Consider the following 224839-nt stretch of genomic DNA (forward strand, 5'->3'; position numbering starts at 1 on the left):
GTCGAAGTCGAAACAGCGAAAAGCTCTTTGGACTTAGACAGCGATTACTTAAATTAGAAATTATTTGCTATGTTATCTGCTCGAGAACCAACACTTGAATGTACAAGCATTGGAGCACTAAAGGCTACCAATCCACTGATATGGGAAGTTGACCGAGAAGCGCTTATTGCTGACCAAAAAAGTGCCGTCATGCAAGAACATAAACAAAATGAATTTAAAACTAAACGTTTAAATATTTTCTAACAACAAATGCAGGGCATACGATTGAGCCAATTGAAAATGTGAAAGCATGCTATACGCCCTCGTCGGAATTTAAATTGGGAAGGAAGTCAATGTATTTTGGGGCTAGATTTATTAGTAGGAGACGATAATTCAGCTATTAATATGGTGTTTAATTATTGCGCCAAGTTGTTATGCAGAAGCGGTTATTTTTCGATAACTCGATGATGATACACGAATGGGGAGCGGTGCAGATGAAACAAACGGATAATTTATAATTTGTAGAAAAAGTATCCTTGTATAATAAAAAAACATATTTATACTCGTTGATTAATGCTTTTGCTATATGTAACGATTATTATGAAGTTGCTCAACCTGAATATGAAGAAGAATTGATTTTCGAAATTTAAGCATATAAATTAAGCAGACGGGGAATAAATAAAATAGGAAATTTCTTTGGCTACTTAGATGCTTAGTGTATAAATTTATCTTAACCTTTCATAACATTCATAAAATAAGTTAAATAAAAATTCACAAATAAGAACATATGTATTACAATATGTATAGATAGGAGGAGATATTTATGGCGAGAGTCAAAGATGTAGCGAGATACTTTATCGACTTAAGTGTTGAAAGTACTCCTTATGCTATTACTCCTTTGAAGTTACAAAAGTTGCTTTATTATGCTCAAGGATTTCATTTAATAAATACAGGTGAACGACTTTTTAGAGCGGAATTAGAAGCTTGGGCTCATGGACCTGTTGTTCGAGAAATCTATTTTGAGTATAAAGAATTTGGTTATCATACGATAACTTCTAAACCATTTATTAATAAAGATTTGTTTTTAGAAACCCCTTTATTGACAGATGGAGAAATGGCTACAATTGAAGAGGTGTGGGAACATTTCGGAGATTTGGATGGGAAAACTCTTGAGGAATTAACACATCAAGAAGACCCATGGTTAAATACTGAGATAAATGATGAAATTGAAATCAAGTTGATTCGAGAGTATTTTAAAGAACAGTATCAAGAAAATCAATATCAGCATTAAATAAAGGAGGCAAATTATTGCCTCTTTTATTTGCTTAAATTTAAATTCCAAATTTTCCACATAAAGGAGAACTATAGTGATTGAAGATGAAAGATATAAACAAACTCGCAACGCTTATTGGAAACATAAAATAATTCAAAAGTTTATACAAAACAATATTTTAATAACATTTACAGTGGTTATCTTAGCTGTGTTATGGATTTATAAAATTGTGCCTAATCTTAATTGCGACTTATCATTGTTTGCGAATTTTTTTGGAATTCATCATTTAAACGATGATTTAATAATTAAAACAATTACCTACCTAACTGGCTCTTTTACAATATTAATTTCACTTCTTTCTGCTATATATGTTTTTACATACCGAGAGCAAAAAACTATATCTCCTTCAGGTTCAACGGACATATATAAAAACACTCTTGTGGCGAGAGTAATATCATTAATTATTTTAAATTTAACTTTTACTTGGCTAATAACCAATGAGTACAACAAGTTGTTAAGTGCACCAAAGTATTTTGTTTCTTTGCGAGTTTCAGAGCAATTAATATTAAAGTTATTAATAATAGGTGTGTCCATAATAGTATTAATATGGCAAATTTTAATATTGGTAAAACACTTATTCCGTACCATGCAAGTAGATAAAATGTTATCTGATTCAGTAGAACAGACTTTTGAAATTTTAAAATCAATATATTATTTTTATAGAACAGATAAGTATGCAGATTTGTTAGATGACAATTATAAAAAATTTCATTTTAGTTTGGAAAGCGTATTTCAAAATTTGAAATTTGCTGCAGACCACAACATGAATAAAGAATTTGAAGAAAATATTGAAGAGTTTAAAAATATATTTGATTTTTTAAATAGCCAAGTCTCTAGGGAAAAAGAAGCAATTCATGTGTCAACATATTTACTAAATCATGATGAAGTGAAATTTTCTCAAGCGTACCAATCAGCGATAAGAAGTAATTTGTCGTTGATAGCAAACTTACTCAAAAATCAGCACTACAACAAAGCCAAAACTTTAGTTTCGCTTTATACTAAATTGTACAATGAAAACGATGTTGAATTGGTAAAAATATACCAAAAGAGTTTGGTGGAACTTTTAGATGTAATTGATGTTAATGATGAACGACAAATATCTATATATGTTGAATGTTTGAAAGCTTTACCTGAAAACAAAACACATGTAGCATTTAACTTTTTACTTATGAAATTGGTCAACAAAAACCAATTGAAAAATCTTACGAATGTTGTTTATATTTTTAAAAACAATATTCAAAATGAAAAACTATATAGAATATCCATCGTAATAATAATAATTCAAAATTTACTAAAAAGTATTGAGATTTCAAATCCAGCCATTACAGGCTTTCTTGTGAAATTTTTATTTACAAATTTTACAGGGAAGGAAGTAAGCAGGGGATTGAGAAGTTTGAAAAGAAATCCGAAATCATTTACGAGCGTCTTGGAAGACAAGGAAGTAATTGAAGGAATTTACGAAAACGAAGCATATGCGATAGTGTCAAACGGAGAAACCTTTACCTATTGCTATCAAAAAGCATTGATTCTGCTTTATGCTCAACGCTTATTCACTATACAAAATAAATTATGGTATGTGGATGGAAAAGAAACAGGAACTGAAATTAATTTGAGAAAAGAATTTGATGACTGCAAATATTCAGAATACATCTTATCGAAAGTTAAAGTTGACTCTAACAAATATGGCTTGCTTTTCTTTGAAGATGAAACAGTCATGAGAAGTGTCTATAAGGAACTAGGTCTTAAATATCCTGAACCGAAAAAACCTGAAAATAATATATCAGATACTGCTCAGTTATTAGTAAGGAAGTTATTTAAGTTGGACGCAAACTCTACAGAAGTAAAATGACGATTTTACTAAATAACATTTAAGAATCCTCACTTTAAATAGTGGGGATTTTTTATTGGGAAAATAAACTTTGTAAAGTTCCTTACAAGTGTAAGGAAATCAATATAATACTAATACAACAAAAACGGAGGAACTATAATGACAGAAATACATTTTCAAGACTTAAAATCCGAGGGCATTTTATCAGCGCATATTTCAGGCATTCAGCATTCCATTAATAAAGTTGAAAGTGCTTTGAATTTGAAAAGCCGCTGAAGTGACTGGTCACAAGCTAGTTCCGGTGGCAGACCAAGAAGACCCAACATTGCATCATAATATTTACGAAGGAACTTCACGTAACTGGCTTATAAATCCAGCTCCTGTGATTAAGTGTAATGGTTCAGTAGTTCCAGCTGAAGGATATGACATTCAACCAGCTTATGGAGTTGTCATATTCAAAGGACAGCAAGGTGCAGGATACATAATCATAGCAGATTTCACGCACGTTATTGGTGAATCACAGACAATTGACGAGCTAAGCAATCGTTTTAATAAATTCACTACGTTTGCTACATTTCAAGCGCCCGGCACATATGCTACAAACAGTCCGATGGGGGATCCTCAATTGTTAATGAAATCTGTAAATGCTGGAGTTAAGAATATGGATTTATTCCCCTTTATTGTCACACAGACAACAAATTATGACCGAATTGGAATTCCATACGCCAGTACCGGTGGAGGAAATAATACTCGAATGGGATTTTATAACTCAAATGTTAACGATTTTCTATATCAACTTTTAGCAGAAGCACAACCTGTAGCAAATCCATCTACTGAGCCTGTAGCTGGTCAATTTACATTCATTTCAGTAGCAATTCCTGAAATTACATTACAACCTGGCGTATGTTGATTGGTTCGGTATGCAGATGCAACTATCAATTATTATGGCATTGATGTTTTACAAGCGTATGGACTTGGAAACGCTTTTGGAGATTTTTCTAACGCTTCTCAATTTGGTGGAGCACGGGCATATGGATTTTATGGTTATCGAGTAACGGCAACTTACACAGACGGCTTACCAACTTTGGCGCCAGTCTTGGGTCTTGGGGAACACTGCAGACAATTTGAGATACTTTAAACGTAACGGAATTGCTAATCCTTGGATTAGACGAAAAGCATAAGTAAAACGCTCGTATCAAAATGTGAGAGTCTTTTTTTATAGCAAATTTTATTTTTTGTTTTTTCCGAAAGCTATTGAGCTGTTCTATTATCTTCGGTAATGTTCTGGTAAAATATAAACAAAAAATAAATCAACAATAATTATGGTGGGAGGATTATGATGAACAGATATTATACTGATGAGGACAAAGGAATAACAGCCAAAAGAGGAAATGGAAGAAGCATGCCGCCTGCTTATATTTTTGTAGAGCATGAAGACGGTTCAATTCATCTTCAAGATGGTCACACATTATTAATGACTAAAGAAGACATGCTTGATATAGTTTATGGAATGATGAAATTTATCGAAAATGATATCACTGACAGCGAAATAAAAAAACATAACAGTGAAACATTGGACGAAGAAATGCTCAGGGCGTATGGACCCGATTGGAAAGAGGAACAGCCAAAATCAGCAAAATCAGCTGAACCACAACTAATGAAAAAGAGTGAAGGATGGGTTTACTTCTTAAAAGCCGATAACGGTTTAACTAAAATCGGTAGAACTAAAGATTTGAAAAAGCGTATGTACCATTTCACCGTTAAATTGCCATATGAGCTAGAATTAATTCATGCTATTAAATCGAATTATACTGTTGAATTGGAAGAACAACTGCATGGAAAATATAATCATTTAAGAGTTCGCGGCGAATGGTTTAATTTGAACGATGAAATTATTGAAGAAATTTGTATTGGATACTAGTGGCTCGCAGAAATGCGGGCGTTTTTATTTTTCTTCTATATAAACATTGAATATTAATAATCAAAAAATAATTTTTTTAAATGCCTTACAAATTTTTTGACGTCAATATAATGTCTGTAAATGGAGAAACAGGAGTTGCATTGACAATGAAAAAGGCGACAAAAGTCATTGAAGTCAACAAGCCTTCAATAGACGCATTGGAACGTTATAAAGAAGTTTTAATCAAAGCGGCTCAAAAATGAGTCGTTTTTTTATTTGGCATAAGTGGTCGTCCCTAGTTTCGCACCTAACATGTCGGATCCGCCGTACTGTCCGCCTTCGACGAAACAGGTCAAAGCAAAACAGCCGCCCGGCCGCAGGGCATCCGAAACGACGCGGATATAGTCGTGTCTGCGGTGCGGGGCGATATGGTGGAAACAACCGGAATCATAAACAAAATCATAGGCGCCCTGTTCGAACGGCAATTCAAAAAGGTTTCCTTGGCGGAACGAAATGTCGAGTTGCCGCTCCCGTGCACGTTCATTGGCCCAGTCGACCGAAGTCTGTGCAAGATCGATTGCGTCGACCTGACTACCGTGTTCCGCGAGATACAAGGCATTTCGTCCGGGACCGCTTCCCAGTTCGAGCACCCGGTTCACCGGAATCTCAAGTTGTTCGACGTAGCGGACCAGATTCTCGTCCGGTTTGTCGACGAAAAAGGGGATCCGTTTCGTCCGGTCGGCATAAAAGCCTTCCCAAAAGGCGGTCGGTTCCCGGAGTAAAGCGTCAAGCATCTGCAAAAGATCGTCGTGTGTCCGAATCGTTTCGTTCATCATCAGTCCTCATTTCTTCCCGGCAGGTTTCGCAGGCGGACCGCCGTCGTTAGTGTTTCTTTCAAGTGTTCCGCCCGTTTTTCAGTAAAGGTCGTCCAAAACGTCTCACCGATGGTTGCCAGTTCGTCCGGCGAATAGACACCGGGTTCAAAGCATCCCCAACAACCGTCCGTCGTCAGTTGATCCCAAAAGACATAATCGGCGACCGGATAATGGGACAGCGGAACGTCCCCGCCCATCGGTTGCAGGTCAACGAGATCCGGACAAAGCCACATCCCGGTTGCGACGGACAACAGACCGCCGTGCCGTTCGTTTAATCCCGCAAGTCCCGCCGCGTCCAACGCTTCCTCAAATGCCCGGTAGCGGTGCGTCGTGATGACGACGAGCTCCGGTGCAGATTGACGATGATTTCTTCGAGCATCATCGATAGCACCGTCGGGCTAACGGTGACGGTCCCGATTTGATTGGCATGTTCTTCGGAGGTGTTAAACGGAAGCGTCGGTAAGACATAGGCGTTTAACCGTTCACCGAAAACAGCGGCCTGGCGCTCGGCAATCAATGTATCAAGATGCATCGGCAAATACGGTCCGAACTGCTCGGTCGCTCCGACCGAGAGAATCGCGGTGACAGTCTGACTGTCCTTAATAACCTTCGTACTGTTTTTATAACTGAGCATCAATTCATTTCCCTTCATTCAAATACTTGGCGCAACTCGATTTGTCCTTCACCGTGACCTTGCGGATCCGGCATACGTCTTGCCCAGGCCACTGCTTCGTCTTTTGACGCCACCTCAATCAAAATGAATCCTGCCAAATGGTCCATTGGCGGCTCAAACGGTCCGGATGTGACGTCCGGCTCCTCGTCGGGGCGGCGAAACGAAAACCGGAGGGCTTCCCGTGTCGGATGAAGTCCTTTCGCCATGACCCGGACACCGGCTTCGACTAGGTCACGGTTAAAGGCGGCCATCGCTTCCTGGAGTGATGGATCCGGAAAAAGGCCGGCTTCTGAACGGTCTGATGCTTTAACGAGCAATAGGAATAACATGGATCGACCTCCTTGCAAAATGTGAACGGTGGGGATGAAAAACTTCTATTGTATTTATTTCGACCAATCGGTTACACCTCCTGCATTTTAACTAAAAAATGGATGTTAAAATTCTTTTGGTGGAAGAAGAAAGGAAAAAAGTTGCCGCGTCAGATTCCTTCGATTAGCATAAAGTCAGAAGACTGAAAATCAGGTCTCACCAGGAAAGGAGCAGGGAAATGGTCTATTGTATCGGTATGTTTGTGCTCGGTGTCGTTGCTCTGACGGCGCGGGGACTATATTTTGACATCTTCCGCTTAACGGAGTGGGGGAATGTCTTCGTTTTTCTCCCGGCAGCGCTGTTGCTTTTTTGGGTGGAACGGTGGCAACAAAAACAAGATGCGGCATTCAACGGAAGCGGAACCGGTTACACGTCGCGTCTCAGTGACCGTCAATCTACAGGCATCAAACAGCTTTACCGAGCGGAGACGATCATCGGTTCCTACCGCCGGACGTTTAAGCAGGCCTGGCACCGCTGGTTCGTCGCTTTTCCGAAAGTGGAAAATTTTTTTCTGAATATCGATTTTGATTTTTCGCAGCGCGAACTCCGGTTCGAGGAAAAAGCGGGTAAACGGTGGTGGAGCAATCAGACCGAATGGACGATCGAAGAAGGCGGCGAAACCGTCGGGGACATCCAAACCGAAAATACGATTCGGCATGCCGTCGAATTTTCCGAAGTATTACGGATGACGTACCGAGATGAGACGTATCACATCCGGTCACCTAGGTTATCCCGACGAATTGAAGTGAGACGCGACAAGACAACGATTGCGACAAGTCACCGAAAACGGCACCTGCTGACGTTTGATGTCCCCGATCTTGAGACACGGTCGGTCCTGCTCGCTGGCATGATTTTGTTTCGACTCCATTTTCGCGAGTGAAGCCGGATAATTTTACATGGCTTGGTACAGACAGGGAAATCAGCTATCCTAGACAGGTAAGCAAAATTAAAAGCAGAAAGCAGGCGATTTTTGATGAGCAATCCACTGAGCCAACTCGCATGGACCTTTGTCTCTGAGTGTGACATCCCACATGACGTGCAAGGATTATTGATTCAAGGCGAAGAAGCGTTATCCGCCTATAAGACGATCCGGGACGTAGCGATTTTTACGACACACCGGTTGATCATTCGGGACGCGCAAGGATTGACGGGGAAAAAGGTCGAAGTTTATTCGATTCCTTACAAATCAATCAATATGTATTCGACGGAAAACGCCGGCGGGATGTTTGACATCAACTCGGAAGTCCAACTGTTCACGCGGTCCGGAACGATCAAAATCAATCTCAACAAAAAGGTCGATGTCCGTAAAATTGACTTGCTGATTGCGAACGCGATTCTTTAAAAAGGGGAGACTGGACGATGAAACGAGGAATTCAAAAAACGGCGGTGCTGGTTGTCTTGACGTTACTTGCAAGCCTCTGCCGAGCGAAACGAGTCCGTTAATTTTATTTCAATTCCCGTAATCTGTGTATAAAATAATTTCATACAGGCACGGGCGATTGTAGTCCTTCCAAACCGTCAGCTGTCATAACAGGTAAAAAAAGAAAAATGTTCAAAAAAAACGGATCCTTCAAGGACCCGTTCCGCAACTGACGCTATACTGTTGTGCTGTTTTTTTGCTGTAACAGATCGTCGGGGTCATGCCGGTTTCACTGTCATAGTCGTACCACACGACATCATACATCCGGCCGTATTCCGGATCGAGCATTCGTTTATCGAGGATGGCGCTGTAACTTTGGTACGGATGACCCTGTTCATACAGATAATGCCGGATCGCACCGCTCTCGGTCTCATTCGAAAATACGACCGGAGACAGCAGGGGTAAGACGATTAACAAGGTGAGTACGGATCCACCAATCCACAGCCCGATTTTTTGCCAACGCTTCATTTGAAAATCACTCCATTTAAGTTAAAATATTGAAGTTATATGTAAAACAACGACCGACAGTCACTGGATTGTCGGTCGTTTTGGTTTACCCTGTCTTTCGCATCGACTCAAACAAACGTCCCTTGTAGACGTCCGCGATCGTGTTCAGGAAGGATTCGGAAAAACGTTTCGGGAAGTATGGTTTCGCATAAAAATACTGATAGGCCCGTTTTAAGTCATCCCACTGCGTACACGGATCCGTCTGCCGGAACCGTGCGACATCAATGATTCGCGTGCCGGTCGGCGTCAACAAGATGTTTCGTAAGTGAATGTCGGATGGGTTCAAGCCGACCGAGCGGGCTTCTGCTAAAGCCTGATCGACGGTTTGGATGACATCGTCCGTAATGAGCGTGCCGCTGATCAAACATTCGAACAACGTCTGTCCTTCGATGTATTCGATGACGAGGTAGTCTGGACCATATTCATACTGTTTGGCGTACGTCGCAAACGAATCCAATTGATCGTAAATCGATCCTTCGATTGCTGCAAGATGTCGGTGCGACGGGAAAAACTTTTTAATGACCCGGTCGGTTCCGGTGACTCGAAACACAAAAGCACTACGACCTGTCCCGATCCATTCCAGTTGGTCCGGATAGGACGTCACCGTAAATCCCTCCGGCGTCTCGGCCAGATGGATGGCAAAAGCCAGTTCGGAGTCTGTCTTCACACATGCCACTTCCTTTCTCTTCTTTTATATTATACGACGTTTAAGCGGGGATGGTTTCATAAAACGACTCCTGTGTGAAAGTTTTGAACATTTTGTGATATGCTGAAAACGTACAGCCAATACTTAGCTCAAGGGGGCATTTTAATGACTACTTTACAACAATGGCGTGACCATTTTGAGGCGCTTCGGGCATACGACGAAGCCGTCGCGTTACTTTACTGGGACATGCGGACATACATGCCGGAACAATCGGCCGACAACCGTTCGAAATCGATCGGATTCCTGTCGACGGAAAGTTTCCGCCGCCGGACGGGGACAGCGTATCAGACGTTGCTCGAAGCGATGGGCCAAGAGACGTTGACAGGCGTTGAAGCGGTCTCATACGCGAAAGCGAAACAAGCATACGACCGCGACTCGAAGATTCCGGAAGCGGAATACCAGACGTTCATCACCTTGATTTCAGAAGCGGAAAGTGTTTGGGAAAAGGCGAAGGATGCGGATGATTGGGACTTGTTTGCACCATACTTGGAAAAAATCGTCGCGATGGAACGGAAGTTCGTTGAGTACTGGGGGTATGACAACCATCCGTACGATGCGTTACTCCATGATTACGAGCCGGGCATGACGGTCGCGGAACTTGATCCGTTGTTTGCGGAACTCCGTCAAGCGATCATCACATTGTTAAAACAGCTCGACGGAAAAACATTCCCGACACTCGACTGGTCAGCCGACCGCGAAACACAGATTCGATTGAATCACGAATGGTTACAGGACATCGGTTATGACTTTACGGCCGGGCGACTCGATGAGACCGTTCATCCGTTCCAGACGACGATCAACCGGAAAGATGCCCGTGTCACGACGAAGTACGATGAAAATGATTACCGCAATTCCGTTTTCGGAACGATGCATGAAGCCGGACACGCGACGTATGAGCAAGGCATCGCTCCGGAGCTCGATACGCTCGGACTCGGTGAAGGAGCTTCGATGGGCATTCATGAATCGCAATCGTTGTTCTTTGAGAACTTCATCGGCCGCAACCAAGGCTTCCTGTCGGCCCGCTATGCCGGTCTACAACGAGCGATTCCTTCTTTGACGGATGTTCCGTTTGAGACGTTTTATGCTGCTGTCAACGAAGTCAAACCGTCGCTGATCCGGATCGAAGCGGACGAATTGACGTATGCACTGCATATCATCATCCGTTACGAGCTCGAAAAACGCCTGATTACGGGCGAACTCGAAGTCAAAGACTTGCCTGCGGAATGGAACCGTCTTTATAAGGAATACCTCGGAGTCGATGTTCCGACGAACGCAAAAGGTGTCCTGCAGGATGTCCACTGGTCCGGCGGATCGTTCGGTTATTTCCCAAGTTATGCGCTCGGACTCGTCTACAGTGCTCAGCTGAACGAAGCGTTGCGCCGTGACGTCGCGCATGTTGATCAACTGATTGCCGACGGGACACTGGCACCAATCAAAGAATGGCTGAACGTCAACATCCATCAGCACGGAAAAGCGAAGACACCGGCGGAATTGATTCAAGCGGCGACCGGACAATCGATTTCCGTCCAACCGTTAATCGATTACCTGACTGCGAAATATACACGGGTCGTCGAAGCATTATGATGAAGTGGTTCGCCCATCGCGGAGCGAGTGATCGGTTTCCGGAAAATACGCTCGAAGCGATTGAAGCGGCGATCCCGTATGTCGACGGCATTGAATTCGATGTTCATTTTTCGCGCGACGGTGTCGGGGTCATCATTCATGACGAGACGGTAAACCGGACGACGGACGGAACGGGACGGGTCGTCGATTTGACACTCGCTGAACTGAAGCGTCTGAATGCCGGAGCGCGGTTCAAAGGGAACGGCGGACCGATGCAAACGACGATTCCGACGCTAGACGAAGTCCTCGAATTACTTGCGCCGACCGATCTTTTACTCAATATCGAGCTGAAGACGGATACGATCCGGTATCCCGGCATCGAAGCGTACACGCTTGAACGGTGCCGGGCACACGGCATTGCCGGTGAACGACTGATTCTCAGCTCGTTTAATCACTATTCGGTCGCGACGGTCCGGGAACTTGATCCGTCGATCGAAACCGCGATTCTCTATCCGTATCCGTTGTATCATCCGGAGCAGCAAGCCATCCTGCTCGGAGCCAAGGCGATCCATCCGGATTACCGCCGGGTGACAAGGGAAGATGTCGTCCTTGCTCATCAGGCCGGGATCGAGGTCCGGGTCTATACGCCGAAAACGGCTGCGGATGTCAGACGGATGATCGAGCTCGGAATCGACGCCGTCATCGTCAACGATCCACAAGCATTTCAGAAAAGTCTATCCATCCCATAAGGAGGTAGCGTCATGCGGAAGGAGCATCTGTTCATCATTTTAGCGTCATTGGTCGCACTCGTCATCGGTCTGCAGATTGGTTTTGCCAGTCTGCCGGAACCAAAACCGAAACAGGTCGAGGAATCAGTGACACGACCGGATGATTTTCAGGCAGGACTCCGCAACGCAAAAACCGAATTAAAGATGGTACAACGGTTTGCCCGTACCAGCACGCTCGAGCACAATCGTTCGAACCAGACCTGGATTTATTCCAGTCCGACACCGACACGTATTGCCGTCGATTGGTATTACGTCGCAAGTTATCCCGAAAAAAATGTTCAGATGACCCGAAATGACGTGTCCCGGATTTTAACGTATGACCGGTATCTCGTCGTCATCCGCCCGATTTATGGTGTGATCGAAGACAGTGAACTGGAACAATTTGCACTTCGCTTTTCGAGCTATTTCATGACGGTGCAACAACAAAAGGAGGAAAACGATGTCAGGTAAAATCATTCTGTTGATTGGTGGATCGGGCAGCGGGAAATCTTCCTTGATCAAACGATTACGCCAGGAATATGAACGGGTCCGCTTTATTCCGTCCGTTACGACACGACCGAAACGTCCGACGGAACACGACGGGGAAAGTTATCATTTCGTTGACGTCAAAACGTTCCAACAACTGATTCAGGAGAACGGATTCATTGAATATGCCCATGTCCACCGGGCCTGGTACGGGACACCGCGCCAGGCGTATGAAGAAATTCTTGCGACCGATGGAATTGTCATCAAAGATATTGATCCGAAAGGGGCGGCAGCGTTTAAAACGTTGTTTGCCGATCACGTCATCACGATTTTCGTATCCGTTCCGCCGGATTTGATGAAGGAACGGTTGCTGATGCGGGGCGATACGCCGGAGTTCGAGGCACGGCTCGTCGACTATGCCGATGCCTGGAAAGAGCGCGATCATTACGATTATATGGTTGAAAACATCGACTTTGAACAAGCCTATGCGGATCTGTTGAGCATCATTTCCGCCTATATTCCCGGACAACCATCCGAATCGTAACAGCAGGGATTGTTCCCTGCTGTTTTTAGTATCGTAAAGGAGAGGAGGGACGTGGATGGATGTCTGGTTACAGCTCTTGCAAGCGGAACCGGAGCTCCGGCCCTTGACCGACTGGAGCCGTCTTGCGACACGCTATACCGATTCACCGAAATACACGGCGTGTGACGAAAGCGGATTATCAATCATTCATACCGCTCCGCTGGGGTTATTTGCGCGGAAAAAGCGGGAGTTTGAGCTCTTGCGACAACTGTATCAAGACGGACTGCCGGTCCCGGAACCGCTCAATTTGAACCGGATTCCGCCAGCAGACGTCTGTTACAGCCGTTATCGTTTCCTGACCGGTTCGACGATTCGAAACCGTTTACCGCTCGGTCGAGACATCGAGTACAGACTCGGTCGGGAGACGGGACGGGTGTTAAACCGGATTCATCGTTATGAAGTGCCGCCGAGAACAACGTGGGCGCACCGGTGTCGCGTAAAACACAACCGGTACGTCGCACTGTACCAACAGGAAGCGATACCGTTGGCCGGCGATCAGGCCATCTTGTCCTTTATCGAACGAAACATCGGATGGATCGCGGACCGGCCGAACCGTTGGCAACACGATGATATTCATCTCGCCAATCTGATTACGGACGGGGAGCACCTCATCGGAATGATTGATTTTTCAAATCATGATATCGGTGATCCGTGGCATGATTTCGTCAAAATGGGATTGTTTCAGGTTGAAGAGAGCATTCCGTTTGCCGTCGGTCAAGTCGACGGCTATTTTGAAGGAGATGTCCCGGAGCAGTTTTGGGACGTGTACAGCGTCTATCTGGCGATGAGCTGTTTTTCTTCGATCGTCTGGACGAACCGTCATGCACCGGAAGAAGCCGACCAAATGCGGTGTCGGCTGGAACGCGTGATATCCGCCCATCAACGATTTGAGCGTGCAGTACCGGATTGGTATGAAACGTTCGACCGTTCTTGAGCGTCGGGATCGACCTTTAGTAGCCGTACCACATCAAAAGCCGTGTCCCTGACCGAACAAATCGGCTAAGGACACGGCTTTTTTGGTTCATTCACCATTCCACGTCTCATCGACGCGGGACGCATAAAAACGCAGGGCGTTGGCATAAGCGCGGATTTCAGGATTCTCCGTCGTCTCGACAAGCGTGTTGACCAATCGTTCCAACGCTTCGGATGACCGGTCGAGATTATGTAACGTCAATGCTAAAAAAGTCTGTAAGGCAGCGTGTTGCGGAAAGCGGGCGAGTCCCTCCGATAGAGTTTGATACGCATCCTCGTATCGCCCGAGGGCACGGTACGTACTGCCGAGCCCGACATAGGCTTCCTGCAAGTCGGGAGCGGTCAGACCGCGTGCGATAGCGGTAACGTAATAAGGGACAGCAGCAGCTTCTTCCCCCAGGTTGTCGTGACACCATGCCATCTGGTAATGAATCAACGGATCGTCCGTTGCCTGCTGCAGATAAGAAGCGACCAAGGCCTTCGCCGCATGATACTGTTTCGCTTGACGGAGACGCGAGACGGCAGCAAGGTCGAAATTCACCTCAGGAGATACTTTGTCTGATAGATGATAGACGAAGGTCAGGGGATGAAGCGACTGTTCATCCGGTAAGATGCTATAGCGAAACTGCAGACCGAGCCGAGAGGCGACAGCCAGGGCCGGTTCGTTATCCGGATTGATTGAAGCTTCAATCTGTTGAAAATCAAGTCTCTTGAAGGCAAGCACCAGCACAGCAGGAAGTGCTTCCGCGGCATAGCCCCGTCGTAAAAACAGCGGATTGATCTGGCAATGGATGTGTGCCGTCCGGACGTCCGGGCGATGAAGGGCTGAGACTATAATCGTTCCGAGCAGTGTTTCGTCGTCTGAACGAAACAACTCAAATCTATATTCGTCTTGCCTGGATGGATTAACGGCGCCTTGAATCCGTAACCGCGTGGTCTCAAGCGTCATGGAAGCTGTCATCTGAAATCACTCCTCGCATTTGGAATCGATACAAAAACCCTTCAACCAATTGGGCTGAAGGGAACGAGATTAATTTTGTTGTTCGAGTTTCGTCAAGAGTGTCCGGAACGTATCCAGTTCGGCATCCGAAAAGTCAGCGAAGACGTCAGACAGGTATTCCATCTTCATCGCTTCGAGCTTCCCGTATAATTCGATGCCTTCTTCCGTTGCCCGGAGTTCAACGACACGACGATCGAGTTCGCTCCGCTCGCGTGAAATCAAGCCTTTTTTCGTCAACTCATCGGCCAGTGCCGTAATCATACTCGCTGAAAACTGAAATTCGTTGGATAAAGCCGATGCGATTTGAGGACTGCTTGTGCAAAGCGACTTCAGGATAAAGAATTCGTTTCGTGTCAAGTAAGTCGTGAACATACTCCGCACATCTTTTTTGATAGCGCGGTAGTTCATGCGTAAGCCTTTTTCTGTATCGACGATCAACTGATCGCGATTTGCTACTTCTAATGTAGTTGCCATAGTTTCACTCTTTCCATACCGTAGTTTCTTCTTCCGAGATTTAGTATAGTGAAAAATTTTAGTTTAATCAATATTTTTCTCTTGAATCATCTGTTTACTTAACGGTTGGACTTGTTTGATGATGTCTTCGACGTTCCGGAGTTCCGGATAGAACCGGCGGAAGAAGTAGTCGATCCGGTGCGGATCATTCCCGGCAATCGTCACGGCCATACAGATGTAGGCGATCCCGATTCCTTGGCGTGGCAGGAACGGGTTTGGCATGACTTGTGCACACTTCAGGGCGAGCGGACTATGGATGGCGACGGCTTCAATCAATTCTCCATAATTCCGGATATCCACGTAATGGAACATCCGGATCAGTTCATTGATCAATTGCTGATCGGAATCGAGCATCATCTGGGACGTGACAAGTTGTTTGTCGAGATCGTTGATGACGGCAGAGTGATCAATGAAATAGTTTAAGTTGTCCGATGTAATCCGAACTTTATGAGGATCCGATAAAATTTGTTGGACCGTCTCGTCTTCGAATTGTTTCAGTTGTTTTTTGATGTTCACGAATTCCTGATCGGCGATTTCGAGCAGTCCGGCGACGCGGCTGAAACTGCGGCGGACTTCCGCCGGCACGCTGTTTGGATTTTTATACCCTAAATCGTGTTCGATTTCGGCCCAGGCATGTTGTAGGATCGAACGAATCTGGATTTCCGCGGTATGGTCCTTGAATCGGCCGTATTCGCTGAGGGCGAGCCGCTGTTCATTCAACGCGGCAACGAAGTGGACCGACAGATAGCCGAACTCGGTCGTATCGAGTAACGTCGATTTATCGACGGATTGATCCCGATCGATTGAAAATTCATTTTCGATGATCCGGGCAGCTTCCCGGACATCATCGTGAAAATAGGTCACAATCCGGATTCCGGTTAAATCGTGGACATCCCGGAGCGATTGGTATTTGTTCGGTTGGCGTAATACTTTTTGGTACAGGCTGTCTGACTCTTTCGTCCGGGCGACAATCGAATGGTATTTGATGCCGGCTGCATCGAGCAATTCCGATAATAAGACTTTTAATTTATCGGCAAAGGCATCATAGTCTTCCTTATCATTGACATATTCGAGCATCATCGTGTTTAAGTCCTGCGATTGCACGGAATTCACCTTCCTCATCAATTCTTCTTGCTTTATTGTAGCATTCGTTTTCGACGGACGCACGGCAGGACCCTGTTTCAAGGAGCCCGCTTCGTGGGAAAGAAAGAGTAGAACATCTGGGAGGGGTGCTAGAATGGAAATTTTGGACGCGCGCGCGTTGCCGGCTGATCATTCTGATATCTTACATGTCACACCATCATCGGTTTATTTCAGACGCCGACTCAACAGCAGTCAATTTCATATCAGCCGGTTTGATTTAGAGGATCAAGAACAGATTGACCTGACGCCCGACGTGTTGCAAGACCACGGACCGACACGCCCATTCGTCAAGAAGGGAAAAGTCTATTGTCTGAACGAACAGGACCGGGAAGACGGCGGAGAGACACAGCTCCTTTCCATCGATCTGCATTCAGGAAAACGCGAGCAGCTTGCCACGTGGCGTCTTGGCGGTGATCTGACACTCTACTGGGTGTTGAATGAACGGTATATGGTGTTGTTGCATGTCGACAAAGCGACGACAGCCTTTTTATATGATGTCGAGACGAGCCGCGAGCATCCGATCAAAGATGAACGGTTGTACGGCATCACGGAAAACTACCGCGAACTGTACTTTTTCCTCGTCACGTTAGCCGACGTCGATTATATCGTCTGCAATGCAAGACTCGATGAATTTTCCTTTTACGATGCCCTGGAAAGTGGCGTCATCTCACCCGAAGATCCGATTGATCATTCGGAAAGTCTGTTGATTGCCCCGCTGTCGACGATTGTTGAAGAAATAGAACAAGGCGTAGAACATTTGTCGTTTCGGACCTTGTTGCGGTTGGACGGAGAAGGGGATACCGTTCAATATCTAGGGGAGCAGGACGGACACCTCGTCTTTAGTGCCTATACGGAACGTTTAAACGAAGAAGTCTTTTATGAAATCAAAGACCAGTCGGCCGTCACGGAACGGGAACGGATCCGGTGGAGTGACTTTGAACCGCTGGATTTCACGTATGACGATGTCGAATCAACGATTTTCATCGTCAATGACCGGTCCGATCACCATCATGAAGTGATGAATCTGCGGACGGGTGCCCGTTACCTGGACCGAGATCCGTTTGAACGGGTGTTACGTGACCGGTTTTACCTGCACGAATCGATCGGTACGGACGCGGAGCCGATGGTGACGGTATACGACGGTGAACAGGCGGTCCGTCACCGGTTCGAGGATGCCTATTATATGATTGTATCCGGGGAATTGGTCATCCTGTCCGTCAAGCAATTAAACTGATGGACAGGACCGAACAAAACGTCGAATCACACTGTGAAGAAGGCAGTGTGATTTTTAAACTGACGAACTATTTATTTCATATACCATAATTATTATTTTAAAAAATTCAAGCAAAAGGAGAAAGTATACGTTCCACCTAAAAAAAAACAACAAAAAACTCCTCCTGATTAGCAAAATACGCCAAGGAAGAGGAGGAGTGGTATGCTTATTCTGAGTCAGTCGTCCGTGTGAAGATGTCGACTTGGATGTTGCCAGCTGTTGCGCGTGAGTAAGGGCAAACGCTGTGTGCCAGTTTACCAAGCTCAGCAGCTTGTTCTTCTGAAACGCCACGGACAAGAACGTCCAGTTCAACTGAAAGTGTAAATCCGTCTGTTGCTTCGTTCAACGTGACGTGTGCGGTTACTTCACTGCCGTCATGTTTGATGCCTTGTTTACGAGCGACAAGATTTAAAGCGGAATCAAAACAAGCAGAGTATCCGGCAGCAAATAATTGTTCCGGGTTTGTCGCTTGTTTCTTTGATCCTGGTACAGGCATGGCAAGAGCGACGTCTAAAATACCGTCTTCCGATACGACGCGGCCGTCACGGCCTCCGACAGCTGTGGCAGATGATGTGAACATTGGTTTCATAATGATAACTTCCTTTCGGGTTGGCTGATTAATTTAAGTAGCTTACAATTAAATTGTATACAATCTATAAAAGAACGCAACTATTTTGCTTAAAGGAGGATATATATGTCGAATCCCTTATTGCTTGAAGAACAACTCTGTTTTCCGTTTTATGCGATTTCCCGTGAAATCACCAAACGGTATCGTCCGTTGCTGGAGCCGCTCGGATTAACCTATCCGCAATATCTCGTCATGCTCGTCTTGTGGGAGCAGGATCAACAATCGTTAAAAGCGGTCGGGGAACGGTTGCATCTCGACTCAGGTACTTTAACGCCCTTGTTAAAAAAACTAGAAGCTTCCGGTTTAGTGGAACGCGTCAAAAATCCGACGGACGAACGACATATCCAAATCACGTTGACGGCAGACGGTCAGGCCCTTCGAAATGAGGCGGAACAAATTCCGATGGCCTTAAAAGACTTACTCGGTGTGTCGGAAGAAGATCTGGAACTGGTTAAACAGACATTAAATCGACTGACCATAAAAATGAACGGGACTGATTGACAGTCCCGTTCATTTTGAATGGTTATTTGCGGCGGAATCCTTCTTCTTCAAGATAGTTCGCTGCTTCTTTATACGAATTGAACGCACCGTCAAGTAAGTCGCCGGCGTAAACCAACCACGTATCGAGGTCTTCGTTTAACAATGTCAATTCGAATTGGTTGTCGTTGATCCACGTTTCTTCCAACGTTTCCACGGTCTCGACCGTCTCAAGTGCTTTGATCGCATCTTGTAACAAGAGGATTAAAGCGGGCTCAGAGAATTCACGGATGTTGACGAAACCTTTCCGGTCCGTTTCATATCCTGGTAATCCTACAGCGTAGACAAAACCGTTGCCGTTCGGGTGAAGATGATAGACGACGATTTTTTTCTCGAACTGACTTTCCGGGAAATGAAAATTGACACGGTTAAGCGAGACTTCTTTCCGGACAAGTTGTGGGAAAGTCTCGATGATGTTTAATTTTTCTTCAAATGTTAGCATGGTTCCTCCTTGAAATACATTTCTACTCTCTTATATATGCGATGATTCGCAGTGAAATGTCAACGTCTGTTTCTGACAGTGAAACTTCAGCAAGTCTCTTCCCGTATGGAAAAAGGAAAGGCAGGGGATTGGATGCAATCAAATCAACCGACCGAGGACTGGCAACACTTGCCACGTGCCTCGATAACCGCCGAACGTCAATACGTCGGCATTAAGTATACCATTTATCTGTTGCTCATCGGAACGGCAACCGTGATTCAGATCAAGTGGCTGGATTTATCTCCCTGGTGGATGTGGATTCTGGCCGGTTTGTGGACAGGATTCTTTTTGCTTCAGTTCGTGTACGTCCCGAAGATTAGACAACGGTATTTTAAATACCGGGTCGATGATGAATTTTTAGTCGTCGAATTCGGAATCTTTATCTTACGACATGTTGTGACACCACTGGTCAAAGTACAGATCATCGATACGTCGTCCGGTCCGTTGCTCCGCCGCTTGAACTTGATGAACATGAACGTCCATACAGCATCCGGTCAAATTGAATTGCCCGGACTGGAGGTCACACAAGCAGGAATCTTAAGACAACGGATTGAACGATTCGCGAAACTTGAGGAACAGGAGGAGGAGTCGTTATGACACGACGGGTTCATCCTTTGTTCATCTTAATGACGACGCTGACACAGCTTCGGTCACTCGTCATCCCGATTGCCGTCATTTTGTTTAATGATTTGAAAAATGACGGATTTGGAATGTATACGATGATTGGTGTCGTGGTCATCAGTTTCCTCTTACTCGTGTTCGGCATCATTTCTTGGTACTTTTATACGTTTACGATTGATGAACAGTCGATTCGGGTCAACAAAGGAATCTTTCGAAAAAGTGAACGGACGACGCAACGCCAACGAATTGAGTCGATCGGTATCAATCAAAACCTGCTGGAACGGATTCTTGGTTTAGCGACACTGACCGTTGAGACTTCATCAGACAGTGGCAAACCGGAAGTCGAATTAAAAGGGGTCCGGCTCGAGTTTGCCAAGCAATTGAAGTCGACGATTGCAACAGAGATGCCAAAACCAGTCGAAAACGCGGAGTCGGCTGCCACCTATACCGTCGGCTTGATGGATTTAGTCAAGGCAGGCGCGTTATCAGGCAGACTGGGTCTTGCGCTTGTTGGGTTTGGAGCCGTCTATCAGTTTGCCAACCGGTTCATTGAAAAATACATCAGCCGGGCGTTTGATGAGCTGTTGCATTTATCGCTCATATTGTTACTGATCCTCGGCGGGATTCTATTGCTTTTGATTTATCTTGGATCAATTTTAGTATTCGTCCTTCGCTACGGTTCTTTTCGGGCAACGCTTGAAAAACAGCGGATGACCATCGGGTACGGTCTCCTGAACCGGACAGAAATTGTGTTTCACCAAGACAAGGTACAAGCACTCGTCATCGAAGAAAGCTGGATCAAACGGCGTTTGAAACGGGCCCATCTCTCCTTACACATCATCTCGGCAAGTGGCGAAGAAGAGAAGCTGTTGTTACACCCCTTCATCCGCACCAGTGAGATTGATGCTTTTTTAGTGGAGTTTTTACCGCGTTTTCAATTACAACATCCAACCAATCGGGCCGTTGATCGGGGATTTTTTTACGTCGTCCGTTGGCCGCTGCTCGGTTACAGCCTGGGATTAGTCCTGCTGAACGGAGCGATGCTGTATGGATTACCGGAACCTTTCCGTTACTTCGGTTTACCGTTCATCCTGCTGTTACCGGTCTACTACGCCATCGCCCGGTCCGGCTATCAAAATACCCGCTATGGACATCACGACGATTTGTTTGTCTTACGAAAAGAGCTCGTCAACCGGGAAACGATTTATGCACCCCGTCTGAAGATTGAAGCCTTTTCCAGCCAAGTGTCCCGTTTTCTCGAGCACAAGGATATTTTGAAGTTTCAGCTCACATTACGCGGTTCCAGCGTGTTTCATGCCGGTTACTTTACACAGGCGGAATTTGAAGATGTTTTAGAATGGTATCAACAGACTTTTCTCAAAGCTCAGACTCCACCGGCAGGGACACCGTTGTCCGGCGACGAATAGATTCTTGTAGAAACAGACGAAAAAAAAGGAGGGGACAATGATGCGCAGATGGATAGTTGTTCTCTTGCTAATCGTGCTGGGTATTGGAAGTCTGATCGGATATGACGGATACCGAATGCAACAAACGTTAATCGGACAGTCCGACCGCTCTCGCCTCCTGCCTGCTGAAAAGACAAATAACGAAACAGCGGATCAGGAGTGGGTAAAACGACAGGACATGGAACAACTACAATTGGCGACAACCGGTGAAGCACGGATCGGCCGGTATCTCCCGGCTACATCTCCTTCCGACAAGACGGTTTTGTTTCTTGCGGATGATGTTCGTTTTGGTTCGTCACAGACGGAGCCACTAATCCGCTTTTACCATGAACAGCTGGGTTACAACGTGTTTGTCCCGGACCGGCGTGGTCAAGGAGCGAGCAAAGGAACATTGAATTATGGCTGGCTTGATCGGTTGGATGTGATTGATTGGACCAATCAATTGATTGAGGAGACCGGAACCCGGCACGTCGTGTATCACGGAGTAGGGATCGGAGGAGCGACGGCACTTCTCGCAGCAGGAGAGCCGACCGTTCCGAAACAAGTGAAGGTTGTCATTGCCGAAGGCGCCTATGCCCGCCTTGATGATTGGTTCCAATCACTTGCGAAAGCTAATCTGACGTATCCGGCCGGACCGTCACTTGCTGTCGCGAGTAGCTTCAATAAAGTCGAACAAGACTTCTTTTATGGAGATGTCTCCGTCACGCGGCAGACCAGCCGGATCATGGTACCGACGTTATTGATCCAGGGAACGGAGGACAAGGTCGTTCCACCCCGGATGGTATACGAACTGTATCAGGCGAAACCCGGCATCAAACAATTGTATCCGGTGCGCGGAGCCGGTCATGAGACTACCTATTCCAAAAATCCCGAGAATTACGAAAAGCGTCTTCGTTTATTCGTTCAACCCTTTGTCACGACACCTTAACCTGTGGTGGAAAGAGAAGGGCTGACGGGTGTTCAGAAAGACAGATTGAAAGGGGGACCAATAAAAATGACGGAGTTAGTTTGGGTAGGCAATGAAACACCGTTCGTCGATGTCATCTCCATTGAAGCCGTCGGACCAATCACGGTCGGACGGTTCGGGGGATGCAGCCGTTCCGGACAGACCAAAAATGAAGACGGGTGTGTTGTTTGGATCGGGGAAGACTGGGAATGGACGATGCTGCTCGATGCGCATGATACTGCAGAGAGTGCCATCTTACTAACGCAGTACTTTACGTCACACCGTTTGGAGATCGAACGGATCCTGAACGAACCCGTGGAAACGATGTTTTCGGTATTGGAACGGTATGTCGTTTCTCTGTTGGAACATGAAGCGTTTCGGACCGCCTGTCAATCGGTTCAAGGCGAGACCGCCTGCCTGTTTCTTGTCCGCAAGGGGAAATATGTCTGGTGGTTATCGGTCGGCGATGTTCTCGCCTATCTGTTCCATCCCGATTTAAGTAAACATCTGCAATACAAATTGAACGAGCGGCAGTTTTTTGAATGGATCGGTCGGGTCAATACGTTTGATTTACCGGTTCCGTGTTACAGCCGGGGAATTCGTGAGTTGCGACAGGGCGTCAATCATCTGTTGTTGACGACGGACGGATTAATCGAATGTCCGGGAGCGCCGTTCCGAGACGGAAAACAGCTGGAGAGGATACTTACGACGTCGACTGCCGGTGTCAAGACGTTATTGACGACGATCAAACAGCTTGGTGTAAGGGACAGCACAACCATCTTAGCCTGGGCAGTTGAGATTGAAGAAAACGTAACGATGCCCGGTAATGCAAAATAAAAGCATGACCCGTCTTTTCCATCTGGAAGGGAAATGGGTCATGCTTTTATTCGGTCGTTGCCGGTTCAGCATCCGTCTGATTCGTTTGTAAGGGAATCGGCTCATGCGCGGTTTCTTCTTCTGTGTGAGTCAACGGCAAGGCAATCCCGACACTTGTCAATAAAGCGATCAGGGTGGCATTCGTTAAGGTTTGGTACATCTTTTATCTCTCCTTTCTTAAATACGAATAACCTTTTTAACTATTCTGAATATTTATTCGCGATTCGTCAAGTAATCGCCATCTTCCTAGTATTCTTTTTTCCCGTTGAACCGGTATACTTAAACATGAAAAAGGGGGATCTCGCTTGAAACTTACTAAAGCCAACACACGTATTTTAGAGTCATTATTACCACGTTTGAACCTGAACGTCGAAGAACCGGAGCGGACGGATATCGAACGCCGTCTCCAAGCGGACCTTTATGAAGCCCAACGTTTACAAAAACCGTTTGAAACGGTCCATGGTCAATCACCGGAAGAACGGTTGAATCAAATGATTGCCGAAATTCCGGAATTGCGACGGGTCGAGACCCAAAAGCGTTGGACGCGGAATTACATTTCGACGATTTTGATGTTTATCTTCATCGAAGGCATCGATGGTATTTTCCAGTTCGCCCTCGCGGATTACATTTTATTTTCCATCATCGCCTTATTTTTGATTGATGCGATGTCGATTCTGATCACTTCCCCGAAAATCCGTGACGTCAAAAAGCGGATCTGGGTTCAATTTTTAGTCAGTTTCATCTTATTCGCCACATACAAAGCGGTCCTGATTCAATTCGTGCCGAATCCGGTCGTCCTGATGCAAGTCAGCGGTACCCCGGCGTATCTGATCGGAATTGGCGGATTAGTCGGATTGTATCTCTATTGGTCAAAAAATCCGCTTCGTAAACGCGCATAACGCAAGAGGAGGGAAAAAGATGGAGTTCACGCACTGGAAAAGACGTTTGCAAGATCATCTGGAACGGATGGGATTTGATTTACGCATTGAACGACTTGCCATGCAAGATATCCTGAAACTTGAAGCAACCCATGGCGCTTTCTTATTTTTCCCGATTACGATCAATTTATATGAACGGATGGGATGGCAGATGGTGGCGATTGAGTCCCACCATCCGGACAGTGTCGACGATTTGTTTGCCGAAGCCCAGGTCCAGTCCTTATTTCAAATGACGATGATGACCTTTGAAGAGGAAGAACGGGAATTCATTTTAGGCTTTTACAGCAATACCGGCCGCTACCTGACAGATACACTCTCATTGACCGGACAACTGGTCCGCATCATCGAAGAAGAATGGAATGCGGGCGAACCGCTCCGGATTGCGACGTTCGAATCGTTCCCCGGTTTGTTCGTCGCTCCGTCCTTTGCGCATCAGACGTATGCCTTCGCTGCCGTCGAAGACGATTGGCAGGTCTTCGTCGGACGGACAGGTCGTCCGGCAAGTGATTACCGTTTGGACGGAACGGTTCTCGCGCCGCATCGTGTTCCGGAAGGCGAGCTGTTCACCCGGATTCCACTGACCGTCCCGCTCCATCAGTTTGAGGACGTTCGAAAGCAATTGCAGTCGGAGCAGCAGGAAGTTCAAACATTCCTCACGCAAGCAATGGCGACCATCCAAGCCTACGATCCGTCGTTCGGTTTCGCTTGGCGGGGGACAGTGACGTTTTTCCATGGCATTCCCGTCAATCCGTTTGCCCAGCGGCTTTGGCTTGACGACGGACAAAAACGTTTCCGCATCATGCAGCAAGGATCACGGCGGATTTTAGCGATTGGTGACACAGCACCGGAAGCGATTGAACGACTCGATCAAGCTGTCGGAGCGGGCGAACCGGACGGAACACCCGTCAGTGCCGTCGGTCAGTTGCTGTTAGGGATTTGGAAACAATTTGAGTCCGATGAGACGACCTATCTGACGGAGGTGACCTGTGAGGGCATTTCAAGACAACAGGTCGAGAACCGGATCCGCAACGCCTTGGCACGACAGGAAGCGATTGAATGGATCGTCCAGGCGCAAAACAGTAATGACAGTTGCCGGTTCGCCGGGCTGACCATTACGTTCCCGCATCGTCCACCGGGTGTTGTTCAGATTAAACGGGCAGATGATGTGACCGGAAGCGGCTGATAGTTTGAAAAGAACAGACCAAAAAAAGCGGACGCCCTCAGGTGTCCGCTTTTTTGGTCTTAAATTCCGAGTGACGCAATCAACTTCCGGATGCGTTCCTCCGATTGTTTCGGTGTCAGGATCAACAATTGATCGCCTCCGATTAACCGGGTTTGTCCACGTGGTGTGATGATGGCATCGTGCCGGATGACAGCGACGACCAGCAAATCCTGAGGCATCTCAATCTCCTGCAATGTTTTCCCGTCAATCCGGCAAAAGGACGGGACACTGACTTCGACGATTTCGGCATTCGGATTGGCGACTGTCATGAATTGAATCAACGGTTCGATGTCGATTGCCGGTTTCGCATCGAGCTTCATCAGTTTAACGACCCAGGGCAAGGCTGTTCCTTGCAGGAGAGCCGACGTCATGACAGCAAAAAAAACGATATTGAACAGCGGGTACGCGTCCGGTAAACCACTCGATAACGGATAGGTCGCGAGAATAATCGGGACGGCGCCACGTAATCCTGCCGCTGTGATGACACTCTGTTCGCGGAAATTGTACCGAAAAGGCAACAAGGATAAATAAACGGCGAGCGGACGGGCGACGAGAATCAAGGTCAGGACGATGACGCCCGACATGAACAATGTCTGCGGATCAAGCAATTGCTTCGGGAACACGAGCAGCCCGAGCATAATGAACATGCCGACTTCTGCCAGGTGGGAGAGACTGCCGCTGAACCGAACGAGGATATCACGATAAATCAAATCATGATTACTAAGCCAAATCCCGGTGACGTACACGGCTAAGAAGCCGCTCGCATGGAGGCTCGTCGCGACACCGTAGGAAAGAAGCGCTCCGCTGATCAGAAGCGTCGGGTACAAGGCCGACGACTGCAACTGGATCCGGTTCATCAAGGAGGTCAACAGCCAGCCGACGAACAGACCGATCAACAGACCGATCCCCATCTCGTAAAACAACAGCAGGATACCCTGTACGAGAGAGAAGGATTCCGGATTCAATGCGAATCCGGTAAACAGGATCGTCAAGAAGACGGCCATCGGATCATTCGTTCCCGACTCCGCTTCCAGCGTATGTTTGACTTTTTGATCAATCGGGCGACCGTTCAGCAATGAAAAGACCGCGGCGGCATCGGTCGAACCAATCAGAGCTCCGATCAGCAACGCCATCGGCCAACTGAAATCCAGCAGGTAATGCGCCACGCCTGCAATCAGTCCGGTCGTGACCAGTACACCGACGGTTGCAAGTGATAACGCTGCCGGAAGAACCGTTTTAAAATGACGCCACTTCGTATTCAAGCCGCCGTCAAATAAGATGATGACGAGTGCAATCGTACCGAACAGACGGGCCTGCTCGAAGTCGGCAAAATCAATTAATCCAGAGACATCCGTTCCGGCGAGGATGCCGACGAACACAAATAAAATCAGGGTCGGAACGTTCAGACGGACAGAAAATTTCGTCGTGACGATAGCGAGCAACAAAAGAATGCCGGCAAGCAACAGGACGGTCCCTTCATTCATAGGCGATCCCTTCTTTCGGTGAAAGACGTCTTTTTTTTAAGTATACGTCATCCCCGACGGTGGCTTCAGAAAATAGTTTGGCGGAAGATGTGTATAAATCCGTAAAAAAAGGAAAACACGTATCATAACGGATCGTTGATTAACGAAAGAGGAGGCATCTTATATGAACATCTGTGTAGTCACAGGAGCAAACTCCGGTATGGGAATGGTAACGATTCAAGAATTGCTCGAACGCGGAGACCGTGTCATCGCGACCGTCCGCTCGCAAAAGAAAGCAACATTGCTGATTCAACTTTTACGGGAACATGCAGTGTCGGATACGAATCTGGAAGTCGAGATCGTGCAACTGGATCAACTTGATTCCGTCCGGCGTTTTGCGGATGTATTATTCGACCGGATTGGCCGGATTGATCGTTTGATTTTGAATGCCGGCATCATGGTCCCGCCGTACCACGTGACGAAGGATGGATTTGAATCCCAGTTCCAGGTCAACTACCTCAGCCACTTTTATCTGATTGAACGGCTGTTGCCGTTGATTGAGCAGGGACACGATCCCCGCGTCATTTCGATTTCTTCCTTAGCGGGAGAAGGCGGGATGATCCGGACCGATATCGAGCTTGAAGCGATCGCACACGTCAAAAAAGAACAGTATAATCCGATGAAGTCTTACCGGGAATCAAAGCTGTTACAAATGGTCCACATGCGGGAGTTGGCGGAAGAATACGGTACGCGGGCTACGTTCGTCAGTGTCCACCCGGGTATCGTCAACACGGACTTGTTCTACCGGGGAAAATACGGAAAAGTGCTGAAGACCGTTCTGAAGCCGATTGCCCAAGTCGGCTATTGGACAGGGAAACTGTATACCCCGGAATATGGAGCAAAAACCGCCCTGTACCTGGCGACAACGGATGATGTACTCGACAATGGCGGCTATTATGCGGACTCCGCCCCGCGTCTCAGTAATCCGGTCGTGGAAGATGAGGCGTACCGTAAACAAGCCCGTGCCCTGTCGAAACGTTGGGTCGGACTCGTCTAAATGGTTTTAAAAAAGGTCTACCGACTCGTGGGAAGTCGGTAGACCTGTATTGTGCAGACTGGGGGTCTGATCACCCCCTGACTATACAGTATTGGAATATAGAATTTTAAAATATGAAAAAAATTACAAATTCATGCGTTTTCGTGATTTTTACAGGTCTTTGCGCAAAACGGTTTTCTTCTGGTCTCACTTTCGTTAGGATGAAAGTAAATTTTTAATAACAGGAGGAACACGATGATACGATCAGCTACTGAAAGTGATGTCGACCGGATTGCGACCTTGTTGCGCGAAAAAGCCGAATTATTTAAGAACCGGGGAAGCCGCCAATGGTCCGCTTACCTTGAAACGGATATAGAGACCCTCGTGATGCGCGATCTGGCCGCCGGAAGACTGTTTGTGTATGAACAAGGACCGGAAGTATTCGGTTCGATTGCTTTATTGCCGTCGCTCGAGTGGGATCAGACGTTATGGTCCGACAATGAAGGTCTTTACATTCACCGGATCGTCGTCAGTGAAACCGCAAAAGGCCAAGGAATCGGGACCCGTTTACTGCATCACGTCATTGCCGTCGCGCAAGCGGAACAAGAAACGTTACGGCTTGATTGTTTGGCATCCAATGACTTTTTAAACGGTTACTATGCGTCGTTTGGTTTTGTATCCAAGGGTGTTCGTGACGGTTTTTCGACATATGAGTACGCTGGGCTGCCGGTTCCAAAATAAAGCGGCATTTAGATAAGACAAGTGATTCATGCTTTGGTATGGTTAGAGAAAGAATTATTCGAGGAGTGATCGGATGCGACTTCAGATTGGTTTTATCGGCTTTGGAAAAAGTACAACCCGGTATCATCTGCCCTACGTCATGATTGAGGACCAGTTTGATATCACCTGGATTTACAATCGGAAATCAAAACCGGAATTAGAGGCGACCTACGAGTCGCAACTGCCGCATGTCCGGTTCACGACGGATCTCGATGCGATGTTAAAGGATTCGGAGCTTCAGGTCGTCGTCATCAATACCCCGCCGGCGACGCATTTTGCCTATGCCCTGCAAGCGTTACAACACGGAAAACATGTGCTGGTCGAAAAACCGTTCACGGTGACGGAGCAAGAGACACGTCGACTGTTCGAAGAAGCGCACCGGCAAGGCGTCAAGTTACTGGCTTATCAAAACCGGCGTTTCGACAGTGATTTTCAAGTCATCGAGCAAGTCATCCGTTCAGGCAAGCTCGGACGTCTCGTCGAAGTCGTCTCGCACTTCGATCTCTACCGACCAGATGCTGCCCCGGCGATTCCGCGTCCGGAAAATGGTGCCTTATATGGTCTCGGCGTGCATACGATTGATCAAATCGTGGCTTTATTCGGAAAACCGGAGCGGGTCGGATATGATATCCGGACGGTTCGTTTAGCCGGCAATCCGGATGATACGTTTGCCCTTGATTTTTATTATCCGGATTTAAAAGTCAGCGTCCGGACCAGTCATATCGCGTTGGCGGGTGCCCCGCGCTGGATGCTTCACGGGACGAATGGTACGTTCATAAAACAGCATATCGACCGGCAGGAGCTGGATCTCAAAGCCAACTACTTCCCGGGTGAGGAAGGATTCGGTGAAGACTCCGAAGATGATTTCGGTCGTTTGCTGTACCATGACGACCATGGTCATCTGCAGGATGTCCGGATTCCGAGCCCGGTCGGAGATTATGGCAAGTTGTATCGTGCCTTTTATGAAAGTATCGTCCACGGTACACCGTTACCGGTCTCGGAAGAAGACACAAAACTGGTCGCTCATCTGATGGAACAAGGTTTCTCGAAACCGTCGCCCTTCATTTTAGACCTTCAAAACTGAATTTCTTTAGATATCAATATAATTACATCTCAGCCATCTGCCTATGCAGAGCTGAGATTTTTTGTTATAAAGGAAAAGATATCACAATTTTTCAGAATTTTCTTATGAGATATTGATTAAAATTTCAAGAAGATGGGAAAAATTGTGTATACTACACACATAAGGGGGTTTATCATGAAAAAAATCATTACGTCCATTATTCTGGCAGGTGTTTTGTTCGGTGTGTTCAGTCCATCGCTCATTGCAGAAGCCGCCACGAAGTTGACGGTCACGACAGATGTGTTACGTGTTCGTGAAAAACCGTCGACAACGAGCAAGATCTTGGGGAACATCACCAAAGGAGCCGTCTATACTTCAAACGGGACGTCCGGCAGTTGGTATAAAATCACGTACAAATCAAAACCGGGCTACATACACAAAGATTATGTCCGTACGTCCACGACATCCAAGTATACGTCGACCGGTGCGCGTTATACGACGGTCGGTACGTTGAATGTCAGAACCGCTCCGAGTACGACGGCAAAAACCGTCACGCAATTGAATAAAGGGGTAAAGGTGGCGTCTTACGGGACGTCCGGCAGCTGGACACGTATTTTATACAATGGCAGCTACCGTTATGTCTCGACGCAGTATTTGACGAAAACGGCACCAAGCAGTTCTTCGAAACAATTAAACGTCCCGTATTACAATCAATACACGCTCGGCTATCCGTCAGGCTGTGAGTTCGTTTCCTTGAAAATGGCACTTGAATACAAGAAACAGGCTGTTTCGGCATCTTCTTTGTATAACCAAATGCCGAAAAGCATGGCCAACGCCACTTATAAAAACGGCAAGTATTACTGGGCAGATCCTGAAAAAATGTTTACCGGTAACCCGGCAGGAACGCTCGATTACTATAAAAACTGGGGAATTTATCCGAAAGGCATCCTGCCGCTCGCGAAGAAATACCGGAGTGGTGCCATTGATATCTCTAAACAAGGGGTCAGCAAAATCGAAAGCGAAATCCGTAGCGGCAACCCGGTCATCGTCTGGGCAACCGTCGATTTCAAAAATCCGTACGGCTACTTCTCATGGATCAAGCCGGATGGCAAAACGTTTACCGGTTACCGCAACTACCACGTCATGCTCGTGACAGGGGTCTCAAGCAGTGCGTTTACTGTATCCGATCCATACCGTGGAAAATATACGGTCAGCCGTTCACAATTTACTTCTGTTTACAATACGACAGGACAGTACGCCTTATCTGTCCGTTAATCCATTGACCGGTGAAGCTTTCCGCTTCATCGGTTTTTTTAATTCGACCGACCAGCTGGAATAAGGGTACGGATTTTAAAGAATAGGGAATTGGATAAAACATCGTGTAAAATAATGACAACCTCTAGTGATTCAGCTAGAAAGGAGTGGTCGGAAAATGGATGAAAAACGTCTGGAACAGCTGGAACAGGAAATTGTGCGGTTGAAAGCACGCGTCGATCAGTTGGAACGACAGCCGGTGAAAGAACCACAAATGGAACCGGCATCTTCCGTGACAAGGCCTGCCGTCCGTCCGGCGTTCGTCAAGAAGACCCGGACACCGATTGTTAAAAAAGCCCGGACGCGGGATGAATGGGAAAACGTCCTGGCGACAGTCTGGTTACCGCGAATCGGAGCGGTTTTTGCAGCAATCGGAGCGATTTTTCTATTCTCCTACGCGTCCTTGGCCGGATTAATCAGTCCTGCGGTCCGGATCGGAAGTGGAGTCGTCATCGGCTTACTTGTCATGGGACTGGGGGAGTTGCAGTATGAAAAAAAACGACGGGATCTCGGAGTCGGACTGGTCGCGACCGGGACAATTGTTTCCTTGGCCGCTCTATTTGCCGGTATGGCCTTATATCAATTTTATCCGCCATTGCTCGCCTTTTTCCTGGAAATCGTCGTGCTCGCCATTGCGTATGGATTAATGTTGTGGATGCGCTCGACAGCGTTACTGGTGTTAGTCTCCATCACCGGCTTTTTATTGCCGTTTCTCCAGTTAACGGATGAACCGAACATCTTCTTATTTTTACTGTACGAAGTCTTTTTATTCACGGCATTGTTGTTTGCCGTTCTTCGTCTGAAGGCGGTCAAAGCCTATCCGGTCACTGCCGCCGTCTTTTTCCTGGCGCTTGTCTTTGGCAGTCTGACCGTCAATTTTGAGACACGTCCCTTGATTGATGAAATCACTTTACTCGGGTCATCCTTCATCGCCTATCTTGGTCTCGCGTACGTCGGGACGAAACTTCCGATTCCCTACAATTATCCGAGCTGGATTGCGGGCGGGTTCGTCCTGCTCAGCCTGTCCGTAGTCGATTGGCCGTTTGCTTACGGACTGGCAATCCTGTTTGCGTTAATCGCTTACGCCGTCGCCAATCAAACGAAGGACGCGTGGCAAAATGGCGTAGGACATGTCGGCATCCTGTTTGCGATTTCGCAGGTACCGGTCGATCCGCTGAGTTTCGGCGATCAATTCTGTTCGATTCTTTATGCGCTCTTCATTGCCGGACTGTGGTTTATCAAGCGGCAGCAAGTCCCGCACCAACGCTTTTTCGGAATTCTCGTGTATGTGATGTTCGTCCTGTATACGATCGGAACGTATGAGACATATCGATTCAACAATCAGTCATATGCCGTCGCGGTGTTTGGTCTGACGCTCGCGACGACAGCCTTCATCATCTTGCTTGTCCGGACCCACGGGGAAGTGATGTGGAAAAAGTATTGGCAAATCGTACTGTTTTTTGCAGCGGCCGGTGTATTCGTGACCTATACGCTGATTGTGATGGAACTGCCGTTTTACGCGACGCTTGATCAAACCGACCGCAGTACGACGTTGTCTGTCGCCTACATCCTGTTATCGTTTGTCCTTGTAGCGATTGGCCGCATCCGCGCAGCGGCAGCCTGGCGCCTGTCGGGTCTGCTGTTGCTGTCGGTCAGTGCCGTTAAATTGTTGCTGTTTGACTTGTCGTTCTTGTCTTTGATTCAAAAAGCATTTGTGTTCATCGGCTTCGGAATCGTCGCCTTTGTCATTTCGCGGACGTATTTCAAAAAACGTGAGTCTTGAGTCATCTGGAATCCTCTGCCTGCGGGCCTTGTCTGCAGGGGAGGATTTTTTTATTGAAATATATTGATAACGATTATCATTGTCGATTATACTGGTTGATGAACTTACTTAATCATCAGGGGGAACCATCCATGCGACATACAAAAACACTTACAATCACTCTCTTATCCATGACGGCTTTACTGGCAGCATGCAATGAACAACCAGCGACGACGAAACCGTCGGCAATCAAGCCGGATCAATTCGAGCAAGTCGTTGCCGATTACCGGACGTATGCGATTGCGGAACTGGAACAATTCACGAAACAGACGGAAGCCTTCACGACAGCGGTCAAAGAAGGAGACTTGGAACAGGCGAAGGCACTTTACGCACCAACACGGATGCATTATGAGCGGGCGGAACCGATCGCGGAAGTATTCGGAGATCTCGATCCGAAAATCGATGCCCGTGAAGGAGACGTCAAAGCGTCGGAATGGGGCGGTTACCACCGGATCGAGCAGGGTCTGTTTGAAAAAGGAACCACAAAAGGATATGAGGACTATGCCGACCAATTGATGAAAGATGTTCATCTGCTCCGGGCGAAAGTCGAGACGGTCGACGTGACTCCGGAACTGCTCGTTACCGGTGCGACCGACTTATTGAACGAAGTCTCGACGTCGAAAGTCACCGGGGAAGAAGACCGGTATTCGCATACCGATTTGTATGACTTCGCAGCGAACGTTCAAGGTGCTGAAAAAATTTATCAGCTGTTGAACCCGGCACTCCAAAAACAAGATGCTGCCCTGTCGAAAGAGATTGCAGCCCGTTTTGCTGATGTCAACGGGTTATTGGAAGCGAAAAAGAAAAAAGACGGATACGTGCTGTATACCGAGTTGTCCAAGGCGGACGTCAAACAATTGAGTCAAGCCATCAACGAGCTGGCGGAACCGCTCTCGAAGATGGGGATTGTACTGGAGGGCTGATTGATGACACGAACTACTTTAGAAGCGGGGGTCACCCGGCGTGACGTCCTGAAAGTCGCCGGACTGACCGGTCTTGGAGCCGCTCTTTACGCGAGCGGACTCGAACGTTTTTTACCCCGAGCCTTGACGGCGCAGGCGACGGATCAAGTCCCGTTTTACGGCAAGTATCAAGCGGGTATCCTGACACCTCCTCAAAATCATGTCCAAGTGGTCGCTTTTGATGTTCAGACGACCCGACGCGATGAATTGATTGATCTGTTAAAACGTTGGACGCGTGCGTGTGCCCGGCTGTCAGCCGGATTACCGCTCGGTGACGCGGACAGTGCCTATGTCCCGCCGGAAGATACGGGAGAGGCGGAAGGACTGTCGGCAAGCCACCTGACGTTTACATTCGGTTGCGGTCACAGTTTATTTACGGATGACCGGTTCGGAATTGGTCATAAACGTCCTGATTTGCTCCGGGAGTTGCCGGTCTTTGATCTCGATCAACTGGACCCGGAATGGGCAGGAGGAGATCTCGTCGTCCAGATTTGTGCCGATGATCAACAGGTCGTGTTTCATGCGTTACGGAACTTGACACGGATTGGTCGCGGCATCGTCAAGATTCGCTGGACGCAAGCCGGTTTTCAACGATCAAAGGTGGCGGATGCGGCAGGTGGGACACCCCGGAATCTGTTCGGATTCAAGGACGGGACCGGGAATCCGGATGTGTCACAGCCTTCTGTGCAAAATAAACATCTCTTTTACCAGTGGCAGGACGGATCACCCTGGTTGACGAACGGCAGCTTCCTTGTCGTCCGCCGAATCCAGATGCACCTCGAGGTATGGGACCGGACAATCCTGAAAGAGCAGGAGCGGACTTTCGGCCGCGAGCGCGCGTCCGGAGCCCCGCTTGGATCGAAAGAGGAATTTGCTGCGGTGACGCCAAGCAAACGGACGGCGCGCGGTGAAGCACAGCTTCCAAGTGACTCACACACAGCGGTCGCCCACGGATCAGGAAAAGAACAACTGTTACGTCGCTCCTATTCCTATCAGGCCGGTATTAACGAAACGACCGGTGCGCTCGATGCCGGCTTACTGTTTTTATCGTATCAACGTTCACCGGAACAGTTCATCACCATTCAGCGACGGTTAGCAGCGTCCGACCGTTTAAATGAATACATTACCCATCGTGGCAGTGCCGTTTTCGCCTGTTTCGGCGGAATTCAAAAAGGAGGCTACATCGGTGATGCGCTTTTTGCTTAACTTATTTTTGACGGGACTTCTCTGCACGACGATCGGGATGCCGATTGCTCATGCCGATTCGAAAACAGATGCCTTGTATGTTTCAATCGGTCAAGCTCTGTCGGCAGTCAACGACCAAAACCGGAGTACCCTTCGGATGACCCTTGCCGAGTTGCAGAAACAGGTGGAGAAATTACCGGTTTCGGCTGAGCAGAAGGTGATTCAGCAACGATTGACGGAAGTCCAGAAACAAACCTCTTTGTCTGCCGTCAGACAACAGTTGACGGAGTTGTCGACGGCTGTCCGGGCGCTGGAAGAAACTAAACAGCCAACGGACGATCCGGCCGCTAAAAAACGGTTGAAGGAATTGTTCGCCTTAACGAAGCAACTGAGAACGGCATCCGACATGTCCGAGCGTAAGCAGTTGCAGTCCGAATTGCTGACAGCTTGGACGGACCGTGAAACTGTCGTCCGGGAGACGAGTATCGGACACTATGGCCAGGTCGAGATGGGACTGTCCGCAATCCGGATTGCTTTGGCCCGCGAAACATTTGATTCGTCGGAGCTGAATCAGGCACTCGATCAATTTGATGGAAGTATCCGCTCCTTCCTGAAAGGCGAAACCGTCCAGGCAGTAAAACAGACAGGGCTCGCCGAGTTGACGGCATTACTTAAACAGGCGGATCAGCAACTCGGAGATCAGGACGTACCGGCAGCGGAGAAAACACTGACGACCTTTATCGAACGTTGGCCGAGCGGGGAAGGGGAAGTCCGGACCCGTAGCAGTTCTCTGTATACGACGATTGAATCGGATGTGCCCGTCCTGTTATCGCGGTTAGATCAGACGACGGTGGCTTCCACCCGATCCGATTTAGCGCCAATCATCACATCACTTGAAGTGTTAGCGCAGAAAACGACCTATTCCTTCGTGGATGCGATGCTCGTCATGTTGCGGGAAGGTCTGGAAGCCTTGCTGATCATCAGCGCCCTTGTCGCCTTTACCCGAAAAGCTAAGGTGACGGGAGAACGAATGATTTGGAGTGGGGCGTTATTTGGATTACTCGCGAGCGGAGCACTGGCACTGATCATCCAACAGTTCTTTTCAACGGCACTTGCCGCTGTCGGACGGGAACAGATTGAAGGATGGACCGGACTGGCCGCAGTGTTGATGATGCTTCTCGTCGGTTCGTGGTTACATTCGAAAACGGCGATCGCTTCACGTCAAACCGAACTGGCAATGAATCTAGCGGGACGGTCCTTGTTTGCCGTCAGTTTTTTGACGATTTTCCGGGAAGGGGCCGAGACCCTGCTGTTTTATATCGGGATGGCACCCGCGATGACATCGACCGCTTTAGCCGGAGGGATTGTTTTAGCAATTGCGCTGATCGGGATTCTTTCGCTTGCTGTCATTTATTTGGGGGTTCGCCTGCCAATTAATCGGCTCTTTTTAGTAGCAACCGGTTTGATTTATCTTATGGCTTTTAAAATTTTGGGCGCCAGCCTGCATGCGTTGCAAATTACGGGCATCTTGCCGATCCATGTCATGTCATATATGCCCTCGTTACCTTGGATGGGAATCTATCCGACGTATGAGACGATTGTCCCGCAAGCCGGATTATGTCTTCTCATCGGTTTTTTGATATATAGGAGACGTCAATCTCCCGCGGTACTCCGGAAAGCCGTCTAAACCGTTTTTCAGTTTCATGTTTTATTCATTATGTTTCGGGAATAACTTTATATCGGGAGTAGATAATTGGCTCGCACGAAGGAGAGGAAACAAGATGATTGAAACAAGAATCGTACGGAACATGACGGCCGTCGACGCAGAAGTGACGAGCTTGAAGTCAAGCGGCTATTCGAATAAACAAATTTACATCTTTGCGAAGGATGAAGAATTGGCAGAACGGATTGCCAATGACACTCAGACGTTGGCATATCGGGTAACAAAAAAATCATTTTTTGAGACATTGATGTCAACAGTACGCAGTAACCGAAAAGACCGCATTGCCCAATTGTCGGAACTCGGTATGACAAAGGATGTAGCAGAAGATTTGGAAGAGGAAGTCCGCCATGGTCGGATTGTCATCGTCGGTTCAAAATCCGACTTACTGAATCCGGCATTCGCCGCTTCTTATGTCGAAGACGAGACGAAAGAATACGGAGCAGGTGTTCCGAAACTCGAAGAGGAAGAAACAACGACGACCTTACCAGCCGACCAAAACGTTAAGTTGGATAAAAAATGAGGAACGTCAACTAAACAGGAACTGACAGCATCGTCAGTTTCTTAGACGAACAAGGGTGACGGATTCGAATCCGTCACCCTTGTTCGTCTATAGTAGCAATTCACGTATATCCATTACCTCATTGTACGGGATATGACGTCGTAAACCGGTTGATGTCTTGATTTCAATGATTCCGCGAGCATGAAAAAGAGCGGTAACCGTTCCAGTCAATGTGTTTTCCGTCCCGCGCTCGAGATAACGGACCGTCACCGTTCGACCGCTTCGGATGGTATCTTCTAAAACTTGTGGGAAAACAGTCTTTGTTTGCGTCGTCAGTCGGGCGGGATGCGCTTTGTACAAGTGTTCCAATTGCAGGATATGATTCCGTGTCGTGCGTTGTCGCCACTTCCGCTCCGTTCGTTTCTTGGACTGTAACACGTCGTTCCACCTCCGATTGAATCGTTTAGATGTAGACAAGACACTGCATCAGAATATTCCCCATTTATTTGGGAGATAAACCCGCTTCAGGAAGACGAAGACACTAGGCACTGGATAAGAAACAGAGGATGGTTTTGAATGTCCGATTTGCGGAAAAAGACTAGAAGTATGCCAGGAACAGAGGAGGAACTGTCTGATGGAACGAAGTACGTTAATTGCCCTTGAAAAACACTTATATGCCATTCAGCTTGAACTGGACGGCCTTGCCCGTCTAATCACCAAACAGTTGATGCAACTCAGTCAAGTCGCCGCTTCGGTCGAACACTTTCGACGGATGAGTTTTGATTTATACCAAAAACGGGAGACGCTCGATCGTATCCCACCCCAGGTTTTATATGAAACAGCTTTGGACTATGAAGATTTTCTCGATGAAGAGTTTGATGACATTCCGCCGTCCTGGGCGTTACGTCAGGATGAAGCGAAAGCACTCGATCAGTTATGGTGGTTTGAGTTTTTCAGGATTCAGGCCGATGTGGAGGATTGGTTGAGTCTCTACCTGATTCGGCGCATTCGGGAAGACATCCGTTACGTGCCGCCTGTCATCGAAAAAAACGCGTATGCGTTATCCGATGATGCCCGGCAAGTCTTTTGGCGTTTATTGCAACGTTCCGTTGCCAAACCTTCCTCGAAAATCAAGGCCAACCAACTGTCTTGCCGGATGGGCATATCGGAGATTGCCCGCTATGCACGCTTTAACCTGGAGCGGACACGCTTAGCGATTGAGGAACTGACGGCACGTGGAATCATTTCCATTGAGGAAGAAAACGAAAAGCTGAACCTTCGTGTTCGCTTACAAGTGATTTAAGGAAATGAAACGTTCAATCATTCGTTCGTCATGACGCGCGGATGGTCCGATCCAAATCAAGTGACCGGGACTTGCCGACTCGATGAACTGGGCATGTGCAATGGCGCGCCCGGCATAGCTGGCATGTTCGAATGGTACGGCCCGGTCCGCTTTGGAGTGAATGATCAATACCGGACAGCGAATCGCCTGCAAGAGCGATCGGTCGATTTGTTGCGTCAAATCAAATAAGACACCCCGGCCCGGTCCGTTCTGCAGTCCGACCTGGTACAACAATTGTTGATCGACACCATTCAATTGACCGCGAATCTCGTCACGTTGTAACAGACTGGTCATTTCGACCATCCGTACAGACGCTTCTTGGGGGAACTTGATTAACTTATCTTTGACGTAATGCCACAGTACCCATTGCAGGAGTTGCAACGGACGTTGAAGGAGCGGTTGAACTAGCCATGCCTGATAAGGAAGCGAGATTTCGTGTGTCATCGCACAGGCAAGGACGAGTGAACAGACCGCCGGATTGTTGCTCGCTAACGCAATAGCTGTCGGTCCGCCGGCGGAAATCCCGTATACGGTATAGTGTTCGATGTGACGTGAAGCCAGCCACCTTTTATAAAAAGCAGCCAGCTCAACTGGCGTTGATGCGACATGGAGCGGTGTTTTTCCATATCCCGGACGCGACGGGACAATGACACGATAACCGGCTTCAATCAGTCGTTCTACATGATAGACTTCCCGGTAATCGGATTGTGTACCATGAATCAGTAAAATGACGGGACCCGTTCCGCTGTCACGGTAATCGAATCGGTAATCCTCCCAATCGGCAATGTGTTGCATCCAAATTCTCCTATCTCTTAAATATTTCCATATTATTGTTAATCTTCATACCTATTTAAGGTATAATGCAAGTATAATCAAACATCTTAGGGATAGGAAATGAGGATGCCCCGTGCCAAATGAAAAATTATCCAATCGGGATCGATTGTTAGCAGTCCGTGAAATTTTTGAACAGTATTCCGATGAAGAAGAAACGTTGACATTAGAAGAACTAAGTACAAAACTGTCCAAACGAGGATTGATTGAAAAACTGTCCCGGAAATCATTAAAAGAAGACATCACGGCTCTTGAGAAATCGGGTTTTGACATCCATGCGGAAGTAACCAAAAATGGTCTCGCGATTCCGTATCATCTGGTCAGCCGTCCGTTCGAATACCACCATTTGCGTTTGCTCGTTGATGCGATTGCCAGTGCGAAGTTCATTTCCGAAAGCGAAACGGAGATTCTGGTCCGCAATATTCATACCTTGACGAGTAAACGTCTCGCTAAAACGTTGACACCGGTCATACATACCGTCAAGAAACCGAAAGGCGTCATCCCATTTTCAATCGATACCATCCAAAAGGCGATCATTGATCAGGATATCATCAGTTTCCAATATCAAGGAAAGTTCAATGAACGAACACGAAAGTTCGAGTTGCGGCGGGACGGTGATTATTACCTTGTTGCCCCGGCTCATTTGATTGTGGATAATGGCAACTACTATTTGATCGGCCGTGATGAACGCGTCGAAGAGATTCGGACGTACCGGGTGGATCGAATCGTCAATTGCAGTGTCTTCGAACCGGCACAGACACCGGTCGTGGTCGAATCCACTTATTTGAGCAGTATGTTCAATATGTACGGTGGGGAACAGGAACAGTTGACATTAAAGTTTCATGAGAGCGTCATGCCGACTGTCGTTGATCGGTTCGGGACGGACATTCGTTGCCGTCGCTTAGATGGAGACTGGTTCGAAGTCAAAGTCGGTGCCTTGTTCTCTCAAGGGTTCATGATGTGGCTGATTCAGTTCGCCGAACAAGCAGAAATTCTTGAACCGGCTTTTTGTCGGGAAGCCTTTAAAAACAAAGTTTTGGAGCTTGCCAAAGTCTATCAAACAGGGATTACTGCCAGTCAACCGATAAATGAAAGTGTCTAAAGCGATGGAACAAAATCTTTTGCCTAATGGGGCAGAAGATCTTTTTTTGTCGTTTTTTGTCGTATATTCATATTTGAATATTTTTAAGCGTTTTTTCCGATTACCATTAAGGATATCTTATTTTTGTTACAGGAGGGGCATCATGCAACATATGGAAAAACCACGGATGGGAAGTGTTATTGCGGGAGTGTCATACCTCTTTTTCATCTGCCTGTCTTACACGTCTTGGTATTTATTATCAATTTTTGCATTCAATCTCCTTTTCAGTACGGAGCTTCTGATGTCCATGGATCTTGTGGTCTTCGGCTTTAGTCCTTTATTCGCATTAGGCATCACGATGTTTTCGCTGAAAGTGCTGAAACGGCATGCTCAGCCGAAATTCACACCTTACATATTAGTCATCTATAGTATCTCGACCAGTGTCTTGATCTATTATTCCGTCATCTACTCGATGTTACCGCGGATCTGATGATGCTTGCATGGTCTCGCCTTTTGGAATATGCTACGTGTAGAGTATCAGCATGTCTTGGAGGAGGGGATACGATGAATACACAGTATATCCTGGACTGGATGCCACTCGTGCTTCCGGTTGCTGCCATCGTCTTTATTGTCATCATCGCGCGTAAAGCGTCTAAAATTGATTCTAAATAACCAAAAGAAGGTGTTCCGGTATCGGAGCACCTTCTTTTGATTTAGCGTTCGATTTGTTCCCGGACATACTTTCGAAACAGTTGGAGATCGTACGCTGGTTCACTGCGGCTGAATTCAATCCCGTCGAGAAGCCGTGCGTGGGCTACGGCTTCCGGAAACTCGATCCGCGTTAACCATTCGACGGTCGTTTCCTCGTGACGCCGCGGAAAAGCCTGTTCGAGTTGCGAGGCGATTTTTAGTAGCGGGTGCTGGCTGTGCTTTTTGATAGGAGCCGGTTGCTTCGCCACTGTCGTCCGAACGACTGGTTCGGCTTCCGCTGATACGACCTGTCGTTTTCGAATCAAGTAGAAAGTGAGACCGACTACAAGAATCGCCAGGATAATCCCTGCCATGTTCAAATAAAACAGCGTATCGGAACTCATGCTGGCCGCCTTTAGACTTTCTTGCGGAGCAATATTCGCTAAGCCGGTCGTATTTGAACGCGTCTTTTGATCAATCTGTTCCGCAAGTGGCAACGTCCAGGTAAAGAGAGAGCCGAACGCTTCCAGTGCCGGACGGGTCAGGTTCGCGACAGAACCAAACAGTGCTTCTTTCAGCAGCCGAATCAAGATGACGAGAACGAGGCTGACCCCGAGAAACAAGGAGATACCCGCGATGATCCGACGCCATTCGACGAGATGCTGTCTTAAGAATGGGATCCCCCATAACAGACCGAGCAAAAGATAGGCACCGAGCGGCGGTGAAAGTCCAGGGAACAACAGACATAGTCCGGTCAGTCCCGTCGCGCTGATGGCGAACTTGTACGGCTGATCGACAGTCTCGAGCCATGTACCGAGGGCGATGACGAGTAACAGTAAAATGCTGATCAGCGGAGAGACGGACAGAAACGAGATCGCTGCTGCAAGTTGTAATCCGATCCGGACGGTACGTGCCGGGATGACTGCGAGCAACGGAAAAATCAGAATGACAAGCGGTGCGTGCAACAGACTGATGACGAGAATCCACCAGAGAATCATGCGCTCACCCCCTTATGGCGGTGTCCAAGATGAATTTCCGCGGTCGTCGAGGGGACGGTCCGTTGAAGACGTTTTGTGAAATAACGGCGTTCGAGCGGCAGATCGTATTCGGAAATCCGGGCAAGGCATTCCATCGTCCGCAGAAATTGTTCCTTCCCTTTTCCTGAGGGCACGTGATACCACTGACCCTCCCGGTTGACCATTGAAATCCATAAACTGTACGATGCTCCTTGTTTTTCAAGTTCCCGGATAATCGTCGCAGCACGCGAGAGTAATTTTTCAAAATCACCGCGTAAAGCTAAACCGTCCGCGGACAGACCGTCAATGATGACCGCATAATCATGATTGCGCATCCGGTCATATTGATAGGAAAACAGTTCTCCTGTTTTCGCATAAGCCGACCAATAGATCGTCTTCGCATCGCCTGCGTAAGGGACGACCGAATGAAAGCTCGAGCGGTCCGTGAACGGGCTCGACCGGTCAATCGTCTCGCCCGGAATCTGGCGCTCATTCCATTCGACCGATGCCGGCGCAAAATCAGGGAAGACATGACCGAGTTGCTGGATCGGTAACGTCAAATACAACGTCATCAGATGAAATGGATCGGAAATCATGATATCAAACGACTGGATGCGAATCGTTCCCCGTTTGGCTGCCGTGACGTCGATTTGAAACGGTACGTCGGCCTGACGCGGTACATAGACATGTTGCCGCCAAAACTGACTGCTGGCGTCTTCAATCCGGACTTGTTCCCCGAGAAGACCGGAGACTGTCACCTTTCCAAGGGAAAACCGTGTCGGATTATGAATTTCAAACGGGATGACAAGCCGATCGTCCCGGAAAGCCCGGACCGTTTCGACGAGCCGGACGCTCAGACGTTCTCCAAGGTACTCGAGATACTTCGGTAAGAGATAACCATATAACGTGTAGGCGACGAGCAGTGTCGCAAGCAGGATCGAGCCGTACAGAGTACAGATGCCGGCTGCGACGGCAATCCAAAATAAAATCATCGGATGAAAGGACTTCGGTGTAATCAATTGCATGTTACACCTCGGTCGGAACAGTCAACGACTCCAAAATCTGTTGGACCAAGCGACCGTTCGTCATCTTCAATGTCGCCTCGAGTGTCAGGACAAGCCGGTGGGCAAGCAGCGGATTGGCCAGTTGCTTAATGTCTTCCGGAGTAACATACGTCCGGTCATGCATCCAGGCCCGTGCTCGTGCGGCTTGCAGGAGCGCCAGGGTAGCTCGGGGACTTGGACCGATTTCGACGTCCCGATGCGCCCGTAAGGCATCACAGACGTCGAGCAGGTAGTCTTCGACGGCGTTTTCGATTGTGACGGCTTGTACTTCCTGTTTCCAGGTATTCAGTTGCTCGAGTGGCAGCTGGAACGTACTCGGTTGTAAGTGAGCCCCTTGCAACAACGCTTTTTCGACCCGTCGATCGAGCGGTGCAAACGACAGTTTAAACAAAAAGCGGTCGAGTTGTGCGTGGGGAAGGGGGAACGTCCCTTGACCGTCAAAAGGATTTTGAGTCGCGATGACTAAAAAATGTTGCGGTAACGTATAAGAGGTATCTCCGATCGTGACCTGTGCTTCACCCATCGCTTCGAGTAAGGCGGACTGTGTCCGCGGCGTCGTCCGGTTAATTTCATCGACAAGGACGATGTTGGCGAACAGCGGACCAAACCGTTGTTCGAATGACCCGGTCAACGGATTAAACAATTCCATTCCGAGCAGATCGGTCGGTAACGTATCCGCGGTACATTGGATACGGGAAAATTTGGCATCGAGTGTGTTGGCCAGTGATTTGGCGAGTGTCGTTTTTCCGGTACCCGGCCGGTCTTCGAGTAGCACATGACCTTCCGACAACAGACCGATCAGCAGATGATCTATGACATGTTCTTGTCCGAGGACCGCTTGCTTTAAGTTCGTTCGTAATTGTTGGAACATGGATAAATCCCCCTTTTTGTTTCGTATTCTTAAAGTTTACGAAAATTCAGATAAAACCGCCAGTGATTTAAGTGTGTTTCTCAGATTTACTGGTTTTACTAGAAGAGAAACAAAAAAAACCTTGACCGGTTCAGGGTCAAGGAACAGTGTTTAGTCTTCAAACAGTTCATCCATTAAGTCATCGATTTGCCGGCGGCGGTTCTGCGTTTCGTCCCGGAGAATCCGGATTGAACGACCGCGCCATTCGAGCCAATCTCCGATGGTTGCGGCATGGGGCAGGCGCAAACGGGGGACTTGAATCGTTTCACGGTTCTCTGTCTCACAAATCGCCTGATCTCCGTCAAATTCGGTAACGGTCATCTTCATCGTGCATCCTCTCCTTTACTCGGGACGTAAGTCGGTCCGGCTTTTGACTTGAATCGTTTGGCCGTTTGACATGTACTGAATGGTGCCCATCCGGTCTGTCCGGTCGACCGTGATGCTTTCCGCTGCCAGAGCGTTCATGACGGTCGGACGCGGATGACCGTAAGCATTGCCTTTACCGGCTGAAATCAACGCACGTGACGGGTGGACCGCTTGTAAAAACGGGATTGAGGAGGACGTATCGGCGCCATGATGACCGATTTTTAACACATCAGCCCTTAAATCCATTCCGGATTCGAGCAAATCCTGTTCCGTCCGAATCGGAGCGTCTCCCATGAAGAGAAAGCTATTGTCCTGATGAATCAGCTGGACGACCGCGCTCCAACTGTTTAAATCACTTGTCCCGTCACGGAGCGGGGCGAGTAACTTTAAACGAACCGCCTCAATCGGAATCACAACCCCGGACTTAGCCGTTTTAATGGTCACGCCTTGTTTTTTTACTGAGAGTAGAAAATCACGGTAGGTTTCTGTCGTGTGATTGACACGTGGGGCATAGACTTGATCAACAGGCAGAGCATCAAGAATCGTATCCAGTCCGCCGATATGATCTGCGTCCGGATGCGTCGCGATGACTGCCGTCAAGCGGGTGATACCAAGCGTTTTGAGATAGCGGACGATATCGTCCCCTTTACCGTTGTTCCCACCGTCAATCAGAACCGTATCGTTTTTCGTCTGAATCAATGTGCTGTCGCCTTGACCGACGTCAAAGCCATAGACATTGATGACCGAAGCCGTATCCGGACGGTCGCCCGGTAGCGGTTCGTCGTCGCGTGTCATGTAAAAGACGACGATCAGACACAGGGCAAGCAACGCAACGGAACCCCATTTCATGTTTACTCCTCCCGTCTCTCAAACAGATACAACATGCCGTTGCGTGGATGACCGAAGCGGGGACCGATGTATCCCCGCTTTTTTAATGCAGACCGCATCAAAATCATCATCCCGCCGTGTCCGACGAGCAAAACACGTTCGTGTTCCTTTTGTTCAAACGTCAATTGGTTTAATAGGATCGTAATCCGCTCGTTGGCATCCTTGATCTCTGCTTGAATTCGTTTACTGAATGGAGCGACAAGTCGTCCGATCAACGCCCAGGCGAGGAACGGAAGACGAATCCGCGAGCGGATGGTCGGGAACGGCACTTCACGTAATAAATCCGTCACGATGATGTCCTTTCCATAAACGCTTTCCGCTGTTTGGACGGCCCGTGGCATACTGCTCGCGTAACAGATCGTCCAGTCGATGTTGCCGAGTTCAACCGGTTGGACATCGATCGTCGAGACGTCATAACGCTCAATCCAGGCTTCGATATCGGCTGCGCTGATCCAGCCTTTGGTCGGGTAACCTTCCGTTACCCGGTGGTGTCTGACTAATCCAATCTGTTTCATGATTTTACGACGGTCGCTTGCGTCAAGAAACCGTCCACCTCTCTTTCTATCTCTCAATCTATCGTCTTGCTGTCGTTACAGGGCAAGGCGAATCGCCATCCCGCACAGCAAAGCACCGAGAATGCTCAGTAAACTGCCGATGATATAATATTCCGCAAAGCGGCGGTCGTCAAACTGTTTAAAGCGGGCTAATGCCTTCAAGGCAATGATGAATCCGATGGCGCCTGTTGCATTGACTGCCACCAGACAGACGATGATGGCCCGTTCGACGAGCCCGATATAACGGCCTACACCGTTGATTTCCGTCGTATAACTGCGGGCAGAATCTTCGACTTCATGCGTGACGGACCGCTTCAGACCGTCCAGTTGTTCTTTTCGTGTGACCTTCCGCTCAAAATGCGATTCAATCAAGCGGGGTGCGAAGGGGGCAAGCAACGGGGCAATCCCGCGTCCGATCAATTCTGTCGCAATCAAACCCCAGACGCTGACCCATAGGATTTGCTCCGGTAACGTAAACGATACCGGCCAAGCGACAGGGGTGAAAAAGAAGACAATCCCCGTCAGAATGGCGATATGGAGCAGCTGGTCGATCCAAAAGGCAAGGGCCGGGGGCAACAGTCGTTTTAAGGGCGAACCGTCCAGCAAGGCATGTGTGACGATGATTCCGCCACCGATCATCCAGGCCGTCGGACCAGTCACGTCATCCATCTGGTAAAAGAGTCCGAGGACGGCGGCTGTGCCGATGCTATGTATAGCGAGATGTTCGAGTAATACCCGCAACTTGCGTTGTTTCGACTTCGCCATCCGTTGACTCTGGAACGGGAAGTCTGCCAGCAGGTGGATGAGGAGCAGGCTTAACAACAAAGTCATCCGATCGCCTCCCAGACTTGCAACTGTTTTAAGGCATCAATCAAGGCCTGTTCCAGGCGTTTACGTTGTTTACGTTGGGAGCGGGCAACGAGTTTCGAGACATTCATCCGGGCATCTTTTTCTTGAAAGCCCATCTTCAAGCCGATTTCTTCATAAGTAGCATCCGGATGCTGATCCATCAGCCGGTGCAATTCGATTTGCCGGTCCGTTTTACCGAAATAAGCAGGGTACAGCATCTCGATATAACCGTTCAGCAGGGCGGTCGGCAAATAGGGTGGTCCTGAAAAAGCAATCTGATTTGCGGTCTGTTTTGCAGCTTCCTGGGCTTCGAAAGCGAAAATAACGGCACTCCCGTTCGCTTCATCAGCATTAGCCGTCGATAACGTCTCATATTGACCGAATCCGATCCCGATATAGCCGTTTAGAGGTTGATTCAACAGCATCAATATGAGCGGATAACTAACGGCATATTCGTTGAATACACCAAGCAGACTGTCACCGGACTTGATTTGAAACGGTACGAGTGCTTCGGGAAAGGCATCGTTCAGCTGATCAGCCAATCGATGTAAATCGGTTAACAATTGTTCTTTACTGGAATAAGCACGGGAATTTCGAATATCAAATGAAACTGCGACAGCTTGCATACAAATCCTCCTTGTTACCGAATATACGGTTACTTATCTATTGTTACCGGTTAAAGGGTAACAATAGACGTGTTACTGTATTTAGAGTAACAGGGAAGCGTAAAAAAACAAAGACAGTTGCGTTCTTTTTTTCTTAAGTTAACATAACATATATTATCAATAGTTAACAAATAACGTCTCATAATTAAGGTAAACTCAACATAGTGAGACAAAACAAAAAAACACGGGATTAACCGTGTTTTCGACAATCGTAATGATGTGTCCGTTCCAAGCGGCTCATCAAACGATCCAGGAAAATATGATGCCGGCGTTCGAGTTGCGTGATTCGTTCAAGCGGTAACCAAGCGAAATGGAAAAAATCACCGCAATCTTGACCGTCACCAGCGACACAATGCGTCCATCTGTTTTCCTGACATTCGATATGAGCATGATAGAAATACGTGTAATGCACCCGCATTCGTTCCGGATAACGCATTTCTTCTTCACCTACGTACTGGACGGTCGCGAGCGATAAACCGCTTTCCTCGAGCGTTTCCCGAACCGCGGCTTCTTTGGCGATTTCAGCATCTTCGATTGTGCCGGCAGGAATTTGCCAATCACTGTCTGGAGCGGATTGCGGATGAAAAACAAGTAGTTCCCATCCCTCTGGTTGCTCCCGTGTGATATAGATTGCTACTTTTTCGCGTCTTCTGAATTTCATCGTCATCACCTCTCCAGTTGGCAGATGGCACAAAAGCAGCCGAGGAACATGTCCGTAGCTGCTTGATGAAACGAATCCTATAAGCTAAAGCTCCGAACTGCCCGCTCCACATACTTCGTGGTAATCTTGCCTGACCATTTTCTTTTATTGTAGCGGTTATTGCCGGTCGTTTCAATTTGTAAACGGGTGATTTGCCGATAATTCGAAGAAAAGTCTGAAAAAGCGGGAAAAACAGACGTCAGAAAGCTAGAAACGAACGGGAAAGAGCGACTTTACGCCGTATTTCATAAAAAAAGACACCCCTCTGCAAAACTGAGGGGCATCTGACCATCAAACGGTATACCAATCGAGAAGCGGACCAAATTTTTCTTCGTCATAGGCAAACGAACCGTTCGATAACCGGTCGAGGAAGGACAACGATTGGACTTGAATCGTCTTTTCCTGCTCTTTTCCGATCAAAATCAGTTCTTTTGTTTGGGTAACGTCAATTAATGCTGCGACCTGATGCGGTTTTGATTTTAAGTCGCGTAACAGCTGCGTGCCGCGTAAGGCACGGTTCGAGACTTGGAACTGGTCAGCAAGGCGCATTTTCTTCAGTGCGCCCCGCTGCGTCAAGAGGACGATATTCGGTGCTTGTTTAAAGCCGATCGCACCGGCAACGACATCCTGATCACGCAGGTTGATCGCTTTCACACCCGCTGCCCGGACACCCACGACCGGCACGTCGTCTTCCGTGAACCAGAGACCAAATCCGTGCTGGGTCGTTAAGAACAATTGCTCTTGTCCGGTAGAAACCTTGGCATACAAGACTTCGTCATCAGCCCGTAAACGGACACCTTGAAGTGGTTTTGACTTCCGCTGGGCATTGTAGTCGCTCAATTTCGAACGTTTGACCATCCCTTGGCGGGTCACGAACAGACAGTGCGATGTCTCGTCAAACGTGCGGACGAGATCAACCGATAAAATCCGGTCGCCGGAATCAAGCGGCACGAGATTGGCGACGTGTTGTCCCCCGTCCTTCCATTTCGTATCGGGTAACTGATGGACCGGGATCAAAAGATAGTTCCCCTGGACGGTCCAAACGATTAAGTGATCCGTCGTCATCGCCTGTCCTTGATACAACAGACGATCCTGTTCCTTCATCTCCGGCAAATCATTGGTCGCTCCGAAAGAACGCATCGAAGACCGCTTGATATAGCCGTTTTTCGAGACGAAGACCATCGTTTCTTCGACGGCAATCATGACTTCTGTCTTCAGTTTCAACTCTTCGACTTCCGCTTCGACCGTCGAACGCCGGTTATCAGCAACCTGCTCTTTTAAGATTGTTAATTCTTTGATGATCAATCGGTTCCGGGTTTTTTCGTCGTTGAGAATCTTCTCGAGACGGGTGATTTCTTTTTCGAGTTTCGCCGCTTCGTCCTGCAATTCGACGATATCGGTATTCGTTAACCGATACAATTGAAGCATGACGACCGCTTCCGCTTGGCGGTCCGTGAAACTGAACCGTTCAATCAGCTTGTCTTTCGCTTCCGATTTGTTGGAGGCAGACCGAATCAACGCGAGTGTTTCATCGAGGACCGAAATCGCCGTCATCAAGGCCGAAACGACCTCTTGGCGGCGTTTTGCCTGCTCGAGATCAAACGAAGTCCGGCGGATGACGACATCCTTGACGTGGCTGAGATAGGCGTCAAGTAACGCGAGAACGCCCATCTGACGCGGTGTCCGCTCGTGGATTGCGACCATGTTGTAGTTATAAGCGACTTGCAGATCAGTCTGCTTCAGGTAGAAGTGAAGCACCCCTTCTGCATCCGCTTCTTTTTTCAGCTCAATGACGACACGAAGACCATCACGGTCCGTCTCGTCGCGGACTTCCGCGACCCCTTCGACTTTGCGGTCCAGGCGGAGTTCTTCCATCCGTTTGACGAGGTTCGCTTTATTGACTTCATACGGGAGTTCCGTAATCAGGATTTGTTGGCGTCCGCCGCGTAACGTTTCGATCGTTGCCCGCGAGCGGATGATGACTTTCCCGCGACCGGTTTCGAACGCTTTTTTGATCCCGTCGAGCCCTTGGACGACTCCGCCGGTCGGGAAATCAGGACCTTGCATATGCGTCAGTAAATCATCGACGGTATGCACCGTTCCCGAGATTCGGCCAATTGCCGCGTCCAACACTTCACCGGCATGGTGCGGCGGGATTTCCGTCGCATAACCGGCCGAAATCCCGGTCGAACCGTTCATCAGAAGGTTCGGTAAGAGGGACGGCAATACAAGCGGTTCCTCTGTCGTATCATCAAAGTTCAGCGTGTAATCCACAGTCTGTTTATTGATGCCGTCGAGGATCAAGCTCGAGACTTTCGATAAACGAGCTTCCGTATAACGCATCGCTGCCGCACTGTCGCCGTCGATCGAGCCGTTGTTTCCCTGCATGTCGACTAACGGATACCGGAGTTTCCACTCCTGACTCAGACGGACCATCGCTTCATACACCGATGAATCGCCGTGCGGGTGGTAGTTACCGATGACGACGCCGACCGTTTTCGCGGATTTCCGGTAGGCGCGGTCAAACAAGTTGCCTTCCGTATGCATCGCGTACAAGATACGGCGTTGAACCGGTTTCAACCCGTCCCGGGCGTCCGGTAAGGCCCGGTCCTGGATGATGTATTTCGAATAACGACCGAACCGGTCCCCGACGACTTGCTCGAGGGACAGGTTGAGGATGTTTTGCAGGTTAGACATATCAGTTCACACTCTCTTTCGTCACATGTTCATTTTCAATGATCGAGAGGTCTTCCGTCAGCCCAAACGCTACATTGTCTTCAATCCAGCTTCGGCGGTGTCCGACGTTATCGCCCATCAGCACGGAAACCCGTTTTTCAGCGACAGCGGCATCATCGATCGTGACACGAATCAACGTCCGTGTATCGGGATCCATCGTCGTTTCCCAAAGTTGTGGGGCATTCATCTCACCCAGTCCTTTGTACCGTTGGATCATATACCCTTTGCCGAACTTTTTCGTTGTTTTAGCAAGGGTTTCTTCGTCCCAGACGTACTCGAACTTCTCGGATTTGCCCTTCCCTTTGGAGACGCGGTAGAGCGGTGGCAAGGCGACGAAGACTTTCCCGGCATCAATCAACGGACGCATGTAGCGGAAGAAGAACGTCAATAATAAGACTTGGATATGCGCCCCGTCGGTATCGGCATCTGTCATGATGATGACTTTGTCGAAGTTACAGTCGGACAGGTCAAAGTCTGCTCCGACGCCGCTGCCGATCGCGTGGATGATCATATTGATTTCTTCGTTTTTCATGATATCGGCAAGTTTGGCTTTTTCCGTGTTCAGGACTTTCCCGCGTAACGGTAAAATCGCCTGGAACGTCCGGTTACGGCCTTGTTTCGCTGAACCGCCGGCGGAATCTCCCTCGACGAGGAACAATTCGTTTTTCTCGGCGTTTTTCGACGCAGCCGGTGTCAGTTTCCCGTTCAGGATGCTCGAACGTTTCTTTTTCTTCCCGTTCCGGGCTTCTTCGCGGGCTTTACGAGCCGCTTCCCGGGCCTGAGCGGCGCGGATCGCTTTTTTGATCAGGAGTGTCGCCGTTTGTGGATTTTCCTCGAGATACGTCGACAAGCGGCGTGTAATAACGGCGTCACAGCTCGTCCGGGCTTCCGGAGAACCAAGTTTTGATTTCGTTTGTCCTTCGAATTGCAGAAATTCTTCTGGAATCCGGATCGACACGATCATCGTCAATCCCTCGCGGATATCGTTGCCGTCGAGGTTTTTATCTTTTTCCTTAAGCAGCGTGTTTTTGCGGGCATACTCATTCATCACCCGTGTCATCGCCGTTTTGGCACCGACTTCATGTGTTCCGCCGTCGCGTGTCCGGACGTTGTTGACGAACGACAGGACGTTTTCCGAATAGGCATCCGTGAACTGGAACGCGATATCGACTTCAATCTCATTTTCCGTTCCTTCAAAGGCGACTGTCGGATGTAACGTATCTTTGTCGTCATTTAAATAGCCGACGAATTCGCTGACTCCGTCTTCGTATTGGAACGTGTCCGCTTTGTCCGACCGTTCGTCGGTCAGTGTGATTTTCAGACCTTTCAGCAGGAAGGCCGATTCACGCAGACGTTCCGCCAACGTATCGTAATTGTATGTCAACGTGCTGAAGATTTTTCCGTCCGGTTTGAAATAGACGCTTGTTCCTTTTTGACGGGTCGTTCCCGTTTCAAGCAAGGTCGTTTTCGGAATTCCCCCGTCTTCGAACGTTTGCTCAAACTGTTTCCCATCGCGGTAAATCGTGACTTTTAACTGCGTCGACAGAGCGTTGACAACAGATGCCCCGACACCGTGCAGTCCGCCTGATGTTTTATAACCGCCTTGACCAAATTTACCGCCGGCATGAAGCACCGTGAAGATGACTTCTGCAGTCGGTTTTCCGGAAGCGTGCATCCCGGTCGGCATACCACGTCCATGGTCGCGGACGGTAATTGCATTATCTTTATGGATGATGACATCAATCTGTTCCCCGAATCCGGCCAGTGCCTCATCAATCGCATTATCAACGATCTCATACACCAAATGGTGGAGTCCGCGATGATCGGTCGAGCCGATATACATACCCGGGCGCTTCCGGACTGCTTCGAGTCCTTCAAGCACCTGTATGGCATCATCATTATAATTGTTTAAATCTGTCGCCATGTTTTTCACCTCAAATAGAAAAACGTCGAATATTCCAAACGTTCGTTCGTTTTTCTAGTAGTCTGTATCTAATTGTAGGCATCTTCTTGCTATCTGACAAGGATAATCTAGAAAACAAGAAAAAAAGACACCTACTGTCAAGGAGTAGATGTCTTGCCGGATCACGATCACAAGTACTGGTGTTCAATTTTAATACAACGGTTTTCGATGTACGGAATACCGGCACCGAGTGCCAAACTTTCCGCTTCGACACTCGATAACCCGAGCTGATTCCAAATCATGCCGACGTCACCGTGTGCTACAGCATCTTTTGCTGTGTCCGCCAAAAATTCCGAACGACGGAAAACATCGACGATATCGATGTGTCCCGGGATACTGGCGACACTCGGATATACTTTCTGCCCGTTCCATTCATTTAAGGTCGGGTTGACCGGAATGACTTCGTAACCATGTTGGACCAGGTAATCGGCAATCCAGTTCGCAGTTTTCCCTGAATCACTTGATACACCGACGACCGCAATACGTTTTGCGTCTTTTAATAACTTACGAGCTTGTTGATCTGAAATCATGTTATGTCCCCCTCGTGTTAAATACAAGATAGTCTTAGACTATATACCCCATTCGATTTGGATTAAGCCTCGAAACGGGCACATTCACAATGTCCGAAACCAGGAATTGACCAAAACGTCCTGTACGAAATCGAGACAACCAACTCCCTGTCGGAAGGAAGTTCACTGCAACTGAGAGCGAATTTGGAACTTTCGATTTGTTCCTGGAATTAGGTTGACATAATAGTGTTATTGTATTTTAGATGTTGAAAGGGGATGTTTTCTCGTTTGCATCGAGTTGAATGATTACCCGTCCCGATGATTTTCGTTGCAACTGAGAGCTCCCTGTCTGACAATTTAACGTTGCGTGAAATAACTATTTCACGCAAACTAGTGTACCGTCTACCAACGTTTGGTATAGTAGTAACAGAGAGGGGATAGAATGATGAGTTTGTTTAAAAACCTAGGAAAAACCGTAAAAACGATACCCCTTCCCGCCCATACGATTGATCTTCCGGGATATGTCCGGATGCCGGATTTCATCCGGTCCTATATCGACCATTTGGCGTCGAAAAATTTCTCGAAGGCGACGATGCGGCGGTATGTCTACGATTTTGATTCATTTTTCCAGTTCGTTGCGGAAGCGTCGGGAGAAGCGATTCAGGCGCGGGATATCACGCAGGAAGCGTTTCTTGAAATTGACGGGTCCGGGATTGCCGCTTATGCGGAATACTTAGCTTTAACGAAGCAAAATGCCCCAAGTGTCATCAACCGGAAACTGTCAGCACTTCAATCCCTGTTCCGGCATTTGATCGATATCGGTGTTTTGTCTGACAATCCTGTCGCAAAAATCAATCGTCCGAAACAGGCGAAGCGGGATCCGGTTTACTTAACGAAACGCGAATGGGACGAACTGATGCAGCTGTTGCCATCAAACGTCGAGATGAATGCCCGGGAAGCTGCGCATTATGAGCGGGATCGTGTTCGGGACGTCACCTTGTTCCAGTTGCTCGGGTACAGCGGGATGCGGCTCAGTGAAATGACACAATTGACGTGGAGTGCCGTCGATTTCCACGAAGGGACGATTCGGGTCATTGGGAAAGGTAACAAGGAACGGGTCATTCCGCTCGCGAAACCGGTCCGGGTCGCCTTACGGAAATACGCCGCGCATTACAGTCTGACGATGCGAGGAGCAGAACCGATTTTTCAGAAACAAGGCAAAGCGCTCAGTCCCCGGGCGGTCCAACATATCTTAAAGCGCCACGTCGACCGTCTGCGTCCTGTTTTGCCGTTTTTGGAGCGGAAACAGATCACGCCGCATAAATTACGGCATACATTCGCGACGCGCCTGGCGACCGGCGGGGTCGATGTCTTGACGATTCAACAGTTGCTCGGACACGAGTCGGTTGCGACGACGCAGGTTTATGCTCATATCGGTGATCAAGAGAAAAAACGGGCAATTGAATTATTTGATAGTGAACGATAATTGTATTATGTCACCTACATCCTAAGGGAAGGAGCAACGGGATGAATTATGGACTAAGTGAACGAAAAATTAAACAAATGTCGGATACCTATGCTTTCCGTCGCGGCAAACGCTATGTCGCCGCTAAAAAAGTCACGCTGCGAAACTACCAATCCGGCGACTTGCTCGTCGAAGCCGCTGTTCAAGGCGAAGACCTGTTCACCGTCACCGTCCGTGTCAAGGAACACGGCGTGGATGCCGGCTGCAACTGTCCGTCACTTGCGATGGATCAATCATTTTGCGGACATATCGTCGCCGTATTGCTAGCGATGCATCATGTGCAAGTCTACGGCACACCTGCCGGAAACCGTCCGCTGATCCGTCCGTTTGCGACGACGCGTCAGACCGAAGATGCCGCGGTGACGGCTTATTTGCAAACATTAAGTAAAACGGAACGGGCAAAAATCCGGTTTGATGTCAGCGGTTCGGCGATTGTGATGGAAAGTATCACGGCGCAACAACGTTTTATCATCAGTCCGATGTATTTTGACCGACTTTTGCAAAGGCGTGAGCACCTACGGAATCTTGCCGATGTCTGGCTCAGTCCCCCGCTCAAACAACGGCTCGTCAGCGGTCCGCCGACGGTCGAGCTGGCGCTGGACCGGGAAGCTGGTGGACTTGAACTGCTCGTGACGTTTAGCTATCAGGGGGTTCGGATCAATCCATTGCAAGAAACAGATTGGCTCGGACGCGATGTATCGCTCGAAGGAGCCGTCCTCCGCTACGTGACGGAGAGTGGGTTTTTGGAGCGGAACGGTCGCTATCGGTTAGAGGGAGAGGCGGCGGAATATCAATTTCTGAAAGGTTTGCTCGATCCCCGCGTCGTTTACGGTGAACTCGTCGTCCAAGTGACGGAGAGTATCCGGCAATCCTTACCGAACGGACCGTTCCATCCGCGAATCGATGTCGACACGACGGACCGCCTGGATTGGTTAACCTTCCGCTTTTCCATGGACGGGATTCCGGAAATGGAACTGAAACGGGTCCTGGAGTCACTCGTCACCCGGAAAACGTATCACCGCTTAAAGAGTGGTCAGTTCGTTTCCTTTGAAACACGGGCCTTTCAGCAATTGCAACGACTGTTCCGGCAACTCGAAGCCGCGGAACAGGATCAACTCGACGCGGTGCTCCGGATGCCGGCTCTGCCGAACCTCAAACATCTTGTCGGTGCCTCCTTCTTGCATGTCCATAAACAATTAACGGAACGGTGGCTCGAGCTGAAAAATGGAACAGGTGTCTACCTGAACTTCCCGGAAGTACTCGACCGCCACTTGTATCCGTATCAGCGGGCAGGCATCCAGTTCATGGCGAATCTTGCCGGACATGACGGGCACGGCATTTTGGCGGATGAGATGGGACTCGGGAAGACGATCCAGGCGATTGGTTATCTCGAGACGCTTCCTTCGGGTCGGATCTTGATCGTCGCCCCGGCTTCCCTGCTCCATAACTGGCAAGCGGAATTGACGCGATTTGCCCCGACGAGAACGGTCCATCTGTTGACCGGAGCGCGGAAGCACCGGCTAAACCAAATCGAGACAGTACCAGCGGACGGGATTTTTCTGATTTCCTACCCGTCGTTACGGGCCGACATGGAGGCACACCAGACCGTCGAATACGACGTCGTCATTTTCGATGAGGCACAACACCTGAAGAATCCAGCGTCACAAACCGCTGTCCGCTTGCGCCGTCTTCGGGCGAAACGTCGGTTTGCCTTGACCGGAACGCCGCTTGAAAACCGGACCGATGATCTCTGGTCGATTTTCCGGGTCATCTTCCCCTCCTTGCTGCCGGACTTACAGACGTTTCAAACGTGGTCGCATGACGAGATCAAACGATTCATCCGACCGTTTCTGATGCGCCGGACCAAAGGCGAGGTGTTGCAGGATTTACCGAAGAAGCGGATTGTTCACCATTATACAGACCTTGGTCCGACACAGAAAAAGCTTTATGCGTCCTACTTATCTAAACTGCAACTGGAAACGTTGCGTCATTTGGATGAAACGAAACGCGAGGACCGGATCAAGTTGCTCGCCGGTTTGACCCGCTTACGGCAGATTTGCTGTGATCCGGCGTTGTTTGTCGAAGATTATACAGGCGAATCTACAAAACTCGAACGTCTGCTGGCGTTAATCGAGGAAAAATTAGCTGCCGGACACCGGATCCTGATTTTTTCCCAGTATACGAAGATGCTGGCCCGGATTCGGGAACGACTGGCAGCACGACAACGTGCCCACTTTCTACTGACCGGTGAGACACCGATCGAAGATCGGGTCGCACTGTGTGACCGGTTTAATGCCGGTGAAGTCGATCTCTTCCTGATTTCCTTGAAGGCCGGCGGGACCGGTCTGAATCTGGCGACGGCAGATACCGTCATTTTATACGACAGCTGGTGGAATCCGGCCGTCGAGCAACAAGCGGCTGACAGGGCTCATCGATTGGGACAGCAGTCGCCGGTCGAAGTGATCAAGCTGTTGATGACCGGGACGATCGAGGAAAAGATGGCGGAATTACAAGATCGAAAAGCAATGATGATTGATGACGTCTTATCGGACCGCCAACTAGATATAGTGACAATTCAGGAACTCGTTCATTTGTTGGAAGCAAAGGAAGAGAATTGGTAGTTCTTGATTTACTGCTTGGTTATTTTGCTGGAAGTATCACCAACGTGACACTTTGAAAAATATATCAGCCTTACAGATTAGCACAAGTCAAATCCGGAATCATTAGACCCCACAATGCCCAGCACATCTGTGGAATGCGACTTTTTTATTCGTCTATCTGTTTGATGCCGAAGTGATTCTGATCGTCTTTCGAACGTGCGGCACACTTCTAATGGTAAATCTCATTAAAAAAAATAAAAACAATAGTCCATCATGGATGATATGGAGGAATAAAAATGAAAATTGAATGGTACACAATAGCTTCTATCCTATTCCTATTGGCTTTCATGTTGTATACAATTTATCGCTATTTTGTAAGTAGAGATATCTATAATGAACAACGTATTGGCTATCGGAAAATTTATTATGTGTATATGCTGACTGTCGGTTCACTTTTTTGGGGATTCAAAGTGTTTCCAGCCGAAGACTTAGCAACTCTAGGTGCATTTTTAGTCGGAGTCATCGTCATGGACTTATTCATCTTTCAAACCCCGGACATCACAAAATTCATGGCGAATGAGTTTAAACATGATGGTGGTCTCGTCAATCAATTGAGAGAAACTGAAGATTCAAGTATCCGTATGAGTCAACAATTGCAGTTTGTAAACAGCTATATGCCAAAGCGTAAACAGGACTTGGTATTCGGAGAGAATTTTGACCTTAGTGAAGAAAAATTTCTTTTCAGTACTCAAAGCATTGTTAAACAATATGGAGATACATTCGGTCTTAATGTTATTCAATTTTCGTTAAGGAGAAGTTCAGAAGACGAATTAGAGCCTCAACAAGAGCCTCAGCAAGAACTTCAACAAGAGCCTCAGCAAGAACTTCAACAAGAGCCTCAGCAAGAACTTCAACAAGAGCCTCAACAAGAGCCCCAACCCATTCAAGAGCTAAATGAAGAGATTCTAAAAGACATCGTTGATTACCTTTACAAGGCGTTCGATCTGAACAGTAACATTTTAGGTATGAAAAAGAAGACCTTGGTAAAAAAACTAAAAGATCAAGAAAGTGTGGAATTTTTTAAGAAAAAGCAAGGAGCTGTCATATTCCCATATCGTGGAGAATATACAGATGTCGCCTATTACGTCTACCCTAAGATAGAGGATGATTCTGAAAAAAGAGTAAATGCTACAGGATACGATGCACTTTTGTTAATTAACATGCTTCATGCTTTTGATTTGTACGTTAAGAGCAAAGAGAAAGAGTGGGAGTCGTTTGCTGAGAATGAGCAGGAAGTGGAATAGAATTTCTGATTAAATTCTTCATTAAAAGACATAAAATAGACAAGCAACGGGAATTGATTAGTAATTCGGCCGTATGTTAAGCTAAGTTAAAGAAAAGGAGGTGTGGCATATGGCTAAGGCTCAAGGTACTATCATCATTACTGAAGCAGATGGCTCTCGTGTAGTTGTAGAAGCACGAAGTGGAAAAGTAGTAGGAAAGGTTGTTGGACATAAAATGCTCAAAAGCCGAAATATTCGAGACCGGGAAACCAAAGTAGATATGACCCGCTCCATCAACCGGATGAAAGATGACAATAGACAAGCAGTGTACAATTCAATCAGCAGATAAGCATTACAATCTTCGAAATAAAGTATGTGTTTCTTTTCGTCGAAGACCTGACGCCGGTGGGTATCAGGTCTTTTTGAGTTCATTCATATCTTCAAATTATGTTCATCGTCCCCATCTTCATATGACTATATTTTCAGAACATGGAAAATCCTTTACGATTAAACTTTTCATAGCAATCGTAGTGGACGCGGAAGCAATTTGTAAAATGAATCACCTCACTTTCACTGAGGTGATTCAGCAACATCGACCGTGTAGAAGCTGTCGTCGCGTTGATCGCTTTCATGGTTAAAATAAGTATTTGATGTGTAAGTAAAATAGTCTCATTATGATGGAAATTGTTAAAAATATCCTTTTTTACTTGAAGAAATAAAAGTCAGTTAGATGTCATCTTATTAGCGTATTTAACAGAAATTCGTTTACTCAACGTCCGACGGGAATAGCTAAATAGTAGAAAATTCATGCAACTGATGATATTTTTAAGGATATGATAACAAATTGAACATGTTTATATCAGTGGGACTACACGGGAAGCCAAATTGCATATCCAGTTTGAATTCATGCCATTACACCAACCCTGGAATTGATACGTAGTTCGTACTGAAGCTGATGTCTTACAATCACTCCGTTCCAGTGAAGTCTCACCTATATGAAAGTGAATATCTCGTTCTGAATCACTGGCTTCAAATCTACACGATGCGGCAAATCGAGGGTCTTACTCTTATTATTGCCCGGCAAAATCAACGAATCACTAAAAAATGAAGGACCTTCAATCCGTTGTCCCTCAACGGGTTGGAAGGTCTTTCGACAATTAAATGTATCGAAAAAGGTTTTAACTTTTAAAAATCGGGGGTATATCTATATTAGCGCCGTACAACACGGTCGCTTTTCAATTATTGTTTCTCAATATCAGCGTAATGACCTGGGAGAGAAATGCTACTTACTCACTTCGTTTTTCATTTCTGAATGAAATCCAGTTGAACTAGCATTTAGCGCATGAATTTCTGTTGGAACTTATTGTTCCACTCCTACATTCATTACCTTTTGAGGGCTATACCAAATTCAAGGGGGAAATGAACATGTCAGTAACATTAAAAGTAGAAGAACGCGAAGTACGCCCACGCTCACTTAGAAAGCAATTACGTCATGAAGGAAAAGCTCTTGGTGTCGTGTATGGCTACAAAGTGGAAAGCACACCGATTTCATTCGATGAAAAAGAATTGGTCAAGGTTGTCCGTGATCATGGCGAAAACGTCTTGGTTGCTCTTCAAATCGGCGGTAAAAAGGTCAACACGTTGATCAACAAGCTTGATATGGATATCTTTACACCAACGATTAAACACGTTGAATTCATCGCTGTTAAAATGGATGAAGAAACAGAAGTCGAAACGGATATCGTCCTCGTCGGCGAAGCAGCCGGTGCGAAACTTGGCGGATTCCTTTCACAAACACTCTTTAAAGTAACAGTTGCCGCAACACCAGATAAATTACCGGAACGGATCGAAGTTGATGTAACGGATCTTGCAATCGGAGATTCAATTACAGTAGCTGATCTTCCGGAAGAAAAAGATTTCCGTGTCGTCACAGAAGGTGACATCCAAGTTGCAGCAGTCGTTGAATCGACACTTGAAGCTGAACTTGAAGAAATCGAAGAAGCAGAAGCTGAGGCACAAGCAGCTGATGCGGATACAGCGACAGACGATTCAGAACAAACTTCTGAAGAGCAAGCTGAAGAAAACAAAGAAGATAAAGAGTAATCTTTTCTCCCCTCCCCTCGTGGGAGGTTTTTTTATGCATATTGACAAGTCACGGCGACAGCCGTACAGTGAAGAAGGTACACATCATTGACACATCCACTAGGGGAGCCAGTTGGCTGAGACGATTCACTTCGGACCCTTTGAACCTGATCTAGTTCATACTAGCGTAGGAAAGTGGAGCGGAATCCTCGTGCTCTTTTTCTGCATCTTGCAGGTTACACGACCGCTCTCTTTTCATAGAGGGCGGTCTTTTTTGTGGTTTCTTTGTGGATGTGCATTTAAAGGAGTAGTGATTATGAACAGTTGGAAAATGAAAGAAATCATCGTCATGATGATGCTCGCCGTCGCGTGTGGTGTCCTCTACTTAGGGTGGTCGACGTTATGGTTACCGATCTCGGCCATCTTCGGACCGGTCGGATCAAACTGGATGTTCGGCATCTGGGTCATTGCCAGTCCCCTAGTCGCCTACATCATTCAAAAACCAGGCGCGGCATTGATTGCAGAAGTCGTCGCTGCTGCCGTCGAATTGTTTACAGGGAGTCACTTCGGCTTATCGGCACTGTTGATTGGATTTGCACAGGGAATCGGGGCCGAGATTGCCTTTGCCGTGTTCGGATACCGGACGTTTAATACGTTCACCTTGATGTTGTCCGGTGTCTTTGCCGCCGTCGGAAGTATGGTCTACAGCCTCATCGTAAATGGATTTGCCTATTATACGACGACGACACTGCTGTTGACGTTTTCTCTGCAACTCATCAGCGGAGCATTGCTCGGCGGATTGCTCGCAAAAATAATCGTCGACGCGCTCGTTAAAACCGGGACACTGAACGGTTATGCGGTCGGACGGCAACGAAAGCAGCGTGCCGCATGATGCAGTGCGAGCACCTGTCCGTCCGTTATCCGGATCAGGATTCCGCGGTCTTACACGACTTGTCGATCACGATCCAAAAAGGAGAAACGACCTTGCTCGTCGGTCCGAGCGGCAGCGGCAAGACGACCTTTTTACACGTTCTTGCCGGTCTGTTGCCGGACACGATTGAAGCAGATGTCACCGGTCACTGGTTGACCGAGGGAACGGTCGGGATTTTGTTCCAACAACCGGACGATCAGTTTTGTATGCAGACGGTCGGCGCGGAAATCGCCTTTAGTCTCGAGAATCGGCAGATTGCCCGCAGTGAGATGGAGGAACGCATCCAGTTGCTGTTGGCGCGGGTCGGACTTGATCTTGCCTTGACGACACCGATTGCCGAACTGTCCGGCGGGATGAAACAACGGCTTGCTCTAGCCTGTGTGTTGGCACTTGAACCAGACATCCTGTTACTCGACGAACCGACGGCACAACTCGACCTGAGTGGTCAACGGACGATGATGCATCTGATTGAAGAATTGCATCACGATCCCGACTTGACGCTCGTTCTGATCGAACATCAGCTCGATCAGTGCGTGACGTTTGCCGACCGGGTAATCGTCTTTGAAGGTGGTCGCTTATTGCTTGATGGCACACCGTATGACGTGTTTCATCAACAGCGGGATGTGATGACGGCGCTTGGAATTGCGATGCCGCTCCTCTACCCCTACGGACTTGAGACTTTACCGGAGCTGTCCGGACAAGCCTGTCATCTGAAGAAACGCCCGGTTGAACGTCGAGCGGTTGGAACGGAGCGGACATTTGAGCTGACGCGGGTCCGTGTCAAACGGGGGGAACGGACGATTCTTAACGATTTTTCATGGACGACCTTTTCCGGTCAATGGATCATGCTCGTCGGACGCAACGGGGCTGGAAAAAGCACGGTCCTTGAGACACTGGCAAAATTACTTCCATCTAAAGGCGATATCCGCTTGTTTGACACCCCGCTTCGGAAATGGTCGGACCGGACGTATTACCAACAAGTCGGCTTTGTTTTTCAGCAACCGGACTTCCAGTTTCTTAAACAGACAGTCGCCGACGAACTTGCCATCAGCTGTGCTACCTTTGATCCGGAACGGGTCCAGACGGCTTTGCGTCACTATCGACTGACCGATGTCGCGGATCAGTCTCCCCTCGCGCTCAGTCTCGGACAAAAAAGACGGTTGAGTGTCGCGACGATGTTACTGGAACGAAAAGCTGTCCTATTGCTCGACGAACCGACCTTTGGACAAGACGCTGAGACGACGGCACACATCATCGACGTGCTGCATCAAGCCCGGGAGGCAGGAACGACCGTGATCATGGTGACGCACGACATGGAGCTGGTCCACCGTTACGCCGACCGTGTTGTCGTCATCGGCGAGGCGTGTGTCCAGTTTGACGGGACGCCGCTGGAGCTGTTTCAGGAAGAAGCACTTTTGGAACAAAACCAACTGTTCCGTCCGGTATCGTTTCTGTATCAACAACTCGAGGAGGTGAAACACCGTGCAGGAAAACGACACACTGCTCGCGCGTATTAATCCGGCGGTCAAGCTCGGAACGCTTCTCTATGTGATGATGTTGCTGATTACGACGTCGAGTCTGCACGTGACGCTTGCCTTATCAGTACTTGCTGCCGTAGGGGTCTGCAGTTCCGGTTGGCGTTTGCCGGTGCTCCTTCTGCGTTTGGTTCCCTATGGTCTCTTGTTTTTATTGACGTTTTGGATGATGGCGGCGTTTGGCAAAGGCAGCACCGAACTTTGGACGTTCGGCTGGTTTCGGATTACGGAAGAAAGTCTTGATCATGCCTGGTTGATTGCGACCCGGATGCTCGCTTTTGTCTTCCTGAGCTTAACGTTCGTCGCGACGACGGACGCGACACGGTTCGTCATGAGTCTGATTCATCAATGTCATCTGCCGGTTCGCCTGGCCTACGGTTTTTTAGCCGGTCTTCGCTTTATTCCGATCTTTCGGCAAGCGATCCGGACCATTCGTCAAGCCCGGCGTGTCCGCCAGCAACGGTCGATTTGGCCCTGGCAAACGTTTTTTGACATCAGTCTGCCGCTCTTTACGACGAGCATCATCCGGTCGGAACAGATTGCGATTGCGATGGAAGCCCGTCAATTTCGGATCGACCGGACCTATTATGTCGAACCGGTCGTGACGCGATGGGATATTGTCTTTCTGTTGCTGACTACCACACTCGCGACGTCACTTCGTTTGTTCATCTGAAGGTAAACGATTACAGCACCCCCTATAAGGGAATAAACGTTTCAGATGCAGCGAATTTTAAAAAAGTGGGTGAACGTCGTGAAGCGAATTGTCTTAGTCGGCGCAGGACATGCGCATTTAGAATGTATCAAACAGGGGATTCATCCGGATGTTGACTGGATGGTCATCAGTCCATCCCGTTATCAGTATTATTCCGGGATGTTTTCCGGACTGGCGGACGGGACCTATAGACTCGACGAGACACGGATCGATGTCAAAGCGTTATGTGAACGGCATGGTAAGGGGTGGGTGGAGGGCCGGGTCAGTCGAATTGACGCGACAACTAAGCAAATCATCTGTCAGTCCGGGCAGGTCGTACCGTATGATATCGTGTCATTTAATATCGGTTCGAACGATTGGGAAGCAAGCACGCCAATCCGCGTCACGATCAAACCGAACTATCGGGTGGAAGACGCGTTCCGGACATTCCGAAATGCCGTCTCCCCTGTCATCATCGGCAGTGGTGCGGCAGCCGTCGAGATGGCGGCGTCATTTCAATCAAACGGTACCCCGGTCACATTGGTTCATGAAGAACCGTTGCTCAGCGGTCATCCGGCTGGCCCGGAACTGGCCGCGCGACTCGATCGGTTGGGCGTCAACCGAATCGTGGACCGGTTCGAAAAGCTGGACGGTAAAACGGCGCGCTTGCGGTCCGGGCGTTCGCTCGAGACGGATGCTGTTCTGTTTTTAGGAGGCGCAACGGCGCATGAGTTGTTTCAGGTATCCGGTCTGTATTGTGATGACCGCGGTTTTTTACTGGTGCACGAGACGTTGCAATCACTTGAAGATCCGTCCATTTTTGCCGTCGGCGACTGTTCGACACTGCTTGCCTATCCGGAAACGCCAAAAAACGGTGTGACGGCGGTGCGCCAGGCGCCGCTGTTGGTTCAGAATTTGATCCGGTTCGTGAACGAAGAACCGTTACGGACATTTCGACCGCAACGGTATTATTTGACGCTTCTTGCGCTTGGTCATCACCAAGCTACCTTGCTGTACGGACGATTTTACCAAACGAACCGGCTCAGTTGGTATTTTAAGCAATGGATTGACCGGCGGTTTGTGAAGAAATATATGGTCTGAATCAACAGGCAGAAAGATGAATCGTTCATCTGTTCTGCCTGTTTTCGTTGAGCGAGTATATTTTTTAAAAAAAGGAAGATGACCTTGTGAATATGGTAATATAATGGATAATTCATTAGAGGAGGAATCATCATCAAAAATAGATTACGGATTCTCGCTCTCCTTTCGAGCATTGTGTTAACCGGTTGCGGACAAGAACGCTTGCTGAATCTTCAGCCTGTCCCTTCCTACTGGTCCGCGCATTCTTTTGCTTCCAACGAATACTCGGATCAGGAAGTCCCCGTTCAACAAAAGAATCAATTCTTGCAGACCTGTCTGCAGAAAAAAACGGTGTCCCTTCCAAAATCGTACCGGACGCTGCAGTCATTCGGGATATTTTTCACGTTAAATGATCTGGAAATAGCGCCGTTTCCGACCGAAATCGTGTATTTGGCACAAGGCGATCAGATGTACCTAGCATGCCGCTCGCCGAAGACACAGGAGTTGCGTGTCCATCCGGTGAAAGCATCGGAGCATCCATGGGTTCGTTTGACGGAGAATCCCGATCAAATCGCGCTTCAAGCACCCGTTTCCGTCCCGCTGACAGAAGAACAACAGGACCAGCATGTCTCCGTCAATCAGGCAATGAGCGCTGACAATGAATTTGCTAAGGATCTGAAGCCATTCCATATGTTTCAACTGCCGATGGCGGGACAACTGTTGTTCGTCATGACAGAGTCCGGTCAAGAGCACATCATTCGAAACATTCCGCTGTCGTCCCTTCACCAGCAGGGCGAGTTTTATCTCGTGAGCCGCCGTCAGATTGACGGATCGACGTCCCGCTCCTTAACCTTTTCGCGTGATGGTTGGGACATGGCGGATCGACAAATCATGACAGCCGACAAATTCACCCGGATTAAAACGAAGCAGCATTCTTTACCGAAAACGTTACCGGTCAATCAAACCGTACCCTTCGTAACCCTTCAAGGCATAAAAAAAGAACGGGTAGCAGAAGAGAAGATACTGTCCATTCGTTATCAGCCGGTTTACCGTCCAGTGAAGGAATATCAAATCGAAGATGAACCGACGCGCGGAGTGACTGCTTACTTCCATCCCACAATGAGAGCGTTTGAAAAAGCGAAATTAAGTGAGATGGTCATCCTGCCGAATAAGCTGTCCCGGGCGATTACCGAAGAGTTAAAGGCTGTGACGTTGGAAGAACCACAAGGAACGCGTAGCCCTTTTTCGTATATGACGTTGCTTGAATACGGTAACACCCAAACGTTTAACGTGTATCTGAAAAAACGTGCCAACAAAACTGATCTTTACTTGCAAGATCAACGAACAAAAAAAAGCGCCAGATTGTCAGGTGAGTTGGCACGGCAAGTCAGTGAAAAATTAGCCGAACCTTAATCCGAAATGATCCAGGTATTATCCCTTTCGAAATCTGATAGTTGTATTTAAAAGGGTGTACACCCCAAAAAAGAGATCAAGGGGACAGATTCCAAATCTGTCCCCTTGATCTTCATAAAAACGGACTTTTGGTGTCCGCCTCTTGTGTGTCCAATAATCAGACCGTTTGACCTGATTTTAAATAAGAGACCAGTGTTTCCGTAAACTTCTCACGTTCGTCGAGGAACATCCCGTGTCCACTCTCTTCAAAAACTTCGAGACGTGAACCGCTGATGTTTTCATGCATGACTTCAGCAAACTCGAACGGACAGACTTGATCTTTTTTACCGTGCATGATGAGTGTATCGACCGAAATCTTCGGCAGACCGTCCCGTAAGTCTTCGTCCCGTAAGGCAATCGCCGACTGGATCGTACCGTGGGATGAAGCATCGACACTCAAATTATGGAACCATTGCTGGAGCGGTTCCGGATGCTCTTTCGCAAAAAAGATTTCCCCGAATCCTTTTAACATCGATGGACGGTCCTGTTTCGTGTCCTCAATCAAGGCATCGACTTCCTCTTTCTTCATGCCGTACGGATAACCGTCGCGTTGCGTGAAGACCGGTGCAGCCGCCCCTGCTAGGATCAGTTTTGAGACGTTTGACTCTCCGTGGTTCAAGAGGTATTTTAAAGCGATTCCGCCGCCCATCGAGAAACCGAGCAACGTGACGTTCGTTAATTTCAATTGCTGAATTACTTCGTTGATATCCGACGCCATCGTCGTATAGTCATATCCGGTCGCCGGCGCATCCGATTTACCGTAGCCGCGGTAATCGACGCCGATATAACGGTAGCCTTCTTCGAGCAGACGGTTTTTCTGATATTCGAACATGTTATTGTTTGCCGGCCATCCGTGGAGCATGACGACCGGTTGTCCTGAACCGATATCTTCCACATAAATCTTCGTTCCGTCAACTGCCTGAATAAATGTACCCATCTGTAAAAACCCCCGTTATTTTAATTGATGTAACTTCCGTGCACAATTAGAAGATACCCGGTTATAACAGGAAACTAACATCTTAACTTTAAACTGTTTTCGCAAAGTCTGTCGTTTTTGAAAGGTTTATTGATTTATTTTTAAAATAACACATAATGGAAATAGGTATTATTCAACTAACAGGGCGGGATTGATGAATGGAAATATGCGGAAAAGGCGGTAGGTTCTATGGAGATAAAAACTAAACGATGTACTGTACGTCGGTTTGAAAAAGAAAATCTTGATGATTTTATGCAATATAGAAATGATGAAAACTGGATGCAGTTTCAAGGATTCAAAGGATTGACCAAGCAAATGTATGCTAAAGAATTACTTAGCGAACCCTCTCTTTTAAAAGGTGTACAACTTGCTATAATCAACAATACAACTAATCGATTGATTGGTGATATTTATTTAAAAAGGGATCATTGCACTTTTTGGGTGGGATACACTATAAGTCCTTTTCACGCTAAGCAAGGCTATGCATATGAAGTACTTGCCGCAATTGTAGCCTGGGTCAAGCAAAAAGGTTGTGTCAGAATAAATGCGAGTGTGTCACCTGAAAATCTTCCTTCAATCAACTTACTTAAAAAGCTTAAATTTACTTTTCTATCTTCAGATGAAGGAGAACATATATATATATTGGATTTACAAAAGATGTGAACTAATTCTCAATAATCAATTCGCGTGAAAAACGATAAAAATATATATGCCGATTCTTTTAGCGATTTCAGACAATGTATAACCTCCCACCATCATCTCCATACACTTTGCCCATGTATCAGGACATCCGGACCCTGAAAATGGCATGTTGGTCATATCGTTAAAGGTTTTATTGCAACCCTTACAGAGATAGCGTTGACGCTTTTTATATTTCCCGTTTCTTTTGATTGCTGTGCTGCCGCAGTGGACGCAAGTCATCACGCCGTCAACACCTCACTAGATTATACCAACTCTCTATTTTCAGATTTGAATTTTATTGGAAGTAAAAGGGTGTCCCCATGGTAAAATATTGTTAAAAGAAGGAAGGAGCGATTACTATTAAAAAATCTGTACTCGCAATCAGTTTTGCCAGCAGCCTGTTCCTGACGGGATGCGGGACAGAATCCTTATTACAGTTAGAACGCAATCCGAATTACTGGGAAGCTGTAAACTTTTCGGATGAATTATTTGAACCAGTACCAAAACAACAGTCAGCCTACCTCTTAAAAACATGCGAAAACACAAAAAAGACGGCTCCCCTGCCGAAGCGATACCGAACGCTTGGTGAATATGGACTTTACTTTAACTTACAACAAATCGGCACCTATACCCCACCGATTGAATTGCAATACATCGCAACAGGAGATACGTACTACTTAACGTGTCGTTCACCGAAAACGAATCGGCTGACGGCGCACCTGATTCAATTAAAAAAGCATCCTTGGCTGAAACCAACTTCAGGTCAAGAACGTACACCGATCACAGAACCGGCTTTAACCGTCCGTACATATAACAAGGCAGCAAAACGGAAGGAAGAGGTTCTAGGTGTATCAAAGAACGTGCAGCGTCTGTCAATCGAGTTTCCGGTGACCGGGCAGATCGTGTTCTTGGAACAAGAAGAAGACGGACAACAGAAACCCCTTTTTGGATTACCGGCATCGTTTTCCTATCCGGAAATTGAACTGTCATTTGAAAAGACGACGGATGGGCTGCCGTCTATGACCTATGCACTTGTAATCAAGTCAGACCAGTACTTTAATCAAGAAGACATCGTAAACAGAATGGGCAAACAATCCATTGAGTTGACCTATCACCCGCTTCCTGACGCCTTACCGGTGAACAAGACGATTCCGTACGTGACCTTCCAATCAAAAGACACGGAAAAGCCGCTGAATAAGACGATTTCTCTGCGTTATGAGACAACAGTAAAAGATATTCGTGTCCGCGGCTTTAACGGGATTGGAAATGATAACAAGGAAATCCATGGATTTCTGCATCCGAACGACGCTGCACTAAAAGACGGAAACTTCCGGCAATTATCGCTGTTACCGGACAAGCTTGCCAAGCAGGTTTCGAACGATTTAAAGGAAGTAACGCTTGAAAAAAACCAAGGGAAACAGGCGGGTATCCGGTATATGACGTTGATTCAAAACGGGAAAAGCCAATCGTTTGAACTGTACGTAAAAGCACGCGCCAACAAGACCGATATCTATGTCAAAGATACGAAAACGAAAAAAACAGCGAAACTGTCCGGTGAAGTCGCAGCCGACCTCCTGACAGAAGTGGAGGAATAACCATGCGTCAACTGATTCCAGTAGTGCTTGGAGCCGTCCTGTTGAGCGGATGCAGTCCGGAGGCAAAACCGATCGAATACACCTACTTACCGGAAGTGTATGATACGTTGAACCTGACTGACTTCAAGAAAGATGATCCGAAGCTTGGTGTTCTCATTAAACAGGTGTGCGCGACGAAACCGGTTGCCGCACCGAAAGAGTATGCAATCGGCAAACAGTATTTCGTTAATCTCGTCAGTCAGTTTCCGGAATCGATGGGCGAGCAGGCCGTCTATCTGAAAACCAAACAGGGTGGTTTTTTGTATTGCCATGATTATGTGTCAAAACCAGGTTATCACAAATTGACACGAAAACAGGACCGTTTTTCATCCAAACACCTGGTCACTCCTAAAAATCAGGTGGAGTTTCAGAAGTTATCTTCCAACTTCGAAGAAAGTGTCCGTCTCTCCGGCAGATCCTTGATGAAATCCGCGCGACAGCTTACGGTCCCGACAACCGGCTATCTCGTCGTCCGGGCAACAAATGAACAAACGAAGCAGACGGTCGTCACGAACATCATGGAACTGACACCGTTTGTCGGACCCGTCCCGCTTGTCCTCGAATCAAATATTCAGATTCAAGAACCGTATGAGGTCCAGCTGAACCTGATGGGACAAATCCGTTATCGCGCGTCGATCCATTCGTCGAAAGAGCGAAGTACGATCCAGTTCAAGCAGGCACCGCATACAGACGGCACTTACGGTACGGTCACGGTCAAAGAAAAAACCGGAAAGACGACCCGCTACAAGCTGACCGTCAAGCACGAACAACAACTTCCGCCTAATCTTGACGTGCCGCCGGACGAACTGTACGACGCGGACTATTCTTTACCGCGTTTCGCCCTGTTCCATGACCGGCCGCTCGGAAAGTTGAAATTTGTGAAGGGCGATTTAGACATGGCGGAGCCGCTCTCACCCGAAGCCTACATCGAGACGTCACTCGAAGAATCAAAACGGTTGGTCCGATTGATTGAGGACAGTGAAGAGGCAGAGCCAAAAGGACGATTGGCCGAGCGGCAGTACTTGACGTTGATGAAGGACGAAAAAGCACAACAGTTCAAGATTTATCTCGACCGGCGGATCAAAAAAACCGATGTCTATCTCGAAGATGTCCACCGGAAGATCAGTTTTAAGTTGCCTGCAGAAGGGCGCGATTTGCTGCTTGATACCTATCAGGTCAAATGATTTAACTAAATCAGATGTTCGACGAGGAAAATGACCGCACAAAACAAGATAAAGGCGATTCCTTCCTGCAACCACTCTCCGCGCGTCAGCCGCTCCCGTAAAAAGGACGCGCAGGCAATCAGCAGGGCAAAAAAGTACAGGTAGACAAAACCGCCGGACAGGAAAAAACCGATGATGAACATCATGCCGAACAAAACTGTCAAACCGGAAACGATGCCTTTACGTGTCGCCATCTTCCGTCACCTCTCGAGGTTCAATTTTAATTCTTTTACCCGCTTTCCGAATCATCCATTCCAGACAAAAACCGTCTCTTCCCCATTCATGGGAAAAGACGGTTTTGCTTAAGCGTGGGTATGATCGGCGACGACGGCATATTCCGTGACAGCGTTTGACAGGACAAGCGGTTTGACTTCCGATGTTCCTTCATCCCGTTTCTTATGGACACCTTTATAGGCCTGGCTCGCCTGCCAGGCATGGAAATGCTCCTGTTTGTCCCACGTCGTCATGATCGTGACGACATCATGCTCATCCTGACTGAGATCCACTAAGACCTGCATCCGGACAAATCCTTCCATCTGCTCAATTCCTTTTGTCGTCTGAAAACGTGCCGCGACTTGATCGGCTTTCCCGTTTTGTACACGCAGTTGATTCATGACAATCCACATACTATGTCCCCCTCTGTCTTAACTATCCCTAGTATACCGAACGCAAGACGGCTCTTCCCAGTCCGGAGACTTCAGTCAAGCGTATTCGACAATCGGCGCAACTGTTCGTTGCCCTGTGCATCGACAGCATGAATATCAAAAAAGAGCGACCGGGGAAAGGCTTCCGGCAAGGCTTGAATCGTATGGAAACTGTCCTTTTTCCGGACATCCAGCGTCCGTTTGATGTCTTTCAGCGGTACGTTCCGTTCCTGTTTCCCGTCGTAAGTCGCTTTATACGGATCAAATGTCAACCGGTTCAGGTTTTGGGAACGGTTTTCTCCGTAAACGGCCAAATAACGTTTTTGCTCGACTTCCAGTAACCGTCCTTCAAACCAGTCGTTTGGTTGCGGCGCTTGGCGGATCAGGCGGACGATCCGATAGGTCGAGTCCGTTTGTTGCAACACGAGTAACAGATGCGCTTTTTCCGTTTTGACGAATGCAATCGTATGGCTGTCACCGAGCGGTTCGATCCAGTACACCTGTTTGGTCGAGAACGGAACCTTCGCCGGATACTGATTCATGACATCGATCAGCGTTTGAGGCGTCACGCCATAAGCAGCAATCTGTGCCGTTTGTTTCAGTGAGGAGAGCAATCCGCCAGCGAGACAAATCATAGCCAAGAACAACCAAATCCGTTTCTTCATGCCGAACCTGAAGACGTAATAAAGTGTTTGACGAGTGTGTAGTGCGAGAATCCGGGTGGATAGTCCGCGATCACGCCGACTGTCTCATATCCGTATTTTTGATAGAAGTCATACGCCTGAAAAGAAAACGTCGTCACAAGAACGCGGTTAACCCCGGATTGACGCGCTAACGTTTCGATTCGGTGTAACAGTTGACTGCCGAGACCTTGCGCACGTAAGCTGTCCGGTAGATAAAGAAATTCAATCTCAAGCCAACCCCAATAGATTTCCCCATAGATTCCTCCGACAATCTGTTCTTCCTCGAATACCATCACATGGACGGGATATACCGCAGCATGGCGTTTTTTGGCATGGTGCGGGGATTGTTCATTATTATACATCCGAATTTTTTCTTGCAGAAACGTTTTGTAGGGAGCGGATTCTTCCGTCCCTTCCCGAATAGTTAGCATCCGCCTCTCCCCTTTTCTCACTTTCCGATTGAAAAACCGTCAAAATAACGACCGCCATGCGAATCGAGCCACTGTTCCACCAAATCGATGACAGCCTGTTTTTGATCGGATCGGAAATACAGATTAAAAGCGTCCGCCAATCGTTTGGCCTCGACCGGATCGACGATTGCCAGACTGCGGATCAGCCATTTCCCTTGTCCCGTCCAGTGACCCGAAGCCCGCAACCGGAAGTCCGTCGCTTGTTCGAGCAACCGGGTAGCGATTCCGAGCCCGTCCGTCCGGTCGCTCACGCCGATGAAATCATCGAGCAGATCGGTCAGAAAGTACCGGGTCCGGTTCATTTCAGTAAGCGAAAGAACCGGTGGACCGGTGAGCAACTCTGATTCCGCCTGCTCTTTCAAAGGTTTGAGCAGGTCATGATCGCGCAGGACGAGTCCCTCTGCGACCATCCGTTGCATCGACGGACGTCCCCGTTCCCGGTCCTGCCGGAAAAACGTCCGGATGGTCGTACTCGAATGGATGAATGCTTCGACCGGATAATCATCAAAGGTAAACGATTCCCGGTATGAAGCCTTGATGGATTCCCGAAATAGAATTAGATCAAGATCCGATGTCGCGGTCGCCTGCCCCCGGACGAAGCTTCCGGCAAGTAACGCAGCGTCACAATCCGGATAGTGGCTCTCGACGATCAAACGGGCAGTCCGCTTGGCACACGACAATGGATCATTCATGTGACTGGTTCTGTAACATCGTATTGTCGGAAGCAAAAACAGCCAGTTCATCGCCCGGTACAGCGACAATCGACACAAGACCTTTATCCGGTAACGCCATATCGATGGCCCATGATTCGTAATACGTATCCGATCCGTTGATCACAAGCGTTTTTCCCGAACTGAAGGTAATGAACAGATGCGGAGCAGCTTTTCCGATGCGGACGGCAATGATTCGTTCTGTATGTAACGTCACAATCAAGTGAAGCATCTCTTCTTTCGGCATATGGCGGACGACCCAGTCCTTCGATGATTCGACATCCCCGTAATACAACCGGTCCGTCTCGATCCGGATCGAGATATCGGGAATCGTGGCATCGTAGAGATTGATCAGTTCGATGCTGATGAAGCCTGTCAGGTGAATCGTCGAGATTTGAGTACCAGTCAAATAAGTAGAAACGAGTTTACGGGCAATTTGATGATCTTCTTTATTCATAATTCCACCTCTTCACAAAATAGTTGACGGTGATGTCAATCGTGTTGTCCTTTTTCTTTCCTATAAATTTACCACATATTAGCAGAGGACGGGAGAGCGAACAAAAAAACAGATGACCGTCCGGTGAACGTCATCTGTCTTACAAGGTCAATTCGCTTTTTTCAGGATGTTCAGCAACCACTTCTGCAAGTCTTTTCCGCCTTCATAAAACGAACAGTCGCGGAGTTCGATTGTGTGTCCGCCCGCTTGGATCAATTCGTTGAATGTGTTTCCGAGGTCACGGTTTTCCCACTGTCGTTCATCGTTCAAATACTTGAAACCGAAGTTGCATTCGACGTTAAAGATAATATGGAACGGTTCCTTAAACGATTGGACGGCGCGGATCATCTCGAGGAGAATCATCCGTTTCGGCGTTGATTTTTTAAACGTATCGATGACGGTCGTCCGGCGCCCGTGAAATTCGACGACACGGACGGCACGTCCTTCATCGGCTTTGAAATCATAACTCGTCCGGATGGAGACGATGATTTCGCGTTGATCAGTTTGTTGCATATTCTACCACTGCCTTTCTCTCGCTTGAGTATACCATCACCCGCGGCTTGTCTTGAAGGGTTATTTTACAATCCGTCCCGAGAACGATTGAATCCTCCCATTATTTGTCTTATAATGAAAAATATGCTGAAAGGAGCTTGGTTGTGAACCCGTTATTTTCCATTATCTTAACTGTTTGCTTACTTTTCACAGGGTGTTACTGTACGCTCGACGAGCAGACGGACGGCCCCCACTTCAAGTCTCGTGCGCGGACGATTTCGAAGTATCACACGTTTGATATCGAATTTTCGAAAGGACTGCGTCCGGATCAAGTCTCGGACCGTACGGTTACGATCACGGACTCGACCGGTGAACGGATGCAGACGGAGCTTGAAGTCATTGACGGCAAAGAACTCCGGATCAAGCCGCCCCGCTCGGGTTATCAAAAAGGACGCCGTTATATCATACATATCCGGGATTCGATTGATGCACGAAAACAAGTTAAAAGTAATACGATAAAAGAACGGACCTTCACTGTTGATCGTTAAACAGGAAGATCCGTTTTTTTGTCCGGACGTTCAAATGTCAGGTTCATCCGGCGCTCCGCCAGATGAAGTGACAGCGATCGTGTCAAACCGAAACCGATGAACGCGAGCCAGACCCCGTGATTGCCGATCCAGTAAATCGACAGCAGTAACAGTCCGAACACGAGAAAAGCCTGGATCATCGAGTTCCGGACCGGTTTTGCCCGGGCCAGTCCCGAAAAGACACCTTCGTACAGCATCGCAAATCCGCCGGTCAACGGAAAGACGAGGATCCACCCGTAATACAGGGCAGAGACGTCGAGCAGGAGCGGATCGGTTGAAAACAGTTGCAGGAAGGCATCCTGGAAAACAGCTAACAGTCCGATGATCAATACGATGGAAGCAATCCCGAATTGCCGTGTCAACGAAAGACTTTTCCGGTAACCGGCTTCATCGCTCCGCCCCCGCGCCCGTCCGACGAGAATCGTCGAAGCACTGCCGAGTCCTCCGAACCAGTAGGCAATCACATACTGGATCTGCAACAAGATGGCATTGGCTGCCAGAACATCCGGTCCGAATTGTGCACCTGTCCGGGTAAACCAGCCGGTCACGAGCAACAGAAAAATGGTCCGGACGAATAAATCGGCATTGACGGTAAAAAACTGCCGATACGCCTGGACACGGAATAAGAGATCGCGATAGGCCGGTTTCCAGGCGAGCTGCCGGACCATGATCAGGAATCCGAAAGCGACGATACTGATTTCAGCGACGAGCGTTGCAATTGCGACACCGGCTACACCGTATCCAAGGCCGAGGACAAAGACGACATCGAGGACGATATTGATGAGGTTGCTGAATATTTGAATCAATAGAGCACGTTTCACTTGTCCCTGCCCGATCAGCCAGCCGAGAACCGCGTATCCGACCAGGACGAACGGTGCCCCGTAAATCCGGTAATCGATGTATGTCGTGACATCCGGCAACAAAGTTTCAGGTGCTGCCAGTAAGTAAAGCCCCCCCGCCGTCAACGGAACACGTAAAAGAATCAGAACGAGTCCGATCATGAAGCCGAGTAAGACAGGACGGTATAAAGCAAAGTGCAACGCCGTTTCATCATGATGGACGCTGGCTTGGGCGCTGAAACCAGTCGTACTGACTTTTAAAAATCCGAACAGCCAGTAAATCGTGTTAAAGAAAACAGCGCCAATCGCAATCGCACCGATGGCGACCGCATCCCCGGTTTGTCCGATCGTAATCGTATCGGTGACGCCAAGCAGCGGCGTCAAAATACTCGACAGGATCAGCGGATAAGCAAGCAGGCCGTACTGACGTGCCGCAACAGTCGTCGGGACTGACATGACCAGCCCTCCTTTTTTGAGTAGCCAGGCTACTGTCGATTTCATGAAACATCTGCTTATTATAATGTATTTTGGACTGTTTGACGTAAAAAGACCTTCTTCCGGATGACTCTTGTCAGAATCACACGAAAGAAGGTGGGAATGAGTAATTAAAAAAATATAGGCTTCATAACACCTGCACAAATTCTTTTGCCTGTTGCTCCAATTGCTTGGCAGAATCCGCCAAGAGATCAAATTCGCGGACCGTCTGTTCGAGCTGTCCGCTGCTCGTTTTAACTTTTAACGAGATGTGTTCGATACTCGTTGAGACTTCCTCAATCCGTTTAACGATTCCTTCGATATTATCTTTGATTTCACCGATCGATTGGGAGACTTTATTGGAAAGATTGCGGACTTCGGTCGCAACGACGTTAAAACCGCGTCCGTGTTCTCCGGCACGTGCTGCTTCGATGGCTGCATTGAGTGCCAACAGATTCGTCTGGGCGGCGATGTCACGGATCGTCTTGACGATATCCGTGATTGAATCGGTCTGCGCCTGGAGTTGGACGAGATTCGCAAGGTTTGTTGTCGATTCCGCTTCGATTTGTTGAACGGTCGCGAGCACGTTCAGTCCGTCTTGTCGTCCACTTTCTGATTTCACGGTTAAAAAGGCCGATGTCGCATTCAGTTCTTCGGCCATCCGCAAGACGTCCTGTTGGCGGACCGTGATGTCGGTCGCGATTTTCGAGACACCGACGACACGGCGGCCATCTTCCGAGAAAATCGGCATATACGTCGCTTCGAGCCATTTTTGCTGTCCATCCGCCGCCCGCCGTTCGATTTTGTCCTGATAGGTGATGCCTTGCATCAACTTTCGCCAAAACAGTTCATAAGCCGGACTGTCCGCGTACCCCGAAAAACAAAGATCCCGATGATACTTCCCGATCAGCTCGTCGACCTCATACCCCATCGTCCGGGCAAACAACTCATTGACGTAAGCCACTTTGCGTCGGTCATCAAATCGGATAATCGCCAGGTTCTGTTCAATTGCCCGTATAACCTGGGTATCCGTCACACGTGTCGTCTGTTCCTGCATCAATCGATCCACTCCTCTCTCAATCTCCACTCGATGATCATTAAAATGGTTATCTTGTATTATTATCCCTTATATCGACTAATCCCTTCCAAACTGGTCTTTCATTCAGTAAATAATTCATGCGTATGTATTCATTCAGCTAAAAAGAGGCTCCCTGAAGGAAGGGAACCTCAGAAAATATCTTTAATAAGCACTCCATCCGCCATCCGCTACGACGATCGCTCCGTTGACGAAGCTGCTGTCTTCCGATACGAGGAACAGGGCCAGCTTGGCAATTTCTTCTGGTTGGGCGGTTCGCGGATTTAGTCCCATCCCGAGCATCGTCCGTCCCATTCCGAACTCGTTGATGTTCGTCATCGACTGACCGATGTTCGTCTCGACTGCGCCGGGGGCAATCCCGTTGCATCGGACCCCCTCCTTGGCATACAGATACGCTGTATTTTTCGTCAATCCGACGACCGCGTGTTTTGAAGCCGTGTAAGCGGCTCCGGACCGGGCACCGTTCAATCCGCCAATCGAGATGTTATTAAGGATGACGCCGTGCCCTTGCTGTTGAAAAATCGGGACAGTCAACCGCATCAATCGCATGACGGCTGTCGTGTTAATAGAGAAAACGCGTTCCCAGCGTTCATCCGAGATATCCGCGACACCTTCCATCCCGTCCATGATGCCGGCATTATGGACAAGGACATCCAGCTTACCGTACGTCGTGATGGTTTGATCAATCAATTGCTGAACGGCTTTTTCCTCTGCCACATTCGTTTCCACTGCTAGTGCTGTTCCTCCGTTTTCGGTGATTGTCTGCACGACTTGTCTCGCCGCGTCGCCGTGAATATCCGAAACGACGACATGTCCCCCTTCTGCCGCAAACAACTCGGCCATCGCTTTCCCCATGCCGGAGGCGGCTCCCGTGACGATGATGACTTTTTCCGATAAGCGCATAATTCCTCATCCTTTCCGATTGGATTTAGCCTTTCCTTGTTCTTTTTCCTTTTTTTTGTTCGGACAGTCGCTTGGCTTGATGGTAATTCGGTTCCCGTTTTTTTGAAAAACATAAAAAAACGGGAACCCCCTGATGAGAGTTCCCGGACGCTTCGATTATTTTAATTCGCGGCTTGTTTTTTCTTCCGCCTGTTCGTTTTTGCTTTTCGCATCGAACTCGGCGCGTGTCATGACGTCTTCAACATGCATGTTGACTTCGACGACTTCAAGTCCGGTCATATCTCCGATTGCTTTTTTGATTTTGGCGACCGTTTCCTGGAAGATGGACGGGATATTTTTGCCGTATTCGACGATGACACGGAGATCAAGCGCCACTTGGCGTTCACCGACTTCTGCGCCGACACCTTTTGTGATGTCTTCCGTGCTGCGGAGACGATCCGTCAAACCGCTCATGAATCCACCACTCATCGATAAGATGCCTTGGACTTCGTTTGAAGCAATCCCGGCGATTTTTTTGATGACCTGATCTTCGAATGTTAATTTATTCGAGCGTACCTCTTCGGTTTGTCCAGTTGTGTTTAATGATTCGTTTGCCATTTGAAATCTCTCCTTTTAAATGTAGTATGAAATGAATTATATATGAATCAATCCCGGTTAAAGAACTGAATCCATCCTTCAATATCAAGTGCTCCGTCCCGCCACTTCCCAATCAGAAAGCCGATCGCGGTAAAGACGAGCAACAGCATCGTGGGTCCGAAACCGATTGTCAGGAACAGAACCGCGATCACGAGTCCAACGAGACCGCCGACTAACCGGAACCGGTACGGATACAATTGTTCTTTCGTACTCATGTTCAATTCCTCCCTTTAGACGACACGTTCCGACGTTTTGGTTTTTGTATCACTGATTTTGACTTTTGTACTGGTCACCGGCAACTCAAGCAAGGATTCGACGGCGTGTTTCGCACGCTCTTGAATATCTTTACCGATTGTCGGTAGCCCATCTTGACCAAAGACCGAGCAGTCAACGGTTAAGGCGACGGTCTCTTTTTTCGAATGGATGTCCGCATGAACGCTTGGCGTCCGGACTCCATTGATACCACGAATCGACTCAAGCGCCGTCCGTTCGATGGTTTCTTTCGAAATCGTGATGTTACCGTCTCCTGTCCGGATCAATAACCGTTGACCTTTCGAGCGGCTGAGTAATCCGGTGAATAAGAGAATAACGAATACGAAAGCTAAAAACCCACCAATTGAGAGAACCGTGTAGCTGTACCATTGTTGATCCTGCCATTGTTCAAGTAACGGGCTGAGTCGTGGAACATCGTAGACGCCGAGAACCAGTAAGCCGACGCTCACTAACCCGAGCAGACCGATGAGAACGAGTAAGAAACGATTAAACCCATTCATCTTCATCTCTCCTTTAGATAACATTGTAAGATTCTTTCACATAAGACTTTCGCTATCTGAAATATTATGTGTATGGTGTGTTTATTCCCGTTCACTAGACCTTAAAACATTTAAAGGCACTTTTAATTAAAGTTCCATTATTCTGATTATTCAAAGATGGATTTACTGAAAACCAGTGTTTTACTTACTATATTTCATAAAAAAAGTCCCTTTCGTCGAAAAATCAAGGAAGGAACTTTCGTATTCTATGAAAAAACAGGATTTACCATATGGTTCTTGCATTGTCAATATCATTTTACCCGGATGGAAAATGCGACGTTTCCGTCCCCTTGCTTCCACCACGCATAAACATGATAGATATAAAGCCCTTTCTTGTTTGGTGCGGTTAACTGTTCGTTCTTCAGTTGAATCGTTTTTTTCGTGTCACCCTTCTGCCATTGTTCGGCCTTGATTCGCGTTGGGGCAGAACCATTAGTAAATGCAACATCAATCTTCTCACTAGGTTTGACGACGGTTGGTGTTTGTTCCGCTGTCATGTCGAGTGGTGTCGTATCACTAAGGTCAATACACTTGCTGTTCAACAAGCTATTCCAGCAGGACGAACCGCTTGTCACGTCAATCTCCCTCCCATTGACGGAAACGTCCGGTTCCGGAGGACTTCCGCGAAACGGTTCGAAATATAAAGTCAATCCGACTACTACTATTAGTAGAACAAGCCAAAATCGTTTTTTCATGATTTGTTTCCTTTCTTCCTTCGAACTGCCGGTCCGAGGTTTGCTGATGTTTAAAAAAGGTTAATACTTCTAAGTTGAGTTAAAAAATATGTAGGAGGTTTTTTGAATGATCGAAAATAAAGTCGTCATCATTACAGGAGCATCAAGTGGCATCGGGGAAGCCACGGCTAAGTTACTGGCAAAACAAGGTGCGCAATTGGTACTCGCAGCACGCCGGGAAGATCGTCTGAAATCTTTGCAAAAAGAAATCGAAGACCTCGGCGGCAAAGCCGTCTATCAAGTAACGGACGTTACGGACGCGTCGCAAGTCGATGCGCTCGCGAAACTCGCGCAAGACACGTTTGGTTCGGTCGATGTCCTCGTCAATAACGCCGGTTTGATGCCGTTGTCAAAACTGAACAAAAATAAACAGGATGAATGGAACACGATGGTCGACGTCAACATCAAAGGCGTTCTCTATGGCATCGGTGCCGTTCTGCCGTATATGCGCGAGCAGAAACGTGGACACATCATCAACATCTCGTCTGTCGCAGGACATGACGTCATGCCATCAAGTGCCGTCTATAGCGGGACGAAGTTTGCCGTCCGTGCGATTACGGAAGGCTTACGTAAAGAAGAATCGGTTGAGAATAACATCCGGGCGACAATCATTTCACCGGGAGCGGTCGATACCGAATTGAAAGATCACATCACGGACGAAGAAATTAAACAAGGCATCGGTAACTTAAAAGCGATGGACGCTGACGCGATTGCCCGCGCCATTGCCTACGCCGTTAATGAACCGGATGATGTGGCAGTTAACGAAATCCTGATTCGCCCAACTGCACAACAATAAGTCAAAACGAACACCGCCTGATTCAGACGGTGTTTTTTTTATGGAGTAATCGTTCCGCAATCAGCTGATAGGACCGGAGCCGTTTGTCCTGATTAAATGCGTTGTTGATCAACAGGAACTGATCAGTCTGATACCGGTCGGACAAGTCCTGCAGTTCTTTAGCGACGGTCTCAGGTGTTCCGACGATCGACCGCCGGCGGTCGTTTTGAATACGCCGTTGCTGTTCTTCGTTCCACTGTTTCGTTTCAGTCGTCGCAAACGACGGCACGATCGAATGGCCAAGCCGGATTCCTTGAATCCAGGCGTCCTGCGTTCGTGCCAATGCTTCCGCTTCTTCCATCGTTTCGGCACAGATGACGAAAACACAGACGATGACGTTCGGTGTCCGTCCGTCGACCGGAACGAATGCGTCCCGGTACGTCCGTAACGTTTCTTCCCACTTATCGGGATTAATGAAGTGACCAAACACAAGTCCGTGTCCGCGTTCAGCGGCCAGTGAGGCACTGCGCGGTGACAGACCGAGCACGGATAACGGCAACCGTTCCTCGACACGCGGCGTCGTCTTGACGATCCGGTACGGATGGCGCGACGACAACCGGTCGGTCAAAAAGCCGTCGACTTCATCGAGCAGGCGCGGAAATTCAGCGGCGGCATTCTCGGAACCGTCCGTCAAGGCGCGCCGTGTCCGTTCGCTGCCACCCGGTGAATTGCCGATTCCGAGTTCAATCCGGTTCGGATAAAACGCAGCCAGTGTCGAAAACGTCTCGGCGATTTTGAGCGGATGGTACTGAGGCAATAACACGCCGCCGGACCCGAGTTTGATCCGGGAAGTCACATCCCCCATCCGGGCGATGAATAATTCCGGTGCGGCACTGAGCAGTCCGTTCGTATTGTGATGTTCAGCAAACCAATAGCGTTCGTACCCGAGGCGTTCTGCCTCGAGGACCAGCCGTTTCGTCGCTTCCATCGTTTGTTCGATTGTATCCCCCTCGTGAAGCGGGACTTGATCCAAGATGCCTAAGCGCATGACCTCGCCTCCTCTACACATTCAGTGTACGCGGTCGATGCGGTGAATTCAAAAAGAAGGTGTCAGGCGCGGACGAGCCGGCGGTCTTCGATGATCAGTCCGTCGCGCATCTCGATTTTCCGGTTGGCGCGCTCAGCGAGGGCCGGATCATGGGTGACGAACAGCACACCGCACCCTTTCTCTTCATTCAGACTGCGCAACAGGTTAAAGATGATTTCCCCCGTTTCCGTATCCAAATTACCGGTCGGTTCATCTGCGAGTAACCACTTCGGTTCATGGACGAGGGCCCGGGCGACGGCGACCCGTTGCTGTTGACCACCGGACAGTTGTGACGGCAGCGAGCCGGCTTTATCGGCGAGTCCGACCTTTTCAAGCAATGACAAGGCCCGTTCTTTTTTATCGTACGTCACTTTTCGCCCGAATAACGGCGCCATGACGTTTTCGAGCGCCGTCAGCGTCGGAATCAAGTGGAACTGTTGAAAAATGAAGCCGACGTTCTCAAAGCGGAAATCGGACAGTTCTTTGCTCTTGAGCTGATGAATTGCTTGATCCCCGTATGACAAGGTACCGCTTGTCGGACGGTCGAGTGTCCCGATTAAGCTCAGTAACGTTGATTTTCCTGACCCGGATGGTCCGATAATCGAGATGAAATCACCTGCATCGAGCGTGAGCTTGATATCCGATAACGCATGGGTCTCGATCCCGTCACCGGTAAAGGATTTTCCGATTTGTTGACAGATGAATGTGTCTTGCATGTTTTCCCTCCTCAAGTAAGCAGCTGTCTACCTGTTTCTCCATTTTATTGGAAATTCCTGCAAAAAAAGACCTTCTTTTTCAGAAGGTCTGCTTAGGATGACATCGAAGGCCGGTTGGACGACATCTTTTTTTGATACATCCATTCATACGGCACGATATAAAACAGGCAGGCAAGCGTCGCAAATCGGACGATACCACTTAAATTTTGGCGTGACTCGACGAAGGTCTCCTGACCAAAATAATCATAAAAACCGATGAATAACAGGATCGCAAAAACTCCGGCTGTCAGATAAATCAGCAAACGTAACGACAACGGATGTCGCCTTGTGATGAAGAGCATTGGCAGACCAATCGCAAACGTAAACAACGTCGTCGCAAAGGTACCAAACTGGTATAAAAACTCATTTTCGACATTTGTTAAGAAGGCATACGCAGTGAACAATAAAAAGGATCCAATCGCACTGACGGCTGAATAACTGACCAGACGCATGATGACATTTCTCCTTTCAAAAGTGAAGGCGTTTTCAAAAAAAGACAGACGACCATCATCTTGCCGTCGCAAGACGATGGATGACATCAGATAAGGTCTCGGCTTCCAGTTCTGCCTCGAGTGCCCGTTGTGCACGCACAAAGGTCTCGTCGAGCGTCGATTGGATATTCCGACCGACCGGGCAAGCCGGGTTAGGTTGTTCATGCATCGAAAATAACGTCTCTTTTGGTTCGACGGCACGGTAAATCATCAATAACGTAATGCCAGCCGGATCTTTCGTCAACGTTGCCCCCGTTTTCCCGGCGACGGTTTGCAACAGCCCGGCTTGTCGTAACAATCCGGTCAAACGGCGAATGACGACCGGATTCGTATTGACGCTCCCAGCGATGTATTCGGAAGACAAGGCTTGATCCGGGTGAGAGGCGATCAACGCCAATATATGAACAGATACTGCTAAACGACTATTAATCATTTGTTTCACCACCAGTGCTTTCAGTTTAATAAGGTCGACGTTTAATGTCAATTGGCTTGACAATCGTAATTTCTGTAACTAAAATAATTACATGAAAGAGATACATACTATCCAAGGAGGCGTTTTTGATGAAGATTGCGATTATTGGAGCCAGTGGAAAAGCTGGTCGCGTTATTTTAGAGGAACTTGCACAGCGGGGGCATGCCTTAACGGCCATCGTCCGTGACGCAACCCGCACGACACATGATACCGTACTCGAAAAGAATGCATTTGAACTGACGACGGAAGAATTGACGGATTTTGATGTCGTCATCAATGCGTTTGGAGCAGCACCGGGAAACGAACATCAGCATGTCGATTTAGGTCGGCATTTGATTGATCAATTACGCGGTACTCCGACCCGTCTGATCATCGTCGGTGGTGCTGGAAGTCTGTATGTCGACCAAGAACAGACACTTCAGCTTGCGGATACACCTGACTTCCCGGAGGCTTACCTACCGACGGCAAATAATCAGGCGAAAAATTTAGCGGATTTGCAACAGACAGTCGATTTACACTGGACATTCATCAGTCCCGCTGCCTTCTTTGATCCGGAAGGACCACGGACCGGAACATATCAATTGGCGAAAGATGTCTTGACGGTGAACGCCGCGGGTGAGAGCTACGTCAGTTATGCCGATTATGCGATTGCGTTAGCGGATGAAGTGGAGCATCATCGCCATGATCAAGAGCGGATTTCCGTTGTATCGGTTTAATCTATTGGTAACGTTCTCGTCTGACGGGAACGTTTTTTTAATTTTAATGAAAATCCCTAAAAGAAAAAAGGATTCTTAAAGTTCGTTTCTCTGTCGTTTTTTGAACATTCCCCCTTCCTTTCTTCCTAGCTGTTTTTCCCTTATACTAGGAAGTGACAGATAAACATCGGTTGGATGACCTTGAATACGAGTTGCTCCTAGAACATATCCACGTATTCTTTTCATCGCAACAGGCAGTATGATTCGAGCGAGGAGAACACTATGATTATTGGCTATATGCGACCATTTTTTGAAGATCCCACGTGTGAGAAGCAAGTCAAGGTACTTGAGACATATGAAACCGATGAAGTAAGAACAGAAGAACACAGTTCCTCGAAACGCCGGTACGTGCTTGATCAACTGTTAGAAGATATAAGACCGGGCGACATCATTCTCGTCTCTCATTTGTATGTGTTGGCGGATTCAACGCGTCATTTGATCGACGTGTTAAATAGCCTGGATACAAAGCAGGCCTATCTATTATCCATCCGGGAAAACATCGATACTCGGCAGGCGCTCGACCAGTCATTCCGCGAAATCGTCCAGCACCTCGTCGCCCTGCAAAGCGACGTCGTCAGCATGGCGACCCGTGAAGGCTTGTCAAAAGCAAAAGAACTCGGGAAGCAGACAGGACGTCCGCGGAAGCCGGATGAGAACGTAAAACGTGCCATCGATATGTATCAAAGTAAACAATACAGTCTGGCCGACATCCGTGAACAAACCGGAATCAGCAAAAGCACACTCTACCGGTACTTGGAGCATTGAAGACAAACGATCCTTCGCACACAGTCAGTTGTGAACGGGATCGTTTTTCTAATAGAGAGGAGACTATACGATGATGCATGACTTTAATATGTTACAGGACAGCTTATACAAGCGGTTTGAAGCACACATGGAGCGTCACCCTACCGTCGATTGGAGTGAGGTGCAGTCCAAGTTATCGTCAGAAATGCTGCAAACGCTCGAATGGATGGAGCAGACGGGTGGAGAACCGGACCTCGTATCGATGCCGGACGGTCGTCTGCTTGTGATCGATTGTTCCCCGGAGAGTCCGGTCGGACGTCGCAGTTTGTGTTATGACGATGTGGCACTCGAAAAACGGAAGAAAAACAAACCAGCCGGCAGTGCCGTTGCGGCAGCAACGGCACATGGTGTTTCGTTATTGACAGAGGACGATTATCGTCATCTGCAAACGTTAGGTGAATTTGATTTGAAGACATCCAGCTGGATTGAGACCCCGGAGTCGATTCGGACGCAAGGTGGTGCCCTCTATTGCGACCGGCGCTATCAGCACGTTTTCGTCTATCACAATGGAGCGGATTCCTATTATGCGAATCGTGGGTTTCGAACGTATTTGGCACTTTAAGGATTAAGAAATAGTTTAGAGCAGTCTGATTCTAATAGTTAGGATACACAAATCCGGAGACCAATCCATCAGAAGGCGAAAGGAGCATTGTTCATTTGCACCCTTCCTATCAAAAATTACTTCCCTACGTAAGTGATATCAAGTATCTAAATCATAGCAGTACCGCAGCGATACTTGTCATACAGAATGATCAAATCATTTTAGAACACTACGAAGGATTTCATTCCAATGAAGATTCGAATCCGATCGGTAGACATTCCATGTTCAATATTGCTTCCGCTCGTAAAAGTTATTTAGCGTTAGCAATTGGTTATGCGTTGTATGAAAAAAAGATTCACAGTCTTGATGATTGTGTCTCGAAATACTTGAGGAACTATAATCAACAGATTTTTCAAGGAATGACCATTCGGCATCTGGTCACCCACTCACATGGTTTAGATGAACGAGATGACGAATCGATTTACAGGGAGTTCGCTGCAGGTGAAAGTTGGGCCTACCGTGGAATCAATATCCGGATTATCACGGAACTGTTTAAGTATCTGTATGGCTATGATTTCACTCAGTTATTGAAGGAACGCGTCTTCATGCCGTTAGGATTTACGTCTACCGAGTGGTCAACGGAGGAGTCGGAAGCTTTGGTCAAAGTCATCGATGACCCTGAGCAGAAGGCAACGTTCCAGCTGTACCCGTATGATGACGGAATGGGTTCAAACCTGCACACGACTGCAAAAGAATTTGCGTTATGGGGAAATCTTCATTTAAATATGGGACGTCATGACGGAATTCAAGTTGTTCCGGAGGAAGTCATTCGAATCTGTACATCCATTCAAAGTCTTCAGTACGATGATGGGCGACTTCCAGCCAATGGATTGTTTTGGTACGTGCAAGACGAAACAAAGGAAAGAAGTGAGATCGGAGAACGTGTTCCAAAGGGTTCTTATCAAATTCTTGGAAACACTGGTCCACTCTTACTCGTAGTACCCGAAAGTCAGCTTGTTGTCGTGAGGATGTATAATAAACGGTATAACTATGGCGGTAAGAACTATCTCCACTACCTTCGTGAGTTTAGTAACAGAGCCTCGGACGCGTTTGCGATTCCGACATGTTCAAAAATGCATCGACTGTGAACACAAAAAGGTCAGCAAAACACGAACTGTTTTGCTGACCTTTTTGCCGTGGAATGAGAAAATCTTTTAACTTTCCAGAAAGCGTCACCTTGCTGATCAATATACTTCTATCGCTCAGTATAATATCAAGAAAGTAAATGTGTGAATTGTCATTTTTTGTATGTATTATCTGAAGCATTTGCTATAATTTAGTGTGTCCTATTAGCATCTCATGTACATTATCACGCATACATACGTTTCGATACGAGCTGAAGCATTAAAAATAAGGCAGGTGAAGCTTTTGTTGTGGTTTGGAATGACAATTGGGATTGGGTTGACCCTCCTATGTTGTTGGATATTCAAAAAGATGCGTCCACTGTCTCAAGCTTCGACGATTGCCGCATTCGGGAACCATTCCAAAGATATCATGTATATCTTTGAAGTCAGACCGGTCTATCGCTTTCGTTATATCAGTCCTTCTCTCGATGAACATATCGGTGTTGGAACGGTTGAAGCGAGTTATGCTGATCCGTCCGATTGTTTCGACCGGATTCATCCGGATGATCTCGAGATTTTAATGTCGAAAATCTCGGGTAACTGCAACTACGATGAACCGTTCCTGCAACGCTGGCGGACGAATGACGGTACATATATTTGGTTTGAAGAATATACGACTCCGATTTATGAGAACGGCGAAATCGTTGCCGTTCAAGGTGTGATCCGGAACATGAATGCAGCGAAGGCCAAACAGCAGGAACTCGAGCAACTGTGTCAACGCGATACGTTGACCGGTCTCTACAATCGCCATGCATTCGACTGCTTGATCGAAGAGATGATATCCTCTGAAGCCATTCCGCTGGGTGTCCTCACGCTGGATCTGAATGATTTAAAACGGGTCAATGACCGGTTTGGTCATATCGCAGGTGATGCGTTGCTCCAACAGACGGCCCTTTGCTTAAGCCGTTTCAGCCAAGAGGCGTTCCGTCTCGGGGGAGATGAATTCGTCATCGTCTGCCAGAGGTACACGGAACAGCAGTGTCTCCATTTGCTGGAACAATTACGGAGCGAGTTCCTCAAACATGACCTGTCGATTGCCGTTGGGTTTGCGTATGATGAAGCAACAACCGATGTAGTGACCGTGTTTCAAAAAGCGGATCAAGCGATGTACAGCGAGAAGCAGCGGACTAAATCACTGGTTGGACTGAACTAAGATGCTCCGCTTCATTGCGACACGTCCTTTACTGGAGTTTGGTCGAGCTGTCGGATGGCCGCGATGACAAGTTCCGGCCGGTCGAGGTGAACGGCATGACCTGCTCCTTCAGCAAATCGAATCGTTGCCGTTTTTGTCAGGTTCGCCTGTCGTAATATGAGTTGATGCCATCTCTCTTCTAGCTGACGCACTTCCGTTTCCGGTAATCCGTCCTGCAGTCCTTCGGCAATGGCTTGCCTTTGATCCCGTCCGATGATAATCAGCGGCACGTCGGGAAACGTGTTTCGTTTTATCCGTCGTGCATCCATTTTCCAGTGTGTGACTTCGGTCGCCATCATCGCATACAGTGCCGGTTCGGTCTGGAAGTCAAGCAGTGCCGACTGAATCGTTTGTGGTAATTGCTGTTGCGCAGGCGTCAGTACCGGTTGAACCAAATGACGTAATTGATCCTTCCTTTGTGTTGCGTAATGCCGGCATTGTTCAATCCAGGTGGCATCAGATGACAGGGTATCAAGCACCGGTGTATCAAGAGTATCCAGTTCGTGTAAGTCAACCGACGTCGAATCGACCAAAAGCAATCCTTTTAACTGATCGGGATGACGAATCGCAAACTCTTGCGCAATCAGTCCCCCGTAGGAATGGCCGACCAGGAGAATCGGTTCGTCTACGTTGCAATGGGTCAATAGTGTCTTTAGTTGTTGAACAGCGTGACTGGTCCGGTGAACCCCGTCCCCTTCCCTCCATGAATGCCGGTGGAAGCTGAGCACTCGGTTGGTTGTTTGAAGTGTTTGGACAATCTCATACCACTCATGATAGGAACAGCCCATTCCGGTCAAAATCACGATGGGTGTTCCGGCTGTTTGTGTATCCAGATACTGTACTGGGTTAAATGAAGATGTTTTTGTTTGCATGTGATTCTCCTTGTGCAATCAGTTTAACGAAATAGACGAATATAGATATAGTGATGTTCTGTACAGATGTAAGATATCCTGTTTAAGTGTTTCAATTATTTTTATGTTAATATTACGGTAATTGAAATATATATAATGAATAGGAGTTGCTATTTCATGACCCTCTCCGCTGTTTTATTTGATCTCGACGGGACGTTACTTGATCGTACGACTTCTTTGCAGCTCTTTTTGAAATCTCAACATGCTCGTCTGATTGCGCCCGTTTCAACTTGTCCACTTGCCGCTTATCAAACCCTCTTTCTGACCTTTGATCAAAACGGTCTCGTTTGGAAGGATGTCGTCTATCAAAAACTAATCACCCACTTTCAGCTTGAAGGTGTCACTGCTACTGAGTTGTTACAAGATTATCTCTCGTCGTTTGCCTCAAGCAGTGTCTTGTTTCCTCAAACGCTCGAACTTTTGCAACGTTTATCACACAAGTATCGTCTTGGGCTCATAACGAACGGTCGGAGTGACTTGCAACGATCGGTCATCGCCCACCATCAGTTGGAGACATTTTTTGATCCGATCCTGATTTCGGAAGAAGTTGGTCTTGCGAAACCCGATCCGGCTTTGTTCCTCCGTCCCGTAAAAGACTGGGGACTCACACCGGAACAGGTCCTGTTTATCGGGGATCATCCACTGCACGATATCAAAGGAGCAGAAGCGGTTGGCATGACAGCGGTATTAAAAAGTAATCGACCGGTCGTCAATAGTCCGTCCTCCTACACTGTGAACGATTGGTCGGAACTCGAACCCTTGCTCATCCAACTTAACTTAGAAAGAAGGTCACGCTTATGACAACTGCCTATCAGATCCGCCCGTACCAAGATCAGGACTTCCCCGCCATTCAGCGCTTAAATGCTGCGGAAGGCTGGAACCAACTCGTCCGTCTCCATGAACGGACCCAACTCGCTTGGCAACACTCAAACGCTGCGCTTGTCGTCGAACATGCGGGGGAGGTCATCGGTTATGTCCGCGGAATGACAGACACTCAGGTCACGTTGTACATCTGTGAATTACTGATTGAGGCCGATTTCCGTGGCCAAGGTCTTGCTCAACAGCTGTTCGCCCGTCTTCATGACTGGTATCCGACGACCCGGATTGAGGTCCTGGCGTCAAGCAGCTCGGAAAGTTTTTACCGCGGTCAGGCGTTCCGCCCGTTTTACGGCTTTCGGAAGTCCTTTGAGTAATTGGTGTTACTGGTTCAACTGCTCCCAGACATCATCAAATACTGGCCCGTTGACGGCAAAGTAACGGTCGAGCGGTTCATAATAAACATAGCCTTCACGAATCAACCGGAATTGGTTCGTCACCCCGTCTGCCATCGTCACGTTCAGAATCCGTAGATCGGTGTCATTTTGATACTCGACGACATCCGCCGCAAGATCCGACTCGCGTAACGGAACCGCCTTGCTCAATTCAGCAAATAATTGACGCAGCCGGGATTCTGCAGAAATCGGTTCCGAGTTGGTCGATTCCCATGTCGAGAACGTTTGATAATTAGCACGAAGAATTGTCTGTTGCAGGTGAAGCTGTTGGAAATAATCCGGACGGAATGTCGACCGGTCCAGCACGCGGACGATTTCAGCCCCGTCCTCCTGTCCGACCGCGAGCAGTCGGATCGCGGGATCATATCCTTTTACGACGTAAATCGTATAATTCTCTAGATTCGATCCAAGTGATTGCTTGACGTTAACGGCTTCCGCGCCTTCGGTCCAGGTATTTTTGGAGACACCTAACTTTTGTCCACGCAACTGAAACTCCGTTTCTTCGGCGATTGTCGTATCACTTTGCAGGTATATCGCTTTCTGGTAGACAAGTCCTGGAGTCATCGAGGCGGTCGATTGGTCGATCGGCGGCTGGATCCAGGATTCAATCCGATCATATGGCAACAGACCAATCAGCAGACTAGCTGCTAAAATCAGTTGCGGTAAACGATGTTTCCGTTTTTTCCGGCGGAGTCCCTGCTCCATCCGGGCGTGAACGGTATCCGGTACGGGAATGCCTTTTAATGCTGTCTCAAGTTGCTGTTTCATCCGGACTCTCTTCCTTTCGCTTGATGGCGTTGTAGTTTTTGAATCGCCCAGTATAACGTACTTTTCACCGTACTGATCGGAATGTCGAGTAAATCAGCAATTTCCTGAAAGGAATAATCGGCTTGATACCGTAACGTGACTAACGACCGTTCCTTGACATCGAGTCGTTCAAGTAAATCAGTCAGGTACAGTTGATCAATGACCACATGTTCAAACGACGGGATTTGCGGCTCACCCCTATCCTGTGCCGTATCGTTTGTCCAGACCAGCACTTGGTATTTCTTAAGATGATCGAGTGCTGCATTGATCGTGATCCGGGTCAGCCAAGTCTTAAAATAGGTGACATCCTGCAGTGACTTTCGGTACTTCCAGGCGCGAAAAGCGACTTCCTGCACGTTTTCGAGCGCTTCCTGCTCGTGTTTTAAATACAGATACGACATCCGGTAAATATAGCGTTCTTCGGCATATAACGCTGCGAGAAACACATCATCCGTCCAACTCCCGGCGATTTTTTTACGAAACACAGCACTCCCCCCTTTCTTCTCTATTCATTAGACTGATTAAAAGCCGATTTAGTTTCAAAAATCTGTAAAAAATTATACGACAGGAGATCGTTAGATGAACTTTTATACTGCTAGCAGCTTCCGCAACATCGAAGACGTCCGTTTCATAAACGACCAACTGATTAAGCAAGGTCATCACCTGACGTACGACTGGACGCAATCGGAACGGGTCGATACACCGTCTGCCCTGCAACGGATTGGACAGCTGGAACTCGATGCCGTCCGGGCGAGCGATTGCATGATTTTAGTCCTCCCTGCCGGAAAAGGCAGTCACGTCGAGCTTGGGATTGCTCTTGCCTCTCAAATTCCGATTTTTCTTTGCATGACGGACGAAACTTGTTGGACCGGTCCGGAAGCGAGCACGTTTTATCATATTGATGGCATTATGAAGTGTATCGGCCCTCCCCAAGACTGGGTCCAGACTATTCTAGACGCAATGAACGAGCAGACTGTCCGGTGAGATTGTGCTGAAAGAACGAATCTGCCAAAGTGTTAATATGCCTCAGCTAAACACAACGTTTAGCTGATTTTTTTATTCTCATTCGACCGGAAACTTCTGTTTCAATTTTCTATTCTCTATGTAATCATCTTTTATAAATAGACAAAATTTTCAAATAATATTACACTTATTTTACCTTAATTTGTAAAAGGAGTGGTTTGATGGATATCTTAGTCAAAGACGTCTCGCACACATTCAACCAGGTGGGACTACAGAGTGAAGTCTTAAAAGCGTTGACCTGTCAGTTTTCCGCGAGTGACATCACCGCCCTTGTCGGTCCGTCCGGATCAGGGAAATCGACGTTTTTAAGTCTGATCGGCTCGCTCGACCGGCCGACATCGGGGCAAATCGACTATGACGGACAAGACATCACGAAGTGGAAGAACCGGCAATTGTCAAAGTTCCGGGCGCAGGAAATCGGTTTTGTCTTCCAACAGTTTCACCTGTTGCCCGCGTTGACGGTCAAAGAAAATCTGCTCGTTCCCTTACTGAAACAAAAAACCGACTTCAACAAAGAAGACCGGATTGCGGAAATCTTGGAAAAAGTCGGACTGACAGCGAAACAGGATGCCTTGCCGGCGCAATTGTCCGGCGGGCAACAGCAACGGGTCGCGATTGCCCGAGCCCTGATCAATCGGCCGCGCTGGATTCTCGCCGACGAACCAACCGGTAATCTCGACTCGGTCAACGGGGAGATGATCTTTCAACTGTTGCTCGATCTCCATCAAGAAGAACAATGCGGCATCTTGTTCGTCACGCACGATTTGGCCCTGGCCGAACGGGCGGACCGGATTCTATTCATGCAGGATGGACAGATTGTTGAAGACCGGCGGAAACAGACCGTTCGGAGTGTGTAAAAACGATTCATGGAGGCGAGGTGGGATTCATCAAAACGTTCCGGTCCAAACTCATTGTATGCATGATTGGTTCATCCGCCGTCTTTTTTCTGCTGTTGTTTACGACACAATCGGTCTATCAATCCTTTCGGCAAGCAGACTTTTCTGAACAGGAAACGACGGTAAAACGGGGATGTGGAAAGGATTCGTTGTCAAATCGGATTTTTTCAAAATATAACTGTTCCGAAGGGATCATCCGAGAAGATTCCGAGGGTGAAATTCTTGGGGGTGCGACTGGGAAAACGGAAAAGATCGAAGGTGCTTCACGCGGAAAAGTAAAAACGGCTGAATCGGCCTCTTTCTTCGAAACAACCAAGGAAGCCGCCCGTTCCAAGTCGTCCTATTGGTTATGGGCAGGTCTGTTGCTTGCCGGGTTCTTCATGTTCTTCATCTCTCATCATTTCAATCAGCGACGGCTCCGGAATCGCCCAATCAGCGAAACTTCCGTAATCCATAACCGGACCGCCTTACCACGACCATTCTCGATTCATCCGACGAGCACACCCAAGATGCCCGTTCCACCGCAGGAATCTGTCCGGCTGCTCTTATTCGACTTCAATCAGCAATTATCAAAACCATTGCAACGCCGACGGCACGAGTCGCTGACAGAGTGGACGCAGCGAATTGAGTTGTCGACGTCACTTGCGCCCTACCTGATTACCCGCTATGCAACAGAGACAGATGTTGATCCAAACGAACTCCGTCACTTCAAACAGGATTTAACAACGTATTTACGCCATCAGTCTTCCCATCACTGAATAAAGGAGAATCCCTATGCTACGTTTCGTTTTGAATCACTGGCGCCGGCAACGGTTTAAATTCATCCTGACGCTTGTCGGCGCGCTCATCATCAGTGCCGGTCTCAGTCTGATGTTCAACCTGACCGACTCCAGCCAAGGCACGGTCGAACAGACGTTACAGAAAAAATGGTCGTCCGCCTACGATATCGTCGTTCGGCCAAAAGGTAGTCAAATGTCTACTGAATCAAGTGACCTGCTCGAACCCAACTATTTAAACGGTATCAACGGCGGGATTTCTTTTAAACAATATGAAACAATCAAACAGATGAAAGCGATTGATATTGCGGCACCGGTAGCCGTGATGGGCTACGTCAATACGACGGTCAATTTCAAAAAGAAATTGAAGTTCCCAAGAACACCAGGTTTGTACCGCATCACGACAACCAACTATATCCAAAACGGTTTTAATAAAGAACGTCAATCGCAAGTCATTCTACATGTGGCACAAGGCAGTAAAATCTCCATTCCAAGCAATGTTTCGTTTTTGACGGAACCGATTGATGTCTTTGAAGATGCAGTCGCAAGTAATTCAGTTCTTGTCGTTGCGATTGATCCGAAGGAAGAAGCACGACTTGTCGGTTTAGATAAAAGTGTCAATTCAAAAAATAAATCGCGTTATTTTTCGTCCCTTGACCGGTACGAGTACGATAAAAGTACGAGTAAACATACGATTCCTGTTTTAGTAAATCCCAACTCTTACAATCAGGGAAACTATACCTATAAAACCGAAAAACTAAATGCGCCCTTCAAAACAGAACAAGATCAACAAAAACTGGTCGATGAATTGATTAAAAAACAACCAAAACGATCGCTTGACCAATCGGTTTTAAATACATACCCTGCTAAGATCATCGAACGAGTCAATATTCCGACGTCTAAAGTGGAAGAAACGTATTTACAAACGTTGATTAATAATACAAACGTGACGTATTCCGACCCGGCAGAAGAAGACGGCGGAATGCTCCTTTACAACACGGGTCCTCTTCAATTCAAGTCGGAATCCAGTCCTTATCCGAGTCGTTGGAATACGGCTTACGAAGTCTCGTCTTCACCGCTTGAAATCAAAGATTGGCAATACGGCAAAAGTATCTTCCCTGCTAAAGGATACCGCGCCATAAAATCTGTCGGTAAAAAAGTAAAGAAACCAAAGCCGGACGAAGTGGACGTCCTCTTTCCTTATCTCGCTTTTAAGGTCGTTGGTCTGTATGATCCGAACAAAATCAAAGTTTCCAAAGATCCGCTTAATGAACTGCCGATGGAAACGTATCGTCCGTCCTCTGCCGATCTCGTCCTCGATGCGAAAGGTGAGCCGGTTAATCCGGCGAAATCAATCGATACGTCCGGCAATCCCGTTGGTTTGCTGACGAGTTCACCAAACATCCTGACGACACTCGAAAGTGCACGAGGTGTCAGCGGTGAACAAGCAATTTCCTCGATTCGCCTCAAAGTCAAAGGCGCAACAACCGTCAGTGAAGAGTCGGAACAATTGCTGCAAGACGTCAAGACACAAATCGAACAGGAAACCGGTCTGCTGGCAACGATCACCAAAGGCTCATCGCCGCAACCAGTCGTGACAAAAGTCGTCGATAACGGCAAAACACTCGGTTGGATTGAACAGCCGTGGATTCATATCGGCGCCGCGATGACAATCTTCCGCGAGACGAGTGTCGGCTTCTCCGGCGTCATCTTCGCCATGCTTGCTGTTGCCATCGTCTACGTCCTTGTGACAAGTTATGTCTCGATGCTCGCCCGGCGGAAAGAATTTGCCGTCTTGCTGGCGCTCGGCTGGCGGACAAAAGACTTGTACCGGATTGTCTTGATTGAAGCCGCGATTCTCGCCGGTTTTGTCTCTATCGTCGCGTTGATTGTCGAAAGCATTTTCTCGTATGTCCGAAGTGAGACGATGAACGGTTGGAGTTTGCTCTGGATCACACTGTTCAGTTTGGTGATTTACTTTGCCGGTGCGGCCTGGTCGTCGTTTACGATCCGGAAGATTTCACCGTACGAAGCGATCAAGACGGGTGAATATGCGTCCTCGTCGCACGTCAAACTCGGTCTCCGGTCGACCTGGACACTGGCACTTAAAGAAATCTTCGGCAAATGGAAACGTAATGCGCTGTCGATTCTCTCGATTGCTTTACCAACAGCCTTGCTGACATTCTTCTTGTTCGTCACATTCCACCTGCAAGGTGTCCTGTATACATCATGGCTCGGCCAGTTCGTTGCCTTGCAGGTCGGTCCGATGCATTACGTGACGATGGGGGTTGCGATTACGATTGCGATCTTAACAACTGGAGAAATCATGTGGCAGAACGTCACCGATCGGCGGGCGTCGCTCGCAATCCTCAAAGCCGTCGGTTGGACGAACGGTTCTGTCCGTCAGTTGATTGTCTTGGAAGGGATGCTAATCGGATTTGTCGCCGGAATCGTCGGCCTGAGCATCTCCTATCTCACGATTTATGTCTTGTATGATCTCGTCCCGTGGGATGAGCCGCTCTTGATTGCTGTCTCCCTGTTTCTGCCGGTGTTGTTCGGAACGATCGCTTCCCTGTTGCCGGCGCAAATTGCGGCACGCGTCAATCCGTACCAGGAGCTGAAGGACGCCGGGTGACTTTAAAGCGAATCCGCCTGAGGATGGACTCGCTGTACGGAAACTCGTGCTACACTGGTTTCACATCAATTCCGTACAGAGAGGATGTTCGATATGGGATATTGGCAATCGTGGCTTGAACTGTACAGTTACTGGGGTGTCGTACTCGCTTTACTCGCGCATTTTATTCCGACTGAACTGGTTATGGGCTATGCCGGTTATTTGGTGGCCTCCAATCAGATGTCGTTTCTCCTGATGTTTGCAGCCGGTTTAGTCGGATTTTATGTCTCCCAATCCATTCTGTACGGTCTCGCTTATTACGGCGGTGAACGGGTCCTGTCTCTCTTAACACGCCTGCTCCATGTCAATCCGGTCCGGATGCAGCTGGTCGAAGCGAACCTCCGGACGTACGGCGGATGGTATCTGTTGCTTTCGCCGATTTGGAAAACGCTGTTCGGTCTGCTGGCCGGGACGTTACGGATTCGTTTTTCAACGTTCACCCTCTCGACATTACTTTCCTTCACTGTCTGGTCGTTGTTTTTCATGACGAGCGGTTATCTGTTACAGGAGCGATGGACGCTTGTCGCGACATTTGCAACACGCCACCTCAGCTGGATCATCATCGGCAGTATCGCCCTCTTTTTACTCGTGCGAACGATCATCAAAAGACGAAAGCTGAAAAAAGATCGAGCGGAAGATTGACTTGATTCACAAATTCCCGAAAATAATTTTAAAAAAATATTGATACACTTAGCTAAATTCGATTGTCAGAGGAGGACGTTTTGATGTTAGGTGGAATTCCGCTTCACCCGTTACTTGTGCATATGCCGATTGGTCTCTTGTTATTCGCCACCCTGCTGCTTCTTGGAAGTCTGAAGTGGACGCAACTGAAACTTTTTTCGCTGATCACCTTATGTGTTGGACTACTGTCCGGTATTGCCGCTTACTTAACGGGAGACGGCGCAGAGGAATTTGCGGAAAGTCAGTTGAACGTGGCACGTGATGCCATTCATACTCATGAAGACTTCGCCTTGTACAGTCTGTTGACGTTTGGTTTATCGCTCGTCCTGTTACTCCTTCACTACCGCTCGAAGAACAAGCCGTTGCTGATCGCGAGTCTCGTCGTCGCGATCATCGGCAGTGGTCTTCTCGCCTATGCCGGACATCTCGGCGGACAGATGGTATATGTGAAATAAAAAAAGCCAAGCTGATTCTGTTCTCGTTTTGAGAACGCAATCAACTTGGCTTTTTGAATACCCAATAATTTTGTCCGATGAAATTCAGAGCGGTATACAGCACCATTCCGACAAGAATCGCTCCCGTCCCACCAAATGACGGAAGGAAAAGATCGATTACATATAAACTGAGACGATAGGCAATCAAGTAGCTCAGGAGTACGACCAGCAAAAAACGCAGCCAGTCGGTTTTTAAGCTGCTCGTCGCAGAAAACGTAAATCGGCGGTTCAGCAGATAACTGACTACGATTCCGCATCCGTTTCCGAGTGCCGTCGCGACCCAGTATCCTGTTCGAAATCCGTGGTACAGCAAAAGCGTCACACCGAGCCCGATTAGCGTGTTGACGAGACCGACCAATAAGAAACGCAGGATTTTGCCGATCATTTTAACGTCTCCTCGACCGTGTAAGAGGGGCGCCGTTTCACTTCACTAAAAATTTTGCCGACATATTCGCCGATCAATCCGATTCCGAACAGCTGTATGCCGCCGATGAACCAGATCGACAGCATCAAGGACGCCCAGCCGCTCATCGTCTCCCCTTCCGCAAACCGGTACAGCGTATATCCGACAAAACCGACGGACACGAGGACCATGAACAAAGACAGGAAAAACAGCAGTTTGATTGGTCGGACGCTGAAGGAAGTCACTCCGTCCCAGGCGAGCGCCAACATTTTCTGAAGCGGATATTTCGACTCTCCGGCCAGACGTTCCGTCCGGGCATACGGCACTTCCTCCGTCCGAAAACCAAGTGTCGGGACAAGTCCGCGCAGATACAGATTCCGTTCCGGATAATTGGCCAACGCGGCTACCGCCCGTCGACTCATCAACCGGTAGTCGGCATGGTTATATACCGTTTCGACTCCGAGCATTTTTTCAAGGCGGTAAAACCACTGGGCGGACGTCCGTTTAAACCAACTGTCACTTGTCCGGTCCGTTCGCACACCATAGACAATGTCCGCCCCGTCCTGAAATCGTTTTAAGAAGGTTTCGATGATGCCGAGATCATCCTGCAAATCGGCATCGACCGATACGAGACAGTCGGCCGTTTCATATGCTTCCATCAATCCGGCGTGAAGGGCATGCTGATGCCCGACATTATGCGCCAGTTTGATTCCCTGAAACCGCTGATCCAACTGATGAATCCGTTCGATTTGCCGCCACGTATCATCCTGGCTGCCGTCATCGATGAAGAAGACAAAGGATCGTCCCGACAGTTGACCGTTCGAAATCCATTCCGACAATCGTTTCTGCAGTGCTTCAATCGTCAGGGGTAGCACTTCCGACTCGTTGTAACAGGGAATCACGATACCGAGAACCGGTGCTTCAGACATGGAATAACCTCCTTAAGGTGCGACACGATAGAGATAGATGATCCAGGCGGATTGGTCATCCCTGAACGATTTCATCAGTTGCAGCCCGATTGATGAGGCATTTTGAACCGGAACGGCTGACAGAAGATATGAGCCGCCCATCTTTTTCAACTGACGGACATTGATATCCAAGTGATGGACCGGCTGTTGATTCGTCTTCGTATAGTCATAGTTTTTACCCAGTTCAGCCGAATAAATATAGACACGATTCCCCCAGTCGTCAAAATAGTGCTTCAGCTCTGAACTTTTATTCAGTTCACCTTCAATGATGGTCCGAAACTGTTGTTTATAGGTCAGCGGATAAAAGTTGACGTATCCGTCCAGTGTCCGAAAACCGTTATACTGAGCGATTGCCGGGTGTAAGCCTAACGACACGACCTGATAGGTATCGATCGGCTTTCCGATGTATGACTGAATCCGTGAAAACTGTTGGACCGCGTAAAATTCGCTGAAACTCGGTTGCTTCTGGTAAATGACTTCCGGATTCCAAATCAACAAGACGACTGTCTGCAGCAGGATCATAATGGTGACAAGCCGCTGACGGGCACGCCGCCATAACCAATCCAGTGCCAGAGCAAAGAGAATGTACCACAGCATCGGTTCTATAAAATGAAAGCGGGCAAAATTAAAGGTCTGCATTACGTGAATCCGCTCTTTCAATGGTTGCCATCCCGTATAAAACCAACAGGCATACCACAACGATAATCCGGCAAGTAACGTCAGACCTTGTTTCAGCCAACGGGCGGTTGGGTCTTTCAGATAAATCGCGATGATCAACACTCCGAGGATTAACGACAGCAGGACCGGCGTCTGGGCCGCCTCGGCATGCGTATGACCCAACACAAATTGTTTGAAAAACAAGCGGATCGTCCGCCAGAATCCATTATGACCGATATCAAACTGGTCACGGCTCGTCACTTCACTTTCCCACAACATCGAGTAGACCAACCGGTATTCAATCAAAAGATAAAGCAGGACCTGTGCTCCGAAGGCGGTCCAAAATAAAGCGTGGAACGATTTTTGACGCCATTCCTTGTACAAACCGAACAGGACTAATAAAGCCAAGAAAAATACGATCCCGAGAACGAAGCTCGAGTAAAACGGAACAAGTGCGAGTGTAAGCAGACTCAATCCAATCCGTTGTTTCTGCCACAGGTTCAGATAAGCCCATAACAGGAGCGGCATCCCGAGTGTACTGAGCATCCCGGACGGCCAAACCGGCGTCCAAGCAAACAACACCGCAACGAACATGATGACGGCTCGCGGCAACTGAAGCTTCAAATGATCGCGTAACAGCAAATACAAGCCGATAAAAGCAAAGATCCGCGTCAATGTCTGACTGACGACATACGCCGTGAACGGTGAAAACCATTGATAGAGCCAGATGATGCCCGTCCATTCACTGACAAAGGCATTTCTAGAGACGACACCCCCCACAAGATTCGGTACCGTATCCTGTAATCCGGCATAGACACTGTCCGAGTCGACCAGGTTTTTATACCAGACGACGTTCGAATCGAGGTTATCGTGAATCCGGACGTGTGCCTGTTCTCCTAACCAAAAGAGCGGCAAGAGATAACAGAGCGTCAGCAACACGCCAAGACCAATCCAAATCGGCTCTTTTGTTTTCATGTCACGCTCTCCCCCCGAGACGAACAGACAGTTGTTTGATCAACACAGCAACAGACAAAATGAACGGGAAAAATTGTAACGGAAACAAAAACAACAGCAAGGTTGCGGTGACGAACGGTTGTTTGAGGATGACCGTACAACTGGCAGCGACGCTGACCGCAACCAGCAGGCCCGGTGTATACGGGAAAACGGACGCTAAGGCAAATGCCATCGCTGTACTGGAAAAGACTGCCGGAAAGATTTTTCCGCCCCGCCACCCGAACGAAAAACAGACATGGGTCAAAAGCGCTTTCCCGACGGCGATGCTGATTAAGAATAAGACCGATTGATCGAAGGCAATCCGCGAGAACTCAAGAATTTTTTGTTCGCCGGAAAATAAGAAATAAGACGACAGGCTACCGAACAGACCTAAGATTGCACCGGCTGTCAGGGCCAGTCCCAGTGGATGCGGATACTTCCGTGCCACCGCATCCGTCCAGCGGCCAAACATTACAAATAGATACCCGAATCCGGTCCCGATCATGACTGCCGGAAGCAGGAAGTACATCACCTCCGTCGTCCAGTTGACTTTTGGTGTACTGATTGAAAACAAAACTTCATGCGGGAACAGTCGATTCAGTGTCGTAAAGGCGAAAATCCCGCAGGCTGTCGTCAGTGCATACAACAAGACTTTGATGGACTTCCGCTTGAAGTTGGACCGGTTCACCCCGTCTTCGAGAGCTTCACTGACGCCGATCAACGGCGCATAAAAAATCGTTGATAACATCGCTCCGATCCCAAGATCAAGCAACTCTTTTTTCTTCTGCAGGGTCCAGGTCATCCGGTCACCGGCCCACGTCATCCATCCGCCGAGGATGCTGATCAATGCCGCTTCCGGACCGAGACTTGCTCCAAACGTCAGGACGAGTAAGGCAGCCACGATATTTTTAACAACCGTCCCTTCATATGCGACCCGACCCGTTGTCTTGAATTCCTCAAGCGTCTGATGCATCGTCCGGGGATAGTCGCCGATATACGTTTGAAACAGTCCGATCAGCAGTCCGCCAAACAGACAAATCCAAAACGGATAAAACGTGGTGTCCAGCTGGCCGGGAATCGTCGTCCAGACAAGATGAATCAGCAGATTCGACAATGCCAGAAACAATGATGCGAGTGCACCAACGAGAAAACCAAGCAAACAACTGTACAGGACGAATACCAGATTAAAGTTCATCCGCATCACTCCTCAGCCCAAGAAAAAAAGCCTGTCACTTCCGGTTTGATTTGTTTTTATTTAAATGAAACTCTTTTAACGCCCGGTTGAAGTTGACGATCAGGGCACTGATGACACCAATCCCAAGCAAGACATACCCCATCGTAAAAATCTTGCCGATCGGCGTGACCGGATGAATATCACCATATCCGACCGTTGTCAGCGTCATGACGGAAAAATAGAGGGCATCCAGATAACTCAGTTGTTCGACGCTGTGATAAAAAAACATCCCGACCGCAAGGAGAAAAGCGACGGAGAACATGACGGCTTTTTGTTCGTCCTGCCGAAATAGGATTTTCAGGACGTAATACATATTGCGTAATAGAATGAAAAAGGCAATCATCGCATCCATCCTCTCCTCACAAGCAGTCTTGACACGTAACGACTATCGTTCCCTTACCTTATCTATTGAATTACCCGAAAAAAGGAAGAACGATTCTTAAATCGTCTCCCTTCCCAAGTGCTCTTGTTTACTTTTACTCGCCTGTATAACGATTGACTGTAATCGAATAATGAAATATTTCGATGTCAGGATGAATGAACCCACGTTTTTGCGCACCTTTTAATGTCTCATACATATTGGCGCGCCCGACGCCGTTATCCGTGTGAATGTATATTTTCTTCGCCCTCAACCCATTTTCACAAAAGTATTTAACAAAATCGTAACCGTCGGGTAACAAATTCCCTTCGTTATCTTCTCCTAAATCATGATCAAGTGATAATATATCCACTTCATGTTGTTCAAACAGGGCAATCGCTTCATCCATCGTTCGAGCAATTGTAAAACCTTCCGGACAATCACGCAAATCATCCAAATAGATATTCATGTCAACACATCCGTTTCTAATTATTTATTCGGCTATCCATTTCAGAGAATGATAATATGAATGTTAAAAGAATCGCTCTCATAGCGCGTTAAGGAGGTCAGAAACATGCGGATTCAAATCATCGGCGGTTCCGGCACCGGGAAAAGCACGCTCGGCAAGTGGATCGGGCAACAGGAAGGTATCCCATGGATCGACACGGATCATTATCTGTGGAAAGACCACATCTTCACCGAAAAGCGCTCGATTGTCGAACGTTATGCGTTATTTACTCCGGATATCGAGCGCCATCACCATTATGTCGTCTCCGGTTCCATCTTTTCCTGGAACGAAATCGGGTTTCATAATCGGGAATTGCTGGTCTTTTTAACGTTGGACGAAAACACGCGGATGGAACGCTTAATCAAACGGGAACAAGAACGGTATCCTGATTTCACGGGATCGAATGTATTTCTCGACTGGTGCAGCACGTACCTGACGGCGACCGATCCGGCGATGATCGGGACGCTAGCCGAGCACCGTCTTCAAATGATTCGTTCTGCTTCTCCCGTCATTCAAATCGATGCCGCGTTGCCGACGGATGTAATGTACAAACAAATCAAATCAGCCTATCAGAAACTATCAATCTGAGCTTACCGGACGGCATCGTAAATCTTCAGTCCTATCCAGATGCTCAGTGTACACCACAGCAAGAGGATCAATGCGCCGACAAACCAATTTTTCGGTTTATCCGCCCCCATCCATTGTTCTGCCTTGACGGTTGAGTCGTCGATGACTTCCTGCGGTAACATCCTTAGCGCAAGCAGGATGCCTAAAGGGACAAGAATGATATCGTCCAGGTATCCTAACACCGGGATGAAATCCGGAATCAAGTCAATCGGACTGAACGCATAAGCGACGATACAGGCCGTAAATAATTTGGTATACCAGGCGACCCGGTCGTCCTGATAGGCAAAATATAAAATAAAAATCTGTTTTTTTATTTTTTTCGCGGTATCCTTCAATTTTTCCAACATGATGATTCTCCATTCTTCGTCCGTTTAAACCGGCGGCGACCCGTTCAACATTTCCGGTTCACCGGAACCAGTATGCTCCCTCGCGTTCGAGAAAATCGAGTTCTTGTTCGTAATGCGTGACGTGCCCCTCTTCGATCATCCGTTGAAATGCGTAGTCACCTTCCGCCGCTTTCCGGTGAATCGTTTTGATCAGGGCTTCAACGCGAAATAACACGGTCCCGTACAGATCACCTTGTAGTTCCGGTTCCCCGTACGCCGATAAAAATAATTTAACCCGTCGCCGGATTTGCTCCTGGTCTTCGACAGCATCATAAAACCTTGTTTCTCCTTCTGCCGTCATCTGATGCCGACTTAACGGAACAAAAGTGTACATCGTATAAGCGATATCCCAAATCCGCGGTCCTGGGGCAGCAACGTCGAAATCGATGATGCCGACCGGACGCTCATTTTGAAAGATGACGTTATAGACGGCAAAGTCATTATGACAGATGAGTTCGAGCGGTTCCGGTGTTCCGTCGAGCGGCTGCCACTCATTTGGTATCGGGAAATCTGCGGCTGCCTCGTGATAAGCACGTAATAGGCGTGCCGTTTCTTCCAAAACGATATCCGAGCGCATGTATGGTTGAAGCGGATAATTCCCGGCTTCGCCTTCGATGAACGACAGAATTTCGCGCCCCTGTGGATCCATTCCTAAGTAGCGCGGGCTTCCTTCAAATCCTTTTTGCTCAAGATGTTGCAGTACCCGGTGGACTCGAAGACTCTCCGGTTTTTGTTCCCGTCTGACCGTATCCCCGATCCGTGAGACGTCGGAGACATTCCCGCCCGTCAATGGTTCTTCCTGTTCCGATTGTTTCATATTTTATCTTCCCCTTTTGACTGATTGAATACCGGAACAAGAATCGCCGCTCCGGCTAAACTGATGATGAGATCGCGCCATGAGACTAACCCGATATCAAAATGAAGGATCGTTGCTATTCCGTTCGTGACAATCAGTAAGAGGACGTACAATGTCAGACTGAGCGGCACCATCCGTTTAACGAACCGCGGCACACGTAACCACAGCCGTAACAATCGTTCTCCGGTCTTGTTCATCTCATTCACCCCAAACTCCAGTTTTTCCCTGTTCCTGTTTAGCTTATCATGTCCGAATGAATCACTCAAAGTGTTCTCCCGCTGGATCAACTGGTAGACTAAAAGCAGAAGAACCAGGAAATGGAGAGGATTTTCATGAAAGCGATGACGATTTCAAAATACGGCCAGGTACCGCTCGAACAAACCGAACAGCCCCGCCCGGACGTCCGGCCGCATGACGTTCTTGTGGAAATTCACGCAGCGAGCATCAATCCGGTTGATTTTAAGATTCGGGACGGTGACGTCAAGCTGTTGATTCCATATCAGTTCCCGCTGATTCTCGGCAATGACTTCGCCGGAGTCATTGTTGAGGTCGGTCATGCCGTAAAACAGTTTCAAGTCGGGGATGCCGTCTACGGCCGGGCCGAGAAAAACCGGATCGGGACCTTTGCCGAATACATCACAATCGATGAACAGATGGTTGCCTTAAAACCGGCTGCGCTCTCGTTCGAGGAAGCCGCGTCGATCCCGCTCGTCGGCTTGACTTCCTATCAAGCATTACACGATGTCTTGCAGGCGACACCGGGACAAAAGATTCTGATCCAGGCAGGTGCCGGTGGCGTCGGAACCTTTGCGATCCAGCTGGCGAAAGCGATGGGCTTGTACGTCGCAACGACGGCGAGCCCCGCCGGACACGACCTCGTGGCGTCACTCGGGGCTGATGAAATCATCGATTACCGGACCGAAGCATTTGACGAAGTCCTCCATGATTATGACGGGGTCTACGATACGATCGGCGGTGAGACACTCCGGCGCTCGTTTAAAATCGTCCGGCCGGGTGGACAAATCGTCTCGATTTCCGGTTTGCCGAACGGACGGTTCGGTAAGTCCTACCGGTCCGGTTTCCTGAAGACAAATCTGTTCCGTCTGCTCACCCTTCGCGAGACATTGCTCGAACGAAAACATCGTGTTAGATACACATTTTTGTTCATGCGACCGAGCGGCCGGCAACTGGAACACATCACGGAATGGATCGAGACCGGACAAATCAAACCGGTCATCGACCGCATTTATCCGTTTGAAGAGGCACAGGCTGCGCTCGAGTATTCCGAATCTGGTCGTGCCAAAGGTAAGGTTATCTTAAAAATCAAGTAAGAGACTAAAAACGGTCCAGCAATCACCCGACGATGGGGTGTTTGCTGGACCGCTTTTTATTGATGGCTTATTTTAAATTTATTCATCAACTTAAACAATAAATGATATAATATGTTAAAAATAGGATAATCGATTCTGGAGATGGGAAGGGAGAAATCAATGGACATACGTACCGGCACTCCGTACAAGTATTATTTTTGGAAACGGTTTTTCCTGCTGTTCATTCCGCTGTTTTTGATCGGGATTCTACCTGAGCCGTTCATTACAGCAAATCCATTCAACAGTCTTGAAGATTATGGCGAATTCGCCTTCGTCTTTTTGTTGTATTTGATTGTGATGTCCGGAATTTCCGCTTTTTTGGTCTCGATGCGTTGGAGAAGAAAACAAAACCGTAGATGATGACCAATTCGTCTAAAAGGAGACACAGATCATGCACTGGAAAACAGCTCTTACGGCAGCTTTAATGGTGTCGCTTGTCGTCACCGCAGGATGCACCGATTCTGATTCAGCCAAGCAACCGTCGAAAATCAAGGCAGACCCGCAGGTGGCTGAGCCGACGCCAAATCTTGAACCGGTCAGTGCCCCTTTGTCCGACTATGGAAAATACGTGCCGCTGAAGAAAAAGACGGACCAGATTTCGCTCGGAACACATCAGACATACAATCTGTCGTCGTTTTTTACCGGTCAAAACGTCCTGATCGCTCCGGACTATCTGTATGAGCAATCGATCTACTATACGCACATCAAACAAACGAGTGACACCACCAGTAAAAGCTACATTTACCGGTACAGCCAAGGGTCGAACGATAATCAAGTATTGCATACGGTCAACCGGACCATCGGTATGATGACCGGAGTGTCGCATTACCTGTTTTGGGTCGAATCCAATCCGACCAAGTCCGGACAAAAATGGGCGATTCGCTTGCTGGACTTGAAGACGGAAAAAATCAATACGCTTGATCAAGGGATCAGCCGTTATGACACGGCGATTCCTTATCTGGATACGTCGTCCAAACGGGTATCCTGGATGACGCATGAAGCGACACCAACCCGAACGAAAACAATCCTCAAGTCGTTTGATGTCGCGGAAGACGCCATCATCATCCATCAGCAGTATATTTTAAAAGAAGGCGCAAAACGGAATGGACAGTATCCATTTGACTTCCGCCGGAGCGATGCCGGGCTGATTTTGCATACAAGTACTTTCAAAAACGGTCATCAAACGCCGGCACTCGAGACGTTTGACGGCACGTTCAAACGACGGATGAACGGGCTGATTGATTTTGAGCACAACAAAAAGTATGTTTCGATCGGCGAAGAAGGCTCCGCCCTCTTCATGCCTAAGAAAGGACGACAACCGGGGTACCAGTTCAAACCGTCGGACAATCGCTTGACGGTTGATGCATTCCGCTTTTTATCTGCTGACCGGGTGATTTTCCGGGAGAGTATGACACGACTCTGGTACGCCGATCTTGCGCGCGGCACCGTTGCTCCCTTGACGGAAATGGCCGATACAACGTCCAAACCGATTTATGCCAACGGGAAGCTCGCATATGGGGTATCGGACGATGAACAGATTGAATTCCATGTCATCGATTTAAAAAAATGATTGGCAAAGACCGTTCCTTTCGTGCGAAAAGGACGATCTTTGTTTTATCTGGAGGGGCCCATTTCCAACGTTCGATATGCTACACTTTTCGTAATAATTAGGTTCAAGGAGGGAGTACGATGACGAAACACCGGTTGTACACGACAGCGTTTTCGAGTGTTTATCCGCTTTACGTGACAAAAGCTGAACGCAAGGGTCGGACGAAACAGGAAGTCGATACGATCATCTGCTGGCTGACCGGCTACTCGGAACAACAACTCGCCGCATTAGCGATGGATCAGACGACGTTCGAACGTTTTTTTGCCAATGCACCTAAGATGCAGGAACGACGTTTTTTGATTAAAGGTGTCGTCTGCGGCGTCCGGGTCGAAGACGTCGAGGAGCCGTTGATGCGGGAAATCCGCTATCTCGACAAGTTGATTGATGAACTGGCAAAAGGAAAAGCGTTCGAGAAAATCTTACGGTAAGAATCTAAGGAGGAAAATCGTATGCTGACTACCATCGCGTCACTCTTCGCTCTCGTCACGATGTTAATGAGCGGTTTTTACCTCGTTGATCATCATCTTCGGTACGGCGTCCCATCTAATCACTAAATACTAAAAAACCGGGCACCTCAAGCAGGTGTCCGGTTCTTCTGTCTATTCTCGTTAAAAACGATCATTCAAACAAATGAAGATGTCCGCTATCATCTGATCCGACACGGTTTGGTTGATCGACGGATGTTTCAGAAACGTTAAATCGAGATGGATTTCGCCCACTTGTCGTACATAATGCTCCTGCGTTTCAATCGGAATGACCGCATCGCGTTGTCCATGTACGAATAACGTTGGTGTAGACTGTTCTTGCAGGACAGGATCATACGCCCGCAAGTGTCGTTCTTCTTCCGCCGTTAAATCGTCTCTTTTGTCACGTCTTCGGAAAAGCTGTTCCGAAAAGAGGAAGGAGCCGGACCCGTTGATGTTAATCACCCCTGCGCTACCGTCATGTTTAGCAGCAGCACCGCTGGCGATGAATCCTCCCATCGAGACACCAAGCCAAATGATGTCCTCTCTTGGAACGTTCAGCTGCTTAACGAGCGCATTCGATTCTTCGATGCTTTGAAACACGACTTCCCAAAAGTGACGTTCGACGACGCCCGTGTTAAAGTACGTTGCTAACGCATCACGGTTGTCATGCAGGTGGAGTTCCGGCACAATGACCGTAAACCCTTGCTTTGAGAGCATCTCGGCGAAATCCTCGTATTTGCTAACACTGGATCCCCACCCGTGGTACAGACAGATGGTTTTGCGGGAAATCGGCTGTTGCGCCGGAAAGGTCCGGATCGACAGTACAATATCATTTAAGGTATTCATTCGGATGTCCCCTTTTCGATTCAGAGGACTGTCGATTACAACTATGTAATTTGTCATCATTACCCATTTTTGTTATGTTTATGAATGAGAGGAGGAAGATAATGCATTTTCTTTTATTTAATTTAATTATGCTTGCCTTTTACTTTCCGAGCTTGATTCTGCACGAGTATGGGCATGCGCTCGCCGCCCGCTTGGTCGGTCGACGCTTAAAGTCCATCTCAATTGGAAAAGGTGAGCCTTTCCTGCGAATCGGTCATTTTTCCATCGCCCGAAAGCAATTTTGGGAAGGACTGCATCAATCTCACCCGTCAGAGATTTCGCTCAGCCGCGGACAACGAGCCGCTATATTACTCGGCGGAGTTGGTGCCAACTTGATCGGTGGTGTATTCGTTTTAATCTTGAGTCTGCTGTTTCCGAATCCGGTCATGCAATTTTTAGCTCAGCCCTTCATTCAAGTTTCGTTGATTTTTATCCTGTTTAATCTTCTTCCGATTCGCTTATCCAGTGGTATTGCTAGCGATGGCTTGCAATTGAAACAGCTGTTTTTTAACAAAAATCAACATACGTCCTGACAGGAGTCGAGTTCATGTTAAAACTATTACTGTTGGCAAGTAGTCTACTGCTCGTTGGATGCGCTTCCGCGCAACCGAAAACCGTTCCATGGGGTGAAAATACACCCGCGAACGGCTAAAAGCCAATGACATTGAGTTTAAAGTTGAGGGCGACCAATTACTGATTCCGCAAGATCAGGTCGATCAAGCGACAAGGTGTTGTACTTAATAGAAAAAATAATCAAGATGGCTATTTCCTCTTAATATTCAGGAGATAGCCGTTTTTGCTTTCCAAATTGTTCAGTAAAATTCGTATAATCCGTCATCAAAATAGTGGAATGTTTCTTCTGAAATTGGTGAATATCCATATCCGGAGTAGAAGGAATCGAGCATCTTGTCATCATACCGAAAAGACCGTGTCGCCAAAGCTTCATCGTAGCGGGGATCGCCGACCGTCATTCCGGCTACATCAATAAACGCAACGATTGCGTTATCTCGGACCAATAGATTGTCCGTCGTACAATCTCCGTGTATCCGCGTCGCCGAAACAGGTTCCGGCTGCTTGGTGGATAATGCGTTAAGCAACTCGTGTGAACCACTTGTCCATCCCTGTTTAATGTAGTGATCGGCTTGAAGCAGCTGTTTGTCCAGCCAGTCTTGTGAAGAATGGGTAGAGATATTCTCGCTCATATGAAACTGTCTGAGGAACCGTCCGAATGAACGGATCAATGCCAATCGTTGCAACTCGGAAGCATCCGCCAGTACCGTTGTCAACGTCTCACCTGCTATGTAGGACATCAGTAAATAATCCTGTTGCTCGTCTTCAATATAATCAATATAAGTCGGGATAGTGATATGTTGTTGTGACTTGAACGTCTGCATCACTGTCGCTTCCTGCGCCAACCACTCGCGGTATCGGGGTAAGCTTGCCTGTTTGAGGATAAAGGTGCCGTCTAACGTTTTCATGTGGTAGACGATGGCTGTTCCCCCCTGCTCGGCAACGGGATGAATAGAATGGATCAAACCGACTTTTTGTTCGATTCGTTGTTTGATAGAAACGTTCATATTAAAATCCCATCTCCGACCATAAACGACTTAAACGCGACGGGTGACGACAACCGAATCCAGGTCGACGGTTTACCATACTTCATCGAGACATCGATAAACGTTTCTAATGTCTCTACGGATGGTGTATACAGTTTGACCATGAAGTTAAACGTTCCGGCGAGCCGGTGGCACTCGACGACATCCGGATGACTCTTGCAAAATGCGATAAACGCGTCGCATCTTGTGTCTTCGAACATCAAAATCGCCATGATTGTTTTTTCAAGCGCAACGGGATTGATGACGGCGCGGTACCCTTCGATGACACCGCGGTCCTCCAGTTTCTTTACCCGCTCGTTGACGGCAGGCGTCGAAAGACCCACCGTTTTACCGAGTTCCGTCCAGGACATCCGCCCGTCTGCCTGCAATGCCTGGATAATTGCGTAATCAATTTCGTCCATTTTTCAACCCTCCTAATATTATGAAGACATATCTTAAAATTACCATTCATTTTCAGTTGAAGCTACTGAAAAACAAGGAAAATTATCTGTCTGGTCACGTTCTTCTTTCGTACAATAAAGACAGATCAAAAATAAGTGAGGTGAAAGACATGCAGGCAACAAATTGCACCCGCTGTGCGGAGACATTTGAAGACGGTCAGGAAACGTATCACTGTTCGCACAACTGTACATTCTGCAAAGAGTGTACCGAGACGATGAATTCGATTTGTCAAAATTGCGGAGAAACATTAGTCCGGGTAGAACAGTAATACATACAGCAAGGGAGCGGATCATTTGAATCCGCTCCCTACTTTCGTTATTCACGTGTCGACACCGGTTTCCGTTCGGCCAGCCGGTCCTTCGCCTGTTCCTGATGTTTCTGAATCGTACTTTCTCCGACCGCTTTTGCCAGTCCCCGTGTCGGCAGATTAACATACATCGTCTCGTAGTTGCTGATTTCAAACGTCTCATGGAAAATCCCGACGGCGTTACTTGCCCGTGACAACTGATTAAATTTTTTCCAGGCGGTCAGATGGCGGTTACCGTGCGAGTAGGCAATCAAGGCGTCCGAAGATCGCCAATATTGAATCAACGTGACCGACCGCCATCCGACGAGCATCTCATGCGACAACAAACCAACCTGCTGCTCATAACATTCCTTGATCATCGGTGTCATCACCTGAACGGTCGGCCACCATTTCCGGACCGATCGCAGACGGTTGATCCGTAAGCCGATGATGAATACTACGACGTCTTCATTTGGTGTTGCGATCACGCGTTTCATGATGATTTTCCTCCTTCGAGTGTCTGAACGGACGCTTCACACCATTCCAGCAGTGCCTGTGTCTTGCGTTTTCCGTAATCAAGCGTCAGCAGCCAATACATGGCATCATCCGCTTCTTTATAGGTCAGAATCGATTGTTCAATCATCTGGTATGTGTCCAATCGTTCCCGGAGCAGAGCGGCATGCTGATGAATCTTCTTAATCGTCGTTTCTTTTGACTCATGCCGGGCAAAATAGAGTTTCAGCAACAATTCGTTCCGCTGCACCGGCAGTTCAATCGTCGGCTCCTGGACCCAGCGTCCGAGTTCCACCTCGCCGTCCGGTGTCAGAACAAACGTCTTCCGGTCATCCCCTTCTCCGGTCTCTTCGACGATCAACCCTTCCTGCGCCAACGTTTTCAGCATCGGATAGACCTGACCGAAGCTGATCTTCCAAAAGTGATTGAGACTCGTATCAATCGTATGCTTCATTTCGTAGCCGGACGTACAGCCGCTTGCCAGCAATCCTAAAATTGCATATCGTGTCATGTTTTCTTTTGGCATCGGATTCTCCTATATCTTTTAGATAGTATCTTTTAGATATATATTCCCGGTCATTCAGTTACTAAACGAATATTCAGAATATTTACGAAAGAAACATCCTCTTACATTCCTGTAAGCTTGCTTTCTTTTTTAGGGCAATGAACGTTTTTCCCTCTACACTAATAGAGTTTCATTTTCTTAAACCAGAATGGGAGTTTTGCATGTATGTCTACTTTCATGAAATTAGGCTTATTCAGCCTTATCTTACTTATTTCCGGATGCAGTCAGCCGAAGACGGAATCAATTCAGCCGGTACCGGCACCAACAGAATTAATCCGCAGTGAGGGCTTTTCGACACTTGGACCAAGTACGAATTACGACTTAACAGATGTCTATCAACGTTACCCTTACCTGTCCGGTCCAAGCTATATCGATGAAGCGGCCGTGTACTTTTATGCCTCAAGCGAAAAAGACAGTTCGATTTTCCGTTACTCGCTGACGGATCGGCACCTGGAGAAACTATATTCGACGAGCCAAACCATCTATAAGCTGGTTGGTGTCGGACGACAACTGTTCTGGATCCGTTATCAGGACAACGGGAAGGACAGCAACTGGACACTCGAAGTGATGGACTTAGCAACCGGATCGCTTCAACAACTTGACCATGGAAGAGAATCGTCTAGTTTTTATCCGGATCTCCAAGCCACGACGGCACATGTCTCTTGGATCAAACATATCAGTCAGAAAGATCAGACCCAGTCACTCGTGCAAAAATATGATGCGGCGACCGGGTATGTCACGACACAAAAAACGCTGACAGTGAAGGAATCAGAAACCCGAAGCGGCGACTATGCCCAGTACATACGGGACGGTGATGCGGGAATTCTTCTTGATCAAACAACATACAAAGCAGATGAAAAAACGACCGCCTATACGACGCTTTCCGGAAAAGCAATCAAAAAGACGACGATGCCGTTTGATTTCGCCTATGGACAGCATTATCTGGCTACGGGAGCGGAAGGGTCTGCGGGATTTCAAGCTCATGTGTCGAACCACACGTCCTACCACTATAAGACTCCGGAACCGTATTACCTGATTGACGGTTTTTGTTTCCTGTCAGCAGATCATGTCGTCTTCCGGGAAGAACAGCATCAACTCCTTTATGCGGACCTGATAAACGGGACGGTTGTCCCACTGACGGATAAGGAAGGCGAGTATTCGAAACCGGTTTTCACAAATGGTCGGCTTGGTTACAGCGTCCTCCAAGATGATGGAACCGTGTCTTTCCGCATCATTCAAGTCAACAACTGAACATGAGAAAAGCCCGTTCCAGATTGGACGGGCTTATTGGTGTCTGTTCGTATTCAGTGTTGTTCCGCGTATGCCTTGAAGCGGTCAAGGATGGCCTGCCACCCAGCCTGTTGCATTTCCGGAGGGTTCATCGACTCCGCTTCAAACGTTTCAACAACTTCCGTTTCATCACCATTCGCCGTAAACAGAATCGTCACGTGGCGTCCGTCGTCAATCGTATACGCTAACTTTTCATAGAGAATGACCTCTAGATAGACGCCGGAAAAATCAAAGCCGACACTTCCATCCTTTGCCGCCATGTGACTGGAAAAACGACCGCCTGCTTGAACATCATTCGTCGCTTCCGTCGTATGCCAATCATCAGATGCCGCATTCCATGCTTTGATGTGTTCCGGTTCCGTCCAATACGTCCAGACTTCGGCGACCGGACGTTGGATTACGGTCTGGATCTGAATTTCTTGAGCTTGGTTCATATGAATCACTCCTCTGTAAGTTCAGAATCTGTTCTTTGTTTAACGTTCTGCTTTAACTGAACAAATCCTTCTTTTTGAAAAATGGTTTATTTTGTCAATCATTCAGGTATACTAGCTTTACAGTTAATAAAAGTTAACCGGTTAATAAAAAGGAGTGTTAATAATGGAACAGCAGGCGATTTTGATTCTCGAACAGTATGAACAACTCAAAGTCATCAGTGATCCGATGCGGACAAAAATGCTGATGCATCTGATTGAACAGCCACATACCGGTCAGCAATTGGCACAAAAGCTTGATGTCTCCCGGGCAAAGATTTTGTATCATCTGCGGGAACTCGAAAAGTATCAGTTGATTCAACTCATCGAGGAAGAAATCCGAGGCGGAAATGTATTGAAGTTTTATCAAGCCGTCGCCCGTGGATTCATTCCGGCTGATCATCTCCTGAATCTTGTCGAGACGAAACAAGCGACACGCCAGTCTTATGTCGAGGTCCTCGACCGGGCGAAAACACGTGTCTTGACGGCGCCTGACCGTTCGTTTGCCCCGCGCTCCTCTGACGTAGAGGACTGGGAAAGCCTGTCGTTCCAACAAGAACTCCGACTTTCACCTGAGCAATTCTTGACGTTTACGAAACGGTACCGGGAATTGTTGCAGGAAGTCGAACACGATGCATCAACGGATGAGACAGATAAAAAATTATATTACGTCCTGGCGACAGCCTTTGAAATCGAGGCCGCCTTATTTGAGGAGGGACGAGATGCAGGCGACTGAATCGGGACTCCATCAACCGCTGTTAAAGAACCGTTCGTTTCGAGCACTTTGGCTCGCCAGTACCTGTTCCTTTCTCGCCCTATCCACTTACCTGTTTGCCGAGCAGTGGTATATCCTCCGCGTCTTGAAACTCGATGCGTATTTAGGTCTCGTCTTGATGCTGACGTTGTTGCCGCGGATTTTTTTGATGGTAATGGGAGGCGTGATTGCCGATCGGTTCAAGAAATCGATTATTTTACGATATTCCAGTCTGCTACGGCTCACTTTTGTGTTGTTATTGCTGTCCGTCTATCACTTCGAGCTGTTGACGATCGTCCCACTCGCTGTATTTGCTTTTACATTCGGTTGCATCGATGCGTTTTTCTCCCCTGCCAGTGCGTCCCTGTTGCCCCTTCTCGTTTCGAAAGAAGATCTGACGCGGGCCAACTCAATTCTTCAAACCTCCAATCAGATGGCATTGTTCTCCGGCCCGTTGCTCGGAGGCGTACTGCTTACCTTCTCTTCGTTTCACTTCATATTTTTGACGATTGCACTGTTTCTTTTGCTCGCATCGCTCGGTACCTTTTTCATTCGCGAACATCCAGTAGACAATCCGACTCGGACCTCCGCTTGGCTTGAGCTTGTGCAAGGATTTCATTATGTATTTGCCGACCCATACTTGAAACGGATTCTTTTCCTGCTGATTATCATCAACTTCTTCTTTTTTGGTCCTTTGCTGATGGGGATTCCCCTGTTGGTCGACCGGGTTTTATTGGGTCAAGCTCTTGATCTCAGTTATCTCCAAGGTGCGTATCAGCTCGGCATGCTGCTCGGGGCGGCCTGGATCGGCTTCAAAAACTTGATCAACCAGTCGTTTCGCCTGTTGCTGTCGTTGATTGGTTTGCTTGGAGCGGGTCTTGGGTTACTTGGACAAATCGGACACGTCTGGCAAGGCGTTCTGCTATTACTGATAATGGGAGGAATCTCCTCCATCATCAATGTCTTGATTTTGACGACGATTCAAACGACGACACGACCACAGATGATGGGACGGGTCATGAGCCTTGTCAATGCCTCGTCAAACGGTTTGGTTCCATTGTCTTATGCAGCCTTGTCTCTTTCGCTGTCATTTGATGTCCGTCTCGAACAGATTCTCTTGTTATGCGGCTGCGGTATCGTTTTTGTGGTGTGTTTTGCCTTCAATCGGATTCGGTGAACGCATCAAAAAAAGCCATGTCCCAAAGGCATGACTCTTCCGTTTAAATGACTGTCGTAAATTTCTTTGCCGTTTCATTTAGTTCATGCGCCGACTCGCTGACGGTCTCGAACCGTTGTAACGTCTCTTCCATAACGGAGACACTAGACGAGGCATCGGCGTTTGCCCGCGAGATCCCCTGTTGAATCCGTTCCAGTTCCTTGTTCATCTGTTCCGTTGTGTTGCGGACATTGACGACAGCGAGTTCAACGAGTTTCGAGAGATTGCGGACTTCCGTCGCGACGACGTTAAAGCCGCTTCCGTGCTCACCGGCGCGTGCTGCTTCAATCGAGGCATTCAGCGACAGTAAGTTCGTCTGCGCCGCAATCTCTTTGATTGTTCCGGTGATTTTTGTAATCTCGGAAGACTGTTCCTGCAGATTCGCTAGTGTCCGTAAATTTTCTTTGGCGTCGTCCGCCATCTTCTCGATCGTTTGTTTCAGTTGACGGCTCTCCTGTTTGCCTTGCGTTGATCGGTCATCAAGATTAGTTGCGATGCCGGCAAAGGACGTCGCATATTCTTGGATTGTTTCTTGCCGGTCCGTTATATCAGAAGCGATTTTGACGACGCCGATGACTTGGTTTGCTTCGTAAATCGGCATATAAGTTGCTTCAAGCCATATCGAGTCGCCGCGGGCATCAATCCGTTCGATTTTATCAGCCGAGCTGAAACCGGCCAGTAGTTTGTTCCATAATTTTTGATAGGCTTCGCTATTCGCAAATTCCGTCGTACAGAATAAATGGTGGTGCATGCCAATCATTTCGTCACGTTTGTATTTCATCGTCTTTGCGAACAAATTGTTGACGTCAACGACCCGGCGTTGCGTATCAAAACGGATCATTGCGACATTGTCGGTCAGGGCTTCCAAAATATCAGGAGAAGCGAGGGTCGTGTTTGTTAGTTGGGGTGTCGTCATGTGGTTAATCTCCTTCAGGTCATCATTTCAAGTTTCATCCATTTAGTTTCGAAACTATTTAAAAAAAAAACAATTTTATCTGCCATTTATCATAACAAGTCCTATTTCCGCTTTACATCAATCTGCTCATTTCGAGAAAAACATTGACCCCTTTCTCAAAAGAGGTCTTTTTTGGGATTATTTTTTCATGCTTTACAACTTATTTCCAATCATGTATCATTTATATCGGGAGGCGATATATTGAGGAACGATACATCAGTTTTGACCGAGAGTACATATTATGTTTTGCTTTCGTTGACGACACCAAAACACGGGTACGCGATGATGCAGCAAATTGAACAATTAACGGACGGTCGTGTCCGGATGGGACCAGGCACGATGTATGGGGTCTTAAAGAATCTACTTGAAAAAGGCTGGATTGAAATTGTCGAAGAAGCTGGTCGCCAGAAAATTTATGGTTTGACAACAAATGGCTATGAAGTATGTTTTGCAGAACGAGCCCGTCTATTGCAAGTAATACAGCATGCTGATGACTTACTTAAAGGAGCAACTGATGAAAAAATTCAAAATTTACCTAAATGATGAAATAGAAGAACGCTGGGTCAATGAGATGAGTCGTCAAGGCTGGCAACTGACGAAGTTTTCCCCGTTCGTCTACACGTTTGAACGGGAGGATACGGTCTATACGTACCGGAATGAAATGATTACTCAACGGCCAAACCGTTCTGAGTACTTCGCTTTTTTAGAAGAAACAGGTGTCGAAATCGTTCATGCCAATCCTTTTTGGGCATACTACCGGAAAGCTGGTACCGAAGAATCCTTTGAATTGTTTACGGATACAGTCTCGACACGAACTTACTTACAAAAAAAACTTCAAACGTATTGGATCACCCTACTGTTTTTACTGATCTCGATGCTGTCCTTGTTTTTAATCCCAAATATCGGACAAGAGATGACACATCCTGTGACTGCTTCGGTGATGATCGGATTTGCCGTCCTTGAAGTTCTGTTGATTGTAGCGATTTTCTCGATCATCTACCGGACTAAAAAGCATCTACGGTCGCTCTAACACCAAAAAAACCTCTTCGATTTTATTGTAAATCGAAGAGGTTTTGCTTATTTCAAGGCATAACCTTGCTCGTTCAATAATCGTTCCCATTCGCTTAAGTACATGTAATCTTGTGCGCCGAGCGGATTGTCGAGCTTCGTGATGAACTCGAGACTGTTGCCGTCCGGATCATTAAAATGAATCTTCGCATGGGCATGCTGGGCAATCGGCATAACGAAAGGTTCCGTTCCTTCAAAACCAAACGCTTTACGCGGCGTATAACCACGCTCCGTCAGCCAATGGACCGACTCACGCAAGCCGTCGAGCGAGACGTGAAAGGCGATATGACGGATCGACGGATGATACGGCAGTTCGACTTGATCCGTCTGCCAAAGACCAAGCCAGCTTTGCTCTTCAACAATCCAAAGAAAGGCGATTTTTTCATCCACGATGTGATCAAGCTTCAATCCGAGTCCCGTATAAAACGCGATGGACCGCTGTAAGTCGCGGACGGGCAGATGTGCTTCATATAGGCCAAGAATCATCGCCGTTCACGTGCCTTGACGTGTCCGTTCAACGCCTCGATATAGCGGCTTGCCGAACGGGCGACGGCTGCGTCCGCATCCGTAACGACGATTTTATGGAACGCGTCGTAAATTTGATTAAAGCGGACGTCTTTTAGGGCAGACGCCATTTCAGCGACGGTCGCCGCAGGTAACGGAATCAAGTTCGGATAACTGTACATGAAGCTGACCCACGCCCGGTCGGCGACGACACGAATGATGTCTCCGGTCAGTAAAATCCCACGCCCTTCGTCCCCTGCCGTCCATTCGAGCACGGTCGCTCCGTCAAAATGCCCGCCGATTCGGTGTAACACTACATCGTCAGCTAATTCCAAACGGTCACCGGACCAGAAGACAATCCGCTCACTCGGCCGGGTCACCCATTGCTTATCTGCTTCATGAATGTACAACGGAATTTCAAACGTTTCCGCCCATTCGACCTGAGTCGCATAATAGTGCGGATGCGACAACGCCATCGCGTCGAGCTGACCCACTTCCTCGATGACCGCCTGATCGAGATAAGTGATGCAGTCCCACAGAATCCGCTTTGTTCCCGCGACGAGATAAGCTGTCTGCCCGATCCCGAACCTCGGTGTCGTGACGAGACTTTGAAGTCCCGCTTGTTCTTCTGTCACCGTCGTCTGATACGTCCCGGACGAAATCATGTCCGGAAGTGTCGTCCACGATTGACCGTTTGGATTCACATACTGCCGTTCATCCGTGCAAATCGGACAGATGTCGCCCTGTGTTGCGTTCTCATCCATCTGGACCCCGCACGTCGTACAAATTAAGTAAGTCATGTCTATTCCCCCTGCTGTTTAAGATCTTCTGACGCGTACCCAGATGATGTTGATCAGGGCAAAAATCAGAGCCCCGACTACGAATCCGATTAAGACACTGACGTCAAAGGTCCCTTTCGCTTCGTAAACAATCAGTAAGCCGACGATTGCGCCGATCAAAATGCCTAACACACGAAGTACAATCTTTCCGTTTGTCATCGTCATAACCTCCTTTTGTTCATTTGTTTTACAACGTTCTTGGTGCATCCGCCATCGCGTTAGCGAGAATCATGTAAATGATTAAATTAATCGGAAGCGGAATGACAATGAAAATCAGCCGGACGGCCAATGACGAAATACCGAAGTGTTCCGCGAGTCCGCCGCATACCCCCTGGATCGAGCGGTCTGTTGCTGATCTGCGTAGTGATTGTGCCAATCGTCTCCCCTTCTTTCTTTGATTCCATGTTGGGTGATTCATCCATATGTTACAATAATTAGTATAACGTAACGGGGTTCAATTTTGCAGGGGACAACCCCTTTGATTCGGAATCTGACAGAAAGGACGTGTAAGACGTTGGATATTTTTTATATGATTCAGGAACGGGCGTTACCGTTCTCAATTTTGGCTTTACTGATGATGGCGAGTGCCGTCGTCGTGTATGTCGTCTGGAAAAGACAGGTCAGCTTGCCGTTGCCGTTGCGTATTTTTACGACTGTCGTCTGCCTGATCTGCATCGTCGGTTCGGCCGGATTGATGCTTTTCACACTGTTCGTCGGCTACAATGCCTGAAAGATGCAAGTACGTTAAACAAACAGACGTCACTTTCCCTCGTGAGGAGAATGACGTCTGTTTTTCATTCATCGTATGACTGCCCGCTCAAAAGCAGACTCAGTGCGGTATTCTCGATCCTGCCAAATCCAACGCTTCGCTGTTCCTTTCGCCAAGCGATAGGTGTTCTGTTCAAACTGATTACCGGAGCTTGTGTTGAAAAAGTGGGCGACAAACAGATTATCCGGACCCGTTGTAAACGTATTATGGTCGATCCGGTTATCGCGGACATCGTGCTGGACCAGCAGCTGTCCCCCTTCGAGCCCTTTCGTATCATTGGCGGTGACTTGATTCCCTGTAATCCGGATCTGTTTCGTTCCACCGCGCTTCTTGTCGTAGCCGCCGATCGAAATGCCGGTAAACCGGTTTTGTTGGACGAGATTGCCGCGGACCGTGACGTTTTCCGCATACTTCCCCGCATGTTCACTCGTCACTTCGATGCCGATATCATTCCGCTCGACGGTATTGTTTTCGATTGTCAGCTGCTTTCCACCGTCGACATAAATACCGGCTGCATTGTACTCTTTGCCGTAGACCGGATTGCCGTAACTTGAACTGTCGGAGACGTGATTGCCGGCAATCGTCCCGTTCCGCGCATAATCCTCGGCCGGATTCGTTGCGACGCCTTCATATCCGATCAAGTCGATCCCGATGTTATCGTTCCGTCGTACAGTGTTGTCCGTGACGGAGAAACCGTTGATATTGCCGTTCAGAACCAAAGCTTCACTGGCCCCGAGCCGGTTGTCTTCGACCCGGTTGCCCCGGACGGTGATCTGCTTCAAGCGACCAGTGCCGTAAATTGCAATCCCGTGGGCATTGCCGTCTTTGGCATTCGTCTTGATCCGACGGACCTGATTGTCGATCAATTGAATGTTCCGTCCGGTTCCGGTAACAAAAATCCCGATTGGTGTTTCGTTGGTTCGTGTCGTCTCGATGTCGGCGACTACCAGTCCCTGAATCGTCACGTACTGTCGATTTTCGATCCGGATGAGCGCCGTGTCCCCGTCTTTTTGCTTCAGCGTTTTACCACTTAACACCACTTTCTCCTGTTGATAATTCCTGAAGACGACCGGTGCCTGTTTCGTCCCGCTGTAACGGACAGTCAATGCTTCCGTGTACGTTCCTTTGCGTAGGTATATCGTCGTTCCGGCTTTCGCAAGCTGACTGGCTCGTTTCAGCGTTTTCAGCGGTTGTTTGATTGAACCGACATTTGTATCCTTGCCGGTCGGAGCGACATACAGAACTTTTTTGGCAGCTGTCGACTCCGCCGGTTCTTGATTCCAAGTCGCCGAACAGCCAAACAGTCCGAGCGACAATAAGAGAATAAAACGTTTTTTCATATAAATCCGTCCTTCCTGTGACACCTAATCAGATTGTAAATATCATCCATTCCCCTTACACTGAATATACTTACAGATGAAGGACGTGACGTGGATGTTGAAATCAATACTTGTCTGTTCACTATCGGCACTTTTACTTGCCGGTTGCAGTACTGAAGAAGCCGTGCCGAAAAAAGTCGTCAAACCAATGGAGCTGCCATTAGAATTCAAACTCGATACTTCTAAAAATCCATCAGATCCGGACAAAACTGAAGCTGTTTATACTATGACCGGGAAAATCGACAACCCCCTTTACCTGACCGGAATTGAGTATTTTGCATCCGGCGAACAAAAAATCTGGTTTACAGAGACCATCAAACCTAGTCAATATGACGGGGAAAAACTGAAACTCGGGCAAGAGTTCAATACGACAAAAGGCTATCGTTCATACATGTATGACTTAGATGGTCTCATGCAAGAAAAATCAGAGGAATCTGATACTTTAAAGAGATTCATGATGAATGGCGTCGAGTTTCGTGACAAGTCATTTCGACCATCTGAATATGAACTGTTGATGTTTGAGAAATCGACTGTTCAAACATCCATGAGCGGTAAATCCATGGATACCATCCATTCCCCTGAAGGCATTAAACTCAAAAAAGGCGAGCGCGCTTTTACGATTTCGTTATCGACAACTCCGGTCGGCGGATCGAGTGACGATACATTATAAAAACAGACCTGTCTCTTCATAAAAAGAGGCAGGTCTGTTTCGTTCAGTGCCGCTGATGCGGCAAGGGAATCGTTAACGGTTTGAATTCCGGTCCGAGCAGTATTTTCATCAAAAAGATCAGCTGTCCGGTGTGATAGGCATAATGCGCGAGCTGCCGTTCAATCGCGTCGACGACGAGATGCGGTTCACCGCGGATCAAAACGGTCCGTTCCAGATCGTCCGGTGTCAAGGAAGCAAGCGTTGATTCGACGAGTTGCCAGCCGTCGTTCCACAGTGTCAGCAAGGTCTCTTTATCATGCCCCTGGTCGACAAACTCGGCGTCCCGGTTACGATCCGGCTTTTCCCCGTCTGTCGTCAAAAAGTCGGTCCAGCGTGATGCCATATTGTTCGTCATATGCTGGATCAACAGTGCCACGCTGTTCGTATCCGGTGCCAGTATCTGATGAAACTGTTCCTCGTTCAGCCAACCGAGTGCCTGCTCCGCCGGTTCGCGGACGGCCCGGAACCGTGCTTGAATTGCCGTCAAATACACCTCTTCAAAAGTCATTTCATTCCCTCCCTTTGCTGTTAATCCACCACAAAGTCCACGCCATTTGCTCCTTCGACCGGTATCGTCCGTAACGTTTTTAAGTTGTCATCCGTGACGATCAATCGGCCTTTTCCGGAAAATGACGTTTTACTTTCCGTAAAATATGACGTCTTCTTATACGGATTCCGGTACAGGTAACGGTAATAGTTACCCTCCTGCCAAAAACCAGGTCGGACCGATTCAACCCGGAACGCTTGTCCGAACGTCCACTTAACGAGCCGTTGATCCGTATCGTTTTCACCGGTGCCGATGATTTGATAACCGGTCTGTTTGTTAATCATCCGCATCGGTTCCGTCGTCCAGTAGTTGACATCATCCAATACTGAAAATAACTTTTGCTGCATCGTTCCGTCCGTCTTCAGCTGGATCATCACGCCGTCGGTCGTTGCAAAATACGCGGTGTCTTTCGCGCCGTATAACGCCGTATAGGCATACGGTTCGTCCGCTTTTCGAATGACGCGTGATTTTCCGGTCTTCTGGTCGAGCAGAACCATACCGGCCGCCCCTTCTTTATCATCCTCGGTACCGTTGTTGGCATAAGCAATCGTCTGATTCAGTTCAAGAATTGGTGAATCAAAGACCGGCATCAGCCGGTCTTCAATCGGATACCGTTTGTCTGTCCGGACGTTGATCAACTGAATTTTTTCCTTTGGCTTCGAGGCATTCGATTCCAGCCAAACATCTTTCCCGTAATGGGCAACGGATGTGATCGCTGTATTCGGCACCTCATGTTTTGTAAACTCGCCACGTTTTAAATCATACGTAAAAAAGTGATCGGCTTCGATGCCATCAGGGTGATGCGCATATATGTGGCGCGGGTCGGTTCCTTTTTGTGACAGCCTCATCCAATAGAAATCCGGGTCAGCAATTGCTTCTGCCTTCAGCTCTTTACCCGTTTTTGATAGTGTCGTCATCAATCCCGGTTCTTGCGGATCATCCTGTGTTTCTTTATAACGGTTAATATCGCTTCCATACAGCAGGATGACCTGACCATCTTTTGGTGTAAACGTCATCGTCGTGAGATCCTTCGAAATGACCGGGTAGGAAACGGCTTTTGGTTCCTCCGGACGCAATCCGAGATATACAGCACCTGCACTGACCAAAACGGTCAGGCCCGCCGTTCCGTACAGCATTCGTTTTTTCCATGATTGAAGCATGTTTATCCACTCATTTCGTTTGTCATTTTCACCTTCCATTGTACCGCTTTTTTTGTAAAAAAATTCTTTAAAAACGGATTTTCATTACCAATTGACCTGTTGTCCCATAAAAAAAAGACACTGTCGGATGGACAGTGCCTTCGTTTCATTTCAGTTATCTGGCTGTGACACCACCGTCCACCGGAAGGCCGATTCCGGAGATATGGCTCGCTTCATCTGTCGCAAGGAAGAGGACGGCGTGCGCGACTTCTTCGGCCTGACCGACATGACCAAGCGGAATTACCTGTTCAAAATAGTCTTTATATGCTGTCATCGACGGGGCACTCATCTTCGTCTCGATGTACCCCGGATAGACGGCATTGACCCGAATGTTGTACTTGCCGTAATCGACAGCCGCCGCCCGCGTCACCGCATCGATCGTGCCTTTAGACGCCGTATACCCGCCGGCTCCCGCCATTCCACTGATTGCAGAAATCGAGGCAATGTTGACGATTGAACCCCCTGTCTCCTGCATCAACCGAATCGCTTGTTGCATCCCGAGCAGGACACTGTTGACGTTGATGTTGAAAATCCGGGACCAGTCGGTTTCATCCTGCTCTAAAAACGGGGTACTGAGTGCAATGCCTGCATTGTTGACCAACACATCCAGTCGATTAAACTCCCGCTCAATCATGTCGATGACGTCTTGCCAACTTTCACGGGAAGAGACGTCGTGGTGTAAGGCATATGCTTGACCCCCTTCAAGCAAGATCTGTTTGACGACAGCACGGACGGCCTCCTCATTGATGTCGGTCGCGACGACGACGGCACCTTCACGCGCCGCCATTAATGCGGTTGCTTCACCCATGCCACTCCCAGCACCGGTAATTAACATGATTTTTTCTGCTAATCGATTCATCTTCATTCACTCCATTTCTGAATTACTGCTGCATTGCTAAAAAATCGGGACTAGTCGGATTGCCGATATAATGTCCACCTTCAATCTGAAGGGTTTGTCCGGTCATGAATTTTGATTCGTCCGACGCGAGATAAACGACGGCATGTCCGATGTCATCGGCTTCGCCGTGATACGGAAGTGCATTATATTTTTCGAAGGTCGCAAGCAGACTTGGACTCATGTTGGCTTTGGCCGCCGGTGTCAAAATCAAACCGGGGGCAATCGCATTACAGCGGATTAAATCCTTCCCGTACTGTGTCGCGATATACTTCGTCAACTGGACGACGGCAGCTTTTGACGTCCCATAGGCAGAACGGATGCTGTCACCCGCAAAAGCCGACATCGAAGCTGTATTGATGATTGATCCGCCACCTGCTTCCTTTATATGTGGAATAGCATATCTTGCACCAAGCAAAACACTTTTGACATTGACGTTCATTAATCGGTCCCATTCCGCCAAGTCCATTGCGACGACATCCAAGTCTTTCTGAAGATTCGTCAGACCGACATTATTGAACAAAACGTTAATTTTCCCAAACGACTCGACGGTAAAATCGACAGCATGCTGGATCGATTCAGCTTCAGACGCGTCCAAGAAGACGGCAGAAGCTTGTCGCCCTTGTTTCCGTAACTTAGCCGCTACTTCTTCCGCTCCATCGACGTTATAATCTGCTACGACGACGGCTGCTCCTGCTTCGGCGAGCAAAGTCGCAGCCGATAAGCCAATCCCTGACGCACCACCCGTCACCAACGCCACTTTCCCCGCTACTCGACTCATCGTTTCACTCCGTTCTCTCGTTTCGCCCGAATGTGGGTCAAGAGTTTTTCATTGATTGCTAAGTATTGACGAATCTCTTCTTCATCTAACACGTCATACAGTTCGAGGTACTGTTGTTTTCCAATTGCCTGGGCTTCACGTAAGACTTGCTCTCCTTGCTCCGTGATTTGGAGCAAAACTTGCCGGCGGTCCTGTTCGTTATATACCCGCTCGACCAGTTCGAGTTGAATCAGTTTTTTGGCGATGTTCGTCATCGCGCCTCCTGTAAAACCAAGTGTTTCTGCCAACTTCATCTGATTTTGAGGACCTTTCCGTTTCAGCTCACCTAATGTCAGAATCGGCGATATCCCGACATTGTATGGAAAACGGGCATTCCAATCGATGATTGCTTCATTTGTCACTGCTTCGACAGTGTGGATCATCTTAAAAAGCTGATCTTGTTCCATTGGTTCGACATCCTTTCTTGATCGTTTATCTTATAAGCATCTTTATCGCATTGAATAATTTAACACTAAACTATTTAACTGTAAACATTTTTCGCGGATTCATTTTATGCAGCGATATTTATTCTACCCCTTAACTTTTTTTACTACGTTTGCTATAACATATTCAAAATCTAGCCGATAACGTAGATAAGCAACACGTAAACTATCATCAGGAGGCTTATATGGACAAGACACGGACTCATTCCATCAGAACACGTCTACTTCTCATCATCAGCTTGATCCTCATTATTTTCTTTGTTTTCAGCAGTCTTTCCCTTTATCTCACGACTAAACAAACCGCTCTGTCGACGCTCAAAAAAACAGCGGAACAGGATGCCTTACGAATCGCTAGAAACGTCGATTCCGAAGCCTATCAGAAATTTTTAACGAATCCAACCAATGATGCAACGTACGAACAATTACGCGAATCACTGAATCAACTACGACAGCAGAACGGGCTTCTTTACGCCTATACGGCTACTGTCGACCAAAACCAAGTGAAGCTGTTGATTGACGGACTGCCGGTCGCTGACGCCGCTAAGATCAATGATCCGGCAACGGGTGCCGTCGCGTCCGACATGAAAGAAGTCTTACAAGGTAAAACGCACACGACGGACGTCATCGATGATCCGAAGTACGGTCAATACATCAGTGTTTACGTCCCGTTAAAAAGTACGACGGGTGAAACCATCGGCATATTAGGTGTCGACATCGCGGCAAAAGACGTCGAGACGTTGACGACGACGCTGTTAAAACAGACGTTGCCGCTGTTTCTCGGTTTACTCGTCGTGCTGTTGCTGTTGACGCTCGGGTCACTGTATTACATACTCGGTCGAAAATTGAAACCGCTCGAAACACTTCAATCCGTCGCGCAGATGATTGCCGACGGAAAACTTTCGCAAGCCGATCAGACGATGCAACAACTGAAGATTCCGGCAAAAGATGAAATCTACACGCTCGCCCGCTCGATTCAACAGATGAACGAAACACTCCGCCTGATGATCGTCGACATCAAACGGACAACTGCTCTCGTCACGGACACAAGTCAGGCGATTGATGCCGGGACAACGGAAGTCCTCGACGGTTCAACGCAGATTGCCGAGACGATGTCGGAAATCGCGACCGGTACGGAAAGTCAAACGCACACGACACTCGCTTTGACCGATGAGATGACCGGCTTCTCTTCGCTCGTTCAAAAGACGACCGACGACAGTCAGCACATCGAACAGACGGTCGAGACGATGCGGCTTGCGACCCGCGACGGACAAACGCAGATGAAGCAGTCCGTTTCCCGTATGAATACGATTCATATGCACGTCGTCGAAGCAACGGAGCAGGTCCGTCAACTGAAACAACAGTCCACTGACATTCAAGCGCTTGTGACAATCATCCGCGATATCGCGGCGCAGACGAACTTACTGGCCCTCAATGCCGCCATCGAAGCGGCGCGTGCCGGCGAACAAGGCAAAGGATTTGCCGTCGTCGCAACCGAAGTGAAAAAGTTATCCACACATGTCGCGAGCAGCGTCGATCAGATTGCCGCAATCGTCCAGAATATCACCGGGAATTCGACGCAAATGGAAGTCCGGTTCGCTGAGACGTTACAGGAGACGGTCTCCGGTCAACAGGAGATTCAAGCGACGGAGGGCTCGTTCACCCAAATCGCGGAACAGGTCGGGACAGTCGCGTCGTCCGCTGCCGGGATGCGGCAACAAATGCTTGACGTCGCTCGAACGGAAGCCCGGATTCGCAATGCCCTGACGGAAATTGCCGCCGTCGCCGAAGAACATACGGCGGGCAACGAAGAAGTTGCGGCGGCGTCCGAGCAGATGATTGCGACGATCACCGGACTGCATGTCCTAGTCGAGACATTAAACGAAACATCTTCTTATTTAACAGATCAGACAGAGAAATTCGATCTGACGTAATCAACAAGCGTCCGTCTCCCATGAAGGAAACGGACGCTTGTTTATGATAAAATTTGGTTTGATATTGCTAGCGGCTACATAAGATCCGCTCCACCTGAAAGGATGATTGACCATGAAGCAAATCCATCACCTCTGTATTCAAACGACCGACTACACCGCGTCGAAAACATTTTATGAACAACTGGGATTCGAACTGGTCCAGGAATCCCCTGATTTCCACACCCGTGCTTTTAACAGTTGGCTGAAGCTCGGTGACTTCTACATCGAACTTCAGACGAACAAAGTTGACGAGACATTGACGCCCTATACGAAACATACGGCCGGTCCCGTTCATTTCGCTTTGTACGTCGACAATCTGCAGGCAGAAGTCGCCCGGCTCGAACAACTCGGCATGCCGTTTTTGCCGAAACACGGCGGCAACATCTACTTCGTCGTCGACGGTCACCTCAGTAAGTTAAAAGCACCGGAAGGAACGATCATCGAGTTGCGGGATACGTGGACGATTAACGGCTGAGGCATTTTCCGTGTTACTGACGATTAATCGATTCATTTAATTTGGTACGATATCGATCATTCCAGGAAGGTTCGCCCTTGATGAGATCGTCACAGAACGCGGCGACATCCGGTCCCGTGATGTCTATGACGGTTTTCCCTTCTGCTGCCCCCATCTCAAACAAATCGAGTAATCCCTCAAAGATTCGACGGGTCGACGGCCAATCGACCGGTCCTCCGGCGATTGCCAGATATTTTTGAATCGCACGATAGGCATGGAAATAGTCAGCAGGTAAACGTTTCGCGCGACGCTCGATTTCTCGGTAGTGCCGTTTATCCTCTAAGTTACCCATGATTTTTTCAACGATACTCATACTGGTTCTCCTTTCGGTTGACTCATTTTCAGCTCTGTCAGCTTGCTTGAAACGAAGCGCCAACGCTCCCAGAACGAAGCCAGCCGCGCTTGACCGGCAGCATTCAAAGTATAAAACTTCCGTGGCGGTCCTTGTGTCGATGGTTTTCTGACCGTATCGACAAGTTGATTTTTTTCAAGCCGCATCGTGATCGTGTAGACCGTCCCTTCCACGACATCCGTAAAGCCCAATTCACGTAACTGCCTAGTGATTTCATATCCGTACGTCTCTTCCCGGCTGATGATTTCGAGCACACATCCTTCGAGCACGCCTTTCAACATTTCTGTGATGTCTTCCACGGCATTCCCTCCACTTCAGTACTCTGTATTACTATCTACAAGTATATAGTAATACTTACTAGTGAGTATGTCAAACTTCTATTCCGAAGAAAAACACATATTCAAGTAAGAGATTGGGAAATTAATTCCCGCCCCTACTTCAATATGTGTTCTTAATTCATACCGCTGATTACTGATCAACTCGATTAAAGCGTTTGGATTTTGCGAATACCAATGTCAGGATAAAGGAAACGATGACTGACAGTAACACTGCAATTAAAAAGTCGATGATACTACCGGATTTCATCGTGACGAAGCCTGTGATTCCGGCAGGACCGGGCGCGACATTCAAGATTTTTGTAAATGCCGCGTAGGCTCCACCTACCGCTGACCCTAACATCGCCGCATAAAATGGATACTTCAAACGAAGATTGACACCAAACATAGCGGGCTCCGTAATCCCGAGCAGCGCGGATAATCCGGATGAAACACCGATACTTTTTAATTTCGAATCGCGTGTCGTGAGCATCGCAGCAAATGTTGCGCCGCCTTGCGCCACGTTATTACAGGCGACCAGCGCCAGTAAAAAGGATCCGCCACCTGCAATCAGCTGGATATCAACCGGTAACAAACTATGATGCATACCGGTCAATGTCAACGGAGCTAAAAATAGTCCGAAAATCGCACCACCGACGAATCCTAACGTGTCGTACATCCAAACGAGGCTTTCGGCAAGGACATTCCCCGCACTCCGCATCACACCTCCGATAAAAACAAACGTCAAGACGGCCGTAATGAAAACTGACAACAATGGAGTCAGCAAATTATCGAGTGCAGACGGCATGATTCTGCGAATCCGTTTTTCTGTAAAGGCTAATACGAAAGACGAGGCTAGGACAGGTAAGACCGTTCCCTGGTAGCCCACTTTCTCAATTTCAAACCCGAATATGTTCCACGTCGGAACGGTCTGATCAATGACTGCCTGACCGTATCCATAAGCGTTCAGCAAGTCCGGATGCACCATAATCATCCCGATGACGGCTCCCAGGTAGGGATTCCCACCAAAAATCCGAGTCGCCGAGAAGCCAATTAATATCGGTAAGAAAACAAAAGCAGCATTCGCGAAGAGATTGATCATGCTCGCCAAGTCTTCAATTCCAGGGTAAAGATCAATCAACGATTTTCCGCTGATGAACAGTCCCTGAGATGTCAGGACATTGTTGATTCCCATCAGTAAACCGGCTGCGACAAGCGCCGGAATGACCGGAACGAAAATGTCCGACAATAATTTAATCAAACGTTGAAAGCGATTCATTTTTTGGTCAGCATCTTTTTTTACGTCATTTTTGTTCGAAGTCTCGATGCCCGCAAGTTGGATGAATTCCCGGTAAACTTCGTCGACCGTACCGGCTCCGATGATGACTTGGAATTGTCCGCCACTTAAAAATTGACCTTTGACTAAATCGATTTCCTCTAATACTTTCGTGTTGACGCGCTTGTCATCCTGCAGGACAAGGCGCAGCCGTGTCGCACAGTGCGAGGCACTGATGACATTACCCCGGCCGCCAATCGCTTCCAGAATTTCATCTGCTACCACGTCGTATGTATTTTGCTTAATCTTCATTCCCTGATTCTCCTCTTTTCTCAAGATACATGATGGCTTCATACGGACGCAGATACACGTCTTCCAGTTCAACGGAAGAATCTTTATAATTGCTACTCAAAATGATCCGTTTTTCCGCTCCCGGTAAGACGATTGAGACGGGTTGTTCATAAAAGTTACAGACGACGACAAGTGTCTTGCCTTGAAAATGACGCTCGTATGCAAAGACTTGTTCATGTTGTTCAAAAATCAATCTAAAGGATCCATACACAAGGACATCATATTTTTTCCGGAGGGCAATCAATGTCTGGTAATGATAAAAGATGGAGTCCGGATCATGTAGTGCCTGCTCGACATTGATATCCTCATGATTTTCGTTGAGTTTCATCCATGGTGTCGCGTCTGAAAACCCGGCATGCCGGTCCCGATTCCACTGCATGGGCGTCCGTGCATTGTCTCTCGCCTTTAATCGGATGGCTGCCATCGTTTGTTCATGACTGAACCCTTTTTTAATCCGTTCGCGGTATATGTTTTGTGTTTCGATATCTTTATAATCCGCGAGGGAGGCATAAGCCGCATTCGTCATCCCAATCTCTTCCCCTTGATAAATATAAGGGGTTCCCTGCATCCCGTGTAAAAGTGTTGCCAACATTTTTGCTGATTCCACTCGAAATTCCTGATCGTTTCCCCATCTGGAAACAATCCGCGGCAAGTCGTGATTATTCCAAAACAAACTGTTCCATCCGTTAGAATGAAGAGCTGTTTGCCATGTATTCAAAACACGCTTCAACTCTGTTAATACGAGCGGTTGTACATCCCAACGTTGTTTTCCAGGGATTTTATCCAATTGAAGATGCTCGAACTGAAATACCATACTCAATTCCTGCCGTTTCGGGTCAGAGTAGAGCGGTGCATTTTCTGGTGTCGCTCCCCACGTCTCACCGACCGTCAATAAATCATGGCGTCCAAATGTATGCTCGTACATCTCTTGTAAGTACGGATGAAGCATTGGTCCGTTTTCCTTGATATGATTGTCCGGCTCTTTACCAATCAAATCGATGACGTCCATTCGGAATCCGCTCACCCCTTTATCGATCCAAAAATTCATCATGTCATAGATGTCATGACGTAACTTTCGATTCGACCAGTTTAGATCAGGTTGTGCGTCGCTGTAGAAATGTAAGTAATACTGATTCGTTTCAGCATGCCATTTCCATGCCGCCCCACCAAAGTTAGACTGCAACTCATTCGGAACCCCACCCTTTACAGGATCACGCCATATATAATAATCGCGGAACGGATTATCTTGCGCTTGTAATGCTTGTTGGAACCAGTGATGCTGATCTGACGTATGATTGACGACCAAATCCATGATCAGTCGGATACCACGATTTTTACATGCCTCAATCAGCTGTTCAAAATCTTCCATCGTGCCATATTCAGGCGAAATCGAATAGTAATCACTAATATCATATCCGTTATCGATTTGAGGCGATTGATAGACAGGACATAACCAGATCACATCTGCTCCTAACCTTTTGATGTAATCTAACTTCTGGATAACACCCTTTAAATCGCCTATACTTGTATCTGGACGACCAGCTTTAAAACTTTTTGGATAAATTTGATAAATCACACTTGTGTGCCACCATTTTTTAATCATTTCTTTTCACACCCCTTGTTGAAAACCCTTACAAGAAGTAGTGTAGCCGTTTTCGAAAGCAATATTCTTGTACAAAAATGAATAATAAATAGCACATTTTTGACAAAGGAGAAATTAGGATGCATCTTCAGCAAGAGTTGCGCGAGACTTCAATTCATGGGACATTGGATTTTCCGTTACATATTTACAGTAAACAAAAACCGAATGGTTATCATGTCGGTTTTCATTGGCATAAAGAGATTGAACTGATTTTTGTCGAGGCGGGCGAACTGGTTCTTGCCCTTGATTCGGAGGTCCATCTTTTACAGGCGGGGGATATCGCACTGATCAATGCCGAGGATTTACATCAATTATCAGCGTCCGGTTCGTCTTTTCATCACGCAATCGTTTTTCACCCGAAGATGTTTGGCTTTGATTATCCGGATGCCATCCAAACACATTACATCCGACCCTTGATTTCAAACAAAGTCCGCTTTCGTTCCGTACACGAACTGCCTGAAGCAGTTCGTCTTCAACTACGGACGTACATTCAAGAAATCATTCAGCACTACGAGGAAGCGAATCAATTAAAGTTATTCCATGTCAAAACGATTCTTTTCCAACTTCTTTATGTGCTGTTTAAAGAGGATGTGTTTGAGCCGGTTCAACCTGAAATGAAGCGGAAACAAGCAAACATTCAAAAAATCCTGACGTATATCACGGAACAGTATGCCACTAAAATCACGATGGAGGATTTAGCAGGAATCGTCCAAATGAACACTTCCTATTTTTCACGGTATTTTAAAAGCGTGATTGGGGTTTCACCGCTCCATTATTTGAATCAGTATCGGTGTGAACAAGCTGCCATCTTGTTACGCGAGACCGATTATCTTGTTCTTGATATCGCATTGATGACCGGGTTTGACCATTTCAGCTACTTCATCAAAAAATTTAAACAAGTCAAACAAATGACACCTTCTGAATTTAGAAAAGCGCATGCTGCTTTTTCCTCCCATCGCGTTTGAATTCAAGTAAATTTTTCATTCAGATGCACTAACAGCAAGGCAACAAAAAATGCTTATACCGATTTAGCGTTCCGGCATAAGCATTTTTTGATAACTCATGATAATTCCTTTCATTTGATTCCCAAATTCTCGAGATACGTCGTTTTTGCCTTGTCGAGTTGATCGGACACCGTCTTTCTATCCGTCACCCGGACGTACCGGTCACCCTGCTTTTGGTAAACACTTTTTTTATCTCCCTGCAGAGGTGCATCATGGTACAGTTCAATCCAGTCCCCGTCATCACTGACTTCAATTCCCGTTTCTTTTCGGATAATCGGATCGTGATTCTGCCGAACGAGTTCCTCGTTTTCCAGTTTGATCACGGTCTCAATGGATTCATTAAATTTCTTTTTATAGTCAGGGGCCGGTGGTTCCCGGAACTGATAAAAAATCAGTATGGCACCGAGACCGGCAACAAGCATCTTCCGAAAATTCATCTGTACCCTCCTTTGATAGTTGGTCCTGATTTTTTAAAACTGGTCGACGATCCGTAAATCAGACCGCTTGTCCCATCGTTTGTCGGTAACTCGTTTTTGAAAGATGATATGACGCGGTAATCCTTTTGAGAACAGCGGGGTCGGGCGAATCGTTCGGGTATGTAAATCGGCTACGCCGTAGGCCAGATACAACTGGAACTGTCCGTCTGTTAACTTCGCTGCAATCGCCGTCACCGTCTCCGGAAAATGCGCGATCGCGTCACAGGTCGATTGATACGGCGGTAACTCGTTTTTCAGATGCATCCGCGCCTGATTTTTAACGGACCACGGCAACGGTTGCCAAGATTTCAATTGCTCTTCGTACTGTTTTTCCGTCGCTTCCGATCTATCGGTCGCGTCGTAATAGACGACATCAATGTCCTGTTCATCCGTCAAAGTCAGTCCCCAAATCAACGACCGGATGTAACCAGCGCAAATCCAGGCATCCGGCAGTCCGAGCCGGTCGACGAGGATTAACTGTTCGCGCAGTGTTTCATTTTCGCGTAATGCATGGTGAATTTCGTTTGTTTCCTGCATTGCTATGCCCCCATTTAAGTCTTCAGCTTCTTCCACGTCTTCGGATAGGTCCGCAACTCTTTTTTCGTCGGATGCTCGGGATCGAGTACTTTTCCGCGGCGTTCAAGAACCGTATCCGTCAGTAAAAGCACAACGGCGAGCAACAGATAAACACCGATACTGGTGAAGAACGGCAGACTCAGATTTAATACGACCGGCAGAAAAAGACCGACCAATACGATGAAACAGTAATCAATTACGTACTGGATCTGGATGATCCGCTTCATTGCCGTGTTCGGTGTCAGCGCCATATCCCGGTTGACTTCTTTTGAGTGCAGACGGGCAATCAGGACCAGCGCAATGATGAGAACGGCGAACGGCCAGTAAGCCTCGCGATTGGCGACAATCAGGACAATACTTGTTCCGTACAATAGCGCACTCAATATGCGTTGTTTCATCAGACGCCGTTTTGCCTCCTGAATGAACCGGGTCCGCTCCTGTTTATTTTTCATGGATATTTCCTCCCCTTACCAGGACGGCGGGTCATTTCAATGATGGATATCCAGTTCGTGATCGTTTGACGTATACGCACGATCGCCCAAAGACCGTTCCCGGTAACCGCGTCGTGCCGCTAAAATCGTCATTCCTACAGCAATCACGGCAAATATACCGATCATGATTATCGCCATTCCTCCTTTTAGAAATCCGCTACTTATATCCTATTCGCTTCCATTTACCGGATGTCCTTTAACCAAATTAAGCAGTCATTCCGGACGATTCGTAAAAATAAATTGATGGAATTTTTAGATAATTATATCCATCCTGAACCAAAAAGGTTCTTTAATTGTATATAATGGTAAAATAATCATTTTCACATGAAAAATATGTCACACAACTTTTAAGGGAGGAACTGTGATGAGCGATGTACGTAAAAATCCAATCGTCATCCGAATGAATGAACCATCATTTATTGAACCTGTTGTTTCGTTTTTTTCTAGTCAAAGGATGATTGGAGGAACGGCTGATGCTTAAATTCATCTGGAATTCCTGGTGGCGTAACAAGGAGCGGTTCATCCTGCTCCTCGTCGGTGTCCTGATTGTCAGCACCGGACTCAGTTATCTGATTGGGACGACGCAGGCGAACAACGGTACCGTCGTTGATGAACTGCAAAAGCGCTGGGGCTCGTCTTACGACATCGTCGTCCGGCCGCCGGACAGCCGCAGTGTAACGGAAGACTTGAAGCTGCTTGAGCCAAACTATATGAGCGGTCTCGACGGCGGCATCACAATGAAACAGTACAAGACGATTGAACAGATAAACGATATTGAAGTCGCGGCTCCGATCGCGATGATCGGGAATTATTATGCGGATGCCCAGATTGGGACATACGATTTTAAAGAGCAAGGCATCTATAAAGTCACGATTCAAGATGTTCAGGATACCGGTTTACAGCAAGAACAACAGACGAACTCTTACTTTTTAGGTGCCGGATGGTCTCCTTCCGAAAGCGATGGCCTGAATCGTGATCTTTCGCCGCAAGAGTTGGGAAAACAACCACTCATGGAGTTCGGTAGCGCAACGATGCTCGCCGGAATCGATCCAGAAGCAGAAGCCCGGCTCGTCGGTCTCGATCAAGCGACGAAAAAAGCGACACACAGCCGCTATTTCACAAAAGACGATATCGCGACAGACAACGGAGATGATGTATGGAACATCCCGTTGATTTTAAACAGTCATGAATACGTCGATGCCTACCGGAAGTATCGCTACGAAAAAGTCGATGTTCCCTTAGTTAATGATTCGATGACCGAGACCGTCCAAGACATTATGAAAAAAGGCGGGAAATCGTATCTGAAGACGCTTCCGGTCCAACCTGCGAAAGTCTATAAGATTACGACAAATGAAACCTCTAAAAAACTGGTCAACGACATCTTAAAAGGCACGGTTCCGTCTAAACCAGCTGGAAGCTTCGACTGGATGTACTTGAAGCCCTCCTCCGTCGAATACCAGGCGCTCGCGAGTCCGTTCGCTACACGATGGCCGTTTGCCTATCAGGTCACACCACAGGAAGTGCCGGAAGATGTTCAATTGGCCAAACGAACGATGTACCGAAAAGTCCGGTCGTTTGGAGATACGTCTATCAATTTAAATTCCGTACCGAAGATGAATTTAAAGTTCATCGGTGTGTTCGATCCACAAAAACTGAACATTTCGAAGGATCCATTGACTGAGCTTCCGATGGAGACGTACTTCCCGGCGAAGGCCCAATGGGTCATGGACAAAAACGAACGACCCGTTAATCCCATCCGTGACGTCAAGCCGACAAATGATCCGTATGACTTCCTGACGAAACCGCCGTCGATGTTGACGACACTGGATGCGGCGTTCAAGCTCCGCGGCGACAAAGCCATCTCGGCCATCCGGATCAACGTCAAAGGGGTCGAAACGATGAATGCGACGAGCGAAAAAAAATTGCAGGCTGTCGCTCAAGAGATTGAAGACAAGACGGGACTGATTACCGATGTGACACTCGGGTCCTCGCCGCAACTCGCCCTGACCTATCTGCCCGGCTTAAAAAATGAATCGGCTTTAGGTTGGGTTCAGCAACCATGGATCAAACTCGGTTCCTCGATGGCGATTTTTCAAGAGGCGAAAGTCGGCATGAGCGGTGTCATCGCGAGTGTGATTGCGGTCGCGCTCGTTTATGTCTTCAGCTCGAACATCATCTTGCTCTATGCCCGCAAAAAAGAGTTTGCGATTTTACTGTCGCTCGGTTGGCGTCCGCGTCAGTTGTCGAAGCTGCTGTTTTTAGAGGCAACATTGCTCGGAACGTTTGTCGCCCTGATTTCCTGGACGATCCTCGGTTCGTTCTGGCTGACGACGGATCATCCGATCGCTCTCGTGCGGATTCTGTCGATCGGACTCGCCGGTCTGTTGATTTACTGGGGCGGCACGCTCGTCCCGATGGCTCTGATCCGCCGCATCCAGGCGTTTGAAAGCATGCGCTCCGGTGAAGTCTCAAAAGGTCGCCGTTTCGTCCGCTCCCAGTCCGTTTTCGGGATGAGTCTTAATCAGCTGTTCACGTACTGGCAACGGACGTTGCTGTCAATCGTCGCGATTGCCCTGCCGACCAGTCTGTTCATCTTCTTCCTGTTCGTGACGTTCCGACTGAAAGGTGTCTTGTATGCGACCTGGCTCGGCGAGTACGTCGCGCTTGAAGTCGGGACGATGCATTACGTCGCGATGGCGGTCGCCCTCTTGATCGCAATCCTGACGACAACGGAAATCATGTGGCAAAACGTCAATGAGCGGAAACCGCAACTCGCCGTCTTAAAAGCAACCGGTTGGCGCGACGGCTGGATCCGGCTGCTTGTCCTGACGGAAGGCATGTTGACCGGGTTATTCGCCGGTGTCATCGGTCTCTTACTTGCGCTCGCCATGATTGGATACGTCTATAACCAGTTCCCGGTCAATGAGCTGTTGTTCCTCAGTGTGATGCTGTTCATCCCGGTCGTGACCGGAGTGCTCGGTGCGCTGTTGCCGGCACAACGGGCCGTCCGGATTACGCCGAATGCAGCGATCGGCAGTGTCTCCGTCAATACCCAGGCGACGGAACGCCGTTTTAAACTGGCCCTTGGCACGATCGGCGTCGTCTTAGCCGCTGGCGTCTCCAGCCTGTTCCTGTTTGCTGCAAACGAAGACATCACGCAAGCACCAAAACAGACGCAGGATAAATCGTTTGCCGTTCAAACGACCGGTACGAAAATCGCTGATTTAAAACAGACCGAGTCGAAGAAAACAGCGGCCGTTTCTCAGTCGGAAACCGACAAAAAAATCAAGAAGCTGATGAAAAAAGGTATGGTGCAGACGACTCCAGGCGGCGAACGGATCAATAATCAGTTCTTTTATGTCGATCCGCTGATCGAGACACCAAAAGAGCTCGATTTAAAAGAAAAACCCGGTTACCGTTTTGTAACGGTTCCGGCGATTATGCAGGATAATCAGGATTCCTCAATAAAAGGTGCCAAGTCCATCTATCGGCCAAGCACCTATGCGATGACCGCTCCTGATGGAAAGGAATATTTGTCGGTTGATTATGTCAATCATAATGAAAAAGCCTGGAAATTCAGTTATCAGTATTTTCCGCCTGAAAAATCACGCGTCGATCTCGTCTATCAAGTACCGGAAGACGAAAAAGTATTGGTTCTGTATGCATCAGATAGTGCGTTCCCGAGAACGGTCACCGTCAAAATCGAATTGCCTCCGGTAGCAAAGGCTTTGACGGATCAAGAAGAACAAGCCGTCAAACAGATGATGAATAAAGGTGTCGTCAAGACCTATCCCGGTGATCCGCTTCAGAAAAAAGCAGTGTTTCATGTCGATAGCCTGTTGCCGAATCCACCGAAAGAGTTGAAATTAAAACCGCGGAGCGGTTACCAATTGGTCACGTTGCCGTTGATTTTTCAGGATACGTATTACGATTATGACGGAAGTTCCGTGAATTACCGTCCGAATACGTTCACGCTGCAAGCACCGGACGGAACCGAGTATGAACAAATCGATTACGTCAACCGAAATGAAAAAGCGTGGAAAAGTGGATTCCAGTATTATCCTCCGTTTCGTTCGCGAGTCGATTTTGTTTATGAAGTACCGGATGATCAGTCTGTTTTCGTCATGTATGCGTCAAGTGAAGCGTTCCCGAAACCAACAACCGTCAAAGTCGAACTGGACTAAAAAATGCTCTCTTCCGTCATTGGAAGGGAGCATTTTTGATTAGAGCCGGATCAGCACGATGCCGACAATCATCAGCCCGAGGCTGACCAGTTGAACACCTGTGACTGGCGCTTTCGCTGCGCCAAACAATCCGAACCGGTCAATTAACAGACTGCCGGTCAACAGACCGATCGTCACGATAACGACAGCGGCACCCGCTCCGACCAGCGGCACGATGACGGCATTCCCGGCGATGAACAAAGCACCGATCAAGCCGCCGATCCAAATCCACCATGGTGTCGGGAGTGACCGGTCAAACTGCCACTTCGTCCGGACGATTAGATTGACAAGCAACAAGGTCACCGTACCGACGATAAAGGAAATCAATGCTGCTTTAATGGCGGAATCGAGTACAACTCCGAGGTGGCCGTTGATCGCGGCTTGAGCGGCACTCATCATCCCCATGACGACACCCATGATCCGCCAGCCGTAGATCGTTGGATCGACCGGCTTCGCTTGTTCCGGATGCCGGCGTTTTGTAAGCCAGTCACCGAGTGCAACGGTACCGACGACACCGAGCAGCACAAATCCAGCGCCGAGTAGTCGCGTCGACGACAGTGGTGTGACGGCGGTCGAAAACCAACCGAAGTTGTCAATCAACAGGCCCATTAAGACCTGACCGAAAATCGGCATAATGACTGTCTGGACACCGCCGATTCGCGGAAACAACAGAATGTTCCCAGTCAAGAAAATGACACCGAGCACGCCGCCGATCCAAATCCAGCCGGGTTCCGACCAGACACCCGGATTCAGACGGAAATTCTGTTCAACGAACAGCGTCAGTACGATCAAAAAAACCGTCCCGATGCTGAACGATAGCAGAGAGGCAAGGAACGGCGAGCCGACAATGCCGCGTAAGCGTGTGTTGACACTCGTTTGAACGGGAACGAGGATCCCGATGATTAATCCAATGATAATGGCAAGAATAAGAAGCCCTCCTTTTGTACGAATCGTTCCTATCATATGCCAGAGGCGGACAGGAAAGCGATTTGCCTGCTTATACCGTCAGTTGAACACAAGAAAAAGCATCCGAATGCTACGGATGCTTTTCCAACAAAATGTATTTAGTTAGCGGTATTCTTTGCTCATCGGCTGTTCCGGATCGGCTCGACGGATCCGGTTCTCGATGATGGTTTCGATTCCAATCCCAAGCAGCATGAAACCTGCCACGTAAAGCAGTGACATGTCCGTATCACCTCTCCGTTCTGTAGTGATGATCAGGAGCAGCATGAGTGAAATGATGCCAAAACCCATGATGGACCGGAGTCGAATCAATCGTTTGGCACGTGTCGAGTCTGACACTCGGCTGATTTCGAAACTTTCGCGACTTAACATCACGCCGGAAATCACCAGTGCGCAGAGGAACACCAAAATCGACCAAATGGATTGGTCAAAAAAGTGAGTTGCCGAATAAGCACCGCCGGTAAAAACGACCGACAGAATCCGTCTCGGTTGCATTTGCTTGCGAATGGTTTGTATGGTCTGAATCCGTTCTTGTTTGTTCATTTTCTCACCTCATGACGATAATACGTGTATTGACTATAAGGGTTCCCTCTTTTTGGAAAAATTATACCAATCCTTTGCCCCCATGCGGCTGATCTTCAAGCACCCGTTCGACATGTAACAGAATCGGTCGCGCCTGTTCAATCAACTGTCTCGTCGCCGGCAGTTGCAATGACGCTGTATGTGCCGCTTGGTCCGTCCAAATCTCCCGGACTATTACGGTATCGGATTCTTCAGTCGTGCTGACGACATACTGCTTACAATCCGAGACATCCCGTAAGGAAGTTGCTGCCTCTAACAGTAAGTCTACCAATCGTTGTCCCTCACCGGCTTGCGTCGTAAACTTTGTCCATAATCCATAGTACATTTTCTTTTCCCCTCTCATGACGTGATGATCGATTGTTTAAATAAGGTTTCTGGGAACATTTAGTAGAAAAATACGTATACAAAGAATAGCTTACATAAGAAAAGGAGGATGCTTTCTTGAAAAAACGTCTGCTTATCACGACCGGTTTGTATCTGCTTGTCATGATGATGACGATTTACGCCATCTTTTTCGAACAATCCGATTCGACTTTTCTGCTGGTCATCCAACTTGGACTGTTGATCCACTTCTACTTCCAGTACCGGATGGCATACATGGTACCGGATCAGGATGTGCCTGCTGCACGACCCGCCTCAAATCTGCTTCGGAGTTTGCTCATTTTGGCGGCTATCGTGACGTTCTTCGCATGGAAGACGGTCCCGATTCCGCTCGCAACAGCTGTCGCGTTGGCGCTCGCTGTCCCGACGCTTGTTTCCTACTTGCGTTTACGGACGCAGGAAGACTGACGCGTTCAGCTTATTCCCGTTCCGGCAACGAGCGGGTTCGTCCGATGAAAACGACTTGTTGTTTGGCCAGTCGAAAGACCTGGTACTCGCCTCGCGGATCGGTTTTCAATTGAACGGCAACCTGATGCCTCGCTTCTTTCGAAGAAGCCGTCTTGTCATAAGCGGACCGGACCGCAATGATTGTCTCTTTGCCATATTGCTCGGCGACGTGTTTCGTCACCCGGGCCCGTACGATTTGTTCAAACGTCTCATCCTGTTCCTGCTCAAGAAAAAACCAACCGATGCCGCCGATCATTCCTAATAAGAGTAGTGCCAGTACCGTCTTTCGCATTTCGAACGCCCCGTTTCCGTTTTGTTCTCTGTAGACAGAATTCGCTGTTCATTAAAGATTTCCTGCTTTTTGAATAAAGACCGAGATGGACAGGAATCCTTTTAAACAAGCCGTGAATCCACTCCCTTTTAGGGAATCGGATGCACGGCTTGTTCGTTATTGCCTTAATTCTTCAACTAAATTCTCGTGTTTGCGTCTTGTCGCAAATCAGAAAACACCGGTATACCGGTGTTTTTAAATCCAACAAAACAGCCCGCTGAGTATCTCAAGGGCTGTTTCCAAATTCAAATTAGTTGCGCGTGTCTTTTCGGTACGTCAGACCGATGAACTGTGATTTCTCATTAAACAATTTCCGGTACGACATGTATCCGACGAGGACAGCCGACGCCGCTGCTGTCGTCAGCAACAGGAATAAAATCAGCAGTTGATACAGAACGGCTTCCATCGGATCGGCCCCGCCGATGATCAGACCGCTCATCATGCCCGGCAGTTGGACGAGGCCCATCGTCTTTTGCGCTTCAATCGTCGGAATCATACTCGTCCGGATCGCGCCTTTCAGACTCGTATCAATCGCCGTTTTCGTATCACCGCCGAGGGATAAAATCAATTCAATCACTTCGTCGCTGCGTTCGACCTCGTCCTTGAACTTATTGAGAAATAACAGTGACAGAATCATACAGTTCCCGATGACCATCCCGCTGATCGGGATGACTTGCTGGGCTTCAAACGGAATGATGTTCAGTCCGAGCATCAGTCCCATCGTCAGGACTTCGACCGAAATCAGCGTCGCGAGAACAATCCACTGGATCTCCGGGATGCCGTCGCCCTTGCGGATGACGTTCAGCGTCGCGGCACCAATCATCAACAGAATCATCAACAGGATGTAAATCGGACTGTCGCTCTCAAAAACGAATGTCAGGATATACCCGATGATCAGCAGTTGAATGATCGAGCGGACGGTCGCAATTAAGATATCTTTTTCAAGCCCAAGTTTCAGCGTAAAGGCGAGAATCAGTGGTATCGCGATGAAAATCAGGGAAGTTGCCAGTTGGACGTAACTCATGACAATTCCCCCTTTAGGAACGCCTGAATGTCCGAACGTGCTCCGTCCGGCTCAAGCAACGAAACGTCCCCCTGCTCAAGCAATTGACCGTCTTTTAAGAACCAGACCTCTTCACTGACCCGGCGTGCCTGATCGAGATCATGCGTGATCCAGATGACGGTCACCTGAAGCTCGCGTTGCAGGCGCTGAATCAGCTGTTCGATTTCCTTGACCATCCGAAAATCAAGACTGGCCGTGATTTCGTCGAGCAACAAGACATCCGGTCGATTGACGAGCGTCCGGGCAATCGCAAGCCGGCTCCGTTCACCGCCTGACAACTCTTTGACCGGCTGCTTTAAGTCGACATGGAGGTCGACTTGTTCCAGCAGTCGCTTTGCTTCGTCCGGTACCAAGGTCTCGTGGAAAATCGTTTTCGGCAAACTGAGATTATCCAGGACGGACCCCGGCAACATCGGCGCACTTTGAAACGCCATCCCGATTTGTTTCCGCAGTTCGACAAGGTTCATCTGTTCCAAGTCCTCGCCGCGGTAACGAATCCGTCCGCTGCCCGGGGAAATCAGTCCGTTGATTTGTTTTAAGCACGTCGATTTGCCGGCACCGCTTGGTCCGACGAGCGTCGTGATTTTCCCTTCCGTAAACGCACCCGAGATGCCACGGAGTATGTGTTTGTACTGCACGTCTTCAAAGGTAATGATCGACACGTCTGCTTCACCTGACTTTCTGGTTTCTGTTGATAGTTATGAAACAGGTATACCCGAAAATCACAAAAACATACAACGCACCGATGCGCTGTATGTTCATAAACCGTCTATTTTGCTTCTTTCGGATCAATCAGCGGCCGCACTTCCATCCGCCAGCCGTACTTCTGTGCTTCCGGTAACTGGGTCGTCGGATGAAGCAATGCCAAGTCGACCGCCTGTTCCATATCATCCGCTTCAAACACGATCAGACTGCCGATCTGTTCCGTTTTGTCCGGGTCCGGTCCGTCCTGATGCTGAATCTGACCGTCGAAAAGCCGGGCCCGTTTCGTTTCGGCTCCCGGATGCCATTCATACAAAACGTTGAGCTTCGTAAAAAAGGTCTCGAGCGGTGGATTACACCGTTCCATGACGGCATCGAGCTCTTGTTGCGAGGACTGATTCATCTTTTCTGCATCGTAATAACCGATGAATAGAAATAACATCTGATCCCTCCTAGTTCCAAGGCTTTCCTGACACGTCGTTCATTATTTAACTACCCTGTTTTTAATGGATGTAATACAAAACACCTTGTCTCCGTCGAGGAAACAAGGTGTCGCTTATTTATTAGCAATCTTCCGCAACAGATACAACGCGTACACCATTGACGGGATCGCCATGACGAGAACTGCTATGCGCAGCAAACCAAAAATGAAATTCAAGTCTGTATAATCCATTCATACTTCCTTCTTTCTTAATTAAACGATTTTGCGACGACTTGGCGCATCTTTTCAAAGCCGAGCCGTTCGTAGAAGACATCGACCCCATCGTTGCTCATCCAGTAGTCGAGATCGATTTTATGTATGTCCTGTTCGAGTGCGCGACGTTCCACTTCAAGCAACAACTGACGGCCAAACCCTTGCTGCTGTTTGTCATCGACGATACAGAGATGATGAACGCGGGCTTTCGAATGGGCAAACTGAAAGGCACTTTCCGGACGGCGCAGGTATTCGATCCAGACGTAGCCGATCGCTTCTCCGTCGAGTTCGGCAATCAAAAACTGATGGTTCCCGGTTCCGACGATTTTCGCAAAAAATGCCCGGACCGTCGCAAAGTCGTACGGTTTAAAGAAGTCCGGCTGCTGCGCGACGTGCGGCTCATGGACGTAGCGATTCAGCCTAGCTAATGTATCCAGGTCCGTTGTCTCGACAATCTGCATGTGTACCCCTCCGCTCAGTGTGTGATTTGTCCATTGAAGACGTACGGGACCGTCTGTTGCGTCGTCAGAATCTGTTCGTATTCTTTCGACAGATTCATGAACTGAACGGCGTCGGCAATCGTCACCCACGAAATCTCTTCGATTTCATCCGGAAAAATCGTGCCAATTTCGCCCCCGCGAATCTCCGACTGGAAAAAGAAGAACAGACAATGTTCATCGACTTGCGGAAAAAACGCTTCGCTGACGTGTAACAGTTCCCCGACCGCAACGTCATATCCGGTTTCTTCCTTCGCTTCCCGGACGGCTGCTTCCGGTAACGTCTCCCCCGCTTCGACTGTTCCCCCGGGCAACGTGTAATACGAATAAGACGGTCCGATATTTTTGACCATCAGGACCTGATCCCGTGTCTCGTTTAATAAGACGTTATAGACGATATTCTTTTGGCGTGTCATGTTCGTTCCCCCTTAGATCAATAGATGGTATTTTTTAACTTATCTACTATACCATAGTCTTTTTCAGGCAGGGACAGTCCTCCATAAAAAAGGAAAAATAATTCCATGTGAATGACCTTATGGTAAAATAATTCCATTACGTTAAAAAAGGAGGATTAGGATGATTCATTTGGAACCGGCAACCGACAGCGATGCTCTTGCTTTATTTGAACTGCAAGTCTCAGCGTTCAGTCCCTTGCTTAAGAAATATCAAGATTACGACACGAACCCTGCCAATGAAACGATTGACCGGGTCTACGCACGGATTCATCATCCGACGAGCACGTTCCTAAAAATCATCGCGGACGGACAGCTCGTTGGCGCAATCTGTATTCGCTGGAAAGAAGACGTCCATTTCCGGATCAGTCCGCTGTTTCTGGCACCGGAGGCCCAAGGTAACGGATTTGCCAAACAAGCCATGCTGCTCGCGGAAGCCCGTTATCCGCGGGCTAAGACATGGGAACTGTCCAGTCTGCTTGAAGAGACGAAGACGTGTTTATTGTACGAAAAGATGGGTTACGTCGAAACCGGTGTCCGGAAACCGCTGAACGACAAAGCAACGCTGATCCATTATCAAAAAGTCATGGCATGAAAAAAGGAGAATACAAATGTCGATGAAAAAAACAATATCTACTGCTTTATTGTCCCTTGCGCTGCTCGTTCCGTTGTCACCGGACGCGATTGCTGAGACAAACGGACCGACGACGGAGCAAAAAAATGAGTGGTATCAACAATACGAGATCGTGATTGAATCCGTGAATCAACGTCATCCGGATGGTGAGCTGGAGTTAGCCCCGATCTATGCCTTTCGGGATGAAGACTGGCGTCCGGTCGAGGAATTCAGAAAAATCGCGGAGAAGCGGAGTACGTTCCAGATTTCTTTGACATCAAACGAGAAACAGGCGGTAAAGGAGGAATCGGCAAGTGAAATTAATGTCCGACCGGATATCACGACCGCCTACAGTCAAAGTGCCGGACGTCATCTCTGTGCGGATACGGTTTCGGTAACGTCCGAATCCCGGACGAAAGGAAAATGGATTCAAAAAGGTTATACAGCGACGCGCATCGATGCTAATCAAACGTATGAAATCAGTCTCGGCGGTTACTATACGATGGATGGCATCGTCACGGGACACATACCAACGATTGAATTCCATTGCGGACGGAACGGTGAAATCAGTTGAAAAAAGGAGACTCATTATGTTTCGAAAAATTATTGCTGTAATTTTAACCTCCGTTTTGGTTTCCGGTATTTTAACCTACTGCTCCTATACACCCGTGTCGGAACGAGCCGGTGACACGATGTACACATCAGCGAGTGGAATCTTCATTCTGTATTTGATTTATGCTCTGCCGATCATTTTGATTTCCGGTTTTTTGACGGATGTATTAATCCGAAACAGGTTAAAACATCTTCCCTCCCGGCTTCGGTTTTTCGTTCTGGCTGTTTTGTATGGACTGTCGGGCGTTTTAATTGGAATGTTTTTGATTCTGACACTTTCAAATTCAATTATTTAACAGCCTTTAACTCTGGAAACGTTCGGCATGATATCGGGTGTTACTATCGCTATGTTTTTGATCCTGACACTCACGAAAGATGATTTTGAAATTCCGATTTCTTTGTTGAATGCTGGATCTTCGGCCTTGCTTTACTTCATCGCATCTCGCCTAATCGAACGAACTTGGCGGCATCCTATATAAGATAAGGAGACTTCCCTATGTTCAATAAACTGATTGCCGCCGGACTGACCGCTATCGTAACTTCAGGTCTGATTATCTCGATTTCTTACATTCGCTCAGCCTTAGAGGCTCTGGATGATGATCTCTATTTTTCGATTTTTTTATTCTACACCCTTTCTTCTTTCCCAGTCATTTTAATTTCGGGAATCCTAGCCGACTTTTTTGTGAAACGAATCGCTCCGTTCTTTTCCACTAATCGGAATATTTTTTTGCTGAAAGCCATAGTATACGTCGTTTTCGGCTGCATGATTGCTCTTTTCTTGCTGTTTCTTGACCATGAAGGCAATTATACTTTTAGTGATCTCAATTTTGTATTGCTCGCTGGAGTATCGGCGTTCCTTTACTTTTTATTTTCCTTCGAACTCCAACGTAGAAAACGTAGCATCCCCTGAATTCACACATAAAAAATGACTCCAGAATATACACTGGAGTCACTTGAATATTTCGAGGGTATGTATTAATTTCGCTTTTTCATCCTTGGGACTGCCGTTTTTGAAAAGCAAAGATTGCCAATAATAAAGCCGCCAGTTCGAGTGGATAGTAAAGTAGAATCGAGGCATCAATGACAGCATTCTGCGCCAATCCCAAGACTCCGCCTTGAAAACTTAGCCATCGCCCAGTAGATCAGGACCAATACAAACAATTTTCCAAATAACACGAACCTTAATGCCGTATCGCTTAGAAATACGCTTGAAAAAATTCAAAATGATTTATGTTAGCATGTTCATCTCTCCTTCTCAAATACGTAGTAAACGATTTACCGCGCCCAAATATAATGAATCAGCCTCATCCGTTGACCGTGTAACACCACTTCTTCTTCTTTATTTACTCGTCGGAATCCGCTATGCGTCAAGACTTTTTGCGAGGCTAAGTTCCCGTCCGTCGTTTTTGCTTCGACTTTATCGATTTCAAGCTTCTGACAGTGCTTAAGCAATAATCGAACCGCCTCTTTCGCAATCCCTTTTCCAGTATGTAATTGCCCAATCCGGTAACCGAGTTGCGCACTTTTATCGATCGGACTCCGGTCAACAAGATTGATTCGGCCAAGAATCGAACCAGTTTCGTTCTTGATCAAGAAAAAGACGGAACTACCGTCCTTTTGCTCCTGCAAGAGAGCCGCATGCCGTTCCCGAAAAATGTCAGGCACATAGTAGTCATCTCCACGTGACGGAATCGACTGCTCGAAATAACGCCGGTTGTCACATTCAAATGCGTATAACTCATCGGTATCGCCTGCTGTACAAGCTTTTAACTGAATTCTCATACTGACTCCTCTTCATGAAGATTTAATGGTAGGTTGTCCATTCTTCCTTTTGATGAAACGACTGACCCGGGACTCGCATTGATTTATGTCTTGTATTCGTGATCTTACTTCTTATTCCTTTTCAAACTCCTAATTACCCCTTTAAAATTCCATATATTATCATTATAATCATATAAGATACAGTTTATCACCGATTCATCACTACAGGTCAAGTTAGGAAACAGCATGTTCATCAAACGAAATCATCATAATCTAGCTACCCATAATGTTCGTGTGTTTTATTTCATCACCTTGTTCGGCACGATCAATCTCCTCGATCCGGTCATCACCTTATTTTATTTCCAGCGCGGCTTGTCGGCATCAGACATTCTGATCATCCTCTTCATGTATTGTGCCGCCACGTTAGTATCGGAAATCCCGACCGGTGCCTTTGCCGACCGCTTCGGACCAAAAGCGTCGTTTTTAACCGGCAGCCTGATCAGTATTTTCTCAACCAGTCTGTTGCTGATTGCGGATGACCTTTGGTGGTTTTCGATTCAGGGACTGCTGTGGGGATTATCAACGTCCTTCTTTTCCGGTTCAGGCGATGCCCTGATTTACGAATCCTTAAAGGAAAGTGGTCAAGAAAAGACGATGAGTCAGGTCATGGCAAAGATCTCGTCTGTCATGTTCTCCGTCACGATTTTCACCAGCCTGATTGGCGCCTATCTCGTCCGCGATTTGGCGGAAAGCCAGTTCCAATTTCTGATACTCATCGGAATTCTCTTCAAAATCATCGAATTCTTGTTGATCTTCAGTCTGATCAACCCTAAATCATTTGATCAGTTCCGGGACAACCCGTATACCCATGTCAAAAACGGTTGGCAGATTATCCGTAAGTCCCCGGATTTGATTAAAGTCTTTCTCAACTTCACGATTGTGTTGATTCCGTCTGTCGTGATTTTCGGCAAATTTGAGCAACCGTACGTGACGGGAGCCGGACTTCCGGTTGCATGGCTCGGCGTTTTGTACGCAAGCGCCGCTCTACTCAGCATGCTGATCACCCGACATCTCGCCTGGCTGTTGCTCCAGTTTAAACGGACGACGTTGATGCAACTATCCGGCGTCGTCACACTGCTTGCTGTTTCACTGGCCAGTTTCCTGTTTGACAGCTTGTGGATTGCCTTAGTGCTCTTTTTTGTCCTGCGGATGCTTCGATCAATCCGCCAACCGCTTTATTCCGGTATCATCAACGAACACATCCCGTCCGGCAGCCGGGCGACGACGCTCTCGTTGCTCAATCTCGTCGATTCCGCGTTCGACTTAATCATTCTCGGAACGATGTCGTTTGTTGCGACCCTCGGATTACCGGCCATCTTTATCGGATGCGCGCTGATTATCGGAGTCGGTCTGTTGTTTCCGGTGCGGGAAGCGAAATATGTACAGGAGCAAGAAGGGAGACATATCGTATGATTTACCGGAAAGTAATTGCGGCTTCGATCTCCGGCGCGATCTTTGCCATTTTGTTCGGTCTGTTCGTTCCGGATCCGACGAGCGCTCCTGCCAACTCGATTTGGCAGTATCTATCAAGTGTTATAATTACTATTCCGGCCTATCTGATGTACAGTTTTCCGTTCATCCTGATTTACGGCGGGATAACGTCACTTCTCAGTGAGATCATCAGCCGACGGATCACTAAACATCAAAAAGCTGATTTCGTTGTTTCGGGTGTGTTGCATCTGGCATTCGGATCTGTTTTTTTCCTGATATTTAATCCTTACGCCGGTATCCTCAGCTTAGCTGCAGCACTCCTGTTTTTCGTGACAGATCGTTACTTACAAAACAAACGAGCTTCATACCGGCTGACGCAAGCCTTGATGAGTCTAGAAATTCCGATTGGCGTCTGGATTTTGTTCATGGGAATCGTTTACCTTCAAAGCCTGGTAACTGGAAACTGAACAAGAGCGGACGACCTGACACTCCAGGTCGTCCGCTCTTGTTAAAAGTATGTATTAAACCCTATCTCATCTTCCCGCAGAATTCCTTTTTCATTGATGTATTCCGTGGTCAGATTTCCGTGCCGGAGTAACTTCTTTTTCTTTATAGCCGTTGCCAGCCGCGTCAGATTTTTTTCTTCCGTCGGTAACCGGTCCCGCTGCAGTGTAATCGTAATGAACGGTGGGATTTTTGCTTTCTCATACTCGCTTGACGATGATGGATCCAGCTTCAATTGTTGGACAGCGTCTTGATAATACACTGCCTTGTATGCGGTCCCTTGACCGAAAATCGTTTCGACAAGCGGACGGATCTTTTCCGTCAGTGTCTGCGACCACTGTTCAGACAAGTAGGTATCCGTAACCTGCTTTGTCTGCTGATCGACATACACGAAAAAATCTATATTTGTCTTTAAGTCATTCAGTTGCACGGCATAATCAAACTCGGAGTACCTGCCCGTTGAGTCGTAGAAGACACCCGCTACTTCAGCCTGTTGAAAGTGCTTCGCGATGTATGATTTCGTCTCACGTACGACTCGATCTGCTTCCGGTTCGTCCGGTTCCATGGACTGGACATACAGAAAAACAACCAGACCTGCCATCACGACCATGACACCAAAAAGAATCAGTAGCTTTTTAGCAAATGCGCTCATGTTACCCCCTCCTTTTTCCCTAATACTACCATCCTGATTGTTCAATTGACTAAATTCATCCATATTTTTCTTTCGTATTTCTTTTAATATCCCTACAATGAAAATAATCCGTTTTTCTCTGAATACTTTTGATGAAAGCGTGGTGAAGACATGCGCCGCACCATTCGTTTACTGATTCTGGGTCTGTTCATAGTCTGCGTTTTATCCGGCTGTTCCAATGAGGAATATGTGATCGAAGAAATCCAAGGCAATCAGCTTTCGCTCGGTCCTGAGGAGCAGGATCCGGAAGCTTCGTATACCTTGATCGAAGTCACGATTGACGATCAGACGAAGATTGACGGTCGGACCAATCCCGTATCCGTCTTAAAACCGGGGGACATCATCCGGTTCGAATACCGGAAAGACAAACAACCGCTCGTCGCAACGATCGAGCGGGTCAATTGATAGAAGAAAGAAGGTCGATGATTTGAAACTGACAGGAAAACGCATTTTGGTGACCGGCGTCACCGGGACGGTCGGCGCGCGTGTCGCAAGACGACTTGTGCCGGAAGCACTCGAAGTCCGCGGCTTGATCCGGAATCCCGATCAGCTTGTTTTCGTGGAGCAACTGGGTTTCACACCGGTCCTCGGTGACCTTACCGATCGAGCGTCGCTTAGACAAGCGATGGAGAAGATTGACTGGGTGATCCATTGTGCCGCCTATCTTGGAGAGGACCCGGTCCTTGCGCATCAAGCCAACGTGGTTGGCGTCGAGCACTTGGCAGCTGTGGCACATGAAACGGGTGCACACATCATCCATATCTCGACGACATCCGTCTACGGAGAACCAGCGGACGGTCAGTTGACGGAGTCGTCGCCGCTCGCCGTTGACCATCCGGCACCGTACATCGAGACAAAAATCCGCTCGGAACGCATTTTGAACCAGTATGCAGCGCACGGACTTGATGTCCGCATTCTACGGTCCGGCGCCATCTGTGCCGAACACCATTCCTACTGGGGCGACCGCCAAGTCAAACGGATGCAGGAGGCGGAGATCGTGACTTGGGTCCATCCGGATGATGTCGTGAACTGGGTTCATGCCGATAATCTGGCCGCGATGGTGTACCTCGTCCTCACGCGTGGGAAATCCGGTGACGTCTTTCATGCGGTCGACGCCAACATTCCGGAAACCGACTTTCGCATGCGTCTGATCGAAGCGTCGGGCAAGCCGTATCGCATCCCGAACCGGATAGCGGAGCATCCGACCTATTCGAACGACAAAATCGTTGCCCTCGGTTACCGGCCGGTTCGTTCGTTTGAAGAAACGATGGACAGGTTGGTTTATATGTTTCAATCTCCTGTATGAAACAAGCTCACGTCTGCTTCATTTAAATGGCTCCTGTCATTTTTTTATTCCTGCAGTACCTATTAAATAAAAAGACATGATCTTTGTGATCAGTGTCTTTTTATTTTTGATGCCCCGCTTTTATATCTATAAAAATGATTCTTCAGGTTTATTTGAATTACAATATCGAAATAATCCCTCAAAAAGCCGATATACTATTGAACTACAGGTGTCTTATCAACAGCTTAGAGGAGGTTTTAATTTGAGAAACTTGAAATTCATATCTTTTTTAAGTCTTATTTTTGTTTTTTTATCATTCGGATTTCACTTATTTATATTTGAAGGACCGTCCTGGAAGCGCGTGTTAAATTTAAATAGTATTCAATTAACGGTTGGATTGTTAAGTACTTATTGGCTGTTTAAGATATTCCGACGTGCAGCAAAGAAGGACCAACCCTTTTGGCTATTTCTCTCTGGAGGAACATTTTTTTCAGCGTTCGGGACATTCATTTGGATAGTAATTATGTTACGTTCTCACACCGTTCAAACGCCCGTTTTTTCGTCAGTACTTTGGATTTGTGCTTACTTTCTTTATTTCAGTGCTTTGATTTTTAAATTACGTAAGGATAGCACCATTTTAGCAAACACGACGTACTTCTTTAATATGGCCATCTATATGGTGGCGGCGAGTTCAATTAGTTATTTCTACTTACTTCATCCGCTTTATCATCTGCAAAAAGAGTCTTTTTGGTTAAACGCCATCACTATATTGTTTCAATTTGCCGATTTAGGTATTTTATTTTTTATTGTGACTGTCGGTTATTTAATACCATTTGATCGCAAGAACCATACTTTGATTTTTCTCGTTATCGGATTATTTCTACAGGTGATCGGAGATGTGATTTTTGCTCAACTCACCATCGAGAATACCTATGAAGCCGGTAAGCTGGTGGATTTCATGTGGACACTTGCTTTATTGTTCATCGGATTTACAGGCCTTCACTATGCATCTACCCAATCGCAGTATACTTTAAAAGTTAAAAGACCTTTTTTTAGACGAGAATTTTTACTTCCTTATACGAGTATTCTTCTTTTATCTTTTTTAATGATTAAATCGTATGAATGGCATCTAAATGCTTTGAGTATCGGATGGTTTACCATTTTTATACTCATCTTGATTCGACAAACGATCGTTTTAATAAAAAATAAGCGCCTGTTGACGGAACTTGAGGATGTCGCATATCGGGATCGTTTAACTGGTATTGGTAACCAGGCGGATTTCATCCGGTCGACCCCTGAACTTAAGCAATATCCCAACACATCGATTGCAGTTGTAGTGGTTCATTTGGATCGATTTAAACAATTCATGGATGCCTTTGGTTATCATGTGGGAAATCAAATCATACAAGTCATGAATAGCCGATTATCCGTCATCCTTCCGAAAGGGGTCCGTGTATTTCGGACGAGCGAAAATGAATTCACTGTGCTACTTCCTTACGAAAAAGTAGAAACGCTTCATGAACGATGTAACGAGATGATTGCTTTTTTACGGACCACTATGAAAATTGAATACCATGAGATCAGCCTGGTCCCCCGAATTGGAATTAGTTTATTTCCTGTCCACAGTGACGATCTAGAAGAGCTTCAAAGATTAGCAAGCGAAGCCTTGTATCATTCACAAAATAGAACGCATCATCTGTATACTTTTTATGATACTTCGTTCACTTCACGACTAGCACAGCATTTGGAAATGGAGACCCATTTGCGAAATGCACTACAATCAAATCAATTTGAAGTGTATTATCAACCGAAAGTACATTTATCGACCGAAAACATCGTAGGTATGGAAGCATTGATACGATGGAAACATCCGGACTTCGGATTCATCTCACCTGCTGAATTCATCCCAATCGCAGAAGAGTCCGGATTGATCAATGAAATCGGTGAATGGGTGTTGCGTACGGCTTGTATGTATAATAAAAAACTCCAAATGTCAGGCTTCACGCCACTTCTGCTATCAGTAAATGTTTCGTCACTTCAATTTCAGAATCCTCTTTTCAGTGAGAAAGTGGAAACGATTTTAGAGGAAACAGGCCTGGATGCTCAGTGGTTGGAATTAGAAATCACCGAAAGTATTGTTCAGGATATTGAGGAAAGTATTTCCATCCTCCAAGACCTTGCTCGACTGGGTGTCGAAACGTCGATTGATGACTTCGGTACAGGATATTCTTCACTGAACGTATTGGAGCAGCTGCCGATCGATACGCTGAAAATTGATAAATCCTTTGTCGATCGACTAGAGGAGGATTCCTCTTCTCCAATCGTCAAAACCATTATTGAGCTAGGTATGAATTTAAAATTATCGATTGTCGCGGAAGGGATTGAAACCTTGCAACAGAAAAAAATCTTGCAACAATACGGCTGTCCGATTGGACAAGGGTACTTCTTCTCACCGCCCGTAGAAGCACAAGCATTTATGGCCTTGCTTCCCGTTCACGAAACAATAGTTTTAACGCAAATCAGTCATCACTGAGGTTGCACCGAAAACAGACGATCACAATGATTCGTCTGTTTCTTGTTTAAAAGACGCAGAAAGCGACATAGTTAAAAGTTTTCTTATGTAAACGAATTTTCATTCCCCTAAACCATAATTACCTGCTAGAACCATGAGGTAAGCATGTATAATGAATAAATCACAAAAAAAGGAGTATAGATGATATATGCTTAAATCATTACGATGGCCTTTATCCATTACGTTTTTTTATCTCTTCTTCTATTATATATGGATTTTAGCTTGGAATGATGACTTCTATATTCAAGCATTCGGTGGAAATCTTTTTTCTGTTTTCGGAATCTTCATCGCCTTCGTTTGGCTCTCGTCCACAGTCAAAAAATCGAAAGGTACAGATAAAACATTTTGGATTCTACTGACAATCGCAACATGCTGTTACCTGATTGCAGAGATTATCTGGTTCATTACAGAGAGTATCTTTTTAAGGGCAGTACCTTCTCCGGGTCTGACCGATGTTTTTTATCTGTTACAGGTTGTTTTTATTTTAAGTGCCCTGCTGTACAAAGTCTTTCATCAAACAAAAAAGCAAGAGCGCGTACCCTTCCTGTTTGATGTTTTAATTGTTTTAGTAGTCGCCTCGACATTTTCTTGGCACTTTTTAATTGCGCCCATTCTGGATTCACACGATATCAGCATGAATGAGTTGGTCGTTTCGTTGGCGTATCCGATTGGCGATTTAGGAATGCTTTTAGCAACCGCTTTTCTTTTTTTCAGTGCGACAAAACAACACCAAAATCTTTCGACACTACTTGTATTTGCAGCTTTATTAGTCCAGGCAATCGCCGACTCCGTTTACCTCTATTTGTTGTCGATTGGTGCCTATTTTTCCGGAAGTTTCATTGATCCGTTATTCATTGTCGTCATGATGATACTCGGATTGTCGGGATTACTTCATTCCTCTTCCAAAACGCCAGTAGAGTCCGAAGTGCTGATTGCCCAAATGAATATTTTTCAGCTGTTGACCCCGTATGGAGGTGTCCTGATTCTATTTCTTTTCATGGGCTTACACTCGACCGGAATGGATTCAGTCACCATCGGATCGGGTCTATCAATTGTCTTAGTGATTGTCAGACAAGTACTCATGATTTTGGAAAATCAGCGTCTGGTCAAACAATACTACCGCAAGACGCAGGAGTTAGAAATGAGTGAAGAACGCTATAAATCGTTATTTGAATATCACCCGGATCCTGTGTATTCCACTGATCTTACTGGTCGGTTCGAAAGTGCCAATAAAGCTTGTAGCACCCTGCTTGGTGTAACAAATGAAAAAATACTCGGTAAAAACAGTTTATTATACGTCGATCCCCTTGATCGTGACCGTGTCACTTTTGAGCTCAAACAAGTATTTATTGGCCATCCCCGGAGTTATGAAACAATCGTTAACGGTCATAATGGAAATAAAGCATACATGCATATCACAAACATTCCGATCATCGTTCGTGACAAACTGGTCGGCATCTTTGGCATCGGGAAAGACATTACAACCAACAAGGAAAACGAGAAGAAAGTTAACTATTTGGCCTACCATGATGCCCTAACCGGACTTAACAACCGGATTGCTTTTGAGGAAAAAATACATGAATTGATTAATACTCAAACCAATATCAACGCGAATCAAAACATTTCATTATTTTTCATGGATTTAAATCAATTTAAACGTGTGAACGATTCTTTAGGGCATGACGTAGGTGATCAACTTCTTACAGCTGTTGCTCAGCGTCTGCTTAATATGTCCGAATCTTTTACGATGATCGCAAGACAAGGTGGAGATGAATTTACTTTAATTGCGGAAAATATCGAATCTGATTCAAATTTGCAGGAGTTAGCAAGCATGTTAGTAACTCGTCTTCAAGATCCTTACAACATTCAAGGACATACCATTCATTGTCCTCCAAGTCTTGGTGTATCGTCCTTTCCAATGGATTCAAATTCATTTCGAGAATTGATGAAACATGCAGATATTGCGATGTATGCTTCTAAGAAAAAAAGCCTAAAGGGAGCTTACACTTTGTATTCCTCACTCCATGAGTTAGAAAAGTAAGTAATCCTCTTGAACTACCTCCACCTACGCTTCACTTAGAGGTGGAGGATTCCTGAGTTATCCGACCTGGTCGAAACCTGATCAGGCTAACCCCGTCGTCCCGACGGTTGAAGAAGCTAAAATGCGTTCTGCTTCTTGAAGAAGCGGTCAAACGCATCGGCAAGGTGTTTGACGCTGATCTGAACAGATGTACTATCCACTTCCTTCAACCAGTCGAACTCCTGCTTCAACAAAGGAATTTCTTTGGAACAAGAACCGAAAGACAGCCCTTTTCCAGTGGTCTTGTGCATTTCATCCCACTTCGCCAGGAAGTGGTTGAAGATGAATCGCCTAATTTTGATAAAATCATTTTTCATGACTCTAATTAAAAGAACTTATTTAATAACAGAGGAATGATTTCTCCACATGTTAACTGGACTACTGACAATTCGTTTACTCCATCTTTCAAAAGATGTCGCTTCTCGTTCGTCCGGAGAAAAAAATCACATTCATGTCCTCAATGATATTATGTAGATTTTCATAATCGTATCGTTCTTCAAAGGACTTGATCTATACTTGAAAATAGATCGGCAAAAGTTAATTACTTCGTTATCAAAGTCGACTCCACAGCTGAGTGAGTTGTTGCTGTACGGTCCAAAACATCCACCAACACGCTCCAGCGCACACTATGCTAAGTAAAAGTGATCCACCTCGACTCAAAAGTAGATACAATACCAACAACAGAAGAAACGTCGCCGGTAAGCCGTACAGGACACTTTTGACAAACGCCGTCACTTCCATTTTTGATTGGCCTTGCCGGACGAGCCAAATGAGACTGATCAGACTGACGAGCGGCAGGGCCGCAATCACCCCGCCGTACGTCGGGGAACGTCGGGCCAATTCCGTGACAAAACCGATGATGACGGCACTGGTAAAGATTTTAATCAGAAAAGCAGTCATCGGTCGCCTCCCGAAACAGCTGAAATGCCGTTTGAATCATGTGTTGTTCTGCAGGAGATAATTGGTTTAAAACATGCTCGACACGTTTTGCGTCGAGTTCGGTATGCGTTTTGACGGCTGTCCGTCCTTCACGCGTCAAACTGACTTGAACGACACGCTGGTCGACAGATGACCGTTGTTTGACGACATACCCAAGCCCTTCTAACTTTTTCACATGCTCCGACGCGGTATTCGGAGACAAATTAAACCGGGCTGCAATCTCCTTCACTGTAATGGCGCCTGTCATTTGAATCGTTTGCAAGATCCGGACACTTTGATGCGACAGATTTGCCGTCCATTTCGGATGCAGATGATAGTACAACCGGGCAAAGTCTTCATGAATCGCTGACATCTCGTTCACTCCCTTTTATATCGTTACATCCGATTATATCGTAAATTACGACATAAATAAACAGTCAGGAAAGCGAGGACAGACCATGAAAAAACGAATCACACTGTTCGTCATGAGCAGTCTATTCTTTACAGCAGGATGTACGACTGACACAACGACTTCGACGACAGATTCAATTGCGACGGAAGCCCGTCAAGATCCGGCGGCTGATTTAATCCGGGCAGACGACCGGGTGTATCGGCTCGACGGAAAAGATGCGACAATCAAAAAAAAGAACGTGATTTCCTTTTCGACTGTCACGAAACAACTTACCGCCAAACAACCGTTGACGGACCAATCGGCGACAGACTGGCAATCCGGAACGAAGTTATACCGGAGTGAAGACGCGACCGGTGTGCTGTTTGTTTTCAAAGGAACGACCGCTTACCGGTATACGGCCATTCCGGAAGGCTGATGGGTGCGAAATCCTTCTCTGTTCGAGACGACCGTCCCATTGAACCTTACGATTTTGTTAGTTAAATCTCTTTGAGGTAGATGGTACACTAATCCCATTACGTTCCAACGATCCACTAAGGGAGACTTCTTGATGAAAGAAACCACGCACACATCCACTTCCACCTTGACGACGGATGAAAAAATCATTCGCTTGATCCAAGGTCTTCACCAGTTACATACAACACCGATGAAAGCAGCACATTACCAAAAATTAGCACATTACCTGCCCTATCCCTCTTTACAGGAAATTGAACAACGGTTTGGCTCTTGGACCAAACTATTGGAACAAGCGGGCATCGTCAAACCGTTCGAGTTGTCCACCGAGGACCATTTGATGCTGAATCGGGCAAAACCCGGTACGTCCAGCCAAAAACGCTGGAGTGTGGATGAAAGTATCGCTTTTTATATCAAGACGCGTGGCTCACGCGTGACCATCCGCTCTTACTCGGAGTTACGGGAAACACATACGCAGATGGTGAGCGCAAACACCATCATCCGGCATTATGGGACATGGAAACAGGCACTGGCACATTTCCGGTTGTCGTCAAACGGTTTTTATTCCGACGCAGATTGCCTGAACGCGTTGCGCCAGGCATACGAAGAGCTCGGTCCTGACTTAACGAGCCAAGAGTATGTCCGGTTTGCGCGTAAGCACCAGGCCCCTTCCTTGACCTTATTAATCGAACGGTTCACGAGTTGGCGGGAAGCTTTACGGATTCTCGAAGAGACACTCGACTAAAAAACGGTTGATCCTCGCATGATTCGGAGGATCAACCGTTTTTCATTTTTTAAGTTCACCTGGATTTGATTTGAAAATCTCATGATCCTGTCCTTCTTTGCAGCCGGTCAGGGTAAAGGTGTTCCCTCCCTCAGTTGTTTGTTGCTCAAGGTTTTGACAGATTTCCTTGTTCCGGTCGTCTGCCTGCGAACCATATTCATCACGCGACGAATCGAGGGAATAGGTAAACCGTTTCCCGTCATACGTGACATCTTCAAGGATTGCATCCCCTTCCGTCGTATACCCCGTAATCCGGATTGTATCCTGTTTCTGTTGCCCGACTCGCGTTAAAAACGTCTCGAACCGGTCAAGATTATGCCGTTCCGGCGTCGTGACGATGTCACCGTTTTTACTGGCTTCTTTTAACGGGTAATCGTTGCTTGCACAACCGGCAAGCATCAGAATTCCAACTCCAAACAACAGATGGATTCGTTTTCTCATCCCTATTCCCCTTTCAGAGTGTCGTCGCGACGGTCTGTAAATCGTCAGCCGTCTCCGCAATCGATTCCGCGATATGGCGCATACCTTCAATCGTTCCGGCGACCTGTTCCGTATCCTGCGACAATGTAATAATCTGTTTCGAGACATCGACCGTTTGGCGGGAAATCGTCGTAAAGGCGTTGACGACACGGGTCAGTTCTTCCGTCGTTTGCACGACCGACTGCTCGGTCCCGCTCATCCGCTCCGAGACTTGTCCCATTTTCGAAGTGATTTCCTGGGCGATGCTTGATGCTTCTGACGCGGACCGTTTACTTTCTTCCGCCAGTTTCCGGATTTCCTGGGCGACGACGGTAAAGCCGCGTCCCATCTCGCCGGCTCGTGCCGCTTCGATCGAAGCGTTGAGACTCAACAGGTTCGTCTGATCGGAAATCGCCGTCACCATCCCGGCAATCCGTTCGATTTCGCGTGACAAAAAGGCGAGCTGTGTCATCTGTTCCGTCGTCAGCGTCATCTCTTCTACAACTTGTTCAAACCGTTTCGTTTCCGCCTCGACCAATTCGACACCGTCTGCCGCTTCTTTGGCTGCCTGGGTCAATTGTGTCGCAATCGCCCCTGTCGTCACGGACACCTGTTGGGCATGCCGCTCCATTTCCTGAAAACTGGCAGACGATTGTTGACTCATCGCGGCCAGTTCCTCTGTCGACTTTTGAACGGTCTGTCCGACACGCTGTTTCGCATCCGTCACCGTCTGCCGCTCGGCTTCGACCATCTCCTCATACATCGTCAAAACGATCTGTTGTTCGAGATTAAACAGTTTCCCGGCAGAGCGGACAATCCGGACCTGTTCCGACTCGGGTAACGTACTGTCCTCGATTTGCCGGCTCAAGACGTTTAATACCTTTTGGAAGGCGGCGATGTACCACTTATTTTGCAGGCCGATCCGGACATGCCGATCGGCGATCCGTTTTCGGACGTTGATGTAGTCCGGTGTGACCTGTCCGTCAAACATCTGGAGGATATGCTTGGCGAGCGTTCCTTTTAACCGTTCGAGTGTCGAGTGCCGTTCAATCAGTTGTTTCAGCTCCGGCACCCGGACCAACTCCGCATAAAACGCATCGACCATCTGCGGCATCCACTCCGCGACATCGTGACGGATCAAACGGATGATTTGTAAATCCTCGACCGTCAAATCAATCAGCTGGAGTTGTTGCGCAAATGCTGCCCCCGCTTCTAAGCGAACATGTTCCTGTTCTTGTTGCATCCGTTCTGAAAACGTAATCTCTTGTTGTTTCGACCACCATTTCACACTATCGATCCCCTTTTTCAGTCATCTCATCTTGTATAACGGCTTCATACTGCCAAAGATGAAGCATTTTCCTTTGAATTCCCAAAATGAATGACACTTTTCCCAAAAGAGTGACAGTTCTGAATGACTGTTCGAAAAAAACAACCCGTCCGTGACGGATTGTCAGATCTTTTAGGATACAGTTCGTTGCGCAAGCCATTGATCGAGACGATGCAATTGTGAGGTGAATCCTTCTTTCATTCCCATCTCAAGGACTTGTTTTACCGCTTCCTCGGTCTTAAAGTCCGACCGGAACACTACCCGGGTCCGGTCACCGACGGCTTCGAACGTCGTCACGTTTTCACTGCCCGGCAATTCTTCGGAAATTGTTCCGGAAGCATCCGAAAAATAATCGGCGTGGGCGTAACTTTGCGGAGCATCAATTTGTCGGAAGATCGCTTTTCCCCACGACTCCATTCCGTAGAATTCCCCTTGCGCGGGATCCTTGCAGCGCATACAGTAATGCCAAATGCCGCCTTCGACGAAATCAAAGGTCGTGATTTCCGTTTGCCAGCCTTCCGGTCCCCACCAGGCTTCGAGATGCTCTTTTTCCGTAAATGCGGCAAATACCAGCTCACGAGGAGCGTCGAACGTCCATTCCATTTGAAGAACGGAACCTTCGACTTTCGTTTTTAGTTTTTCTTGCATCATCGTTCACTCCTTTGGGTTGACTGTGTCCTGTATCTGTTCCAAATATCCTTCAAGTCGTGTCATCCGGCTGACCATCTGCTGTTCAAACGATTGGCTCCACGCAGTGAGACCTTGGAACGGCTCCGTTCGCAAATGATAAATCCGGCGGTTCGCGGCCGGTTCGATGCGGACGAGATCCGCTTCGAGCAGAACTTTCAGGTGTTTCGATGTTTGCGGTTGGTTAAGACGTAACTGTACGGCAATTTCACCGACCGGTAACGGACCCGTCTTCAACAGTTCGACGATTTTCAAGCGATTGGTATCGGATAAAGCAAATAACGTACGTGCAAGCCCATCTGACATGATTTCCACCTCTTCTGTTTATATATACCCCAAAAGGAATATTCCAAACAAAGAATATATAAAATTGAGCGAAATAGTTGTCAGACGAAACAAACGTACAGTATCGTCAAAGCACACGCATGTAAAGAGAGAGTGAAGTCTGATGAAAACCGAATGGCTCGAAGCCTTTCACGTCACGGCGGAAACATCCAGCCTGACGAAAGCAAGCGAACTGTTGCATATGACGCAACCGGCGCTCAGCAAACAAATCAAAAATCTCGAACAGGCGGTCGGCGCTCCCCTGTTCACCCGGACGACGAGCGGAGTCTCCCTGACGCCGGCAGGAGAAATCGTCTTCAAAGACGGACAAAAAATTCTCGAACAGCTCGATGACATGCAACGAAAAATTGATCAGTTGCAGGGACAGACGTCGTTCACACTCGGTTCATGGCCGAGTGTCGCCATGTCTTATTTGCCGCAACACTTCGCCAACCATCCAACAGTGGATGGACCGGAACTGAAGATCAAGACGGCACACACATATATCGAACTAATGGCCGGTCTTGAGCAGCATCAGTACGATGCCGTATTGCTCGACGATCGGCAAATCGAGCATCCGTATCCGTCGACACACCTGTATACGGAACCGTTTTTACTCTACTTCCATGAAGCCGACGAACGGTTCGAAGGCTGTGTCGATGTCCGGTTCGATCAAATCGAATCCTCGTCGTTCCTGTCCTTGCCGATCGATTGTGACTCGACGAATATCCTGAAAGCCGCGTTTGCGGAACGCGGGGCGACCTATACTGTCGCTTCGGAAATGGAATTTGGTTCAAGCGTCCTTGGCTTCATCCGGGCAAAACTCGGGATCGCGATTTTACCGGCGATTTTCCAGGATGGTCTTCCTCCGGAAATCCGGACCCTGCCGATCACCGGCTTTGACGTCACACGCGAATTATCTCTCGTAACACGGGACGCGGAACACCATCAGACGTTACTCCGTTTGATTGGTCATCCGCGTAGCCGTTGATTCAGTCGGTTCCGCAGAGCGTCGATTTCGGAACGGTCGAGCGTCTGATCTTCGATTTCCCCGTAACGGACCACATGATAAAGTAGCGGATTAATCGGCAACTCGATCCGGTCGAGCCAATCCTGGACCGTTTCTTCCGGCCGGCGTTTTGATCCGTCCGGTAGCTGCCGGTCAAAAGAAGCAATCAATTGACGGACTTCGGAAACGGAGTCCGTTTGTTGTCGTTGTCGCTCCGGACGCCAGTCAAGCGGTGCTATCTTCGGACGTAAGATTTGCGGATCCCCCTCTTCCGTCGGCTCAAGCAACTGTTTACGCCGGCGGTATCCGAGTAACCGGCGGAACACAAAAACAGATAAGAAGGCTGTGACCAGTGCTCCGACCGGCAGCAGAATATCCGGCAAGAACAAGGAGGTACCTTTGATCATTGGACCTTTCGGGAACGGTTTTGCTCCAAATTTCGGCCCCTTCATTGCTTTGCGCGGCTTAATTTTGTAATGGAATGTGTAATCCGCCGGTTTATAGATATATGTCTTATAAACATAACGTTCAAACGCGACGAGCGATGCGGCCATTACCAAAACGGATAGAATCATCAGTCCGAGCTTCCGTTGCATAATACGCCTCCTTTTTTTACCAAATAATAACATATAGCGGCTAGTTCTTCAGCATTTTTCTTTCTTTTCAGTCAATTTGAGCGTACAGTAAAATTACACTGTCAGAATAGGATGTGATCATATGTACTTACCTTCGTTTCAACTGAATCAGAAAACCGTTCTTGTGACCGGTGCCGGTCGCGGCATCGGCCGTGCCCTGGCGATCGGAATGGCGGAAGCTGGCGCGGATGTCTTACTGGTCGCCCGCACGGAATCCGATTTACAGGAAACCGCAAAACAGATTGAACAACTTGGACGGCGCGCCTTTGTCTTAACATGCGACGTGACGGACCGGACGCAGGTCCAGGCGACGGTCGACCGTGCCTATACATATGTTGACCGGATTGATGTCCTTGTCAACAATGCCGGAATGAACATCCGCTCGAAAGCACTGGATGTCACCGAGGACGAGTGGGAAACAATCCAGCAGACGAACTTAAAGTCTGCCTTCCTATTCTCACAGGAAATCGGACGCCGGATGCAGGACACCGGCGGCAGTATCCTCAACATCGCTTCGGTTGCGGGACACGTCGCCTTACGAACCGGTGTCGTCTATGCGACGACGAAAGCCGCCTTGATTCAGATGACAAAAGTCTTAGCGCTTGAATGGGGTCCGAAAAATATCCGCGTCAATGCGATCGGACCGTGGTATTTCAAGACACCGCTGACGGAACCGTTGCTCGCCGATCCCGCTTATTTGCAGGACATCGTTGACGTGACACCGCTCGGCCGGGTCGGTGAACTGACGGAACTCGTTGGACCAGCTGTGTTCCTTGCGTCGGACGCCGGAACGTACGTCACCGGACAGACGCTGTTCGTTGACGGCGGGATGACGATTAAAGGATTTTAACGTGAGACGAAAAGGACTTCCGATTTTAATCGAAAGTCCCTTTTTCTGTCGTGTCCTATTTTTAAAGTGAGGTGGGAAAACCAGATGGATTCATTAAGAGATACGATTGCTGTCGTTACCGGCGCATCCCGCGGCGCCGGTCGCGGAATCGCTTACGAACTGGGACGATCCGGAGCAACCGTCTACGTGACGGGACGCAGTACGCAGGAAAGCTCCACCGACGGTCGTCCGGAAACGATTGAACAGACGGCCGCCGGTGTCACGGCTCGCGGTGGTCTCGGTATTCCGGTCCGTTGTGACCATACCGATCCGGACGAGATAACTTGCTTGTTCCAACAGATTCAAGACCAGCACGGTCAGATTGATCTGCTCGTCAACAGTGTGTTCGGCGGTTCGGAAGCTTCCCTTCCTGTGGGGCAAGGCAAACGATTTTGGGAACGTCCGCCGGAACACTGGGACGCGATGATGGTCGCCGGCCCGAAAGCCTATTTGCTGACGACGCGGGCGGCTGTTCCGTTGCTTCAGCAAAGTCCAACAGCATTGATCGTCAATTTGACGTCGTTCACGCCGGATCAAGCCGCCGGCAATTTGTATTATGACTTAGCGATGCAGTCAATCAACCGAATGACATTTGTGATGGGTCAGGAACTTCGAACGTCTCGCGTCGCTTCGATTGCGCTCTGTCCCGGCTTCATGCGGACGGAACGGGTCGTCGACGCAGGCTTCAGCAGTGATGCGACTGAGACAACCGCTTATGTTGGACAGGCTGTCGTCGCCCTTGCCCAGGACCCGGATATCCTGCAACGGACCGGGCAAGCTTTGTTCGTGTCGGATCTCGCACGTGACTACGGCTTTACGGATCAGGACGGAACGCAACCGGCGACGTTTATAACTTAACTTACGCTTTCCGCTTTGACATTTGAATGGCCATAATAACCGGATAGGCGGTAATCGCTAAAATCCAAATTAGCTTCATCATCAGAGGTTTGCTCCTTTTACGTGCGATTTATTTGATTCGCTTACACTTTTAACGATTGAGCTCGTAATCAACAAGAAATACGGGTAGACCAGAAGCGAGCCGATTAAAATAAAGCCGACAATCGGACCTGGTGCATCCCCTTCATAAGTCACTTGAGATTCCTGTCGTACGGTTTAACCGATAGACGTTGAGCAACGCTTCTAACGGAATAAGTAAGGCGACCGCATACATGATGCTTATTGCATTGATTTTCAAAAACGTTTTGATAATGCCTTTTCCTCTCTATAACAGATTTTCATAGTATACATACGTAACTAAGCAGAAAAAGAAACATACAAAGGAGGAAACGACGATATTTCATTCAAACACTCGTGACTTAATCTACCACGAAAAATTTACTGATCCGCTATAATTAACCAGCCGTCCTCGTACCGGAAGAAGACGGTTAGCAGTCTTTTTATAGCTCTCGTGCTGCATAAATCTGCATTTTACTGAACGGACGAAACAGCTTGCGTTCGATGCAGTAAGCAAGCTGAAAGGTTATGATCCGTCGCCATCGCACAGGAGCCGGACATTTTACTACGGACCGGGCAAGCTTTGTTCGTGTCGGATCTCGCACGTGACTACGGATTCACGGACCAGGATGGTTCGCAACCGGTATCGTTTCGTTTGTAAGTAATCTTTTTACCGATTAACACAACAAGAAGGTCGGCTTGGTCTCGCGACAGCCGAACCTTCTTGTATTTCATCATGCCATTCTCCGACCAATTACCCGGTACATCAGTTTGATTAGAATGAGCGTCGTGATAAGTGTGACAACAAGTACGGCAATCGGTAACAAGATCGGATAACCGAAGATATTAACCGTCACATACTCCCGGAATAAAACGTAAACACTTAGTGCCTGTCCCTGTGTGAACTTCACCAAAGTCCACATGAACTCCGGTGTTTCTGTATTAAACAGAACCGTTTCAATCAGAAAAGGTCCGCCGACGATAAGTCCACCGAGGAATACAGCGACCACCGTCTGTTTAATCAACATCGACAGGAACAACAGGACGATGACAAGCGAAACGGCAATCACCCACTGATACAATACGGAAATCCCGTATAATTCAGCGAACGTCAACGGGTAAGGTGAGTTACCGTAAGCCGCTTGGATCGGAATATCCCAACCGGAATGCCCGCGGAAGAAACATAGCAGTTGAACCAGATTGTAGATTAGAATCGTCCCCGTTATCAGTGCAACGGATACCAGCAGCTTGGCCGTCAATAATTGTTTTCTCCCGTGCCGTGAAGAATACAGATATGCCGCAACACCGGTCTGATATTCATTCGAGAAACTGACTGCTGTTCCGAAAATCAGGACCACTGCCAACAAGGCATATCCACCGGTTCCTGAAAACGTCAGCAATTGATCAAACGTTTGATAGTTTCCGACCGGACGATAATCAATCGCTTCCGTCAAATCAGCTTGTAATGAGAATTGACGTTTTTCATATACAGTGGATGCCTCCTTTCCTTCCTGACGGAGCGAAGAGACATCTTTGGATTGCTTGCCATAAGCGGATGCAGCCTCGAGCACGTTATGATAGGAAGCATTTTGTTTCTTTTCCTCTGCTGTCGGATGACTTTTTTTGACATAGGCTTCACTCCCCGCTTCCGCACGCGCAATCATTTCTGTCGTCAGTTCCCCTTCAAACCCTGTGTTGACACGATCCGCCCACGGCCATCCTATCCGTTGCACGGAAAAGTACAATCCGGCAATCAAGATGACAAGCAGCAACAACCATAAAAAGCGTTGCTGCAACAATTTGTAACACTCAAAGCGGATTAACTCCCGCAACGTACTGTCTGATTTTTTCATACGACTTGCCTCTTTCGACTAGTTTGATAAAGGAATTTCAATACAATCAGGGTCACGACTAACTGCACAAGCAGGATGGCAACCGGCAACAGCAACGGAATCCCAAGGTGGATCGTTTGATATGTCTTAAACACTTCTCCGGTCAACAAGGCACGGCTCGGGAAAAATAAAATCCCTTGCTCAAAAAGTTTTGTTTCCGGAAAAAAGATGCTCGAAATGACGAATTGGTAAAGAAGCGGGACACCCATTAAAATGCTCGACCAGAGAATCGCTTGAATCGCCGTTTTGGCGAAAAATGATATCGTTAGCACCCAAATGCCAAGCACGATTAATACAAATGTCTGATAACCAAACGATACCAACCAATATTGCCCGATGGAGAACGGGTACGGTGAACCGGTCAAACCGTTCACAACCTGCATTGGAGCGGACCAGTCGATGGTCCCGAAACGATACGAGGCAAGACCCAGAATGCCTAGATGTAAGATCACGTTGACGCCTGTCAGGAAGATCGATCCAGCAATCAGTTTCGCTGTCAGTAACTTCGTCCGACCGTTCACAGCAGGCAGTTGGTATTGATCAACGCCCGAAACCCGCTCTTTGGAATAGATGAACGCAATCAGCAACAGCAAAGGGAACAGCAGGACAGCAACGCCGGTTTGAGTCGTGAACGCTACTGCTTTTTCTGCCGGGATGTGGTACTGGATCGTGTCCAGATTGATTTGTTTCAACAGACTGATATGTAAGGCACGGTCCCGTTCGTCAAAGCCCGGTTCAACCGTTTTATTCGCTAGCGCTTCCAGCCCCTGCGCTTTAAAAATTTGTGCTTCTTCGATGTTATACAGATGGGCGAATGCTTCATTTTCGTATGAAGTGGCGGAACCAAACTGATTATCTAGATCATAATCTTCATCATTAATTTTATTTGCGCGGTCATGTATTTTCTTAAATGTTTCTGCTGTCGCCGGACCTTCCCATGCGGCATACTTCGCGCGGACGTTTGCTTCCTCTTCTGAAAATACGGACGACATCAAGTACAGCAGTAAGGCGACGATGAACAGCAGGGCAGGAATTGATGTACAGAGTTTATACAATTCAAAGCGTATCAACTGGCTCATGCACTTTTTCCTCGTCCGTCCAAATGATACAAATATAAGTCTTCCAGCTGCGGCTCATCTTGAACCGCCTTCGGATGCGGCAGTTGGCTTGAAATGATTCGGACCCGGTTTTTACCTTGTCGCGTCTGTTGGATTGATCCAATTTGATATGTCTCTTGTAAATCGAGTAATTCCTGGTCCGTCACATCAACAGTCCAGATTTCCGTCGCAATTTCATCCAACAGCTCATACGGATTGGCTTGTTTGATGATGCGTCCCTGTTTCATCAAAATGATTTCACGCGCTATCGATCCGACATCGGAAACGATATGGGTCGACAGCAGTACAATTCGCTTCCGGGCAATCGACGCAATCAGATTCCGGAAATGAATCCGTTCCTTTGGATCAAGGCCGGCCGTCGGCTCATCAATGATCAGGAGTTCCGGATCATTCAGCAACAATTGGGCAATCCCGATTCTCCGCTTCATGCCGCCGGAAAAACTTTTCAACTTCTTATTGGCGTGTTCTGTCATGTTGACCGCTTCGAGGGCGGACATGACGCTTGTTTGGACATCCTGTTTTGGCACCCCTTTGACGGTCGCGAGATAACTTAAAAATTTAGCGGCGGTAAAGTTGCTGTAGATTGGCGTGTCTTGCGGAAGATAGCCGATTTTTTCACGGTACGCGTCAGCAAGCGGCGACATTTCTTGTCCGTCGACAAGAATCTTACCCGTTGATGGTTTAAGCAATCCTGCTAAAATCTTCATCAATGTTGACTTACCTGCCCCGTTTTCTCCGAACAATGCATACACGCCCGGTTCTAACGTGATATTGGCATCCATCAATGCCTTTTTTCCATTCAGATATGTTTTTGAAGTGTTTTGAATCTCAATCTTCATCCCATTTGACTCCTTGTGTTCATTATTTAATCTAGCATCTTACACATTATACAAAATTTGTATCTTTAAGTGTAATGGATTTCAAATAAATGTTTTTTCTATAATGGGTATTCTTTGAATTCAAATGAGAGCGTATGCAGAAAGGAGTTCTGACTATGGAACAGACCAACCCATTTACTTTAATCAATCAGGCAGTCATGAGTTACGGTCTTGACTTTCAATCCCTTGAAGTTGAACCCGTCTCTTTAACAACCTACGGCAAACACGGAGATTTACACTACAAAATCCTGATTGACGGACACCCCTATTCGATACGCTTGTTGCCGAAAAAGCGTTATATCGAGTCTTCTCTTCCACAATCTACATCGGATATCCTTACGCTACAGTTACGATACACCGATTATTTGCGCACGCAGGGCATTCCGTTCATGGAGCGTGTGAAACCGGCGAACGAAGCTTTTTTTACGACCATCACGGATCCGGTCGGACTACATTGGACATGTTGTCTGTTCCACTGGATGGACGGACACCACGTAACGGCAAATACGATACATACGGCGGCTCGGATGGGCACGTTAGCCCGTCAGTTACATGATGTCTCGTTGCACCAACACGATATCTGTTTTCCATACATTGACCATACGATTGTCTATCAACGTTGGCTCGGCGATTTACAACGCCTTTTGGTCTCACGGATGCCGGAATCGGCCCGAAATTCCCTGCAGGAGTATCTGAATCTAGCACAATATCATCTCGACACCGCAAAATATCACCAATCTCCTTCCTTTCAACCGGTCATCTCGACTGATTTGAATTCGCTCAACATCTTATGGAATCAGAATCAACAAATCATTGGAATCGTTGATCACGAACATATCGGTGCAACCGACCGTGTACAGGATTTGGCCTGGCTGATCAAATGGTATGCCCGGACGGAAGGCATTGGCTCGCATGACGTGTCCGGTCGCTTGGCAAAGACGTTACTTGCCCATTACAACTCGCCGACCGTCCTCGTATCGCAAGACGATCCGCGGTTGGCTGCCTTGTTATGGCTCTCGGGCTGTTTTAATCTGCATTTCATTGAACGGACGAAACAGCTTGCGTTCGATGCAGAAAACAACCCGGTCGGTTATGATCAGTTCCAACTTCACTTGCAGACATACCGTGCAAGAGGTGAACAACTTTCCGTGCTGTTACGCAATTAAAAAAAGAAACAAGTCGTCGGACTTGTTTCTTCACAACACACGAAATGGACTAACGCTGTCGGATGGTTTTAAACGATATGTAGCAATTGGTTTAAAGTAGCTGTTCAGCGTCTTTACTTGGTACTCGCCTGTTTGCGTAACTAACTCAAGGACATGATAGGTTTTCGTTTTGCTGTCATACACGTAGTCGATCAAATCATGATCATTGTCATACAGAAGTCGGGCTTGTTTCGTCCGATGATTGATTTCAAAGAAACAGTCCATATTGAAAATCAGTTCGGTTTCCCGTGAGAGCATCTGTGTTTTCTCTACTCCACCTTTTACATACTGGTTTGAAGTCATTGTTTTCGTGCTGCGTTGTTTTTTTGTGTCGTAAGACAGAACCGTTAATTTATTCTCGTTCTTAGGTGAAGTACCGTAAATCTTCAATTGTGAACCGGCTAGGCGAATGTAATCGGCAAAGATTAATTCTTTGATTGTCTCATGCTGGAGAGGCTTCAATGACATTGTATTAAAGGTATGGAGTTTGATCGAGTAATCGATTCCTTTCATATGATCTGCCAGCACATACAATTTGTCACCGGTCACGATCAAATCTTTTCCGAAGCCAGTATAACGTTTCGTCGCACCGATTTTCTTGAAATCCAATGTATATTTCGTCAACGAAAATTGATTGATTGCTGATAAACTCATCATGTAATAGGCATTTTTATACTTCTTGATTCGCATCGGTGCCGGCTCAATCTGCTTGATGGTCGTCTTACTATTTTTCAAGTTGATGACACGGTTATGATACGAGCTGTACAACAGTCCGTCATGCAGACGATCAGCGCCTTTCAGCGCATAGCGCACCGTTTCAATCTTTTTATTGCCGATATAAGTCTCGAATGTCGTGAGCGGCTGTTCGTAACTTGTTGAAACGACTTGATACGTATCTTTTTGCGCCGCTACAGCGTGATTAAATCCAACAGTCATACTGACAACTGTTGCTGCCATCAGCAGCTTGTAAGCTTTTTGCATAAGTTACACCCCTTCCTAAATTTTTCATAATACCTGAAACGGCATCATACGGGCAGTTGACTGAAACTTATAATCGGCAACCGGTTTGAAGTGGCTGTTCAGCGTCTTGACGCGGAAATTGGTTGTCTCGAAATTCCCTTCGAGGACGTGATACGTTTTGGTTTTGCTGTCGTATGCATAGTCAATCAGTGCCTGTTTACTGCTGTACAGCACCCGGACCTGTTTCGTCTTTTGATCGACTTCGAGCATCGAATACGTATTGAAGACTAAATCTTTTGTCGGCGACAAGGCTTTTGTTTCATCGACTCACATGACGGGTTGCTTGGATGTCAAAACGATTTTGCTCTGTTGTTTTTTCAAGTCATACGACGCAATCGACAGCTCTTCCCCTGCTTCCGTTTGATTGCCGTATACTTTTAACTCGTTTCCGGCATGCCGGAAATGAAATGCAAAAACCATCGGCTTGATTTTCTCAAGATGGAGCGACGTAAAGTGTTTTGTATCAAACGTATGTACTTCAACCGAATTCGTTTCTGTCTCCATGTTATTTGCGAGAACATACACTTTATCTCCGGTTACGATCATGTCCCGTCCGTGACCGCCAAACCGTTTCGTCTGGCCGATTTTTTTGAAATCAGACGTATATTTTGTCAGTGAAAATTCATTGAGTGCAGATATAGTTAAGACATAGTAATCATTTTTATACTTTGTAATCCGCAGTGGCGAGTCGGCGACTTTTTTGAGTGTCGTCTTGCTATTTTTCAGATTGATCACCTGGTCACCGTAGGAACTGTATAACAAGCCATCATGCAGACGGTCGACACTGCCGAGCTTGTAACGAACCGTCTCGACTTTTTTTCCGCCGATTATACTCTCGACTTGCGTCAACGGTTGACTGTAGCTCGTCGACGCGATTTTGAAGCTGTCCGCCTGAGCAGACGCTGCTTCACTGAAGGCGAATGTACTGCCGGCAACCAGGCAACCAATCCATAATTTATTTCTGATGGACATGTCTCTTAACCCTCTCTACGCAAACTGTATTGAGGGTCCGGCAACCGTCACATCCTGACGTCTCTACTTTCTCCTCTATATAAATAATACCCATTTAATGTCACGTGGAGAGTCGTGAATCACTAAATGGGTCAATTCGTTTTTCATTAATGAAATTATTTTTTAACGACCGGCCGCATCGGATCAAAAACGGTTTTTGTATCGAAGAACGGATCCAAGGCCTTTGTTTTTTTCGCCAAGGCCTGGCGGAGCCGAATCCCGTCGACATTGATCCGGGCCTGACGGTAATAATCTTTTCCTAACTGTTTCCACGCATGCTGCGAGGCATCGACATTATAAAAATAATGGAATCCTTGTTGCGTCAAGTAGCGGTATTTGTCCCCCGTATACCCATGCCAATTCTGAATATCACTGCCGAACGGATAAATCAATTGACGGGTCGTTCCGATCAATGGGGCGACATCACGTTTATAGCGCGCCGTATCCGCCTGAATCGTTGCCAGACTGACTTTCCCAATCGCGATGTGACCATACGTATGGCTGGCAAACTGCCATCCGTCCTTCTTCAAGGCCGTCGCAGTCGCTTTCGCCTGTTGACGTGCCTGCTCGACTTTTGTGGATGAACCGTACTGGGCATACGACGACCGGTATCCAAGGACGCCGTTATAGCCCGTAATACCGAGTAATCCTTTCGCGCCGTGGTAAGAAAAATCCGGATGACGGTTGACGAACGCGTCCACGATTGGCACGAGATCATAAGCACCGTCCGGTTTTCCGGTCATCGAATTGGTGATCCGCCCGGTTTTCACTTTCAACGTCGTCGCAAAACCATCTCCCGTCATATATTCATAGTAGTTGACATCATCCTGCGACAGGACAAGCGGCTTTTTGCCCTTTGGAAAAGGGAACCCCTTTTCCGTCATCCGTCCGTCTTTCCACACCGCAAGATCAGTCGGTCGGACGAGGACATAGTTCCGCTGATACAAAGCGGTTAAAATCCGTTCGAACTCCCCTTGCGTCACCATATAATCATCGTAGCCCTGCTGTTTCCGGTCCCCGTCAAAGGCGCGTTTCGGTTCGGCGATCAAGGAGTGGAAAAACAGGTGCGGGACGGACGTACCGGCTTTAATCATACTGAGATCCGCCTGTTTCGCCGCGTATTCCTTCCGCTTTTGTTTGGCTTCCGTCGTCTTTAACCGGTCGACAATCCGGATCGCCCGGGCATAATCATACTGAGCGGCAATGAAATCAGCGCGCTTTAACTCCTGCCGTATGTAATCCGCGTCTGTCGCCTGTCGCTCGGTCTGTTTTGTTTTCGTTGCCGATGCGGCCGACTGTTGATTACATCCACTAACCAGCACGATTCCGGCAAGCGTGACTCCGATCCACTTCCTGTTCATATTCATCCCATCCCTTCTTCGATCTGAGGTTTTCTGTCATTATTCTTTATATTCCCGATTATTCAGTTGCTTAACGGTTTTCCCGGTGGTATTCCAGTTCGTTATGCCCCCCATCCAAAGCGGAAGTACACAAACCGGTCGGATGGGTGTTTAATAAGGGACGTAATGAAAACACACGGAGGTGCAACACATGATAGAACAAAACGTAATCAATGGAGTATGGTATGACACAGAGGAAACGATTCCGGTCTTCAACCCGGCAACAAAAGAATTACTCGGACACGTCCCGAGCAGCACAGCAGACGATGCGCAACGTGCCGTCGATGCAGCAAGTACGGCATTCGTCGACTGGTCGGAACGGACGGCCGATGACCGCGCTGATAAAATCGATGCCTGGTACCGCTTGATTCAGGAACACCGCGATGAACTGGCAGACATCATGACACGTGAACAAGGAAAACCGTTCATCGAAGCACGTGGAGAAATCGATTACGGGAACCAATACGTCCGTTGGTACGCAGAAGAAGCACGCCGGATTTACGGGGAAACGATTCCGGCATCTGTGCCCGGAAAACGCCTGTTTGTTGAAAAAGAACCGGTTGGTGTCGTTGCGGCAATCACACCGTGGAACTTCCCGGCAGCGATGATCACACGAAAACTCGCTCCGGCGCTTGCTGCCGGCTGTACGGTCGTCCTCAAACCGTCGGAAGAAACACCGTATACAGCACTTCGCCTCGTCGAACTGGCAATCGAAGCGGGTATTCCGGCTGGTGCGATCAACGTCTTGACGGGGGACGCCGCAACCATCAGTGGTGTTTGGCAAGCCGATTCCCGCGTCCGGAAAATCACGTTCACGGGCTCGACAGCTGTTGGTAAATTAATCATGCGTCAAGCGGCTGATACAATGAAAAAATTATCACTTGAACTCGGTGGTCACGCTCCGTTCATCGTCACGGAAAATGCGGATCTCGACAAAGCCGTTCAAGGTGCCATCCGCTCGAAATTCCGCAACGGCGGTCAAGCTTGTGTCGCAACGAACCGCTTTTATGTCCAGGCATCGGTTCTCGACGCCTTCACTGAAAAATTCGTCGCCGAAGTCAAGCGGTTGAAAGTCGGGAACGGACTCGATGCCGATTCAACAATCGGACCGTTGATCAATGCGAAAGCTGTTGCTAAAGTCAAAGCACATATTGACGACGCCGTCGCAAAAGGCGCCACGATTTTAACAGGCGGCACAATTGACGACTCCGTCGGTTATTTTGTTGAACCAACTGTCCTCGGTAACGTCACGGAAGACATGATTTGCATGCAGGAAGAAACGTTTGGTCCGCTCGCACCGATTTCTGTCTTCGAAACACTCGACGAAGTCATCGAACGCGCGAACAACACACCATACGGTTTGGCCGCATATGCGTTCTCTGAAAAAATCGACGAAGCCCTTCAACTCGGTAAAAAACTCGAGTACGGCATCATCGGTCTGAATGACGGTGCTCCATCCGCTGCCCAAGCACCATTCGGCGGTTATAAAGAAAGTGGACTCGGCCGTGAAGGCGGCGTCTACGGCATCGAGGATTACCTCGAAGTCAAATACTTGTCACTCGGTTAATCGCAAAACAGCCCCTGTCCACTGGACAAGGGCTGTTTTTTCGTTTACTCGACGTACTCATAAAGAACGACACTTTCGATATAGTGAATGAAGCGGCGCAATTCTTTTTCTTCCTCGCCGGACAAATCGCCTTCGTTTGACATCGAAGCGATTTCCTGACGCTGGACCTCGATTGCCCGTAAACAGAGTTCTTCTTTTTGTTGATCGACATCGGCTTTCCCGCCAACCGGTGAAGACCAACGCGTATGCTTGAACCGTAAGCGTTTATAGAACTCGAGCACGCTTTGGACGACATCGGGTGGATAATCGCCGCGGCATCCTTCAAGCCGGGTGATGACCCCTGTCATGACCTGTTCATACAGTTCATGCTCGACTTGCGTCAGATGGATCAATTGATCGGATGACATATTCGACCGTTTCCGTTTCCAAAGGATTTTCCGTATCGGTTGCATCAGACGGAAACGGGCTTCCTTGTCAATAGCTTCGCGCCGGTTATCGATTGACCGGAAGACTTCTTTTTTCAACTGGTCCGGTGTTTTGTGCTCCTGCAGGAACTGCTTCGTAAAGTCACGTTCCCACTGGACTGCCTCAAGCCGCAGTTTTTTCAGCTGTTGGTTGAAGTGGGTTAATTCTTCTTCACTTTTCTCCTGTGCCCGTAACAGGCGCAGCATGACATGATATTCATTCAATAAATCAAAGGCGACGGTCGAGTTTTCTTCCTGGACGACCTGTTTGATTTCCGTGATCGCCCGTTTGACCATCCGCTGTTTATACGAATTCAAATCGAGTTCCGGCTGGGCATCGGCCTCACCGCGGTTGAGCAACGGTAAAAGGATTGTCGCGAGAACGAGTGTGAAGATGATGACGCCGGCCGCGAGGAAAATGATCAGCGACCGTTCCGGGAACCCTTCTCCTGATTCGGTCACGAACGGTAATGACAAGACCCCGACCATCGTAATCGTTCCGCGGACGCCGACGAGTGTCGTGATGACATCCTGCTTAAACGACGGTTTGCGGTGATCCGCTTTTTTCAGGAAGCGATGGTCGAACCAATTGAAGAACATCGTCCAAATCAGACGAATCAACAGAATGACCGTTCCAATTTCAATAACGAACGACATCAGACGCCAGTTGTTGATCGCATCATCGGCAAAGATTTCGCGTGTCGCTTCCGGTAACGTCAGACCGAGTAACAGGAAGATGATCCCGTTCAGGATATAGGCAATCATCGTCCAGATGTTGTCGGTCAACGTCTGTTCCTGGGCAAAAAACGTTTCCGTCCGTTCTTTGATCAAGGCGTGGAGAATCCCGCCGGTCACGACGGCAATGACACCGGACGCATGCAAGACTTCTTCTGCAACAAAAAAGATGATGAACGGTGTCAGGATTTGCAGTAACGCATAAAAAACGACATCTTCAATTCCGGTCCGCCGTAATTTCATCTTCAACCAGTTCATCGCGACACTGATGGCGAGACCAACGACCGCTCCGACGGCGAACATGTAGACGAATTCCGTCGTCGCCTGTTGGATCGAAAAGTAACCGGTGACGACAGCTGCGACCGCGTAACTGAAGGCAACTAGTCCTGACGCGTCATTGATCAGTGATTCACCGCGGACAAGATTTAAAATCTGTTCCGGAATCTGGACGCGTTTCGCAATCCCGTTGACGGCAATCGGATCGGTCGGTGAGAGGATCGCAGCGAGCGCAAAGGCGGCCGCAACCGGAATGACCGGTACGAGCCAGTTGATGAAGTATCCACCGATGACCGTCGTCAATAAGACGAGGACGATGGCATTACCGAAAATGGCAGCGCGCATCTTCCACAATTCATCGCGCGGAAAATGTGAACTGTCATTATAGAGCAATGGAGCGATGAATAATAACAGGAACCATTCCGATTCGACTTCAATCTTCAGTCCGCTGATTAACAGTGCCGTAATCGTTCCGACGAGGATTTGAATCAAGGCGGTCGGAATGAAGCGGATGTAGTGTCCGAGGACTTGCGTCAAGATGATTAAGGCTAGCATTAACAAAATAAGTGATAACGTTTCCATAGAAAACCCCTTCCGTTTTTACCATGTTTCTCTGGTTATATCGTAACATAGTTTCTTACTGACTTAGGAACAGGACCCTTTGTCATGCCTGATAGATTGCCAGCACATCACTGGCATGGCGCCGGATTTCTTCCTGTAACGCTAACGGTTCGAGTACCTTGACTTCCCGACCTAGTCCAAATAACTGCCGGCCGAGAAACGGGAGTTCCAGTCGTGGTACCGACCATGTCCATTGCTCGTTGAGCGGTAAAATCCCTTCGAGCAACCGTTCTCCAAGCGGTGTCAACTCGAGAAGGACCGTCACCTGTTCTCCTGCTTCATTTGAATGTTCTGCTTCTTCGAACGTCATTCGTTTCGACGGGATCGTCGTCTCAGTCACCTGTTCTATCCGGTCAACACGGTACTGGCGCAATCCCCGGTCCGTCTGCGCGAGCAGATACCAGCGGTTCCTTTCAAATGTCAGACCAATCGGATCAATCAGAATCGTCCGGCGACCGCTCGTCGTCCGATAGACGACCTCTCCTTTCACTTCTGCTTCCATTAAACGCAATAGGTTACGCGTCAAGGGAGATGCCGGTGTATCCGGTCGCGCAAAGCGGACCCGTCCTTTGAGACGGTCGAGCTTGACTTCGAGATCCCCCGGCAATTCGTGCAAATACCATTCGGCAAGATTGCCCCGCAATGCACCAAACGGCAAATCCGGAATCTGTCCGACCCAGTCAAGCATCAAAAACAACGTGATCGCTTCCTGTTCTCGCAGGGCAAGCGGCGGCAACAACCGGTTCGGCAGGACCCGGTATCCACCTGCCGCTCCCCGTTCGCTGTAAATCGGATATCCGTTTGCTTCGAGTTCGAGCAAATCACGCTGGATCGTCCGCAAGGAAACTCCGCAGGCTTCCGCAAGTTCCCGTGCCGTCAGCAGTTGCTGCCGGTTCAGCAGACGCATCACTTTTAAATGACGACTTTTCATAAAAATCTCCTCTTTAATTACGACATCTTTTGTCGTAATTATACCGTAGACTAAGTGTAGAACAAACAACAGGAGGAGTTACGATGACAAAAACCGTTTTATATATCGCCTGCAGTTTAGACGGGAAAATCGCCCGTTCAAACGATTCACTCGATTGGTTGTTCGCCGTTGAAGGAGACGGTGACAACGGCTACGCGACGTTCATGGAAGACGTCGGTGCCGTCATCATGGGCCGGAAAACGTTTGACGAAGTCTTGGTGCTGAGCGAAGAGTATCCGTACCCAAGCATCGACAACTATGTCATGACCCGGCAACCGGGCAAACTGTCGGAACACGCGACCTACACGAATGAATCACTCGATGCCTTAATCAATCGGATCGGTCCGACGATCGACGGGAAGATTTGGCTGATCGGTGGTGGTGAATTGATTCAGGAAGCCTTACGGTTGCAACTGATTGATCAGCTCGAACTGGCAATCGCACCGGTCGTCCTCGGTAGCGGGATTCCGCTGTTTCCGGAAGGGACGCTTGAAACCCGCTTCCGCCTGACCGGTTCTCGTCCGTCCGGACAGTTCATCATGGCAACCTATGATGTCTTGAAGTAATCTACAGCACAAGCAAAAAACCTTTGAAACGATACATTTCATCCATGTACGTGTTCAAAGGTTTTTCCTTTCATGATTGTATTTCATTTTATCCGTTCAACCATGATCGTCGGCAACCGACACAATGACATTGCCGTGCTTCTGTCCGGAATCGACGTAACGGTGAGCAGCGACGATGTCGTCAAGCGAATACACCGTATCGATGACTGCTTTGATCTGCCCCGCTTCAAACCACTCATTCAGCAGGGTTAAATCTTTTTTCAGCGCACGGGCGACACCTTGTCCGGCGACTGAACGAAACGCTCCGTTCGGTCCGACATGCTGACGGGCTGTCCGTTTATCGACCTTCCCGGACGCATCAAATACGGCGTCATACCTCGTTAACGACGCATCGTAGCCCGGCTTTGTATAGTCGACGACGACATCCGCCCCAAGACGTGTGACCAGTTCAGCATTCCGCCCGCTACAGATGCCCGTTACATGAAGACCATACTGTTTCGCGATTTGGACAGCAATTGAACCGACGGCTCCGGACGCCCCGTAAATCAAAATCGTCTTCGCCTGCTCGAGGTTCAGTTTCCGGAAAAAATGCAGGACGGTCGTTCCGCCAAACGGAAGGCTGGCTGCTTCTGCAAAGCTCGCGTTACGCGGCATCTGCTCCACACATTTGTTTTCCTTGATGCAGGCATACTCGGCGTAACCGCCAAAGCGCATCCCGGTCAGGGCGTAGACCCGATCGCCGACTTTGAAGTGCTGGACACGACTGCCCGTCGCGACGACTTCGCCCGCTAAGACGACTCCTAAAATCGGCTGTCTCGGTGCTTTCCATCCGACGACGAGACGCATCGGAAGCTTTCCTGCTGCCGGGACATCGAGTGCCCGCATCCGCCGATCCCCGGAGTGAACGGCAGAGGCATGTACCTGAATCAGCAGATCAAAGGCTTTTGGGACAGGCTTTTCGACTTCTTGTAACTTCAATACATCCGGTGGACCATAAGCAGTACAAATGACGGCTTTCATTGTATCCCTCCTCGTACAGATTGGTTACTTAAAGGAATACGACAGCGGAGCTTCGAAAGCCTGCTTGATGCCTGTCCGTTTTACCTGACAGACGCTGGCCATCACGCTTTTGGTTTTGTCTTTTTCGGTTTAGGTTCCGTCCATTTAAAGATACCGTTCATGAAGTTATAAATCCGTTTGGATTCTTTCGTCATGAGTGGTCCGAGAATCGCGAGAATTAAGACATACAAGGCGGAAAACGGCGACAGGATGTCCATCAGTCCGCCGGCGATCCCGAGATTCGCGACGATGATTGAAAACTCACCACGGGAGACGATGGTTAGCCCGATGTTTGAAGAAGCTTTGTGTGACAGCCCGGCTCTGCGTCCGGCAATCATTCCGGCGACATAGTTCCCGACAATCGTGATGACGACGGCACCAAGTGCGAGCCACACGGCATCGAGCAGCATCGTCGGATCAATGCTCAGTCCGAAGCTGAAGAAGAAGATCGCACCGAAGAAATCGCGGAACGGGACGACGAGATGTTCAATCCGTTCGCCTTGATCCGTTTCCGAAAAGACCAGTCCGAGCAGTAAGGCACCGATGGCTTCCGCGACGTGGATTGTTTCCGAAAAACCGGCGACGAAGAACAATGACGCAAAGACAACGATGATGAAGACTTCGTCCGAGGCGATCTTCAACATCCGGTTGAGGAGTGGTGTCGCTTTCCTTGCGATGATGAAGAACAGCAACATGTAACCGAGGGCAATCAGAATCGAGGTTAACGAACCAAGTAACGTCGTCCCGTCTCCAAGCAGGAGTCCTGACAAGACGGACAGATAGACGGCGAGGAAGATGTCCTCGAACATGATGATTCCAAGAATCAATTCCGTTTCCGTATTCCCGGTCCGGCGCAAGTCGACCAGTACTTTCGCGACGATTGCACTGGATGAGATCGTGATGATTCCGGCGATGATTAACACTTCATATAGGGGGAAGCCGGCGATGAATCCATACAACAATCCACCGGTGAAGTTGATCGATAAATAAATCGTTCCGCTCGTGACGATTGATTTACCCGACCGGATTAATTTTCCGATTGAGAACTCCAGTCCCAGATAAAACAGGAGGAACAGGACACCGATGCGTCCGAGGAAGCTGATGAACTCAGCACTTTCAATGAACTTGAAGTCTAGTATCCCGATTGTCGGAGCGTGCGGTCCTACGATCATTCCTAAAATGATTAAAAACGGAATGATCGAAAAATTCAATTTATTCGCAAGCAATGCTGCGATCGCCACTAAGATAAGCGCGGTACCGACTTCAAATATTAAATGATCCATATATCATCCGCCTCCTTCAATTGAGAATAGAGCTTTCGTGATATGGCGGACGTTTTGACGTTCTCCGGACAAGACGATGGTATCTCCTGCTTCAAGACGTGTTTCCGGTCCCGGATTCAATGATTTTGATTTATCGTGTTTCAGAACCGCGATGATTGAGATGTCATATTGATTGCGAACATCAAGCTCACCGATCGTCCGGTTATTGACGGCTGAATCCTGTCCGATCTTGAACCATTCGATGACGAGATCGTCAAATGCCAGTTCAATTTTTTCCAAGTCTTTCGGTTTATAGGCCAGCCCACCTAAAATACCGGCCATCTGACGGGCTTCGGCGTCATTAAACGTCACGCTCGAGATGCTCTCATCAAAATCGTCATCGTCGTAATGGTGCATTTCCCGGCGTCCGTCGTCATGGACGATCACGACCACCTTATCTCCCCGTGTTGTAATTCCTTCGAACTTCCGTCCGATTCCCGGTAAATCTACTTCGCGCATATCCATCTGTAGTTCCTCCTTTAAATTGGTCAATCGATTGGTTTATAAATGATGATTCGCTTTTTGAATGAGCAACTTGAACTTTTCGTCACTCAATATATCTTGAAGGTCATGCAGCTGTTGTAAATCCGCTTTCGCCATGATGACAAACCCGTCTTCCTCGATGAATGCAACGCGATCTCCTTCCTCCACCTGTAACGCTTGTCTGATTTTTTTCGGGATCGTAATTTGTCCTTTGGACGTCAACTTGGATAGCTCCATTCCGAACTTCCTTCTTTCTTTTTCTGATTTTCCTTACTTCCTTACTTTTCTTATTTATAGCGTAACATACTTCCAATTTAATTCCGAGTACTTTGCTTTGAATTAAACAAAAGAATCGATTCCCTCGCTTAAATCCGCCTTCAGACGGGCAATCTTTCATGTCGGTTGTTCTATACTGACAGAAAGAAAGGAGGGATTGATCATGAAAAAATGGCGTCTCGTGTATTTGCAACTGGTTTTCACTGGAATGCTGATTGGTTTGTTCGGATTAGCAGGAGTCGCGATTTCCCTGTTTATTAAAAGAGCACAAAAAGGATTCTCACTGGATATTTTACTGGATAAACCGGGTTATTTTATTTTGATGGCGGGACTATTAGCATTCATCCCTTGTCTGATTGCCTTCATCCATATCTTGAAAATTCTTCGTTCCCTCAAATCGAACGCAACCGTTACACCGATTGCCGCTTCATTCGGGATCATCACCATGTGTGGTTATCTCATAAGTGCCGTCGCACTCTGTTTATTTCCTGTCATGTTCATCGTCGCCGACCGTGATGATGCGCCCGCTCTCATTCTTTTTGCTTTCCTGCTGATTTTGATCCCCTTTACATTCAGCGTAATCAGTTCGCTTCTACAGTCACTTCTACAGAAATCGGATTCACGTCCTGAATAAGTAATTGAATTCTCGTATAGCACATCATCCACACTTCCTGTATACTTTTGGTAAAATATGTATGACTAAAGTAGGTGGACTATCGTGTCTCGCACTTCAACGCTACTTCTCTCATTCGGTATCTCCCAGTTCGGAGATTTTGTGTATTTAGTCGCCATCAATGTTTACCTCTATCAATTGACCGGATCAGCCGCTGCGGTCGCCGGTCTTTGGATCATTGGTCCACTTGCCTCCCTGTTCATGAAATTTTGGGCCGGCAGCGTGATTGACCGGGTCGATGTCCGGCGATGGTTGATTGGAACAGATGCGATCCGTGCACTGCTCGTTGCCTTAATTCCCCTGATTTCGACGTTACCGTTGATTTACCTGACATTGTTCGGACTTGCGCTCGTCAAAGCGTTTTTTGAACCAGCCGCAATCAGTTATCTGACGCAAATCGTCCCGGAAAACAGCCGCAAATCGTTTAATGCGTACCGGAGTCTGATTACATCAAGTGCTTTTTTGATTGGTCCGGCCATCGCCGGATTATTGTTGCTTATCGCAACACCGGGAGTGGCTATCTGGATCAACGCGGTGTCGTTCCTCGTATCCGGTCTGTTACTGCTTACTTTGCCGTCTGTTCCGCACGCAGCATCTACTCCAAAACTACAGGTCGGGGATCTCGCAACAGATTGGCGGACTGTGAGCCGCTTCAGCCGTACCAATCGTTTCGTTTGTCTGATTTACATACTCGGGATTCTGTCCATGAGTCTCGCTCTCGCGATGGATGCCCAGGAAGTCGTGTTTCTACAGACAGTCGTCGGTCTGACCACAACCGATTACGGACTTCTGATCAGCATCACGGGAATTGGTTCCATTCTCGGTGGTCTGACCGTGGCACGTTTTGCGAACCGGCTGTCGCTCAAGGCATTACTCGTCAGCGGTTATCTGTTTGTTGCGCTCGGTTACTTACTTTATGCGACTGCCGACTCATTCCTGATGGTGACGGTCGGATTTTTGTTACTCGGCTTTTTTAATACGTTTTCCGGAACCGGTTTCCTGACGTTTTACCAAAACAATGTCCCGCACGATTTGATTGGCCGCTTCACGAGCCTGTATGGTCTTGGTCAAAGCCTGGTTCAAATCCTGTTCATTTTAGTGATTGGTTTTACCGGTGATGTGCTCCCGCTTCGGTTCAGCATCATCGTTGCCGCCGTCCTGCTTGCGGGACTGAGTGTCGTGCTGATTGTTAGTGTTCTGCGATCAAACAAGGAAGCATTTTTCCGCGAAGATCAGACAACAAAACAAATTTCTTAATTCCTACACTACTTATAAGGATGTGCTCCACTATGAAAATTTTAATCGGCCAACCAAAACAAGAAACCCAACTCGAACAATTACGACGTGAGATTGCCGCCTATCCGGACATCAATCTCCTTCTCTATCCGGAAGGGTATTGCCGCGAGACAGATGTCGCGACGTTGCGCCAGTTAGCAAAACAGTATGCGACGATCATCGTGACCGGTTACCGCGACGCAAACCGTTTGGACCGGGCACTGATTATCAATGCAGAAGGAGAGCTCCTGCTCGACCGGGCGAAGACACCGGAAGCGGGTCCGCTCTATACGCCGTCGACCGCCATCGTTGCCGGGCAAGCAGCCGGATATCTGCTTTGCCGCGAGGTTTTTCTCGGACTCGATGGTCTGAAGCACGATACGGTGGATATCATCTTTAATCCAATCGGTGTCGGAATGTTTAGTGAGGAACAATACACGGACTGGTCCGGTGAAGCACAAAAAATCAGCCGCCAGCAATCAGCACTGTTCATCGGAACGAGTCACGCCGACGGGTCATACCGGAACTGCGGCTTCTCGATTCCGACGGCGTTTGCCTTTGACGCGACCGGGGAAGCCATCTTCCTCTCAAAAGATGATCCACGGACGCGGATTCTTGATACGGTGACGCATACGGTTGAATTCGTGGATGCTTCATCCGTCGAGCAGACAATGTAATCAGAAAAACCCCCAAACCGGCAAACCGGATTGGGGGTTTTGACTCATTGATGTTGTTTCGTCTGTTGTGTCGACCCTTGGCGCAACATGGCATACTCATCCCGTAACATCGAATACATCTTGACGTCGTGAAACGCTTCTTTGATGAAGATTAACCGGCGTAACGTTCCTTCGTACTTCATGCCGACTTTTTCCATCACCCGGGCGGAACCGATGTTGCCTTCCATGCACCGCGCTTGAATCCGTTCGAGCTTGAGTTCCTCAAAACCGAACGCCATGACGCATTCGACCGCTTCCGTGACGATGCCTTTGCCCCAGAACTGACGCGATAACGCATAACCGAGTTCCGCTTGTTCATTGTCATCGAGCAACAAATGAATAAAGTCAATCGTCCCGATCATCTTGCCGGTTTCCTTCCAAACGATCGCCCATGGTGCTTCTTTCCCCTGTTCGTAGTTCGACAGGACGTAGTTCAGAAACTGCTCTGCCTGCTCAATCGTTTGATTGGCACTCCACGTCACGTAACGGGCGGTTTCCTCGTCTTGTGTGTATTCAAATAGATCGTCGAGATCTTTCACTTGCAGTGGTCGCAACACCAATCGTTCGGTCTCAAGGACCGGTAAGTGTTGGTAAAATTCCGTTGATGTCATATTCGTTCCCCCGTTCTTTTTTTACATTATATAGAAAAAATAACAGGAATGCGATACAGTGGAGAAAATTATATCCGGAGGTACAAGTTATGACATTTCAAGCTGTCCCGATGACGGTTGAACAGGCAACTGCGATTCTGAAGTGGACCTATCCGCCGCCGTACGATTTTTACAATATGGAGACGTCGGAGGAAGCGTATGCCGAACTGCTCGACGGTTCCTATCAGGCCGTCATCGATCAAGCACAACTGGTCGGCTTCTTCTGTACCGGCCGATCAGCTCAAGTACCACCCGGTCGTTCACTTCACCTGTATCCAGATGACTACTTGGATATCGGACTCGGCCGTCAGCCAAAACTGACCGGGCAAGGAACTGGTTTTACCTTTTGTTCGTTTGTTCTCGATACCGCCAAATCCCAGACTTCCTTACCCCTTCGTTTGACCGTCGCGACATTTAACGAACGGGCGATTCACCTGTATGAACAGCTCGGGTTTCGGCGCCAATCGACTTTTTCAACAGCTCACTCCACGTTTCTCATTATGACGCAATTTCATGCGTAAAACGCCATTCCGATTCTATGCCGGAGTGGCGTTTTTTGTTACTGCCGTTGTTTGTTCTTTACCGTTTCCACTGTTTGAAAGACATTCGAATACATGGCGGTAATATGTCCCTTCGTTTTGACATCGTTGTATAACCCGTACGTCCAAAACAAGGTCTTTTTCCCGTTTAAGTAACCGGCTGCATAATCGGTCGTCTCCCCCGCCGCTTCCTTGTACGAAATCCAGTCCGCGATGAACGGCACATGCCCCTTATTCGACCCGATGAAAAACGTCGGAATTCGCATTTTCAAGTAGGTATCGGCATACTCGCCTTGATCCGCTTCCAGTAATTTATTCGGCATGATCAGTACAGCGTCGAACGTCGAAGCGACCTGCTTGCGATTTTTTAATTCAGCGAATGAAATTTCCTCTAGACGGACGTTGTCTTCCCGGACTTCAGGTGCTTTCCCGATATAGGCAATGTGTAAGTATTCGCCCGTATACCGAGGGAAGTCGGGCTCTTTCGGTTGTCCGATTCCACATGACGACCGCGCGGTCAGCCGTCCCAATCGTCCCGTTACCTTTAATGCCGTATTTCAGCACATCGATTTCAACGATGAACGACGGTTTCAGCAACGGCTCGACTTCCTTCACCGTACAGTCATATTGAACCGCTCGGTCCGGAATGAGGATGTCAAGTACGTCAAACCGTTCGTCGATCCCAGCGCATGTCCCGACGACAAGCACTTTCTGAAGTGAAAAACGCGCCAGCATGTACTGGTTACCGCCGACCCCGTTTACTTTCCGGACACCGGTGCTGTAAAAAACGACAGGTTTCCCGTTGATTGTCCGGCAAAAGTATTCCCCGTACGGGTACGTGATCCGTTCCGTTTCTTTCACGTGAAAGTAATCTAACGTCGCTTCAAACTCCCAAACCGTCGCAATGCTGATACCCACCATGAAGCGGTTCTTGCCAATCGCCTCCGAACTCAATCCCATTTCCCCTCTTCATCCATCCAATTCCGCCGCTTCAAGTCAAACGTTTCTCCTTCGTCGTGGACATTAAAATAGGCAGGCAGTTGAACCCGCTCTCCACCGGCTTGTTGCCAACACGTGCTGAACCAATCCGCAAAGAGTTGTCGCTCCTGTTCGATCAAGATTTCTTCATTTTCCTCATGGAACACATCAAAGTCATCCGATTGTTTCGGTGTAACGTGATAATACACCGCCTCGTCGAGCATCGATTTACTGCCGGCAAAGCCCGGCGTCCCGTCTTCTTCAAACACTTCATTTGCTTCTCGGTCCATCGAAAAGAACATGATTGATAGATCATGCCGCGACGGTTCGATAAACGCAGAAAAATCTAGCAGTTCGACATCCTGTGCAAAGTTCGCCTCTGCGATTGTCTTCAAATTTTTGACCAGCACGTCTGTGTGCTGCGCAAGATTCGTTTTGATTGAAGCTAAATACTCATCAACTGTAAACATATGTATAACCTCCATCATATTTTTGAATCATCCTGTATTTAGGATGATTTTTATTAATCCATACAAAAAATGGATGACATCTTCTTTATCATCCTGTCTTTCGCTTGATCAAGCAAGTCTTTTTTCGATACAACAAATAACCTCCACCCGCTTCAGGTGGAGGTTTGCCGGCTTAACGTTGTGTTGCTTTGTCATACGCCAAGTCTTGTCCGTTTGTCGCAATGACCTGTTTATACCAGTCGAACGAATCTTTTTTCATCCGCTCCATTGAACCGTTGCCTTCATTGTCACGGTCGACGTAAATCATCCCGTAGCGTTTTTTCATCTCACCCGTCGTAAACGATACGATGTCGATGATGCCCCACGGTGTGTAGCCCATCAATTCGACGCCGTCTTCCGTGACCGCTTCCGTCAACGCTTCGATATGCGTCTTCAGATAGTCAATCCGCGCTGCGTCATGAATCTTGCCATCTTCAATCGTATCGACGGCCCCAAAGCCATTTTCGACGATGAAGAGCGGGAGTTGGTACCGGTCATAGAGACGATTCAGAACGTAGCGGAGTCCAACCGGATCAATCGCCCAGCCCCAGTCGCTTGACTGGATGTATGGATTCTCGACACCGTTCGCAAGACCGCCGTTGACGATGTTGCCTGTATTGTTGACAGTCGCGTCGTGTTTGACGGTCGTTGACATGTAATAGCTGAAGCCGATGTAGTCGACCGTTCCGTTTTTCAGGATTTCGTCGTCGCCGTCGAGAATCGGAATGGCATATCCTTCGCGTTCAAACTCTTTTAAGGCATAGTTCGGATAGTAACCGCGCGCCTGAACATCCGGGAAGAAGTACCGTTGACGCATCGATTTTTCAGCCAGCATGACGTCTTCCGGATGCGACGAGTATGGATAGATCGGGACGTGTGAAATCATCGCCCCGATTTGGAAGTCGGGATTGATCGCTTTTCCTTTCGCGACGGCAAGAGCACTGGCGATCAACTCGTGGTGACCGGTCTGATACATGACTTCCATCGCGTTTTCGCCCGGTTCGACTTTGACACCGGAGTTTGTCCAGAGGAACAACGGGTTTTCGACATCCATCTTGTTGTTGATTTCGTTGAACGTCATCCAGTACGTGACTTTGTCTTTGTAGCGCGTGAAGCAGACTTCAGCGAATCGCTCGAAGAACTCGGCGACTTTCCGATTACGGAAACCGCCGTATTCGCGGGCCAGGTGCAACGGCATTTCGAAGTGTGACAGCGTGATGATCGGTTCGATGCCGTGTTTCAACAACTCGTCAAAGACATCATCATAAAACTGCAGTCCAGCTTCATTCGGTTCCGTTTCGTCGCCGTTCGGGAAAATCCGGCTCCAGCCGATTGACGTCCGGAGACATTTCAATCCCATCTCGGCAAACAAGGCAATGTCTTCTTTATAGCGGTGATAAAAATCAATCGCTTCATGGTTCGGATAAAACGTCCCGTCTTCAATCGTCTCGGTGATTCGTCGGGCAACTCCGTGTTCACCCGCTGTCATGACGTCAACGACACTTGGTCCTTTGCCACCGGCGTTCCAGCCGCCTTCAAATTGATGGGCAGCGAGTGCCCCGCCCCATAAAAAATCGTTTGGTAATGTCTTCATCTTTATTTCCTCCTTCTATTCTCTCTTATTTAACAATCGTTAAAATCGCCGTATTGGCTTCGACCGTACCGGCGTCTGTCGCCAACACTTCCGCGTAACTGGACGCGTTCGTGACAATGACGGGTGTGATCGTCTGTAAGCCATGCTGTTCGATTGCAGAGGCGTCAAACGTCAACAGCGTTTGACCCACTTCGACATGTGCTCCGTCTTCAACGTGTAACGTAAACGGTTTTCCGTCCAAGCCGACGGTTTCGAGACCGACGTGAATCAACACTTCGACACCACTTGTCGACCGGAGACCAATCGTGTGTTTCGTCGGCGCAATCATGACGACAGTCCCAGCGAACGGTGCGACGACCGTGTTGCCAGTCGGACGAATCGCGACACCTTGTCCCATCGCTCCCGAGGCAAAGACTTCATCTGGTACGTCAGACAGTGGCACGACTTGTCCGGCCAGTGGTGCTTGAATCGTTTCTTCGTTCGTCAACGTCGCACTGACTTCTTGTGCCGGCACCGGTGTCGCAGGTGTCGTCGTGACCGAGACGACTTTCTCTTCACCAAAACCGAGAATTTGAATCAAGACGATCGGTAAAATCAAGGCAATCGCCGTTCCGATCAACAATCCGACGATCGACGACGGATAGTCGGAACTGATGCCGTTGACGAGCGTCAATGGTCCAGGCAGACCGGCGTAGGCGAAGTAATACGGTTTGAAGAAACTCGCGACGACTGCTCCGACCGCGCCCGAGATACAGCCGTAGATGAACGGTTTCTTAAAGCGTAACGTCACGCCGTAAATCGCCGGTTCGGTAATTCCGAAAATCCCGGTCAGACCGGCTGAGACACCAACCTTTTTCGTTTCTTTGTTGCGTGTTTTTAAAATGACACCGATGACGGCACCGACCTGGGCGATGACGGCAATCGTCTGATACGCCTGGAACGAATCCCGACCATATTGTTCGAAGTTCGCCAGGACCATCGGTGTGACGCCCCAGTGGACACCAAAGATGACGATAATCTGCCAAAAACCACCGATGATCAATCCGGCTAGCGCCGGTGCATTTTCTGCTAAATAATTGTATCCGTTTGCAATTCCTTCCGCTCCGAGTGTCGTAATCGGACCGATGACGAGAATCGTCAGCGGCACCATGATGACCATACAGAAGAACGGGACGAACAACGGTTTGATGACGTCATTGATTGTCCGGTTCAGGAATTTTTCAAGATAAGACAACAACCAGACGAGGAACAACGGTGGCAAGACCGATGACGTGTAGGTCGTACCCGATAAGGCGATGCCGATGAATGAAATCGATTCACCGGATGTGACCCGTCCGGCCATCTCGGCCCAAGTCGGGCTGACGAGTGCCGCACTACAGGCGACGGCGATGAACTGATTGACTTTAAAGTGGTTCGCTGCCGTGATGGCAATGAAAATCGGCAGGAACGTAAACGGTGCCCATGAGATAAAGCTGAACACTTCATATGTTCCCGTCGCGGCAAAGTCTTTAAACACAAGCGAAATTAAGATGAGTGCCCCTTGCAGGATACCGGCCGCTGCCAAGATATAGACGAACGGTGCAAAGACGGCGGACATCGTCGCGATGATCCGGTTCAAGATGGTTCCTTTCGGTGCTTCGGTTCCCTGATCCAAATTCCCGTCCTCTAATGAAACAAGTGGCCGGAATGCTTCATACACTTCCCCGACATGCTGTCCGATGACGACCTGGAACTGACCGCCTGACTCGACGACCGTGATGACACCCGGTAAAGCAGCGACCTGGTCTTTCGCCTTCGCATCCGACCGCTTCAACACTAACCGTAGCCGAGTCGCACACCGCGCGACACTGATGATATTGTCCTCGCCGCCGACTGCCTCCAAAATTGAATGCGCCAGCTGCTGATAATCCCGCACTTTACTCATCCCTGAACCTCCTTATGTTGTAAATCCGAATCGTACATCCTTATTATAATTGTACATGTACAATTTATCAATCCATATTTAATTTAATTATTTGAATAATGTAGTTCAAAATCATCTTATGCTATAGTAAAAAAGTAGAACAATTACTGGAAAATGAGGGTGAACCATGCTGAAATACCAACAGACGGCGACGGAAATCGAAGCTTATATTGAACGACATGCCTTACAGCAAGGCGACAAACTACCGGTTCTCGATCAATTGATCCGTCAATTCGAGGTCAGCAAGACGACGATGACGAAAGCACTGGAATTATTGGAGCGAAAAGGGACCATCTTTCAAGTCCGCGGCAGCGGAATTTTTGTCCGCAAGACAAATCGGAAAGGCTATATCGAGCTGTTTTCGACGCAAGGATTTAAACAAAATTTAGTCGAGCACGACATCAAATCCAAAGTACTGTCGTTTGAGTTGATCCCGTGCCCGGAAGAAATCATCGAAAACCTGGGGAGTGCTCCCGGCGAAATGGTCTATGCCATTAAACGGATCCGCTATATCGACGACAACATCATGTGCCTCGAAGAGTCCTATTACCGTCAAGCAATTGTCCCTTATTTGAACCGAGAAATCGTCGAACAGTCGATTTTTGAATATCTGGAGACAGCACTCGGACTGAATATCGGGTTCTCGGATATGTACATGCATGTCGGCAAGTTGCCGGACTCGATTGCGCAACACTTGGAGCTAAAAGCCGGTGATCCGGCATTGACGGTCGAGACGATCTTCCACTTGACGAATGGTCGTCCGTTCGACTATTCCGTCATTACCTATCATTATGAGCACTCGCAATTCGTCGTTCAGGCGAACGGCTTGTATTTATGAGGGGACTTGGAACATGAATCAAGAAGTGCTTTTTTATTACGCCATTCTCGCAGGCGGTTTTGTGCTGATTTTGCTGAGCATATTGGCATTTTTCTTGTTTCGTCATGACAATGAGGCGAGATTCAAGCATTATATCGGGACCTTTCTGATGTTGTTGTGTGGTGTAGGACTGATTGTTTACACTGTTCCCAGCTTGAAATACATCGTTTTTCATGACTATGCGACAATTAAAGGAACCTGTACGGTGGAATACGATGATCAATCCAAGCCGCGGACGATTGATCTTTCTTTGGATAAAACAGGTGACTATTTCAGTTTTCTTGATCGGGTCGAACTTGGGGCTTACGGACCGGACGTCCCGTATACGTGTCACGTGACGACTACAAAAGATCATGCATTTCCAATTTCTTACCGGATTTACGATTTCAAGACAGATAAGTTATTGTATTCATCTGAATAACTCAAACTACTTCGAGGGTAGGAATATGACCATGACCATTAAAACCAACCGATTGACGATTGTTCCTTATACGACTGAATGGACACCGCTCGTTCAGGAACAACGTTACGAGAACGGTCCTGAACTTGAACATCACTTGTCTGAATTGGCAGGGAATCCTGCCCTGCTCCACTGGGGCAGCTGGCTTGTTATTCGCCAGGACGGGAACATTATCGGGGACATCGGGTTTAAAGGACTGCCATCCGCAAACAAAGAAGTGGAAATCGGCTATGGTTTATTGGAACTTTACCAAAACCACGGTTATGCAACGGAAGCCATCGACGCTCTTGTCGACTGGGCTTTGTCCCACCTGGCCGTTGCGACTGTCTTAGCTGAAACATCGACGACGAATCATGCTTCAATCCGGATCTTGGAGAAAATTGGCTTCCAAAAAATCAATGCATCTGATACCGCACTGCACTGGTCACTCCATCAGGCGGTCGTATCCAAATGAATGCTGAAATCATCACTTATTTTTTCATTTTCTTATTGGGTGTCGCGTTTGTCTTACCGGCCTGTTACCTTTTGGTTCTTCATTTTGACAACAAACAGTACTCATTCTTTAAGAAACTCCAATGGACGGGTGTCCTGTTACTCGGATTGCTGTGTCTTTGGATAACGGTGCCGAGTTTCACCGAGATGGTGTTTCGTGATTACCGGGTATTAGTAGGTGCCTGTGTTTTGGAACCGTCTGAGTCAAAAGGAACATCAATCGACATCACCTTAACAGAAACCAACGATACGTTTTCTTTCCGTGACGGACCGGATCTTGATGCTTACGGCAAGAAGGTTCCGTATTATTGCCGGGTGACAACGACCCGGAATCAGGATTTCGAAATTGATTACCGGGTCTACGAAAAAGATACGAAAAAGCTGCTCTATACAAATTGAACAGACAAAACAAGCGGAGTCCCTGTGAATAGGAACTCCGCTTGTCTTATTGTTCGATGCCGGCACGTTCAGCCGGTTCGAGAAACAATTCATCATCAAATGTCGTCAGTTCAATCATTCGGCCGTCTTTTTCATACCAGGCGGCCAGTCCTTCCCGGTCGATCCATTTCCAGCCGGCTTGCCGGATCCGCATTTCGTATAATACGCCGGGTCCTTCAACTTCCGACACGAGGTGCGTCTTGACTAATAAACCCTCCGGCTTTTCCTCGACCGTCCCCGTCCGTGGAATCGGAAAACCGTTCACTTGCGACGTCTCAAACAGATAATACCAAGCCGTTCCGCTGATGATCACCACACCTAACAAACCTGCCAGCCACTTTCCCATGCGTCGCGTATTCATGTCATCTCGCCCCTCATCATTCATCTATGTATCCATTTAATTTTACCAATCATTTCCTTGATTTCACCTCCTGCTTAGGGAGGATTCTTGACGGACAAATAAAATGAAAACGAATGAAAAACGTGTCATTTTTGTGAAAAGAAATGAAAAAAATTATTATTTTTTCATAAATCTTTAGGACAAGACGTCTTCCTTAGAGTCTCAACGGATTGACAACTCCCTGTACAGAGCCATTCTCAGTCGTTTTCAAGTCATTAAGCCGCTTAGCGACTTGACTTCATTTCCTACTATGTTACGATACGAACTTATTAAAGGGAGTGAATAGAACTTATGAAATTCAGAAAAGAAAAAGTCAATGTCGTCGACATGAAGCAAACCAAAAAAAGTGTCTACGCGACTGGAATTGGGAATGCGATGGAGTGGTTCGATTTTGGTCTTTATTCGTATCTCGCAATCATCATCAGTCAAAACTTCTTTAGTGCTGTTGAAAATGATGAACTGAAGCTTGTCTTTACCTTTGCAACGTTTGCGATCGCTTTTTTAATGCGACCAATCGGCGGAATCGTCTTCGGACGAATCGGAGATCGCCTTGGAAGAAAGGTCGTTTTGACGACAACAATCGTCATGATGGCCGGTTCGACCCTCATCATTGGATTATTACCAACGTATGATCAAATCGGAATTTGGGCACCAATTTTACTGTTACTGGCCCGGATTTTACAAGGTTTCTCAACCGGCGGTGAATATGCCGGTGCAATGGTCTACATCGCTGAATCATCACCAGACAACAAACGGAGTGCCCTCGGAAGTGGTCTTGAAATCGGAACACTAGCCGGGTATATTCTCGCGTCGATTCTCGCAACCGTCCTGTTCGTCACATTATCCGACGATCAAATGGCGTCATGGGGCTGGCGGATCCCGTTCATTTTAGGGGCACCACTCGGACTGTTTGGTCTGTACCTGCGTCGTCATCTTGATGAATCACCGATCTTCGAAAACGAAATCAATGAAAATACGGAAGAACCGGCTACGTTCCGGGAAATCCTCCGCGATCATAAACGCGATATCATCGTGTGTTTCATCGCCGTTGCGTTCTTCAACATCACGAATTACATGTTACTGTCGTATATGCCGTCTTACCTGAATGAAGTCATGGGGATTTCAAGTTCAACGAGTACAATCTTGATTACCGGTGTCATGGTCATCATGATTCCGCTTGCTTACTTCTTCGGTAAACTCAGCGACAAAAAAGGCAATCGGAATATCGTCCTGTTTGCACTGGCCGGTCTGTCGATTCTGTCGATTCTCTCGTTCTACCTGATTGGTCTGAAACCACTCTTGTTCGTCGGAATCGGAATCTTCATTCTTGGTTTCTTCCTCGCGATTTTCGAAGGAACGATGCCAAGTCTGTTGCCGAGTATCTTTTATACAGACGTCCGTTACCGGACACTTTCTGTTACGTTTAACGTGTCCGTCTCGATTTTCGGCGGAACGACACCACTTGTCTCGACATGGCTCGTCCATGCGACACAAAATCCGCTCGCTCCGGCGTATTACCTGACTGCCGTCAGCGTGATCGGCTTCATTACGTTCTTCTTCTTCTTCAAGAGTACATCGGGCAAAGCCTTAAAAGGTTCCCACCCGACCGTCTCGACGGAAAAAGAACTGCATGCCGTCGCGAAGAAGCCGGAAGATGCCTTATGGTGGGCGGAATAATTAAATGATTCTATCAAAAAAAACGGTCTCTCCTATTCGAGGGACCGTTTTTAGTATTAGGAAATCTGTTTCAATACCAGCTTCACCTGCTGGATTTGATAGTTTTCGACGTGTAACAGTTCGAGATCGTATGTCTCCATCTCAAGCCGCTCACCAGCTTGATAGTCCGTTCCTTGCGCTTGAATGAAGCCGGCAATCGTATCGATTTCATCCGCGTCAGCAAACGTCAGGTTAAACCGTTCCTGTAAATCTGCCAGCAACACGGTCCCCGACAGATGGTACTCCGTCTTCGAAACCGTCTCAATGTCGGCCTGTTCATCTTCATCGAATTCATCGCGGATCTCACCGACGATTTCTTCAAGCAAATCTTCCATCGCAATCATGCCGGCAGTCCCGCCGTACTCGTCGATGACGAGCGCGATGTGGGAACGCGTCACCTTCATCTTTAACAACGTTTCCTGGAGCGGTGTCATTTCGGACACGGCCGGAATGTCTTTCATATACTTTTGTAAGTCGCGTTGTTGATCGTTTGCCTGATCGGTCAGGACTTCCTTGACGTTGACGTAACCGATGATCTTATCTTTATCAAAATCCTCGATGACCGGGTAACGCGTGTATTGATTGTAAGTCATGATCTGTAAGACTTCGGTCCACGTCATGCTGAGCGACAGCGTCGTCACGTTCATCCGTGGGACCATGATGTCCTTCGTCACCCTCTCATCAAAGGCGAAGACGTTTTGCATCAACGCGAGTTCCGTCTGATTGATTTCACCGCTCTGAAAGCTTTGCGACATGATGATTTTCAACTCTTCTTCCGAGTGTGCTTGTTCATGCCCTGCCGGCTGAACGCCGAACAGACGCAGGAAAACACGTGCCGAACCGTTCATCACCCAGATGAATGGATACATGATTTTACCGAACACATACAAAGCCGGTGCAAGCAGTAATGTCATCCGTTCCGCGTACTGGATGGCAAGTGTCTTCGGAGCAAGTTCACCGATGACAACGTGTAAAAACGTCACCGAAACGAACGCAATCGTATAGGAAAGAACCGTCGACAGGGCCGCTGCGACACCAAACTCGTCAAAGACCGGTCCAAGTAGCTTTTCGACGGTCGGTTTCCCGAGCGCTCCAAGTCCAAGTGCGGTGATTGTGATTCCGAGTTGACAGGCAGACAAATAATAATCGAGGTCACTGGCGACCTTCTTCGCGAGGACCGCTCCTTTGTTTCCTTCCTGAATCATTTGATCAAGCCGTGACATCCGCACCTTGACGACGGCAAACTCCGATCCGACGAAAAACGCCGTCAAGACAATCAACAACACCAGTAATGCCAAATTCAATACTAACAATATGTCCAATTCTGTCCCCTGAAACAGGGGGTCACCTCCATGAGAATAATTTTGAATCGCAAAAATGATTCCATCATCAAACCGTACAGTAAAACGTTCTAGTTACAATCATAACGAATCATTTTCTGAATATCAACTGTTTTGCCTATGGTAATGACCCGATTATTCAGAATAATCGGATTAAAGTTTCTAAAAGGAGTACTTTTGATACTAGGTTTGTTACTCTAGTTGAGCGGCTATATAAGAGCTATGCACATCAACATCTCAATTCAAAACAGTTTAAGAAAAAGCTTCTTGAAATCAAGTGATGTACGTAAAATCGTAAGTGGAGAGATAGTAGATTATTATGGAAAAAACAAGAAAAGGTTTCTCGTCGTACTTGCGGCCGGAAGCAGATGGAGCAGGTCGAAACATTTCGTGGAGTTCAATCATCGCGGGAGTCGTATCATTTTTTGCACTTTTAATTACATTCAGCTTAATCGGTTCAGCAATCGGTTTTGGTGTCACGGACGTCACGTCCGACAAACCGTTTGACGGTGTCGGCATCGGCTTAGCCATCTGGGCAATCCTGTCGTTGTTAATCTCATTGTTCGTCGCTGGTTTCGTTTCCGGTGTGACATCATCACGTGCCGGACTCGTCCATGGTTTCCTCACATGGTCAACAAGCGTCATCCTCTTGTTCGCTTTGCTGACATTCACGACAATCAACACGTTCCAAACAGTTGGTTCAGTACTTGGTACAGTCGGTGGTGCAGCAGGTCAAGGTGTCGGCGCAATCGCCAGCACAACATCAGACGCTGTCTCAAAAGGATTCAGCTCAGTAACGGATAACGTCTCAAAAGTCGATACAAAAGAACTTGAAGGAAATGTCGATGAAATCCTTAAAGACACAGATATTCCTGAATTACAACCAAACTACTTGCAAGGTCAGCTCGATGCCGTCAAAGATGACGCAACAGCAGCCGGTAAAGATGTCTTAACAAAACCGGAAGACTTCGATAAAATCGTCAGCGATCTTGGTGACAAATTGACAGCACGTTCAGAAAAAATCCAAAACTCAGTCGATGAAGACAAAATTGCTGAAGCTGTTGCCCAAAACACAGATCTTTCACAAGCAGAGGCGGACAAAGCAACGAAAAATATCGTCGATGGCTTAAACCAGGCAACAAGTGAAACAAGCAAACAGATTGAAAATGCAAAACAAACGCTTGACGAAACATCAGCTGATCTTAAGAAAACAGTGGAAGATGTTCGCGTCCAAACAGAACAAGCCACACAAACAGCGTATAAAGTTTCAATTTGGGGCTTCGTCGCTCTCATCTTAACGATGATCGTGACATCAATCGCTGGTATCACAGGTTCACGCGTCGCTTCACGCGGTCGTATCGCCAACAAGTAATTAAACGTGTTAAGCCGAAGGTCCCCGCGACCTTCGGCTTTTTTGTTTGACAATCGTTTTGAATCTGTTAGGCTGTTAACTAACGACCGTTAGGAAGGTGATTGAATGAAAGCTTCATTATTATTGCAAACGGCCCTGCGGCATTTTGCCCAACATGGCTACGAGGGCGCGTCCTTACAAGAGATTGCGCAGGAAGTCGGAATTAAAAAACCGTCGATTTACGCCCACTATCGCGGAAAAGACGATTTGTTCCTGACCGCGATGACGCATGCGCTCGAAACACAGAAAACACATCTCGCCACGTACTTCATCTCAACACGCCATCTTACGCTTGAAGCGAGCCTGAAAGGGTTTTTTGACTGGTTTCTTCAGGAAAGTACCCAAAACGATCAGCTGAAGTTCATTTTACGGATCGCCTATTTTCCGCCCGTCAAGCTGGAACGCGAAGTAACAGATTTGATTAATCCGTTTTTTGATTCAATGCAACGCCACTTGACCCGTTTGTTGCGGGAACGCGACCGCCAAGAACAGATTTTGTATTCGGACGATTACGAAAGTGCCGCACTCGCCTATTTGACGGTGACGGAAGGCACGATGACCGAGTTCGTCTACAACGGTGTTGAGGCCTATCAACGACGTTTTACTGCCGTCTGGCCGATTTTTTGGCGGGGGCTTGTCCGCTGATGATTTAAACTATAGAAACAGAGGAATTTACCATGCAAAATAACAAATTGATCTTAGGCACCCTACTGCTTAATCTTTTTATCGCGTTTTTAGGGATTGGTCTTGTCATTCCCGTCACCCCGACCATCATGAACGAGCTGAACATCTCCGGTTCGACCGTCGGTTACATGGTCTCGGCATTCGCCTTTGCCCAGCTTGTGTTATCACCGCTCGCTGGTCGGGCCGTCGATAAATATGGCCGCAAACCGATGATCATTATCGGTCTGTTCATCTTCAGCATGTCGGAACTGTTATTTGGTCTTGGACAATCCGTCGAAGTGTTGTTCGCGTCGCGGATTTTAGGTGGTGTCAGTGCCGCCTTCATCATGCCGGCCGTCACAGCGTTCATCGCCGACATCACCACGAACGATACACGTCCGAAGGCCCTTGGCTACATGTCAGCAGCGATTTCGACCGGTTTCATCATCGGTCCGGGAATCGGCGGCTTCCTAGCGGATGTCGGTACCCGCGTCCCGTTTTTCTTTGCCGCAGCGTTTGGCTTGACCGCAATGATTTTGTCGGTCTTTACATTACGCGAACCGGAACGCCATTATGAACAGACGACAACACCGCAGCAAAAGACCGGTTTCCGGAAAGTTTTTTCACCGCTCTACTTCATCGCCTTTATGGTGTTGTTGATTTCTTCCTTCGGTCTCGCTTCGTTCGAATCACTGTTCGCTTTGTTCGTCGACCGGAAGTTCGGCTTTACCGCAAAAGACATCGCGCTCGCGATTTCACTCGGTGCCATCGTCGGTGTCATCGTCCAAGTCGGATTGTTTGAACGTCTGACGCGCTGGTTCGGAGAAATCCGTCTCATCCGGTACAGCTTAATCGGTTCGACATTACTGGTTCTTGTCATGACCTATGTGACAAGTTATCTTTCGATTATTCTCGTGACGATGGTTGTCTTCGTCGGCTTTGATTTAATGCGCCCTGCCGTCACAACCTATTTGTCGAAGATCGCCGGAAACGAACAAGGTTTCGTCGGCGGAATGAACTCGATGTTTACGAGTATCGGAAATATTCTCGGTCCGATCATCGGCGGGATTTTATTTGACGTCGACCTAAACTATCCGTTCTATTTTGCGACGGTCATGCTCGCAATCGGGATCGCCTTGACGTTCGTCTGGCGGGAACAGCAGCCGGTTGAACAGTCAATCGAGCAAAAATCATCTTAATGAAACAAGCCCAAATCTCTTGTGTATCCAAGTCGGAATACGAGAGACATTTGGGCTTGTTTTATGGATTAAACTCCATCATAAAAGATGATAGATTTTTTTTCGTTATCAATTTCATGACACCACATACTGTTTCACAATCCAATTCTCGATTCGCATCATTGTCTCGGTCTTTGGATTTTCCAAATAGTCAAAGGCTTTTAAGACAAGCGGTGATGCGTTGGACATATCGACGTCTGCCCGGCTGACCCAGGACGAACCGGTTGAGTCCTGTCCGTCAAACATCTTTGGAACAGACGGCTTTCCGTCAGCCTCTAACACATGGAAAAACACCCCAATATGATGAAGGTGCGACGCCCGGTGCCAGTCAGACTGAATGAAAAACTCAAACGCCCCGATTAATCGTTTTGAGCGGACCGTTAATCCCGTTTCCTCCTGAAATTCGCGGTCCAGTGCGTCCGGTAACGTCTCAAAATCTTCGAGACTGCCTCCCGGCAAATCGTACCGATACGTATACGGTCCGCCCTGCTTATGGATGACGAGCAGTTTTCCTTCATTAAAATAGATGCCGTATGTACCGAATGCCCGATGAAACGTCGAATCCTTCATGCTCATTCGTTCTCCCTCTCTTTCTTCGGACTGATTTGACTACGAAGCCACCGTTCGAACGATTGCAAAGCGCCTTCCAAATGTCCGCCGAACGCCGGATCACTTTCCGTTCCGAGTAACGTCACCGTGTCCTTCCACGGATCTTCGAGGTCAATCGGTTGATAGACAGGAAAGTCGGTTAACGGTGCCGCATCTGCTATCGTTGCCGTTTCCGGCTCTTTTGCCCAGTCTTGATAAAAGACAGCAATCGGATTACCGGCTTCTTGTCCAAATAAACGGGTCAACTGCTCAACGGACTGCTTCTTCAATTCCGCTTCGCTGAAAGCCGCGCGTTCTGATGCCGTCAGACGGAAGAAGCCGAATAAAGCACCGGGTCCGGTTTGCGGCGACGCATCATGAATTTCCTGTAAAATCCCTGACCAGCTGATGGCAAGGCCCGACCGGTCCGCTTGTCGCCAAAACGGTGTTTCGTAAACGACAACGACTTTCGCCTGTCCGGCCATCCAGGTCGGTGTGGCTTCAAGTTGTCGGTGCACGGCTTCCGGTAAAGTCGGAATCCAGATCATCCGGCTGCTGAGTCGTGGCGGTAACGTCATGAGTACATGATCAAACGATTGTTGCATCTGTGTCCCTTGATGTTCAATCGTCAGTTCAACCTGCTTCTTTTTCAGAATGGTGGTGACGCGGTGTGACAAACGAATCATCTCCGGATCCAGTTTTTTGACCAGTGCTTCCGATACGCTTTCCATCCCCTTCACCAGTCGATGTGACAAGACCGTTTGCCCGTCCGGTAAGGAATGCTGTTCAATTTGTCCCGGTGACCTCTCAAGCATCATCGTTCCATGCGTCGCCTGAATGAGTGTCGGCAGTTGCAGCAGATTGATGAGGTTCGTCATCAACGATTCCGTGTCCGGCCAATACCAGGTCGGTCCAAGATCAAAATCGTATATTTGTCCTTTGTAAGATAACGTTTCGGTCAGAATCCGTCCTCCGATCCGGTCACGGGCTTCAAAGATGGTTACGTCGTACCCCGTCTCCTGCAAACGCCAAGCGGCATATAGCCCGGTGATGCCGGCACCGATGATGGCGACTTGTTTCATGAGTCATTCCTTCTTTTCAGTGATTTCCTTTCCAGTGTACCGAAATTCAGCGCGCGCGCCCACTGCCACACAAAAAAAAACAGAGCGTCATCCGACACTCTGCCGTTCTTTCTTAAGAGGATTGCGCATGCCGCCAGTCGTCTTCATCAAAAACCGACTGGACCCATTCCAGGGAGACATATAATGATTTCGCGATGGATTCGTCGGATTTCCCGAGTTTACGCAACGTATGGACGATTCGAATCCTCCGCTCCAGTTCACGTTCATCAGGTAACAATTCCGGCATCATGTCGGCGCCTCCTTTCTCTCTCTAAGCCAACCATCATCGTTTTGTGTTAGTTACCCGATTATCGGTTGAATATTCCGAAAATTCAAGAGTTTCGATGATTTTTGATAAAGACTCTCAAAAAAGTAACAGTACCTTCTCGACAAGGAACTCCGACTCGGCTGTCGAAGACTCTATTATCCGGTCAAAAAAAGGAGTGTTCCGACATGTCTTCCTCTTTTCTGCGTATCGTCCGATTAGGTTTTGGTCTGCTTGGTCTTTTGGCCGTCGGCTATCAGTTTTATGCCAGCACGAGTCGGCCCGGCTTCAATCCGGTCAACTACTTCAGCTATTTTACGATTTTAAGTAACTTATTTCTTGCACTTGTCTTACTGATCACCGCCAGTTCCAACAAGATGTTTCAACGCGCAACCAGTGTCCGTGGAGCTGCAGCTTTGTACATGACTATTACCGGCATCGTTTACTTCGTATTGCTGCGGGGGCTCGAAGAAAGTTTACAAACACCGATTCCCTGGGTGAACACGGTCCTTCATTACGTCATGCCGCTTGTCGGATTACTTGATTGGTTACTGATCCGCTCCCCGAGCCGTCTTTCACGGAATCAATTTTTAAGTTGGCTGCTCTTCCCGTTGCTGTACTTGGTGTACAGTCTGATCCGGGGAAGTTTAACCGGTTTTTATCCGTATCCTTTCTTGAATGCCTCGAAGCAAGGAGTGTTCATCGTGACAGTCAGTTGTCTCGTCATCATGATCACCTTCATTGCAGTCGGCAGTCTGTTGCGCTGGTGGAATAATCGTCGCTATCAAAAGTCGTAACGGTGTTTTTTAGTAACTCGTCTGAAGGATGGACGAGTTATTTTATTATCATCGAATGTAAAGTCTACTTTACAAAATGTAAAACAGACTTTACAATCTAAGTATCAATGATTAAAGGAGACCTGCGATGAAACTAATCAACCGGGTTAAATCGTTGCGCAGCAGCAACGGATGGACGCAGGAACAGTTTGCTCAGATGATCGGTGTCACACGCCAGACAGTCATCTCACTTGAAAAAGGAAGTTACACGCCGTCCCTGCTGCTCGCGATGCAGATTGCACGGGTGTTCGAACGACCGGTCGAATCGATTTTTTACTTGGAGGAGGAATCGGAATGAAACGTGTCATCATTCAATCGTGTTTGAACATTTGTATGTATTTTTTGGCTGCGATTTTCCTAAGTTCGATTCATCATCAGCTAAACGTTTTTCAAAATGATCCAGTCAATGGTACAGGTTTTAATTTTACGCTGGACCTGTCCATCATACTTCCGATTATTTTAGTCGCAATCGGCCTTTCAGTCACCGGCTACTGGATGCGGACAGATAAGAAAAGTTCTTTTTCCAAGTGGTCGTCGTCGACGACGGAGTTTTCTGATCAGGATGAACGGGAGGAAGTAATTACAGGAAAAGCAACACGTGCCGCATACGTGAGCTTTTTAATCACCTTACCGCTATTGATGATTGCCTTGTTGTTTGATGTTCCACTGATGTCGATATTTCCGAACTTTGCATTTTACGCCATTGCGTTCGTCTTAACAGCAGGAACGTTGTCCTATATGGCGGCCTGGGTCTATCATTACCAACGCTAAACACTTACAAATACTTGACGAAAAAGTACTGGGTCTGTCCTTCCGTCGGATGATCGGCGAGACGACCGTACTCCTCGAACCCGAGCTTTTCATAAAATCCCGGCGCCTGAAAACTGAACGTATCAAGCAGAATCTTACTACATGATTTCTCTTCGCCAATGGACTCGATATGGGCCATCAAATGTTTTCCGACACCATCTGTTCGGTTTTCCGGATCAATCCATAGGAAATGTACCTGCAGATGATTCCACACATAACTTGCCGTAAGACCGCCCAGGAGTTCTTCGTCTTCATTCCATGCCAAAAAACAATATTGTTCCGCTTCCGTATAGAGCGCTGCCGGAACGTGTTGCCGGTTATAAGCAATCAGTTGTTCCCGGATCCATTGCCCGTCTTCCGTCGTACCACTTGTGATTTCCATAATTCACAACCCCCGATTGAAATATTTTACAATATGTTCTCATCATATCATGGAGAGAAAAGAAATAGAGGCGCCGACGAGGCACCTCTAGTTTTACTTCTTGAATTCTTTTTCCGTTCCATCGGCAAACTCGATCTCGACTTCAAGCCGGGTCGTGTCCTTAATGCCAAAGACTTTCTCGACTTGGGCAATCGCGTCATCATTTGCCGTATCGGCATCAAGATTCAGTTCGTCGAGCTTCGCATCCAGCATCTTCATCGCTTCGTTGCCTTGCGACTGTTCACCGTTCATCTTGTAATCGGCTTCCGTTCCGTCGTTGTCCCGGTCATAACTGATGTCGACGGCGTCCATCGTGTCCGCAGTATCCGCCTCAACCGATAGACTAACGAATCCGTAATCCTTGTCGGCATTGTCCGTCACCGTATCCTGATCCTGATTTGTTGCCGTATCGTCCTTCATTGAGCTGTCATCTTTCAAGCCGGTATCATTTGTCGTCGTTGTTTCCTCGACTTTTTCCGTTTCCTGATTGTCCGAATTGCCGCATCCTGCTGCAAATAAGGCAAGACCGAGAACAGGGACCAAATATGTCTTCTTCATTAGAATGACCCCCTCTTTTTTTTGACTATCCCCTGGGTCAAGACACATAAATCGTTGTAATGTGCGATTTCCAAAAAAAGATTCACTCGTCACTTCACAATCAAAACCGGACATTTGACGCGCTTGGCGATCTTGTGACTGACACTGCCGAGGACCATCTCCTGCAGACCGTTTAATCCCCGGCTGCCGATAATCGTTAAATCGACATGCTGTTGATTGGCGTGATCCACAATTGTCGGACCCGGCTCACCGCGAAGAATCGTCACGTAATAGGAGACATCAGCTGCTTCTAACTTTTCTTCGACCGGTGCCAGTCTTTTTCTGCGGGCGACTTCAAGCCCTGCCGTTCCTTCCGTATGCAGGACATCGTCTTTGATTTTTCCGAAGTCAGCGACGAAAACGACTTCCACTTGACTGTCCGGACTGAGCCGGGCAATCTTAATGGCCTCTTCCGCCGCACGGACGGAATGTTCCGAACCGTCGACGGCTAATAAGATATGTCGATACATAACCGTTCCTCCTTAACTCAATGTGTGGAAATTTTCGGGATCGGATCCTGATGAACCGCCAACCGATCAATCAGCTTCTTGCTTTCCGGATTCAATCCGATCAGTTCGACTTTGTTTTGATTCGCCATCAAGCGGAGCATCATCTTGTCAATCGCTCCGACGGCCGAATCATCCCAAATTTGGGTGTTGCTGAAATCAATCCGGATCTGTTGGTTCGTCTCCTCATAATCAAATGAAGCGATGAAATGATCGACCGAAGCGAAGAACAACGGACCTTTGACGGTATACACCGTTTTTCCGGTTTCTATCTGTTGCTTGACCTTGATTTTCGAGACTTTGGCGACAAAGAATAGCGCACTTAACACGACGCCGGCCATGACGCCGATCGAGAGATCGTGTGTCGCGACGACGATGCTGACCGTTGCGAGCATGACGAACGCATCCGCTTTCGGGGCTTTGCGGAGATACGTAAACGACGACCAGTCAAATGTGCCGATCGAGACCATGATCATGATTCCGACAAGAACCGGCATTGGAATTTGAATGACCCAATTTCCGAGGACGATGATCAAAAACATCAGGAACAGTCCGGCGACAAGCGTCGACAGCCGGCCTCGCCCGCCTGACTTGACGTTGATGACCGATTGACCGATCATGGTGCATCCCGCCATCCCTCCGAAGAATCCGGTGATGAAGTTGGCAATCCCCTGCCCCCGCGCTTCACTGTTTTTTTCGCTTTCCGTGCCGGTCATGTCGTCGACGATCGTTGCTGTCAATAAAGACTCAAGCAACCCGACGATCGCCAGCGCAAGCGAATACGGGAAAATGATTTGTAACGTCTCGAAGTTCAACGGGACGTTCGGCAAGAAGAACGACGGCAACGACCGTTGAATCACTCCAAGATCACCGACTGTCCGTAAATCAACGTTCAGATAAATCGCCGCAATCGTCAAAACGACAATCGCAATCAGCGGTGCGGGAATTGCCTTGAAAAAGCGGGGCAAAAGATAGACAATTGCAAGCGTCATCGCGACGAACACATACGTCATCGTAGAAATCCCGATAAAATGCGGGACTTGGGCCATGAAAATCAGAATCGCGAGTGCATTGACGAACCCGATCATGACGGCACGCGGAATGAATTTCATGATTTTTGCGACTTTCAAGACCCCGAATACAATTTGGATGACTCCGGTTAAAATCGTCGCGGCAAGCAGATAATCGAGTCCGTGCTCCTTGACGAGCGGAACCATCAGAAGGGCCATCGCTCCGGTTGCCGCTGAAATCATCCCCGGTCGGCCGCCGACAAAGGCGATGATAACGGCAATACAAAACGAAGCATACAGGCCAACCATCGGATCGACACCGGCAATGATTGAGAAGGCAATCGCCTCCGGAATCAAAGCAAGCGCAACAACGATGCCTGCCAATACATCACCTCTGACATTTGAGAACCATTGTTCTCGTACACTCATTTTCATTTGTTTCTTCCACCTTTCTGTTGAGAAGCGTTCCTTACTCAACATCCTGTCCTGTTTTGAATATCCACAGTCTAGCACCATTAGTTTCAAAAAGGAACACTTTTGGTCTTTTTATTTTTAAGCGATAAATTTGATCCATACTAAAAAGGAGCTCATCCGAATCGATGAACTCCTTGTGTAGTACCGGAGTTGGATTTGAGTAGGTCGCTTAAACGTCTTCAGAAATCCTATCCTGAGAATACAATGGTGATGACCAAAAAATGATTCATTTCAGTGCGCTTGTTTGCTAAGCTGAATGTAATTTCACAGAATCAATAGTTTGCACAGGAGGAATTTTAAATGATTGAATCCGTGATTTCTCTCCTTTCCCCACTCTTTGCCTCTGCTCACGTCAGATGGGGCATTGGTGGTTCGGTTCTCCTCGCCCACCATGGGTTGGTGGAGCATCCAAACGATGTGGATTTGCTCTTTCATCCGGACGATTTCGCTGTGGCTGAACGGATTTTGAAAAAGTTCGGCGAACAGCAGCCGTCTCAAGATAAAGGAGTTTTTTTGACCCGCCGGTTTGAAGAATACACGATTGGAAGCGTTGAGCTGGATCTCATCGTCGATTTCAAAATTCAGCATACAGCAGGCGTTTTTTCATTCATTTTTGATGAGACAGCTGTGACGGAACAGGTCAGTTTCGGTGGACAACGCTATCCGTTCATGCATCTTGAGGATTGGTACGTCTTCTATCTATTGATGCCGGGACGCGAATCCAAAGTCTGTCTCCTTGAAGACTACTGGCAGTCTCACCCGTTCGATGCGCCGGAACGGTTACAAACCGCACTCGCTGCTTCCTTGCCGGACAGCATCCGTCAACGAATTGAACATACTTACCGGTATGCGCAGTAAAAAAAGCGGCTCTTCTGCGAAGAAGAACCGCTTTTTGTCATCGGACCATTACTCGGTCAGACACTTTTTGCAATGTTGATAGTTTTTATTACCGCCGGATAAGTTACAGACATCCGTAAAACCAAGATTCTTGAGCACATTTTGCGCTGCGTTCCCGGTCACGCCTTTATTGCAATAGACAATCGTCGGCAACGTCGGATCGAGTTCCTTCGCCCGTGTCCGCAGTTCACCGAGTGGGATATGAATCGCACCGTCGACGTGATTTTTCTCAAACTGGGCTTTCGAGCGCGTATCGATGATTTGGAACGACTTGCCGTTTGCGACTTGTTCGATCAACTCATTTGGTGTCATCAAACGGGCGGTTTTTTTGATTGCATTGTCGAGTGCCATCCCGGTATAGAGCACCGGATCCTTGGTCGTCGCGAACGGTGGCGCATAAGCGAGATCGAGATGGAACAGATCTTCTGCTTTTGCTTTGAACGTAATAGCTGTCGCCAGGACATCGATTCTTTTGTCGACCCCCTGTGGACCAACGATTTGTGCGCCAAGGACCCGTCCTGTCGCCCGGTCGGCAATCGCTTTGATCGTCATTTCTTTTCCACCCATATATTCCGGGCGATCCGGTTTAATATTGTGGAGAATTTCGATGTCGTATCCGGCTTCCCGCGCTTCTTTTTCCGTCAAACCGGTCTGTGCGACCGTCAGATCAAAGGCTTTGAAGATACCGGTTCCAAGAATCCCGCGGTGTTCCGCTTCTTCCCCGGTGATGACCATCCCGGCAATCCGGCCCATCTTGTTGGCGGTCGAGCCGAGCGGACGGTAAATCGCTTCTCCGGTAATGACGGAGAAACTTTCCGCGACATCACCGACGGCATAAACATCCGGCAGATTCGTCTGCATCTTCCGGTTGACGGCGATTGCACCCGTCTGCCCAAGCTCAACACCAATCTGTTTGGCAAGCGCCGTATTCGGTTTTACACCGACTGACAGAATGACGAGCTCTGTTTCAATCGATTCGCCACTCTCAAGGGCGATGTCCGTGACCCGTTCCGTCCCGTTTAATGCCGTCACCGATTCTCCGAGCAACAGTGAGACGCCTTTATCTCTTATATGATCAGCAACCCGTTCTGCCATGTCACGGTCAAGCGGTGGCATGACTTGCGGCAGGCGTTCGACGAGTGTCACCTGAATTCCGCGGTACGTCAACTGCTCCGCCATCTCAAGACCGATGAAACCGCCGCCGACGATTGTCGCCGTCTTTGGATCATGCTGCTCGATGTACGAGCGAATCGCATCAGCATTGCGGACGTTCCGGACCGTAAAGACGTTATCGTGATCAACACCAGGGAACGGTGGGATGATGCTTGAGGCTCCGGTCGCAAGCACCAGCGTATCGTACGTATCCGTCAACCGATCACCGGTCGCCAGATTCACGATCGTTGCCGTTTTCGTTGCGTGATCAATCGATTCGACTTCGTGTCGGGTGTGGATGTCGATGTTATAACGTTTTTTGAAGAATGCGGCATCGCGTGGTGTCAATTCGTCGATGTCGGAAATTTCGCCACCGACGAAGTACGGAATTCCACAACCGGAATAGGAGATGTCCTGATCGCGATCGTAAATCGTAATTTGTAAATCTTCACTGTTCCGGCGTGCTTTTGCCCCGACCGATGTCCCGGCGGCAACTGAACCAATGATCAACAATTTCATGTAAGTGTCCTCCTGAAAATTAATAAAGTAACAAGCTGATGTACAATCCGAGCAACGTAATCGCAAGCGTTGGAATCGTCAGAATCGTACCGATTTTAAAGTATTGTCCCCAGCCAATCTTGACACCTTTTGAGCGCAAAACGTGCAACCAGAGCAAGGTCGCCAGACTGCCGATTGGTGTAATTTTTGGACCTAAGTCAGATCCGATGACGTTGGCATAAATCAACGCTTCCCGGATGATGCCGGTCGTTTGACTGAGATCAATCGCAAGGGCATCAATCATGACGGTCGGCATATTGTTCATGACCGATGACAGGATGGCGGCGAGGAATCCCATGCCGAACGTCGCAGCTGCCAAATTCGTCGCAAAACCGTCAATGACATCGGCGAGAACTTGCGTCAATCCGGCATTTTGGAGACCATAGACAACGATGTACATTCCGAGTGAGAAGAAAACGATCGCCCATGGTGCACCGGCGATGACTTTTTTAGTCGGCACGCTCGGTGAACGACGTGCCATCAAGAGGAAGAACAAGGCGATGACGCCGGCAACGAGACTAACTGGAATGCCGATCAAGTCACTCGTGAAATAACCGACGACAAGCAGTACGAGCACAAGCCACGATAACTTGAACATCCGCTGGTCCTTGATTGCCGTGCTCGGCGCGACGAGTTGCGAGACGTCATAGGTCTTCGGAATACTTTTCCGGAAGTACAGATACAAGACAAGCAAACTGCCGATGACAGAAAAAACGTTGACGAACACCATCCGTGAAGCATACTCCGTAAAGCCGATGTCAAAGAAGTCGGCCGAGACGATATTGACGAGGTTCGAGACGACAAACGGCAGACTCGCCGTATCGGCAATAAATCCGGACGCAAAGACGTACGCCAAAACGACGTAGTCCGGTAATTTTAAGTAGCGGACGATGGCGAGAACGATTGGTGTCAGGATTAAGGCGGCACCGTCATTTGCAAATAAAGCCGATACCAGTGCGCCGAGTAGTGTCAGGTACACAAAAAGTTTGACACCGCCCCCTCTCGCGATGCGTGCCATATGAAGTGCAGCCCATTCAAAGAAGCCGACTTCATCCAAAATCAACGAGATGATGATCAGAGCAATAAACGTAAACGTCGCATTCCAGATGATGCCCCAGACGGTCGAGACATCATCCAGATTAACGACGCCGGTCAGTAAAGCAATCAGTGCCATTCCCATCGAGGAGTAGCCGATGCCAAGACCTTTTGGTTGTTTGATGATTAAAAATAACGTGATCAGGAAAATCCCAATCGCAAGTAGATGTGTGCCGGTCAATGCGTTCACTTCATTTCTCTATTAATTTTTCTTAAACTGAATATAACCGTTTCGTTATATTTGAGACCACTTCATACGTTAATCTAACACTGGTTTAGTTGAAGATCCGGCAAAGGTGTCGTCGTTAAAATCGTCATCAGTAGATTGTACTGGGAATGATTCGGATTGAGACGAAAATAGATCCATTGCCGCTCACGCCGTTCCAAAATCAAATGTGCCTGCCGTAATAATTTTAGATGACGGCTGACCGCGGGTTGCGAAATATCAAACAGTTCGACGAAATCACAGACACAATGTTCACGGACCGCAAGACGACGCAGAACTTCAAGACGTGTACTGTCACTGAGCAGTTTCAAGAACTGGCTCATCTCTTCGACCGGTTTTACGGTTTGAATCAATGGAAGACCTCCTTTTTAATATGAACGAAAAAAATCGTCAGCCAACACATACAGACGGACGATTTTAATATAACTATTTTATTATATAACCTTTTTGTTATTCAAGTCTTTTTTTGCCTGTCGTTTGACGAAACGCGGATACAGTTGATTGACCGTCAAAAAGTAGACAAAAAAGACCGCAAAGTAAAAATTGATGAATTTTTTCATTTCTTCGGTGCTCAGCCAGATTGATTCATCGTACATCAACCGTCCCGATGCCGTGATGACGACAGGATGCGTCGCAAGCGTCAGACCGATCAGGACGAATAAGCAAACACCAAGATCATTGAGCCAGACTTGAGTGCTGCCTTTTGAATTACGAAACATTTTTTCCCTCCTTTAGTTTAAGATGGTTTCCGCTATTTCCAATATGATGCCTTCCGGTCCCCTGACATAACAAATTCGGTACGTTTCTCCAAACTGCTCTGCCGGACTGATCGAAGTATAGCCCTGCTCGTTCACGATTGTCATCATCGCGTCAAGCGACTCGACATTGAGACAAAGATGACGAAGACCTGCCGCGTGAACTTCGTTTGATGATTGACCAGTATCGACTGGAGTCTGATATTGAACGAGTTCAAGCCACGTCTCTCCGTCGGGTACGCTGAGAGCGGCACACGAAGTCGTGACGTCACGCAAACCGGTAATCCGGTCGAGTTGCGGTCCGGACGAGTCCCATTCACCTTTTACGACGAATCCCAAGCTGACGAAAAAGCGTGTCACTTCCACTAGATTCAATACGTTGATGCTGACATGATCAATTCGGTTCACTTTCATACCGGTTTTTCCTCTTGGTGTTGTTGCATGATTGCTTGATGGTCTGATCGCAAGAGGGAGAAAATCCGTCCGTCATGCGATGTCCCGCCTTGGAACAGGTACCCGCGTAACACGCCTTCCTCTTCGAACCCGAGTCGTGTAAGCAGTTGAATGGATGCCTCGTTTTCTAAAAACGTCACGGCACCCATCCGGTGTAATTCCAGTGTCTCGAACGCATATTCAAAAACAGCTTGAATCGCTTCTGCTGCATAACCATGCCGCCAGTGCGCAGGATCAAGCTCAAAGCCGATCTCCGCCTTTTTGCTGTACAGACTCAAGTGATTCAGACCAAGCGTCCCGATGAACGTCCCACTGTCACGGATCATGATGCCCCAACGGATTCCTTGTTGCGTATCATACGTCTGTTTGAAAGATGCGATGATGTTCAAGGCGTCGCTTTGCTCACGCAACGGATTCATTCCGTAAAAACGGGTTACATCTTCGTTCGAGAGAATATGAAATAGGGCCGGTCCATGTTCAAGCTTCACTTCCACCAGTTGGAGACGCGGTGTTTCTAATGTCGGAAAAGTCATGTTCATTCCTCCAGTTTTGATGTTTTGGTTTCTTCGTCCCGAACGGTTCAAAAAGTGCGTCCAACTTGTGTCATCAGAGCATGCATCAGCACATTTCTTAACGATTGGAACAACTTGTTCTTTCATCTATCGCTCTATACTAAACATATAGGATATAGAAGCGCATGTTTTGTGTAATGAAGGAGTGACTGATCATGGAAGAAGTCAATTTACTCGTTCTTGCCACGCAGTATATGTTTTGGGTCGGATTCGTCGGCATGGCTGCTGGGACACTCTACTTTTTAGTCGAACGGAATTCGCTTGCACCGGAATACCGATCCACCGCCACCGTCGCAGCACTCGTCACCTTTGGTGCTGCCATCCATTATTACTTCATGAAGGACGCCGTCGGAACGTCCGGTCTGTTATCGGAAATCGATGGCTTCCCAACGGAAATCCGCTATATCGACTGGCTCGTCACGACGCCGCTGTTGCTCGTCAAGTTTCCGTTATTGCTTGGTCTGAAAGGCCGGCTTGGGCGGTCGTTGTTAACGAAACTGATCATCGCCGATATCATCATGATCGTCGGGGGCTACATCGGTGAATCATCGATCAACATCGCCGGTGGGTTCACGCAACTCGGACTATGGTCGTATCTGATTGGTTGTCTCGCCTGGATTTATATCATCTATCTGCTGTTTACGAACGTCACGAAAGCTGCTGAAAACAAACAGGCTCCGATTCGTGATGCCCTGTTGAAAATGCGTTTGTTCATCTTGATCGGTTGGGCCATCTATCCGATCGGTTATGCCGTCACGCTGTTTGCGCCGGGCGTTGAAATCCAGCTCGTCCGCGAATTGATTTACAACTTTGCCGATTTGACGAACAAGGTCGGGTTCGGTTTGATTGCCTTCTTCGCGGTCAAAACGATGTCGTCCCTATCGTCGTCCAAAGAAAAAACGCTGACGTCCTGAACGGATGCTTGAAACAGTTCCGCCTCGCGGTGGACTGTTTTTTTGATTCTTTTCATTTTTCCAAGTGGTTAAACTCATGGTAATCGCTTTTACTGGAAAACCCGACCAGTTCGACACGTCCGTTGCGATTAACATTGTACTCATACGCAGCATCCGGTTCGTTTTGAAAGACGACGGTTATGAAATAGGGATTGACGTGCTGATATCCGTCTTTTTGAAAAGGAACGGTTGAGATGGTCCACTTTTCGCCTGGAAACTCCTTCGCAAGATACGGTTTGACGGCTGCCACGTTTTCCTGAATCTGCGCTTTGATATCCTCATCATCCGTCTGGCTCATTAAAAAACTTCCGAACATCAGACAGAGCACTCCTGCAGTCATCAAAGCCAGCATACGCTTTTTCCCCGTCTTCACTAAGCCGAATACTACAATCGGAAGCACAATCAAACCGAATATCCCGTAAAGAATCCATTCAATGATTTCATGTGGTCCCATATCCGTACCCTCCTTTTCATTCTTTCTACACTATTAGGGTTCCACCTTCGAAATCCCTTCTTTTTCCATAAAAAAACAGGCATCCGTTTGGGATACCCGTTTCAAATAATCAATCCTTGACCTGATTTATGACTTCTTATGAAAAAAACAGAGCTCTGTCATTTTTCTAATGTGTCGGGAGTAAATAGCGTGAGTGCTGTTTGAATAAAAACATCCGTCGCCTTTGAAGTATCTTTTTTGTTCCGCACGGCCAATTGGATATTACGAAACGTCTTCGGTGTGAGTTCACGATATATAACGTGATCGGGTAACGTCCCGATGCTTTGTTTCGTCGTAATGGTCACCCCTAATCCTTCCTGAACCATACTTATTCCCGTCTCGAGCTGATCCATTTCAAACCTGACTTTCGGAATCAGGTCATGTTCTTCGAATAAACTGTAGATGTGCTTTTCGACACCATCCTTCCCCATTAAGAGGGGTTGCTCTTTCAAATCGAGGATACTCACGGTTTCCTGAGCGGCCAAAGGATGACGGACCGGCAGAAGGACAATCAGTTGATCCTCTGCAAGGGCAATCGTATCGAATTCTTGATCCGTCGAAGTGATGATTCCCACATCCACGCATTCTGTCCGTAACCATTTTTTAATCTGATCGATTGTTCCTTCCCACAACTTAATCTCCAGTCCGGGATACTGTTCCTCCATCGTCCGAATGATTTTAGGCAGAAAACGTGTATATGCGGTCCGGTAAGCACCCACATGAACTTTTCCGATTTCTAATCCGCGTTCTGATGCCACCAATTCATCTACTTTTTGGAACTCACTCGTGATTTTCCGAAGAATGACCAGAATCTGTTCGCCGACCTCCGTAAAAAACAACCCGTTCTTTTTATCTCTTTTAATCAACTTGGTTCCGAGCTGCGCTTCAATCGAAGCGACCGTCCGGCTGACGGCCGGCTGCGTCATGTGCACGTGTTCTCCGGCTTTAGTAAAGCTGCCCGTCTCGGCAATCTGGATGATGAGTTCTATTTGTGATCTGTTCATAACGTTTTTGGTATGCCCCCTATGACAAATATGCATTTTATTAAGAAGTACAGCTACTGTACTATGAGTAAGTATTTCAAACAACCCGAGAGTTGAAAATACAAAAGTCATAAACCGAGGTGTACCGTATCATGTCAAACATATCGAAAATTTATTTATTAGCAGTTATCAGCTTCTTGAATGGGACATCCGAATATGTCATTGCCGGTATTTTAGATAAGATTGCTGATGCCAATCATATTTCCGTCTCTTCCGCCGGACAACTCATTACAGTATTCTCCATTGCCTTCGGAGCAGGAACACCTTTTCTGATTGCAATGACGGCTCGATTGGAACGAAAGAAACTGCTTGTCTATGCGCTGACGATTTTTTCCATCGTCAATGTGCTGATTGCTTTCTTGTCAGGTTACGAAATGTTAATGACCGCCCGAATCCTTTCCGCCCTTTGTGCGGGAGTCATTCAAGTGACGCTGTTAACGCTTGCTGCCGTCTTGGCAGCCCCCGGAAAACAAGGGGGTGCGATTGCCACGGTCGTCATGGGAAATAGTACAGCCTTAGTCGTCGGCGTTCCGATTGGACGGGTCGTAGCCTCCCACTACGAGTGGAATGTCATTTTCATCGGTCTTGGCCTGATTGGATTACTGCTCTCCGTCTTAGCACTGGTGATGATCCCACAAACCAAGGCCGAGGAACCCGTTCCATTACGTGAACAATTTAAATTCTTCATGCAACCGCGAATCTCAGCCTATCTGCTCATTACGTTCCTTTGGTTGGGCTCGTATTCCGTCGTATTCACTTATATTTCTCCGTATTTCCTGGATGTCTTTAACATGAGTAACCAAGGGGTGACGACGGCACTGTTCCTATTTGGAATCGCAAGTGCCATCGGTTCTAAATTAGGCGGATTCGGAACCGACAAATGGGGATCGTTCCGAACGCTGGCTGGAAGCATGTTGCTTCATGCACTCGCCTTATTCCTGTTCCCGTTCATCGGACAATCGGCTTCCCTGTTCTACGTTTTACTTGTTTTCTGGGCACTGGCAGCCTGGTCTTCCGGAACACCGATTCAATTCCGACTCATTACGCTTGCACCTTCAGCAGCTAGTATTGTGTTAAGTCTGCATAGCGCCTTCGGACAAATCGGGATGGCAGCAGGTGCCGGAGTCGGCGGAATTGCTGTCAAAAACAGCTTATTGCATTATTTGCCATGGATTGGTGCTTTTGCACTCGCCGTTTCAGTCGTCGTCATTCTCGTCGACAACAAGCTGTCGAAGTCGGTAGAGACGCGGCAAACAGCAGAACCATTCTATGCAGAGAAGTGAGTTTGACTCTTCTTTTAAAAAAACAAACGGTCTGAATTCTTTTCTATAGAATTCAGACCGTTTGTTTTTTGTTTTTTAGTTAGATGAACAGGTACGACTTACACATGAAAACGACTTGATAATCGTTTCAAATCTTCCGCCATCGTCGCCAGTGATTGCGACGCCGACGAAATTTCCTGCATCGAAGCCATCTGTTCTTCCGTCGAAGCCGAGATGTTTTCCGTTCCTGCGGCCGTACTTTCCGTCACCGATTGAATCTCACGCATGATCGCGGAAATCTGTTCGCTGCCGGCCGCCATTTCCTGGACAGCACCGGAGACTTCCTCCACTTGTCCCGTCACGTCACTGATCGAACGTTCAATCGCTTGGAACGAAGCGCTCGCTTCTCCGGCAACTTGAATCCCGTTCGTCATTTCTGCCGTCACCTTCTCCATCGACGTAACGGATTGTTCCGTCTCGCGTTGGATGACTTGAATCAAGCTTTCGATTTGTTTCGCAGCAAGTGCCGACTGCTCAGCGAGCGTCTTGACTTCCGCTGCGACGACTGCAAATCCACGTCCCTGCTCCCCGGCCCGCGCCGCTTCAATCGCCGCATTAAGTGCCAACAGATTCGTCTGCGCCGCGATTCCGGTGATCGAATCGGTAATCTGACCGATTTCCTGCGACCGGTTTCCGAGTCCGACGATCACTTGACCCAGTTCCGTGAAATCGGTGTTAATCCGTTCCATCTGCTGACCGAGTTGGCTGACGACCTGACCGCCGTGCATGACTTTATCCATCGCGTCGCCCGTTGCGTCCGTCATCTGTTGGGCGTTACCGGCGACCTGACTGACACCGGACGTTAAGTCCTGGACGGTCCGCGACGCACCGGACACTTGATTTAATTGCTGGCTTGCACCGCTTGCAATTTCTTCCATCGTCACAGCGACCATTTCCGTCGCTTTTGTCGTTGCTTCCGCATTCGTACTTAATTCGTCTGATGCTGTCGCGACATGTTTTGACGTGTCCGTCATTTCGATGATGACGTGGTGGAGCTGTTCTGTCATCGTGTTGAATGATGTCGTCAATTGACCAAGCTCGTCTTTCGAAACATAATCACCGCGGACGGTTAAGTCGCCCTCACCTGACTGCTTCATCCACGCTTGCAGTGAACGGATTGGTCGTGTAATCAGACGTGTGATGTAAATTGCGAGACCTGCGAATAACAGTAACGCAAGTAGGAAAATCCCGAGCATGATGTAAAATGCTGTCTGCTTTTCCTGCTGGTTCAATGCGTTGATGTCTCTTGATTGTTTTGTCATGGTTTTCATCAAACTTTTCGCTGAGTTGGCAACATTATCTCGGACTTGCTCTAGATTTTCCGAGTAACTCTTATAAGCGTCATCATTTTCATTTCGTGACGCAAAGTCTTGCACTACACTCATTCCGTTGTCGTACGCCAATACATTGTCTTTTAATTCCTCTAATTGCTTGGATGATTGAGCGGTCATCTTAGCTTCACGCTCGTATGTACCTAAAGACGACTGAATTTGAGCTTGACGTATATCAATTTCAGATTGTAATTCTTCGATTCGCTTTTCATCCGTCGTTAGAATCATTTCAACCAAAAACGAGTCGAGTGCTCGAGTATCAATCCGAATTTGAGCAACTTCTTGCACAGGTAGTAAATTTTCTTTGTACATGATTTGCGAGGCATTCGCCATCTGATTCAGGAAATAGAGTCCGGCACTTGCTAGCAAAATCATTGCGACAATTGCTGTCGCGATCAACAGTTGAATCTTTTTCCGTACTGATAAATTTTTCATAGGTAGACCCCTCCCACCTGTTTATCGGTCAATTAAGCAAATGATTCAGTCTTTTTTCATTTTTCATCATCCGGATGTGTTGTACTGAGCCCTTGTTTACGACAGTAGATGACGGATTCGATATAATCAGAATCATACAGAAACCAAAGGAGTGAACGCTGTGCAGTCTGTCTCAAACGAAATCACGCAGTTCCGTGGAACACACTATGAATTCGGCCGCGAACAGGGGCGCTACGTCAAACGAAATGAACTGCTTCATAACCGCGAAGACAACTGGAAGATCCGGGTTCCGCGTTTTCAGGTCGATCCCGTCGAAACGAAAGAAATGTTCTTACGCTATGCCCCGCACATCTGGGACGAATTACTTGGCTTACAGGATGAACTGCAATTATCACTCGCCGATACATTGCTCCACTTTGGTCATTACCGGGTTGAAGGACCAAAAAGTGGCTGTTCGATCATGACCGGCGATAATTTCCTCGTCCGCAACTACGATTATCATCCGATGACATACGACGGACGGTTTTCTGTCTTCCAACCGACCGACGGCGGTTCCGCCATCATAGGACCGGCGTCCCGCGTCACGGGACGGATGGACGGGATGAACGAACATGGTCTCGCGATGGGCTACAATTTCATCAACCGCCGCCGGCCCGGTGACGGCTTCGTCAGTTTCATGATCGGACGGATCATCCTCGAGATGTGTACTTCCGTCGATGACGCGATTTCGCTCGTCAAGGAGATGCCGCACCGCGGATCGTTCAGTTATGTCGTCCATGACCGGTCAAACCGCTCATTCGTCATCGAGGCGACAGCCCGTGACATCGAAGTCCGGGAGACGAATCTCTGTACGAATCATTTTGATTTGCTGCAACATGAAAACCGGTTCCACCTCGACGACTCGAAACGGCGGATGATGGAGCTGAAGACTCACCAGCACATGATCCAAGATGCAGAATCGGCGTTCCGGCTGTTGAACGATTCCGATAAAGGAGTTTTCTCCGACCTGTACAGTCACTGGGCAGGAACGATTCATACATCGGCCTATTTCCCGTCCGACATGAAAGTCTGGTTCGCTTTAGGAGGCGACCAACAACCGGTCGAGTTTGACTTTAAGGACTGGCTGGCTGGAAATGACTTTACGTCGACACATATCAACGGTGAACTCGAAACCGATATCCAGTTCGCCAACACCCTTCAGACCTGGCGCTGAAGACAGTAAAACACCTCGGTTGTCCGCTTGGAACAACCGAGGTGTTTTGTGTGTCAGTTCAATGTTTTCGTCATATGTAAATCCGTCGTAACGAATCCGGTCGTTTCATAAAGATGAATCGCCCGGGTGTTATGAGCAAAGACGTGTAATTTGATTTTTTTAATGTTCATCCGCCGGGCGACCTGTTCAAGCATCTCGATCGCTTGCCGTCCATACCCTTTCCCTTGATGATCTTCTTCGATTTTGAAATCAAAGATAAAGGCGGTTCGACCGTGCGTCGATTCACTTAATTGAAACCAGATCATGCCGACGGGTGGCTGTTCGGTGTCGTCCAAAATCGAAAATAGATAATGCTGTTTCGTGTGAATCCCGTCCGGTAATAATTGACCGTACTCCGCTGCCGAGCGGTCAACGGCTTCGACTTCTGCCCATGTCCCGGCCTTGACCTTCTCCTCGGCATATTCTTTGATCGCTCCCGGTAGATATGCTGCATATGCCGTTTCCGACATTTTTTCAAATTGAATCATCGTCAATCCCCCTTTGTTTCAGTTCGAACGGTTGTCTGTCTGCAGTTCGGCCCCAATGAAATCGTGTGACCAATCCCGTGCAAGCATCGCGTAAACGGCAACATCATGATACGTGTCATATAACTTTTCCGCATCCCGAAGGATTCCTTCCTGCTGAAAACCTAAACGTTCCGGTATCTTCCGGCTTCGTGTATTGCCGACCGCGCATTCAATGACGACCCGGTTCAGTTGTAATGTCGTAAAACAATAGTCTGTGATAAATGCGACGACAGTCGTCATCAATCCTTTGCTGCGCCCGTTCCCGGTCAAATAATACCCGATCGACGTTTGCCGTAACATCTGATTGATTTCGTGTAAGGCAATCGTCCCGACGAGTTCGCCCTCAAAATAGATCCCGCAGGCAAAGCCGTTGCCGTTCGCATAGTCCGTCAACCAGGCCGGAATGATTTCGTTCCGGTAGATGTCGGGTCCCGTCGCTCCGTCGACCCAGCCGAGCCATTGGCGCAAGTGGTCCCGGTTCGCGTCAATCAACGCATACAGCGCGTCGGCGTCCTGGCGTTCGATTAATTTCAAACTTAATTGATTGGTAATATGGTGCATGAACATGTTTCGTCACTCCTTATGTAACGTCTAAAGCTATACTTTAGACGTTGACGCTCAAAATACCTGCTTGAGAATCTGTTCTTGACTCGATTGCGACAAATTTTTATGAATGACCTGTTTTGGTTTGGTCGTTAAGGCCTGCTCGAGGAAGTTCGCTTGCGACCGTTCGCCGATGACGATGATCTGCTCCCAACCGAGCGACCGGTTTAATTTTTCGACCTCTCCCGATAATTCCCGGTAAAACCGTTCTGCCTGCTGTTCGACCCGATCGCGGAAATCGTCCGTCTGATTGCTGCTTGAAGCGCCGCTCCGCCCGCTCCGTCCCTGGTACCGACGCCATTGACCGGTATCGAGATCCAGTTCATACTCGTGCGCCGCGTCCACTTCGCCGAGGCGGACGTCAAGAACGGTCGCGGAATCAAGATGCGTCAAAACGATACCGGTCCGAGGGAATTGTTGGTCCAGTACTTCGAGTTGATTAAGATTTGGTTTAGCGTAATAACTGATTTCATCCGTTACATCGAGCTGGAGCAAATAGACTTCATGGAGCGAATCATCACTTGAGACAAAAGCGACGATACTCCGCAGTAAATCCGTCCGCTGATTGTTGACGGCTTGTTCCAGTTTCGTAAAAACCGCTTCGACAGCCTTTTTATCATCCTGTTCCGTCAACAGGTGTTTCTTTTCATTACGAAGAATCGTCTCCCACTGATTCCGCTTATCCGGTGCCGTGCTCAGATACACCGACAAGACATGCGTCGACCCGTCAAATTCCTTTAACCGTTTGATATCTTCTCCAAGTCCCATGATAATGCCCCCTTTAATAAATGAATGACGCTAAAATCCCGGTGATAAAGACGGATGTGATCGTGACCGTCGAGAAGCCGGCAACGACCATCTTCGGTAAAATCTCATCTTCAATGATCTGGACCTCGTCTTCCGTCTCTCCGATATTTTTAGCTGCTTCCTGACTGAGAATCAATGTACCGGGAAAACCATATAGTGACGTCAAACCGATTGCGATCGCCATCGGGTACGAATAACCGAGGAATTTCCCGGCAAGCATCGCGAACAACACGATCCCGAGTACACCAAGGATGAAGGCGATCAACAGTGGCACAAACAGTTCGACGAGATCCGCAAATGACGTCGTTGCGAGTGGTCCGAAGATAATCAGTAAAATCGCAAGCATCATCAGACCGTAAGCATCAATTCCGTTCAAGACGTTTGGTTTCAAGACGCCGGTCGCCCGTAAAGCAATCCCGAGTAATAAGGCAATGACAAACGTATTGAGCCAGCCGTTCGTCAAACCACTGAGGAAGGACGAGACGATGACGACGACACCGACGACAAACAACGTTCCGGCCGTCGTTTGAAACGGTTCCGGCAATATCGTTTGTTTATCGGATGATTCCGCCGGATCGATTGCTGCTTTTTTCGTGATGCTGCCATCCCGGACTCCGTCACGAATCCGCAACGCTTCCTTGCGCAGAATGACCGACGTCAGTGGAAAACCAATCAGCCCTTGTAAGGCGGCAATCAAGACCGGAAAGACAGCGACCGAGATCAATCCGGCGTTGAGCGCTTGTTCCTGGACGATGATGACGGAAATCGTCCCACCGCTGACCGCGGCAATCGCGCTGAGGACGTAATTCGTATCAAGGAACAGCCGGCCGATCGTAAAGAGTAATACACTGATCCCGATCACCGCTGAAACCCCGATCAGAAACGTTTTCCACTGCCGTTTAAATTCATCGAGACTGATGAGCGTTCCGAGATGGACGATGATCATCCCGACGACGGTCTGTCCGAGTGGCAGCAAAGCTGATGTCGGCAGGAGATCTTCCGGGAACAGGTTGGTCTTGAATCCGATCAAGAAGATGATGGAAGCAACAAATAAGGAAGATAATAAGGCCTTTGTTTTTTTCGAGATATAATCGCTGACCGTCCAGATGAGCATGATGATCGTAAAGGCAATAATCGGTTGCATACGTGTTCCTCCCTTTTAGACGACCGGTTGGTAGTTAAACCCGAGACCATGAACGTCGGCGACATTGTAGACGATGATGAAGGAACCGCGGTCAATTTGATGGATTGCTCGGATGACAGCGGCATATTCGGAACGTTTCATGACGACCATCAGCATTTTTTTCTGTTCTCCCGAGTAGCCGCCTTCAACAGTGAAAACAGTCATCCCCCGGTCAAGCGACGTCAACAGGTAATTGCGGATCTCGTCCGCATGCAACTCACTCGTGACGAAGATCGCTTTTTTCCGTTCAAGCCCGATTTCGATATAGCCCATCACAAACGTCGTGATGACGATCGAGGCGACAGCAAACAAAAACTCTTCCAGACCAAAGACGAAGATGTTAAAGACGACAATCGTCGCATCGGTCAAAAAATAGCCGACGGACGTATTCAGCTTAAAGTATTTATGAAAAATCAACGGTGGAATCGTCGTCCCGCCGCTTGACGCTCCGAACCAATAAAGCGTAGCGACACCGATCGCAAACAGCACACTGCCAAAGGCGACCGAGAAGAAGCGGTCGGAGACAATCATCGTTTCCGGAATGATTCCTAGTGCAAGAGGCAACATCAGACTGCCGAGAACGGACTTTAAGAAGACTTCTTTGCCCAAAAACACGAAGGCAAACAATAACATCAACAGATTGAGAACCAAGACGACAATCGAACGGTCAATACCCAACACTTCTTCCAGCAGAATCCCGATTCCGGTGACTCCGCCCGCTGCGACATGATGTGGTCCTAAAAAGAGATTGATGCCGGCAGCGAGGACAAAAATTGCCAGGATAATCAAAACGGTTTCACGAAACAGTTTCATCACCCGGCCCCCTTACGCTGACGGATCTGGGAAGGACGGCATCTGCCGGACCAGTTCCAAGGCAAAAACGACGGCTTGTTCGAATTCGGTGATTGGAATATATTCTTCGACCGTA

258 protein-coding genes, 3 pseudogenes and 1 riboswitch (1 of these 262 running past the window's edge) are annotated in these 224839 nt (G+C 47.9%); of the genes and pseudogenes, 115 read left to right on the forward strand and 146 right to left on the reverse strand.

What is annotated here, in order from left to right:
• The first annotated feature begins 802 nt into the window (after positions 1-802).
• The 4 genes from P402_RS0108105 to P402_RS16730 all read left to right on the forward strand — a co-directional run bounded on the left by P402_RS0108105 (position 803) and on the right by P402_RS16730 (position 5061).
• Positions 803-1270, forward strand: a complete 468-nt coding sequence (locus P402_RS0108105; protein ID WP_026828216.1) for a Panacea domain-containing protein — start codon at positions 803-805, stop codon at positions 1268-1270.
• 76 nt (positions 1271-1346) lie between these two features.
• Positions 1347-3161, forward strand: a complete 1815-nt coding sequence (locus tag P402_RS0108110) for a hypothetical protein (protein ID WP_026828217.1) — start codon at positions 1347-1349, stop codon at positions 3159-3161.
• 280 nt (positions 3162-3441) lie between these two features.
• Positions 3442-4050, forward strand: coding sequence for a hypothetical protein (locus tag P402_RS0108115; protein WP_152538825.1), 609 nt, complete (start codon positions 3442-3444; stop codon positions 4048-4050).
• A gap of 429 nt (positions 4051-4479) precedes the next feature.
• Positions 4480-5061, forward strand: a complete 582-nt coding sequence (locus P402_RS16730; protein ID WP_051525136.1) for a GIY-YIG nuclease family protein — start codon at positions 4480-4482, stop codon at positions 5059-5061.
• Between the two features lie 251 nt (positions 5062-5312).
• Here the strand turns inward: P402_RS16730 and P402_RS16350 are convergent, their stop codons facing one another.
• Genes P402_RS16350 through P402_RS0108140 form a run of 4 tightly spaced genes read right to left on the reverse strand, consistent with a single transcriptional unit; the run spans position 5313 to position 6917 of the window.
• Positions 5313-5873, reverse strand: coding sequence for a class I SAM-dependent methyltransferase (locus tag P402_RS16350; protein WP_081776624.1), 561 nt, complete (start codon positions 5871-5873; stop codon positions 5313-5315).
• A 2-nt stretch (positions 5874-5875) separates the two neighbouring features.
• Complete coding sequence (locus P402_RS17160) at positions 5876-6214, reverse strand: hypothetical protein (protein ID WP_235188836.1); 339 nt, start codon at positions 6212-6214, stop codon at positions 5876-5878.
• The gene (locus P402_RS17165; RefSeq protein WP_235188837.1) at positions 6187-6567 is read right to left on the reverse strand and encodes a creatininase family protein; all 381 of its coding nucleotides are present in this window, start codon (positions 6565-6567) and stop codon (positions 6187-6189) included. The genes P402_RS17160 and P402_RS17165 overlap by 28 nt, the downstream gene beginning before the upstream one ends.
• Positions 6564-6917 carry a YciI family protein gene (locus P402_RS0108140; protein WP_026828219.1) on the reverse strand — a complete coding sequence of 118 codons (354 nt, stop codon included), beginning with the start codon at positions 6915-6917 and terminating at the stop codon, positions 6564-6566. Before P402_RS0108140 ends, P402_RS17165 begins: the two co-directional genes overlap by 4 nt.
• A gap of 218 nt (positions 6918-7135) precedes the next feature.
• On the opposite strand from P402_RS0108140, the gene P402_RS0108145 reads away from it, so the two are divergent.
• Both P402_RS0108145 and P402_RS0108150 read left to right on the forward strand, forming a co-directional pair.
• Entirely contained in the window at positions 7136-7837 is a 702-nt protein-coding gene (locus P402_RS0108145) for a tubby C-terminal domain-like protein (RefSeq protein ID WP_026828220.1), read from the forward strand.
• Positions 7838-7930: 93 nt separating this feature from the next.
• Entirely contained in the window at positions 7931-8299 is a 369-nt protein-coding gene (locus tag P402_RS0108150) for a PH domain-containing protein (protein WP_026828221.1), read from the forward strand.
• A 228-nt stretch (positions 8300-8527) separates the two neighbouring features.
• On the opposite strand, the gene P402_RS0108160 is transcribed toward P402_RS0108150, so the two are convergent.
• Entirely contained in the window at positions 8528-8845 is a 318-nt protein-coding gene (locus P402_RS0108160) for a hypothetical protein (RefSeq protein ID WP_026828222.1), read from the reverse strand.
• An 85-nt stretch (positions 8846-8930) separates the two neighbouring features.
• Entirely contained in the window at positions 8931-9551 is a 621-nt protein-coding gene (locus P402_RS0108165; RefSeq protein ID WP_026828223.1) for a serine/threonine protein kinase, read from the reverse strand.
• A 144-nt stretch (positions 9552-9695) separates the two neighbouring features.
• On the opposite strand from P402_RS0108165, the gene P402_RS0108170 reads away from it, so the two are divergent.
• From P402_RS0108170 to P402_RS0108190, 5 genes are read left to right on the forward strand one after another with little or no spacing between them, the layout of a single operon-like run.
• Entirely contained in the window at positions 9696-11174 is a 1479-nt protein-coding gene (locus P402_RS0108170; protein ID WP_012370511.1) for a carboxypeptidase M32, read from the forward strand.
• Positions 11174-11902: a glycerophosphodiester phosphodiesterase gene (locus P402_RS0108175; protein ID WP_235188838.1), complete on the forward strand. Its 729-nt coding sequence runs from the start codon at positions 11174-11176 to the stop codon at positions 11900-11902. Before P402_RS0108170 ends, P402_RS0108175 begins: the two co-directional genes overlap by 1 nt.
• Positions 11903-11914: 12 nt before the next feature.
• Positions 11915-12391: a hypothetical protein gene (locus P402_RS0108180; protein WP_026828225.1), complete on the forward strand. Its 477-nt coding sequence runs from the start codon at positions 11915-11917 to the stop codon at positions 12389-12391.
• The gene (locus P402_RS0108185; protein WP_026828226.1) at positions 12381-12950 is read left to right on the forward strand and encodes a guanylate kinase; all 570 of its coding nucleotides are present in this window, start codon (positions 12381-12383) and stop codon (positions 12948-12950) included. The genes P402_RS0108180 and P402_RS0108185 overlap by 11 nt, the downstream gene beginning before the upstream one ends.
• A gap of 55 nt (positions 12951-13005) precedes the next feature.
• The gene (locus tag P402_RS0108190; RefSeq protein WP_026828227.1) at positions 13006-13923 is read left to right on the forward strand and encodes an aminoglycoside phosphotransferase family protein; all 918 of its coding nucleotides are present in this window, start codon (positions 13006-13008) and stop codon (positions 13921-13923) included.
• Between the two features lie 87 nt (positions 13924-14010).
• Here P402_RS0108190 and P402_RS16735 read toward each other — a convergent pair whose 3' ends face one another.
• From P402_RS16735 to P402_RS0108205, 3 genes are all read right to left on the reverse strand, one after another.
• Complete coding sequence (locus P402_RS16735; protein WP_051525137.1) at positions 14011-14922, reverse strand: tetratricopeptide repeat protein; 912 nt, start codon at positions 14920-14922, stop codon at positions 14011-14013.
• Between the two features lie 69 nt (positions 14923-14991).
• Complete coding sequence (locus P402_RS0108200; protein ID WP_026828229.1) at positions 14992-15435, reverse strand: MarR family winged helix-turn-helix transcriptional regulator; 444 nt, start codon at positions 15433-15435, stop codon at positions 14992-14994.
• Positions 15436-15498: 63 nt separating this feature from the next.
• Positions 15499-16578, reverse strand: a complete 1080-nt coding sequence (locus P402_RS0108205) for a GTP pyrophosphokinase (protein ID WP_235188839.1) — start codon at positions 16576-16578, stop codon at positions 15499-15501.
• Between the two features lie 133 nt (positions 16579-16711).
• On the opposite strand from P402_RS0108205, the gene P402_RS0108210 reads away from it, so the two are divergent.
• Complete coding sequence (locus P402_RS0108210; RefSeq protein ID WP_026828231.1) at positions 16712-17851, forward strand: hypothetical protein; 1140 nt, start codon at positions 16712-16714, stop codon at positions 17849-17851.
• 205 nt (positions 17852-18056) lie between these two features.
• Here the strand turns inward: P402_RS0108210 and P402_RS0108215 are convergent, their stop codons facing one another.
• Positions 18057-18479 carry an organic hydroperoxide resistance protein gene (locus P402_RS0108215; RefSeq protein ID WP_012370502.1) on the reverse strand — a complete coding sequence of 141 codons (423 nt, stop codon included), beginning with the start codon at positions 18477-18479 and terminating at the stop codon, positions 18057-18059.
• A gap of 105 nt (positions 18480-18584) precedes the next feature.
• On the opposite strand from P402_RS0108215, the gene P402_RS0108220 reads away from it, so the two are divergent.
• On the forward strand, positions 18585-19019 hold the full coding sequence (locus P402_RS0108220; RefSeq protein WP_026828232.1) for a MarR family winged helix-turn-helix transcriptional regulator: 435 nt from the start codon (positions 18585-18587) through the stop codon (positions 19017-19019).
• Between the two features lie 22 nt (positions 19020-19041).
• Here the strand turns inward: P402_RS0108220 and P402_RS0108225 are convergent, their stop codons facing one another.
• Entirely contained in the window at positions 19042-19497 is a 456-nt protein-coding gene (locus P402_RS0108225) for a hypothetical protein (protein ID WP_026828233.1), read from the reverse strand.
• Between the two features lie 132 nt (positions 19498-19629).
• Here P402_RS0108225 and P402_RS0108230 point away from each other — a divergent pair, with 132 nt between their 5' ends.
• The 4 genes from P402_RS0108230 (at position 19630) to P402_RS0108245 (ending at position 23406) form a co-directional block, all read left to right on the forward strand.
• The gene (locus P402_RS0108230) at positions 19630-20133 is read left to right on the forward strand and encodes a PH domain-containing protein (RefSeq protein ID WP_235188840.1); all 504 of its coding nucleotides are present in this window, start codon (positions 19630-19632) and stop codon (positions 20131-20133) included.
• Positions 20130-21584, forward strand: a complete 1455-nt coding sequence (locus P402_RS0108235; RefSeq protein WP_026828235.1) for a PH domain-containing protein — start codon at positions 20130-20132, stop codon at positions 21582-21584. Before P402_RS0108230 ends, P402_RS0108235 begins: the two co-directional genes overlap by 4 nt.
• 40 nt (positions 21585-21624) lie before the next feature.
• Positions 21625-22551: an alpha/beta hydrolase gene (locus P402_RS0108240; RefSeq protein WP_235188841.1), complete on the forward strand. Its 927-nt coding sequence runs from the start codon at positions 21625-21627 to the stop codon at positions 22549-22551.
• Between the two features lie 66 nt (positions 22552-22617).
• The gene (locus P402_RS0108245; protein ID WP_051525138.1) at positions 22618-23406 is read left to right on the forward strand and encodes a protein phosphatase 2C domain-containing protein; all 789 of its coding nucleotides are present in this window, start codon (positions 22618-22620) and stop codon (positions 23404-23406) included.
• Positions 23407-23452: 46 nt separating this feature from the next.
• On the opposite strand, the gene P402_RS17050 is transcribed toward P402_RS0108245, so the two are convergent.
• On the reverse strand, positions 23453-23605 hold the full coding sequence (locus P402_RS17050) for a hypothetical protein (protein WP_200868718.1): 153 nt from the start codon (positions 23603-23605) through the stop codon (positions 23453-23455).
• A 145-nt stretch (positions 23606-23750) separates the two neighbouring features.
• On the opposite strand from P402_RS17050, the gene P402_RS0108255 reads away from it, so the two are divergent.
• Both P402_RS0108255 and P402_RS0108260 read left to right on the forward strand, forming a co-directional pair.
• A complete protein-coding gene (locus tag P402_RS0108255; protein WP_026828238.1) occupies positions 23751-24344 on the forward strand; it encodes a hypothetical protein in 594 nt (197 codons plus the stop codon).
• A gap of 19 nt (positions 24345-24363) precedes the next feature.
• On the forward strand, positions 24364-25566 hold the full coding sequence (locus tag P402_RS0108260; RefSeq protein ID WP_026828239.1) for a hypothetical protein: 1203 nt from the start codon (positions 24364-24366) through the stop codon (positions 25564-25566).
• Positions 25567-25625: 59 nt separating this feature from the next.
• Here the strand turns inward: P402_RS0108260 and P402_RS0108265 are convergent, their stop codons facing one another.
• Complete coding sequence (locus P402_RS0108265) at positions 25626-27089, reverse strand: potassium/proton antiporter (protein WP_026828240.1); 1464 nt, start codon at positions 27087-27089, stop codon at positions 25626-25628.
• Positions 27090-27252: 163 nt separating this feature from the next.
• Here P402_RS0108265 and P402_RS0108270 point away from each other — a divergent pair, with 163 nt between their 5' ends.
• The 9 genes from P402_RS0108270 to P402_RS0108310 all read left to right on the forward strand — a co-directional run bounded on the left by P402_RS0108270 (position 27253) and on the right by P402_RS0108310 (position 37473).
• A complete protein-coding gene (locus P402_RS0108270) occupies positions 27253-28125 on the forward strand; it encodes an SDR family NAD(P)-dependent oxidoreductase (RefSeq protein WP_026828241.1) in 873 nt (290 codons plus the stop codon).
• A 234-nt stretch (positions 28126-28359) separates the two neighbouring features.
• Complete coding sequence (locus P402_RS0108275) at positions 28360-28845, forward strand: GNAT family N-acetyltransferase (RefSeq protein WP_026828242.1); 486 nt, start codon at positions 28360-28362, stop codon at positions 28843-28845.
• Positions 28846-28918: 73 nt separating this feature from the next.
• Positions 28919-29968 carry an oxidoreductase gene (locus tag P402_RS0108280; protein WP_026828243.1) on the forward strand — a complete coding sequence of 350 codons (1050 nt, stop codon included), beginning with the start codon at positions 28919-28921 and terminating at the stop codon, positions 29966-29968.
• Positions 29969-30142: 174 nt separating this feature from the next.
• Positions 30143-31222, forward strand: a complete 1080-nt coding sequence (locus P402_RS0108285) for a C39 family peptidase (RefSeq protein WP_026828244.1) — start codon at positions 30143-30145, stop codon at positions 31220-31222.
• 157 nt (positions 31223-31379) lie between these two features.
• Entirely contained in the window at positions 31380-33044 is a 1665-nt protein-coding gene (locus P402_RS0108290) for a DUF2339 domain-containing protein (protein WP_026828245.1), read from the forward strand.
• Positions 33045-33175: 131 nt separating this feature from the next.
• Entirely contained in the window at positions 33176-34006 is an 831-nt protein-coding gene (efeO, locus tag P402_RS0108295; RefSeq protein ID WP_026828246.1) for an iron uptake system protein EfeO, read from the forward strand.
• A gap of 3 nt (positions 34007-34009) precedes the next feature.
• The gene (gene efeB / locus P402_RS0108300) at positions 34010-35251 is read left to right on the forward strand and encodes an iron uptake transporter deferrochelatase/peroxidase subunit (protein ID WP_026828247.1); all 1242 of its coding nucleotides are present in this window, start codon (positions 34010-34012) and stop codon (positions 35249-35251) included.
• Complete coding sequence (locus P402_RS0108305) at positions 35235-36917, forward strand: FTR1 family iron permease (RefSeq protein ID WP_026828248.1); 1683 nt, start codon at positions 35235-35237, stop codon at positions 36915-36917. Before efeB ends, P402_RS0108305 begins: the two co-directional genes overlap by 17 nt.
• A gap of 94 nt (positions 36918-37011) precedes the next feature.
• Entirely contained in the window at positions 37012-37473 is a 462-nt protein-coding gene (locus P402_RS0108310) for a general stress protein (RefSeq protein ID WP_026828249.1), read from the forward strand.
• 87 nt (positions 37474-37560) lie between these two features.
• Here the strand turns inward: P402_RS0108310 and P402_RS0108315 are convergent, their stop codons facing one another.
• Positions 37561-37890: a YolD-like family protein gene (locus P402_RS0108315; protein ID WP_026828250.1), complete on the reverse strand. Its 330-nt coding sequence runs from the start codon at positions 37888-37890 to the stop codon at positions 37561-37563.
• 196 nt (positions 37891-38086) lie between these two features.
• On the opposite strand from P402_RS0108315, the gene P402_RS0108320 reads away from it, so the two are divergent.
• Entirely contained in the window at positions 38087-38755 is a 669-nt protein-coding gene (locus P402_RS0108320; protein ID WP_026828251.1) for a hypothetical protein, read from the forward strand.
• On the opposite strand, the gene P402_RS0108325 is transcribed toward P402_RS0108320, so the two are convergent.
• Positions 38741-39589 carry an alpha/beta fold hydrolase gene (locus tag P402_RS0108325; RefSeq protein ID WP_026828252.1) on the reverse strand — a complete coding sequence of 283 codons (849 nt, stop codon included), beginning with the start codon at positions 39587-39589 and terminating at the stop codon, positions 38741-38743. The genes P402_RS0108320 and P402_RS0108325 overlap by 15 nt on opposite strands.
• A gap of 112 nt (positions 39590-39701) precedes the next feature.
• Here P402_RS0108325 and P402_RS0108330 point away from each other — a divergent pair, with 112 nt between their 5' ends.
• Both P402_RS0108330 and P402_RS0108335 read left to right on the forward strand, forming a co-directional pair.
• Positions 39702-40727 (forward strand): helix-turn-helix transcriptional regulator, encoded by a 1026-nt coding sequence (locus tag P402_RS0108330; RefSeq protein ID WP_026828253.1) that lies wholly within the window; start codon positions 39702-39704, stop codon positions 40725-40727.
• A 142-nt stretch (positions 40728-40869) separates the two neighbouring features.
• A complete protein-coding gene (locus tag P402_RS0108335) occupies positions 40870-41196 on the forward strand; it encodes a hypothetical protein (protein ID WP_026828254.1) in 327 nt (108 codons plus the stop codon).
• Positions 41197-41419: 223 nt separating this feature from the next.
• Here P402_RS0108335 and P402_RS0108345 read toward each other — a convergent pair whose 3' ends face one another.
• The 12 genes from P402_RS0108345 to P402_RS0108400 form a co-directional block, all read right to left on the reverse strand.
• Positions 41420-42394, reverse strand: a complete 975-nt coding sequence (locus P402_RS0108345) for a hypothetical protein (RefSeq protein WP_026828255.1) — start codon at positions 42392-42394, stop codon at positions 41420-41422.
• Positions 42391-43437 carry a DUF58 domain-containing protein gene (locus P402_RS0108350; protein WP_026828256.1) on the reverse strand — a complete coding sequence of 349 codons (1047 nt, stop codon included), beginning with the start codon at positions 43435-43437 and terminating at the stop codon, positions 42391-42393. Before P402_RS0108350 ends, P402_RS0108345 begins: the two co-directional genes overlap by 4 nt.
• Position 43438: 1 nt before the next feature.
• Positions 43439-44347, reverse strand: coding sequence for an AAA family ATPase (locus P402_RS0108355; RefSeq protein ID WP_026828257.1), 909 nt, complete (start codon positions 44345-44347; stop codon positions 43439-43441).
• Positions 44348-44497: 150 nt separating this feature from the next.
• Positions 44498-44713, reverse strand: a complete 216-nt coding sequence (locus P402_RS0108360; RefSeq protein WP_026828258.1) for a DUF3006 domain-containing protein — start codon at positions 44711-44713, stop codon at positions 44498-44500.
• A gap of 15 nt (positions 44714-44728) precedes the next feature.
• Positions 44729-45601 (reverse strand): ComEC/Rec2 family competence protein, encoded by an 873-nt coding sequence (locus P402_RS0108365; RefSeq protein ID WP_026828259.1) that lies wholly within the window; start codon positions 45599-45601, stop codon positions 44729-44731.
• A 2-nt stretch (positions 45602-45603) separates the two neighbouring features.
• Positions 45604-46155: a histidine phosphatase family protein gene (locus P402_RS0108370; protein WP_026828260.1), complete on the reverse strand. Its 552-nt coding sequence runs from the start codon at positions 46153-46155 to the stop codon at positions 45604-45606.
• Between the two features lie 75 nt (positions 46156-46230).
• On the reverse strand, positions 46231-47025 hold the full coding sequence (locus P402_RS0108375) for a DUF3307 domain-containing protein (RefSeq protein WP_026828261.1): 795 nt from the start codon (positions 47023-47025) through the stop codon (positions 46231-46233).
• Positions 47022-47669: a hypothetical protein gene (locus tag P402_RS0108380; protein WP_026828262.1), complete on the reverse strand. Its 648-nt coding sequence runs from the start codon at positions 47667-47669 to the stop codon at positions 47022-47024. The genes P402_RS0108375 and P402_RS0108380 overlap by 4 nt, the downstream gene beginning before the upstream one ends.
• Positions 47670-47898: 229 nt before the next feature.
• A complete protein-coding gene (locus P402_RS0108385; RefSeq protein WP_233494529.1) occupies positions 47899-48369 on the reverse strand; it encodes an NUDIX domain-containing protein in 471 nt (156 codons plus the stop codon).
• Positions 48370-48699: 330 nt separating this feature from the next.
• Positions 48700-51105 (reverse strand): DNA topoisomerase IV subunit A, encoded by a 2406-nt coding sequence (parC, locus tag P402_RS0108390; protein ID WP_026828263.1) that lies wholly within the window; start codon positions 51103-51105, stop codon positions 48700-48702.
• Position 51106: 1 nt separating this feature from the next.
• Complete coding sequence (gene parE, locus P402_RS0108395; protein WP_026828264.1) at positions 51107-53068, reverse strand: DNA topoisomerase IV subunit B; 1962 nt, start codon at positions 53066-53068, stop codon at positions 51107-51109.
• A gap of 167 nt (positions 53069-53235) precedes the next feature.
• Positions 53236-53637: a CoA-binding protein gene (locus P402_RS0108400; protein WP_026828265.1), complete on the reverse strand. Its 402-nt coding sequence runs from the start codon at positions 53635-53637 to the stop codon at positions 53236-53238.
• A gap of 424 nt (positions 53638-54061) precedes the next feature.
• On the opposite strand from P402_RS0108400, the gene P402_RS0108405 reads away from it, so the two are divergent.
• The 10 genes from P402_RS0108405 to P402_RS0108450 all read left to right on the forward strand — a co-directional run bounded on the left by P402_RS0108405 (position 54062) and on the right by P402_RS0108450 (position 66756).
• Positions 54062-55102: a tyrosine-type recombinase/integrase gene (locus tag P402_RS0108405; RefSeq protein WP_235188842.1), complete on the forward strand. Its 1041-nt coding sequence runs from the start codon at positions 54062-54064 to the stop codon at positions 55100-55102.
• 41 nt (positions 55103-55143) lie between these two features.
• Positions 55144-57762: a DEAD/DEAH box helicase gene (locus tag P402_RS0108410; RefSeq protein ID WP_026828267.1), complete on the forward strand. Its 2619-nt coding sequence runs from the start codon at positions 55144-55146 to the stop codon at positions 57760-57762.
• Between the two features lie 275 nt (positions 57763-58037).
• Positions 58038-59045, forward strand: a complete 1008-nt coding sequence (locus P402_RS0108415) for a type II toxin-antitoxin system SpoIISA family toxin (protein WP_026828268.1) — start codon at positions 58038-58040, stop codon at positions 59043-59045.
• Between the two features lie 109 nt (positions 59046-59154).
• Positions 59155-59373: a hypothetical protein gene (locus P402_RS0108420; protein WP_026828269.1), complete on the forward strand. Its 219-nt coding sequence runs from the start codon at positions 59155-59157 to the stop codon at positions 59371-59373.
• 1076 nt (positions 59374-60449) lie between these two features.
• A complete protein-coding gene (locus P402_RS0108425) occupies positions 60450-61127 on the forward strand; it encodes a 50S ribosomal protein L25/general stress protein Ctc (RefSeq protein ID WP_026828270.1) in 678 nt (225 codons plus the stop codon).
• A gap of 91 nt (positions 61128-61218) precedes the next feature.
• Positions 61219-61317: riboswitch (TPP riboswitch) on the forward strand.
• 105 nt (positions 61318-61422) lie between these two features.
• Positions 61423-61998: an ECF transporter S component gene (locus tag P402_RS0108430; protein WP_026828271.1), complete on the forward strand. Its 576-nt coding sequence runs from the start codon at positions 61423-61425 to the stop codon at positions 61996-61998.
• Positions 61995-63554, forward strand: a complete 1560-nt coding sequence (locus tag P402_RS16360; protein ID WP_235188843.1) for an ABC transporter ATP-binding protein — start codon at positions 61995-61997, stop codon at positions 63552-63554. Before P402_RS0108430 ends, P402_RS16360 begins: the two co-directional genes overlap by 4 nt.
• Positions 63520-64245 (forward strand): energy-coupling factor transporter transmembrane component T family protein, encoded by a 726-nt coding sequence (locus P402_RS0108440; RefSeq protein ID WP_026828272.1) that lies wholly within the window; start codon positions 63520-63522, stop codon positions 64243-64245. Before P402_RS16360 ends, P402_RS0108440 begins: the two co-directional genes overlap by 35 nt.
• Before the next feature lie 78 nt (positions 64246-64323).
• The gene (locus P402_RS0108445; RefSeq protein WP_026828273.1) at positions 64324-65364 is read left to right on the forward strand and encodes an NAD(P)/FAD-dependent oxidoreductase; all 1041 of its coding nucleotides are present in this window, start codon (positions 64324-64326) and stop codon (positions 65362-65364) included.
• A 174-nt stretch (positions 65365-65538) separates the two neighbouring features.
• A complete protein-coding gene (locus P402_RS0108450; protein WP_152538826.1) occupies positions 65539-66756 on the forward strand; it encodes a hypothetical protein in 1218 nt (405 codons plus the stop codon).
• Between the two features lie 157 nt (positions 66757-66913).
• Here the strand turns inward: P402_RS0108450 and P402_RS0108455 are convergent, their stop codons facing one another.
• Positions 66914-67732: an alpha/beta fold hydrolase gene (locus P402_RS0108455; protein WP_026828275.1), complete on the reverse strand. Its 819-nt coding sequence runs from the start codon at positions 67730-67732 to the stop codon at positions 66914-66916.
• Positions 67733-67960: 228 nt separating this feature from the next.
• Here P402_RS0108455 and P402_RS0108460 point away from each other — a divergent pair, with 228 nt between their 5' ends.
• Positions 67961-68434, forward strand: coding sequence for a GNAT family N-acetyltransferase (locus tag P402_RS0108460; RefSeq protein ID WP_026828276.1), 474 nt, complete (start codon positions 67961-67963; stop codon positions 68432-68434).
• A gap of 24 nt (positions 68435-68458) precedes the next feature.
• On the opposite strand, the pseudogene P402_RS17170 reads toward P402_RS0108460, so the two are convergent.
• Positions 68459-68692 (reverse strand): annotated as a pseudogene (locus tag P402_RS17170) (transposase); the annotation flags it as partial.
• A gap of 404 nt (positions 68693-69096) precedes the next feature.
• Between P402_RS17170 and P402_RS0108465 the strand changes: the two are divergent.
• Positions 69097-70047, forward strand: a complete 951-nt coding sequence (locus P402_RS0108465; RefSeq protein WP_235188844.1) for a hypothetical protein — start codon at positions 69097-69099, stop codon at positions 70045-70047.
• 2 nt (positions 70048-70049) lie between these two features.
• Positions 70050-71270: a hypothetical protein gene (locus tag P402_RS0108470; protein WP_026828278.1), complete on the forward strand. Its 1221-nt coding sequence runs from the start codon at positions 70050-70052 to the stop codon at positions 71268-71270.
• Between the two features lie 5 nt (positions 71271-71275).
• Here P402_RS0108470 and P402_RS0108475 read toward each other — a convergent pair whose 3' ends face one another.
• The 7 genes from P402_RS0108475 to P402_RS0108505 form a co-directional block, all read right to left on the reverse strand.
• Positions 71276-71503: a hypothetical protein gene (locus P402_RS0108475; RefSeq protein ID WP_026828279.1), complete on the reverse strand. Its 228-nt coding sequence runs from the start codon at positions 71501-71503 to the stop codon at positions 71276-71278.
• Positions 71504-71611: 108 nt separating this feature from the next.
• On the reverse strand, positions 71612-71935 hold the full coding sequence (locus P402_RS0108480) for an antibiotic biosynthesis monooxygenase (RefSeq protein WP_026828280.1): 324 nt from the start codon (positions 71933-71935) through the stop codon (positions 71612-71614).
• Positions 71936-72006: 71 nt separating this feature from the next.
• A complete protein-coding gene (locus P402_RS0108485) occupies positions 72007-72618 on the reverse strand; it encodes a hypothetical protein (protein WP_026828281.1) in 612 nt (203 codons plus the stop codon).
• Positions 72615-73067: a GNAT family N-acetyltransferase gene (locus tag P402_RS0108490; RefSeq protein ID WP_026828282.1), complete on the reverse strand. Its 453-nt coding sequence runs from the start codon at positions 73065-73067 to the stop codon at positions 72615-72617. The genes P402_RS0108485 and P402_RS0108490 overlap by 4 nt, the downstream gene beginning before the upstream one ends.
• A 17-nt stretch (positions 73068-73084) precedes the next feature.
• Positions 73085-73798 carry a nucleotidyltransferase domain-containing protein gene (locus tag P402_RS0108495; protein WP_026828283.1) on the reverse strand — a complete coding sequence of 238 codons (714 nt, stop codon included), beginning with the start codon at positions 73796-73798 and terminating at the stop codon, positions 73085-73087.
• Positions 73791-74273: a hypothetical protein gene (locus tag P402_RS0108500; RefSeq protein ID WP_026828284.1), complete on the reverse strand. Its 483-nt coding sequence runs from the start codon at positions 74271-74273 to the stop codon at positions 73791-73793. The genes P402_RS0108495 and P402_RS0108500 overlap by 8 nt, the downstream gene beginning before the upstream one ends.
• Positions 74274-74420: 147 nt before the next feature.
• Positions 74421-74825: a hypothetical protein gene (locus P402_RS0108505; protein WP_026828285.1), complete on the reverse strand. Its 405-nt coding sequence runs from the start codon at positions 74823-74825 to the stop codon at positions 74421-74423.
• 143 nt (positions 74826-74968) lie between these two features.
• Between P402_RS0108505 and P402_RS0108510 the strand changes: the two genes are divergently transcribed.
• Entirely contained in the window at positions 74969-75352 is a 384-nt protein-coding gene (locus P402_RS0108510; RefSeq protein WP_026828286.1) for a hypothetical protein, read from the forward strand.
• On the opposite strand, the gene P402_RS0108515 is transcribed toward P402_RS0108510, so the two are convergent.
• From P402_RS0108515 to P402_RS0108545, 7 genes are all read right to left on the reverse strand, one after another.
• Positions 75349-76686 (reverse strand): MATE family efflux transporter, encoded by a 1338-nt coding sequence (locus tag P402_RS0108515; protein ID WP_034769873.1) that lies wholly within the window; start codon positions 76684-76686, stop codon positions 75349-75351. The genes P402_RS0108510 and P402_RS0108515 overlap by 4 nt on opposite strands.
• A gap of 166 nt (positions 76687-76852) precedes the next feature.
• The gene (locus P402_RS0108520; RefSeq protein WP_235188845.1) at positions 76853-77773 is read right to left on the reverse strand and encodes a methyl-accepting chemotaxis protein; all 921 of its coding nucleotides are present in this window, start codon (positions 77771-77773) and stop codon (positions 76853-76855) included.
• A 171-nt stretch (positions 77774-77944) separates the two neighbouring features.
• Complete coding sequence (locus tag P402_RS0108525; RefSeq protein ID WP_026828289.1) at positions 77945-78703, reverse strand: SDR family oxidoreductase; 759 nt, start codon at positions 78701-78703, stop codon at positions 77945-77947.
• Positions 78704-78859: 156 nt separating this feature from the next.
• Positions 78860-79300 (reverse strand): Asp23/Gls24 family envelope stress response protein, encoded by a 441-nt coding sequence (locus tag P402_RS0108530; RefSeq protein ID WP_026828290.1) that lies wholly within the window; start codon positions 79298-79300, stop codon positions 78860-78862.
• Between the two features lie 47 nt (positions 79301-79347).
• Positions 79348-79554 (reverse strand): DUF2273 domain-containing protein, encoded by a 207-nt coding sequence (locus P402_RS0108535; RefSeq protein ID WP_026828291.1) that lies wholly within the window; start codon positions 79552-79554, stop codon positions 79348-79350.
• A gap of 15 nt (positions 79555-79569) precedes the next feature.
• Positions 79570-80112 carry an alkaline shock response membrane anchor protein AmaP gene (gene amaP / locus P402_RS0108540; RefSeq protein WP_026828292.1) on the reverse strand — a complete coding sequence of 181 codons (543 nt, stop codon included), beginning with the start codon at positions 80110-80112 and terminating at the stop codon, positions 79570-79572.
• 290 nt (positions 80113-80402) lie between these two features.
• On the reverse strand, positions 80403-80846 hold the full coding sequence (locus P402_RS0108545) for a hypothetical protein (protein ID WP_026828293.1): 444 nt from the start codon (positions 80844-80846) through the stop codon (positions 80403-80405).
• Positions 80847-80952: 106 nt separating this feature from the next.
• Here P402_RS0108545 and P402_RS0108550 point away from each other — a divergent pair, with 106 nt between their 5' ends.
• A complete protein-coding gene (locus P402_RS0108550; protein ID WP_026828294.1) occupies positions 80953-81681 on the forward strand; it encodes an SDR family oxidoreductase in 729 nt (242 codons plus the stop codon).
• Between the two features lie 22 nt (positions 81682-81703).
• Here the strand turns inward: P402_RS0108550 and P402_RS0108555 are convergent, their stop codons facing one another.
• The 4 genes from P402_RS0108555 to P402_RS0108570 all read right to left on the reverse strand — a co-directional run bounded on the left by P402_RS0108555 (position 81704) and on the right by P402_RS0108570 (position 84426).
• Complete coding sequence (locus P402_RS0108555; RefSeq protein ID WP_026828295.1) at positions 81704-82708, reverse strand: LLM class flavin-dependent oxidoreductase; 1005 nt, start codon at positions 82706-82708, stop codon at positions 81704-81706.
• Positions 82709-82770: 62 nt separating this feature from the next.
• Entirely contained in the window at positions 82771-83463 is a 693-nt protein-coding gene (locus P402_RS0108560; protein WP_026828296.1) for an ABC transporter ATP-binding protein, read from the reverse strand.
• Positions 83464-83555: 92 nt separating this feature from the next.
• A complete protein-coding gene (locus tag P402_RS0108565; protein WP_026828297.1) occupies positions 83556-83954 on the reverse strand; it encodes a hypothetical protein in 399 nt (132 codons plus the stop codon).
• A 55-nt stretch (positions 83955-84009) separates the two neighbouring features.
• Entirely contained in the window at positions 84010-84426 is a 417-nt protein-coding gene (locus tag P402_RS0108570) for an Rrf2 family transcriptional regulator (protein WP_026828298.1), read from the reverse strand.
• Between the two features lie 128 nt (positions 84427-84554).
• Between P402_RS0108570 and P402_RS0108575 the strand changes: the two genes are divergently transcribed.
• The 5 genes from P402_RS0108575 to P402_RS0108595 all read left to right on the forward strand — a co-directional run bounded on the left by P402_RS0108575 (position 84555) and on the right by P402_RS0108595 (position 88902).
• The gene (locus P402_RS0108575) at positions 84555-85181 is read left to right on the forward strand and encodes an NAD(P)-dependent oxidoreductase (protein WP_026828299.1); all 627 of its coding nucleotides are present in this window, start codon (positions 84555-84557) and stop codon (positions 85179-85181) included.
• Between the two features lie 261 nt (positions 85182-85442).
• The gene (locus P402_RS0108580) at positions 85443-85985 is read left to right on the forward strand and encodes a recombinase family protein (protein WP_026828300.1); all 543 of its coding nucleotides are present in this window, start codon (positions 85443-85445) and stop codon (positions 85983-85985) included.
• 70 nt (positions 85986-86055) lie between these two features.
• Entirely contained in the window at positions 86056-86586 is a 531-nt protein-coding gene (locus tag P402_RS0108585; protein ID WP_026828301.1) for a DUF4256 domain-containing protein, read from the forward strand.
• Positions 86587-86681: 95 nt separating this feature from the next.
• Entirely contained in the window at positions 86682-87713 is a 1032-nt protein-coding gene (locus tag P402_RS0108590) for a serine hydrolase domain-containing protein (RefSeq protein ID WP_026828302.1), read from the forward strand.
• A 346-nt stretch (positions 87714-88059) separates the two neighbouring features.
• Positions 88060-88902, forward strand: a complete 843-nt coding sequence (locus P402_RS0108595; protein ID WP_026828303.1) for a sensor domain-containing diguanylate cyclase — start codon at positions 88060-88062, stop codon at positions 88900-88902.
• An 11-nt stretch (positions 88903-88913) separates the two neighbouring features.
• Here P402_RS0108595 and P402_RS16365 read toward each other — a convergent pair whose 3' ends face one another.
• A complete protein-coding gene (locus P402_RS16365) occupies positions 88914-89813 on the reverse strand; it encodes an alpha/beta fold hydrolase (RefSeq protein WP_051525139.1) in 900 nt (299 codons plus the stop codon).
• A 156-nt stretch (positions 89814-89969) separates the two neighbouring features.
• On the opposite strand from P402_RS16365, the gene P402_RS0108605 reads away from it, so the two are divergent.
• Both P402_RS0108605 and P402_RS0108610 read left to right on the forward strand, forming a co-directional pair.
• Positions 89970-90653, forward strand: coding sequence for an HAD family hydrolase (locus P402_RS0108605; RefSeq protein ID WP_026828304.1), 684 nt, complete (start codon positions 89970-89972; stop codon positions 90651-90653).
• On the forward strand, positions 90650-91045 hold the full coding sequence (locus tag P402_RS0108610; protein WP_026828305.1) for a GNAT family N-acetyltransferase: 396 nt from the start codon (positions 90650-90652) through the stop codon (positions 91043-91045). The genes P402_RS0108605 and P402_RS0108610 overlap by 4 nt, the downstream gene beginning before the upstream one ends.
• A 6-nt stretch (positions 91046-91051) precedes the next feature.
• Here P402_RS0108610 and P402_RS0108615 read toward each other — a convergent pair whose 3' ends face one another.
• Together P402_RS0108615 and P402_RS16370 are read right to left on the reverse strand one after the other, a co-directional pair.
• Positions 91052-91891 carry a hypothetical protein gene (locus P402_RS0108615; RefSeq protein ID WP_026828306.1) on the reverse strand — a complete coding sequence of 280 codons (840 nt, stop codon included), beginning with the start codon at positions 91889-91891 and terminating at the stop codon, positions 91052-91054.
• The gene (locus P402_RS16370) at positions 91888-92415 is read right to left on the reverse strand and encodes an RNA polymerase sigma factor (RefSeq protein WP_051525140.1); all 528 of its coding nucleotides are present in this window, start codon (positions 92413-92415) and stop codon (positions 91888-91890) included. The genes P402_RS0108615 and P402_RS16370 overlap by 4 nt, the downstream gene beginning before the upstream one ends.
• A gap of 94 nt (positions 92416-92509) precedes the next feature.
• Here P402_RS16370 and P402_RS0108625 point away from each other — a divergent pair, with 94 nt between their 5' ends.
• From P402_RS0108625 to P402_RS0108650, 6 genes are all read left to right on the forward strand, one after another.
• Positions 92510-92914 (forward strand): hypothetical protein, encoded by a 405-nt coding sequence (locus P402_RS0108625; protein ID WP_026828307.1) that lies wholly within the window; start codon positions 92510-92512, stop codon positions 92912-92914.
• A gap of 200 nt (positions 92915-93114) precedes the next feature.
• On the forward strand, positions 93115-93810 hold the full coding sequence (locus P402_RS0108630; RefSeq protein ID WP_034769874.1) for an ABC transporter ATP-binding protein: 696 nt from the start codon (positions 93115-93117) through the stop codon (positions 93808-93810).
• Positions 93811-93872: 62 nt separating this feature from the next.
• Complete coding sequence (locus P402_RS0108635; RefSeq protein ID WP_152538827.1) at positions 93873-94607, forward strand: hypothetical protein; 735 nt, start codon at positions 93873-93875, stop codon at positions 94605-94607.
• Between the two features lie 16 nt (positions 94608-94623).
• A complete protein-coding gene (locus P402_RS0108640) occupies positions 94624-97260 on the forward strand; it encodes an ABC transporter permease (RefSeq protein ID WP_026828310.1) in 2637 nt (878 codons plus the stop codon).
• A gap of 93 nt (positions 97261-97353) precedes the next feature.
• The gene (locus P402_RS0108645) at positions 97354-97941 is read left to right on the forward strand and encodes a DedA family protein (RefSeq protein ID WP_026828311.1); all 588 of its coding nucleotides are present in this window, start codon (positions 97354-97356) and stop codon (positions 97939-97941) included.
• Between the two features lie 83 nt (positions 97942-98024).
• Entirely contained in the window at positions 98025-98435 is a 411-nt protein-coding gene (locus P402_RS0108650; protein WP_026828312.1) for a DUF2231 domain-containing protein, read from the forward strand.
• A 40-nt stretch (positions 98436-98475) separates the two neighbouring features.
• Here P402_RS0108650 and P402_RS0108655 read toward each other — a convergent pair whose 3' ends face one another.
• The 6 genes from P402_RS0108655 to P402_RS0108680 all read right to left on the reverse strand — a co-directional run bounded on the left by P402_RS0108655 (position 98476) and on the right by P402_RS0108680 (position 103556).
• Positions 98476-98859: a GtrA family protein gene (locus P402_RS0108655; protein WP_026828313.1), complete on the reverse strand. Its 384-nt coding sequence runs from the start codon at positions 98857-98859 to the stop codon at positions 98476-98478.
• Positions 98856-99806, reverse strand: a complete 951-nt coding sequence (locus P402_RS0108660) for a glycosyltransferase family 2 protein (RefSeq protein ID WP_026828314.1) — start codon at positions 99804-99806, stop codon at positions 98856-98858. Before P402_RS0108660 ends, P402_RS0108655 begins: the two co-directional genes overlap by 4 nt.
• A gap of 12 nt (positions 99807-99818) precedes the next feature.
• Positions 99819-101477, reverse strand: a complete 1659-nt coding sequence (locus tag P402_RS0108665) for a DUF6044 family protein (RefSeq protein WP_026828315.1) — start codon at positions 101475-101477, stop codon at positions 99819-99821.
• A gap of 1 nt (position 101478) precedes the next feature.
• A complete protein-coding gene (locus P402_RS0108670) occupies positions 101479-102690 on the reverse strand; it encodes a chloride channel protein (protein ID WP_026828316.1) in 1212 nt (403 codons plus the stop codon).
• Positions 102691-102724: 34 nt separating this feature from the next.
• A complete protein-coding gene (locus P402_RS0108675) occupies positions 102725-103072 on the reverse strand; it encodes a potassium channel family protein (RefSeq protein ID WP_026828317.1) in 348 nt (115 codons plus the stop codon).
• Positions 103073-103205: 133 nt separating this feature from the next.
• Positions 103206-103556: a cyclic-phosphate processing receiver domain-containing protein gene (locus P402_RS0108680; protein ID WP_034769875.1), complete on the reverse strand. Its 351-nt coding sequence runs from the start codon at positions 103554-103556 to the stop codon at positions 103206-103208.
• Between the two features lie 105 nt (positions 103557-103661).
• Here P402_RS0108680 and P402_RS0108685 point away from each other — a divergent pair, with 105 nt between their 5' ends.
• On the forward strand, positions 103662-104183 hold the full coding sequence (locus tag P402_RS0108685) for a shikimate kinase (RefSeq protein WP_026828319.1): 522 nt from the start codon (positions 103662-103664) through the stop codon (positions 104181-104183).
• A gap of 2 nt (positions 104184-104185) precedes the next feature.
• Here the strand turns inward: P402_RS0108685 and P402_RS0108690 are convergent, their stop codons facing one another.
• Genes P402_RS0108690 through P402_RS0108700 form a run of 3 tightly spaced genes read right to left on the reverse strand, consistent with a single transcriptional unit; the run spans position 104186 to position 105661 of the window.
• Positions 104186-104569, reverse strand: coding sequence for a YkvA family protein (locus P402_RS0108690; RefSeq protein ID WP_026828320.1), 384 nt, complete (start codon positions 104567-104569; stop codon positions 104186-104188).
• A gap of 58 nt (positions 104570-104627) precedes the next feature.
• Positions 104628-105425, reverse strand: coding sequence for a phosphotransferase (locus P402_RS0108695; protein WP_026828321.1), 798 nt, complete (start codon positions 105423-105425; stop codon positions 104628-104630).
• The gene (locus tag P402_RS0108700) at positions 105422-105661 is read right to left on the reverse strand and encodes a hypothetical protein (protein ID WP_235188846.1); all 240 of its coding nucleotides are present in this window, start codon (positions 105659-105661) and stop codon (positions 105422-105424) included. Before P402_RS0108700 ends, P402_RS0108695 begins: the two co-directional genes overlap by 4 nt.
• A gap of 135 nt (positions 105662-105796) precedes the next feature.
• Between P402_RS0108700 and P402_RS0108705 the strand changes: the two genes are divergently transcribed.
• The 4 genes from P402_RS0108705 to P402_RS0108720 all read left to right on the forward strand — a co-directional run bounded on the left by P402_RS0108705 (position 105797) and on the right by P402_RS0108720 (position 108871).
• Complete coding sequence (locus P402_RS0108705) at positions 105797-106795, forward strand: NADP-dependent oxidoreductase (RefSeq protein WP_026828323.1); 999 nt, start codon at positions 105797-105799, stop codon at positions 106793-106795.
• Positions 106796-106954: 159 nt separating this feature from the next.
• On the forward strand, positions 106955-107194 hold the full coding sequence (locus tag P402_RS0108710) for a hypothetical protein (RefSeq protein ID WP_026828324.1): 240 nt from the start codon (positions 106955-106957) through the stop codon (positions 107192-107194).
• 31 nt (positions 107195-107225) lie between these two features.
• Positions 107226-108404, forward strand: coding sequence for a hypothetical protein (locus P402_RS0108715; protein WP_026828325.1), 1179 nt, complete (start codon positions 107226-107228; stop codon positions 108402-108404).
• A gap of 119 nt (positions 108405-108523) precedes the next feature.
• The gene (locus P402_RS0108720) at positions 108524-108871 is read left to right on the forward strand and encodes a DUF2200 domain-containing protein (protein ID WP_026828326.1); all 348 of its coding nucleotides are present in this window, start codon (positions 108524-108526) and stop codon (positions 108869-108871) included.
• A gap of 180 nt (positions 108872-109051) precedes the next feature.
• Here the strand turns inward: P402_RS0108720 and P402_RS16375 are convergent, their stop codons facing one another.
• On the reverse strand, positions 109052-109756 hold the full coding sequence (locus P402_RS16375; RefSeq protein ID WP_051525141.1) for an alpha/beta hydrolase: 705 nt from the start codon (positions 109754-109756) through the stop codon (positions 109052-109054).
• 101 nt (positions 109757-109857) lie between these two features.
• Here P402_RS16375 and P402_RS0108735 point away from each other — a divergent pair, with 101 nt between their 5' ends.
• The gene (locus P402_RS0108735; protein ID WP_026828327.1) at positions 109858-110328 is read left to right on the forward strand and encodes a M50 family metallopeptidase; all 471 of its coding nucleotides are present in this window, start codon (positions 109858-109860) and stop codon (positions 110326-110328) included.
• Between the two features lie 279 nt (positions 110329-110607).
• Here P402_RS0108735 and P402_RS0108740 read toward each other — a convergent pair whose 3' ends face one another.
• Together P402_RS0108740 and P402_RS0108745 are read right to left on the reverse strand one after the other, a co-directional pair.
• Positions 110608-111372 carry an aminoglycoside phosphotransferase APH(3') gene (locus P402_RS0108740; protein WP_026828328.1) on the reverse strand — a complete coding sequence of 255 codons (765 nt, stop codon included), beginning with the start codon at positions 111370-111372 and terminating at the stop codon, positions 110608-110610.
• The gene (locus P402_RS0108745; protein ID WP_026828329.1) at positions 111369-111812 is read right to left on the reverse strand and encodes an Lrp/AsnC family transcriptional regulator; all 444 of its coding nucleotides are present in this window, start codon (positions 111810-111812) and stop codon (positions 111369-111371) included. Before P402_RS0108745 ends, P402_RS0108740 begins: the two co-directional genes overlap by 4 nt.
• Before the next feature lie 149 nt (positions 111813-111961).
• Between P402_RS0108745 and P402_RS17000 the strand changes: the two genes are divergently transcribed.
• Complete coding sequence (locus P402_RS17000) at positions 111962-112120, forward strand: DUF1272 domain-containing protein (protein WP_081578956.1); 159 nt, start codon at positions 111962-111964, stop codon at positions 112118-112120.
• 47 nt (positions 112121-112167) lie between these two features.
• Here the strand turns inward: P402_RS17000 and P402_RS0108750 are convergent, their stop codons facing one another.
• Positions 112168-112635: a DUF4188 domain-containing protein gene (locus tag P402_RS0108750; protein WP_026828330.1), complete on the reverse strand. Its 468-nt coding sequence runs from the start codon at positions 112633-112635 to the stop codon at positions 112168-112170.
• Complete coding sequence (locus tag P402_RS0108755; protein ID WP_235188847.1) at positions 112632-113162, reverse strand: PadR family transcriptional regulator; 531 nt, start codon at positions 113160-113162, stop codon at positions 112632-112634. The genes P402_RS0108750 and P402_RS0108755 overlap by 4 nt, the downstream gene beginning before the upstream one ends.
• A 231-nt stretch (positions 113163-113393) precedes the next feature.
• On the opposite strand from P402_RS0108755, the gene P402_RS0108760 reads away from it, so the two are divergent.
• On the forward strand, positions 113394-114467 hold the full coding sequence (locus P402_RS0108760; RefSeq protein ID WP_235188848.1) for a hypothetical protein: 1074 nt from the start codon (positions 113394-113396) through the stop codon (positions 114465-114467).
• A 53-nt stretch (positions 114468-114520) separates the two neighbouring features.
• Here the strand turns inward: P402_RS0108760 and P402_RS0108765 are convergent, their stop codons facing one another.
• Positions 114521-114940 carry an SRPBCC domain-containing protein gene (locus P402_RS0108765; protein ID WP_026828333.1) on the reverse strand — a complete coding sequence of 140 codons (420 nt, stop codon included), beginning with the start codon at positions 114938-114940 and terminating at the stop codon, positions 114521-114523.
• Positions 114941-115103: 163 nt separating this feature from the next.
• On the opposite strand from P402_RS0108765, the gene P402_RS0108770 reads away from it, so the two are divergent.
• Together P402_RS0108770 and P402_RS0108775 are read left to right on the forward strand one after the other, a co-directional pair.
• Positions 115104-115712: an ArsR/SmtB family transcription factor gene (locus P402_RS0108770; protein ID WP_026828334.1), complete on the forward strand. Its 609-nt coding sequence runs from the start codon at positions 115104-115106 to the stop codon at positions 115710-115712.
• On the forward strand, positions 115699-116907 hold the full coding sequence (locus tag P402_RS0108775) for an MFS transporter (RefSeq protein WP_026828335.1): 1209 nt from the start codon (positions 115699-115701) through the stop codon (positions 116905-116907). The genes P402_RS0108770 and P402_RS0108775 overlap by 14 nt, the downstream gene beginning before the upstream one ends.
• A 43-nt stretch (positions 116908-116950) precedes the next feature.
• Here P402_RS0108775 and P402_RS17230 read toward each other — a convergent pair whose 3' ends face one another.
• A complete protein-coding gene (locus P402_RS17230; RefSeq protein WP_026828336.1) occupies positions 116951-117862 on the reverse strand; it encodes a methyl-accepting chemotaxis protein in 912 nt (303 codons plus the stop codon).
• A 261-nt stretch (positions 117863-118123) separates the two neighbouring features.
• Between P402_RS17230 and P402_RS0108785 the strand changes: the two genes are divergently transcribed.
• Both P402_RS0108785 and P402_RS0108790 read left to right on the forward strand, forming a co-directional pair.
• The gene (locus tag P402_RS0108785) at positions 118124-118444 is read left to right on the forward strand and encodes a PadR family transcriptional regulator (RefSeq protein WP_235188849.1); all 321 of its coding nucleotides are present in this window, start codon (positions 118124-118126) and stop codon (positions 118442-118444) included.
• Positions 118416-118931: a DUF2812 domain-containing protein gene (locus tag P402_RS0108790; RefSeq protein ID WP_026828338.1), complete on the forward strand. Its 516-nt coding sequence runs from the start codon at positions 118416-118418 to the stop codon at positions 118929-118931. Before P402_RS0108785 ends, P402_RS0108790 begins: the two co-directional genes overlap by 29 nt.
• Positions 118932-118978: 47 nt before the next feature.
• Here the strand turns inward: P402_RS0108790 and P402_RS0108795 are convergent, their stop codons facing one another.
• The 4 genes from P402_RS0108795 to P402_RS0108810 are packed head-to-tail and all read right to left on the reverse strand — an operon-like array spanning position 118979 to position 120688.
• Positions 118979-119455: a VOC family protein gene (locus tag P402_RS0108795; protein ID WP_026828339.1), complete on the reverse strand. Its 477-nt coding sequence runs from the start codon at positions 119453-119455 to the stop codon at positions 118979-118981.
• On the reverse strand, positions 119452-120273 hold the full coding sequence (locus P402_RS0108800; protein ID WP_026828340.1) for a hypothetical protein: 822 nt from the start codon (positions 120271-120273) through the stop codon (positions 119452-119454). Before P402_RS0108800 ends, P402_RS0108795 begins: the two co-directional genes overlap by 4 nt.
• An 18-nt stretch (positions 120274-120291) precedes the next feature.
• Positions 120292-120471, reverse strand: coding sequence for a hypothetical protein (locus P402_RS0108805; protein ID WP_026828341.1), 180 nt, complete (start codon positions 120469-120471; stop codon positions 120292-120294).
• A gap of 28 nt (positions 120472-120499) precedes the next feature.
• Positions 120500-120688, reverse strand: coding sequence for a PspC domain-containing protein (locus P402_RS0108810; RefSeq protein ID WP_012370394.1), 189 nt, complete (start codon positions 120686-120688; stop codon positions 120500-120502).
• 153 nt (positions 120689-120841) lie between these two features.
• Between P402_RS0108810 and P402_RS0108815 the strand changes: the two genes are divergently transcribed.
• Positions 120842-121042, forward strand: coding sequence for a hypothetical protein (locus P402_RS0108815; protein WP_235188850.1), 201 nt, complete (start codon positions 120842-120844; stop codon positions 121040-121042).
• A gap of 68 nt (positions 121043-121110) precedes the next feature.
• Here the strand turns inward: P402_RS0108815 and P402_RS0108820 are convergent, their stop codons facing one another.
• Positions 121111-122421 carry a right-handed parallel beta-helix repeat-containing protein gene (locus P402_RS0108820; RefSeq protein ID WP_026828343.1) on the reverse strand — a complete coding sequence of 437 codons (1311 nt, stop codon included), beginning with the start codon at positions 122419-122421 and terminating at the stop codon, positions 121111-121113.
• A 94-nt stretch (positions 122422-122515) separates the two neighbouring features.
• Here P402_RS0108820 and P402_RS0108825 point away from each other — a divergent pair, with 94 nt between their 5' ends.
• A complete protein-coding gene (locus tag P402_RS0108825; protein WP_026828344.1) occupies positions 122516-123130 on the forward strand; it encodes a hypothetical protein in 615 nt (204 codons plus the stop codon).
• A 43-nt stretch (positions 123131-123173) separates the two neighbouring features.
• On the opposite strand, the gene P402_RS0108830 is transcribed toward P402_RS0108825, so the two are convergent.
• From P402_RS0108830 to P402_RS0108850, 5 genes are all read right to left on the reverse strand, one after another.
• Entirely contained in the window at positions 123174-123677 is a 504-nt protein-coding gene (locus P402_RS0108830) for a DUF1572 family protein (RefSeq protein WP_034769876.1), read from the reverse strand.
• A gap of 20 nt (positions 123678-123697) precedes the next feature.
• Positions 123698-124876: a hypothetical protein gene (locus P402_RS0108835; protein ID WP_026828346.1), complete on the reverse strand. Its 1179-nt coding sequence runs from the start codon at positions 124874-124876 to the stop codon at positions 123698-123700.
• Between the two features lie 154 nt (positions 124877-125030).
• Positions 125031-125774 carry an SDR family NAD(P)-dependent oxidoreductase gene (locus tag P402_RS0108840; protein WP_026828347.1) on the reverse strand — a complete coding sequence of 248 codons (744 nt, stop codon included), beginning with the start codon at positions 125772-125774 and terminating at the stop codon, positions 125031-125033.
• Between the two features lie 22 nt (positions 125775-125796).
• Positions 125797-126591 (reverse strand): SDR family NAD(P)-dependent oxidoreductase, encoded by a 795-nt coding sequence (locus P402_RS0108845; protein WP_026828348.1) that lies wholly within the window; start codon positions 126589-126591, stop codon positions 125797-125799.
• A complete protein-coding gene (locus tag P402_RS0108850; RefSeq protein WP_026828349.1) occupies positions 126588-127037 on the reverse strand; it encodes a MarR family winged helix-turn-helix transcriptional regulator in 450 nt (149 codons plus the stop codon). The genes P402_RS0108845 and P402_RS0108850 overlap by 4 nt, the downstream gene beginning before the upstream one ends.
• Before the next feature lie 221 nt (positions 127038-127258).
• On the opposite strand from P402_RS0108850, the gene P402_RS0108855 reads away from it, so the two are divergent.
• Positions 127259-129004: a methyl-accepting chemotaxis protein gene (locus tag P402_RS0108855; protein ID WP_026828350.1), complete on the forward strand. Its 1746-nt coding sequence runs from the start codon at positions 127259-127261 to the stop codon at positions 129002-129004.
• A 112-nt stretch (positions 129005-129116) separates the two neighbouring features.
• On the forward strand, positions 129117-129518 hold the full coding sequence (locus P402_RS0108860) for a VOC family protein (RefSeq protein ID WP_026828351.1): 402 nt from the start codon (positions 129117-129119) through the stop codon (positions 129516-129518).
• 13 nt (positions 129519-129531) lie between these two features.
• On the opposite strand, the gene P402_RS0108865 is transcribed toward P402_RS0108860, so the two are convergent.
• The 4 genes from P402_RS0108865 to P402_RS0108880 all read right to left on the reverse strand — a co-directional run bounded on the left by P402_RS0108865 (position 129532) and on the right by P402_RS0108880 (position 133453).
• Positions 129532-129870, reverse strand: coding sequence for a DUF1048 domain-containing protein (locus P402_RS0108865; protein ID WP_026828352.1), 339 nt, complete (start codon positions 129868-129870; stop codon positions 129532-129534).
• A complete protein-coding gene (locus P402_RS0108870) occupies positions 129867-130208 on the reverse strand; it encodes a PadR family transcriptional regulator (RefSeq protein WP_026828353.1) in 342 nt (113 codons plus the stop codon). Before P402_RS0108870 ends, P402_RS0108865 begins: the two co-directional genes overlap by 4 nt.
• 169 nt (positions 130209-130377) lie before the next feature.
• Positions 130378-131811, reverse strand: coding sequence for a sucrose-specific PTS transporter subunit IIBC (locus P402_RS0108875; protein WP_034769878.1), 1434 nt, complete (start codon positions 131809-131811; stop codon positions 130378-130380).
• The gene (locus P402_RS0108880; RefSeq protein WP_026828355.1) at positions 131801-133453 is read right to left on the reverse strand and encodes a glycoside hydrolase family 13 protein; all 1653 of its coding nucleotides are present in this window, start codon (positions 133451-133453) and stop codon (positions 131801-131803) included. Before P402_RS0108880 ends, P402_RS0108875 begins: the two co-directional genes overlap by 11 nt.
• A gap of 119 nt (positions 133454-133572) precedes the next feature.
• Here P402_RS0108880 and P402_RS0108885 point away from each other — a divergent pair, with 119 nt between their 5' ends.
• Entirely contained in the window at positions 133573-134457 is an 885-nt protein-coding gene (locus tag P402_RS0108885; protein WP_034769880.1) for a helix-turn-helix transcriptional regulator, read from the forward strand.
• A gap of 110 nt (positions 134458-134567) precedes the next feature.
• Here the strand turns inward: P402_RS0108885 and P402_RS0108890 are convergent, their stop codons facing one another.
• The 4 genes from P402_RS0108890 to P402_RS17005 are packed head-to-tail and all read right to left on the reverse strand — an operon-like array spanning position 134568 to position 136177.
• Positions 134568-134933 (reverse strand): hypothetical protein, encoded by a 366-nt coding sequence (locus P402_RS0108890; RefSeq protein ID WP_026828357.1) that lies wholly within the window; start codon positions 134931-134933, stop codon positions 134568-134570.
• A gap of 33 nt (positions 134934-134966) precedes the next feature.
• Positions 134967-135509: a nucleotidyltransferase family protein gene (locus tag P402_RS0108895; RefSeq protein ID WP_026828358.1), complete on the reverse strand. Its 543-nt coding sequence runs from the start codon at positions 135507-135509 to the stop codon at positions 134967-134969.
• A 14-nt stretch (positions 135510-135523) separates the two neighbouring features.
• Complete coding sequence (locus P402_RS0108900; RefSeq protein WP_026828359.1) at positions 135524-136000, reverse strand: hypothetical protein; 477 nt, start codon at positions 135998-136000, stop codon at positions 135524-135526.
• Positions 136001-136036: 36 nt separating this feature from the next.
• Positions 136037-136177, reverse strand: coding sequence for a hypothetical protein (locus P402_RS17005; RefSeq protein WP_160168612.1), 141 nt, complete (start codon positions 136175-136177; stop codon positions 136037-136039).
• 335 nt (positions 136178-136512) lie between these two features.
• Here P402_RS17005 and P402_RS0108915 point away from each other — a divergent pair, with 335 nt between their 5' ends.
• Positions 136513-140223 (forward strand): ABC transporter permease, encoded by a 3711-nt coding sequence (locus P402_RS0108915; RefSeq protein ID WP_026828360.1) that lies wholly within the window; start codon positions 136513-136515, stop codon positions 140221-140223.
• Positions 140224-140262: 39 nt separating this feature from the next.
• Here P402_RS0108915 and P402_RS0108920 read toward each other — a convergent pair whose 3' ends face one another.
• The 3 genes from P402_RS0108920 to P402_RS0108930 all read right to left on the reverse strand — a co-directional run bounded on the left by P402_RS0108920 (position 140263) and on the right by P402_RS0108930 (position 142132).
• On the reverse strand, positions 140263-141225 hold the full coding sequence (locus tag P402_RS0108920; protein WP_081776632.1) for a DMT family transporter: 963 nt from the start codon (positions 141223-141225) through the stop codon (positions 140263-140265).
• A gap of 105 nt (positions 141226-141330) precedes the next feature.
• Positions 141331-141768: a hypothetical protein gene (locus P402_RS0108925; protein ID WP_026828362.1), complete on the reverse strand. Its 438-nt coding sequence runs from the start codon at positions 141766-141768 to the stop codon at positions 141331-141333.
• Positions 141769-141829: 61 nt separating this feature from the next.
• The gene (locus P402_RS0108930) at positions 141830-142132 is read right to left on the reverse strand and encodes a putative quinol monooxygenase (protein WP_026828363.1); all 303 of its coding nucleotides are present in this window, start codon (positions 142130-142132) and stop codon (positions 141830-141832) included.
• Between the two features lie 116 nt (positions 142133-142248).
• On the opposite strand from P402_RS0108930, the gene P402_RS0108935 reads away from it, so the two are divergent.
• Positions 142249-142596 carry a hypothetical protein gene (locus P402_RS0108935; protein ID WP_026828364.1) on the forward strand — a complete coding sequence of 116 codons (348 nt, stop codon included), beginning with the start codon at positions 142249-142251 and terminating at the stop codon, positions 142594-142596.
• 10 nt (positions 142597-142606) lie between these two features.
• Here the strand turns inward: P402_RS0108935 and P402_RS0108940 are convergent, their stop codons facing one another.
• The 6 genes from P402_RS0108940 to P402_RS0108970 form a co-directional block, all read right to left on the reverse strand.
• The gene (locus tag P402_RS0108940; RefSeq protein WP_026828365.1) at positions 142607-142927 is read right to left on the reverse strand and encodes a hypothetical protein; all 321 of its coding nucleotides are present in this window, start codon (positions 142925-142927) and stop codon (positions 142607-142609) included.
• A gap of 289 nt (positions 142928-143216) precedes the next feature.
• The gene (locus P402_RS0108945) at positions 143217-143990 is read right to left on the reverse strand and encodes an ABC transporter permease (RefSeq protein WP_026828366.1); all 774 of its coding nucleotides are present in this window, start codon (positions 143988-143990) and stop codon (positions 143217-143219) included.
• The gene (locus P402_RS0108950) at positions 143987-144691 is read right to left on the reverse strand and encodes an ABC transporter ATP-binding protein (protein WP_026828367.1); all 705 of its coding nucleotides are present in this window, start codon (positions 144689-144691) and stop codon (positions 143987-143989) included. The genes P402_RS0108945 and P402_RS0108950 overlap by 4 nt, the downstream gene beginning before the upstream one ends.
• 107 nt (positions 144692-144798) lie before the next feature.
• Positions 144799-145173: a YciI family protein gene (locus tag P402_RS0108955; RefSeq protein ID WP_026828368.1), complete on the reverse strand. Its 375-nt coding sequence runs from the start codon at positions 145171-145173 to the stop codon at positions 144799-144801.
• Positions 145174-145421: 248 nt separating this feature from the next.
• Positions 145422-145886: a GNAT family N-acetyltransferase gene (locus P402_RS0108965; protein ID WP_026828369.1), complete on the reverse strand. Its 465-nt coding sequence runs from the start codon at positions 145884-145886 to the stop codon at positions 145422-145424.
• Positions 145887-145900: 14 nt separating this feature from the next.
• A complete protein-coding gene (locus P402_RS0108970; RefSeq protein ID WP_026828370.1) occupies positions 145901-146338 on the reverse strand; it encodes an NUDIX domain-containing protein in 438 nt (145 codons plus the stop codon).
• A gap of 160 nt (positions 146339-146498) precedes the next feature.
• Here P402_RS0108970 and P402_RS0108975 point away from each other — a divergent pair, with 160 nt between their 5' ends.
• From P402_RS0108975 to P402_RS0108990, 4 genes are all read left to right on the forward strand, one after another.
• Positions 146499-146969, forward strand: coding sequence for a GNAT family N-acetyltransferase (locus tag P402_RS0108975; RefSeq protein WP_026828371.1), 471 nt, complete (start codon positions 146499-146501; stop codon positions 146967-146969).
• 22 nt (positions 146970-146991) lie between these two features.
• On the forward strand, positions 146992-147561 hold the full coding sequence (locus P402_RS0108980; RefSeq protein WP_152538830.1) for a hypothetical protein: 570 nt from the start codon (positions 146992-146994) through the stop codon (positions 147559-147561).
• Between the two features lie 16 nt (positions 147562-147577).
• Positions 147578-147895 carry a hypothetical protein gene (locus P402_RS0108985; protein WP_026828373.1) on the forward strand — a complete coding sequence of 106 codons (318 nt, stop codon included), beginning with the start codon at positions 147578-147580 and terminating at the stop codon, positions 147893-147895.
• Positions 147896-148095: 200 nt separating this feature from the next.
• The gene (locus P402_RS0108990) at positions 148096-148509 is read left to right on the forward strand and encodes a hypothetical protein (RefSeq protein WP_026828374.1); all 414 of its coding nucleotides are present in this window, start codon (positions 148096-148098) and stop codon (positions 148507-148509) included.
• A 365-nt stretch (positions 148510-148874) separates the two neighbouring features.
• Here P402_RS0108990 and P402_RS0109000 read toward each other — a convergent pair whose 3' ends face one another.
• Positions 148875-149381, reverse strand: a complete 507-nt coding sequence (locus P402_RS0109000; protein WP_026828375.1) for a GNAT family N-acetyltransferase — start codon at positions 149379-149381, stop codon at positions 148875-148877.
• Between the two features lie 225 nt (positions 149382-149606).
• On the opposite strand from P402_RS0109000, the gene P402_RS0109005 reads away from it, so the two are divergent.
• Both P402_RS0109005 and P402_RS0109010 read left to right on the forward strand, forming a co-directional pair.
• Entirely contained in the window at positions 149607-150833 is a 1227-nt protein-coding gene (locus tag P402_RS0109005; protein ID WP_026828376.1) for an MFS transporter, read from the forward strand.
• Positions 150830-151318: a hypothetical protein gene (locus P402_RS0109010; RefSeq protein ID WP_026828377.1), complete on the forward strand. Its 489-nt coding sequence runs from the start codon at positions 150830-150832 to the stop codon at positions 151316-151318. The genes P402_RS0109005 and P402_RS0109010 overlap by 4 nt, the downstream gene beginning before the upstream one ends.
• 41 nt (positions 151319-151359) lie before the next feature.
• Here the strand turns inward: P402_RS0109010 and P402_RS0109015 are convergent, their stop codons facing one another.
• On the reverse strand, positions 151360-152007 hold the full coding sequence (locus P402_RS0109015) for a hypothetical protein (protein WP_026828378.1): 648 nt from the start codon (positions 152005-152007) through the stop codon (positions 151360-151362).
• Between the two features lie 150 nt (positions 152008-152157).
• Here P402_RS0109015 and P402_RS0109020 point away from each other — a divergent pair, with 150 nt between their 5' ends.
• From P402_RS0109020 to P402_RS16385, 4 genes are all read left to right on the forward strand, one after another.
• A complete protein-coding gene (locus P402_RS0109020; protein WP_026828379.1) occupies positions 152158-152451 on the forward strand; it encodes a hypothetical protein in 294 nt (97 codons plus the stop codon).
• A 22-nt stretch (positions 152452-152473) separates the two neighbouring features.
• Positions 152474-153352, forward strand: coding sequence for an NAD-dependent epimerase/dehydratase family protein (locus tag P402_RS0109025; protein ID WP_026828380.1), 879 nt, complete (start codon positions 152474-152476; stop codon positions 153350-153352).
• 241 nt (positions 153353-153593) lie between these two features.
• Positions 153594-155864: a putative bifunctional diguanylate cyclase/phosphodiesterase gene (locus P402_RS16380; RefSeq protein ID WP_051525142.1), complete on the forward strand. Its 2271-nt coding sequence runs from the start codon at positions 153594-153596 to the stop codon at positions 155862-155864.
• A gap of 187 nt (positions 155865-156051) precedes the next feature.
• Positions 156052-157944, forward strand: a complete 1893-nt coding sequence (locus P402_RS16385) for a DUF4084 domain-containing protein (RefSeq protein ID WP_051525143.1) — start codon at positions 156052-156054, stop codon at positions 157942-157944.
• Positions 157945-158069: 125 nt separating this feature from the next.
• Here the strand turns inward: P402_RS16385 and P402_RS16390 are convergent.
• The 3 genes and pseudogenes from P402_RS16390 to P402_RS0109055 form a co-directional block, all read right to left on the reverse strand.
• A pseudogene (locus P402_RS16390) lies at positions 158070-158279 on the reverse strand (IS200/IS605 family element RNA-guided endonuclease TnpB); the annotation flags it as partial.
• 256 nt (positions 158280-158535) lie between these two features.
• A complete protein-coding gene (locus P402_RS0109050; RefSeq protein ID WP_026828381.1) occupies positions 158536-158883 on the reverse strand; it encodes a DUF3147 family protein in 348 nt (115 codons plus the stop codon).
• Complete coding sequence (locus P402_RS0109055) at positions 158864-159274, reverse strand: MarR family winged helix-turn-helix transcriptional regulator (protein WP_026828382.1); 411 nt, start codon at positions 159272-159274, stop codon at positions 158864-158866. The genes P402_RS0109050 and P402_RS0109055 overlap by 20 nt, the downstream gene beginning before the upstream one ends.
• Positions 159275-159359: 85 nt before the next feature.
• On the opposite strand from P402_RS0109055, the gene P402_RS0109060 reads away from it, so the two are divergent.
• Positions 159360-159728, forward strand: a complete 369-nt coding sequence (locus P402_RS0109060; RefSeq protein ID WP_026828383.1) for a hypothetical protein — start codon at positions 159360-159362, stop codon at positions 159726-159728.
• Between the two features lie 132 nt (positions 159729-159860).
• Complete coding sequence (locus P402_RS0109065) at positions 159861-160508, forward strand: homing endonuclease associated repeat-containing protein (protein WP_026828384.1); 648 nt, start codon at positions 159861-159863, stop codon at positions 160506-160508.
• Between the two features lie 42 nt (positions 160509-160550).
• On the opposite strand, the gene P402_RS0109070 is transcribed toward P402_RS0109065, so the two are convergent.
• From P402_RS0109070 to P402_RS0109085, 4 genes are all read right to left on the reverse strand, one after another.
• On the reverse strand, positions 160551-160988 hold the full coding sequence (locus P402_RS0109070) for a DUF4362 domain-containing protein (protein WP_026828385.1): 438 nt from the start codon (positions 160986-160988) through the stop codon (positions 160551-160553).
• Positions 160989-161001: 13 nt separating this feature from the next.
• Positions 161002-162294, reverse strand: coding sequence for a globin-coupled sensor protein (locus tag P402_RS0109075; protein WP_026828386.1), 1293 nt, complete (start codon positions 162292-162294; stop codon positions 161002-161004).
• A gap of 171 nt (positions 162295-162465) precedes the next feature.
• Positions 162466-162981, reverse strand: a complete 516-nt coding sequence (locus tag P402_RS0109080) for an SRPBCC family protein (RefSeq protein WP_026828387.1) — start codon at positions 162979-162981, stop codon at positions 162466-162468.
• Positions 162982-162987: 6 nt separating this feature from the next.
• On the reverse strand, positions 162988-163326 hold the full coding sequence (locus P402_RS0109085; protein ID WP_026828388.1) for an ArsR/SmtB family transcription factor: 339 nt from the start codon (positions 163324-163326) through the stop codon (positions 162988-162990).
• A gap of 142 nt (positions 163327-163468) precedes the next feature.
• Between P402_RS0109085 and P402_RS0109090 the strand changes: the two genes are divergently transcribed.
• A complete protein-coding gene (locus P402_RS0109090; RefSeq protein ID WP_026828389.1) occupies positions 163469-164335 on the forward strand; it encodes a LysR family transcriptional regulator in 867 nt (288 codons plus the stop codon).
• On the opposite strand, the gene P402_RS0109095 is transcribed toward P402_RS0109090, so the two are convergent.
• Positions 164317-164949 (reverse strand): hypothetical protein, encoded by a 633-nt coding sequence (locus tag P402_RS0109095; protein WP_026828390.1) that lies wholly within the window; start codon positions 164947-164949, stop codon positions 164317-164319. The genes P402_RS0109090 and P402_RS0109095 overlap by 19 nt on opposite strands.
• A gap of 121 nt (positions 164950-165070) precedes the next feature.
• On the opposite strand from P402_RS0109095, the gene P402_RS0109100 reads away from it, so the two are divergent.
• Positions 165071-165838, forward strand: coding sequence for an SDR family NAD(P)-dependent oxidoreductase (locus tag P402_RS0109100; RefSeq protein WP_026828391.1), 768 nt, complete (start codon positions 165071-165073; stop codon positions 165836-165838).
• Between the two features lie 84 nt (positions 165839-165922).
• Complete coding sequence (locus tag P402_RS0109105; protein ID WP_026828392.1) at positions 165923-166735, forward strand: SDR family NAD(P)-dependent oxidoreductase; 813 nt, start codon at positions 165923-165925, stop codon at positions 166733-166735.
• An 830-nt stretch (positions 166736-167565) separates the two neighbouring features.
• Here the strand turns inward: P402_RS0109105 and P402_RS0109120 are convergent.
• The 3 genes from P402_RS0109120 to P402_RS0109130 are packed head-to-tail and all read right to left on the reverse strand — an operon-like array spanning position 167566 to position 170680.
• The gene (locus P402_RS0109120) at positions 167566-168684 is read right to left on the reverse strand and encodes an ABC transporter permease subunit (protein ID WP_026828393.1); all 1119 of its coding nucleotides are present in this window, start codon (positions 168682-168684) and stop codon (positions 167566-167568) included.
• Positions 168681-169802: an ABC transporter permease gene (locus P402_RS0109125; RefSeq protein WP_026828394.1), complete on the reverse strand. Its 1122-nt coding sequence runs from the start codon at positions 169800-169802 to the stop codon at positions 168681-168683. Before P402_RS0109125 ends, P402_RS0109120 begins: the two co-directional genes overlap by 4 nt.
• Positions 169799-170680 (reverse strand): ABC transporter ATP-binding protein, encoded by an 882-nt coding sequence (locus P402_RS0109130; RefSeq protein WP_026828395.1) that lies wholly within the window; start codon positions 170678-170680, stop codon positions 169799-169801. Before P402_RS0109130 ends, P402_RS0109125 begins: the two co-directional genes overlap by 4 nt.
• Positions 170681-170835: 155 nt before the next feature.
• Between P402_RS0109130 and P402_RS0109135 the strand changes: the two genes are divergently transcribed.
• Complete coding sequence (locus tag P402_RS0109135) at positions 170836-171885, forward strand: phosphotransferase (protein WP_026828396.1); 1050 nt, start codon at positions 170836-170838, stop codon at positions 171883-171885.
• 30 nt (positions 171886-171915) lie between these two features.
• On the opposite strand, the gene P402_RS0109140 is transcribed toward P402_RS0109135, so the two are convergent.
• The 4 genes from P402_RS0109140 to P402_RS0109150 form a co-directional block, all read right to left on the reverse strand.
• A complete protein-coding gene (locus tag P402_RS0109140; RefSeq protein ID WP_026828397.1) occupies positions 171916-172905 on the reverse strand; it encodes a hypothetical protein in 990 nt (329 codons plus the stop codon).
• Positions 172906-172929: 24 nt separating this feature from the next.
• Positions 172930-173193, reverse strand: a complete 264-nt coding sequence (locus P402_RS17185) for a hypothetical protein (RefSeq protein ID WP_235188851.1) — start codon at positions 173191-173193, stop codon at positions 172930-172932.
• 18 nt (positions 173194-173211) lie between these two features.
• Positions 173212-173916, reverse strand: coding sequence for a hypothetical protein (locus tag P402_RS16395; RefSeq protein ID WP_235188852.1), 705 nt, complete (start codon positions 173914-173916; stop codon positions 173212-173214).
• A gap of 155 nt (positions 173917-174071) precedes the next feature.
• Positions 174072-175316, reverse strand: a complete 1245-nt coding sequence (locus P402_RS0109150) for a polysaccharide deacetylase (protein WP_235188853.1) — start codon at positions 175314-175316, stop codon at positions 174072-174074.
• A gap of 190 nt (positions 175317-175506) precedes the next feature.
• Between P402_RS0109150 and P402_RS0109155 the strand changes: the two genes are divergently transcribed.
• Complete coding sequence (locus P402_RS0109155) at positions 175507-176922, forward strand: NAD-dependent succinate-semialdehyde dehydrogenase (RefSeq protein WP_026828399.1); 1416 nt, start codon at positions 175507-175509, stop codon at positions 176920-176922.
• 44 nt (positions 176923-176966) lie between these two features.
• On the opposite strand, the gene P402_RS0109160 is transcribed toward P402_RS0109155, so the two are convergent.
• Both P402_RS0109160 and P402_RS0109165 read right to left on the reverse strand, forming a co-directional pair.
• A complete protein-coding gene (locus P402_RS0109160; RefSeq protein WP_026828400.1) occupies positions 176967-178979 on the reverse strand; it encodes a Na+/H+ antiporter in 2013 nt (670 codons plus the stop codon).
• A gap of 82 nt (positions 178980-179061) precedes the next feature.
• Complete coding sequence (locus P402_RS0109165) at positions 179062-179949, reverse strand: helix-turn-helix transcriptional regulator (RefSeq protein ID WP_026828401.1); 888 nt, start codon at positions 179947-179949, stop codon at positions 179062-179064.
• An 83-nt stretch (positions 179950-180032) separates the two neighbouring features.
• On the opposite strand from P402_RS0109165, the gene P402_RS16400 reads away from it, so the two are divergent.
• Positions 180033-180554 carry a dihydrofolate reductase family protein gene (locus P402_RS16400; RefSeq protein ID WP_034769888.1) on the forward strand — a complete coding sequence of 174 codons (522 nt, stop codon included), beginning with the start codon at positions 180033-180035 and terminating at the stop codon, positions 180552-180554.
• Positions 180555-180650: 96 nt separating this feature from the next.
• Here the strand turns inward: P402_RS16400 and P402_RS0109175 are convergent, their stop codons facing one another.
• The 4 genes from P402_RS0109175 to P402_RS0109190 form a co-directional block, all read right to left on the reverse strand.
• Positions 180651-181574, reverse strand: coding sequence for an NAD(P)-dependent alcohol dehydrogenase (locus P402_RS0109175; protein WP_026828402.1), 924 nt, complete (start codon positions 181572-181574; stop codon positions 180651-180653).
• Between the two features lie 101 nt (positions 181575-181675).
• Positions 181676-182896, reverse strand: a complete 1221-nt coding sequence (locus P402_RS0109180; protein WP_026828403.1) for a cation:proton antiporter — start codon at positions 182894-182896, stop codon at positions 181676-181678.
• Between the two features lie 3 nt (positions 182897-182899).
• Complete coding sequence (locus P402_RS0109185) at positions 182900-183400, reverse strand: cation:proton antiporter regulatory subunit (RefSeq protein ID WP_026828404.1); 501 nt, start codon at positions 183398-183400, stop codon at positions 182900-182902.
• A gap of 36 nt (positions 183401-183436) precedes the next feature.
• Positions 183437-183655: an AbrB/MazE/SpoVT family DNA-binding domain-containing protein gene (locus P402_RS0109190; RefSeq protein WP_026828405.1), complete on the reverse strand. Its 219-nt coding sequence runs from the start codon at positions 183653-183655 to the stop codon at positions 183437-183439.
• A gap of 202 nt (positions 183656-183857) precedes the next feature.
• On the opposite strand from P402_RS0109190, the gene P402_RS0109195 reads away from it, so the two are divergent.
• The 3 genes from P402_RS0109195 (at position 183858) to P402_RS0109205 (ending at position 186319) form a co-directional block, all read left to right on the forward strand.
• Positions 183858-184328, forward strand: coding sequence for a DUF2975 domain-containing protein (locus P402_RS0109195; RefSeq protein WP_026828406.1), 471 nt, complete (start codon positions 183858-183860; stop codon positions 184326-184328).
• An 84-nt stretch (positions 184329-184412) separates the two neighbouring features.
• Positions 184413-185624, forward strand: a complete 1212-nt coding sequence (locus tag P402_RS0109200; protein WP_235188854.1) for an MFS transporter — start codon at positions 184413-184415, stop codon at positions 185622-185624.
• A 32-nt stretch (positions 185625-185656) separates the two neighbouring features.
• Positions 185657-186319: a hypothetical protein gene (locus P402_RS0109205; protein ID WP_026828408.1), complete on the forward strand. Its 663-nt coding sequence runs from the start codon at positions 185657-185659 to the stop codon at positions 186317-186319.
• A 44-nt stretch (positions 186320-186363) separates the two neighbouring features.
• On the opposite strand, the gene P402_RS0109210 is transcribed toward P402_RS0109205, so the two are convergent.
• Positions 186364-186969, reverse strand: coding sequence for a GNAT family N-acetyltransferase (locus P402_RS0109210; RefSeq protein WP_026828409.1), 606 nt, complete (start codon positions 186967-186969; stop codon positions 186364-186366).
• 89 nt (positions 186970-187058) lie between these two features.
• Between P402_RS0109210 and P402_RS0109215 the strand changes: the two genes are divergently transcribed.
• Positions 187059-187529, forward strand: a complete 471-nt coding sequence (locus tag P402_RS0109215; protein ID WP_026828410.1) for a GNAT family N-acetyltransferase — start codon at positions 187059-187061, stop codon at positions 187527-187529.
• A gap of 38 nt (positions 187530-187567) precedes the next feature.
• Here P402_RS0109215 and P402_RS16935 read toward each other — a convergent pair whose 3' ends face one another.
• The 5 genes and pseudogenes from P402_RS16935 to P402_RS0109235 all read right to left on the reverse strand — a co-directional run bounded on the left by P402_RS16935 (position 187568) and on the right by P402_RS0109235 (position 192552).
• Positions 187568-188077 carry a transcription elongation factor GreAB gene (locus P402_RS16935; RefSeq protein WP_152538831.1) on the reverse strand — a complete coding sequence of 170 codons (510 nt, stop codon included), beginning with the start codon at positions 188075-188077 and terminating at the stop codon, positions 187568-187570.
• Positions 188046-188468: pseudogene (locus P402_RS16410) on the reverse strand (5'-methylthioadenosine/S-adenosylhomocysteine nucleosidase family protein); the annotation flags it as partial. The pseudogene P402_RS16410 and the gene P402_RS16935, both read right to left, overlap by 32 nt.
• Positions 188469-188497: 29 nt before the next feature.
• Positions 188498-188995: a hypothetical protein gene (locus P402_RS0109225; protein ID WP_026828411.1), complete on the reverse strand. Its 498-nt coding sequence runs from the start codon at positions 188993-188995 to the stop codon at positions 188498-188500.
• Between the two features lie 172 nt (positions 188996-189167).
• A complete protein-coding gene (gene bglA / locus P402_RS0109230) occupies positions 189168-190628 on the reverse strand; it encodes a 6-phospho-beta-glucosidase BglA (RefSeq protein WP_026828412.1) in 1461 nt (486 codons plus the stop codon).
• 25 nt (positions 190629-190653) lie between these two features.
• Positions 190654-192552 carry a beta-glucoside-specific PTS transporter subunit IIABC gene (locus P402_RS0109235; RefSeq protein ID WP_026828413.1) on the reverse strand — a complete coding sequence of 633 codons (1899 nt, stop codon included), beginning with the start codon at positions 192550-192552 and terminating at the stop codon, positions 190654-190656.
• A 166-nt stretch (positions 192553-192718) separates the two neighbouring features.
• On the opposite strand from P402_RS0109235, the gene P402_RS0109240 reads away from it, so the two are divergent.
• Genes P402_RS0109240 through P402_RS0109255 form a run of 4 tightly spaced genes read left to right on the forward strand, consistent with a single transcriptional unit; the run spans position 192719 to position 194819 of the window.
• Positions 192719-193429, forward strand: coding sequence for a GntR family transcriptional regulator (locus P402_RS0109240; protein ID WP_026828414.1), 711 nt, complete (start codon positions 192719-192721; stop codon positions 193427-193429).
• Positions 193430-193442: 13 nt separating this feature from the next.
• Positions 193443-193889 carry a hypothetical protein gene (locus tag P402_RS0109245; protein ID WP_026828415.1) on the forward strand — a complete coding sequence of 149 codons (447 nt, stop codon included), beginning with the start codon at positions 193443-193445 and terminating at the stop codon, positions 193887-193889.
• A gap of 25 nt (positions 193890-193914) precedes the next feature.
• Entirely contained in the window at positions 193915-194382 is a 468-nt protein-coding gene (locus tag P402_RS0109250; protein ID WP_235188855.1) for a GNAT family N-acetyltransferase, read from the forward strand.
• Positions 194379-194819, forward strand: a complete 441-nt coding sequence (locus P402_RS0109255; protein ID WP_026828417.1) for a hypothetical protein — start codon at positions 194379-194381, stop codon at positions 194817-194819. The genes P402_RS0109250 and P402_RS0109255 overlap by 4 nt, the downstream gene beginning before the upstream one ends.
• 46 nt (positions 194820-194865) lie before the next feature.
• On the opposite strand, the gene P402_RS0109260 is transcribed toward P402_RS0109255, so the two are convergent.
• Positions 194866-195219: a hypothetical protein gene (locus P402_RS0109260; RefSeq protein ID WP_026828418.1), complete on the reverse strand. Its 354-nt coding sequence runs from the start codon at positions 195217-195219 to the stop codon at positions 194866-194868.
• 330 nt (positions 195220-195549) lie between these two features.
• Here P402_RS0109260 and P402_RS0109265 point away from each other — a divergent pair, with 330 nt between their 5' ends.
• The gene (locus tag P402_RS0109265) at positions 195550-196935 is read left to right on the forward strand and encodes an MFS transporter (protein WP_026828419.1); all 1386 of its coding nucleotides are present in this window, start codon (positions 195550-195552) and stop codon (positions 196933-196935) included.
• A gap of 56 nt (positions 196936-196991) precedes the next feature.
• Here the strand turns inward: P402_RS0109265 and P402_RS0109270 are convergent, their stop codons facing one another.
• Positions 196992-198296 (reverse strand): hemolysin family protein, encoded by a 1305-nt coding sequence (locus P402_RS0109270; RefSeq protein WP_026828420.1) that lies wholly within the window; start codon positions 198294-198296, stop codon positions 196992-196994.
• Between the two features lie 337 nt (positions 198297-198633).
• Here P402_RS0109270 and P402_RS0109275 point away from each other — a divergent pair, with 337 nt between their 5' ends.
• The 3 genes from P402_RS0109275 (at position 198634) to P402_RS0109285 (ending at position 201587) form a co-directional block, all read left to right on the forward strand.
• The gene (locus P402_RS0109275) at positions 198634-199686 is read left to right on the forward strand and encodes a hypothetical protein (RefSeq protein WP_026828421.1); all 1053 of its coding nucleotides are present in this window, start codon (positions 198634-198636) and stop codon (positions 199684-199686) included.
• Between the two features lie 105 nt (positions 199687-199791).
• Positions 199792-200370, forward strand: a complete 579-nt coding sequence (locus P402_RS0109280) for a TetR/AcrR family transcriptional regulator (protein ID WP_026828422.1) — start codon at positions 199792-199794, stop codon at positions 200368-200370.
• Positions 200371-200402: 32 nt separating this feature from the next.
• On the forward strand, positions 200403-201587 hold the full coding sequence (locus P402_RS0109285) for an MFS transporter (protein ID WP_026828423.1): 1185 nt from the start codon (positions 200403-200405) through the stop codon (positions 201585-201587).
• A gap of 114 nt (positions 201588-201701) precedes the next feature.
• Here P402_RS0109285 and P402_RS0109290 read toward each other — a convergent pair whose 3' ends face one another.
• From P402_RS0109290 to P402_RS17055, 3 genes are all read right to left on the reverse strand, one after another.
• Positions 201702-202202 (reverse strand): NUDIX hydrolase, encoded by a 501-nt coding sequence (locus tag P402_RS0109290; protein WP_235188856.1) that lies wholly within the window; start codon positions 202200-202202, stop codon positions 201702-201704.
• Positions 202199-203296, reverse strand: a complete 1098-nt coding sequence (locus tag P402_RS0109295; RefSeq protein WP_026828425.1) for a flavin monoamine oxidase family protein — start codon at positions 203294-203296, stop codon at positions 202199-202201. Before P402_RS0109295 ends, P402_RS0109290 begins: the two co-directional genes overlap by 4 nt.
• 112 nt (positions 203297-203408) lie before the next feature.
• Entirely contained in the window at positions 203409-203585 is a 177-nt protein-coding gene (locus P402_RS17055; RefSeq protein WP_200868719.1) for a hypothetical protein, read from the reverse strand.
• 203 nt (positions 203586-203788) lie between these two features.
• Here P402_RS17055 and P402_RS0109305 point away from each other — a divergent pair, with 203 nt between their 5' ends.
• From P402_RS0109305 to P402_RS0109315, 3 genes are all read left to right on the forward strand, one after another.
• Positions 203789-204397 carry a Pr6Pr family membrane protein gene (locus P402_RS0109305; protein WP_026828426.1) on the forward strand — a complete coding sequence of 203 codons (609 nt, stop codon included), beginning with the start codon at positions 203789-203791 and terminating at the stop codon, positions 204395-204397.
• Positions 204398-204524: 127 nt separating this feature from the next.
• Positions 204525-204734 (forward strand): helix-turn-helix transcriptional regulator, encoded by a 210-nt coding sequence (locus P402_RS0109310; protein WP_026828427.1) that lies wholly within the window; start codon positions 204525-204527, stop codon positions 204732-204734.
• Entirely contained in the window at positions 204731-205207 is a 477-nt protein-coding gene (locus P402_RS0109315; RefSeq protein ID WP_026828428.1) for a hypothetical protein, read from the forward strand. Before P402_RS0109310 ends, P402_RS0109315 begins: the two co-directional genes overlap by 4 nt.
• A gap of 4 nt (positions 205208-205211) precedes the next feature.
• Here P402_RS0109315 and P402_RS0109320 read toward each other — a convergent pair whose 3' ends face one another.
• From P402_RS0109320 to P402_RS0109335, 4 genes are all read right to left on the reverse strand, one after another.
• Positions 205212-205628 (reverse strand): GNAT family N-acetyltransferase, encoded by a 417-nt coding sequence (locus P402_RS0109320; RefSeq protein ID WP_034769891.1) that lies wholly within the window; start codon positions 205626-205628, stop codon positions 205212-205214.
• A 93-nt stretch (positions 205629-205721) separates the two neighbouring features.
• Complete coding sequence (locus P402_RS0109325) at positions 205722-206225, reverse strand: YusW family protein (protein ID WP_026828430.1); 504 nt, start codon at positions 206223-206225, stop codon at positions 205722-205724.
• 89 nt (positions 206226-206314) lie between these two features.
• Positions 206315-206734: a universal stress protein gene (locus tag P402_RS0109330; RefSeq protein ID WP_026828431.1), complete on the reverse strand. Its 420-nt coding sequence runs from the start codon at positions 206732-206734 to the stop codon at positions 206315-206317.
• Positions 206735-206751: 17 nt separating this feature from the next.
• Entirely contained in the window at positions 206752-208215 is a 1464-nt protein-coding gene (locus P402_RS0109335) for a SulP family inorganic anion transporter (RefSeq protein ID WP_026828432.1), read from the reverse strand.
• Positions 208216-208554: 339 nt separating this feature from the next.
• Between P402_RS0109335 and P402_RS0109340 the strand changes: the two genes are divergently transcribed.
• Positions 208555-209112, forward strand: a complete 558-nt coding sequence (locus P402_RS0109340) for a hypothetical protein (protein WP_026828433.1) — start codon at positions 208555-208557, stop codon at positions 209110-209112.
• Positions 209113-209160: 48 nt separating this feature from the next.
• Here the strand turns inward: P402_RS0109340 and P402_RS0109345 are convergent, their stop codons facing one another.
• From P402_RS0109345 to P402_RS0109370, 6 genes are all read right to left on the reverse strand, one after another.
• Positions 209161-210822 carry an FAD-dependent oxidoreductase gene (locus P402_RS0109345; protein ID WP_026828434.1) on the reverse strand — a complete coding sequence of 554 codons (1662 nt, stop codon included), beginning with the start codon at positions 210820-210822 and terminating at the stop codon, positions 209161-209163.
• 19 nt (positions 210823-210841) lie between these two features.
• Positions 210842-212146, reverse strand: a complete 1305-nt coding sequence (locus P402_RS0109350) for an arsenic transporter (RefSeq protein WP_026828435.1) — start codon at positions 212144-212146, stop codon at positions 210842-210844.
• A gap of 74 nt (positions 212147-212220) precedes the next feature.
• Positions 212221-212535: an ArsR/SmtB family transcription factor gene (locus tag P402_RS16415; protein ID WP_034769893.1), complete on the reverse strand. Its 315-nt coding sequence runs from the start codon at positions 212533-212535 to the stop codon at positions 212221-212223.
• An 81-nt stretch (positions 212536-212616) separates the two neighbouring features.
• The gene (locus P402_RS0109360; RefSeq protein ID WP_026828436.1) at positions 212617-212901 is read right to left on the reverse strand and encodes a hypothetical protein; all 285 of its coding nucleotides are present in this window, start codon (positions 212899-212901) and stop codon (positions 212617-212619) included.
• A gap of 12 nt (positions 212902-212913) precedes the next feature.
• Positions 212914-213351 carry a VOC family protein gene (locus P402_RS0109365; protein ID WP_026828437.1) on the reverse strand — a complete coding sequence of 146 codons (438 nt, stop codon included), beginning with the start codon at positions 213349-213351 and terminating at the stop codon, positions 212914-212916.
• Positions 213348-213923: a GNAT family N-acetyltransferase gene (locus P402_RS0109370; protein WP_026828438.1), complete on the reverse strand. Its 576-nt coding sequence runs from the start codon at positions 213921-213923 to the stop codon at positions 213348-213350. Before P402_RS0109370 ends, P402_RS0109365 begins: the two co-directional genes overlap by 4 nt.
• Positions 213924-214117: 194 nt before the next feature.
• Here P402_RS0109370 and P402_RS0109375 point away from each other — a divergent pair, with 194 nt between their 5' ends.
• Positions 214118-214876 carry a bacteriorhodopsin gene (locus tag P402_RS0109375; RefSeq protein ID WP_026828439.1) on the forward strand — a complete coding sequence of 253 codons (759 nt, stop codon included), beginning with the start codon at positions 214118-214120 and terminating at the stop codon, positions 214874-214876.
• 52 nt (positions 214877-214928) lie between these two features.
• Here the strand turns inward: P402_RS0109375 and P402_RS16420 are convergent, their stop codons facing one another.
• Complete coding sequence (locus tag P402_RS16420) at positions 214929-215369, reverse strand: hypothetical protein (RefSeq protein WP_051525145.1); 441 nt, start codon at positions 215367-215369, stop codon at positions 214929-214931.
• Between the two features lie 158 nt (positions 215370-215527).
• On the reverse strand, positions 215528-216412 hold the full coding sequence (locus tag P402_RS0109385; protein ID WP_026828440.1) for a LysR family transcriptional regulator: 885 nt from the start codon (positions 216410-216412) through the stop codon (positions 215528-215530).
• A 131-nt stretch (positions 216413-216543) separates the two neighbouring features.
• On the opposite strand from P402_RS0109385, the gene P402_RS0109390 reads away from it, so the two are divergent.
• Positions 216544-217734, forward strand: a complete 1191-nt coding sequence (locus P402_RS0109390; RefSeq protein WP_026828441.1) for an MFS transporter — start codon at positions 216544-216546, stop codon at positions 217732-217734.
• Positions 217735-217832: 98 nt separating this feature from the next.
• On the opposite strand, the gene P402_RS0109395 is transcribed toward P402_RS0109390, so the two are convergent.
• Complete coding sequence (locus tag P402_RS0109395) at positions 217833-219539, reverse strand: methyl-accepting chemotaxis protein (protein WP_026828442.1); 1707 nt, start codon at positions 219537-219539, stop codon at positions 217833-217835.
• A gap of 160 nt (positions 219540-219699) precedes the next feature.
• Between P402_RS0109395 and P402_RS0109400 the strand changes: the two genes are divergently transcribed.
• Positions 219700-220752 carry a C45 family autoproteolytic acyltransferase/hydolase gene (locus P402_RS0109400; protein ID WP_026828443.1) on the forward strand — a complete coding sequence of 351 codons (1053 nt, stop codon included), beginning with the start codon at positions 219700-219702 and terminating at the stop codon, positions 220750-220752.
• A gap of 53 nt (positions 220753-220805) precedes the next feature.
• On the opposite strand, the gene P402_RS0109405 is transcribed toward P402_RS0109400, so the two are convergent.
• The 6 genes in view from P402_RS0109405 to P402_RS0109430 are tightly spaced (at most 51 nt apart) and all read right to left on the reverse strand, a layout consistent with a single transcriptional unit that may run on beyond the window.
• Positions 220806-221279 carry a GNAT family N-acetyltransferase gene (locus tag P402_RS0109405; protein ID WP_026828444.1) on the reverse strand — a complete coding sequence of 158 codons (474 nt, stop codon included), beginning with the start codon at positions 221277-221279 and terminating at the stop codon, positions 220806-220808.
• An 18-nt stretch (positions 221280-221297) separates the two neighbouring features.
• Positions 221298-221885 (reverse strand): GNAT family N-acetyltransferase, encoded by a 588-nt coding sequence (locus P402_RS0109410; protein ID WP_026828445.1) that lies wholly within the window; start codon positions 221883-221885, stop codon positions 221298-221300.
• A 51-nt stretch (positions 221886-221936) separates the two neighbouring features.
• Positions 221937-222689, reverse strand: coding sequence for a VLRF1 family aeRF1-type release factor (locus P402_RS0109415; protein ID WP_026828446.1), 753 nt, complete (start codon positions 222687-222689; stop codon positions 221937-221939).
• Between the two features lie 13 nt (positions 222690-222702).
• Positions 222703-223872: a hypothetical protein gene (locus P402_RS0109420; protein ID WP_026828447.1), complete on the reverse strand. Its 1170-nt coding sequence runs from the start codon at positions 223870-223872 to the stop codon at positions 222703-222705.
• Between the two features lie 15 nt (positions 223873-223887).
• The gene (locus tag P402_RS0109425) at positions 223888-224724 is read right to left on the reverse strand and encodes a YitT family protein (RefSeq protein ID WP_026828448.1); all 837 of its coding nucleotides are present in this window, start codon (positions 224722-224724) and stop codon (positions 223888-223890) included.
• Between the two features lie 12 nt (positions 224725-224736).
• A protein-coding gene (locus P402_RS0109430; protein WP_026828449.1) for a M20/M25/M40 family metallo-hydrolase crosses the window boundary here: on the reverse strand, positions 224737-224839 show its final stretch. It continues 1028 nt past the right edge of the window; the window shows 103 of its 1131 coding nt (coding positions 1029-1131); its start codon lies off the right edge, out of view; the stop codon is at positions 224737-224739.

The sequence above is a fragment of the Exiguobacterium sibiricum 7-3 genome (assembly GCF_000620865.1).
In the GTDB taxonomy this organism is placed as follows: Bacteria; Bacillota; Bacilli; order Exiguobacteriales; family Exiguobacteriaceae; genus Exiguobacterium_A; species Exiguobacterium_A sibiricum_A.

Excerpts from the sequence above, each read along its gene's own strand:
- P402_RS16730 (WP_051525136.1), top strand. The coding sequence starts at position 4,480 with ATGAACAGATATTATACTGATGAGGACAAAGGAATAACAGCCAAAAGA.
- P402_RS17005 (WP_160168612.1), bottom strand. The coding sequence starts at position 136,177 with ATGGCGATAATCATGATCGGTATATTTGCCGTGATTGCTGTAGGAATG.
- P402_RS0108355 (WP_026828257.1), bottom strand. The coding sequence starts at position 44,347 with ATGTTCCAACAATTACGAACGAACTTAAAGCAAGCGGTCCTCGGACAA.
- P402_RS16735 (WP_051525137.1), bottom strand. The coding sequence starts at position 14,922 with ATGACAGCTTCCATGACGCTTGAGACCACGCGGTTACGGATTCAAGGC.
- P402_RS0109425 (WP_026828448.1), bottom strand. The coding sequence starts at position 224,724 with ATGAAACTGTTTCGTGAAACCGTTTTGATTATCCTGGCAATTTTTGTC.
- P402_RS0108515 (WP_034769873.1), bottom strand. The coding sequence starts at position 76,686 with ATGTCAGTCCCGACGACTGTTGCGGCACGTCAGTACGGCCTGCTTGCT.
- P402_RS0109375 (WP_026828439.1), top strand. The coding sequence starts at position 214,118 with ATGGAAGAAGTCAATTTACTCGTTCTTGCCACGCAGTATATGTTTTGG.
- P402_RS0108640 (WP_026828310.1), top strand. The coding sequence starts at position 94,624 with ATGCTACGTTTCGTTTTGAATCACTGGCGCCGGCAACGGTTTAAATTC.
- P402_RS0108570 (WP_026828298.1), bottom strand. The coding sequence starts at position 84,426 with ATGATTAATAGTCGTTTAGCAGTATCTGTTCATATATTGGCGTTGATC.
- P402_RS17165 (WP_235188837.1), bottom strand. The coding sequence starts at position 6,567 with ATGAAGGGAAATGAATTGATGCTCAGTTATAAAAACAGTACGAAGGTT.
- P402_RS0109195 (WP_026828406.1), top strand. The coding sequence starts at position 183,858 with ATGAAAAAATGGCGTCTCGTGTATTTGCAACTGGTTTTCACTGGAATG.
- P402_RS0108940 (WP_026828365.1), bottom strand. The coding sequence starts at position 142,927 with ATGCGAAAGACGGTACTGGCACTACTCTTATTAGGAATGATCGGCGGC.
- P402_RS0108765 (WP_026828333.1), bottom strand. The coding sequence starts at position 114,940 with ATGAACCAAGCTCAAGAAATTCAGATCCAGACCGTAATCCAACGTCCG.
- P402_RS0109060 (WP_026828383.1), top strand. The coding sequence starts at position 159,360 with ATGAAAAAACGAATCACACTGTTCGTCATGAGCAGTCTATTCTTTACA.
- P402_RS0108965 (WP_026828369.1), bottom strand. The coding sequence starts at position 145,886 with ATGCAGATTGTCGAGACAACGGACCTGGATACATTAGCTAGGCTGAAT.
- P402_RS0109140 (WP_026828397.1), bottom strand. The coding sequence starts at position 172,905 with ATGCAAAAAGCTTACAAGCTGCTGATGGCAGCAACAGTTGTCAGTATG.
- P402_RS0108265 (WP_026828240.1), bottom strand. The coding sequence starts at position 27,089 with ATGAATGAAGGGACCGTCCTGTTGCTTGCCGGCATTCTTTTGTTGCTC.
- P402_RS0108925 (WP_026828362.1), bottom strand. The coding sequence starts at position 141,768 with ATGAACAAACAAGAACGGATTCAGACCATACAAACCATTCGCAAGCAA.
- P402_RS0108820 (WP_026828343.1), bottom strand. The coding sequence starts at position 122,421 with ATGAAAAAACGTTTTATTCTCTTATTGTCGCTCGGACTGTTTGGCTGT.
- P402_RS0108635 (WP_152538827.1), top strand. The coding sequence starts at position 93,873 with ATGATTGGTTCATCCGCCGTCTTTTTTCTGCTGTTGTTTACGACACAA.
- P402_RS0108855 (WP_026828350.1), top strand. The coding sequence starts at position 127,259 with ATGGACAAGACACGGACTCATTCCATCAGAACACGTCTACTTCTCATC.
- P402_RS0109280 (WP_026828422.1), top strand. The coding sequence starts at position 199,792 with ATGAAAGCTTCATTATTATTGCAAACGGCCCTGCGGCATTTTGCCCAA.
- P402_RS0108610 (WP_026828305.1), top strand. The coding sequence starts at position 90,650 with ATGACAACTGCCTATCAGATCCGCCCGTACCAAGATCAGGACTTCCCC.
- P402_RS0108665 (WP_026828315.1), bottom strand. The coding sequence starts at position 101,477 with ATGAAAACAAAAGAGCCGATTTGGATTGGTCTTGGCGTGTTGCTGACG.
- P402_RS0109360 (WP_026828436.1), bottom strand. The coding sequence starts at position 212,901 with ATGTTTCGTAATTCAAAAGGCAGCACTCAAGTCTGGCTCAATGATCTT.
- parE (WP_026828264.1), bottom strand. The coding sequence starts at position 53,068 with ATGGCGACAGATTTAAACAATTATAATGATGATGCCATACAGGTGCTT.
- P402_RS0108305 (WP_026828248.1), top strand. The coding sequence starts at position 35,235 with ATGCGCTTTTTGCTTAACTTATTTTTGACGGGACTTCTCTGCACGACG.
- P402_RS0109125 (WP_026828394.1), bottom strand. The coding sequence starts at position 169,802 with ATGAGCCAGTTGATACGCTTTGAATTGTATAAACTCTGTACATCAATT.
- P402_RS0109020 (WP_026828379.1), top strand. The coding sequence starts at position 152,158 with ATGCGCCGCACCATTCGTTTACTGATTCTGGGTCTGTTCATAGTCTGC.
- P402_RS0109210 (WP_026828409.1), bottom strand. The coding sequence starts at position 186,969 with ATGACATCAACGGAATTTTACCAACACTTACCGGTCCTTGAGACCGAA.
- P402_RS0109305 (WP_026828426.1), top strand. The coding sequence starts at position 203,789 with ATGTCTTCCTCTTTTCTGCGTATCGTCCGATTAGGTTTTGGTCTGCTT.
- P402_RS0109235 (WP_026828413.1), bottom strand. The coding sequence starts at position 192,552 with ATGAGTAAAGTGCGGGATTATCAGCAGCTGGCGCATTCAATTTTGGAG.
- P402_RS0108140 (WP_026828219.1), bottom strand. The coding sequence starts at position 6,917 with ATGTTATTCCTATTGCTCGTTAAAGCATCAGACCGTTCAGAAGCCGGC.
- P402_RS0108840 (WP_026828347.1), bottom strand. The coding sequence starts at position 125,774 with ATGAATCGATTAGCAGAAAAAATCATGTTAATTACCGGTGCTGGGAGT.
- P402_RS0108185 (WP_026828226.1), top strand. The coding sequence starts at position 12,381 with ATGTCAGGTAAAATCATTCTGTTGATTGGTGGATCGGGCAGCGGGAAA.
- P402_RS0109265 (WP_026828419.1), top strand. The coding sequence starts at position 195,550 with ATGAAATTCAGAAAAGAAAAAGTCAATGTCGTCGACATGAAGCAAACC.
- P402_RS0108625 (WP_026828307.1), top strand. The coding sequence starts at position 92,510 with ATGAACTTTTATACTGCTAGCAGCTTCCGCAACATCGAAGACGTCCGT.
- P402_RS0108800 (WP_026828340.1), bottom strand. The coding sequence starts at position 120,273 with ATGACTTACTTAATTTGTACGACGTGCGGGGTCCAGATGGATGAGAAC.
- P402_RS0108215 (WP_012370502.1), bottom strand. The coding sequence starts at position 18,479 with ATGAAACCAATGTTCACATCATCTGCCACAGCTGTCGGAGGCCGTGAC.
- P402_RS0109325 (WP_026828430.1), bottom strand. The coding sequence starts at position 206,225 with ATGAAGAAGACATATTTGGTCCCTGTTCTCGGTCTTGCCTTATTTGCA.
- P402_RS0108740 (WP_026828328.1), bottom strand. The coding sequence starts at position 111,372 with ATGAACGTTTCTATCAAACAACGAATCGAACAAAAAGTCGGTTTGATC.
- P402_RS0108565 (WP_026828297.1), bottom strand. The coding sequence starts at position 83,954 with ATGCGTCTGGTCAGTTATTCAGCCGTCAGTGCGATTGGATCCTTTTTA.
- P402_RS0108370 (WP_026828260.1), bottom strand. The coding sequence starts at position 46,155 with ATGAAACAGATTGGATTAGTCAGACACCACCGGGTAACGGAAGGTTAC.
- P402_RS0108790 (WP_026828338.1), top strand. The coding sequence starts at position 118,416 with ATGAAAAAATTCAAAATTTACCTAAATGATGAAATAGAAGAACGCTGG.
- P402_RS0108460 (WP_026828276.1), top strand. The coding sequence starts at position 67,961 with ATGGAGATAAAAACTAAACGATGTACTGTACGTCGGTTTGAAAAAGAA.
- P402_RS0109070 (WP_026828385.1), bottom strand. The coding sequence starts at position 160,988 with ATGAGAAAACGAATCCATCTGTTGTTTGGAGTTGGAATTCTGATGCTT.
- P402_RS0109180 (WP_026828403.1), bottom strand. The coding sequence starts at position 182,896 with ATGGATCATTTAATATTTGAAGTCGGTACCGCGCTTATCTTAGTGGCG.
- P402_RS0108760 (WP_235188848.1), top strand. The coding sequence starts at position 113,394 with ATGAAATTAGGCTTATTCAGCCTTATCTTACTTATTTCCGGATGCAGT.
- P402_RS0108975 (WP_026828371.1), top strand. The coding sequence starts at position 146,499 with ATGATTCATTTGGAACCGGCAACCGACAGCGATGCTCTTGCTTTATTT.
- P402_RS0108530 (WP_026828290.1), bottom strand. The coding sequence starts at position 79,300 with ATGGCAAACGAATCATTAAACACAACTGGACAAACCGAAGAGGTACGC.
- P402_RS0109390 (WP_026828441.1), top strand. The coding sequence starts at position 216,544 with ATGTCAAACATATCGAAAATTTATTTATTAGCAGTTATCAGCTTCTTG.
- P402_RS0108980 (WP_152538830.1), top strand. The coding sequence starts at position 146,992 with ATGAAAAAAACAATATCTACTGCTTTATTGTCCCTTGCGCTGCTCGTT.
- P402_RS0108280 (WP_026828243.1), top strand. The coding sequence starts at position 28,919 with ATGCGACTTCAGATTGGTTTTATCGGCTTTGGAAAAAGTACAACCCGG.
- P402_RS0108420 (WP_026828269.1), top strand. The coding sequence starts at position 59,155 with ATGGCTAAGGCTCAAGGTACTATCATCATTACTGAAGCAGATGGCTCT.
- P402_RS0108230 (WP_235188840.1), top strand. The coding sequence starts at position 19,630 with ATGCAATCAAATCAACCGACCGAGGACTGGCAACACTTGCCACGTGCC.
- P402_RS0108500 (WP_026828284.1), bottom strand. The coding sequence starts at position 74,273 with ATGAATAAAGAAGATCATCAAATTGCCCGTAAACTCGTTTCTACTTAT.
- P402_RS0108245 (WP_051525138.1), top strand. The coding sequence starts at position 22,618 with ATGACGGAGTTAGTTTGGGTAGGCAATGAAACACCGTTCGTCGATGTC.
- efeO (WP_026828246.1), top strand. The coding sequence starts at position 33,176 with ATGCGACATACAAAAACACTTACAATCACTCTCTTATCCATGACGGCT.
- P402_RS0108595 (WP_026828303.1), top strand. The coding sequence starts at position 88,060 with ATGCGTCCACTGTCTCAAGCTTCGACGATTGCCGCATTCGGGAACCAT.
- P402_RS0108335 (WP_026828254.1), top strand. The coding sequence starts at position 40,870 with ATGCAACATATGGAAAAACCACGGATGGGAAGTGTTATTGCGGGAGTG.
- P402_RS0108310 (WP_026828249.1), top strand. The coding sequence starts at position 37,012 with ATGATTGAAACAAGAATCGTACGGAACATGACGGCCGTCGACGCAGAA.
- P402_RS0108415 (WP_026828268.1), top strand. The coding sequence starts at position 58,038 with ATGAAAATTGAATGGTACACAATAGCTTCTATCCTATTCCTATTGGCT.
- P402_RS0108920 (WP_081776632.1), bottom strand. The coding sequence starts at position 141,225 with ATGATAGGAACGATTCGTACAAAAGGAGGGCTTCTTATTCTTGCCATT.
- P402_RS0108150 (WP_026828221.1), top strand. The coding sequence starts at position 7,931 with ATGAGCAATCCACTGAGCCAACTCGCATGGACCTTTGTCTCTGAGTGT.
- P402_RS0108525 (WP_026828289.1), bottom strand. The coding sequence starts at position 78,703 with ATGCGCTTATCGGAAAAAGTCATCATCGTCACGGGAGCCGCCTCCGGC.
- P402_RS0109295 (WP_026828425.1), bottom strand. The coding sequence starts at position 203,296 with ATGAAACAAGTCGCCATCATCGGTGCCGGCATCACCGGGCTATATGCC.
- P402_RS0108860 (WP_026828351.1), top strand. The coding sequence starts at position 129,117 with ATGAAGCAAATCCATCACCTCTGTATTCAAACGACCGACTACACCGCG.
- P402_RS0109365 (WP_026828437.1), bottom strand. The coding sequence starts at position 213,351 with ATGAAAGTGAACCGAATTGATCATGTCAGCATCAACGTATTGAATCTA.
- P402_RS0109420 (WP_026828447.1), bottom strand. The coding sequence starts at position 223,872 with ATGCAACCGATTATTGCCTTTACGATCATCATGCTCATCTGGACGGTC.
- P402_RS0108830 (WP_034769876.1), bottom strand. The coding sequence starts at position 123,677 with ATGACTTTTGAAGAGGTGTATTTGACGGCAATTCAAGCACGGTTCCGG.
- P402_RS0109340 (WP_026828433.1), top strand. The coding sequence starts at position 208,555 with ATGATTGAATCCGTGATTTCTCTCCTTTCCCCACTCTTTGCCTCTGCT.
- P402_RS0108875 (WP_034769878.1), bottom strand. The coding sequence starts at position 131,811 with ATGAAGATTAAGCAAAATACATACGACGTGGTAGCAGATGAAATTCTG.
- P402_RS0108360 (WP_026828258.1), bottom strand. The coding sequence starts at position 44,713 with ATGAAGATGACCGTTACCGAATTTGACGGAGATCAGGCGATTTGTGAG.
- P402_RS0108425 (WP_026828270.1), top strand. The coding sequence starts at position 60,450 with ATGTCAGTAACATTAAAAGTAGAAGAACGCGAAGTACGCCCACGCTCA.
- P402_RS0108880 (WP_026828355.1), bottom strand. The coding sequence starts at position 133,453 with ATGATTAAAAAATGGTGGCACACAAGTGTGATTTATCAAATTTATCCA.
- P402_RS0108630 (WP_034769874.1), top strand. The coding sequence starts at position 93,115 with ATGGATATCTTAGTCAAAGACGTCTCGCACACATTCAACCAGGTGGGA.
- P402_RS0108260 (WP_026828239.1), top strand. The coding sequence starts at position 24,364 with ATGGAGTTCACGCACTGGAAAAGACGTTTGCAAGATCATCTGGAACGG.
- P402_RS0109260 (WP_026828418.1), bottom strand. The coding sequence starts at position 195,219 with ATGAATACGCGACGCATGGGAAAGTGGCTGGCAGGTTTGTTAGGTGTG.
- P402_RS0108615 (WP_026828306.1), bottom strand. The coding sequence starts at position 91,891 with ATGAAACAGCAACTTGAGACAGCATTAAAAGGCATTCCCGTACCGGAT.
- P402_RS0109055 (WP_026828382.1), bottom strand. The coding sequence starts at position 159,274 with ATGTCAGCGATTCATGAAGACTTTGCCCGGTTGTACTATCATCTGCAT.
- P402_RS0109135 (WP_026828396.1), top strand. The coding sequence starts at position 170,836 with ATGGAACAGACCAACCCATTTACTTTAATCAATCAGGCAGTCATGAGT.
- P402_RS0109410 (WP_026828445.1), bottom strand. The coding sequence starts at position 221,885 with ATGTTCATGCACCATATTACCAATCAATTAAGTTTGAAATTAATCGAA.
- P402_RS0109345 (WP_026828434.1), bottom strand. The coding sequence starts at position 210,822 with ATGAAATTGTTGATCATTGGTTCAGTTGCCGCCGGGACATCGGTCGGG.
- P402_RS0108970 (WP_026828370.1), bottom strand. The coding sequence starts at position 146,338 with ATGACACGCCAAAAGAATATCGTCTATAACGTCTTATTAAACGAGACA.
- P402_RS0108585 (WP_026828301.1), top strand. The coding sequence starts at position 86,056 with ATGATGCATGACTTTAATATGTTACAGGACAGCTTATACAAGCGGTTT.
- P402_RS0108850 (WP_026828349.1), bottom strand. The coding sequence starts at position 127,037 with ATGGAACAAGATCAGCTTTTTAAGATGATCCACACTGTCGAAGCAGTG.
- P402_RS0109000 (WP_026828375.1), bottom strand. The coding sequence starts at position 149,381 with ATGAGAATTCAGTTAAAAGCTTGTACAGCAGGCGATACCGATGAGTTA.
- P402_RS0108270 (WP_026828241.1), top strand. The coding sequence starts at position 27,253 with ATGAACATCTGTGTAGTCACAGGAGCAAACTCCGGTATGGGAATGGTA.
- P402_RS0108285 (WP_026828244.1), top strand. The coding sequence starts at position 30,143 with ATGAAAAAAATCATTACGTCCATTATTCTGGCAGGTGTTTTGTTCGGT.
- P402_RS0108350 (WP_026828256.1), bottom strand. The coding sequence starts at position 43,437 with ATGCAATTGATTACACCGAAGTCCTTTCATCCGATGATTTTATTTTGG.
- P402_RS0108580 (WP_026828300.1), top strand. The coding sequence starts at position 85,443 with ATGATTATTGGCTATATGCGACCATTTTTTGAAGATCCCACGTGTGAG.
- P402_RS0109080 (WP_026828387.1), bottom strand. The coding sequence starts at position 162,981 with ATGCAAGAAAAACTAAAAACGAAAGTCGAAGGTTCCGTTCTTCAAATG.
- P402_RS0108200 (WP_026828229.1), bottom strand. The coding sequence starts at position 15,435 with ATGGCAACTACATTAGAAGTAGCAAATCGCGATCAGTTGATCGTCGAT.
- P402_RS0108865 (WP_026828352.1), bottom strand. The coding sequence starts at position 129,870 with ATGAGTATCGTTGAAAAAATCATGGGTAACTTAGAGGATAAACGGCAC.
- P402_RS0109015 (WP_026828378.1), bottom strand. The coding sequence starts at position 152,007 with ATGAGCGCATTTGCTAAAAAGCTACTGATTCTTTTTGGTGTCATGGTC.
- efeB (WP_026828247.1), top strand. The coding sequence starts at position 34,010 with ATGACACGAACTACTTTAGAAGCGGGGGTCACCCGGCGTGACGTCCTG.
- P402_RS0108675 (WP_026828317.1), bottom strand. The coding sequence starts at position 103,072 with ATGATTGCCTTTTTCATTCTATTACGCAATATGTATTACGTCCTGAAA.
- P402_RS0109315 (WP_026828428.1), top strand. The coding sequence starts at position 204,731 with ATGAAACGTGTCATCATTCAATCGTGTTTGAACATTTGTATGTATTTT.
- P402_RS17055 (WP_200868719.1), bottom strand. The coding sequence starts at position 203,585 with ATGATGCCGGAATTGTTACCTGATGAACGTGAACTGGAGCGGAGGATT.
- P402_RS0108430 (WP_026828271.1), top strand. The coding sequence starts at position 61,423 with ATGAACAGTTGGAAAATGAAAGAAATCATCGTCATGATGATGCTCGCC.
- P402_RS16350 (WP_081776624.1), bottom strand. The coding sequence starts at position 5,873 with ATGAACGAAACGATTCGGACACACGACGATCTTTTGCAGATGCTTGAC.
- P402_RS0108560 (WP_026828296.1), bottom strand. The coding sequence starts at position 83,463 with ATGCAAGACACATTCATCTGTCAACAAATCGGAAAATCCTTTACCGGT.
- P402_RS0109090 (WP_026828389.1), top strand. The coding sequence starts at position 163,469 with ATGAAAACCGAATGGCTCGAAGCCTTTCACGTCACGGCGGAAACATCC.
- P402_RS0109050 (WP_026828381.1), bottom strand. The coding sequence starts at position 158,883 with ATGACTGCTTTTCTGATTAAAATCTTTACCAGTGCCGTCATCATCGGT.
- parC (WP_026828263.1), bottom strand. The coding sequence starts at position 51,105 with ATGTCTAACCTGCAAAACATCCTCAACCTGTCCCTCGAGCAAGTCGTC.
- P402_RS0108475 (WP_026828279.1), bottom strand. The coding sequence starts at position 71,503 with ATGGCGACACGTAAAGGCATCGTTTCCGGTTTGACAGTTTTGTTCGGC.
- P402_RS0108480 (WP_026828280.1), bottom strand. The coding sequence starts at position 71,935 with ATGTGGATTGTCATGAATCAACTGCGTGTACAAAACGGGAAAGCCGAT.
- P402_RS0108175 (WP_235188838.1), top strand. The coding sequence starts at position 11,174 with ATGAAGTGGTTCGCCCATCGCGGAGCGAGTGATCGGTTTCCGGAAAAT.
- P402_RS0109255 (WP_026828417.1), top strand. The coding sequence starts at position 194,379 with ATGAATGCTGAAATCATCACTTATTTTTTCATTTTCTTATTGGGTGTC.
- P402_RS0109095 (WP_026828390.1), bottom strand. The coding sequence starts at position 164,949 with ATGCAACGGAAGCTCGGACTGATGATTCTATCCGTTTTGGTAATGGCC.
- P402_RS0108805 (WP_026828341.1), bottom strand. The coding sequence starts at position 120,471 with ATGACAAACGGAAAGATTGTACTTCGTGTGTTAGGCATTTTGATCGGC.
- P402_RS0109120 (WP_026828393.1), bottom strand. The coding sequence starts at position 168,684 with ATGAAAAAATCAGACAGTACGTTGCGGGAGTTAATCCGCTTTGAGTGT.
- P402_RS0109160 (WP_026828400.1), bottom strand. The coding sequence starts at position 178,979 with ATGGAAACGTTATCACTTATTTTGTTAATGCTAGCCTTAATCATCTTG.
- P402_RS17050 (WP_200868718.1), bottom strand. The coding sequence starts at position 23,605 with ATGTACCAAACCTTAACGAATGCCACCCTGATCGCTTTATTGACAAGT.
- P402_RS0108915 (WP_026828360.1), top strand. The coding sequence starts at position 136,513 with ATGCTTAAATTCATCTGGAATTCCTGGTGGCGTAACAAGGAGCGGTTC.
- bglA (WP_026828412.1), bottom strand. The coding sequence starts at position 190,628 with ATGAAGACATTACCAAACGATTTTTTATGGGGCGGGGCACTCGCTGCC.
- P402_RS0109005 (WP_026828376.1), top strand. The coding sequence starts at position 149,607 with ATGTTCATCAAACGAAATCATCATAATCTAGCTACCCATAATGTTCGT.
- P402_RS0109335 (WP_026828432.1), bottom strand. The coding sequence starts at position 208,215 with ATGAAAATGAGTGTACGAGAACAATGGTTCTCAAATGTCAGAGGTGAT.
- P402_RS0108240 (WP_235188841.1), top strand. The coding sequence starts at position 21,625 with ATGCGCAGATGGATAGTTGTTCTCTTGCTAATCGTGCTGGGTATTGGA.
- P402_RS0108575 (WP_026828299.1), top strand. The coding sequence starts at position 84,555 with ATGAAGATTGCGATTATTGGAGCCAGTGGAAAAGCTGGTCGCGTTATT.
- P402_RS0109175 (WP_026828402.1), bottom strand. The coding sequence starts at position 181,574 with ATGAAAGCCGTCATTTGTACTGCTTATGGTCCACCGGATGTATTGAAG.
- P402_RS0108815 (WP_235188850.1), top strand. The coding sequence starts at position 120,842 with ATGATTCAGGAACGGGCGTTACCGTTCTCAATTTTGGCTTTACTGATG.
- P402_RS16365 (WP_051525139.1), bottom strand. The coding sequence starts at position 89,813 with ATGCAAACAAAAACATCTTCATTTAACCCAGTACAGTATCTGGATACA.
- P402_RS0108555 (WP_026828295.1), bottom strand. The coding sequence starts at position 82,708 with ATGCGCTTAGGCATCTTGGATCAAGTCCCGCTTCACGAGGGGGATACA.
- P402_RS0109215 (WP_026828410.1), top strand. The coding sequence starts at position 187,059 with ATGACATTTCAAGCTGTCCCGATGACGGTTGAACAGGCAACTGCGATT.
- P402_RS0108400 (WP_026828265.1), bottom strand. The coding sequence starts at position 53,637 with ATGATTTCAGATCAACAAGCTCGTAAGTTATTAAAAGACGCAAAACGT.
- P402_RS0109155 (WP_026828399.1), top strand. The coding sequence starts at position 175,507 with ATGATAGAACAAAACGTAATCAATGGAGTATGGTATGACACAGAGGAA.
- P402_RS0108235 (WP_026828235.1), top strand. The coding sequence starts at position 20,130 with ATGACACGACGGGTTCATCCTTTGTTCATCTTAATGACGACGCTGACA.
- P402_RS0108890 (WP_026828357.1), bottom strand. The coding sequence starts at position 134,933 with ATGAATTTTCGGAAGATGCTTGTTGCCGGTCTCGGTGCCATACTGATT.
- P402_RS0109415 (WP_026828446.1), bottom strand. The coding sequence starts at position 222,689 with ATGGGACTTGGAGAAGATATCAAACGGTTAAAGGAATTTGACGGGTCG.
- P402_RS0108775 (WP_026828335.1), top strand. The coding sequence starts at position 115,699 with ATGCAGGCGACTGAATCGGGACTCCATCAACCGCTGTTAAAGAACCGT.
- P402_RS0108900 (WP_026828359.1), bottom strand. The coding sequence starts at position 136,000 with ATGAAAAATAAACAGGAGCGGACCCGGTTCATTCAGGAGGCAAAACGG.
- P402_RS0108770 (WP_026828334.1), top strand. The coding sequence starts at position 115,104 with ATGGAACAGCAGGCGATTTTGATTCTCGAACAGTATGAACAACTCAAA.
- P402_RS0108455 (WP_026828275.1), bottom strand. The coding sequence starts at position 67,732 with ATGGGTACATTTATTCAGGCAGTTGACGGAACGAAGATTTATGTGGAA.
- P402_RS0108985 (WP_026828373.1), top strand. The coding sequence starts at position 147,578 with ATGTTTCGAAAAATTATTGCTGTAATTTTAACCTCCGTTTTGGTTTCC.
- P402_RS0108885 (WP_034769880.1), top strand. The coding sequence starts at position 133,573 with ATGCATCTTCAGCAAGAGTTGCGCGAGACTTCAATTCATGGGACATTG.
- P402_RS0108470 (WP_026828278.1), top strand. The coding sequence starts at position 70,050 with ATGCGTCAACTGATTCCAGTAGTGCTTGGAGCCGTCCTGTTGAGCGGA.
- P402_RS0109185 (WP_026828404.1), bottom strand. The coding sequence starts at position 183,400 with ATGGATATGCGCGAAGTAGATTTACCGGGAATCGGACGGAAGTTCGAA.
- P402_RS0109205 (WP_026828408.1), top strand. The coding sequence starts at position 185,657 with ATGAAAATTTTAATCGGCCAACCAAAACAAGAAACCCAACTCGAACAA.
- P402_RS0108535 (WP_026828291.1), bottom strand. The coding sequence starts at position 79,554 with ATGAGTACGAAAGAACAATTGTATCCGTACCGGTTCCGGTTAGTCGGC.
- P402_RS0109275 (WP_026828421.1), top strand. The coding sequence starts at position 198,634 with ATGGAAAAAACAAGAAAAGGTTTCTCGTCGTACTTGCGGCCGGAAGCA.
- P402_RS0108990 (WP_026828374.1), top strand. The coding sequence starts at position 148,096 with ATGTTCAATAAACTGATTGCCGCCGGACTGACCGCTATCGTAACTTCA.
- P402_RS0108685 (WP_026828319.1), top strand. The coding sequence starts at position 103,662 with ATGCGGATTCAAATCATCGGCGGTTCCGGCACCGGGAAAAGCACGCTC.
- P402_RS0108690 (WP_026828320.1), bottom strand. The coding sequence starts at position 104,569 with ATGTTGGAAAAATTGAAGGATACCGCGAAAAAAATAAAAAAACAGATT.
- P402_RS16385 (WP_051525143.1), top strand. The coding sequence starts at position 156,052 with ATGCTTAAATCATTACGATGGCCTTTATCCATTACGTTTTTTTATCTC.
- P402_RS16400 (WP_034769888.1), top strand. The coding sequence starts at position 180,033 with ATGACAAAAACCGTTTTATATATCGCCTGCAGTTTAGACGGGAAAATC.
- P402_RS0109285 (WP_026828423.1), top strand. The coding sequence starts at position 200,403 with ATGCAAAATAACAAATTGATCTTAGGCACCCTACTGCTTAATCTTTTT.
- P402_RS0108170 (WP_012370511.1), top strand. The coding sequence starts at position 9,696 with ATGACTACTTTACAACAATGGCGTGACCATTTTGAGGCGCTTCGGGCA.
- P402_RS0108700 (WP_235188846.1), bottom strand. The coding sequence starts at position 105,661 with ATGAACAAGACCGGAGAACGATTGTTACGGCTGTGGTTACGTGTGCCG.
- P402_RS0108485 (WP_026828281.1), bottom strand. The coding sequence starts at position 72,618 with ATGAAGAAACGGATTTGGTTGTTCTTGGCTATGATTTGTCTCGCTGGC.
- P402_RS0108735 (WP_026828327.1), top strand. The coding sequence starts at position 109,858 with ATGCATTTTCTTTTATTTAATTTAATTATGCTTGCCTTTTACTTTCCG.
- P402_RS0108320 (WP_026828251.1), top strand. The coding sequence starts at position 38,087 with ATGGAACGAAGTACGTTAATTGCCCTTGAAAAACACTTATATGCCATT.
- P402_RS16420 (WP_051525145.1), bottom strand. The coding sequence starts at position 215,369 with ATGGGACCACATGAAATCATTGAATGGATTCTTTACGGGATATTCGGT.
- P402_RS0108825 (WP_026828344.1), top strand. The coding sequence starts at position 122,516 with ATGTTGAAATCAATACTTGTCTGTTCACTATCGGCACTTTTACTTGCC.
- P402_RS0108380 (WP_026828262.1), bottom strand. The coding sequence starts at position 47,669 with ATGCAAGCTGTCGCAGTTTCATTTGATATTCGAAATTCCCGTGCTTAT.
- P402_RS0108715 (WP_026828325.1), top strand. The coding sequence starts at position 107,226 with ATGCACTGGAAAACAGCTCTTACGGCAGCTTTAATGGTGTCGCTTGTC.
- P402_RS0108720 (WP_026828326.1), top strand. The coding sequence starts at position 108,524 with ATGACGAAACACCGGTTGTACACGACAGCGTTTTCGAGTGTTTATCCG.
- P402_RS16395 (WP_235188852.1), bottom strand. The coding sequence starts at position 173,916 with ATGTCCATCAGAAATAAATTATGGATTGGTTGCCTGGTTGCCGGCAGT.
- P402_RS0108670 (WP_026828316.1), bottom strand. The coding sequence starts at position 102,690 with ATGAACTTTAATCTGGTATTCGTCCTGTACAGTTGTTTGCTTGGTTTT.
- P402_RS0108835 (WP_026828346.1), bottom strand. The coding sequence starts at position 124,876 with ATGCTTCAATCATGGAAAAAACGAATGCTGTACGGAACGGCGGGCCTG.
- P402_RS0108845 (WP_026828348.1), bottom strand. The coding sequence starts at position 126,591 with ATGAGTCGAGTAGCGGGGAAAGTGGCGTTGGTGACGGGTGGTGCGTCA.
- P402_RS0108605 (WP_026828304.1), top strand. The coding sequence starts at position 89,970 with ATGACCCTCTCCGCTGTTTTATTTGATCTCGACGGGACGTTACTTGAT.
- P402_RS0109310 (WP_026828427.1), top strand. The coding sequence starts at position 204,525 with ATGAAACTAATCAACCGGGTTAAATCGTTGCGCAGCAGCAACGGATGG.
- P402_RS0108655 (WP_026828313.1), bottom strand. The coding sequence starts at position 98,859 with ATGATCGGCAAAATCCTGCGTTTCTTATTGGTCGGTCTCGTCAACACG.
- P402_RS0109290 (WP_235188856.1), bottom strand. The coding sequence starts at position 202,202 with ATGAGCATGAAGGATTCGACGTTTCATCGGGCATTCGGTACATACGGC.
- P402_RS0108405 (WP_235188842.1), top strand. The coding sequence starts at position 54,062 with ATGAGTTTGTTTAAAAACCTAGGAAAAACCGTAAAAACGATACCCCTT.
- P402_RS0109245 (WP_026828415.1), top strand. The coding sequence starts at position 193,443 with ATGAATCAAGAAGTGCTTTTTTATTACGCCATTCTCGCAGGCGGTTTT.
- P402_RS0108645 (WP_026828311.1), top strand. The coding sequence starts at position 97,354 with ATGGGATATTGGCAATCGTGGCTTGAACTGTACAGTTACTGGGGTGTC.
- P402_RS0109370 (WP_026828438.1), bottom strand. The coding sequence starts at position 213,923 with ATGACTTTTCCGACATTAGAAACACCGCGTCTCCAACTGGTGGAAGTG.
- P402_RS0108795 (WP_026828339.1), bottom strand. The coding sequence starts at position 119,455 with ATGATTCTTGGCCTATATGAAGCACATCTGCCCGTCCGCGACTTACAG.
- P402_RS0108345 (WP_026828255.1), bottom strand. The coding sequence starts at position 42,394 with ATGATTCTCTGGTGGATTCTCGTCATCAGTCTGTTGCACGCACCGCTT.
- P402_RS0108180 (WP_026828225.1), top strand. The coding sequence starts at position 11,915 with ATGCGGAAGGAGCATCTGTTCATCATTTTAGCGTCATTGGTCGCACTC.
- P402_RS0108755 (WP_235188847.1), bottom strand. The coding sequence starts at position 113,162 with ATGACACGATATGCAATTTTAGGATTGCTGGCAAGCGGCTGTACGTCC.
- P402_RS0108705 (WP_026828323.1), top strand. The coding sequence starts at position 105,797 with ATGAAAGCGATGACGATTTCAAAATACGGCCAGGTACCGCTCGAACAA.
- P402_RS0108505 (WP_026828285.1), bottom strand. The coding sequence starts at position 74,825 with ATGCAACAAACTGATCAACGCGAAATCATCGTCTCCATCCGGACGAGT.
- P402_RS0108490 (WP_026828282.1), bottom strand. The coding sequence starts at position 73,067 with ATGCTAACTATTCGGGAAGGGACGGAAGAATCCGCTCCCTACAAAACG.
- P402_RS0108680 (WP_034769875.1), bottom strand. The coding sequence starts at position 103,556 with ATGAATATCTATTTGGATGATTTGCGTGATTGTCCGGAAGGTTTTACA.
- P402_RS0108190 (WP_026828227.1), top strand. The coding sequence starts at position 13,006 with ATGGATGTCTGGTTACAGCTCTTGCAAGCGGAACCGGAGCTCCGGCCC.
- P402_RS0108750 (WP_026828330.1), bottom strand. The coding sequence starts at position 112,635 with ATGAAACGCGTGATCGCAACACCAAATGAAGACGTCGTAGTATTCATC.
- P402_RS0109085 (WP_026828388.1), bottom strand. The coding sequence starts at position 163,326 with ATGTCAGATGGGCTTGCACGTACGTTATTTGCTTTATCCGATACCAAT.
- P402_RS0108275 (WP_026828242.1), top strand. The coding sequence starts at position 28,360 with ATGATACGATCAGCTACTGAAAGTGATGTCGACCGGATTGCGACCTTG.
- amaP (WP_026828292.1), bottom strand. The coding sequence starts at position 80,112 with ATGAATGGGTTTAATCGTTTCTTACTCGTTCTCATCGGTCTGCTCGGG.
- P402_RS17230 (WP_026828336.1), bottom strand. The coding sequence starts at position 117,862 with ATGACGACACCCCAACTAACAAACACGACCCTCGCTTCTCCTGATATT.
- P402_RS0108410 (WP_026828267.1), top strand. The coding sequence starts at position 55,144 with ATGAATTATGGACTAAGTGAACGAAAAATTAAACAAATGTCGGATACC.
- P402_RS0109250 (WP_235188855.1), top strand. The coding sequence starts at position 193,915 with ATGACCATGACCATTAAAACCAACCGATTGACGATTGTTCCTTATACG.
- P402_RS0109100 (WP_026828391.1), top strand. The coding sequence starts at position 165,071 with ATGTACTTACCTTCGTTTCAACTGAATCAGAAAACCGTTCTTGTGACC.
- P402_RS0109130 (WP_026828395.1), bottom strand. The coding sequence starts at position 170,680 with ATGAAGATTGAGATTCAAAACACTTCAAAAACATATCTGAATGGAAAA.
- P402_RS0108550 (WP_026828294.1), top strand. The coding sequence starts at position 80,953 with ATGATCGAAAATAAAGTCGTCATCATTACAGGAGCATCAAGTGGCATC.
- P402_RS0109385 (WP_026828440.1), bottom strand. The coding sequence starts at position 216,412 with ATGAACAGATCACAAATAGAACTCATCATCCAGATTGCCGAGACGGGC.
- P402_RS0109065 (WP_026828384.1), top strand. The coding sequence starts at position 159,861 with ATGAAAGAAACCACGCACACATCCACTTCCACCTTGACGACGGATGAA.
- P402_RS0109395 (WP_026828442.1), bottom strand. The coding sequence starts at position 219,539 with ATGAAAAATTTATCAGTACGGAAAAAGATTCAACTGTTGATCGCGACA.
- P402_RS0108220 (WP_026828232.1), top strand. The coding sequence starts at position 18,585 with ATGTCGAATCCCTTATTGCTTGAAGAACAACTCTGTTTTCCGTTTTAT.
- P402_RS0109190 (WP_026828405.1), bottom strand. The coding sequence starts at position 183,655 with ATGGAGCTATCCAAGTTGACGTCCAAAGGACAAATTACGATCCCGAAA.
- P402_RS0108160 (WP_026828222.1), bottom strand. The coding sequence starts at position 8,845 with ATGAAGCGTTGGCAAAAAATCGGGCTGTGGATTGGTGGATCCGTACTC.
- P402_RS0109105 (WP_026828392.1), top strand. The coding sequence starts at position 165,923 with ATGGATTCATTAAGAGATACGATTGCTGTCGTTACCGGCGCATCCCGC.
- P402_RS0109165 (WP_026828401.1), bottom strand. The coding sequence starts at position 179,949 with ATGAAAAGTCGTCATTTAAAAGTGATGCGTCTGCTGAACCGGCAGCAA.
- P402_RS0108385 (WP_233494529.1), bottom strand. The coding sequence starts at position 48,369 with ATGAAATTCAGAAGACGCGAAAAAGTAGCAATCTATATCACACGGGAG.
- P402_RS17000 (WP_081578956.1), top strand. The coding sequence starts at position 111,962 with ATGCAGGCAACAAATTGCACCCGCTGTGCGGAGACATTTGAAGACGGT.
- P402_RS0108210 (WP_026828231.1), top strand. The coding sequence starts at position 16,712 with ATGGAAATTTTGGACGCGCGCGCGTTGCCGGCTGATCATTCTGATATC.
- P402_RS0108895 (WP_026828358.1), bottom strand. The coding sequence starts at position 135,509 with ATGCAGGAAACAAACGAAATTCACCATGCATTACGCGAAAATGAAACA.
- P402_RS0108695 (WP_026828321.1), bottom strand. The coding sequence starts at position 105,425 with ATGAAACAATCGGAACAGGAAGAACCATTGACGGGCGGGAATGTCTCC.
- P402_RS0109330 (WP_026828431.1), bottom strand. The coding sequence starts at position 206,734 with ATGTATCGACATATCTTATTAGCCGTCGACGGTTCGGAACATTCCGTC.
- P402_RS0108365 (WP_026828259.1), bottom strand. The coding sequence starts at position 45,601 with ATGAAATGGGGTTCCGTTGCGTTGCTTGCCCTGTGTCTGATCGTCGTC.
- P402_RS0109010 (WP_026828377.1), top strand. The coding sequence starts at position 150,830 with ATGATTTACCGGAAAGTAATTGCGGCTTCGATCTCCGGCGCGATCTTT.
- P402_RS0108650 (WP_026828312.1), top strand. The coding sequence starts at position 98,025 with ATGTTAGGTGGAATTCCGCTTCACCCGTTACTTGTGCATATGCCGATT.
- P402_RS0109320 (WP_034769891.1), bottom strand. The coding sequence starts at position 205,628 with ATGGAAATCACAAGTGGTACGACGGAAGACGGGCAATGGATCCGGGAA.
- P402_RS0108710 (WP_026828324.1), top strand. The coding sequence starts at position 106,955 with ATGGACATACGTACCGGCACTCCGTACAAGTATTATTTTTGGAAACGG.
- P402_RS0108225 (WP_026828233.1), bottom strand. The coding sequence starts at position 19,497 with ATGCTAACATTTGAAGAAAAATTAAACATCATCGAGACTTTCCCACAA.
- P402_RS0108945 (WP_026828366.1), bottom strand. The coding sequence starts at position 143,990 with ATGAGTTACGTCCAACTGGCAACTTCCCTGATTTTCATCGCGATACCA.
- P402_RS0108955 (WP_026828368.1), bottom strand. The coding sequence starts at position 145,173 with ATGTTATTTCTATTCATCGGTTATTACGATGCAGAAAAGATGAATCAG.
- P402_RS0108145 (WP_026828220.1), top strand. The coding sequence starts at position 7,136 with ATGGTCTATTGTATCGGTATGTTTGTGCTCGGTGTCGTTGCTCTGACG.
- P402_RS0108325 (WP_026828252.1), bottom strand. The coding sequence starts at position 39,589 with ATGCAACACATTGCCGATTGGGAGGATTACCGATTCGATTACCGTGAC.
- P402_RS0109240 (WP_026828414.1), top strand. The coding sequence starts at position 192,719 with ATGCTGAAATACCAACAGACGGCGACGGAAATCGAAGCTTATATTGAA.
- P402_RS0108660 (WP_026828314.1), bottom strand. The coding sequence starts at position 99,806 with ATGTCTGAAGCACCGGTTCTCGGTATCGTGATTCCCTGTTACAACGAG.
- P402_RS0109405 (WP_026828444.1), bottom strand. The coding sequence starts at position 221,279 with ATGATTCAATTTGAAAAAATGTCGGAAACGGCATATGCAGCATATCTA.
- P402_RS0109150 (WP_235188853.1), bottom strand. The coding sequence starts at position 175,316 with ATGAACAGGAAGTGGATCGGAGTCACGCTTGCCGGAATCGTGCTGGTT.
- P402_RS16375 (WP_051525141.1), bottom strand. The coding sequence starts at position 109,756 with ATGAATACCTTAAATGATATTGTACTGTCGATCCGGACCTTTCCGGCG.
- P402_RS0109225 (WP_026828411.1), bottom strand. The coding sequence starts at position 188,995 with ATGTTTACAGTTGATGAGTATTTAGCTTCAATCAAAACGAATCTTGCG.
- P402_RS0108930 (WP_026828363.1), bottom strand. The coding sequence starts at position 142,132 with ATGTACTATGGATTATGGACAAAGTTTACGACGCAAGCCGGTGAGGGA.
- P402_RS0108545 (WP_026828293.1), bottom strand. The coding sequence starts at position 80,846 with ATGAAAAAACGATTTTGGCTTGTTCTACTAATAGTAGTAGTCGGATTG.
- P402_RS0108105 (WP_026828216.1), top strand. The coding sequence starts at position 803 with ATGGCGAGAGTCAAAGATGTAGCGAGATACTTTATCGACTTAAGTGTT.
- P402_RS0108745 (WP_026828329.1), bottom strand. The coding sequence starts at position 111,812 with ATGGACGAAATTGATTACGCAATTATCCAGGCATTGCAGGCAGACGGG.
- P402_RS0108375 (WP_026828261.1), bottom strand. The coding sequence starts at position 47,025 with ATGACTTTGTTGTTAAGCCTGCTCCTCATCCACCTGCTGGCAGACTTC.
- P402_RS0108495 (WP_026828283.1), bottom strand. The coding sequence starts at position 73,798 with ATGAATGATCCATTGTCGTGTGCCAAGCGGACTGCCCGTTTGATCGTC.
- P402_RS0108290 (WP_026828245.1), top strand. The coding sequence starts at position 31,380 with ATGGATGAAAAACGTCTGGAACAGCTGGAACAGGAAATTGTGCGGTTG.
- P402_RS16360 (WP_235188843.1), top strand. The coding sequence starts at position 61,995 with ATGATGCAGTGCGAGCACCTGTCCGTCCGTTATCCGGATCAGGATTCC.